We start from the raw sequence: 230,686 nt of genomic DNA, 5'->3' as shown, positions 1-230,686 counted from the left end.
CACTTACACCCATGAAGATTCTGGTTCTGCGCTTTTCTTCCATCGGCGACATTGTGCTGACCACACCCGTGGTGCGGTGCCTGAAGCTGCAGGTGCCGGGGGCGCAGGTGCACTTTGCTACCAAGCCAGGCTTCCGCAGCTTTCTGGAGCCCAATCCCTACATCGACAAGGTGCACTGCCTGACCGGTTCGTTGCGGGAGTTGGTAGCCGAGCTAAAGGCCGAGCAGTTCGACTTCGTTGTGGACTTGCACCACAACCTGCGCACCGCTTTGCTTAAGGCTCAGCTCGGGGTGAAGTCGGCCTCGTTTGACAAGCTGAACTGGCGCAAATGGCTGTTGGTGCGTTTCAAAGTGAATACCCTGCCCCGCGTGCACATCGTGGACCGCTACCTGGCCGCGGCCGCACCGCTGGGCGTGAAAAACGACGGGCAGGGGCTGGATTACTTTATTCCGGCCAAGGATGAGGTGAACCTTAGTGCGGCGCTACCCCCAGTTTTTCAGCGGGGGTACGTGGCCTTTGCCATTGGGGCCCAGCACGCTACCAAGCGGCTACCCGTGGAACGCATTATTGAACTGTGTGGACTGCTGCGCCAACCCGTGGTGCTACTGGGCGGCCCCGAGGACGAAAGTACCGGCCATATCATTGAGCTGGCCTTTGACAACCAAACGGCCAGTTCCCCGCCCGCGCCCGCTCAAATTCCTGACAGCCCCTACTATTTTCCGGCGCTACCTGCTGCGCCGGCTCCGGCCACCGTTATTTACAATGCCTGCGGCAAGTTCAATCTGAACCAGTCGGCGTCCTTGGTGCGGCAGGCGCGCTTCGTAGTCAGCCATGATACTGGTTTAATGCACATAGCCGCTGCATTTCGGAAGGAGATATTCAGCGTTTGGGGTAACACGGTGCCGGAGTTTGGCATGTACCCGTACCGCACAGAATTCCGCATTCTGGAGGTGCCTGGGCTGCCCTGCCGGCCCTGTTCCAAGATTGGCTACGAAAAATGTCCGCAGGGGCACTTCCGCTGCATGCGGGATATTCAGTTTACGCTGGACCTGCCCCAGCCCGCGACGGACGGTAAAATTCAATTTTGGGTCAGCTGAGAAACGCATGATATTGGGATGGTATCTAGTATACTTGTAGGCTGATTGGTCAGGCATAATCCTAAAATCATTCATTTTCTTTTTTCTATGCAAGTTTCTACCCTTCGGGTACTGATGGTTCTGTTCGTGTCCGTGCTGTTGACGGCCTGCGGACCCAGCATTTATATGGCCCAGGACTTCCGTTCCTATGCCCCAAGCACAAAACGGTAGCCATCCTGCCCGCCGCCGTTACCATGCAGTTGCGCCCCAACCAAATGAAGAGCACTACCCCGGCCCAGCTGCAGGAAATGGAGCTGAAAAGTGGGCACGACTTTCAGGAAAAAGTGTACTCCTGGCTGCTTCGTCGTAAAACGCAGCGTGGCTACACCGTTGATTTTCAGGATGTGATGCAAACCAACGCACGCCTGCGGGAAAGCAACATTCCGTATAACGAGCTGCGCACTCACTCTCCCCAGGAGCTGGCTAAAATTTTGGGCGTGGATGCTGTGCTGACGACCAGCGTGCGGACCACCAAACCCATGAGCGACGGGGCTGCCGTAGCTGTCGGTCTGTTGGTAGGTGCCTGGGGCGCTACCAACCAAGCCAACATCACCGTGAACATTCACGAGGGCGAAGCCGGCAAGCTGCTGTGGAAGTACGACTACCTGGCTTCGGGCTCGGTGTTCAGCTCCACCGAGAACATCGTGGACATGCTGATGCGCAACGCCTCCAAGAAATTCCCCTACACGCCGAAATCCTAAAGATAGCACTGCCTGACCGCCGCTATCCTATCAAGCCGCTTCTGTCTACTGGGCAGGAGCGGCTTTTTCGTGCCGGCACAGGTCGTGCTGATGTGGAACGGCAGCGCTTACCAGTTTTCCACTGATGCTCTTTGTGCGGTTCCGTGAGACAGGATGAGGAAAAATTCGTACGTTCTGCTTTTAAGTAGTTGCCGCATCCTACCTGTTTTTCCATTCGCCATGTCTGAAACTTCCTCTCCCGCCACGGTACTTGTTAAAGTTGGTCCTGAGGCCTTGTTGGCCGAAATTCAGGCGGGCCACCATACGTATTTCGTGGATGAGCCGCGGAGTGTAGGCGGGCAAGACCGGGGGCCTACTCCGTACGATTTGCTGCTCTCGGCCTTGGGCGCGTGCACGGCCATCACACTCCGGCTGTATGCCACCCAGAAACACTGGCCGCTCGAAGGCATTGAGGTGGGCCTCAGCCACCACCGCGTCCACCGTCTCGACTGCGACCAGTGTGAGCAGGCCGGGGAAATGCTGGAGGAAGTCCGCAAAGAGCTGCGTCTGCTGGGCCCCCTGACTCCGGAGCAGCGCCAGCGTCTCTACCTGATTGCGGAGAAATGCCCGGTTCAGAAAACCCTCACCAGCGGGGCCCTGCGCGTGGTAACCACCGTGCTGGACTAGGTGCCCTGCGGCACGTACCGGACCTGTGACTGTTTCCGTAGCGGGGTATATTCGTTCCTGCTTTCATTCCCACTTGCCATGCCTCTCTGCCACCATCTTCACTCGTTGGCAACGATACTGCCCGCACCCGCTGAGCCCACCTGCCCTGAATGCGTGGCCCTGGGCGACACCTGGGTGCACCTGCGGGTATGCCAAACCTGCGGCCAAGTAGGGTGCTGCGACTCCTCGAAAAACAAGCACGCTACTCGCCATTTTCACGCTACCCAGCACCCAGTAGTGGTTTCGGCTGAGCCCGGCGAGCAATGGGCCTGGTGCTACGCGGATAACCAACTGGCCCACTATTAATTTACTGGAGCACGGATTCACCTACCTTTGCTTCTTACCGCAGCGTACGGGTCATCACTATCCGCCTGATTCGGCGTTGTCTGCTGCATATGTCGTCTTCGAGTACTACCGTTGATATTCTTGCCCGCCTGCGCCACGAAACCCGGGCCGTGCACGAGGCTCTCGAGCAATTGCCCTTCAACCAGGCCCTGGGTAACGGAACCATCACGGAGGCGCTTACCCAGCAGTTTCTGGCGCGGCTCTACGGCTTTGTAGCGCCGTTCGAAGCCCAGCTCCGTTCTAAAGAAGAATTGCTGGGCCCGGCCTGGGAGTTGCCCCGCCGCTACCGGGCCCACCTGCTGCGCCAAGACTTACCCGAAGCTGCTACCCTGCCGCTCGTGCCTGAGCTGCCCCCCTCGAAACCCGCGCCCAGCTTTTGGGGCTATGTACGTTCTGGAAGGCTCCACCCTGGGCGGGCAGGTAATTGCCCGTCAGCTAGCCAAAGCCAATATTCCGGCCCGCGCGTATTTCAGTGGGCACGCCGAGCAAACCGGCCCGCTCTGGAAAACCTTTGTGGGTTTGCTTACGCAAGCTGCTACCCCGCCAATGCCGATGCTATTGTAGCGTCGGCCTCGCTTACTTTTCAACGTTTACACGCATGGTTAGAACAGGCGCAACCCTGACCGACGAAAGCCTGGTAGGGCAACCCATTACCCTCACCAACTGCGACCGGGAGCCAATTCATATTCCGGGCTCCATCCAGCCCTATGGGTTTCTGTTGTGCCTGGACCCGCGCACCCACCGGGTGGTGCAGGCCAGCGCCAACACCGACCAGCTGCTGGGCTTACCCGCTGAAACCCTGATTGGCCGCGACCTAACCTTCCTTTTCCATGAGGAGCGCCTGCAGGAGCTGTCAACCCAGTGGTTTACCCTCGATGAAAACCAGCGCCTGCAGGGCGTGCGCCTCGATCAGCTGGCTAGCCAACCCTACTTCAAGCTCATTCAACACCGCTTCGACGACTTGCTGTGGCTGGAGTTCGAGCCGGTGCAGGACCTGACCGCCGGGCCGCTGGACATGCCTTCGCTTAACGAAGCCCTGGGCCAGATGCTGGGGGCTACTTCGGTCAAGGAGTTTTGCCAGCACGCCGTGCGGCAGGTTAGCAACATCACGGGCTTCGATAGGGTGATGCTCTACCGCTTTGCCGAGGATGAAAGCGGCGAGGTGGTGGCCGAAGCCTGCCGCCCCGACATGGAGCCCTTTCTGGGCCTGCATTACCCCGCTACCGATATTCCGCAGCAGGCCCGGGCCATGTACCTGCGCAACTGGCTGCGCTTTATTGCCGATGTAAACTACGCGGCCGTGCCCCTGGTGCCCGTGCGCACGCCCTCCACCGGCCGCCCCCCGACATGACCTACGCTACCCTGCGCAGCGTGTCGCCGATTCACGTGGAGTACCTGAAAAACATGGGTGTGCAGGCTTCCATGAGCATTTCCCTGATTCAGGACGGCAAGCTGTGGGGGCTGCTTATGTGCCACCATGAGTCGCCGCGCCTGATCAGCTACGAGTTGCGCGACCTGTGCCAGTTCATTGGCAAAACGTTTTCTTCCCTGCTCAAAAGCAAGGAGCAGGCCGAGGTATTCGCCTACCAGCTGCGCCTGCGCGAAACCCAAGCCCGATTGTTTGCCCTGATGGCCGAGCTGCCCGATTTCCGCCGGGCCCTTTACGAACATACGCCTACCGTACTCGATGCCTTTGCGTGCGGGGGCGTGGCCGTGTGCTTCGACGGAGAACGGGCGCTGCTGGGCGCTACCCCCACCCCAGCGCAGCTAGATGAGCTTATTACCTGGCTGCATACCAACGTACCGGAGGAGGTCTTCTATACCAGTTCCTACGCCCGCCACAACCCGGCCGGCGTCCAGATTCGGGCCGTGGCCAGCGGCATTCTGGCCATCAGCCTCGACCGGCAGCACCGCGACTACATCATCTGGTTTCGACCGGAGGTGTTGCAGCAAGTAACCTGGGCCGGCAAGCAGCAAAAGCAGGAGGAAAACCGTAACGGCGAAATCGTGCTGTCGCCCCGGCAGTCGTTTGCGGCCTGGAGCCAATCGGTGGAAAACACGTCGGAAGCGTGGCGCCCCATTGAAATTGAGGCCGCCCAGGAGCTGCGCCTGCGCATTGCCGATATGCGCCTGAAAATGTTCAGTGAAATGGAGACCCGCGCCGCCGTGCTCAGCCGCCTGAACACTGAACTGGAGCGCAGCAACGAGGAGCTGGATTCGTTTGCTTACGTGGCCTCCCACGACTTAAAGGAGCCGCTACGGGGCATTCATAACTACTCCCTGTTCCTGCTGGAAGACTACGCCGACAAGCTGGATGAGGAAGGCGTAGAAAAGCTCCGGACCCTGATTCGCTTGAGCCAGCGCATGGAAAACCTGATTGAGTCCTTGTTGCAGCTTTCCCGAGTAGGCCGCGTGGAAACCGAGCTGCGGCCCGTAAGCGTACAGGCTGTGCTAGCGGAAGTGACGGATATACTGCAAGTGCGCCTGCGCGAAACCAACACGACTTTGCTGGTAGAAGGAGAGTTGCCCGTGGTACTGGCCGACGAAGTGCGCCTGCGGGAAGTGCTCAACAATCTGCTTACCAATGCCATGCGCTACAACGATAAACCCGACCGGTACGTATGGGTAGGGGTAGCGCCCGAAGGTCTGCTGAGTCCGCGCGGACCGGTTCCGGCCAAGTTCCGGACCCTGTACGTGCGCGACAATGGCATTGGCATCGACCCCAAGCACCACGAAAGCATCTTCCGCATTTTTAAGCGCCTGCACGGACCCAACAAGTACGGCGGCGGCACGGGGGCTGGGCTGGCCATCGTGAAAAAAATGATTGAAAAAATGGGCGGGCAAATCTGGGTTGATTCCATAACCGGACAGGGCTCGACCTTTTATTTTTCCGTTCCAATACCCGAATAAGTTGAACACAACTGCTATAAAGCCTATTCTGATTGTAGAAGACAGCGCCGAAGACTTTACGGCGCTGGGCCGGGCTTTCCGTAAGCATGCGCTCCAAAACCCAGTGCTCCGGTGCGAAGACGGCGAACAGGCCCTGGACTACCTGCAGGGCCAGGGCCGCAAAATTGGCTGGCCGCAAACCCTACCGGCCATCATCCTGCTCGACCTGAACATGCCCGGCCTGGACGGGCGCGACGTGCTGGGCGCCATCAAAGGTGACCCTTCCCTGCATTCTATTCCGGTGGTCATATTCACCACTTCCGCCAACGCCAAGGACGTGGCTACCTGCTACCAGCTCGGGGCCAACAGCTACCTGACCAAGCCGCTGGCTTACGCGGAGCTGGAAGAGAAGGTCCGCCTGATTGTGCATTATTGGCTGGAAGCCTCTGAATTGCCCGCTTAGCCCGCCGCCCCGTTGCCTATTACCGCGTGAAAAAAATCTTGCTGGTTGAAGACAGTGATACCGACCGGGCAGTGCTGCGCCGCTACCTAAGCCGGAACCCGGGCGAAACGCTGGAACTGCACGAAGCTACCACGGTGGCCGAGGCCGTAGTCGCGTTTCAGCGCTACCAACCCGACTGCGTGCTTATAGACTACAACCTGCCCGACGGTACGGGCCTGGAAGTGCTGGAGCAGTTCAAGCAACTAGTGCCCGTCGAGCGGCTGTGCGTGGTGATGATAACCGGCATTGACAGTGGAGAGCTGGCTGTTCAGGCCCTGAACAACGGCGCCCTCGATTACCTGATCAAACACCGGTTCGACCAGGACATGCTGTTAAAGGTGGTTCGTCACGCCATTGAACGCAACGAATGGCGGCAGCACCAGGCCCGCTACCACGCTGATCTGGAGCGCATAAATCAGGAGTTGCGCCAGTCATTGGCGGAGCTGACGGCAACCCGGCAGGAGCTGGCAGCCTCCAATGAAAGCCTGCGCACTGCCCACACCGAAGCGCAGACCCGCAACCGCGCCCTGGATACCGCCAACCGCCAGCTAGCCCGCACCAACCAAGACCTGGATAACTTTGTGTACGCGGCTTCCCATGACCTGAAGCAGCCCGTGCAGAACTTGCAAGGCCTGTTTGATGAGTTGTGCCGGGTAGTCGATTTCGAGGAAGGGGAAAGCCAGCTGTTGATAAGTATGACCAAGGCTTCCCTGCACGATTTGCTTACTACCATCGACGATTTGTCGGTGATTGTGCAGGATACTCGTCAGCCCTTATCGGCTACGCAGGAGGAGGTAGCGCTAGCCGAGCTAACCGACGACATCCAGCAAGCCCTGGCCCGCAGCTACGCACTACCGCAGCTCTCATCGACTATGACTTTCAGGCCCTGCCCACGGTGCATTACAACCGGGGTCATCTGCGCACTATTCTGCTAAACCTGCTCAGCAACGCCCTGCGCTACCGTCATCCGGACCGGCCTCCGCGGGTGCGGGTGCGTGGCTGGCGTGGCCCTACCGGCCAGGCTATGCTCTCCGTCGCCGATAACGGCCTGGGCATTGACCTGTCCCGGCACGGGGCCGATTTGTTTCAGCTGTTTCGTCGCTTCCACCCCGAAGCTGCCGAAGGAACCGGCGTCGGGCTGTTTCTCGTCAACCGCATTGTGGAAAGCAATGGGGGCGAGCTGCAGGTAGAAAGCACCGTGGGGGAGGGGTCTACCTTTCGGGTAACCCTGAACTAGGTGGTGGCTTCGTGTTGGCAAGTACTACGTAACCAATTCTATACAAAATACCAAGTGGGCTACAAGCTCTTTCTCTTGGAAAGAAACTCGTAGCCCACCTCGGTTTATCAGGTAGTCAGAACACTACCCAAGCAGCTCTACCCAATCTTGCTGAAGCCGCAGTAGGAGTGGAGCACTTCCGGCAGATGGATGCCATCTTCCTGCTGGTTATTTTCCAGCAAGGCGGCCACAATGCGCGGTAAGGCCAGGGCCGAACCGTTGAGCGTGTGCAGTAGCTGAGTTTTGCCGTTTTCAGTGCGGTAGCGCAGCTTCAGGCGGTTGGCCTGGTAGGTCTCGAAGTTCGAGCAGGAGGACACTTCCAGCCAGCGGCCCTGGGCCGCCGACCACACTTCCAGGTCGTAGGTGAGGGCGGAAGTAAAGCCCATGTCGCCGCCGCAGAGGCGCAGCACGCGGTAGGGCAGTTGTAGCTTCTGCAGCAGCCCCTCGATGTGAGCCAGCATTTCTTCCAGCTGGGTGTAGCTCTGCTCGGGCAGGGCCACTTGCACAATTTCTACCTTATCAAACTGGTGGAGGCGGTTGAGGCCGCGCACATCGGCGCCCCAGGAGCCAGCTTCGCGGCGGAAGCAGGGCGTGTAGCCGGCGTTACGAATCGGGAGTTTCTCTATCGGCACAATTTCGTCGCGGTAGAGGTTGGTGATGGGCACTTCGGCCGTCGGAATCAGAAACAGGTTGTCCTGGGCATCGTGGTACATCTGGCCTTCCTTGTCGGGGAGCTGGCCCGTACCGTAGCCCGAGGCCTCATTGACCAGCACCGGAGGCTGAATTTCCATATAGCCGGCATTGCGCGCCTCATCCAGGAAAAAGTTGATGAGGGCCCGCTGCAGCCGGGCACCCTGGTTTTTGTACACCGGAAATCCTGCCCCCGTAATCTTGACGCCCAGGTCAAAATCGATGATGTCGTACTTCTTAATCAGCTCCCAGTGGGGTTGGGCGCCGGCGGGCAGGGTAGGCTGCTGGCCTACTTCGCGCACTACCTCGTTGTCCTGGGCCGTGCGGCCTTCCGGTACGCTGCTGTGGGGTAGGTTCGGCAGCTTATAAAGCGTTTGCTGAAGGGCCAGTTCCACTTGGCTTAGCTCGTCGGCGTGGGCTTTGGTTTGCTGCTTCAGCTCGGCCGTGCGGGCTTTGAGGGTTTCCGCGCCGGCTTTGTCGCCGCTTTTCATCAGGCCCCCAATTTGGCGGGCTAGCTCGTTGGCTTCAGCCTGGGCTGAGTCGTGGGCCGTTTGCAGGTCTTTGCGGCGCTGGTCCAGGGTAAGAATGGCCTGCACATCGGCTTCGGCGGTTTTGTAATGTTTTTTGGCCAGGCCGGCCAGCACCGCATCGGTGTGCTCTTTCAGGACAGAAACTTGCAGCATAACAGCAGAAAACGCAGAATGGAATAAGACAAAAGTAAACGGCTTATTTAATAGATGCAGACGGCGGGCAAAAAATCCAGCTTTCCGGCCTGGCACCGCCCTTGCCGGGCAACCAGATTCGGGGAAAGGGAATGATAAGCGCCCCGAAAAAGTTAAGTGGTAATTGGCTGGCTGGGTGCATCCTTTTGGCCAGATTCCGCGTTAGCAATCCAAACTGCAAAATCTTCCCTTTGATTTGGCAGTTCCGGCACATTCCGCTAACATTGCAAGTAGTAGCCGGTGCTGGCTGCCGGGCTCGTTGGGTACTCTTCCCGCGCCCGGTCGGCAATTTTCTTCTGTGCTTCCCGGCCCACCCACGGTTTTCACTCCTCGCTTCTTTCTTGCGTTTGGCGCTGCGTCGCGGCTGCTATTTGTGCCCGGAATGCCCTGTGCTGTCTTTTTTGGTTTCCCGCCGCCCCGCCTGAATTTTTCGCTCAGCTTCTTATATGTACACTATTGACGAGTTGAAGGACCGGTTGTTGTCCGAACTAAAGGAAATTGCTGAAAAACTGAATGTTGGCAATTTTAAAAAACTCAGTAAGCAGGATCTGATTTACAAGATTCTAGATCAGCAAGCTATTACTCCTCCCGATAAGCTTCCCCAAAAAGTGAAAACGGCTACTGCCGCCGCTCCTGCGGAAGAGCCCGCCGCCGAGCCGGCTCCCGTTGCGCCGGAGGCGGCCCCAGCTGCCAAAGCCGCCCGGGCCCCGCGCGCCCCGCGCCCCGCCGCTGCTCCCCGCCGCGAGCCCGCTGCCCGCAGCAAAGCCGCCGTAGCACCTACCTCCACGCCTGCCGCGGAAGCTTCCGCCGATACTCCATCCGCTGCTCCCGCACCCGAGGAAGTTGCCACCCCTGCTAGCGCGCCGGTTAGTGCGCTAGAGCCGGCGCTGGCTGCCGCCGCTGTTGAAGCCCCCGCGGCCGAAGTAGCAACGGAAACGGCTCCTGCCTCCGAACGGCCCGTAAAACTGTATCAGCGCCCCGAGCGGCGCACCCGCACCGACCGCGCTGGCCGGCCCATCGTGGCTGCCGCCGCTGACGAAGTAGCTGTTGAAGCTACCCAACCTGACGCTCCGGCCGCCCAAGTAGCGGAAGCCGTGCCTACCCCGCTGGAAACCACGTCCCCAGTTCCGGCCCGTGAGACGCGTCCAACGGAACCTGCCGTTAACGGCCGCGAAGGCCGACCCGACCAGCCCCGGGTCTTCCGGGAAGGCCGCGAGTACCGTAACGATGCCCCCCGGGAAGGCCGTAATGACGCTCCTCGCGCTGATTTTCGCGCTGATGGAGTGGGCCGGCCCGAAAGTAATGGTCGCGGCGACCAGCCCCGCGAGCAGCGCAACGACGCCCCCCGGGCCGACTTCCGCCCCGACGGCCTCTCGCGCGACGGACGCCAAGATCAGCCCCGCATTGCGCGGGAAGGTGGCCGCCCCGATGCCCGCGAGCAGCGTGAACAGCGCCGCGAGGAGCGCTACGCCGCTCGGGAGCTGCAGCGCCAACAGCGCCAGGAGCAGCGCCAGTCGGAGCGGCAGGGCCAACCCGTTGGGGTGGCAGAACAGCCTCGCCCGGAGCGGACGGAGCAACGCCCGGCCCGGCCCGAGTTCGACATTGTGATTCCCGGCGAAGGCACGCTGGAAATGATGCCCGATGGTGGCTATGGTTTCCTGCGCAGCCCTTTCTACAACTACCTCGCTTCGCCCGATGATATTTACGTGGCTCCGCAGCAGGTAAAGCAGTTCGGTCTGAAAGCCGGCGATACGGTGAAATGCACCATTCGCCCGCCCCGCGAGGGCGAGAAGTACTTTGCCTTGGTAGGGGTAGAAGGCATCAACGGCCGCTCCGTGGAGGAGGCCCGCGACCGTATCCCGTTCAACAACCTGACCCCGTTGTTTGCTGAGGAGCGCCTAAAGCTGACCACTAAATCGGGCCAGTACAGCACCCGAATTCTGGACCTATTTGCCCCCATCGGCAAAGGCCAGCGCGGCCTGATTGTGGCTCAGCCCAAAACCGGCAAAACGGTGCTTCTCCAGGAAATTGCCAACTCCATCAGCGAAAACCACCCCGAGGTGTACCTGATGATTCTGCTGATTGACGAGCGCCCGGAAGAAGTAACGGACATGGCCCGCTCGGTGAAAGCCGAAGTGCTCAGCTCTACCTTCGATGAAACGGCCGACCGCCACGTGAAAATTGCCACCATTGCCATGGAAAAGGCCAAGCGCCTCGTGGAGTGTGGCCACGACGTGGTGATTCTGCTCGATTCTATTACCCGCCTGGCCCGCGCCTACAACACGGTGCAGCCAGCTTCCGGCAAAATCCTGTCGGGTGGTGTTGATGCTAACGCCCTGCACAAGCCCAAGCGCTTCTTCGGTGCGGCTCGTAACGTGGAAGATGGCGGCTCGCTGACCATTATTGCCACGGCCCTGATTGAAACCGGCTCGAAGATGGACGAGGTTATCTTTGAGGAATTCAAAGGTACCGGCAACATGGAATTGCAACTGGACCGCAAGCTGGCTAACAAGCGCATATTCCCTGCCATCGACGTACCCGCCTCTGGTACCCGCCGCGAGGACTTGCTCATGAGCAAGGACGAGCTGAACCGCATCTGGGTGCTGCGCAAGTTCATGTCGGATATGACGGCCTCCGAAGCTATGGAGTTCCTGAAGGACCGCATGAAAGGCACCCGCGACAACGACGAGTTCCTGATGGCCATGAACGGCTAACCAGAAGTAGTATAGCCAGAAAAAAGGGCCGTTCCGCAGCTGCGGAACGGCCCTTTTTTGTTTTATGCGAACCCGCGCCTTGGGCTACTTCCGCACGAAGCGCTGCACGTTGCGCTGGGTGCCAATGGTGGTTTCCAGGAAGTACAAGCCGGCGGGTACCTGCTCAATATGAATGGTGGAGCCGCCCTGGGCTTCGCCGGTAGCTACTGTTTTGCCCGCGGCAGAATACACGCGGTACTTAACCAGACTGGTAGCCTCGGGCAGCGTGATAGTACCCAGGCTGGGGTTAGGATAAACGGAAGCTGTACTGGTCAGTTCCGACTCGCCTACGGTAGCCACAGGCGAGTAGGAATCAGTGCCCTCCACATCAACCTGACGGAGGCGGTAGTACGCCTGCCCAGGCAGGGGAGCAAGATCCGTGAACTTATAAGTGGCCCCTTTGCTAGTAGTGCCGTTACCCGCTACCCGCCCGATGGTGGAAAAGCTTTTGCTGTCCTGACTGCGCTGCACTTCAAAGTAAGCGTTGTTCTTCTCCAGCGAAGTAGCCCAATTCAGCAGCACATTCTGCCCCTGGCGGGTAGCATTAAAGTCAATGAGAGTAACGGGTAAAGGAGCTGGGCTAGTTACAATTACATCATCTATTAGCAAGGCTGATTTGAAATTAGCCTTCATGGTGATACGAATTGTGGCAGTAGTAATGCCAGCTGGCAGAGTCAACCTAACGGTGCTAATTCCTGTGCCATTTCCACCAAAAGCACTGCTAGCCAAATTGCCAGATCCTGGTGCTCTAGCAGTTATTACATTAGGATATGTAGTTTGGGCGATACCAGAAGCACCAAAATCCCAGAAAGCAGCTTGGTTTCTGTTGGTAGCACTAGGTCCTGTTACCGTAATATAATCAGTGAATGTATTGCCATTTAGATTAGTCGCTAAGCTCAGAGTAACTCTTCCCTGATCAATGGGGTCGCCACCATCAACTATACCATTTCCATTACCATCAGAAAATGCAGCGACACGGAACTGGATTGTGCTGCTAAGGGAACTGGAAAACTTAACAGGCGCAAAGTCTAGCTGAGAAATACCGTTTCCAATACCTTGTCCACTAGTATTATACAAAACGAATCCAGTAACGTTACTTACATAGTTATTGGGGTACGTAGCACCATTACCTGCACTTGGCAACGCGTTAGAGCCACTAATGGATGAAGCATTGCCAGTCCGTGTCGAGCCTACGATGCCTGTATTACCCAAATCAGTTTTTAAGTAAGTCAAGTTGGAACCTGATGTTTCAAAATTCTGCATGGTAGTGTATTGTGCCCAACCTGCAGCAGGACTTAACCCAATTAGCATGAGGCCAAAGGCTACGCGTTTCAAGACGGGAATCTTTATCTGGGAGAAGCAGGTAGCTAAGCTCATCGGTACAAGTAGTAGAGAAATGAGGGGGAGATAGATGGATTTGGGCTGAAATATAAGGTATTACCACCTGAGAATAGAAGCTGTGCTAGATTAATATACTTTCTACCATCTTATATATCAGTCATTTGTACTGTTGGGCTCCCATGGTGAATCCCATATTGATAAGTTAAAATATGTATTTATTAGTAAAAAATATAACTAAAAGGTCTATATATTCTTCCCTGATTTCTGCCGGGTAGTCGTCAAGAAGTTGCGTTATCATGGATAACAACGGTTCTTTGCAGCTTATGGAACAGCAACACCCCGACGACCTGCCCGAACTCCTGTATATCTCGGACCCTTTGTGTGGTTGGTGCTACGGCATGAGCCCCGTGATTCAGCGGGTGCAGCAGGAATTTGCTGGGCGCGTGGAGGTGTCGGTGCTGTGCGGCGGCATGGTAACGGGCGAGCAGGTAGGGCCCATCCGGGAAGACTGGCCCTACATTGCTGGGGCGCTAGAACAGGTAGAACGGGTGACGGGTGTGCAGTTTGGCGCCGCGTTTCGGGCGCTGGGGCAGGAGGGTAGCCACGTGCAGGACTCGGAGCCGCCGTGCCGGGCCATTCACGCGTTTCGGCAGTTGCGGCAGGAGCAGGCGGCGCAGTTTGCTCACGCCGTACAGCGCGCCTACTTCCACGATGGCGCCGACCTGAACGACCTGACAACCTACGAGCCTCTGGCCGCGGCCCACGGCCTTGACCCCGCCGAGTTTCGACAACAGCTCACCCGGCCCGAAATCATTCGGGGCACGCAGCTGGAGTTTGCTGCAGTAAGCAAAATCGGTGTGCAAGGCTTCCCAACAACCATTTTGCGGGTAGGCAGCCAGGGCTACGTGTTGGCTCGTGGGTTCCAACCCTATGAGAGCTTCCGCACCGATCTGGAAGCAGCTCTGCAGCAGGCCGACGGAAACTAACTTGCACTATTTATTGCAGCACAAAAAAGCCGAAACAGTAGTGTTTCGGCTTTTTCGGGGTTAAGGCAGGCGTACAACCTGTTTGCGCAGCGGCGACCAGGCAATGACGTGGCGGTCTTCCTTGCCTACCGTATATTCAAATGCAACGGACTCGGGGCGCCGACGCAGGTCGGCCCAGGCGGCTTGGTCGAGGCCGGGAACGGCGGCCGTATCGGTGGGGTAGGTGGCAGCGGAAGCAACGGCTGGCCGGCGGAAGTTTTTGGCGGCGAAAAACTCCTGCACCCGGCGGCGCACGTAGGCTTCCCGCTCGGCTTGGGTGGCCGTGGGTCCTTGCATCTCATATACCATCATGGCCTCCAAATCGGGGGCGGAAAGAACCTCCCGGAAAATCACTTGCCCGCCAGCCGTAGTAATGGTAAATGTGGCCTCCCCGGTGAGCACCGAAGCACCGCGCAGCACCAGTGAAAATGCATCAGGAGCGCCAGGGGCCGAAAATAGGTGGCGGGCCTTGGCCGTGAGCAGCGTATCGGCCTGGGCATCAATGGGGGCCGGGCGGGCCGTATCCATCGGTTCAGGGCCGGCCGCCTCGGAACCAGACGACGCAGCAGTAGTCGAGGTAGCCGACTCAGAAGAAGGAGAGGAGCAGCCTACTACGAATAGGAGCGGGGAAAACCACAAGAAGGCGCGCATGGCAAGGAGAATATAGAGGAAGCAAGATGCTGTACGCAAGCTGAGCAGGTGGTGTTTGCTGGCGTGCCCCGGAGTTGCTACCAGAACAGCATCAGCAAAAAGGCCGCGCTCAGGCACAACGACGATACCTGGTTCATGCGCATGGTATGGTCGAAATCAGCCGCCGACTCCTGGCGCCACACGGCGCGGGCCCACCGCAGAAACAGCACCACTACAGGCCCAGTAGCTACCAGAAAAACGAGAACGTGGCGTGCTTCGTCCCGCCAGAGGTAGGCGGCCACAAGCACTGCCGCTCCCGTGGCCAGGGCCAGGCCAGCGAATACAAACGTGCCCCGCAGGCCCAGCCGCAAACTCAGGGTCCGGTCGCCCCGGCGAGCGTCTTCCGCGTGCTGGTACACTTGGGTCAGGGGGTAGGAGCCGCACAGAAATAAGGTGCTTACCAGGGCCAGCACCAGGTTTTCGGGAGCTAGCAATTGAGCGGCCGAGGCGCCCACGCCGACTTGCGTCATCAGAAAGGTGTAGGCTCCCTGAAAAACCACCACTACCGCCGTACTTAGCAGCGGGTACTTTTTCAACCGGATTCCCTCGTAGCTGTACGCTTTCGATACCAGCAGGTACACGGCCACTAAACTCGCAAACGCTGGGCTCAGCAGCAAACCTCCCGCCACGGCCAGGGCATCAAACAGCCACACTAGGTGCAGCAGTTCCCGCGTGACTTTCGGGGCTGCCGCAGTCCGCCAATACTACCCTCGTCCTGGTCGTAGTAGCTGTTGTAGCCGTTCGAAGCGGGGTAGGCCAGCAGGTGCAGCACCACAAATACGCCCACTGCCCGCGCTACGCTGAAGCCAGGAGGCAAGGCACTCAGGCCAAACCAGAAAACGGGCATCAGGTACACTGAAAACGGGATGCGCAGCAGGGGCAGAGCGCGGCGGTAAGCGGCAAAGGGCATAGGGTAGGCGGGCAGGGCAGCTTCGGGGAGAGGAAGATGGCCCGGCGCAACTGTGCACCAACCGGGCGAGCCGCAAGCTACGGGTTAGCCCTCAGTTTCGGCGGGTACGCCTATCAGGTACGTGACCTCCGGGCCCCACCAGTGCCGCACTACCCCTGCTTGCCACCGATATGCTCCGGCTGCATCGGCGCGGTGGGCCAGGGCCAGAAGCTGGGCCGGCGGGTACATACGCAAAATTGAAACGCAGCCGTCCCAGATAGTGAACAGCGGAATTAGGGGTAGTACGTAGGTGAAAAAAAGCCGGCTGAGGCGGAAAGGCCGCATGAAGGGCGTGATAAGCAGCTGTGCTACTGGCAGCACGGTGCAGGCCAGCAGAATTTCCGCCCAATGTTTGCCAGCTCCCTCAAACACCCCAATGCCCGCGCGCTGCCGCACGGCATCGGCCAGAATGGCCTCGGCGGCAGCGGGAGGAAAGTGATGGAAGGCCGAAAAGATGGTGCGGAACCCAGTTAAGGCCGGGGCTACAGCCGTGGCATCGACCGGGGCTAGCTCATAGCGCAGACCAGGCGTTTGGGCTTGTAACGTCTGCCAGGCGAGGGGCTGCGGGTAGAGGTCGGTGAGCGTAACGGTGGCAGTGGGTAGGCCCGTCGTCTGCAACTGGCGCAGCAGCGGGGCGGTGCCGCCGCCTGCCCCCGCCCCCAACTCCAGCAGCTGGGTTTGCCGAGTGTGGCGCAGGGCTTGCTGAAGCAGGGGTACGATGGGCTGGTAAGTACCCAGGGCCGTAATCATGTAGCGCAGGTAGTCCATCATCCCGGCCCGAATAACCTGCGGAAACCAGGGTAAATCTTCAAACTCAAACAACTGGAGGCGGAGCTTCATGGGCATAGCCTACGCGAAGCCGCCGGTTTTGGCTGTGCCTCCTCCCGTCGGGTGGTTTAGTCGCAGGCAGAAGTGCGCCCCGTGTTGTTCTGCTGGCTAGGGCTGTAGAGCCACAGTACGGTAAGCATGGCCGCGGCCCAGTACGGCAGAGACATGTTCAGCAGGTCGGTCATGGAGTCAATGGGTAGCAGTACCTCCAGCAGCTGATTGGCCAGCAGAAAAAACAGCGTAACGCCCCCCAAGGCCAAGGAACGCCGCGACAAGCCCACCCGCAGCCGACACATGGCGCTAAAAAACGGAATGACCAGCGGGACAATGGCTAGCGAAACCAAGGCCGCCACCAGCCCGCTCATTAAGGCAATGGGGTAATCGTCGATGCGGTCGAGGGAAAAGTCTAGCAGCAGCCACAGCGTGCCGCCAATGTTAGCCAGGGCCCAAAGAATAAAAGTGCGCGTGATAGTAGAGTGGCCGGCAGCAGAAAGTAAGACCATAAGGCAAGCGAATAAAAAGAAAACAGGGCCCACGCAGTGGAAACGGGCAAGAAGACGAATACTCCGTAACAAGAGCACAGTTCAGAATACGCCGCTACTGGTGTATTGGATTGTATAAATCCAGTTTTTTATTGGGAATGGCGTATTCTCAAAATGGGTCAGCATTCGGCTGCCTATCCGCACTTGTTCAGTTCTCCTTTCTCAGAATAGGGCAACTGGCTACCTTCTCAACTGCGGCCCCTACGGCCGGATGCGTATTCAGCAACCAGCGCGTTGCCTCAAATTCGCACGAAAGTCCCATTATCTAGCCCGGCAGGGCGGTGTTGAGTAGCCATCTAAGATAGTACAGGGTTAACTTGCCCTATATTCTAAATTTTGCAATGCGTAGCAGCGCTAGCTGCAGTGAGTTTTGCAGGGGGCAAGTGACCAGCGCCGAAAAATAGTTGGTAAGAAATGTAGGAAGTTCGGACAAACCTGTCTTGCTTTGTAGCGCAAAGTTCTTTAGAATATGTCGAAGCCTGCCACAGACCCGCTGGTTCAACTCACCGAGATTCGCGCCATTATGGAGCGGTCCTCGCGCTTTATCTCGCTTAGTGGCCTTTCTGGGGTAGGGGCGGGGGTAGTAGCACTGGTCGGTGCGGCCGTTGGGCACTGGTATCTGCAGCAGCGCTACCCTAACGCGGGCTACTTGCGGTTGCTGCAAAGCACCCCCGAGGAGCGGCGACTCGTGCTACCCTACTTGCTGCTGCTGGCCGTGGGCATCATTGGGGTGGCGCTGGCCGTAGCCATGTTTTTCACGGTTCGCCGCGCCCGCCGGGCCGGACAGCCTCTCTGGAGTGCCCTGGGTCGGCGGCTGGCCCTGAGCCTGATGATTCCGTTGGTGGCCGGCGGCTTGTTTTGCTTAGCCTTGTTTGTGGAGGGCGCCGTGGGGATGGTGGTACCGGGGCTGCTGCTGTTCTACGGCCTGGCTTTACTCAACGCCAGCAAGTATACCCTCGATGAAATTCGGTGGCTGGGCCTCACGGAAATAGGGCTGGGTTTAGTTCTTGTGTTGATCCCTGGCCTGGGGTTGGCGTTCTTTGCCCTCGGTTTCGGGCTGGGTCACATCGGTTACGGCCTGCTGATGTACAACCGCTACGAGCGAAGCTAGTCCGCTTCTGCTCTTGCCGGGGCCGGGGTAGCCGCCCCAGCTTTCTGCTTCTTCTGCTTCTGTGAAACACCTCATCCACACCCTCAATAAAGCATTCGACAACCGAGTCCGGTTGGGCGTGATGGCCGTGCTGATGGCCAATGAGTCGGTGAGCTTCAATGAGTTGAAAGATGCCCTGGACCTAACCGACGGTAACCTCGCCAGCCACGTAGCGGCGCTTGAAAAGGCGGGTTACGTGCAGGTTAGCAAGCAGTTCGTGGGCAAGAAGCCTAACACGACCTACGCAGCCTCCACAGAAGGCAAAAGTGCCTTTCAGGAACACTTAGTGGCGCTAGAAAAACTGCTGCGCGGGGCGTAGGCTTTTTTTTGTCCGTAAACTTTGAAACACAAAGTACTTTAAAATAAAAGCTATGACATCCTTTTCTGTTTCTGCACCTGCGGCGGCAGCTCCGGTTACGCGCCGGGCAGCCCTGCCGCTCACCAGCCTCCAGAAAGTGCTGCTCCCGCTCGGGGCCGTGCTGTTCGATGTTCTGTTCTGGAACCAGGAAGTGGGGCTGAATCTGAGCGTGTACACGCTGTTCGTGGTTGGGGCTACCCTGGCGGGGCTCCCGCGCCGTGCCGCCGCGTGGCGCTCCGGCTATTTCCGATTGATGCTGGGAGGAACCCTGGTCAGCGTGGGCTGCGTGCTGCTGCTTGGCTCCGGCGCCGCCAAGCTGGCCTGCGTTGCTTCCCTGCTCTTGCTGCTGGGCTACGTGAACCAGCCCCACCTAAAGCTACTAGCGTTTGCCCTGCTCACGAGCCTAACCAGCGCCGCGCGGGTAGTGCCCGGGCTGCTGCCCTACTTGCGCCTGCCCAGCGGGGGCGCAGGACGCTGGAGCCGCACCCGTTTCTACGGGCGGCTGTTGCTCATGCCGCTAGTGGTGCTGGGGGTGTTTCACCTGCTGTTCAGCATGGCCAACCCGCGCTATGCCGCGCTGGCTTCGGCGGCGTTTGCCACGGTAGGGGAGTGGCTGGCGGCCCTGCTACCGGCCATATCGGTGCCCCACCTAGTGTTTTTCCTGGTAGGAGTGGTGCTCACGGCGGGCGCGCTGGTACTGGTGCCGGTTCATTTCTTCCTGGATCGGGAGTCGCGCTTCGGGGAGTTTGTGCGACGGCAGCGCGACCGGGTGGCATCTTTTAGCGTGCGCAACCCCAATTTCCGGGCGCAAACTTTCCGCTCCCTTGATTTGCGCAAGGAGTACCTGGCAGCTCTGGCTGTGTTTGGGCTGGTGAATGTCCTGCTGCTGGTCGTTAACATCATTGACATTAACTGGATCTGGCTAGGCTTTACACCTTCGCCCGGCTTCGACCTGACCCAGTTTGTGCACGAGGGTACTTACGTGCTGATCCTGAGCATTTTGGTTGCTATGGGCATTGTGCTGTGGTTTTTCCGGCGCAACCTCAATTTCTACGCCCCTGGCTTGCGGGCCCTGCGCTGGGGCGCTACGGTGTGGGTGGTGCAGAACGCGGTGCTGGTGGTATCGGTGGGGCTGCGCAACTACTATTACATCACCTACACGGGCCTGGCGTATAAGCGCATTGGGGTGTATGGGTTTCTGCTCCTGACCTTGTTTGGGCTAGGCACGGTACTGCTCAAAATCTGGCAGCGCCGCTCGGCTTACTCTCTGGTGCGGCTGAATGCTCTGGCAGCCTACGCCCTGCTCCTGCTGCTGGCCCTGGGCAACTGGGAAATCTGGATGGTACGCTACAACCTAAGCCCGCGCTTCAAGGCCGTAGATCTAGGTTTTCTGCTGGAAATGCCCGAGCGGGTGCTGCCCGAGCTAGCGGCCCGCCAAAGCGTACTCAACGGCATGACCCGCATTGTCATTAGCTCACCCGGCAGCTACACTGAAGTTAATGCTACCCCCGCCGAAGCCCAGGAAGCTATTAAGGCCCGCGTTACAGGCTGGGTCCGCAACTACCCCGAATACCATAGCTGGCAGAGCTGGACCTACGCGGAAGCCGACGCTTACGAGCGGTTAAAACAATAAGCTCCTGGTACGGAAGGTGGGCCTGCGCGCCCACTGGCTTACCCGATAGTCAGGCATCCTATTTCTACCCGTCGGAATTACTACCCCGTCATTGCTAACCCTACTTCTTATTTCCTATTCCTTGATTTTCTGACTATCCGGCAGCCAGTGATGCCGGGGACTATAGCCCGGTCGGGTAGGTTCGCCTTCTTCTTCTCCTACCTCTTTCCCCTTCTCTCATATCTCTGTTATGAATCTTGCGCAAGTAAGTCTGACCCTGGCCGGTGTGCTGCTCTGTGCCGCTTGCATTGGAGCCCTAGCCCTGCTCCTGACCTGGCGGGAACGAGCCGCCACGGCGCCAGCACGGTGGCAGCGCTTTGTCACCGTGGTGCTGCCCGGATCGGCCCTGCTGCTGGGCCTCATGCTCTGGACCCTGCTACACGTGATGCTGCTGTGGGCACCCGGCACCACGGGTGTTGTAGCGGCGGTAAGGTAAACTACCGGCTAGCCAGCCGGCGTAATGCCCACGTATCATCTGAGTAATTCCTGCCGGGTTATTCGCCGGCGCAGATACCCCCATGGAAAATACACTAAACTCTAGCGAAGCAACTACTACGCAGCTAGGCCACTACCTCGCTATTCTGCAGCAACTCAAAGACACCATCACCATGCTGCTGATGAATTTCATGCTGTTTTTTGGGATTCTATTTTATGGTATAGCCGTGCCGGGCCTTGTGCTGTACGTCTTGCGCTGGCAGCTGGTGCGCGGTAAAAACAACTGGCAGAAGGCTGCGCTGCTATGGGGTTTGGGTGTAGTGCACGAACTACTGTGCGTGGTGCTATTCTGGTCAGTAGGAGCGGAGGATGATCTTTTCGAATGTGGTTCTTACCTAGCGTATGGCTACATGGCAGGGGTAGGAATAAGTCTGGCGGGGTTCCTAAATGCATTCAGCCACCGCCAACACGCTGAGCAATGAGTAGGGTTGGCCATCCAGAAGTCGTGCACCCTGCGGCTGCCCCAGCCACTACCTATGCCGGGCTGCTAGCTAGATTTATTGCCAACACCGTGCTGCCTGCCGTGTCACCGAAAGTATAGCTGTTGCTAGGCGTGGTGGCATTGAGCGCAGTAGGGCTTTATTATGAGCAGGAAGTGTTTCCTCATGTGCCACGCGCGGTATCTTTCCTTTGCCTGCTGCTGCCTTGGTTTGTGGCTGCCGCCGCTCGGCGCATTAGCCGGCGCGTAAGCGGGTTGCTCTGGCGTTTGTTTTGGCTGTTGCTTGGGGTAGGGAGCTACGTGCTGGGGGCGCTGTTGCTGCTACCGGGGCTGGCTGCCACCGTATGGTTGCTGGTTTCTCCGTTAGAATAAACGTGGGTCTGAAACGGGGCAGGCGTTGCCATATAATGTTGTAGAAATTACCGGGAAGATGGAGGCTGCATCCTAAAGCAGTAGCACAACGCGTGTTTCCTCGTGCCCGGCCGCCCTGAACTGGTATATTTGCGACTCCGTTGCTGGCTCGTCCGGCTTCGTTTGCTTCACTGCGCCCTGCATGTCTGCTCCTCAGTCGTCGAAAACAACTTCCCCAGCCCTGCCACCCCGCCGTTGGCCTAACATCCTTTCCCGCACGCTGTGGGGAATTTTTGTGCTGGGCGCGGGGACTTTCCTGCTCTACCCCATTCTGGTGAGCATGAACTTTCTGTTCCTGTTTGGTAAGTCGCCGAGCCTGGAGGAGCTGGAGAATCCCCGGGTAGAGCAGCCCTCCGAAGTGTACACCGCCGATGGCGTACACATAGGCCGCTACTTCCGCGAAAACCGCTCCCCGGTGCCCCTGAGCAAGATGTCGCCCTGGCTGATTAAGGCCCTGGTGACCACCGAGGACGTGCGCTACCAGGACCACTCCGGCATCGACCCCAAGGCCATTGCCCGGGCCGTGCTGGGCGCCGCTACCGGCGGCAGTGGGGGCGGGGGCTCTACCATTACCCAGCAGCTGGCCAAAAACCTCTACAAAACCCGCCGCAAGGAAAACACCGGCCTGCTGGGCCATTTGCCGCTGGTGGGCACCATCATCAGCAAAACCAAGGAGTGGCTGACAGCCGTGGAGCTGGAGCGCCGCTATACCAAGGATGAAATTCTGGCCCTGTACTTCAATACCGTCGAGTACGGCTCCCAGGCCTACGGCATCAAGGTAGCGGCCAAAACCTTCTACAGCACCTCCCCCGACAGCCTGACCATTGAGCAGGCTGCTACCCTGGTGGGCATGCTCAACAACCCCACGGCCTACAACCCCAAGTTTCACCCCGTAGCCTCCCGCAAGCGCCGCGACTTGGTACTCACGCGCATGGGCCAGGCTGGAGTGCTCACGCCGGAGCAGGTAAAGTCGGAGCAGGCCACGCCCATCGTGCTCCAATACCAGGTAGAAAAACACGTCGATGGGCCCGAAACGTACTTCCGCGGGGCTGTAAGCCAGTTCGTGAACGAGTGGTGCAAGAAGAACGGCTACGACATGTACCGCGACGGATTGCGCATCTATACCACCATCGACTCGCGCATGCAGGGCTACGCCGAGGAGGCGGTGCAAAAGAAGATGAAGACCCTGCAGCGCACCTTCGACAACTTCTGGCGCAACCGCGGCAAAGACCCCTGGGTAGACGAGGAAGGCAATGAGATTCCTAACTTCATCGAAACCCAGATGAAGCGTACCGAGCAGTACAAGGAGCTAGCCGCCCGTTACGAAGGCCGGCCTGACTTGCTCGACTCGGCCCTGCACCGCAAGCGCCCCATGAAGGTTTTCACCTGGAAGGGCGACGGGGATACTACCCTGGTCATGTCGCCGCTTGATTCGCTGGCTTACTACAAGCACTTCCTGCACGCGGGCATGATGACCATGGACCCGTTCACGGGCCAGATCAAGGCTTGGGTAGGCGGGCTTAACTACCGCTTCTTCCAGTACGACCACGTGCGCCAAGGCAAGCGCCAGGCCGGCTCTACCTTCAAGCCCTTCGTTTACCTTACGGCCCTCGACAACGGCTACTCGCCCTGCGACCGAATTCGGGATGAGCGGGTAACCATCAACTACGTGGAAAACGGTCAGCCCATGGAGTGGAAGCCCGACAACGTGACCCGCGAGTACACCGGCATGAACATGACCCTGCGCTACGCTATGGCCCGCTCGGTGAACTCCGTAACAGCTCAGCTCACGGAGAAAGTAGGCTGGGAAAACGTGGCTAAGTACGCCAACAAGGTCGGTATCCGGAGCAAGCTGCTGCCTGTACCCAGCATCGGTCTCGGCTCGGGCGGCGACGTAAGCGTGTACGAAATGGTGAATGCCTATAGCACCTTCGTCAACCAGGGCTTCCGCCCCGAGCCCATGCTGGTCACGCGCATCGAGGACCGCAACGGCAACGTCATTGTGCAGTTCGACCCCCAGCAGAAGCGCGTGATTCCGGCCGAAACCGCCTGGCTGATGACCTACATGTTGCGCGGCGGCATGGAGGAGCCCGGCGGCACCTCTCAGGCCCTCTGGGACTATGAGCTGTGGCGCAAAAACAACCAGATCGGGGGCAAAACTGGTACTACCAGCAACTACTCCGATGGCTGGTACATGGGCGTGACCAAGGACTTGGTAACGGGCGTGTGGGTAGGCGGCGAGGACCGGAGCATTCACTTCCTGAACTCCCAGCAGGGCGAAGGCGGCCGTACGGCCCTACCCATCTTCGGCACCTACATGGAAAAGCTCTACCAGGACCCCGAGCTGGACATCCGCATGGGCCCGTTCCCGCAGCCTACCGTCAAAATCAGCAAAAAGTACGTCTGTGTAACCGCCGAACCGCGCCGCCGCCGCGAGGCCGAATCCGTGGACACCATTGTGGTCGACAACCTGCTGGAAAACCTCAACAACGGCACCGTCCCCGTCCCGGACAGTTTGTAGAAAAGGATTGCCACTATAAACAGAAAAAGCCTTGGTCGACATAACCAAGGCTTTTTCTGTTTATAGTGGCTATAGTGAAATCTACTCTTCCCCGTAAAACGATTCTAGGGCGGCTCGCAGGGTAGGAAACTCAAACTTGAAGCCTTGCTTCAGGGTTTTCTCGGCGCTTACCCGCTGACTAGCCAACACGATTTCGCTCATCTCGCCCATCATCAGCTTCAGGCCGAACTCGGGCACTTTAGGCAATACCAGTGGGCGGTGCAGCACGGCTGCGAGGGTTTCAGTGAATTCCTTGTTGGTAACAGGATTGGGCGACACGGCATTGTAGGTGCCCTGCCACTGCGGCTCCTCCATGGCCTGAATAAACAGGCGGCACAGGTCGTCGAGGTGAATCCAGGACATGTATTGCTTGCCGGAGCCCAGCGGAGCACCCGCCATCATCTTCACCGTGCGCGCCAACGGCACCAAGGCCCCACCTTCCGGGCTGAGTACAATGCCAATTCGGAAAATGGCGGTGCGGATGCCGTCGGTGGCTACGTTTTGGGCTGCTGCTTCCCACTGCTGGCATACTTCGGCCAGAAAATCATCGGGGCTGGGGCCGTTTCTTCCGTTACTACCTGGTCGTCCCGGTCGCCGTAGATACCGATGGCCGACGCCGATATAAAGGTTTGCACGTGGTGCGAGGCTTTTGCCAGTTCCCGGGCCATCAGCTGGGTGCCAGCCAGCCGGCTCGACAGGATTTCCCGCTTGCGCTCCTGGGTCCATTTGCCATCCGAAACGCTGCTGCCGGCCAGGTTGATAATGTAGTCGGCGTAAGGTACAGCGGCCTCATCAATGGTGCCGGCTAATGGGTCCCAGCGGAAGCTGCGGTAGCGGCCGCTACCGGGAGTGCGGCTCAGCAGGGCAACTTCATATCCGGCATCAATCAACATTTCGGCGAGGCGGGTGCCAATCATGCCGGTGCCCCGGTAATTAAAACTTTGCGCGACATGGAAGAGAACAGGTAGCCTAGCGCCGAGAAGGCGCCAGAACTTTGAACGGAGAGTGGAAAAGCGGAAGGAAAGCTAACAGCTTTTTATTTGCCAATCAGCCGCAGGAACTCGGAGCGCAATGCTTCGTCGCGGGCAAAGGCGCCGCTGTATTCCGCCGTTAAGGTGCTGCTACTCGTATCGTTCACGCCCCGGCTCATCACGCACAAATGATCGGCCTCAATAAGGACGGCTACGTCGTCGCTGCGCAGAGTAGTTTTTAGCTCCTCTGCAATCTGGCGGGTCAGGCGCTCCTGCACCTGGGGGCGGCGGGCAAAGTACTGTACTACCCGGTTAAGCTTGCTCAGGCCCACCACATGCTCACCCGGTAAGTAGGCCACGTGGGCCTTGCCGATGATGGGTACGAAGTGGTGTTCACAGCAGGAAAACAGCGTAATGTCGCGCTCCACCAGCACATTCCGGTACTGGTAGCGGTTCTCGAACAACTTTACATCGGGCCGATGCTTGGGGTCGAGGCCCTTGAACCACTCCTGCACGTACATCTTGGCTACGCGCTTGGGCGTGCCGCTCAGGCTGTCATCCGTGAGGTCCAGCCCAGAATCTGCATGATGTCGTGGAAGTGCTCGGCAATGGCGGCAATTTTTTCGTCGTCGCTGAGCTGGAAGGCGTCGGCCCGGAGGGGCGTGCGCAAATCGGCTGGCAACTCTACGTCGATGGCGGGGCGGGCTGCGGTACCATCCGCGGGGGAGGCTGCAGCAGCGGGGTTATCCATGGTATTCTACAAAATTGCGTTCGGTCTCGTACAGCGTAACCGACATGGCTAAGTGCTCTTCCACGTGCGGGCGCAGCCGATTCCAAATCACGACAGCAATATTTTCAGCCGTCGGGTTAAGGTGGCGAAACTCTTCCGTGTCCAGATTCAGATTTCGGTGGTCAAAGGTATCCAGAATCTCGCGCTTGATCAGGTCGCTCAACCGCTTCATATCATACACGTAGCCCGTAGCGGGGTCAATGTCGCCGGTCAGGCGAACAATGAGCTCGTAGTTATGGCCGTGATAATGAGGGTTGTTGCACTTGCCAAACGTAGTCTGGTTCTGCTCGTCATTCCAGGCCGGGTTGTGCAGGCGATGGGCAGCGTTGAAGTGTTCTTTGCGGCAAACAGTGATAGGCATAGTCGGGGTTAAACTGGCTGCAGTTGCTTTTGTTTCAGAAAGTATAGAGAATATCAAGTAGTTGGCTTAGCCATGAGAGGGTAGCTCAACAGGAATAGATGCCATTATCTGGTATATAAACGATTATGAATATTAATTTTCTAACAAAAGTCAGTTTTCTTCAAAAAAAACAATCCGGGCCCTGGTGAGATGCTGGCAGGCTAGTTAAATTTGATGAGTCGGAGTTCGTTTACCCGACGGTCATACCTGCAAATCATTTTCTTCTCAACTTATTTCATTTCCTATGAAACGAGGCGTACTCTTTTCTTTGCTGCTGATGTTGGCAACATCGGTGACTAGCTTCGCGCAAAAGTCGCCGGTTGATGAAACGGACATGGCCGTAAAAGGCATTCCGCGTAAGGGGCAGCGGGTTTCTGTGCAGCTGGATAGCAAGCGCGTAGAAGACTCCTGGAAAAAGCAGCTGGACGAGCAGTTCGGTAGCAAAGTGAAAGCTGACAAAGGCGTATACACCATGGACGGAGTCGTGATTGACGCCGTTTCTAAGACGCCAGTACGCGTAATCAGCAAAGTAGACGCCGTGCCCACCGGTACGACCATCTGGTGGTCGATTGACTTGGGTAATGCCTACCTGGGCAAAGAGGCTACGCCGGTGCAGTGGAAAGCTGCCGAAGGCTACCTGAAAGACTTCGCCCGCAAGCTCTACCGCGAAGACTTGGCCGTACAGGTTGCCGAAGCCGAGAAAGCCCTCGTGTCGTCGCAGAACAACCACATGGCGGTTATCTCGAAGGCCGATGCCATCAAGAAGGACATCGAGAAAAACAAAGCGCGCAAGATTGAAATCCAGCAGCAGCTGGCCCAGAACGCGGCTGAACTGCAGCAGTACAACAACCAGGTTGACATGAACCTGAAAGAGCAGGAAGCTGCCCGCGCCGACATTGTGAACATGCGCGTAGCCCTCGAGGCCGTAAAGGAGCGCATGAACAAGATTGAGTAGTCGGCCTTCCGATTCTTACTTGTAAATAAAAAGCCCTACCTGCTAGCAGGTAGGGCTTTTTGTTGCTACGCTTGTTACGTACGGGCTAGTTACTGCAGCCAGCGACTAATGTATTGTTCCGCTGCCTTCTCGTCTTTCCAGCCAGCAATGCGGGTTTCGCTGGGGCGGCCGCGGTGCTGGAACCACAGGCTCAGCGACTGGCGCACGCCTGGGTAGCGGCGGTTCAGCGTGGCCCAATCCGTGACATCCGGCAGGATGCGCTGGGCCGGTCGCGCCGGAACCGACACGACCAGCGGCTGCAGGGCCCCGTTCACATCGAGCAGCAGCAGGGCCACGGGTACTACCTCTAGCACAGTGCCCGCGGGCTGCCCTTCGGCTAGCACCAGCGCCGGCACGGGCCCGTCCGTTTTCTGAGGGCGGCCGGGCGCGCTGACGTTGGTACCCGGAATAAAGCCCAAGTTGCCCGGTACCGGCAGGAATTCTATTAGCTGGTCAGTGCCAGCCTGCTCCAAGGGTTGAAATTCATGCGTTTGGGCGTTGTAGCGCTGCTCGCGGCTGGTGCCAGCGGGCATTTCCACTACCACCTGCAAGAGCTTGCGCTCGGCCGAAAAGGTAGGCAGATCGGCGTAATCCGCTTGGCAACCCGCCAACGAAGCCGCGCCTATTTCGGCCAGGAGTAGATACCAACACAAACGCATGAATTCCATCCAGGGATAAAGTTGCTACTGCGCTAATTGCTCATTTAAAACCCGGAAGGGGTTCAACTCCTCCAGGTGCAGCACGAAGCGAATTCGGTCGGTAAAATCCTTGCGACTGTCGGGCAGGCCGTTCGCGTACTGCGAGCCAGCGACAGGTAAGTAAAGCCGCAGGATGTTCTTGGCAATGGGTACTACCAGGCCCGCGTCGTAGTACAGGCGCTGGGCCCCAAGCCGGGGCCTATGGTCTGGAACTCCTTGGTTGCGCCCAGATCGGCAAAAACGGCCAGGGAAGTTACGGGCAAGTCGGCTTCCACGCCCAGGGTGCTGAGCCACCGTCGGCTGCCGACGGGCAGGTAGGCCTTGAACGCGCCGTCCCGATCGTCGGTTTGATGACGCTGGGCCGTGTACGTATCAGAAATCTGCTGCCGGTCCAGGAAGGCCGTCTGGCGGCGGTAATCGGGGCTACCGCTTAAGCCAATGACAAAGGGACTTTCGGCTCCAGATTTCAGGAATCTGCCCCCAAACAAGCGGGCCCGAATCTGTTTCTTGGCGTTATAGTAACGGCTGTACGTTGCCGTGGCCCGCAGCAGGGCAGCTTCCCGGTCGGTGTTGTCTACCTCTACATCGGGTGTCATGTAGTTGAATTCAACGTGCGCGCCCCAGCTCTGCAGGGCATTTTTGTGCTGCACCCGGTACTCCAAGGTCTGGAAGCTGCTGGTCTGGCCCAGGTTCTGGTTGCGCACGGTGGTATTGGCAAAGCGCAGTAAATGCTGGGGCTGGTTGAAGGCCGAGTGGGGTAGGAGCAGCGTAACGCTGGGTTCTATTTTGCGGTAGCGCTCAAAACGCTGTACCTGGATGCCGGTGAGCAGCTGGCGGGCTACCGTGCGGGGTAGCACATTCAAGTTCAGCGTACCAATACCGTTCAGCTCGTTGCGGTTAAAGCTGTACATGGGCATGGCCAGGTAGTTGAGCCGCTTGGGCGCCAGGGCGTTGTTATAAAAGGCAGCCCCAGCATGAACTTGTCGGACGTATTAGCTCCGATTACGGGTAGCCAGTTGATGGTATGCCGGTCCCAACGCTCTATGCTGGCTAGCGGCTTCAGGCGCAAGGGCTCCCAGGTCCGCAGTGAGCCGCTGAGGTTCATTCGGTCGTCGCGACGGTTGAGCTGGGGCGTGAGGTAGCCAGGGTCGACCACCACGCTGACCACGCCGGCCCGGCGGAAGTTTAGCTGCGTTTCATCCTGTTCATCGTCCTCAGTACCGCCGAACGCGGGCGTCCACTGGGTTTCCAGCACGTTGCCTTGGGCATCGAGGGTAGCAACGGGCACGGCGAAGGGCGCGGGCGAATCATTGCGCACCAGCACTTTCACCGTCTCATTCTGCACTAGCAGGTCAGATACGGCAGCTTCGTAGCGGTTTTGGGTTGTGAGCATGTCGCGGAAAAACCAATCCAGCTTCTGGCCGCTGGTTTCTTCGAATACCGTCTGCATGTCCTCGGGGTAGGGGTGCCGAAACTGCCAGCGCTGGTAGTATGCGTGCATGGCCGCGTCGAACTTCTCCTGGCCCAGGTACCCGGCCAGGTAGCGCAGCAGAGCGGCCGTTTTGCCGTACACAATCAGCCCGTAGTTCAGCTTGCCGTACTCGGCGGAAGAAATACCGCTTACTGGCTGGTCGAGGCCCCGCGAGGCCACGGCCTGAAAAGGCACCTGATTCAGGGCTGCGGCCGGCAAACCGTCAACGCCTAGCGTGCGGGCCAGGCGCGGCGACTTCACCAGAAACTCCAGCTGCCCGGCCGTAGGATTTTCGCGCTCGGCCACGCGGTTTTCCACGTAGGAGTTGACGCCCTCGTCCAGCCAGGGGAAGTCCCGCTCATTGGAAGCCAAAATGCCGTAAAACCAGTTGTGGCCTACCTCGTGCACAATGGCCGAAGGTTGGGTTACCGTTACCATGGGGTATTCCATGCCGGAGCCGGCACTCAGGGCCCCGTCCACGGCGGTAGCGGAGGCGTAGGGGTATTCGCCTACCCACTCGGAGTAGGAGGTAAGGGCCTTGTTTACATCCGTCAGGCCTTTAATCCATTTCTCGGCGTCCTTGTTGGTGAACAGAACCCAGGAAGTGACCTGCCGACTGGAGGGGAGCGTAACGCCGCTTTTGAGCACGTTAAAGCGCTTATCGGCGAACCAGGCGAAGTCGTGCACCCGGTCCTGCACGTAGCGCAGAGTTTTGGTATCGGAGGAGGAAGCCGGAAACTTTAGGTCGTCGCCGAAATCTTTTTGGGTTTTCTTAGCGGCCGTGGTAGCTGCCAGCTGGTCGAGGCGCTGCTGCTCATCGGGGTTTTGCAGCACGCCCGTGGCGCCTACCACGTAGTTGGCCGGCAGGGTAATGCGCACATCAAACGAACCAAACTCCGAGTAGAACTCGCCCTGGTCGAGGTAAGGCATCTGGTGCCAGCCTTTACGGTCGTACACAGCGGGCTTGGGGTACCACTGCGTTATCTGGTAACTCTGGTCGACGTGGCCAAAGCGAGAAAAGGAATTCGGAATCTTAACCCGGAACGGCGTGGTAATGGTGATGCTGGCCCCCGGAGCAAGCGGCTGGGGTAAAACCAGTTTAGCCATGTCGGGGTTGGCCGCATCGTACTGCAGCGTGGCCGGCTGGCCGTTCACTTGGAAAGCCAAGCCGTCAATAAAGCCACGTTGCTCAGGTTTGGCAAATTGAAACTTGCGGCTGCCGTTGCGGAGCTGCTGGCGGGCAAAAGCCGTGTTATTGTCGCGGTAGGCGTTGGGCCAGAGGTGAAACCAGATGTAGGGCAGCGCATCCGGGGAGTTGTTGGTGTATACCAGTTCCTCCCGGCCGCTGAGCGTGTGCTGCTGGTCGTCTAGGGTAACATCAATGGAGTAGTTAGCCTGCTGCTGCCAGGTAGTAGTGGCCTGCTGGGCGTAGCTTAAAAGGGGTAGAATAGCTAGGCCACATAGGCTTATACATCTTTTCATGCGGTACGAGGAAAGGGGATTGGGTGCTGGCATGGGAAGGCGAAAGTAGCCCTTCGGACCGGAACATGGGCCACAACCTTTGCTACACAGCCGCGTTTGCACGAATATTCCCAACTGTGCCGCTGCTGGCGGCAGCCTAACCATTCACACTATGTCTTTCCACAAGATTCCCAAGGACGATACCCAGCACCAAAACCACCTCGACGGCGCCGTCGGCATTCTAACCGGCGACCTGCAGGAAGAAGCTACCAAGTCGGGCCTCGATAACCATTTCCAACGCTGGATCGAGGACCTAAAGGACGTAAACAACCCCGAGCTGCACCAGATTGTGGTGGATATGCAGGCGCTGAAAGCTCACTTTGGCGGCGGCACTATTGATAAAGACCTGGTAGGTCAGCTTTTGAGCCGCTTGGGTACCAACACGTCTAAAGCGGCTGTATTTGCTGAAAATCCAAATACGGCTCAGCGAGTAACCAACTTGGGCGAGGCGCTCAGCGCCGCTGCTAAGCAAATGCGCGGTGGCCAATCCAGCCCCGAGCAGGATCTGCAGCAGAATTCCTAGGCAACTAGGTTGCTGCGCTACAGTAAAAAGCCATAAACGAAACAGCCGGCCCTCCGTAAGGAGAGCCGGCTGTTTTTATAAGCAGGAAAGCGGTGAAGCTTACGCAGTAGCCTTAGCTACGGTAGCACGCTTTTCTTTGATACGAGCAGCTTTGCCCGACAGGCCACGCAGGTAGAACAAACGAGCACGACGCACTTTACCGCGACGCACTACCTCAATCTTGTCGATGTTGGGCGACAGGAGGGGAAGATACGCTCGGTGCCGATCTGGTTCGAAATCTTACGAACCGTGAAGGTTTCGCCGTTCGAATTGGTGTTCTTGCGCTGGATAACAACGCCCTGGAACTGCTGAACACGCTCCTTGTTGCCCTCGCGAATTTTCACGTGGACGTTGATGGTGTCACCGGCGGCAAATTGGGGGAAGCTGGCGCGGCGCTCCTGGGATTCCTGCTGGATAAAATCGAGTAGTACGCTCATGGCTGGAAAAACTGTAAAGGACGGCCGCGCCGTCCGATGGGTTTCTGGTAAAGAGGCGCAAATATAGCCCTCTATTTTGAAATTGTGAAATTGTGAGTTGGTGAAATTGCGAGTTTGTCGTTCTGCTTGCGCTACTTACGGGTGCAGCGCAATAGATTCGCTCTTCACAGCTTCGCAAGCTCACTCTTGCAATAAATCTGGCCGCCGCTGTTGGGTGCGGATCAAAGCTTGCTCATGGCGCCAGATATCAATTTTCGGGGTGTTACCCGAAAGCAAAATTTCTGGCACCGATAAACCTCGCCATTCAGCTGGCCGGGTGTACACAGGCGGCGCCAGTAGGTTATCCTGAAACGAGTCGCTCAGGGCAGATTCTTCGTTGCCGAGTACTCCGGGCAGCAGCCGAACCACGGCATCGACCAGAATAGCTGCGCCTAGCTCGCCTCCGCTCAGTACGTAGTCACCAACGCTGATTTCGTGGGTGATGTAGGCCTGGCGGATTCGCTCGTCTACGCCCTTGTAGTGGCCGCAAAGAATGAGCAAGTTGCCCGCCAAGGACAGTCGGTTTACCAGTGGCTGCCGCAACGTATCCCCGTCAGGCGTCATGTAGATAACGGCCTCGTAGGAACGTTGCGCCAATAGCTCATCGAAACAGGCCGCAATTGGCTCCACGCGCAGTACCATGCCAGCCCCGCCCCCAAACACGTAGTCGTCGATCTGACCATGCTTGTTGATGGCGTAGCGGCGCAGGTCGTGCAAATGAATTTCGGCCAAGCCTTTGTCCTGTGCGCGCTTCACGATGGAGTGAGCAAAGGGGCTGACCAGCAAATCCGGCTGGCACGTGACAATGTCAATACGCATGGAAAAAGAACGAGCTACGGTTCTACGAATTCATCGGGCTCGTCCCGCTCCCGGGAGGCGGGCGTCAGATACACGTCGAGCAAACCCTCCGGCAGGTTCACAAACAGCTTACGCGCCGCTTGATCGGCCTGCTTAACCAGTTCATCCACTACCGGAATCAGAACCTCAACTCCCTTATAGCGCATCGACAGTACGTCTTGCTGCGGCAGTTCGTAGAAGGTTTCTACCGTACCCAGCTCTCCCAGTTGCTCATCAACTACTAGGTAGCCAACTACATCATGAAAGTAGAACTGATCTTTGGCTAGATTTGGCAGTTCCGTTAGAGGGCGCCAGAGCTTGGCATTGCGGAGCGGCTCGGCATCTTCGATGCGGTCGATACCCTTGAACTTGAGCAAGGCCCGCGCGTCGCTCTGCGGCTGGAGCTTTTCCACGGCGTAGTCCGTGAGCTTACCCGGAGCGGTGGGCAACTCCACCAGTACGGATTTCAGCTTGCGGTAATCGTCGAGGTTATCTACGTCGAAGGCGGCTACCACAAAGCCTTTGAGGCCGTGGGGCTTTACCACCGAACCCAACTCGTAGCAGTCGTCGAGAGTCATGGCAGGGAAGATGAGGAGGGGAAACACGCAAAGGTGATGAGGTAGAAAAGGGTAGCATGGTTAAACCACTAGCACCCCTTTAGTACCTCATCACCTTCTTACGTGAGCCTAAGATTAGGCGCCAGCTTCCTCAGTGGTGTCGGCCGAAGCTTCAGCATCGGTCGTTTCGCCTTCGGCGGCCGGAGCAGCCGGGGCGTTGGCCGCCTCCAGAGCGGCTTGCTTCGCGCGCTGGGCTTCAGCACGAGCTGCATTTACCTTGGTTTCGGCGGCCAGACGCTGCTGACGAGCTTCTTCCTTGGCAGTGCCCAGGCTAGTGCGCTTGCCTTCGATTTTAGCATCTTTCTGCTCTTTCCACTCGGTGAAGCGCTGGTCAGCAACGTCCTGCGAGATGGCGCCTTTGATGACGCCGAGCTGCAGGTGCTTGCGGTAGAGCACGCCACGGTAAGAAAGCATAGCACGCACGGTATCCGTGGGCTGGGCACCCTTCATAATCCAGTCGAACGCCTTATCACCATCGAAGTTGATGGTAGCGGGGTTAGTCTGGGGGTTGTAGGTACCGATTTTCTCGATGAAGCGGCCATCGCGGGGCGAGCGGGAGTCGGCAACAACGATGTCGAACTGAGCGGCCTTTTTGCGGCCACGACGGGCGAGGCGGATTTTAACTGCCATAAACCGGTTTGGTTAAGCGACGCATCCCGTGCGTCTGGTTGAAAATGAGGTGCAAAGGTAAGGCAAAAGGTGGAGTTGTGAAAGGTGAAATTGTAAAACGAGTTATGAGCCGCGCAGAAAAAGCCAATCAATTACCGCAAGCCAGAAGCCTACGAAACAAAACCAGCCCTCATGCCGATGCACAAGGGGCTGATTTTTACACAGGCGAAAGGGAAACTTACCATTTCACCTTTCACCAATTGGCTAAGCTGCCATGTTCACGGGCTCCTGCCACTTACGTTTCACTTTCACCACCCCAATTTTATCCAGGCTCCAGATAAACATGTAGGTAGGGTCCAGCTCCCACTTCTTCACGCCGAAATTGACGCGCATGGGCAGCTTGTGGTGGTTGTTCTGAAACAGCTCGCCGAAGGCCAGGAAGTCGAAGGGCAGCGTGTTTTTAGAGTGGTCGTGGTTATCAAAGTTCTGGTAGCCGTATTTGTGGCCGCCCCAGTTCACAATAGCGCCGTGAATCGGACCCATCAGGAAGTGCAGGGGTAGCAGCAGAAACTGCCACCACGCCGTAGCAAACTGCACGTAAAACAGCACGTAGAGGGCGCCCCAGCCAATGCGGGAGTACCACTTGTCGCCTAGTTTCTCAATGGCGTCCCACTCAGGGTAGTCGCCCTCGAAGCGCTCCGCGGCGGCGTAGTTGCGGTTGAGCACGGCGTTGTAGATGTTCTTCGTCTTCCACATCATCGTGAAGGCATTAGACGAGTACAGCGGGGAGTGGGGGTCCAGCTCGGTATCAGAGTAGGCGTGGTGCATGCGGTGCAACAGCGCGTACGCCCGGGGCGAAAGGAACGAAGAGCCCTGGCAGATATAGGTGAACAGGAAGAAGAACCGCTCCCAAAACTTGTTCATCGTGAACATCTTGTGGGCCGCGTACCGGTGCAGGTAGAACGTCTGCGTAAAGAGCGACAGGTAGTAGTGCGCTACGAAAAAGAAGAGTATCGCCATAGGGGCAAAAAGTTAGAGGTCGAAACCGGTAGCGGCCGAAGCCTCAACGCGCTAAGCGCAAAAGCCAGGCTTTAGTTCAGCCACTGTTTCGCAAAACTACGGCCACACCTGTCCCAGGTGCAATTGCCCCGGCTAAAAGGCCATAATGTTATTCAGGTCTAGCTAGCTAAAGCTTCGGGCCCAGGCAGCGGAATGCAAAAACCTAGTAGTAGGCTTCGGCGGCTTCCCAGTGTGCAACGTCGGGTAGGGGAGCCTTGAAGCACATTTCTTCCTTAGTAACGGGATGCTGAAGCTCTAGCTGCCGGGCGTGCAGGGCAATGCTCACGTCGGGCAGGGGAGCTAGGAAGCCGTATTTGACGTCGCCAACGATAGGCGTGCCCAGGCCGGAGCTTAGCTGCACCCGAATCTGGTGGGGCCGGCCGGTAATGGGGTTGACCTGTACCAGCCAGCGCGAACCCGCCTGCCCCAACACCTGGTAGTCCAGATCTGACTTCAGGCCCTGGCCGTGGCGCTCGGTGTAGGCCTTGGTGGTATTACGAATGGGGTCTTTTACCAGCCAGTGCGTGAGGTGGCCGGTCGTCGGCTCGGGGCATTTGCCGGTCAGGGCCCAATAGGTCTTGTGCACCTTGTTGTCACGGAACATTTCGTTCAGCCGACTCAGGGCCTTGCTGGTTTTGGCTAGGGCCACCACCCCACTCACGGGCCGGTCGAGGCGGTGAGCTACGCCCACGAAGGCCGCTCCGGGCTTTTTATACTTAAAGCGCAGATATTCTTCGGCTTTGGCAGAAAGCGGCTCGTCGCCGGTAGCATCGCCCTGCACGAGCAGACCGGCGGGCTTATTAATAATGAGCAGATGGTTGTCTTCGAACAGAATTTCCTTCCGCTCCGACCACAGATTCGGACGATTCACTGGTAACTAATGAGGAATGAAGAACGAGGAGTGAGCAAATAAGTGAGGAAGAAGCAAGCACATCTTAACCGAGGTACCTTCTTCATCTCTCATTCTTCATTCCTCAGCAAACTTAATACGCTTCGTCCTGGCTCGGGAAGTCGCGTGATTTTACGTCTTGAATGTAGCGCTGCACGGCGTCGTGCATTAAGTTACCTAGGTCGGCGTAACGGCGCAGGAAGCGGGGCTTAAACTCTTTAGTAATGCCTAGCATGTCGTGCACCACCAGTACCTGCCCATCTACGTTGGGGCCGGCGCCGATGCCGATAACCGGAATGGTAAGTTTCTCGGCTACCTGCTTAGCCAAGCTGGAAGGTATTTTTTCCAGCACGAGGGCGAAACAGCCAATTTCTTCTAGCAGCAGGGCGTCTTCAATTAGCTTCTGCGCCTCGGCTTCCTCTTTGGCCCGCACCGTGTAGGTGCCAAATTTATAAATACTTTGGGGAGTAAGACCGAGGTGCCCCATCACCGGGATGCCCGCCGTCAGGATACGGGTAATGCTGTCCTTGATTTCGGCGCCGCCTTCCAACTTGATGCCGTGCCCCCCGACTCTTTCATGATGCGGATGGCCGAACGCAGAGCCTCAGAAGAATTGCCCTGATAGGAGCCAAAAGGCATGTCCACCACCACAAACGCCCGCTTTACGGCCCGCACCACGCTCTGGGCATGGTAAATCATCTGGTCCAGAGTGATGGGGAGGGTCGTTTCGTGGCCGGCCATGACGTTGGAGGCCGAGTCACCTACGAGGAGCACGTCCACGCCCGCCCCGTCCAGAATTTGGGCCATGGAGAAGTCGTAGGCCGTGAGCATGGATATTTTCTCACCGCGCTGCTTCATGGCCAGCAACTGGTGCGTGGTCACGAGTTTGACTTCTTTGTGCTGAGACATGCTAGGGTGCTGTGAAGGAGTGGAAAACGGAAAAGACGGGAGCAAAAGTGACTAATTTCTTTTAATCCGCGGGCATGATCCTCCGCTCCCTTGCTCATCCATTGGCTCCGATCCTGACAGCAAGCCTACTCCACTGAAGGCCGCTAGTAGTTCAGGAATGTTTTGTTGCGGCTCAGTTTCAGATCCTGAAGCAGGGAAGACTTGGCGGCAATGGTTACAAAATAGCCGCGTGTGGGTCCAAACGGCCGCCAGTTGCCGGTAATCTGCCAGCAGTGCAGGTCCTTGGTAATGTCCAGGTTGGTAAAGGCTGGCGTCTTATTAACGAAGTCGTAGTTGGTGCTGAAGCCGAAGCGCAGGGTTTCGGTGAGCTTTACTGAGCCGTTTAGGTTCAATGAGGCCGCCGTATAAGCGCTACGCCGGATGCGGTTGTCGCGCGCGGGTAGCGGCCCCTGATCGGCGTACGACAAGGTGAAGGAGGTATTCAAATCCCACGGAATCGAAAAGTCCACGTAATCTTCGTACGGGTCGATGCGGGTAGGGGAACCCAACGACGGATCGTTCACGGGGCTACGTCGCGGCGAATCGTGGACTTGCGGTTGCCCTGAGCCGGGTTGAACTGGTAGCTCAGGGAGGCGTTGGCAGTAGCCAAGCGCGCTAGCCGGAAGCTCTTCTGCTGCCACAAGAATTTGTCGATTGGGCGGCTCAAGGAATCCCGCTGATAGAAATCGAAGTTACCGTTAATGGTTACGCCCAGCTTACGTGCTACCTGCGTATGGAACGTGACGTTCAAAGGGTCGAGCCGGAGCGAATCCTTTACGAAGTCGTAGCCCGTGTTAAAGTCAAGGCCATCAATGAGACTTACCTTTTTGAACGGGGTAGTACCCGTCGTATCCTCAGAGTTGCGCACTTTCATTTCCACTGAGTTCTGTAGGAAAAAGCTTAACCGGCGCACCTCAGTGGTTGTAGGTGGGGCGTACAGGGAGTTGCTGTAGCGCGGGAGCAAGAATCCCTTATTGTCCTGATACAGCTGCCCTTCAGAATACAACAGCCCGGTTAATGGGTCGCGCAAGCCAGCTACTTGCACGCCCTGGAAAGCAGGGTCATTCTTTTTAGGAGCGGGGAGAAGTTGAAGCTGACGTTCGGGGTTACTTTGTGCCGCAGCGCCTGGATTTTGTGCGTGCCTTTGCGTACGAAGGTACCGTAGAAAGATGTGCCCAGGTTGGCGCCGAACGTGTAGTTATAGAGGCGGTTGAACTGCCGTAGGGTATCAATCTGCACGGCGCGGGCTTCGGGAATGTACTCGTAGTTGAGCTTCTTGAAGTACCAGTTTTCGCCGTAAGTAACCGTTGGGTTCAGATTGAAATGCTTCAGCAGGGTGTAGCTACCCAAGGTAATATTGAAGTTGTGCTGCATGCCGGTTTGGGAGTTGCGCAGCAGCTTATCGAGGTTGCTGAAGCGGACCGGCAGCGTGGAAACTTGGGTAGAGCCGCCAATCAGGGGAATGGCGCCGCTATTGATTACGCGCGCCGGCAGGGAGTTGGACAGCCGATTCTGGTAGCGCAAGTCATAAGAAAAAGCCAGCTGCTCAAAGATCCTGCCCCGCGACTCCAGCCCCAGTAGTTCATACACGTACTGCCGGGCCAAGCCCACGGTCACGTCGGGTAAGGTAAAGTCCATGGTGCCCGACTGGGTGTTCTGGCTTTGGCTGAGGTTGACGTTGTAGTTGATGGGTAGGTTGCGCAGCTGCTTGGAATACGTGATGTTAGACTGGAAGGCCGGCGTGAGGTAGAGGCGCTGGTTGTAAGAGTTCTGCCGGTAATAGTTGTTGCTGCTGATGTTCACGTTGGCCGAGAACCGACCACCGCCCGGACGTGCTACCGGGGTATGGTTCCAGGCCAGCGCGAAGTTGCGCGAGGAGCGCGGAATGTTATAATTCGGGTTGGTATTAGCATCGGTAGTACCCAACAGGCGCTCGGTAGGCTGGGAGCTGTAATTGAAATTAAACAGTCCGTTGTAGCGGTAACGCGTGATGTACTGCACCTCGGCCGTGCCGCGCCAGCCCCCAAGCCGGTCGCCGTTGCCGGAGTAAAGGTCGCCGGTTAGACGCACCCCAATGTGTTCGTTGGCCGCCCAATAGTAGCCGCCATTGCGCAGGAAGAAGCCCCGGTCGGCAGCCTGCCCGAATGTGGGAATGATGAAGCCCGAAGCCCGCTTGTTGCTTTTGGGGTAGGAAAGTACCCGAACAGAAAGCCCAAGGGGGTAGGAATATCCCCGATAACTAGGTTGAAAGGCCCCGTCACGACTTTCTCGCCGGGAATAACCTTCATTTTGGAAGCATTGATGAAAAAGTGCGGGTTTTCGAGGTTGCAGGTAGTGTAGCGCCCACGCACCCCGAACAGCTCGTTCCGGTCGTTCTTTTTAATGGTTTCGGCATGCACAAAGCCTTCGCCCTGCTGGGTTACCACATCCGTGATGCGGCCGCGCTTGCTTTTGAGGTTGTAGTCGATACGGCCGGCTTGGTAGTTCTGGGAACCCTGCTTGAACAAAGGCCGGTCGCGCACCTTGCCCGTGGAATCGGCCCGGCCCTCCGCCGTTACCAAGTTGCGGCTGTAGTCTACCGTAATCAGGGCGGCCTTCAGATTCATGTCGCCGTAGTCCACGTCGGCCTTGTCGTAGAGAATGGCGCGCTTGTTTTGCACCTCAAACCGAATGGAGTCCTGGGCCTTGTATTTGACGGTAGTTTCCACGGCGCCCTTGCGGCCGCCCGCGGCTACGTTCAGCGAATCAGGCGTGCCGCTCACCAGCCGAGTCGTGTCGGTGCGCACGGGGGCGCCAGGTTTGGGGGCGTTCAGAATCTGGGGCGCCGGCCGTACGTCTTCCGGCACGCTGCTCGTGCGGGGGCGCTGCTGGGCCTGCCCGGGCGTAGTAGGCCTAGGCTGAACAGTAGCGTAAATAGCAGCGGCAGCCGCAATAGCGGCGAAAGTGCACTCTCTATAGAATTGTACACAGGCACGAGTGGGGCCACGTAGTTTTTATCGTTTATTTTGTGGCGGTTTGCAAAGGTAGCTGGTCGCTGCCCCAACTAACGAACTCCGTGCGGAATATTGTCGCTCTGGGCACGGTGGCCCTGTTATTTCTCGCCGGCCCTACTTCTTCTTCTCCCCCGCAGGCCCCGGCCGGGAGCGGGCAGCCCCCGTATCGTTATCGGCTGCGCACCGTTGTGCTCGATGCCGGCCACGGCGGCAAAGACCGGGGCTGCGCCGGCGTGAAGGCCCGGGAAGCAGATGTAGCCCTGAAAATTATTCTGGCCCTGGGGCGGCAGATCGAGGAAAACATGCCCGACGTGAAGGTGGTCTACACCCGCAAGACGGACGTATTTGTGGAGCTGGCCGACCGCGCCGGCATCGCCAATAAAAACAATGCCGACCTTTTTATTTCCGTCCACTGCAATGCCAGCGCCCCGGCGGCCAACGGCACAGAAGTCTGGACCATGGGGCCGCACAAAACCGACGCCAACCTCTCGGTGGCCAAGCGCGAAAACGCGGTAATTCTGCAGGAAGAAAACTACCAGGAGCGCTACAACGGCTTCGACCCTACCTCACCCAAAGCCACATCCTGTTTTCCCTTTACCAGAGCGCCCACATGGTGAACAGCATCCGGTTTGCCCAGAAGGTTGACCGGCAGTTCCGCACCACCGTGAACCGGCCCTCCCGCGGGGTAAAGCAAGCGGGCTTCCTGGTGCTGTGGAAATCCACCATGCCTGCCGTGCTGATTGAGTCCGGCTTCTTAACTAACCGCCAGGAAGAATTGTACTTGAACGATAAGACCAATCAGTCGTATATGGCCTCGGGTATTTACCGCGCCTTCCGCGACTACAAAAATGAGCTGGAAGCTAACACCGGGGAATAACCTGTCCGGAGCCTGTGTAACCGGATAATCTGCTTCCGACTCCCTTTAACCAACTGCTGACCCCGTGTCGAAAGAAATAAAAGTAGCCCTGTTGGGCATCGTTGCTGTCGCCCTGCTAGTTGTGGGCTTCAACTTTTTAAAGGGCAGCAATATCCTGTCGACGGACCGCACCTTCTACGCCAAGTATGACAACGTGGACGGCCTGAACGTAGGCAACCCCGTCATTCTGAACGGCATTAAGGTGGGCCAAGTCAAGGAAATGACTCTGGTGCCGGAAGAAGGCAACCGGGTGAAAGTGGCCGTGGAACTGCAGAAGGGCGTCACGGTCGGCGACTCCACCGTAGCCAGCCTGAGCGGCTCGTTGCTGGGCTCAAAAACCATCACGCTTTTTCTAGGCAAGAACAGCAAGGTCTATGACGGCGGCGAGGAGCTGAAGTCCTACACCGTGGCCAGCATCACTGACGCCTTTCAGGCCAAGGCCCTACCCGTGCTGGGCACCGTCGATTCGACCCTGATTAAGGTGAACGGCTTTCTGAACAAGGATGCTAAAGTCAGCCTGCAGGCGACCCTGCAGAACGCCCAGGGTAGCACTGAGGCCCTGAAAAATCTGCTGCTGATGAACCAGCGCAACATCAATCAGATTACCACCAACATGGCCCGCCTGACCGGGGAGCTGAATAAGACTAGTGCCAAGTTCGACCGGATTGCGGCCAACTTCTCTACCCTCAGCGATTCGCTGAAGAACGCACCAGTGGGGCCAGCCATGCGCAAGCTCAACGCCACCATGACGGAGGCCCAGGGCACGATGACTACCCTGAACCGTTCCCTCACCGACCAGAAGGGCTCCCTTGGCAAGCTGATCAGCGATACGCTGCTCTACAACAACCTCAATGCCACGGCCGCCAGCTCCAATAACTTGATTAAGGACTTGCAAGCCAATCCTAAGCGCTACGTGCACTTCTCGGTGTTCGGTGGGGGAAGGATAAAACCAAAAAGGAGGTTGAAACCACCACCGTGAAGCCCAACGGCACCGTCACCGAAACCGAATCTAAAACGACCGTTAAATAGGTGCCTGCCACAAACGGCAATCCTCTTACCTTTGAATCCGCCCCGCGAGGGGCGGATTTTTTTGTTGCCTCCACCCACCAGTAATCGTCTATTATCCTGAGCCCAGGCAAGCGGCCTACCCGCTGGAGCCACTTGTGCACCCCGCGCTAGGCCCTTGGCTGAACTCAGGATGACCGGATGAACCGCTACCCCACCCATTCCCACCCATGAACCTCGAATTCAACAAGAACGAAGACAGTAGTAAGCAGCTTACGTTTCAATTGCAGCAGCGCCTGCAGCGCGTGACCCTCGGGGCGGTGAGAAGCGCATTGCCGCCCATAAATCCAAGGGCAAGCTCACGGCCGGGAGCGAATCAGCTACCTCCTGGACAAAGATTCGGAAACGGTCGAAATTGGGGCATTTGCCGGGAGGGCATGTACCAGGAAGAAGGTGGCTGCCCCGGCGGCGGCGTAGTAGTGGTTATTGGCTGGGTACAAGGCCGTCAGTGTGTGGTAGTGGCCAACGACGCCACCGTGAAGGCCGGCGCTTGGTTTCCGATTACGGCCAAGAAAAACCTGCGGGCTCAGGAAATCAGCATCGAAAACAAGCTGCCCATCATTTACCTCGTCGACTCGGCGGGCGTGTACCTGCCCATGCAGGACGAAATCTTCCCTGACAAGGAGCACTTCGGCCGCATCTTCCGCAACAACGCCGTGATGAGCTCCATGGGCATTGTACAGCTGGCCGCCATTATGGGCCCCTGCGTGGCCGGCGGAGCCTACCTGCCTATTATGAGTGATGAGGCCATGATTGTAGACGGTACCGGCTCGGTGTTCCTGGCCGGGTCCTACCTCGTGAAGTCAGCCATTGGCGAGAGTATTGACAACGAAACGCTGGGTGGCGCTACTACCCACTCCGAAATTTCGGGCGTTACGGACTACAAGTTCCAGACCGATGAGGAGTGCTTGGAGCACATTCGCAACATCTTCGATAAGCTTGGCGGCCAGGCTACGGCGGGCTTCTCGCGCAAAGCGCCCGCCCTACCCAAGGAAGACCCCCGCGAAATCCTGGGTTTGCTGCCCGCTGACCGTGCCAAGCCCTACGACATGATGGACATTATCCGTCGCCTCGTGGATGACTCGGAGTTTGAGCCCTACAAGGACCTCTACGGCCAGACGCTGATTTGCGGGCTGGCCCGCATTGATGGCTGGGCTGTGGGCATCGTTGCCAACCAGCGCAAAATCGTGAAGACCAAGAAAGGCGCCATGCAGATGGGTGGCGTTATCTATTCCGACTCCGCCGACAAAGCCGCGCGCTTCATCATGAATTGCAACCAGAAGCGCATCCCGTTGGTGTTCCTACACGATGTGTCGGGGTTTATGGTGGGTAGCCAGTCGGAGCACGGCGGCATTATTAAGGATGGAGCCAAGATGGTAAATGCCATGGCTAACTCCGTGGTGCCCAAGTTCTCCGTGATTGTAGGCAACTCCTACGGGGCCGGCAACTACGCCATGTGCGGCAAAGCCTACGACCCCCGCCTGATTGTGGCCTGGCCCACCGCTCAGCTGGCCGTCATGAGCGGGGCCGCCGCCGCTAACACCCTCCTGCAGATTCAGGTAGCCGCTGCCGAAGCCAAAGGCGACAAGCTTACCGACGAGGCCAAGAAGGAAATGTTCGATAAGATCAAAGCTCGCTACGACGAGCAACTCTCGCCCTACTATGCCGCCGCCCGCCTCTGGGTCGACGCCATCATCGACCCACTGGAAACCCGCAAAGTCATTTCCCAAGGCATCAGCATGGCCAACCACGCGCCGATTGAAAAGGCATACAACGTGGGCGTCATTCAGGTGTGAAGGAATAAATAAGTAATATTAAATTAAAAACGCAATGGGAGTTGAATTTCCATATAAAAGAACTTGTAGACAATTTATTGACGGGAGTTATAGTGACAATGGTAAATGGCGATATATGCATGATCCTAATTTTGCTGATTCACCTGAGCAATATGTTAGACCATTTCTTTTAATTCAAAAGGATTTGCAAGTATTATTCGATTATATTGAGCCTTCAGATCAAAATTTGGTTTGCTATTCTTATAGAATTCATGAATTACTTATTAGAACATGTATAGAAATCGAAGCGAACTGTAAAGCAATTTTAATTGAGAATGGCTATCAGTCAAACAAAGAGCTTAATATGCGTGATTATCAAAAAATAAATCACACGCATCATTTATCATCTTACGAAGTAGCACTGCCGCTTTGGAAAGGAGTGGAGAGATTAAAGAAGCCTTTCATTGGTTGGCATACAGGGAATCAATTATGTTGGTATCAAGCTTACAATGCTCTTAAGCATAACAGGCATGGAGAATTTCATAAGGCCTCATTTGGTAATTTAATAGAAGCTATATGTGGACTCACTGTATTATTATCAGCACAATTTTATCAAGAAGACTTTACACATTCTGTGAACTTTTTAGCTTTGGAAGGTTCAAGTGATGGAATGGAGTCTGCTATAGGTGGTTACTTTAGGGTGAAGTTTCCTAATGATTGGTCTGCTGACGAACAATACTCTTTTGAGTATACTGATATAGAGGCAACGGATTTTAGAGTACAATGCTTTGATTATAGCAGAATATAATTGCTTTCATAGTAACACGTAAGTTATATATGAAAACCCTCTACCTCCTAGCTGGCTGCAACGGCGCGGGCAAAACCACCGCTGCCTACACCCTGTTGCCAAATTTGCTAGGGTGCCGGGAGTTTGTGAATGCGGATGAAATTGCTCGGGGCCTCTCGCCGTTTCAGCCTGAAACAGTGAGTGTACAAGCCGGGCGGCTGATGCTCATGCGGTTGGAAGAACTCTTAGCGTCGAGCGAGACTTTTGCGCTGGAAACCACGCTGGCTACGCGGCACTACCTATCATTTATCAAAAAGGCCCAAGCGCAAGGCTACACCGTACATCTGTTCTTTTTCTGGCTTAGTACGCCGGAAGCGGCCGTGCAGCGGGTCCGGATTCGGGTGCAAGAAGGCGGCCACAACATCCCAGAAGATATTATTCGGCGGCGGTATGAGTTAGGGTTACGGTACTTCTTCTCCATCTACAAACCAGCCGTTGATAAGTGGTTTTTTATTGACAACTCGGCTGGCAAACCTCGTCGTATAGCACAAGGCACAACCAACTCTACAGCCGTAGAGGAATCAGTAATTTGGCAATCTGTAAGCAGCGACTATTTATGAACAAGCCAAGCACAACATCTTATACTGACGAGCAACTTCAGACCGCACTAGAAGCAGCTTACGAAAATATGCTGGCTTTCAAACGCTACAAGCAGACCCCGTGGTGATTGTGCGCAATGCACAAGTGGTAGAAGTGGCGCCGGATGTAGTGCCACCTGCTACGCAGGTTGCCGCCTAGCGCATATTTTGACCTACAACGGCCCGCCAGCTTTATGTAAGCGGCGGGCCGTTCTCGTTTCAGATCCGGCAGGCCCCGTACCTTTGCCCCCTCATTCTGACCTCCTGCCCCGCGTGACTGAACCGACTCCTTCTGCTTTCGACAAAGCCCGCACGGGCCTCTGGGTTAGCCTGCAAAAGCACCTAACTGCCGTGTACGGCGCAGAAAAAGGCTTTCTAGCTGCAACTTCTTTTACGGATTCGTTTCCATTTTCCCCAGCGGCCGCCAGTGAGGAGCAGCTGGCTACCTACCACGCCGCGCGCTTAACCCTGCGCGACTTATACACCGACGAAACCGCCCAGCTCGATACGTTAGTAAAAGCCATCCGGACCAAAGCCTATACCGAGGACGAGAAAAAGCAGCTTTACCTGCTGCTGCTGGGCTACATGGATATTGCCGCCGCCGCTTTTGAGCTGCTGCACACCCATGTTCCGACCCGGCAGCCCGAAGATGAGGAGCTGGCGGCCACGGTTGCCCGATTCGAGCGGGTGCGCAAGTTTGCCCGCCTGAACGTGAAAGGCTTGGCCGGGCTGCTGGGGTAGGGAAGGAGCCCCGTAAGTAACAGGAAGCTGCTATATTCCGGCGCCTTAGCTTACTTACTACCCGCGCCATGACTGCCGATTACCTGACCAGCGTCCGGAAACAGTTTGCTTACTACCAGCTGCTCGGGGAGCAGACTTTCGCCCAGCTGCCCGACGAGGCGCTGTTCTGGCAGGTAAACCCGGAAAGCAACAGCATTGCCACCATTGTGAAGCACCTGTGGGGCAACATGGTGTCGCGCTGGACGGATTTCCTCACCACCGATGGCGAAAAGGAGTGGCGGCAGCGGGAGGCCGAGTTCGACAATGACCTGCAGAGCCGGGCTGAGCTGCTGGCTAAGTGGCAGGAGGGCTGGCAGTGCCTGTACGCCGCCCTGGATTCGCTGACGCCCGCCACCTGGGACCAACCCGTGTACATCCGCAACCAGGCGCACAGCCTCACGGAGGCTATTAACCGGCAGCTGGCTCACTACCCCTACCACATCGGGCAAATCGTGTTTATTGGCAAAATGGTGCGGGGCGCGGCTTGGCAGTCTCTCTCCATTCCGCGGGGCACATCGGTGGCCTACAATGCCGCTAAGTTCGCCCAGCCCCCGCACAAAGCCCACTTTACTGATGAGTACCTGAACTCCGCGCCCCAGGCGTAAAGGCTGGTCGTCGTGCCTTGTGGTTAGGGGTTGAAGCTATTTCCGCTTGCCCTTGCGCTTATCTATTCTTGCGTTACCCTTTTCTCTATTTCCTTTCTGAATCTACTTTCGTCCAGCTTATTGCCCATGAGAAAGAGCCTGCTGACCACGCTTCTGGCCCTCGCGGCTGCTACCAGTAGCTACGCGCAAGACTACAAAGCCGTGGTGAAAGCTATTGCCAACGACAAGCCCAAAGAGCAAACGCAACTTATGATTCTGGGCTCCTCGCATTTCGGGCAGGAGGGGTTTTATAAGGGTTTTCCCAAGGCCGATCTATTCAGTGAGCAGCGGCAGCAGGAGGTGGCCCAGCTGAATAAGCAGCTGGCGAAATTCAATCCGGACGTCATCATGATTGAAACTACTCCTGAGGAGCAGTATAGCGTCGATAGCCTCTATACCCTCTACAAAACCGGCAAGGTGGAGCTGAAGGATATTCCGTACGGTCGGGCCGAGCGGTTTCAGTTTGGCTACCAATTGGGTAAAACGCTGAATCATAACCGAATTCACTCGGCTGATTACTATGAGGCGGTGTCTAACCGCATTCTGACGAGCGGGGAGAACTTTGAGCTCTACCAGGCGGACGCCGCCAAATTTTCCGGCATCGGCAAGGCAGCCGAAGCCCGGTTCAAGGAAGGCAATGCCACGCTGAAGGAGTTCCTGCTGTTCATAAATGACCCAACGGTGCTGGATTTTACCTACCGGGTGATGTTCGTGAATCCGGCGCGGGTGAAGAATGGTGAGTTTACCAACCCGCCGGCTCAGTACGTGGACACGACCTACGTGAATAAGCAGTACATCGGGGCCGAATACATTTCCATCTTCCACGAGCGGGACCTGAAGATATATTCCAACATCGTCACCACCCAGTTGCGTGAAAAAGGCAAGCGCATCCTGCTGATTATGGGCCAGCGCCACGCGGCTACGCTGCCCAAAATATTCGCCAACGACCCGGCGTATAAGCTAGTACCCGTAAGCGCCTACGTGAAGTAAGTGGCTAACTATAAAGGTGTTGTTGGAATTTCTGGCCTGCTAGCGCCTGCGTGCCGGCTTTCCAGATTCCTCGCGCTGCAGTGAAAAGGCCGAACCTCAATTGCTCGGTTTGATTAGCTGAAGCTTAGCTCTAGTAGCAAAACTAGGTTGCTGCGTGTAGCTGCTAGTAGCCTGGTTACGTATTCGGCTAATGCTTCTTTACGCTGATCCGAATGTCTGCTAGCCCTACCCCGAGTCTTCATTACCGCAACTGCGCGCCCACTACGACCTGTCGCAACTGGAGATGTCGGAGCTGTTAGGGGTTTCGCGGGCGCTGGTGGCCTTAACGGAAACGGGGCAACGCGCGCTGCCGCTGACTGCTCGGGAACTGTTACCTGCCTTGGTGCCAGCAAAGAGCCCCGCGCTGGGTTCCTCGGGAGAAGGCTTCACTTCCCCGCTTGCCGATTGGGAGCCATTGGAAGCGTATCAGAAGAAGTGTCAGCAGCAAGCGGCCCGGTTACGGCGCGAGCTGACCCGGATGCAGAAAAAAGCCGCTCAGCACTACCAGCGCCTGCAGGTGCTGCCCAGCTTGCCGGCCAACCTGCCCGCTTCGGCGGACCGTCAGCGGGTGCAGCAGTGGGTGGAGCAGCGCCTGGAGGAAGCCCGGCTGGAGCTGCAACGCAGCGGCCCCGCGGCCCAGGCGCTGCTGGCCGTGCGCATTAAAGCCCTGGAATACGAGGCCGCCGAGGCGCTGCGGGAGCTGGCTATGGCGGGGGCGCTAGGCCGCAGCAACCGGTAGAAAGTTTCCGACCCAAGTTGCGCCCTTAGAAAAGTAGGTAGGGGAGGAGGCAGCCCACAGCTGGGTATTTGCAAGAGAAAGCGCCGTCATCGAAGAAATAACAGCGGCCGTTGCTGGCACCCTCTCGTATAGCCTTCGGACTTAACCCGAAGAGTATGGCGAAGAAAACTGTCTCGGAAATAATAGTAGACACGCTGCAAGCTGCCGGTGTAACGCGGGTGTACGGCGTGGTAGGCGACTCACTTAACGGCATCACTGAGGAAATCCGCAAGCGGGAGGGCATTGAGTGGATTCACGTGCGCAACGAGGAGGCGGGGGCCTTCGCAGCTGGGGCCGAAGCCCACGTAACGGGCGCACTAGCCGTGTGCGCGGGCTCCTGCGGCCCCGGCAACACCCACTTGCTTAACGGCCTCTACGACTGCCACCGCAGCCGCGTGCCGGTACTGGCCTTGGCCGCCCAAATTCCGAGCGTGGAAATCGGGACCCAGTATTTTCAGGAAACCCACCCGGAAAACACGTTTAAGGAGTGCAGCCACTACTGTGAGCTAATCAGCCACCCCGACCAAACGGTGCGCACCACGGAAATTGCCGTGCAAACGGCGCTTACCAAGCGTGGGGTAGCCGTCATCGTCGTGCCGGGCGACATCAGCCACCAGAAAGCGGAAGCGCCCGAGCCGCGCCTACCAGTGTTGCGCAGCAAGGCTACCCTGGTACCAGCCATGGATGACATCCGGGCGGCCGCCGACCTGCTGAACCTCAGCGACAAAGTGACGATTATGGCCGGAGCCGGCTGCGCCGAAGCCCATGCTGAGCTGCTGCAGGTAGCCGAGGCCCTGGGCGCCCCGGTGGTGCACGCCCTGCGCGGTAAGGAGTACGTGGAGCCCAATAACCCCTACGACGTGGGCCTTACGGGCTTGCTGGGCTTTGCCTCCGGCTACGAGGCGCTCATGGATGCCGACGCCATGCTCATGCTGGGTACCGATTTTCCCTACGCTCAGTTCTTGCCTCAGGAAGCCCGCACCGTGCAGGTAGATGTGCGCGGCGAACATATTGGTCGCCGGACCCGGGTCGAGGTAGGACTAATCGGCGACGTGGCCGCCACACTCCGGGCCCTGCTGCCCTTGCTGAACCGTAAGCAGGACCGCCACCACCTGGAAAAAGCCCTGGCCAACTACCGTGACACGCGCGACAACCTGGATGAGCTGGCCACGGGGGAGCCCGGCGACACCAGCATGCATCCGCAGTACGTAACCCGCTTGCTCAATGAACAGGCCGCCGAAAACGCCATTTTCACCTGCGACGTGGGGACGCCCACTATCTGGGCTGCCCGCTACCTCCGCATGAACGGTCAGCGCCGGTTGGTGGGCTCCTTTAACCACGGCAGCATGGCCAACGCCATGCCCCAGGCCCTGGGTGCCCAGTTGGCGTTTCCGGGTCGGCAGGTAATTGCGCTAGCCGGCGACGGAGGGTTTGCCATGCTGATGGGTGAGCTCCTCACGCTCCGCCAACTCAAGACGCCGGTGAAAGTCGTTATCTATAATAACAACAGCCTGGGGTTTGTGGAGCTGGAGATGAAAGCGGCCGGCATTCTGGAGTATGGCACCGAGCTGGAGAACCCCAACTTCGCGGCCCTGGCCGAAGCGGCCGGCGTGCGTGGCATCCGTGTTGCAGACCCCGCCGACTTACCCGGCGCCATTGCAGAAATGCTGGCCCACCCCGGCCCCGTGGTGCTGGACGCGGTAGTAAAGCGCGCCGAGCTGTCCATGCCTCCTACCATTCAAAAGGAGCAGATGATGGGCTTCAGTCTCTACACGCTAAAGGCTATTATGAGCGGCCGAGGCGATGAAGTGCTGGAGCTAGCCAAAACGAATCTGCTGCGGTAAGTAAGACGGCTATACCAGGGGTAGCGCCTCACACTAGCTTCGCATAGAACCGGAATGCACCCCAAGGCAGCGTTTCTTTTGGTGAGTGTGAAATGGACTGTTAGCCCAAGCAACGGTCCAAAAATCTAAAAAAGCATAGTTGTGATTCCGAACGTGGTTAGGAACCTGGGCCAACCGCTCGCTACGTAACCTAGATTCCTGACTACGTTCGGAATGACTGCTTGAAAGCATGTTTCAAATGTATGCTATAAGAAGCGCTACCCCTCTCGTGCCGCTTAACAGGGAATGCAACGGCACGTTGAACAATCTAGACCTTTAGCTATGTTAGTTACCGGCAACCGACGACAGATAAACCACCTCCGTTGCTTTTCTTTGCTCTTTCCCCTTTCTCAGGCTGCCCGGAGCTAGCCTACTCGCTCGTTACATGACCAACAAAGAAATCAAAGCCCTCATCTCCCTGCTCGACGATCCGGAAATCGCCCCGCAGATTCAGGAGAAAATTCAGACGCTGGGGGAAAGCATCATTCCGTTTCTGGAGGAATCGTGGGAGGAGACCCTGGATACTCAGCAACAGCAGCGCCTCGAAGATCTTATTCACCACTTGCAGTTTGAGGGCTTGCAGCAGCGCCTGCGCGTGTGGCGCGACTCCGGGGGCGAAAACCTGCTGGAAGGCATGTGGCTGCTGAACTCCTACCAATATCCCGACGCCGATTTCCAGGTGCTGAACCGGGCCATTGAGCAACTGCGCTTTGAAGTCTGGACCCTGTTGCAGCCCGAAATGCACCCCGCCGACCAAGTCCAGACGCTCAACCACGTCCTGTTTCGCACCCATAAGTTTGCCGCCAACACCCAGAATTTTCATTCGCCGGCCAACTCCATGCTGCACCGGGTGCTGGAAACGCGGCGGGGCAACCCGCTCACGCTCTGCGTGATTTACCTGCTAGTAGCCCAGCGGTTGAAGCTGCCTGTCTTCGGCGTGAATCTGCCCAACCTGTTCGTGCTCACCTACCGGCCCGAAAGCCCTTTGGAGCCGTTCTATATCAACTGCTACAACCGAGGCCTGGTCCTGTCCCGCACTGATATTGAGCACTACATCGGGCAGCTGAACCTGACGCCCAACGAAATGTTCTTTGAGCCCTGCTCCCACATCGACATTGTGCGCCGGGCCCTGCGTAACCTGCAGCTAAGCTTTGAGAAGCTCCAGGAGCCCTCCAAAGCCGCCGAGGTAGCCCAGCTGCTCGCCATCCTCACTAACGAATCAGAAGCTGCCGATACGGACGGCCCCCCGAAACTGGGGACGAGTAAAAAGGTTTTGATACCTACCAGAGAAAAGGCCGCTGATGTATACATCAGCGGCCTTTTCTCTGGTAGGTATCAAAACCTAAGTAGAAAATTAAAACGGGCGTGCAGAGCGCCCCGCGGCATCTCACGTGCTGACGTAGGGTAGTAACTCAACAAATTTAAATGAAATGCTACGCTTTATTGACAGGTTCTATAAGCCAAGTAGGTAGCCTCATTCTCGCTGCTTACAGCAAGCAGCTTAAAATTTCTTGATCAGACAGCCGGCAGCCCGCTTGTCGGGTACGCCGGCCGCGCGGCCAGCCAGTACGTTGTCGAGGGCTTGGGCCAGGTAATGTTCCCGCACGTAGCCTTCCACCTGCGGATTGTCGTCGATGGCTCCCTTGTAGCGCACGGCAAATCCGTCGCCAACGGGCTGGAGCAGCACAACTTCGGGCGTTTTGGTGGCCCCCAGTAGGGCGCTTACTTTCTGGCCTTCGTCGGTGAGTAGGGGCAGGTCGGCGCCGCCGGTGGTTTTGATTTTAAGCTTTTCAGCGTCGCCGGTATCGGCGCTGGCTTCTAGGTTAATGGGCGCATTCACGAAGAGGAATTGCACTCCTTTAGCGCTGTACTCCGCATTCAGGGAATTGAGCCGGCTCTGGTAGAGCTTGGAAAACGCGCAGGTTGGGTTCACGAATACGACCACCACGGCCTTGCTGCCAGCGTAGCTTTTCAGGGCTACCTCGGTGTTTGTACTGTTTTTAAGGCTGAAATCAGCTACCGAGCGGCTACCCTGCGCACGGGCTACCCCTACGGCCACGGTACAAAACAGCAGGGCAGCGGCGGTAAGAATGGAAAGGCGGCGAAGGGACATGGGTAAAAGGGAAGAGGTGGATTTGCGAAATTGTGGCCAGTGGAATTTGTAAACAGCGGCTCCGCTGTTTCACACCTTCACAAACTCACAACTTCACCAATGGCGTAAGTTAGAACGTAGCCGGGAATTGAGCGCAGGTAGTGAATTTGGTGTTGGCTGCGGGAGTTTTCGAGGAGCAGGTGTCCCGTCAACACACCTGCCTCCCGCAGCTCAAACGGGGTGAGCAATAATTGCTCTTTAAACACCAGGCCCCGGCGACTATGCAGCTTATACAGCGTCTCCTTGGCACTCCAATAGAGACAATATTTCGCGGCATCATCGCCAGCATCGGCCTGCTCCGTTCCCGATAGAAACCGGCGGGCCAACTGTTGCGCTTTGGGCCGTACCAGCTCAATATCTATGCCAACTGCCTCGCGGGTAGAGAGAAGCGCTGCCACCCACTCACCGGAATGGGAAAGGGACACGCCAGCCGCGGGCAGTTCGGGAAAGTACGGGCGGCCGTTCGGGTCGTTGTGTAGGGTAGCGGGCGTGTCGTTCAGCTCTTGCAGAAGCTGATGGGCCAGCGCCCGACCCGCCAGCCACTGCCGGGCCCGCAGCTCATCGCGCCCATCGGGGAAGCGGGCGAGGTAGTGGGCTTGGGCGGGCAGCAAGGGCCACAGCTCCGGGGCCGTTTCCGTGAGGTGCCAGAGGCCCAGCACGCAGGTTTGGGAAATGGGGGAGAGGAAGTGAAGGGGCAAGCGGGGAGCTGATGAAGGAGTGAAGAAGTGAAGGTACACCTTCGGGGTAAAACTGCTCGCTTAAGCAAAACTGCTTCCGGGTATGGTTCGGGAGGTATCTTTGCGCTCGTTCACTTATTCGCTTATTCCTTGTCTTCCCGCCCTCAGGTTCAGAAACTCGCTACCCTCACTGGCCACCGCGACTGTGTGTACGCCCTGGCTGGTACCGTTGGGCAGGAAACATTCTACTCGGCCGGGGCCGATGGCATGGTGGCCGCCTGGAGCAGCGCGGCCCCGGAGCGCGACGGCGAACTGGTGGCAAAGGTGGAAAACTCGGTATATGCCCTGATGCACCTGCCGGCGCGTAATTTGCTGGTGCTGGGCCATAACTTCCAGGGTGTGCAGGCCATTGACCTGGGCGAGAAAAAGCTGCTTTTTGCTACGGCTCTGCCCGCGGCGGCCATCTTCGATGTGGCGTATTCTCCGCAACGGCAGCGCCTGTACGTGGCTCTCGGCGACGGGACGCTGGCCGTGCTCAGCGCCGCCGACTTTAAAGTTGAGACTCTAGTACGCCTGTCCGAGAAAAGTCTGCGGTGCCTAGCCCTGCACGAGGAGCGGGGCGAGTTGGCCGTGGGCGGCTCCGATTGGCTAGTGCGGGTGCTGGATGTTGATTCCTTGCAGAGTAAGCACGTCATCAAGGGCGCCACCAACTCCGTATTTACCGCTGCCTACTCGCCAGACGGGCGCTACCTGCTTACGGCGGGCCGCGACGCGCACCTGCGCATTTGGGACGTGGCGGCGGGCTACCAAGAGCACCGCAGTATTGTAGCTCACATGTTTACCATCAACCACCTGGCTTTCTCGCCCGACACGGCCGTGCTGGCTACCTGCAGCATGGACAAGAGCATCAAGCTCTGGGACGCGCGCACTTGGGAGTTGCTGCGGGTAGTCGACCGGGCCCGGCACGCCGGCCACGGCACCTCCGTAAACAAGTTGTTTTGGCCGGGAAGGCAGAATAGGCTAGTTTCGTGTAGCGACGACCGCAGCCTTGCGGTGTGGGAGCTGTCGTGAAAAGAAGCTAGGAGCTAGAAGACAGGAGCTGGTAGAAGAAAGAAAACGACAAAGTGTTTTTTCTGCTCCAACCTAGTTTCTATAGCCCAACTTCTAGCTCCTGTCTCCTCTCTTTTAGCTTCTCAAAAAATGAAAATTACCGCCCTCGATATTCGGCAGAAAACCTTTGAAAAAGCCTTTCGGGGATTAGACAAGGATGAAGTACAGGCCTTCTTGCTGACGCTTTCCCAGCAGTGGGAGCGAATGGGCGACGAAAACCGGGAGCTGCGCCTCAAGCTCGACCACGCTACCCAGGAAACCCAGAAGATGCGCGAGGTGGAAACCAGCCTGTACCGCACCCTGAAAACGGCTGAGGACACCGGCAACAGCATCACCGAACAAGCCCAGCGCGACGCCCAGCTGCGCATCCGCGAGGCCCAGCTTCAGGCCGAGCAGCTGCTGGCCGATGCCCGCCAGAAGTCGCGCGCCGTGGTAGAGGATGCCTACCAGCAGGCGGAGCGCACGGTAGCGGAAATGCAGAAGGAAGTAAGTGGCCTGGGACAGGAGTGCCAGCGGCTGGAAAGTTTGCTCGATGGCCTGACCCGCGACCTGCATACGCTGGCTTCTGATGCGCTTGACAAGGTAGAAAAAGCCCGCAACCGGCCGAAAGCCAGCACGGCGGCCATCCTTTCGCGCGCCGCGAGCGTAAAAGTGAACCGTGTCCGCTCAGCGGACGACTCACTTCAATCTGACTCCCCCATGTACGTTTCCACTGCTTCTACTTCTTCCGCTGCCGCCGTTGCTGGTGGTTCTGCCGCTTCTCTCGGGGGCTCCGTAGCGCCTGCTGAGCGGCCTGCCGCTCCCGCTGAGCGCCCAGCCACCACGAGCTATAACCCCAAGCCCGGTCAGCAACCCGACCCCGGCGCCCCGGCCCAGCAGCCCGGCCCGGAAATTGACCGCCCCGGCAGCCCCAACGAAAACCCTGGCATCTCGCCCGCGCCCCACGTTGACCCTCCCGGCCCTACCCACGTACCTGAGCCCGCAGCCCCGCGCGTAGAGCCCATTGCCCCGGACATCCAGCCTATTGGCCCTAGCCACCCCGAAATTAACCAGCCGGCCCCGTCACCCACCCCGGTCAGCCGAGCTTTGCCACGGCCGCTTCGCTAGGCGAAAAGTCATTTTTCGACGAGCTATAAGCCTTGCGCAACTACCCTAATTCAGAATATGAAGCCTGCCTTTCGGGGTGGGCTTCGTTGTTTTGCAGCCAACATTATGTGAGGCACAGCAGCTCGTTAGCAGTAGAGTAACTCGGTATTTGAAGTAGAAAGATGCTGTCGCAAGTACCAGCAGCTGATGCTGACGGCGGTAGTCGCCGTCTTAGCCCTGACCGGACTTTAACTATCACCTGAGCGGGTAGCGAATGGAGCCCTAACGCGGATCAGCTGGCTCGTTCATCACCTCACCATTTCACACCTCACCACCTCACCACATGGGCCAGATTGCACTGGAAGGCATGGAGTTCTTTGCCTTCCACGGATACTACGATGAAGAGCAGAAGATTGGCAACAAGTATGGCGTCGACCTGTACATCGACACGGACTTGCACGCGGCCGGCGCTTCCGACCAACTGCGGGAAACGGTTAACTACGAAGTGCTTTACCGAGTAGTAGCCGAGGAAATGAGTGCCCCGGCCCGCTTATTAGAGCATTTGGGTCACCGAGTATTGGACCGGGTACTGGAAGAATTTCCCTACATCGACGGGGTGCGGGTAAGTGTCTCGAAATTTAATCCGCCCTTGGGAGGCATCTGCCACCGGGCCCGTATCACACTGGAGCGGCGACGTTAGCCTACCCCACCCCCAACTAAGAAACCAGCTCTAACAGGCTGGTTTTCTTTTTGCTGAAATATTATACGAAAAAAATCGTAGATTAAACTTGTATCTACGACATGCTTCGTATATGTTTGGACTACGAATTAGTTCGTAGTGTTGGCCCGGTCAAGCTCCTGCGCGTAGGGGCGGCCACCAGGCAACGACTGGCTTTACGGCCAGCGTCTTTCTTAGTACCGCTTTTCTGTATTACCATGAGTAAATCCCCCCTTCCTAAACCTACTGAATCGGAGCTGGAAATCCTGCAGGTGCTTTGGCAGCACGGCCCGAGTACCGTTCGGTTCGTGAACGACGAGCTCAGCCAGAAGCGCGACGTGGGCTACACTACCACGCTCAAACTGCTCCAGCTTATGCTTGACAAGGGCTTGGTGCTGCGCGACGACGACAGCAAAACCCACGTGTACCGCGCCGCCGTGCGCGAGGAAGAAACCCAAGGACTGCTGCTCGATAAGTTCGTGGAATCGGCCTTCGGGGGCTCGGCCATGAAGCTGGTCATGCAGGCCCTGGGCAACCGGCGCACGTCCCGCGAGGAGCTAGCCCAAATCCGGCGCCTGCTCAACGACATCGAGATTCAAAACGACACTACCCCACCTTCAACCGATGACGCCCGATGAACTGGCTTGAACAACTGCTGCCGCCCGCGCTGGTACGCGCCCTGGGCTGGACTTTAGTACACTCCTTGTGGCAGGGCGCCGTGGTGGCGCTGGCCCTAGCTGGCTTGCTGCTACTCTTGCGCCAGCACAGCGCCGAGGTGCGCTACCGCACGGCCGCCCTGGGTTTGCTGGTGCTTCTGCTGCTGGCGGGTGTCACCTTCGGCCGCTACTATACTGCCGCCTACGTGGAGGCCGTGCCCACCGTGTCAAGCTACCTGTCCGGGGAAAACCAGGCCGCCGCACTGGCCAGCGAACTGCCGCTTGCCGCTAGCGCCGCGGCAGCGCCCACGGCCAGCGGCAGTCAATTGGCCGTTGCGGCAGTGGCTGCGCCGGCCGCACCCACGGGGCTGCAGGCCTGGCTGGCTTACTTTGATCAGAACTTGCCGGTGTTGGTAGCAGCCTGGCTGTTGGGCCTGCTGGCCATGACGCTGCGCCTGCTGGGTGGGCTGGCCTACGTGCAGCGCCTGCGCCGCTACCGGGTGCAGCCCCTGCCCCAGGAGTGGCAGGAGCGTTTGGCTGCGCTGGCTACCCGCGCCGGTTTGCAGCAACCCGTGGAACTGCTGGAATCGGCGCTGGTGCGGGTGCCGGTGGTGGTGGGGCATCTGCGACCCGTGGTGCTGCTGCCGCTGGGCACAGTTACGGGCCTGGGCACGGCCTATCTGGAAGCTATTCTGGCCCACGAACTGGCCCACGTGCAGCGCCGCGACTACCTAATGAACCTGTTGCAGTCGGTGGCCGAAACCCTATTCTTCTACCATCCGGCCGTGTGGTTTATTACGGCCTGCCTGCGCACGGAGCGCGAAAACTGCTGCGACGACGCCGCTACGGCCCTGGTAGGCGGCAACCCCCTAACGGTAGCCCGTGCCCTGGCCGCCCTGGCCGAATTGAGCGTGGCACCAGAGCCCGTAAATCAGTTTGCCCTGTCGGCCCTGGGGCCCGATGGCTCGGTGCTGGGCCGCATCCGGCGGCTGGTGCAGGGGCGCACGGCGCCTACCTTCTCCGAAGGCTTTATGGCGGCCTGCGTAGTGCTGGGCGGACTAGTGCTGCTGACCTCGGCCGTGGCCATGGCCGATCCGCGCCCGGCCACCGGCTCCGACTCAGATGGGGGTAGCCTCTCGCGCCTGCCCTTCCTAGACGCGGCCGCCGATACAACCCGCAAGAAGGGTGAAGTGGCCAGTGAGTTTGTGGTTCCGGAGGCCGACCTACTCAAGCCGCTGCCTCTACAGGTTGAGGTGGCCGCGGAAGTCCCGGACGCTACGGTAGAAGTAGTAGATATAGTTGCTGAGGTTCCGGAAGTGCCCGCCGCTCCGCTGGCCTTCGCCAGTGCTCAGGATGACGATGACGACGATGATAAGGGCAAAAAGCGCCGCAAGCGTACCCAGCAGGTAGTAGTGGTGCAGGAGCCCCGCCGCGGCCGGCCCGGCACGGTCGTTATCGAAAAAGACAAGAAAGGCCGCATCACCAACCTGACCGTCGACGGCGAGCAGGTGGACACTGGCACTACCAGCAAGCAGAAAAGCAAAGGCACTGCCCGCCAGGTAGAAGTAATTCGGGTGCCTGCCAACGGCGGGAGCTGGAGCAATAATAACTTCCGCTTCGACGACAATTTCACCCGTTCCTTCAAGCTGCGCTCCAACGGCGAATCGGGGCAGAATTTCACCTTCCGCGGACCCGACGCGGGCGACGTAATCCGGCTGCGGCGTGATGCTGAGCGGGTTTCGGCTGATGCCCGCCGCATGCTGCGCGAAAACCCACAGTGGCGCGTAGAAATGGGCCGCAGCCATGACTTGTGGACCGAGGACCACGCCCAGCTACGGGTGCGGGCGCTGCAGGGCGCTGAGCGGTCCTTACAAAACACGCTGCGCGACGCTGACCTGACCGCCGAGCAGCGCCGGCAGGTGAGCGAGCAACTGGCCCTGATTCAGAAGCAGCGCCAGGACGCCCGCGAAGATCTGCGCCAGGAACTGTCGGAAGGCCGCTCCGCATCTGGTGGCGACGAGCAGCGCGCGGCGGAAGCCGCTGACCGGGCCCGGGAAGCTGAAATGCGCCGCCACGAGGCCGAAATGCGCCGACTAGAGGCGGAGATGCGTCGCCACGAGTCGGAAATGCGGCGGCATGAGTCGGAGATGCGCCGGGTGGAATCAGATGAACGCCGCCGGGAAAGCAGCGCCACGGAAGAAGCCCTGCGCCGCGAGCTGCGCAAGGATGGCCTAATCACGGATGACAACAACTTTCAGTTCAGCCTTAACACCAGCAGCCTCACGGTGAACGGCAAAAAACAGTCGGCTGCCCTGCGCGACAAATACCTGAAGCTGGTAGAAAAGCAAACCGGCCGCAAGCTGGGCCCCAAAAGCACGTTCGGCATCAACCGCCAAACCTCCGGTACTACCACCGTTGACGGACAGGTAGCGCCGCCTCGCCCACCCCGGCCCCCGCGGGCTCCCCGGGCGCCGCTAGCCCCGGCGGCTCCCTCAGTGCTGGCTCCGGCCGCCCCGAACGCGCCCCTGCCGCCCGCCCCGCCAAAAGCTCCTAACGCTAATTCCGACGAGGTGCGCGCCGAACTTCGCAAAGACGGCCTACTGGGCGCTACCGAGAAAGCCTACCAGCTGCAGCTCAACGAATCGGGCCTGACAGTGAACGGCCAGAAGCAGTCGGCGGAGCTAGCCGAAAAGTACCGCCGCTTGCTGGATGTTCCGGCCAGCAACGGCGGCAAAACCCGCAGCAACATTCAAATATCAGTAAGTGAGTAACTAACTTCTGGTACTTCCGGCCGCCGCTACAACGGCGGCCGGTTTTTTTATAGCAAATTCTGAATACAGCGAGGCAACGGTTTCCTTCCTGCCCGCATCTATTGCAGCATTCCGCCGGCCTGCCCGGCCCCGTTACCTCGTCCTGACGCCGCTTGCCCCAGCCGGTCGTCGGGTGTTTTGCCCACCCCGTCACCCTACCCGCTTGTCCTATTTTTACTCCCGCCTTTGCGTCGTGAATTGCTGCCGTGTGTTCCTGCTGGCTTGCCTGCTCTTCGTTTGCGGCGCTTTGCAAGCCCAAACTCCCACTCCTCCCGCGGCCGCTACCGTAGCCACGGCGGCTGCCACGCCCGCGCCCAAGCGCCAGCTGCAAGCCGTGCGCATTACGGAGGCCATTAAGCTCGACGGGCAGCTTGACGAAGCCATCTGGCAGCAGGCCCCCATTGCTACCGATTTTATTCAGAACCGGCCCAACCCCGGCCCCCACGAAAAACACCCCACGGAAGTGCGCATCCTCTACGATGACGCCAACCTCTACATCGGGGCCGTGATGCACGATGTGGCCCAGGACTCCATCATGCGGGAGCTTTCCCCGCGCGACGATGCCGGCAACACCGATTTCTTCGGCATCTTTCTAGATACCTACCACGACAAAATCAACGGCTACGGCTTCATCGTGACGACGGGCGGCGTGCAGATGGATTCGCGCTACTCCCCGGCCGGAGGCGAGGATTTCAACTGGAATGCTGTGTGGGACGCGCGCACCAGCATGCGCGGCACCGACTGGATTGCCGAACTGCGCATTCCCTACTCCGCAATCCGCTTCAGCAACGCCTCCGAGCAGCTTTGGGGCCTCAACTTCATGCGCCAGCGCAAGCGCGACAACCAGGCGTTTTTCTGGAATGAAGTAAAGCCCGCCGTAGATGGCTTCGTGAACCAGTGGGGCGAACTGCGGGGCTTGCGCGACATCAAGCCCCCGCTACGCCTCTCGCTTACGCCCTACGTCTCGGCCTATGTGAATCACTACCCCTACAACGAGCAAGGAACCCGCAACACCAGCACCAGCTTCAACGGCGGGGCCGACGTGAAGTGGGGCATCAACGAGAGCTTCACCCTGGACGCTACGCTGGTGCCCGACTTTGGGCAGGTGCAGAGCGACAACCAGGTGCTGAACCTCTCGCCCTTCGAAGTGCAGTTTCAGGAAAACCGCCAGTTTTTCACCGAAGGCACGGAGCTGTTCAACAAGGGCAACCTGTTCTATTCTCGCCGCGTGGGCGCTACCCCCATCGGGTTTGGCAACGTAGATGGGCAGCTGCGCCAGGGCGAAAGGGGCCCGGATGGGCCGCGCCGGCCGGGTGAGGCCGTGGTGAGCAACCCCGGCGTGACGCGCCTGCTCAACGCCACCAAAGTATCGGGCCGCACCAAGCAGGGGCTGGGCATTGGGGTGTTCAACGCCCTGAGCAACGACGTGTACGCCACCGTGCGCGACTCCGTGAACGGGCAGCAGCGGGAGGTGCTCACCCAACCGTTCAGCAACTACAACATCATGGTGCTGGACCAGAGCCTGAAGAACAACTCCTACGTCTCGCTCATCAATACCAACGTCACGCGCTGGGGTAGCACCTACGACGCCAACGTAACCGGCGGCTTGTTCCGCTTCGCCAACAAAAAGAACGCCTACGCCATTGACGGGCGGCTGGTGTACTCGCGGCGGCGCGGCACCGTGTTCGGCTCCGAGCAGCAGATTGACGACCAGGATGGCTACAAGTACCAGATTGGGGTCAGCAAAATCAGCGGCAACTTTACCTGGCAGGTAGGGCAGGGCATTGAGTCGGACAAGTACAACCCCAACGACTTGGGCATTCTGTTCGGCAACAACAACATCAGCCAGTTCGTCAATTTCAGCTATAACAAGTACAAGCCCTTCTGGAAGGTCAACAACTTTTACTCCTGGTGGAGCCTGAACCACTCCCTGCTCTACAAGCCCACGCGCTACCAGAACGCCAACATTGCGGCCGGCTTCAACAGCACCTTCACCAAGAACTTTCTGACGGTAGGGGCCAACTTCGACGCTAACCCCGTCACGCACGACTACTACGAGCCGCGCCAGTACCCGCTGGGCGACTACCACGTGCGCGTACCGGCCAATGCCAACCTGGGCGGCTTTGCCTCCTCTGACTACCGCAAGAAGCTAGCCTGGGACGTGAATGCCGGGGTGCGCTGGTACGCCCAGGATGAGCGCCTCGTACGCCCCCGCCGCATGGGCTACGGCTGGGCCATTTCGCCCCGCTACCGGGTGAACAACCAGTTGAACTTCCGTTACTCCCTCGACTGGAACCTGCGCCAAAACCAAATCGGCTACGTGAACGGCGACCTGAATACCAGCCTGCCCGACGACGCCGACTTCCGCCGCAACTACCCCACCGACGTGCTGTTGGGCCGCCGCCGGGTACTCACGGTGACCAACACGCTGTCGGGGGCCTACACCTTTAACAACCGCATGTCGTTTACTATTCGCACGCGCCACTACACCAGCACCGTCACCTACCGCGACTTCGCTCGCCTGGGCACGAACGGGCAGGAAACACTGGTGGACTACCGCCGCAACCGCGACAACACGTTCAACGCCTTCAACGTGGACGCGGTGTACTCCTGGTGGTTTGCGCCCGGCTCGCAGGTCAGCATCGTCTGGAAAAACGCCAGCTCCAGCTTCCTGGAGGCCAACGAGGCTACCCCGCTCTACTTCAACAACCTGAACAACACCATCAACACGCCCCACAACAACAACGTGTCCATCAAAATCCTCTACTACCTCGACTACCTGATGCTCAAGCGCTTGGGCTCCCGGTCCTGATAGTGGGCCTTGCGGAGCCGATACTTAATCCATAACAAGGACCCACTTCTCACAAGGAGTGGGCCCTTGTTGTGGTGGAGGGTGGGTTGTGCGGCGAAGATGCGCAGCGTTTACCCAGCCAATAAACCAGGGGAAGCTACACGTAGCATAAGAAGCTGTGATTCAGCTGCCAGAGGTGCTGAGTGCGCTTCTATCGGTGCCAATTGCCTAGTGGTCGATTACGATTGGGGAAGCGCTGGGTAGCAGGCAAATTCGGATACTGAATCACGAAATGCTTTAACCTGGGCTGCCTTATGGAACGCAAGAATTTTCTGAAAAGCTTATTTGTAGGAGCCGTTTCGGCGCCGGCAGTACTGGCCGCTTGTGGCAAAGAGTCGGACGCCGTGACGCCCACTACCACGGGCACTACCGGCGGCACCACGGGTACAACCGGTACCAATAGCTGCGCCGTGGCGCCCACCGAAACGGAGGGCCCGTTCCCGACCAAAGTGCCCGCTTCCTACGTGCGCAGCGACATCACTGACGGCCGCACCGGCCACAAGATGACGGCCAAAATCACCATCACGAATACCAATAACAACTGCGCGGCTCTGGCCGGAGCCTTGGTCGACATCTGGCACTGCGACGCCGAGGGCAACTACTCCGAGTACGGGGGCAGCGGCATGCAATCCATTAACTACACGGGCGTGCACTTCCTGCGCGGCCGCCAAACCACCGACAGCAACGGGCAGGTAACGTTTACCTCCATCTTTCCCGGCTGGTACTCGGGCCGCGCTACCCACATTCATGTGCACGTGTATGCGGCCAACGGTACCTCCCTGAAAATAACTCAAATTGCTTTTCCCGAAGGCACTGGCTCGGCCGTAGCCGCCGTGAATGGCTACAAAAAAGGCCTGTCAGGCTACACCACCAACGCCACCGACAACGTCTTCCGCGACGGCGTGAGCCAGGAGCTGGCCACCGTAACCGGCAACACCACCGACGGATTCCAGTTGGCAATCAGCTTCGGGGTAGCCGCCTAGGCTTTAAGCAAAAGAGGGGAGCGTGAGCGTCAGGCGAGGCTGGGAGCAAAGCATCTTACGGGCTGCTATTGCCGGTGTGTTTAGGCTTGGACTTTGACTTACCAGATGCCTCAGCGCTGGCTTTGCCTGACGGGCCCTTCACGTTAAAACAGCTTCTTAATTCGACGCCATGCCCGACCGAATTATCACTTTTTGCTACCGAAAAATCATCGGTGCCAGCTCCGGGCAGCCTTGGGAGAAGCTGGTGTTCGAGGATACCTACCAGGAGTTTCGGCTGCAGGCTCAGCTGTATAATCCGGAGCGCCGCTACCGCACGTTCGGGGAGCTGGTGCACCACGCGCCGGGAGCGGAGCAGCTGCATTTTCTGGTGAGTGCCGCCGCTCGGGGCTACCTGCAGCAGCTTGGCGGGCTGGTACCCGATGTATTGGATAACCTGGGCAAGCACTTCCTGAAGTTCAGCCAGTTTCAGTTCGAAATCATCAATTCCGACCTCCAGGACAAATCCCGCCACCAGGTAGCCATCAATTTTTACTCTGAGCCGCTGCGGTGGCATGATACGGTGGGCAGTTTCTTGCTGGTATCGGAAGCCGCCGGCCCGGCCGTTGCTCCCGGCGAGGTGCGGACGAACATGGTTCAGCTCCAGCCTTACCTGAGCATTTATTCTTTGCAACAACTGGCCTAAGATGAGCAAGCACACTCCCGGCCGCATCTACCTCGCCGATCAGCACGGCCAGCTACGTACGCCCCAATCCAGTCGTACCAGTGTGTTGTCTTTTGATGGCTTTACGGATGAGCAGCGCCCTGCCGCGGGCCACCTGCTGGCCTTCAATGAGGAAACGCTGGCCGGCGGGCAGCACGTAGTCTTGCCCGCTCCCGAAGCGGCCTACCTCATTCTGCTGCCCCTAACCGGCGAAATCTGTTTGGCTGGCTCCTCCAGCGAGGCAAAGTGCGCACAGGTGGAGGAGGTTGTGGTGAGTTGGCTACCGGCCGGCGCTACCCTGCACCTCACCAACCCCTACGATGCGGAGCCAGTAAGCTTTCTGCACATCTGGGTGGCGGCGGGGCAGCAAACCAGCCGAACCGCGGCCGTATTTCCCTACACCTTTGAGCAGCTTGAAAACGTACTGGTCGGGGTAGTACCCCGCGCTGCTGAGCTGCCGCAGCCGTTGGGGCTGCCGTTTTCCCTGAGCCTGGGGCGCTTTGCCGGTCGGCAGGAGGCCCTGTACTGCCCCGCGCAAACCGGTACGCTGGTTTTCGCCTATGTGCTGGCCGGTGCCTTTGAGGCCGCGGGCCGGTTGTTGCACGCCAAGGATGGCCTCGCCCTCTGGCAAGCAGCCGAAGTAGAATTGGAGGCCCTCAGCAACAACGCCCTGGTTGTGGTGCTGGAAGTCTTGACCTAAGGCGCATTACCTCATCCCCAACGGTGGCAGTTACCGCTTGACCAGAGGCCAGGATAACGTGTGGCGACTAAGCGGCTACAGGCCTAGCAACTCCTCGGCCGCGCCAAAAGCCGACTTACGCCCATCCATGACCTGTTGGCGCAGGGAGGGAAGGTGGGCGGCTACGTCGGGGCGGGCATAGAAGCGGGTTTCCAGGGCCTCGCGGATGGTTTCGTGGAGCCAGTGCAGGTTCTGCTCCTGGCGGCGGCGTTGGAAGTAACCGCTGGCCTGGGTCTGCTGCACGTACTGCTCCACCACAGCCCACACCTCCGGCACGCCCGCCCCCGACAGGGCCGAGCTGGTGGTAACCACCGGGCTCCAGGCGCTGGGAGCCAGCGGAAATAGGTGCAGGGCGTTCTGGTACTCCCGGCGGGCTCGGCGGGCGGCCTGCTCGTTGCCGCCGTCGGCCTTGGTGATGGTCACGGCGTCGGCCATTTCCATGATGCCTTTCTTGATGCCCTGCAGCTCGTCGCCGGCCCCGGCCAGCATCAGCAGCAAGAAAAAATCAACCATGCCGTGCACGGCCGTCTCGCTCTGGCCCACGCCCACGGTTTCCACAAAAATAACGTCGTGGCCCGCCGCCTCACAGAGCATCAGGGCCTCGCGGGTGCTGCGCGTAACGCCGCCCAGGCTGCGGCCGGCGGGCGAGGGCCGAATAAACGCCTGGGGGTGCGCAGCCAACTCGTTCATGCGGGTTTTGTCGCCGAGGATGCTGCCGCCGCTACGCTGGGAGCTGGGGTCAACGGCCAGCACGGCCAAGCGCTTGCCCTGCTCCCGTACCAAATGTAGGCCCAGGGCCTCAATAAACGTGCTTTTTCCTACCCCTGGCACCCCTGTGATACCCACCCGTACCGAGCGGCCGGCGTGGGGCAACACTGCATCCAGCACCTGCTGGGCTAGGGTCTGGTCGGAGGGCAGGGTGCTTTCCACCAGGGTAATGGCGCGGCTGAGCAGCACGCGGTTGCCCGCCAGGATGCCGTCGGTGTATTCAGAAACGGAAAAGCGCTTGGCCATGAGTGCAGAAACGGAGCTGACCGAGAAAAGTAGCCCGCCAGCCGAGCATTACGGCTGCAAACTACCCCATATCGTACATTTGAAAAAATAGCCGCGGGCGCACCGCCCGTCTACTCGTCCTTACCTCGCTGCATCATGGGCAAAAAATTCACCTCGCTTCTCACGGCCTGCCTGCTGGCTAGCACGCTGCCGCTCTACGCCCAAAACGAGCTGAGCAACTTTACGGCCACGGGGCGCGGGGCGTGGCTACCACTTTTGCCTCCGACTACCAAGCCATTGGCATCAACCCCGCCAACCTGGGGCGGGTAGGAGGCTCCACGGTGGCCTTTACCATTGGTGAATTTGGGGCGGGAGCCGGTTCTCAGTCGCTCACGCGTCAGCAGCTGCGCAAGTTTATCTTCGACACCGGCCAGCGCCTTACCCTCACCGACAAGCAGGAACTGGCCCGCGCCTTCACGTCTGACAACGCGCTAAACTTCAACGCCGATGCCACTACCCTGGCCTTGGCCGTGCAACTACCGGTAATCGGAGGTATTGCCATCAGCAACCGGGTGCGTAGCGCCGGGCACGTGGCCCTCAACCAAACTGCCGCCGAAATTGCCTTTCTGGGTCGCGACGCCCCCATTTATACCTCCGCCAGTGCCGGCAACTTGCCCCTGGTTACGGAAGCGCTGGCCGGTACCGATTTGCAACTGGCCGTGATGAACGAGTTTAACCTAGCCTGGGGTACGCGCGTGCTCGATTTGCCGCTGCTGCAGGTATCGGCGGGGGCGGGCTACCGCTACATTCAGGGCGTGGGCATCGTCGATATTCGGGTGCAGCCGGGCAGCCTGCGTGCTTACAGCTCCATGTCGCCGGTATTCGACCTCAACTACGGCGACATGGTCAATGACCCCAGCTTTAACCTGCGCAACGGCGGGAGCGGCCTGCAACCCGTGGGCAAAGGCCACGGCTTCGACCTCGGGCTGGCCGTGGAAGCGGGCAAGGCCGTGCGGCTGGGCGTAGCCGTGACGGACATCGGCCACATGACCTGGGAAGGCAACCTGCTCACGGCCAACGACCAGAAACTGAAACAGCTAAAGTCGGAAGGTATTGGTTCTTATAACTTTATCAAGGAAGCAGCCGAAATCTTTGCTACCGGCACCGACAGCCTCTTTACGTATCAGACGGGGCAGGAGCGCCGGGCCGAGCTGCCCACCAAGCTGCGAGCGGGCGCGGGCCTGCGCATCAGCGAGTTTTTCGAGGCGGGCCTCGACGTGACCCTCCCCTTGAACAACGTGGCTGGCAACATCACTACCCCCTTCATCGGGGCGGGCCTCGATTACAAGCCCACCCGCTGGCTGCGCCTGAGCAGCGGCGTAACGGGCGGCGCCGGCTACGGCATCAGCGTCCCCCTGGGCCTCACGCTGGCCACCAAAGTCTACGAAGCTGGCATCAGCACCCGCGACGTAGCCGGCCTGCTTACCTCCGAAAACCCCTACCTCTCCGTCGCTGCTGGCTTCCTCCGTTTCAAGCTCGGCGGCAAAACGCAGTAGTGATTCAGCAAGGGTAATAACGTTAAAACCGCTTGTCATCCTGACGAAGGAAGGACCTTACCACACCGGAACGAACATCGTTGTAACGACTCGTTCACTTGGGGTAAGGTCCTTCGCTGTATTCAGAATGACGGGCGGTTTGTGGGAATTCTTGGGCTGTCTACCGATCAATTCACCATCTTCGGTCATTTCCTAAATCATCAACACGTCAAACCCACCACCTCACTACTTCCCTGGCTCGGTGATGAAGCTGGGCAGGCCGAGCTTGCTGCGGCGGCCTCCGAGCTTGAGGCCATCGTCAAGGTATTTGGCCGCGTCGGAGTTGGGGTTTTGGATGATGCCCAGGAAGAGGTTGTCCTCGCGGGCCACGTAGATGTTGCCATCAGGGGCGCGCTGCAGGGAGCCTACCTTGCGGTTAGCCGATTTGCCAATTACCGTGGCTTTGCCGGTTTTCATATCGAACTGAAAGATCTGGGCCTGGCCGCCGCCTTCGCCGTTGCTGGAACCGTAGAGCTTGGTGCCGTCGGGGGAGAATTCAACGCCGTAGGCTTCGGGGTAGGGAGCAAAGGCTTTCACGTTGCGCACTTGGCCCGTGCTCCGGTCGAAATCAAACACCTCGTACTTGTTGGCCTCGCGCCAGAGGGCCACGGCCAGCTTCTTGCCATCGGGGGAGAATTTCATGGCTCCAATGGCATTGCGGCCGGGGCCGGCGTGCATGCTACCCACGTTGCTCATGATAGGCTTGCTCTGCACTCCATCGGCCGTGACCAGGAAGCTCACGAAGGCGTTGGAGTTCCAGCGGTGGGCCACAATCCAGACGTCGCGGCCGTTTTGGTGGCGGACGGCGGCCAGCTTCTCGGCAACCGGCGTAATGAGCAGGGCATTGGCGCGAGGTACGTCGCCGAGGCCGTTTTCGCGGGTCATATCCACAATGGAGTAGCGCAAACCATTGGGGCCGCCCTGGGCGCCCACCGTGAATACGTAGAACACATTGCCGCTGCCGGGGTCCGGCACCACCAGGGCGCTTTGAGTGCTGGAATTGGAGCCCATCAACTTCTTGCCGTTGGGCATTACCTGATGCTGGCGGTTAAACACAAACTCGCCGTTGGTATAGAATAACAACTGACCCTGCTGATTGGTGGCTACCGCGGAGCCCTCATACGTGGTCATCTTGCTGGTAAGCAGCGGGGTAGGAGCGCCCCCACCAGCCGGGAAGGTCAGGCCCGCCTGCTGGCCAAACAGCCACACGGATTGTTCCTGCTGGGCCAGTACCGCACCGGGCAAGAGCAACGCCAGCAAGAGCGGCAAAAGCGAAAGTCGTTTCATAGAGGTAAAAAGAACTACAGTCGTGTTATAACGCAATTTCGTGCCAAAATAGTAAGGGGTGAGGTGGTGCGTTAGTGATTGAGGTGATAAGGTAATGAAGTGATAAGGTGGTGAGTAAAGGCCATCATCCTGAGGCGGTAGCCGCAGGACCTTATCAGATAAGAACGAAAATCGTTGTGACGACCTATGCGGACGTGATAAGGTCCTGCGGCTACCGCCTCAGGATGACGTACCGCTATATGCTACTTCACCATCTCACTATCTCATACTTCCCACTCACCGGCCAGCAGGCGCGAAATTAGGGGCTGAATGATGCGGTAGCTGGCGCCCCAGAGCGGGTAGTTGCTGCCTACGCGGTAGAAGGGCACCCGGTACGGGCTGGGCCAGCCGGCTAGTTGCCAGGTTTCCTCGGTGTGGTTGGCCGCGTCGGCGAGGTAGCGAAGCGGGATTTCCAGCACTTCATCTATTTCCGAGGTTTGCCACTGCCAAGCCGCCGGCCGACGGATGCGGCCCAGAAACGGGGCAATACGGAAGCCCGAGGGCACATCCACGGTAGGCAGAGCGGCCAGCACCTCTACGTCGGTGGGTGGCAGGTGTACTTCTTCGAAAGCCTCGCGCAGGGCCGTGGCCTGCAGGTTGGTATCCGTGGGCTCGTGCTTGCCGCCAGGAAAAGCCAGCTGGCCCCCGTGCACACCAAACGCCGCCCGTCGCACCATCACTACCTGTAACTCACCCTGCGTATCGCGGAAAATAGGAACGAGCACGGCCGAATCGCGCAGGTTCTTGGGAATTGGAAAATCGGGCATAACGCAACAGCGCCGCCGCGGGCAAGTCCGCGGCGGCGCTGGCAAGGTACAACCCGCGCCGCTTAGGTAGCGGGGCCGGGCACTGGCGGGCTAGTAGAGGTAGCTAAGCGCCGTGCGGTCGTTGGCATTGAAGGGGCGGCTCTGGCCCGAGCCGATGCAGGCCAGCATCCAGGAGTTGGGGTCGGCCGCGGCGGGCGTGCCCGGAATCAGGACGGCGCCCACGGTGCTGGCGCCTTCGTTGGCCGTAGAGCCACCGCAGCTATAGCTCCGGTCCATGTAATCGGTGTGGCGGAAGCCAATGCAGTGGCCAATTTCATGGGCCAGAATGGTAGCTAAGTAGCCCTGCACTGGGGTGTTGCCGATGGCGCGCGAGTTCACTTTTACTTCGCCGTAGGGGTTGCCGCCGGTGGGGAAGCCGGCCGAAGCCAGGTAGCTGCCGCTGCCGCGCACAATGCTGATGTTGCCACCCGAAGAAACCCGGCTAAAGGTTAGCTGCAGGCCCTGGGCATTGTAACGGGCAATGGCTTCGTCGAGACCCGCCACGTAGGCGCTGGGTAGCTGGCTGGAAATGCTCACGGTAATAACGCGCGGCAGGCCCGTTACCAAATTGGTGGTGCGGTACTGCTCGGCCGTGCCCACGCGCAGCAACTGCACGGCGGCACGGTTGCTCAGGTCGGCCGGCGACAACACAATGTCACCCTCTACCACGTAGTTGCCATCCTCGTCGCGCTGTACGTTCTCGGCGCTAAAGCCAAGCTGACGGATTTGGGTAAGCGCATCGGCACTGATGTCCTCGGCCTTATTTACTACTGCTTCTTTTTCCGAGCAGCTGCTCAAAGCCGTTAGCATGGCGAAGCCGCCCATTAGGAGGTAGGAAGTGATTTTCATAGAGTGTGTGAGGTTGTGTGAAAGGAAGGATTCAATGTATTCAAAATATCTATACTATAATTTTTTTAATTTTATTTTAATGATACCAACTGAACACTAGAGATTTAGATAAGGGTAAGTAGGAAATGCCTCCTTACCGCACCGCGTAGCGGCCAGCGGCATCAACTGCCACCGTTGGGAGTTGGTGGTGATCTTCGAAATGTTGGTAGCCGGCAGCCAGCTGCTGCCAAAACGCTAGGTGCGGACTGTTCAGGCGACGCGCCAGGTTATCAGCCGTCAGCTCAAAAGGAAAGATGTGCACGGGAATGGCTGCCTGGCCCGCCGCCCGAGCCTCCACGGCCAGCACGTACAGCTCCCGGATGCCCGCGTCGGTGATGGGCAGGCAGCCGATGGTTACATCAGAGCCGTGAATGAAAATATCCTGGCCGGGATTGAGCGAGCCGCTCCGGTAAGCGTCGGCCGCATTGGGGTAGTCGAGGCCTAACGATAGATGGTACTTGCTGGCCGGATTAAACCGGTCAATCGTATAAAAGCCTTCCGGCACTTGCCCGTCGCCGGCCTGCCGCTTGGGCCCTAGCATACCCGAAGTGCCCGCCAGCCGAAACGTGCGCAGCAGCACAAATTGGCCCTCGTCGTGGTTGCGGCCCCACACCTCCAACCGGCGCCCTACCTTAAACGCCCGCAGAAATAGCTCCAGCCGCTCCGCCACCACACCATGCCGATGCAACAGTGCCTGCACGGGGGCGTGGTGCAGTGTATAGGCCGTGCGCACTCGCGGAAAGCGCTGCTGCTCACTTCGAAAGGTAAGGTTAGGCTCGGGCCGGCGGGCAGAGGAGCGGGCATAGAGGGCCACGAGTAACGCGGCGGCAAGCAAAAGCAAAAGTCGCATCAGTTGGCAAGGGTAGGCGGGCAGCTATAGAAGGCAGCTGGGACTTCCTCAACGGTAGCACGGTGGCGGTTAGTATAGAGTGTTTGGTATATAGAGACGTATCATTGTTTGCGCGCTGGCAGCAGGCAGCCAGGGGTATCGGCAGCACCTTGTTTTCCGTAGTGCTGCTATGCCATCTGCCCCGCTACTGCCGCGCCCTACCAGCCCGACCCGCTCGGGCCCGATTTCGAACAGTTGGTACTGCCCCAACCCGATGATTACGAGGGCCCGGTACGAGCCGTGCTGGTGCGCTGCCGCCAGGAGCTGCCCGCGCCTACCCCGCGGGCGGTGCTTTACGTGCACGGGTTCAACGACTACTTTTTTCAGCGCGAAATGGCGGAAGCGTACATCCAGCACGGCTACCGCTTTTACGCCCTCGACCTGCGCAAATACGGGCGGGCCCTGCTACCCCACCAGCGCCCCAACAACGTGCGCAGCCTCACGGAGTATTTCTTTGACCTAGACGCCGCTTTAAGCCAAATGCAGCGGGAAGGCAGCGCCAGCGTAATACTCAGTGGCCACTCCACGGGCGGCCTTATCACGGCCCTTTACGCAACCTACCGCCGGCCGCCGGGCTTGGTGGCCCTGGTGCTGAACAGTCCGTTTCTGGAGCTACACCAGTCGTGGCTGCGGCGGCACGTGGCCGTGCCGGTGGCCGTGGCACTCGGGGCCCGCTGGCCAAACCTGCCCTTGCCCGCCGGCCTGCCCCCTACCTACGGGCAGAGCCTGCACCGGGCCTATCGGGGTAGTTGGGAATACAACCTGGCCTGGAAGCCCAACCATGTGTTTGCCGTGAATGCCGGCTGGCTGCGGGCCATCCGGCAGGGGCAGGCCCAGGTACGGCGCGGGTTGGGACTGTCCTTGCCCGTACTGGTCCTGCACTCCGACCGCACCACGGAGGGCCGCACCTGGCACGAAGAAGTTAAACGCACCGACATTGTGTTGGAGGTGGCGCATATTGCGGCCCTTGCTCCCCGCCTCGGTCCCAACGTAACCGTGCGCGCTGTGCCGGGGGCCGTGCACGATGTATTTCTGTCGGCGCCGACGGTACGGGCCGAGGCGTACCGGGCAGTGTTTGCGTGGTTACGGCAGCAGGTACCGGCGCCAGCTTTAGGCCACCCGCAATCCGTGGTGTAGCGCCCATAACTTATCTGCCGGCGTTGTTCTACGGAGCCAACAAGGCAGGTTTACTTTATACCGCTCCCGTTTCTCTTTCTTCGACATGGCTTTCTATGCGCTACTTTCTGCCTTGCTGGGCATCCCGCTCTGGCTGGCCCCGGTAAGTGCCCCAGCCCAGGGGTGCCAGCGGATGGTTTGGCCGCTACCCTCAACGCCAGCAAGTGGCAGCAGCGGGTGCTCCTGCTCTGCGCGCCGACCGCCGACAACGCCGAACTGCGCCGGCAACAGCAGGTACTGCGCCCGGCAAAAGCCGAGTTAGTGGCCCGCGACGTAGTGGTGTACGAGGTGATTCAGAACCGGCTTTCTGCCGCCGACCAGCGCTACCTGCGCCAGCGGTTAGGAGTGGCAAGCAGCTCATTTACGGTGCTGCTCCTGGGCAAAGACGGCGGGGTAAAGCGGCGCGAAACGCAGCCCCTGTCCGCCGCTCAGCTGTTCGCTACTATTGATGCCATGCCCATGCGCCAGCAGGAGATGCGCCGGCCCCGGAAGTAGCGGATGCGGTGCAAGCGGCGGCCGGTGCGTACTTTCGAGCGTGGCCGCTACTCCCCCATATGACGTGCTGATTGTAGGTGCCGGTCCGGCCGGGGCGGCGTGCGCCCTGGCGCTGGCCGGGAGCGGCCTCCGGGTTGCGCTGGTCGATAAGGCCCGGTTTCCGCGCGACAAAGTATGCGGTGATGCTATTCCGGGCCCTACGCTTAAGGCATTGGCCCGCCTGAAGCCCGAGTACGCCCAGGAATTGCGCAACCTCACCCAAGCCCACCGCACCGATGTCCGGACCAGCCGGCTGCTTTCTCCCGCCGGGGCTGAGGTGAGCGTGGAGTGGCGGGCGCCCGCCTTCAACAGCCCCCGCCTGCACTTTGATGAGGCCCTGCTCACGCTGGTGCGGCGCCACACCACTACCACGCTCCTCGAAGGCGACGCGGTGAAAAAAGTGTGGCAGACTGACGAGCTGGTGATGGCGCAACTAGCCGACCAGACCGAGCTACGGGCCCGCCTTATTATTGGGTGCGACGGGGCCCATTCCGTGGTGGGCCGGAGCCTGCTGCCCCAGCCACTAAACCGGGCCCGGCACTGCGCGGCCGTGCGCGCCTACTACCGCGGCGTTACCGATGCCCCGAAACGACCAGTGAGTTTCTGTTTTTGCGGCGGTACCGGGCGGGGTACTGCTGGGTTTTTCCGGTAGGCGGCGGGGTGTATAACGTAGGTTTCGGGATGCTCTCGGCTGATATTGCTCGTCACAAAGTAGACCTGAAGCAGGAGTTACAACAACTGCTCACAACTCATCCGGCGCTAGCCAGCCGCTTCCGGGCGGCGCTACCCCTGGGGGCGGTGCAAGGGTTTGGGCTTCCGTTGGGTGGGTCCGGAAGGCCCCTTTCCGGCCGCCGGGTTCTGCTCTGCGGCGACGCGGCCGCCCTTATTGATCCGCTCCAGGGGCACGGCATCGACAAAGCAGTTATCAGCGGAATCCTGGCCGCGGAGCACGCCCGGCGCTGCTGCGAAGCCCAGGATTTCAGCCGGGCTTCCCTCGCCCAGTACGACCAAGCCGTGCACCGCCGCCTTGGCCGCGACTTGGCCCGCCGCTACCAGCTCATGCGCGTACTGGCTCGGGCGCCTTGGCTGGTAGAGCTGGCGTTTGCGGCGGGCCGCTGGCCCCGGCTCCGGCGGTGGCTGGTGCAAGCAGTCGGGTAGGAGCGAGGAAGGGCAGGCGCACAGCTGGTCGGGCTTACCATGTGTCCGGCAGCGTAATAGCATCAGCAGCAGATATTACTGTGTGATCTGCCGCGGCTTGAGTGCTTCGGTTACCTGCTTTTTGCCAGCTACACTGAAGCTGATCTATTTCGGGTTCCTGTCGTACTACCTTCCGGCGTCAACAGAAAATTGGGGCGGGGCACCGCCAACTCTCTGGTTTCTTTGTTTAGCGAAACAGTCCCTCGCCTGCTAGGCGGGCGCGGAGGCTGCCGGCTTTGGCTTTTCACTCAATCTACCTTTTCCATGTCCTTCACCTCTTCCCGTCCCGAAGACCTCCTGACCAACGCCGCCCGCAACGGCGACGTAGCCACGATTCAAACCCTGCTGGCCGAGGGCGCCGACGTCAATTACCAGGATGGCCGCGGTTTCACGCCCCTAATTCTGGCCGCCTACGATGGCCACCTCGAAGCCACGAAAGTACTGCTGCAAGCCGGCGCTAACCCCAACGTGCACGACGCCAGCGGCAACACGGCCCTGATGGGCGTTGCGTTCAAAGGCTACCCCGAAATTGCCCAGCTGCTCATCGACAACGGCGCCGACTTGAACGCCCGCAACGGCAACGAGGGCACGGCCCTCATGTTTGCTACCCTCTTCGGCCGCCACAACATAGTGCCCCTGCTGCTCAAGGCCGGTGCCGACGCTACCCTGCGCGACGTGCGTGGCCTCTCGGCCCGCGACCTGGCCATTCAGCAAGGCAACGAGCAAGCTCTGGAGCTGCTGCCCCAGCAGTAGCCACTAGGTCAGCCCCACCGAAAACAGAACGTTCTGCTTTTGCCCCGCGCCGTGGGGTAAAAGCAGAACGTTCTGTTTTCGGTGGGGCACCAGGGGTAGGAGCTACAATCAGTCGGTAGGCCGCGCATAATTCTGGCATGGGGTAGCCGTGCGCCCTGCTTGGTCGTATGGAAAGATGACCTGAGCATCTTACCTGTACTACTATGAAACTCAAACCACTTAAAAAGCAGACGCTGGTTATAACCGGCGCCACCAGCGGTATTGGCCTGGCTACGGCTCGCATGGCCGCCCAAGCCGGAGCCAACCTGGTGCTAGCCGCCCGCAGCGAGGAAGACCTGCGCAAAGTAGCCGCCGACCTGCGCAAGCGCGGCGGCCAGGTGGCCACGGTAACCGCCGACGTAGCCCGCATCCCCGACGTTCAGCGCATAGCCGCTACCGCCCAGGAGCGGTTTGGGGCTTTGATACCTGGATTAACAACGCTGCCGCCTCTATTTGGGGCCGGCTAGAGGAAGTCAGCGACGAGGACAGCCGCCGCATGTTTGATACCAACTACTGGGGCGTCGTGAACGGCTCTCTGGAAGCCATCAAGCACCTAAAGCGGCACGGTGGCGCCCTGATTAACCTAGGTAGTGTGGCTTCGGATATTGCGTTTCCGCTCCAGGGTCAGTACTCGGCTAGTAAGCACGCCATTAAGGGCTTTACCGATGCCTTGCGCATGGAGCTGGAAGAGGAAGGGGCACCGGTTTCGGTTACCCTGATTAAGCCCTCGGCCATTAACACGCCCTTTCCGCAGCACGCCAAAAACTACATGGACCGGGAGCCCCAGCTGCCGCCGCCCGTATACGAGCCCGAAGAAGTAGCCAACGCCATTATTCACGCCGCCCAGCACCCGGAACGCGACGTGTACATTGGCGGCGGGGGCAAGATGTTCAGCTCCTTAAACAAGCATTTCCCCCGGGCCATGGATTTCATGAACGAGAAGGTAAACATGAAGCTCCAGACCCGCGACGAGCGGCCCCGCCACCCCGCCGGTTCCCTGCACCGCCCCGAAGTGCGCGACGGCCACGTGCACGGCGACCATCCGGGCTACGTGATGAAGCGAAGCCTCTACACCCGCGCCAGCATGCACCCCGTCATGACGGGCGCTTTTGCCGCTCTGGCCGGGGGAGTGCTGGTAGCACTGCTGTCCGGCAAAAACGGTAAATAAACCTTGCTAGCTCACAAAAAAGTCTCCTGCTGCGTAACGCGGCAGGAGACTTTTCTGTGCTTGGGGGTAGGCAAAGTAACCCAGCAAGACTTGCCGTTCTACACATTAACGCATCGTGCTGCCGTGGTGTCAGGGTAAAGTGCCCAACAGCACTCAAGCTTTATGTTTGCTTCCTGTTTACTTGTCTAATGTACTTCCCCGCAAATCGGTGAGGCCGGGCTATACTGCTGGGGCGTTTAATCGCGCTTTTCCAGTGGCTGCCAGGGCTGTTCTACCACGGCGGCAGTATTGGTGGAGAGGTAGTGGTTGTAGAGCTGTTCAGCGGGGCCCTGGCCGAGCAGGGGTTGGCCTTCAGTAGGTAGCACCAGCAGCAGAGCGTCCGGGGCCAGGCCTAAGGCGGTAGTGAGCCGCTGCTGCAGGGCCGGCAGATCGGGTTGGTTGGCTTCCTGGAGCTTTACAACCGTGAGGTGCTGCCCCTCGTGCTCGATGCGGGCGAAAACGCCGGTGGGTCCGGTAGAAAAGGTATCTGTGGTCATGGCAGTAAAGAAGGTACGGCCTACTATACGCAAGCCGTCCTGGTCCCGCTGCCTTTTACGGAAGCTGGCCTATTTCCAACGTTTCGCCGGCGGCCAGGGCGTGCACCGTCACGTCATCGTCTTGCCGCAGGTATTCTTGCAACTGGTCCGGAGTGCCCACTAAGGAGGCAAACGTACCGTAGTGAAACGGCACGAGGTGGGCCACCCGTAGCAACTGGGCGGCGTACGCTGCCTCCCGGGGCCCCATTGTGTACCGGTCGCCGATGGGCAGTAGGGCCACAGTGGGCTGGTACAGGTCGGCTAGCAGGCGCATGTCGCCGAACAGGGCTGTGTCGCCGGCGGCGTAGAGCACGGTGTTATCCGAGAAGTGCAGGATGTAGCCCACGCCCTCGTGCTGAAAGCCAGGGGTGCCACCGCGCAACTCTACGTGGGCCGCGTGGTGAGCTACGGTCATGGTCAGGCGCAGGCCAAATACCTCAATGCTGCCGCCTACGTTCATGGCCTCGCACTGCCCACCAGGCACGCCTTGCTCCTGGAGGTAGAACCGCACGGGTGCGGGTGCTACAACCCGGGCTCCGGTGCGCGCCAGCAGGGCTGGTAACTCCGCATCCAGGTGGTCGTCGTGGCCGTGCGTGAGGAGCACGAGGTCGGCGCGTTCGGGCCGCCGAAGGTGCTCGGGCACGTAGGGGTTGCCCGTCAGCCAAGGGTCAAGCAGTAGGACGTGGCCTTCGGGGTAGTGATGCGGAAGCTGGCGTGGCCCAGCAGTTGGAGGCGGGTGGTTGGCATAGCAGGGAAAGATGGGAAGCAGGCGGGAAGGTACTACAGCCGAAGGTGTGGTAATACGGCCTTGGCAGTACCGGCCCCGCGGCACCCGGCCCCAGCCTCAAAATACCTTTCTGGCGGCTAGCTGAACCATAATTCGTTGATCTTCTTTTTACTATATTTGACTAATTCCTTCCTCGCCCTGGCCTCCTATGCCCGCAGCCTCAACCTTACACTTTGAAAATGTGGCCGGTCGCTTAACCGTGCACCCGGCCGGCTTTGTGGTGGTAACCTGGTACAAAGGCACGCGGCGGCTAGACGACTTCAAGGCCGTACTCACCCACCTCGACCAGCTGCTCCGCCTGCACCGCTTAAGCAAGCTGCTCGCCGACCAGCGGGAACTGACGCCCTTCACGGAGGCGGAGCGCACCTGGGTTGTAACCGAGTGGCTGCCCCAGGCCGTGGGCAACGGGCCCTACCGCTACGCCGCCGTGTTACTGCCCCTCGACGTGTTTGCCCGCCTGGCCTCGAAGTCGGTGATGTCGGAGTCCCAGGAGAAATTTTTGGCCTACCAGTTCTGCGAAACCGAAGCGGAAGCCACCAAGTGGTTGCTGCTTCAGCGGTAGGGTAGGGGTGAAGTGGTCATTGGCTCGGCGTTGCCCACGGGTTTTGACCTTGAAACGGCCTCCTTTCGGTATTGACTTCATCCCTCCGGAAAGTGGCCCTACGCGCCATCCACGGAAGAACTATGGCAGCTACCGGGTTGCTTACACCCCTTTTTCAGGCTAGCAGCAATGGCTCCGTCTGGAGCAAATGCCACCGGGGAGTGGTTCTCCGTAACCTACTTCTCCAACGCACACGCCGCTACTTTTCTGTTTCTCAACCACAGCACTACCGATGACTAGCAACCGGATTCTGAGTGCCGCAGTTATGTTGCTGGCCCTGACCGGCTCCGGCCGAGCAATGGCTCAGGCGCGCCCGGCCGTAAATCACATTGCCCTCTACGTCTATGACTTGCAGAAAAGCACGAATTTCTATCAGAACGTGCTGGGGCTGCGGCAGATTTCGGAGCCGTTCAAGGATGGGCGCCACGTTTGGTTTCGGATGGGGCCGCACAGTCAGCTCCACCTCATTCAGGGCGCCGCGAGGGTAGAGGAGCACGCCAAAGACACGCACCTAGCCTTCCGGGTGAAAGACCTAGGCAAATTCACCGCCCGCCTCGATCAATCGGCCACGCCCTACAGCAGCTGGACCGGAGAAGCCAAGCAAACCACTGCCCGCCCCGACGGCGTGAAGCAAGTGTACCTACAGGACCCCGACAAGTTCTGGATTGAAGTCAATGACGATAAGTTTTAACGCGGTGGTTCTGCCTACTGCTAACCCAGCCGGTAAGCGTGCTTACTAAAGTGGTTTACCTCAGTGAAGTTGGTTAAGTGGAGTTGTTAGGAATCACAGCTTCCGGGAGCTAAAGTTTCTGGGAAACTGGGGGCTGGGCGCTGGTAATCTGTAGCAGCACCTCAGCCAAAGGCTCCAGGCTCGTAATTTCTTCCACGTGTGCCAGCGGACGGAGGCCGGCAAAACGGTTCAGCCAAACCGGACGGATGCCCACGGCCAGCGCGCCGACTATATCGGCCTGCCAGTTGTCGCCGACCATCACGGTTTCGGCGGCGCGGCTGTGCAGGCGCTGCAGGGCCACTTCAAATATGCGCGGGTTAGGCTTGGTTACCCCAACTTCCTCGGAGGTAACAAGGGCATCAACCAGGTGCGCCATGCCCAGGTGCCGGAGCTTTTCTTGCTGCTCGGCCGTGCGGTTGTTGGTTACGATGCCAACCTTATAGTGGGGCCGGAGGGCTTCGAGCAAGGCCACCGCGCCCGCAATTGGTTGGCGCAGGCGCTGATAATGGCCGTAGTGCTGCTGGGCAAATTCCGTTGCCGCCGCATCAGTGCGGGCGAGGCCATACGGGGCCAGCAGGCGCTGAAAACGCAGGCGGCGGGCATCTTCATAAGTATACTTGCCAGCCAGCACCTGCGGGTGCATTTCCTCCAGAATCTCGCTGTACTGCTGGTACATGGCCTCCATATCGGCCCCCGCAAACTCCGGCAGCCCGGCCGTGCTGGTGGCCAGCGCCGCCCGGGCCGTGTTGGCGTGGTCGAACAGCGTATCGTCCAGGTCGAAGAGGACGGTAGTAACGGGAACAATGCTGGGCGACGGCTCTGGCTGCATGGCAAAGGGTAAGTAGACGACTTGGCAATCAGAAACCCCGGTAGTGCTTGTGGGGCACCCTACAAGATGGTTGCTACATCCAAGGTAGCCTGCCCTGCCACGGCACCCGGCAGTTGGGTTCGACGTAGCAGGGTAGCCATGTTCTTCGGCAGGTCAGCTACCGTGAGCGGCTGCAGGGGCCGGGCCACCACGTAGTAGCGTGTATCGGCGCGCTCGTGCAGGCGGGTTTTAGCGAAAGAGAACAGCCCGCGTCGGGCGTAGCGCGCAAAGCCCTGGTAGCTGCCCTCATCCGTACCCTCCGCTACCCCCGCCGTCACCGCCGAATCGGTTTCCGGCAGCGTCAGGAAATACTGGTGCAGCTCCAGCAGCACTTCCTGGGAAGCCGCCACCGATTCAGGCAGTATCCCGCCCCCGGATGCAACGTGCACGATATGTCCGGCCACGTCGGTGGCAAACCAGTCAATGTCCGCGTCTTCCTGGTCTATTTCGTCAATGCGCATGAAGTAGAACCTTACGTGTTCCTGTTTTTTTTATTCATTAATTTTTCTAGCACTAATTGTTCTTCTGGTGATAATTCATCGTCTGAATTAATGGGCTGATTTTCTTGAATGGTGTCATTATCTTTAATTGCTGATTTTTCTGTTATCATTTTTGGATCAGGTGCCATAATTTGGCGCGGGTTATGCTGATTATTGTGATATAATTCAGGCGTCACTGCTCCTGTTGCTATGAATTTATTAGTCCCGTCTATTAAATTTCTTCTTAATATCTCTGCTTGCTCTGGTCCTATAGTTCCGTTCTGCTCCATTCTGCCAACTTGTTCAATTATTGGTAAAGCTTTGCCAATTAATTCGAGCCGCTCACCCATTTTTCTTTCTCTATAAAATACTACTCTGTCCCATATTTGTATTATGAGGTCTTTTAGACACTCAACCACTTTAGCATTACCTAGAAAGTCAAAGGATTTATCACTTCCGGAATCTATTGCAAGTACGCTTATGTCATCAGGGGATTCCTGATTAATTATTGCGCATGATTGATACAATAAAACGATTCCATCAATGATAGAACTCAGTCTTAAAGGACTTGATAAATGGTTCTTCTCTTCAGGGAGAATAACTGTTATAGTATCTTTGTTTTCAAATTGCTTTGGCAGTTTCTTGTTGTTGTCTAAAAAAACATCAGTGTTATCTTGTTTAAATAATTCAAGTGTTCTGGGAAGATAGGTGGTTAGTAAATGTAATGAATGCCTAATTGGTAAAGTTGAGGTTCTGTCAGTAATAATCTTTGGCCAAACTTCAGGGTCTACTATTTTTTCTAGTCTAAATATTTTAATTATTTGTTTTTCGCTTTCTGTAAAATTGTTGTAAAAAAGAGAAAATTTATTTAATGCCGATAATAATGATGTATTAATAGTAGTGTCGTCTTTCCTTGCTCCTGTATCGAGACTTTCTAAAATACCTGAATCTCTAATTGCTTTTTCAATGCTTCGGGCTGAAGCTATTATATCACTTCGTCTCATCTGATTGAATTGAAAAGGAAAATTATGTTAAGAATGAAAAATTTTGATACTTATGGATGTAGTTACGCCAACTTATCCAAAATCTCCTGTGCCGCCACGGCAATGACGGTGCCGGGGCCGTACACGCCGACTACCCCGGCGTTGTAGAGGAAGTCGTAGTCCTGGGCGGGGATGACGCCGCCGGCAATGACGAGGATGTCTTCGCGGCCGAGCTGCCGGAGCTCCGCAATGAGCTGCGGAATCAGGGTTTTGTGGCCGGCGGCGAGGCTGCTCACGCCCACCACGTGCACGTCGTTCTCGGCGGCTTGGCGGGCTACCTCGTCGGGGGTTTGGAACAGGGGCGCAATGTCCACGTCGAAGCCTACGTCGGCGAAGGAGGTAGCAATAATCTTGGAGCCCCGGTCGTGGCCGTCCTGGCCCATTTTGGCCACCATCATGCGGGGACGGCGGCCTTCGCGGGCGGCAAATTCATCGGCCATCTGGCGGGCCTTGGCAAACTGCTCGTCGTAGTTCATTTCCTGAGAATACACGCCCGAAATAGCCCGAATGGTGGCCTGATGGCGGCCGTACACCTTTTCCAGAGCATCGGAAATCTCGCCGAGGGTAGCGCGCAGGCGGGCCGCGTTTACGGCCAGGGCCAATAGGTTTAATGAGGAATTAGGAATGAGGGATGAGGAATGAATAGTCTCTCCCAATTCCTCATTCTTCATTCCTAATTCCTCATTGCCAGAGGCCCGCGCTGCTTCGGTGAGGGCCTCCAGGGCCTGCTGCACGGCGGCGTTGTCACGGGTAGCTTTAATCTGGTTCAGGCGCGCAATCTGCGACTCGCGCACGGCGGCGTTGTCGATGTCGAGCACCTCAATGTCCGTGGCCTCGTCGACGCGGTACTTGTTCACGCCTACCACGATTTCCTTGCCCGAGTCGATGCGGGCCTGCTTGCGGGCGGCGGCTTCCTCGATGCGCATTTTGGGCAGACCGGTTTCAATGGCCTTGGCCATGCCGCCCAGTTCTTCAACCTCTTGGATAAGGGCCCAGGCTTTGTCGGCCAGCTCGTGGGTGAGGGTTTCCACGTAGTAGGAGCCGCCCCAGGGGTCTACCACGCGGGTAATGTCCGTTTCGTGCTGGAGGTAGAGCTGGGTGTTGCGGGCAATGCGGGCCGAGAAGTCGGTGGGTAGGGCAATGGCCTCGTCGAGGGCGTTGGTGTGCAGGCTCTGGGTGCCGCCCAGGGCCGCGGCCATGGCCTCGATGCAGGTGCGGGCCACGTTGTTGAAAGGGTCCTGCTCGGTGAGCGAGTAGCCCGAGGTCTGGCAGTGCGTGCGCAGGGCCAGGCTCTTGGGGTTCTGAGGATTAAACTGCTTGATGAGCTTGGCCCAAAGCAAACGGCCGGCCCGCATCTTGGCAATTTCCATGAAGTGGTTCATGCCAATAGCCCAGAAAAACGAGAGGCGCGGGGCAAACTGGTCGATGCTCATGCCCGCTGCCAGCCCGGCCCGCACGTACTCCAGCCCATCGGCCAGGGTGTAGGCCAATTCCAGATCAGCGGTAGCCCGGCTTCCTGCATGTGGTAGCCCGAGATGCTGATGGAGTTGAACTTGGGCATATTCTGAGCCGTGTAGCTGAAAATATCCGCAATGATGCGCATGCTCGGCAGGGGCGGGTAGATGTAGGTGTTGCGCACCATGAACTCCTTCAGAATATCGTTCTGAATGGTGCCCGCCAGCTTATCCGGCGTTACGCCCTGCTCCTCGGCCGCCACAATGTAGAAGGCCATAATGGGCAGCACCGCCCCGTTCATGGTCATCGACACCGACATCTGGTCCAGCGGAATCTCATCAAACAGGAGCTTCATGTCCTCTACTGAATCAATGGCCACGCCAGCCTTGCCCACGTCGCCCACCACGCGCGGGTGGTCAGAGTCGTAGCCCGATGGGTAGCCAGGTCGAAGGCAACGGAAAGACCTTTCTGCCCGCCGGCCAGGTTGCGGCGGTAGAAGGCGTTGCTAGCCTCAGCCGTGCTAAAGCCCGCGTACTGCCGGATGGTCCAGGGGTTCTGGATGTACATGGTGCTGTAGGGCCCGCGCAGGTAGGGCGCCTGCCCCGCCCCAAACCCAAGGTGGTCGAGGTGCTGCACATCCTGAGCGGTATAGAACTGCTTCAGCGCAATGCCTTCCGGAGTAGGAGTTTCGGTGGCTTCGGTGGTCGGCGCGGGCAGCTGAGCCGCGTCGTAGGATATCTGAGAGAAGTCGGGCTTCATGGCAATGGTGAAATGGTGAGTTTGTGAAATGGTGGAGTGTGGGGATAATGAAATGGAGGTATCGAATTCAGGTAGCGCAGTTTGCGCTGCCTGAACAGAGGCTCACTTCATCACCACTTCACCATTTCACTTCTTCCCCTGCAAGCGGGCCAGCACGTCCTCGGTGCTATAGCCTTGCACGGTGAATTCCTTGAAGCCGAACACGTGCACGGCTTCCTGCATGGTGGCCAGGTCGGCGGTGAGCAGGGCGGGCGGAATGAAGTTGGGCTCGTCGATGGGCACGCGGCTGATGGCCCGGGAAAGGCGGCCGAACTGCTCGGGGGTAGCGTACATGAGCGTAGCTTCTTCCGTGGAAGAAAATAGCACCGACAGTGTCCCTTCCGGGTGGGCCGCCCGTAGTTCCAGCCGCTCCTTTTCGGGCAGCGTATTCAGGAAAGATTCCAGAATAATCTGGTTGGTGTGGGCGCCCAGCAGCACCAAGGCCGCCCGCTTCTTGCGCTTTTCTCGCCGCTCGAAGTGCAGGGCCGTCGCCAGCCGGAGCACTTCGGTGGGGTAGGTGGCGCGGGTGCTATCAAACTCCCGGCTGCGCAACAGGCGCTTGGGGTTGTAGTCGAATGTCTCGTTGGGATTCTGAAACTTGTTGGTGCCCACTACCACCTGCTCGCCGTTGGCAATGCGCCGGAACTGGGCCTGGGCCGAGGCGTGCAGCTCCTGCATCACGAGGCCCGTGGCGGCAGGCAGGCCCCCAGCCGCTTCCAGCTTCTGAAACAGGGCCCACGCCTCGCGGCTGAGCTGGTCGGTAAGGGTTTCGAGGTAGTAGGAGCCGGCGGCGGGGTCCTGCACTCTATCCAGGTAGGCTTCCTCACGCAGCAGTACTGGCAGGTTGCGGGCTAGGCGCTCGGCAAACTCGTTGGGAGCATGGAACAGGCAGTCGAAAGCCCCCACGCTCACGGCATCAGCCCCACCCAGTACAGCGCTCATGGCCTCGGTGGTGGTGCGGAGCAGGTTGGTGTGCGGATCGAGGGTGGTCTGGCTCCAGGTAGCCGTGCTGGCGAAAATGGTTAGTTGCTGGGCTGCTCCGGCGGGTAGGCCGTAAGCATGCAGCAGGGTAGCCCACAGCCGGCGCAGGGCCCGTAGCTTGGCTATTTCAAAGAAGTAGTTCGGGCCGACGGCCACATGTACATGCAAGGCGGCGGCCACGTCTGCTACGGTCACATCGTCAGTAGTGGGGAGGGCACTCAGGTAGGCGGCGGCCGTAGCCAGGGCGAAGGCTACTTGCTGCGTAGCCGTGGCGCCGCGGTTGCCATAAAAGGCGGCGTTAATCCCCAAGGCCCGAAACTCCGGCCAGTTTTTGCTTAGGCGGATGGCCGTGCGCAACTCCTCTTGCTGGTTGACCAGGTCGGGAGCATGGCGGGTAATGGGGTCCGAAACCAGGAAGCCACGCGGTGCTACCTCCAGGGCCGCCAGGCGCTGTACCAGCCGGGCCGCGCCACCCCGCACCGTGTAGCCCAGGTAGGTATCGGCCAGGGGCAGGCGCTGCTGCAAGTGCTCCACATCGAAGCCCTCGGCGTGAGCCAGCACGAAATGAGCACCGTCGGCGCCGCGGTGCAGGGCCGCGGCGGCACGGTCGATGGCGCTGCCGCCCCGCTCCAGGGCTGGCACCGAGTAGGTAGGCACGTTACGCCAGTGCGCGCTCGGTCGCACCTGGGGGGTAGGGGCGCCGCCCAGTTCCTGCAAGGCCTCCAGGTGGTAAAAAGGCTGCACCGGAAAACCATCAGGGGTTTGCCAGGTGAGGGTGGCCGGGTCCTGGCCTTTCAAGTCGCGGGCGATGCGCTCCAGCCACTGGGGGTTGTGGTGGCGTCAAACTCAGAGAACGAAACAGGCGCGGGGCGCGGCGAATCGGCCATAATGCAGCGGGGTGGGGTGGGAAAACGAAAACCCAAAGGGGCGGGCTAAAGATACCGGTTCAGGGCCAGAACTAGGCTTTAGCAGATGCATACTAAGACCAGCAATATTTCGGCAAGTTCCTCTCTGTGCAGAGCCAGAAGCGTTATACAGTTGCTGGCGCCGCCCAGAGAAATCGGGTTTCTTCTAGTGAAGTATATGAACGCCAAGTTCACCGAACATCCTGCCGTGGCGCCGTATTTTGCTTGGCTGATGCTTGACCTGGGTGGCAGTGCTTACCGCACAGTGTTTTACTTCCTCGCACTGCAGAGTGGCCTTGCGTGCGCACAAAAGCCGTGGTAGTTGCTAACTGCCAGTGAGTATCAAGTATGAGGTTGGTGCCCCGCCTTCCGTCGTGCGCGCTGCCCGCTAGTGAGTGCCACGTAGCAGCACGGGGAGCAGGTATGTTCAGTAGTGCTGTCGAGTGGGTAGGCTGAAAACGAGTGAAATGCCCGGGTTTAACTGATTGATAGTCTGTGTTTTTTGGGTGCGTTGTCTTCGGCAATAAAATACAGTCGTTCCAACTCCCGTTGCGCTACCGTACCTTTGCCGCTCGCATTTCCCTTCTTCCTGACCTGATGCAACTTCTTCGTTCCCGCCTGGCTGCTCTGGGCCTGCTGACGGCCGTAGCACTGGCCCCTGCCTGCCAGCGCGGAGCCTACCTGCCTAAGGCGCAGCTGGCCCCGGTGACGGCCCAACCCGTTGGCAAAACCATCCCCGAAGACCCCAAAGCTGCCGCCACCATTGCCCCTACCGCCAGCGCGTAACGGAGCAAATGACGGCCGTACTGGGCCAAGCCCCGGTGGCCATCGTCAAAAACAATGGAGAGTCGCCGCTGTCCAATTTTGTGGCCGACATCCAGCGCATTCGCGCCAGCCGGGAGCTAAAGCAGCCCGTGGAGCTCAGCGTCATGACCAACGGTGGCCTGCGGGCTCCCATTCCGGCTGGGCCCGTTACAATGGGCTCGGTGTTTGAGCTCATGCCCTTCGAAAACGAGCTGGTGGTGCTAGACGCTCCCGGCGCCGTAGTACAGCAACTTTTTGACTATGCTGCCCGCATCAAAATGCCGGTTTCCGGAGCGGTGTACGCTGCCGTTGAGGGCAAGCCCCAGGACATTCGCATCGGGGGCAGCCGTTTGAGCCCGCGCGTACCTACACCATTGCCATTTCCGACTACCTAGCCGGCGGCGGCGACAACCTCACGTTCTTTAAAACCATCAAGCCCCGCGGGACCGGAGTGCTGCTGCGCACGGCTATTGCCGACTACATGCGCGAACAAACCCAGCAAGGCAAGTCCATTGAGGCCAGCGTTGACGGCCGGGTGAAATAGCGTAGCTGAGTAGGCTGAATAACGGAGCAAGAGCTCTGATAATCAGCAACTTAAGTATCTGCTCGCTCTCCTGCACTCTGCCACTCAATCACCCGTTACTTTCTCCTTCATGCAGCGTCGCGAATTTTTAAAACATACCGGCCTGGGCGCCGCTACTCTGGGCCTGTTGGGGTTTCGGCCCTGCCGACGGTGGCCGCCGATAAAAAGGCTACCCGCCTGACCATCCTGCACACCAACGACATGCACTCCCGCATCGAGCCCTTCCCCGACAATGCCGCCCAGTGGGCTGGCTTGGGCGGAATGGCCCGGCGCGCGGCCCTGATTGAGCAAATCCGGAAGCAGGAGCCCAACGTGCTGCTCCTAGACTCCGGCGACATCTGGCAGGGCACGCCCTATTTCAACTTCTTTCAGGGGAGCTGGAATACAAGCTCATGAGCCAGATGGCCTACGATGCCAGCACCCTCGGCAACCACGACTTCGACAACGGCTTAGAAGGGCTGCAGAAGCAGCTGCCCCACGCTACCTTCCCCTTTCTGATTGCTAATTACGACTTCTCCCAGACGATTCTGGCGGGTAAGTTTCAGCCTTACAAGGTGTTCGACAAGCAGGGCGTGCGGGTAGGCGTGTTCGGGTTGGGCATTGAAATGGCCGGACTGGTAGCCGATAAAAATTTTGGGGCCACGAAGTACCTTGACCCCGTAGCCACGGCCAAAGCCATGGTAGCCAAGCTGCGCGGCCCCGAGAAGTGCGACCTGGTGATTTGCCTTTCCCACCTCGGCTACAAATACGAAAGTGCCAAAATCGACGACCGGAAGCTGGCGGCCCAGGTAAGCGGCATCGACCTAATTCTGGGCGGGCATACCCACACCTTCCTGGAGCAGCCCGAGCCCATTGCCAGCCCCAATGGCCGCAACACCCTGGTCAACCAAGTTGGCTGGTCGGGCATTAACCTGGGCCGCCTAGATTACTCCTTTGAGCGGGGTACGCGCCAGCCTACGGTAGCCGCTACCTCGGTAGTTCCCGTACAAGCCGCATAGGTTACCACTGGGCCACCTCACCGTACTGTTGAGCTAGCCTTGCGGTAAAAGTGCGTAAAATGCAAGAGTTAAGGGCGTTTTTTTGTCTCCTGACTTTTCCACATTTTTGTCTCCCCTAAAAAAAACGGGCCTTTCGCGGCCCGTAGCCAGCCTGTTATCCCGCCCACCTGCACCCCCGTTGCTTTTGCCTTATCTGATTGATGCTGAAGGATTGCCGAACCGTATGGGCCAACTGTCTTCGCGTCATCAAGGCAACAATTGGTGAGCAGAGCTTCCGAACATGGTTTCAACCCATTGTACCGGTTCAGCTCCACAATAACGTCCTGCTGATTCAGGTGCCCAGCACCTACTTCTACGAGTTTCTGGAGGAGCACTACGTGGAGGAACTCAAGCGCGCCATTCACCAGGAACTGGGCCCAGAAGGGCGGCTGGAGTACAGCATTGTGGTAGACCAGGGCAATGCTCAGCAAAAGCCGCGTACCCTCAACCTCCCAACCACCCGCAAGGCCGCGGACCAGCTGCTGTGGTTTCGCACGCCGCTACCTCGTTGGCGGCCAGCGCCATGACGGGCTCGGCCCGCAATACGGCGGCGGCTTCCGTGACGCCTGCCCCGGCACCGCCTACCCTGCGCAACCCCTTTGAGGCCAGCAAAACCATTGAGCGCGACTACCTGAAGTCGCAGCTGAACACGACTTATACCTTCGAGAACTACATTGAGGGCGACTGTAACCGCCTGGCGCGTTCGGCGGGCCTCGCCGTTGCCAACAAGCCGGGTACCACCTCCTTTAACCCTTTAATGGTGTATGGTGGGGTAGGGCTGGGCAAAACGCACCTGGTGCAGGCTATCGGTAACCACATCAAGGCCACGAACCTGGATAAGTTCGTGCTCTACGTGTCGGCCGAAAAGTTTACTAACCAGTTTATTGAGAGCCTGCGCTCCAATGCGGTGCAGGATTTTGCCAATTTCTACCTGCTGGTCGACATCCTAATCCTGGACGACGTACAGTTTCTCTCCGGCAAGGACAAAACTCAGGAGATGTTTTTCCACATCTTCAACCACTTGCACCAAGCGGGTAAGCAGATTGTAATGACCTCGGACCGGCCCCCGCGCGACCTAGTGGGCCTGGAAGACCGCCTACTCTCGCGCTTTAAGTGGGGCCTAACCGCCGACCTGCAAAGCCCTGACTTTGAGACGCGCATGGCCATCATCCAGAACAAGATGCAGCAGGATGGCATCGATATTCCGCCGCAGGTAGTGGAGTACCTGGCCCACTCGGTGAATACCAACGTGCGGGAGCTGGAAGGCGTGCTGATTTCTCTGGTAGCCCAGAGTAGCCTAAACCGCCGGGAAATTGACTTGGAAATGGCCAAGCAGGCCCTACGCCATATTATTGAGGAAGTGGAGGCCGAGGTAAACCTGGACTTCATCCAGAAAACTTGCGCTGAATACTTTGGCGTATCCCTGGATCTGCTCAAGGCCAAAACCCGCAAGAAGGAGGTAGTAACAGCCCGGCAGGTGGCCATGTACTTTGCCAAGGAGCACACTACTCACTCGCTCAAGAGCATCGGCCATCATTTCGGCGGCCGCGACCATAGTACCGTCATCCACTCCGTGCAAACGGTTTCGGACCTGATTGATTCCGATAAGTCTTTCCGCAGTACCATTGCGGAGTTGCGCAAGAAGTTCGCCGGTAAGTAAGTTCTTATTTGGCACAGCCTGATCAACAAAAGAGCCCGTTTGCGGAAGCAGACGGGCTCTTTTTTAGGCAAAAACTGTCGGCGTATTAGGCCTGCGTATCGCGCAGGGCAATGTCGTGCTTGGAGGCGAAAGATCGTACCTGCTCGCGCATGAGACGCTTGCGGCGGGCTCCTTTCACTTGGCGCAGGCTCATGGCGTAGGTCGTGCCTTCCTTGAGTTGCACCCGCAGCTGCTGAGGAACCAGCTCCAGGGCGGCTATATCCTGGGCTGCAAAGGCTTGCTTGGGCCGAAACAGCCCGTCCTTGTGCACAATGTAGGCGGGCGTAAACTCCAGGTAGCTCTGGGTGCCGAACACGGGGCATTGTGCACCAGCACGTAGCCCAGATACACCAAGCTAAACACCAGAAACACGTAGTGCAGGAAGTGCATGTCGCTGGCTCCTTCGCCCGTCACAATAAGCGACACGGTGTAGGCAATCCAGAGCAGACCGATGAAAAGCTGACCCCAAAAGGGAATGCGCTGGGTGTTGGCGGGCTGAAGACGAATGCGAGTAGAATCTGGATGCATAAGGGCGTAAAAGTCGCTGAGGCCCGCAAAAGTAAGAAGTTCAGCTTGCGTTGTTTGTTTTTTGGTGATTTGCTTTTACTTACCCAGTGAGGGTAGCGGGTATCAAGTCGTTACCAATAAATGAACACCACCCGCAAACCACGAAACGTAAACGGCAAGCAAGCCCTCTACTTTAGAGTAGCCGAAGCCAGTTCCATTTCCGGCACGGCCCGCAAAAGCTGCGAAATCGGGCAGTTCTTTTTCGCCGTTTCGGCGTACTGCTGAAACTCCTCCTGCGAAATACCCGCCACCCGGCCTTCCGTAGTAAGGCTGATCTTGACGATTTTAGGAATCTCGCCCGACGTGTCGAGCGTAACCTTCGATTCGGTGGTAATCTGCTGTACCTGCTTGCCTTCCTTGGTCAGGATGCTAGTTAGGAACATTGTGTAGCAGCCGGCGTGGGCCGCTCCCACCAACTCCTCCGGGTTTGTGCCTTTCTGGCCTTCAAACCGGGCGCCTACGGAATAGGGCGCTTCTACCGTACCGCTCTGGGTAGTAATACTACCGCTGCCTTTGATGTCGCCGTTCCAAACGGCAGTGCCCGCTGATTAATCATGAGAAAAACGGTAAGAGGTGATAGTTTGGGAGTAGATACGCGGACCACCGGCGAAAGGATGAGCTTGGCCCTGCTGATGGGGCCGGGCCTTGGTAGCAAGGCGAGTACTTTTGCCGGCGCCACTTGTGCGGCGTAAGAAAAGCACCGTTAACTTCTCATCTTCGCACTTTCATACGTTTTCATGGGCCTGAAATCTACCCTGAGTCGGCCCTGGCCGCTTACATCGCGCATCAGTACCGGCAGTGGCAGCACGACCCGATTGGCACCCAGCAGCGGGTGCTGCGCGGGCTACTAAGCCAAGGTGCCCGCACCAGTTTCGGCCACGACCATGACCTGACCAGCGCCCGCACCGCCCAGGACTTGGCCGCCCGCGTGCCAGTGCGGGATTACGAAGGGCTAGCTCCGTACTTCAACCGGGTGAAGGCCGGGAGCCAAACGTGCTGTGGCCCGGTAAACCGCTGTATTTGGCCAAAACCAGCGGCACTACCTCCGGGCCAAGTACATTCCAATAACTACCGACAGCATTCCGAACCACATCAACGGCGCCCGAGATGCCCTGCTTCATTACGTGCACGCCACCGGGAAAAGTCGGTTTCTGGACGGGAAACTGATTTTCCTGTCGGGCTCCCCGAGCTGGAAACGGTAGGCGGCATTCACACCGGGCGCCTCTCCGGCATTGCCAACCACCACGTGCCCGCTTACCTGCGCCGCAACCAGCTACCCAGCTACCCAACCAACGTCATCGAGGATTGGGAAACCAAGCTGGACCGCATTGTGGAGGAAACTGTGGCTCAGCCTATGACCCTGATTTCGGGATTCCGCCCTGGGTACAGATGTACTTCGACCGAATTGTGCAGCGCACGGGCCGGCCGGTGGGGAGGTGTTTCCGCAGTTCGACCTGTTCGTGTACGGCGGCGTCAACTTCGAGCCCTACCGCAAAAAGTTGTTCGATACCATTGGCCGGCCCGTGGACAGTATCGAGCTGTTTCCGGCCTCCGAAGGGTTTCTGGCTTTCCAGGACGAGCCGGGCAACCCTGGCCTGTTGCTGCTCCTAAATGCCGGAATTTTCTACGAGTTTATCCCGGCCGAGCGGTTCTTCGAGCCCAACCCTCCCCGCCTAACCCTGGCCGATGTGGAGCTGGATAAGAACTACGCCTTAGTGCTGAACTCCAACGCAGGCCTTTGGGGCTACAGCCTCGGCGACACGGTGCGCTTCACCCAGAAGTACCCGTTCCGGGTGGTGGTTACGGGCCGCATTAAGCACTTTCTCTCGGCTTTCGGCGAGCATGTCATTGGTGAAGAAGTGGAGCAAACCCTACGCGAGGCCATGCAGCAGCACCCGGAAGTGGAGGTAGTGGAATTCACGGTAGCCCCCGCGTCAGCGACGATCCTGCCGTGCCCTCCCGCCACGAGTGGCTCATTGAGTTTGCCCGCCCGCCCCACGATGCTGCCGCCTTTGCCGCCGCCCTCGATGCGGGCCTGCGCCAGCGCAACGTCTACTACGACGACCTGCTGCGGGGTAGCATCCTGGCGCCGCTGCTGCTCACGCCGCTACCCGCCGGGGCCTTCCAGCGCTACATGAAAAGCCTGGGCAAGCTGGGCGGCCAGAACAAAGTGCCCCGGTTGAGCAATGATAGGAAGGTAGCGGATGGGTTAACGGGGCTGAGTGAAATAGCGTAACTTGTTCTATGATTCGCTTCGACAAATCAGCTACCCGCAAAACCTCGCTTCACCACGACCAAGACGCGGATGACGCGGCTTTTTGGCGCTCTAAAAGTGTGGAGGAACGCATGGAAGCGCTAGAGTTTTTGCGGCGGCAGGTGTACAGTTTCTATTTTCTAGGCAATGGCACAGGCCAACCAGCTTACCGAGGAATACAAAGAGTTTGTCGAGTTATTAAACGCCAACGGGGTTGAATACATCGTGGTAGGAGCATATGCAGTAGCACGCTACGGGTACGTACGAGCCACCGGCGACATAGACGTCTGGGTGAGGCCAACGCCGGAAAATGCACACCGGGTAGTAAATACGCTCCAGCAGTTTGGGCTAGGTGGGCTAGGATATACAGTAGCAGATTTCAGCGCAGAAGACACTATTGTTCAGCTCGGCGTAGCTCCCTTACGCATCGATTTGCTGACATCCGTAGATGGCGTGGAGTTCGGTACGTGCTACGCTAAACGCGAAGTAAAAGTGCTGGATGAAGTCCCCATCAACTTTATTAGCTTGGCAGATTTGCGCCGTAACAAAGCCAGCACCAACCGCCTAAAGGATCAGCTTGATCTTAGAAATCTAGATCAAACGAATGAGTAGCGCACTATGCAGCAAGGAACTATTAGGATCGGTGCCACTATGGATGAACACGGCCGTGGTTGGGGTGACTTTAATGTTACCATTAGCAAAGGAGAAAATACAACATACCTCACCTTCTTCGCCGACGAAGATACTTGGAAAGATTTCGGTAAGGAGTTGAGTTGTTTTCCTACTGCTGTTTCCGCAACTGTAAGTTTTGAAGCCGGGATAATTGATACTTCCGATAGCTACCTCAAGCTGCAGGCATATTGCTTTGATGCCTATGGGCACGCAGCTATCCACGTGTCTGTAGATAACAGAAAGCTCGACCCCAATCGGTGCAAACTAGAATTTTCAATACCTGCCGAAATAGCTTCCATTAACCGTTTAGGTCACCTCTTGGGTAACTGGCGAGTAGGAAATGACCCCGAAATTCTATGGCAGGCTATAACCAGCTAATGCTTAAACCCCACCTCCACGCCCTGTGCCTGGCCTACGTGCAGGAGCGCATCGACGCCTGCCAGGCTGCCATTGATGCCGCCCAAGAATCGGCCAACTCCGAAACCAAAAGCAGCGCCGGCGACAAGTACGAAACCGGCCGGGCCATGGCCCAGAACGAGCGAGACCGAAACGCCGTGCAGCTCCAACAGGCCCGCCAACTGTTGGCCGAAGTACAGCGCATCAACCCCGACACACCCTGCGACGCCGTGCGGCCAGGGGCGCTGGTTGTTACCAGCATGGGCCAGTTTTACATTAGCATCAGTGCGGGCAAGCTCACGATAGAAGGGCAAGACTACTTCGCCGTGTCGGGGGCGGCGCCGGTAGCGGCGGCCCTGAGCGGTAAGCGGGCAGGCGAGCAGGCCGTATTTAACGGCAAGCAAGTGCACATTAGCGCTATCCAGTAATACGGCTCGCAATAACTGTTTTGCTACCCCTGCGCGGCCGAAACAGCAGTATCAGCCGCTCCTTTTGCTGGTGGCCGCAACTGGCGATGCTTCGTGTACCTTTGCCCTTGTCCTGCCCTACCTTACATTATGCCCCTGAATTTCCTAAGCGCGTTACCCTGCTCGGCTCCACCGGCTCCATCGGCACCCAGGCCCTTGATGTCATGCGCGCCCAGCCCGGCAAGTTCACTGTCACGGCCTTGTCAGCGCAGTCCAACGCCGAGCTGCTGGTGCAGCAAGCCCGTGAGTTTCGGCCGGCCGCGGTGGTTATCGGCGACGAAACGAAATACGCCACCGTAAAAGCTGCCCTAACCCAGCAGCCCGAAACGGAAGTACTGACTGGAGCCAGCGCCTTAGCCGATGTGGCCGGCCGTGAGGATGCCGATGTGGTGCTGACGGCCATGGTGGGTTACGCCGGACTGCTGCCCACGGTGCGCGCCATTCAGGCTGGCAAAACGATAGCCCTGGCCAACAAGGAAACCCTGGTAGTAGCTGGCCAGCTAATTACGGACTTGGTGAAGGAGCATGGAGTAGGTCTGTACCCTGTTGATTCTGAGCACTCGGCCATTTTTCAGTGCCTGGTAGGGGAGGAGCAAAACCCCATCGAAAAGATTATTCTGACGGCTTCGGGCGGACCATTCCGAGGCCGCAGCCGCGAACAGCTGGCCCTGGTAACCAAGGCCCAGGCCCTCAAACACCCCAACTGGGACATGGGCGCCAAAATCACTATCGACTCGGCTTCCTTGATGAACAAGGGCCTAGAGGTGATTGAGGCCAAGTGGCTGTTTGGGTTGCGCAATGAGCAGATTGACGTAGTGGTGCATCCGCAAAGCATCATTCACTCCCTGGTGCAGTTCGAGGACGGTTCCCTGAAAGCCCAGCTCGGTCTGCCCGACATGAAGCTCCCGATTCAGTATGCCCTGGGTTACCCCCAGCGCCTGCCCAGCCAGTTTCCGCGTTTTTCTTTCCTGGACTATCCCCAGCTAACCTTTGAGCCGGCTGATACCAGCACCTTCCGCAACCTGGCGTTGGCGTTTGAGGCCATGCAACGGGCCGGCAACGCGCCCTGCGTGCTCAATGCCGCCAATGAGGTAGCGGTGGCTGCTTTCTTGCGCGACGAAATCGGGTTCCTGGAAATGTCAGAGGTGGTAGAAACCAGCCTCGCGCGGGTTTCGTACCTTGCCGCCCCGACCCTGGAAGACTACGTGCAAACCGACCTGGAAACGCGCCGCGTGGCGCAGGAGCTGGTGGGGGCCCGCGCCTGACACCCTGGCCGGAACAGGCACTACCCTTGGGTTCGGTGCGTTGTTTGTATTGCCTGCTCCCGGTGACCAGGCCCGGGGTAGCGCTGTTAGCGTGCCGCGGCTGTTCACCTCATTACCTCATCACCTAATACCCTCATCTTTTGGAAGGACTTATCATGGCCGGGCAGATGCTGCTGGGCCTTTCCATTCTGGTTGGTCTGCACGAGTTTGGACACTTTGCAGCGGCCAAATACTTTAAAATCCGGGTCGATAAATTTTATATCTTCTTCGACTTCCTGTTTCCCCTGCCTGGGGTAATGAACTTTGCCCTTTTCAAGAAGAAAATTGGGGAGACCGAATACGGCCTGGGCTGGTTTCCGCTGGGTGGCTACGTAGCCATTCACGGCATGATTGATGAAACCCAGGACGCCGACAGTCTGGCGGCCGAGCCTCAGGCCAACGAGTTTCGGGCCAAGCCGGCCTGGCAGCGTCTGATTGTGATGCTGGGCGGCATCATCATGAACGTTATTACTGGCATTGTCATCTTCTCCCTGCTCACCTTTACGTACGGGGAAAGCTACCTGCCAGCTGCCGAGGCCCGCTTTGGAGTAGTACCTAGTAAGCTAGGCAAGGAAATCGGCTTTCAGAAGGGCGACAAAATTGTCAAGATAAACGGCCGGCCCTTCGATGACTTCAATGATATCTATAGCCCCGAGGTCATCCTGGGCTCCAACGCCTACTATACCGTAGACCGTGGCGGCCAGTTGCTGGATGTGCCCGTCCCGAATAACTTCATGGACCGGTTGGCGGATAATGGTGACCAGCGCTTCGTAGAGCCCCTGGATCCTTTCCGGGTAGACCAAGTAGTGCCCGGCAGCCCGGCAGCTAAGGCCGGCCTGCAGCCCGACGACCAGATTCTGCAAGTGGGCAACAAGCCGGTGCAGTTCTTCCGCGACCTGCAGGAGGCCCTACTGGAAAATGCCAACACGGTTGAAAAGCCGTCCTTGCTGGTGCGGTTTGTGAACTGGCTGCGCGGGGTGAAGCCAGCGCCGCAGCCCGCCGAAAAAATCACGCCCCTGCTAGTTAACCGCGGCGGCCAGAACCTTACCCTGCAAGTGCGGGTAGACGAGGAGGGCAAAATTGGGTTTGGCCCCCGGTTTATGCTAAAAAGAAGCAACCGCGAGTACGGACTGCTTGAGTCGGTACCACTTGGTACCCAGCAGGCCTTCGGGTAATTACCACTCAGGCCAAAGCTTTTGCCAAGATTTTCCGCGGCGAAGCCTCCTTCCGCAAGTCAGTGGGCGGCCCCATTGAAATTGCCCAGCAGTACGGTGGCAAGTGGGACTGGTTCCGCTTCTGGATGCTCACGGGCATGCTGTCCATGGTGCTGGCCTTCATGAACTTGTTGCCCATTCCGGCCCTAGATGGTGGGCACGTGGTTTTCCTGCTCTACGAGATGATAGCCGGTCGTAAGCCCTCCGATAAATTCCTGGAAAACGCGCAGAAGGTAGGTATGATGCTAATTTTGGGTCTAATGGCCTTCGTGCTTATCATCAATCCGCTGCTCAAGGCCTTTAGCAATTAAGTGCATTAGCCGATAAACGCTCAGAAAAGCCGTGCTGCCGCGAGGTGGCACGGCTTTTATAGTGTGAAGCCTGCAACTTTTCGGCTCCGTATTTCTCTTTCCCGATCATGCCCTGCTCACCTTACATTCGTCGAACGCTGCTAGTGGCCGGCTTGCTCCTGGTGGGGCAGTTGGTCGCCTGGGCCCACGCCTACCACGCCAGCATTATGGAGCTGCGCTTCAACCCCGAGAAGCAACGCCTAGAAATGGCTTTGAAAATATTTATTGACGACTTAGAAAAGGGGTTATCGGTGGGAAAGCCTACCCCCATCCGTACCGACCAACTGGCTCGAATTCAACTCGACCCGTTGCTCACCGATTTGTTGCGTCGCTCCGTTCAACTCAGCCCCCGCCCAGGCGCGGTGCTGCCGCTAACTTTGGTCGGCCTGCAGAAAGAGAAGGACTCGTATTGGCTCTACTTTACGGCGCCGCTCCCAGCTTCTGCTACCGGTGTCACGCTGCGCCACAAGCTGCTGCTGAACCTCTTTCCTGACCAAATGAACATCGTTAATCTCGAAGCTAAGGGCCAAAAGCAGAGCCTCCTCTTCCGCGACGGGGAAGAACAGCAACAGCTGAAGTGGTAGCTACAGGTGGCCGCGGAGAATATATTTATAAGTACAAAGAATGGCCAGCCATAGCAGAAAAGGACCTATACCAGCGGTCAGCTTTACCCACAAGGGCTTTCTTATAAAGAATATCTGGGTAGCAGCAATCGTGTAAATAGGTAGTGTGAAGACGAATGCCCACGGGATAAAGGTCAGAAGCATACACAGCACTTCGGCAGTACAGAATCGCCGAAACTGACGCGCTTCAGCGACGGATGCGCTACCAGCCCCCGCTGCCACCGGCATCCTTTTGCTCGTTTTCCGGTTTGATTAGGCGGAACTCTACGCGGCGGTTGGTGCGGGCGTCTTCTTCGGTGGCTTCGTCCTTGAGGGGTTGGGTGCTGCCGTAGCCCATACTTTCAATGCGGTTGGGCTTGAGCTTACCCTTCTGCTCAATGTAGCGTCGGATGGCTTCGGCCCGGTCTTGGGAAAGGGTCATGTTGAAGTCCGGGTCGCCCTTGCTGTCGGTGTGGCCCGAAATGCTGAGCCGGAACGTGGGGTGGTCGACCAGAAACACCGCAATCCGGTCCAGAATGGGGTGCATGCTGGCCCGAATGGTGGCCTTGTCCTGGTCAAACTCGATGTTTTTGAAGATTAACGGCAGCTTGTAGTCGATGGAGTTGGTCATGAGCTTCATCACCGTGTCGCCCTGGAGGGCAAACTTCTTTTCCACGCTGAAAAAGTCGGGGCTCTGAATCAGCATCACGTAGTGGGAGCCCTCAATCAAATCGAAGTCAAAGGAGCCGTCGTCGCGCAGGTACTTGCTGGCTACCTCAATGCCGTTGTCGGTATCAATAATGCTGACGATGCCGTTGAGCGGCTTCTGGCTCACAGAATCCACTAGCAAGCCTTCCACGTGGGTAGTAGCCAGGGGCTGTGCCTCCATGGGCAGGGGAAAGGAAAACAGGTCGAGGTTTTTCATTTCCTTTTCCTCGGAGCGGGCGTAGTACAGGCTCTTGGAATCGGAATCAATGGTGAAGTAGTACTCCGAGCCCTTGCCGTTCACGAGCGGCCCGATGTTGATGGGCTCCTGCCAGCGGCCCCGCACCCGGTAGGTTTTGTAAATGTCGAAGTCGCCGAAGTTGAGCAGCTGCCCGCGGGAGCTGAAGTAGAGCACGTGGTAGAGCGGGTGGTAGAAGGGGCTCACCTCACTTTCGCGGGTGTTCACAGTGGGGCCCATGTTCTGCGCCTTGCTCCACTGCCCATTTTTCTGCTTCACGGTGTACCAGATATCGGAGAGGCCGAAGCCGCCCAGCCGGTCGGAGGCGAAGTACAGCGTATCCTCACCCGGCGACAGGGTAGGCTGCGAGTCCCAGGCCGTAGAATTCACGCCCGCGCCCAGGCTCTTGGGCATGGTCCACTGGCCTTCCTTGAAGGTAGACACGTACAGGTCGCAGTTGCCGTGGCAGGTAGGGCATTCACAGCGGGCGAAAAACAGAGTTTTCCCGTCCTTGCTAATGCAGGCCGAGCCTTCGTTATAGGGCGAGTTGATGGGTTTGGGGAGGGGCTCTGCATCCGTCCAGACGCCGTTTTCGCGCCGGGCCGTGTACAGGTCTTCGTCAATGATGCCGTTGAGGCCGCGCATTTTCCGCTTCGAGGAGAAAATAAGCTGATCCGCGTCGGAGTTGAGCGTGGGGCCGTAGTCTTCCACCCGGGAGTTAATGGCCTCGCCCATGCTGGTGTACACGCCTTTGGGCGGACGGAAGGAGGCAATATTCTTGCGGTACTCCACAATGTCGTAGTACGTTTTCAGGGGCACGTAGAGCTCGGCCTGCTTCTGCTCCAGCGAATCATAGTAGAGCTGTACTTTCCGTAAGTCTTGGCGGCGGTGCTTCAGGGCTAGGCGGTAGTAGGCCTTGGCCCGGTCTTCGTTGCCGGCCTTTTCCCAGAGCTGCCCCAGCCGCCAGAGTAGGCCGGTATCCTTGTAGAAATTCTCGATGCCGAAGCGGCTCACGTACACGTCCAGCAGGTTGCGGGCAGCATTCCAGTTCTTGCGCTTTTCGGCCCGCTGAATTTCGCGCAGGGCTTTTTTATCCTCGAAATACGCCAGCCGATTGATGTTGGGAAAATCGGGGGTAGCATCGGTGCGGGCACGGGCGCTGCGGATAACTTTCGCCGTCAGCTTGCGTTGCGAGTTAGGTAAACCGCTTTTCTGTTGCGCCTGTACCAGCACTGGTAGCAGCAGAACTAGCCAAACCAGCGGAAAAAAAAGAGGGTAACGAGAAAAGCGGAGCATAGCAATACGTAGGCACTAAGGCGGTGGGAAACCGGCAAGCATCAAAAATAGGAATTTTTGGATGCAGCCAGATATCCTACGGCGCCAGACCAACCAGAACGTTAGCAGGAATTCTTGATTCCGTTTGTGGTTCCCGGGGCTGCCCTGCCGATGTGGCGGTACCTGGTCATGGCACGGCACTTGCCGAATCTGTACCTTCGGAAATTCCGCTCCCTTTTAGAACCGAGCCTGCGTACCGCTTCTGTCATTGTGGCACGCAGCCTCGGCTTTCGCTGTCTACCCCTTCATGAGTCGATATAATTCACCTAAGTCACCACTCTCTTCCTTGTTGCTAATGGCTGAAGATCCTGAAGAAATGGTGTCCATTGTGGCCGCCGACCCCGATCAGCCTCTGAGCCCTGACGAGTCGCCGGAGATGCTGCCGCTGCTACCCGTGCGCAATACGGTGCTGTTTCCGGGGGTAGTGCTGCCCGTAACCGTTACCCGTAAAAAAAGCATCCGGCTAGTACGAAAGGCTTACCGGGGCAACAAGATTGTGGGCGTGGTGGCCCAGAAAAACGGCCAGAGCGACGACCCAACCCTACAGGACCTCTACCAGGTAGGCACCATGGCCAAAATCCTGAAGCTGCTAGTGCTGCCCGATGGCAACACCACCATCATTATTCAGGGCCAGTCGCGCTTCCGCATTGAGGAGGAAACCCAGAGTACGCCCTACCTCACGGCCCGGGTGAGCTACTCACCGGAGGCTTTCCCGAATAAGCAGTCCAAGGAAGTAAAGGCTCTGGTGTCGTCGTTGAAGGAAGCGGCGGCCAAGATGCTCAAGCTCAACCCCGAGATTCCGCAGGAGGCCCAGGTGGCCCTGGATAACATTGAGTCGCCCTCGTTTCTGACCCATTTCCTTTCTTCCAACATCAACGTGGAAGTGAGCATCAAGCAGCAGTTGCTGGAAATTAACGACGGCGTGGAGCGCGGCACTCAGTTGCTGGAGCTTATGCTCAAGGAAATTCAGCTGCTGGAAATCAAGCGCGAAATCCACACCAAGGTTCACACCGACATCGACCAGCAGCAGCGCGACTACTTCCTGCGCCAGCAGATCAAGGTGTTGCAGGATGAGCTGGGCTTCGACGGGCCCGACCAGGAAGTGGAAAAGCTGCGCCAGCGCGCTAAGGGCAAGAAGTGGCCCGAGGCTGTGGCCAAGCACTTCGCCAAGGAAGTCGATAAGCTGACCCGCATCAACCCGCAGGCGGCCGAGTATCCGGTGAGCCTGAACTACGTGGAGTTTTTGCTGGATTTGCCCTGGGCCGAGTACACCAAGGACAACTTCAACCTAAAGCGCACCCAAAAAATCCTCGACCAGGACCACTACGGCATGGAAAAGGTGAAGACGCGCATCATCGAGTACCTGGCCGTGCTCAAGCTCAAGCAAGACTTAAAGGCGCCGATTCTGTGCTTATACGGCCCTCCGGGGGTAGGCAAAACCTCCCTGGGCCGCTCCATTGCCAAGGCCCTGGGCCGGCAGTACGTGCGCATGAGCCTGGGCGGCGTCCGTGACGAGGCCGAAATCCGGGGGCACCGCAAAACCTACGTGGGCGCCATGCCCGGCCGCATCATCTCCCAGATTAAGAAAGCCGGCGCCTCTAATCCGGTTATCGTGCTCGATGAAATCGACAAGCTAGCCTCCGACTTCCGCGGCGACCCGTCTTCGGCCCTGCTGGAAGTGCTGGACCCCGAGCAGAACTCTACCTTCACCGACAACTACTTGGAGGTAGAATACGACCTCTCGCGGGTGCTGTTCATTGCCACGGCTAACTCTTTGGAAACCATTCAGCCCGCCCTGCGCGACCGGATGGAGATTATTGACCTGACGGGCTATACCCTGGAGGAGAAAACCCAGATTGCCAAGAAGCATCTCTGGCCCAAAATGCTGCACGAGCACGGCCTCGGCCCGAAAGACGCCGGCATCAGCACGGCTGCCCTGCAGCGCGTGATTGATGACTACACCCGCGAAAGTGGGGTGCGGAGCTTGGAGCGTAAGTTGGGTGCCGTGGCCCGCAACGTGGCTAAGAGCAAGGCCATGAAGGAGGAATTTCCGGCTACGCTTGAGCCCAAAGACGTTGCTCGCATCTTAGGTGGCGCCATTTTCGACCGGGACCAGTACCAGGACAACGAAACTGCCGGGGTAGTAACGGGCCTGGCCTGGACCTCCGTAGGCGGCGACATTCTGTTCGTGGAAAGCCTGCTGAGCCGGGGCCGGGGCAAGCTCACGCTGTCGGGCCAGCTCGGCGACGTGATGAAGGAGTCGGCTGTGACGGCCCTGAGCTACCTACGCAGCCGAGCTGAGGAGCTAGACATCGACTACCGCCTCTTCGACCAGTACGATCTGCACATTCACTTTCCCGAAGGGGCCGTGCCCAAGGACGGACCCTCGGCTGGCATTGCCATTTTTACCAGCATCGCTTCGGTGTTTACCCAGCGTAAAATCCGTAGCCACTTGGCCATGACCGGGGAAATAACCCTGCGCGGGAAAGTGCTACCTGTAGGCGGCATCAAAGAAAAGATTCTGGCCGCCAAGCGGGCCGGCGTGCGTGACATCATCCTGTGCCCGAAAAACAAAAAGGACATCGACGAAATTTCGGCCGAGTACCTCAAGGACCTTACCATTCACTACGCCGACCGGGTAGATGACGTGCTGCGGGTAGCCTTGCTGGAAGAAAAGGTAGCCCGCCCCATGAGGCTAGAAGTGCGCGACGAGGTACCCGTACCGGCTTCGCCGAGCGTGGAAGTCAGCTAAAGCTACTGGAATTTCCTACCCCTTAGTGGTTCAACAGGGGTAGGGAATTCTCTTGCCGGGCGCAATAAAGCAGCAGAAACAGGCGTCTTATCGGGCAACCCGCTTTATCTTTCCTTTGATGATTCGACCAGTACGCCGTAGCCTTCCTTTACTGCCCTTCCTTGCTCTCGGAGTTGGCTGGCCCCTGCGGGTACAGGCTCAAATTGGGGGCAACAGGCGTTTTCGTTTCTAAACCTGCCTACCAGCGCCAAGCTGGCCGGGCTCGGGGGCATCAACGTATCTTCCCGCGACGCCGACGGGACCATGCTCTATGGCAACCCGGCCCTACTCAACGCCGACATGGACGGTCGGCTGGCCCTGGGCTACGTCGATTACCTGGCCGATATCAAGCAAAGCACTGCTGCTTACGTGTTCAACACGGCGAAGGCTGGGCGCTTTGGAGTGGGGCTCACCTACCTCAACTACGGCGACTTTAAGCAGTTTGATCCTGCGGGCAACCCATTGGGCCAGTTCTCGGTGAATGAGTACGCCCTGAGTATTGCCAATGCCCATACTAGTGGGGCCTTCACGCTGGCTGGCACCCTCAAGCTGGCGGGTTCCGGCATTGCGGGCAACCACTCTTTCGCTGCCCTCGCCGACGTAGGCGGATTGTTCAAACATCCGGAGCAGGACTTTACGGTCGGACTGGTGGTGCGCAATGCCGGCATTCAACTCAAGCCCTACGACGGGGCCAGCCGGGAACCCATGCCCTTGGACGTGGAAATAGGTACTTCCTTTAAGCCCGAACACCTGCCGTTTCGCTTTTCCTTCTCGGCCCACCACTTGCAGCAGTTAGATATTGTGTACCTCGACCCCAACCAGCGCGGGCAGTTGGATGAGAACGGCGAGGAAGTAAAGCCCAAAAAGTCACTCGGCGACAAAATTGCCCGACACTTTGTGGTAGGAGGGGAGCTACTGCTGAGCAAAAACCTGAACCTGCGGCTGGGCTACAACCACCTGCAGCGCCGGGAACTGCGCCTAGACAATACCGCCGGCGGCGCGGGCTTCTCCTTCGGGGTGATGCTGCGCGTAAGCCAGTTCCAGCTTGATTATACCCACGCCGGCTACCACGCTTCGGGCGGAGCCAACTACTTTACCATTGCGCGCAACCTCGACTCTCTATTCAAACAAAACCAATAGCTCTCTGGCTACCCCGGCCGCTCGTGCGTATGTTTCCTTACTGCGCATAGCTCCTAGCCGCTCTGCTTAAACCTTTTGCCGGCTTCCCGAGGGGTAGTAATGCTTCGGAAGCTCAGCTTGTTTACCATTTCCTTATGCTTGATTCTGCTGAATTTTTGACCCCAGCCCAAATTGTGGCTGAACTTGATAAATACATCATCGGCCAGCATGAAGCCAAGCGTCACGTGGCCATTGCCCTTCGCAACCGGTGGCGCCGCCTGCACGCTCCCGCCGATATGCAGCGCGAAATCGTGCCCAACAATATTCTGATGATAGGCGCTACCGGGGTTGGTAAAACTGAAATTGCCCGGCGGCTGGCCAGCATCTCCGGGGCCCCATTTACTAAAGTAGAAGCTTCCAAGTTTACGGAAGTTGGCTATGTAGGCCGCGACGTGGAAAGCATGGTGCGCGACCTGGTAGAGCAATCCGTGAACATGGTAAAGTTGCGTCGTAAGGAAGAAGTGAAGGCGCAGGCGGCGCAGGCCGTGGAAGACCTCATTCTCGACATCCTGATTCCGCCCGTCACCGCCGGTGCTGCTACCCCAAGCCTGCTCTGGGCTTTCCTACTACAAGCGGCACTGACTTGCCTGACTCCGACCACGAGCTAAACGAACAGACTCGGGAGCGGTTCCGGGAAAAGATCCGCAATGGAGAAATGGATGAGCGTAAAATTGATATTCGGGTGCAGCAAAGTAGCAGCCCCGGCATAGGAGTTATTGGCGGTCCGGCCGGTATCGACGAAGCCAGCATGGCCGGTATTCAGGATATGCTAGGTTCCATGCTGCCCAAGAAAACGCGTAAGCGTAAGGTGACAGTAGCCGAGGCCCGCCGGATTCTGCTGGATGAGGAAGCGGCCAAGCTCATCGACATGGACGAGGTAAAGGACGAAGCCATCCGGCACGCCGAAAATGCCGGCATCATCTTCATCGATGAGATTGACAAGGTAGCCAGCCGCAGCGGCAAGGGCGGAGGCGGCCCCGACGTTAGCCGGGAAGGAGTGCAGCGCGACTTGCTACCCATTGTTGAAGGCTCAGCCGTCAGCACAAAGTACGGTATCATCCACACCGACCACATCCTGTTCATTGCCGCCGGCGCTTTCCACGTCTCCAAGCCGTCCGACCTAATTCCGGAGCTTCAAGGGCGCTTCCCCATTCGAGTGGAGTTGCAAAGCCTGAGCAAAGACGATTTTTTCCGGATTCTGAAAGACCCCAAAAATGCCCTGACCAAGCAGTATGAGGCCTTATTGCAGGCCGAGAGTGTATTGCTTTCCTTTGAGGACCCGGCTTTGGAGCGCCTAGCCGAAATTGCCTTCGAAGTAAACAGCGAGGTAGAAAACATTGGGGCCCGCCGCCTGCACACCGTCATGAGCCGGCTACTGAATGACATCCTGTTTGATGTCCCGGACCGCATCGGTCCCAACGCTCACATCCTGATAACCCGCGACATGGTAGAGGAACGCCTCCGCGACATGGTGCGCAACCGGGACTTGAGCCAGTATATCTTGTAGCAACTGGTTGGTTTACACGGCATACTGTGCCAGAAAACAGAAAAGGGGCTACCGTGGTAGCCCCTTTTCTGTTTCACTGCGTACTTTTTATAACTCAGTTACTCTCGTCCTCACCCTTATGCACTATTACATCATCACTGGAGCCAGCCGGGGGCTGGGTAAAGCCTTGGCCGAAGCTCTATTACGCCAGCCTGATACTACCGTTGTTGGTGTGTCGCGCCACGCTACCGTTGAGCACGAGCGGTACAGCCACCAACCCCTCGACCTTTCGGATATGCTAGCTGTGCAGAACAACTTGCACAAAGTATTCCCGCAGTGGCCCGACGCGCAGAGCGTAACGCTGATTAATAACGCGGCCGTCCTCGGAGAAATTGGCTACCTGGGCGAGCACCAAAATGAGCATTTCGAGTTTGTGTTCGATGTGAATATCGTGGCCCCTGCCATGTTCATGAACACCTTCCTGAGTGCTTACGGACAACTGTCTGTCCCTCGCACCATCCTCAACATTAGCAGCGGAGCCGCCCAGCGAGCAGTAGACGGCTGGGGAGCTTACTCCGCATCCAAAGCAGCCCTCGACGCATTGTCCTGCACTGCCCAGAAAGAGCAAGACCTACGAGGCAGTGGCATCCGCATCCGCAGCCTTTCCCCCGGCATCCTCGACACCACCATGCAAGAGCACATCCGCACAGCCGATGAGCACAACTTTAGTGAAGCGGCCAAATTTGCTGATTTCCATGCAGAAGGCCTTTTGGCTCAACCAGAAGAGGTAGCCGCGAAGATTGTGGAGTGGTTGCAGAAGGAAACCAGAAGGGATGAGACGGTAGTATTGAGTATCAACTCACTATAAAAAAAGCCCTGACCGGACACGGTTAGGGCTTTTTTGTGCACATCAATGCGCAGAACAAGACTTAGTAGCCTGGATTCTGCTTCATATTAGGGTTGTTGACAATTTCCCGGTTCGGAATGGGCATGAGCAGACGGGTTGCATCTGTTATACCTAGTACAGACTGCGCCCTACCTGTGCGAATCAAATCAAACCACCGGTGTCCTTCCAAAGCAAGCTCTACCCGCCGTTCGCGCTCAATTGCTTCTAACAAGCTAGTCTGGGTAACGTTTGCTGCAAGCAAGGCCGGTAGGCCAGCGCGGGTACGCACTCGGTTAAGCGCAACTAAGGCCCCGGGAATATCTTGCTGTTGAGCTTTCGCCTCCGCACTGTTAAGGAACATCTCTGCCAAGCGAATGGCTTTGAAGGTATCCGTACCCGTCCCCGGATCGAAATACTTGATCTGGTTGCCTTGCGCTACAGTTCCGGTCCGGCCTACTATCTGGAAAGTACCATCTGAGATAGTAGCAGATCGGCGCTGGTCGCCAGTTTCATAGGCCGTGAGCAGGGTAGCACGCTGTCCGCCAGGGCTCATCTCAAAACGCCCACCGTTAGCCGTAGGCAGCATGAAGAAGGCATACGAACTCTGTACTTGCGCATCAAACTGAATTTCCCAAATGGACTCTGTCGGGTTACGAGTAGCAATGGCCGCCCGGTACGAGGAAGCCAGCGTAAATGGCCCGGCAATTACTTGGTCGGCAAAACGAGCCGCATCAGCCCACTGCTGACGGTAGAGCGCCAAACGGGACTTTAGGGCTATAGCAGACCACCTCGTGGCACGGCCCACATTAGCAGCTGGTAGCACACTCTCGGCCGCATCCAGGTCAGTCCGTATCTGGTTGTACACCTGTTCACGTGGGGTACGAGACACAAAAAGGGAGTTATCCGGAGTTGTAGTAGGCGTGAGAACCAAGGCTACATCGCCCCAATAGTTGGTGAGCATAAAGTAGCAGTAAGCACGCACAAACTGCGCCTCGCCAATCAATTGTCCACGCACTGCGTCCGATATACCGGTTGTGTTCGGAATCTGGGCGATGATGTTGTTCGCCCGGTTGATGGTGGAGTACAGCGAACTGTACATGCTGTTCAGCTCTGCGTTATCTGGCAAAGGATTGCGCGATTTGAGCTGCGCAAAGGAGGGGAATGTTCCCGTGTGGTCCAGGTTGTCAGCCAGTAGATCAGCGAAAATAGGCACCCGCAGACCAAGATTGTTGGCGCTGGTGAGATTACCGTACAAACCCACCACTGCGCCTTGCGCCCCAGCCAAATCTGTGAAAGCTACGTCCCGGTCAATGGAGTTAAGCGGCTCAGGGTTCAGAAAGTCGGAGCAGCTTGTACTGGCTAGGCCCAACAAGCCTAGCAGCGCAAGGCCATAAAATTTAGAGCGAATATTCATTAGAGAAGAAAGTCGTGAGAAGGAAATTAGAAGCCCAAGTTTAACCCAACTTGATACACACGGGCCTGCGGAAAGGTCAGGAAGTCAGTTCCCTGCGAAGTATTGCTCGCGTTGAAGGTGTTTACCTCAGGGTCTAATCCTGAGTAATTAGTAAACGTGAGCAGGTTTTGACCAGCAATGTACACGCGGGCTGAGCGCAAATGGGCCGATTGTATCCACTTGGTGGGCAGGCTGTAGCCCAGGGTTGCCGTTTTCAACCGTATGTAAGAGCCATCTTCAATCCACCGATCCGAAACCCGGGCGTTGCCATTGGGGTCACCCCAAGCAGCGCGAGGAATATCCGTGTCGGTGTTAGTGGCAGTCCACCGGTCACGCACGGCACCAAACTGCCCGAACTGCCCAGACATCCCTTCTCCAAACGCACGGGTGTTATTATAAATTTCATTGCCCGATACAAACTGGAAGAAGAAGTTCAGCTCCAAACCTTTCCAGCCCAAGGAGTTGGTAATGCCGCCACTGGCATTGGGCTGCGCTGAGCCAATGAGTTTCTGATCTTCGGCATCTAGAATACCGTTCTTGTTCAGGTCCTGGAAACGAATGTCGCCGGGCTTCGTGTCGGGAGACTGGTAGTTAGCATTTGTCCGGCCCGTTCTCTGCCGTGCAATAAGGTTATCAGCGTTGATTTCTTCTTGGCTTTGATAGATACGGTCAACTACGTAACCCCGGAAGCTACCTAGCGAAGCTCCTACCTGTACCCAGTTAGCAAAGCCTGCACCGAAGGCCGCATTATTTACCAAACGAGTTACCTGGTTGCGAATAATGGAAGTATTGAAGCTAGTGGTCCAAGTAAAATCTTTGGAGCGCACGTTCTGCGTGGTGAGCTCAAACTCTAGCCCTCTGTTGCGCATATCACCAATATTCTGAGTGATGTTGCCGAAGCCAGAAGTAAGTGGCAATTGACGGTTCAACAGCAGATCATTGGACTTACGATTGAAGGCGTTCACCGTGAAGTTGATTCGGCTGTCCAGCAAACCGAGGTCCATGCCTACGTTTATTTCTTGCGTTTGCTCCCATCCTAAGTCTCTTACTCCTAGCTGCGTAGGGGCAATACCTGCTACCGCGTTATAGTTTGCCAAGTTGGTAGCACCCACGCCATAGAGGTTGCGTGAAGCAAAGTTGCCAATCTCGAAGTTACCAACTACCCCGTAGCCCCCCGCAAGCGGAGTTCGGAAATGAGGTCATTGTCCTGCAAGAATGATTCCTCCCCTACGCGCCACGCTACCGAAGCTGCGGGAAACCAACCGTACTTGTTTTCAACCCCAAAGCGTGAGGAGCCGTCGCGGCGTAAGGAGCCCTGGAAGATATACTTACCCTTGTAGTTGTAGTTCAAGCGGCCGAAGTAAGACAGCAAGGTCCAGAGCGTCTCGTCTGAAGAGGCATCAACTTTCACTGAGCCAGCGGAGAGCTGGCGAATTCGGTTAGTAGCGAAGCCCGTTACGTTCGTAATGATACCTTGCTGCACCGATTTCTGAGCGCTTTGTCCCAGCAAGAGCGTAAATGAGTGGTCGCCTATGCTGCGATTGTAGGTTAACGTATTTTCATTGATCCAACCTATATCGTAGCGGCTGTTAGCGTTGCCCAAACCATTACTGCCTACTGCTTGCAGCGCCGTGTTGGGTACAAACCGGTCTTCTTTCAGGTTAAGGTAATCACCACCAAGAGACGTGCGCAACCGAAGCCCTTTCAACAGCTCGGCATCGGCGTAGATATTACCGATAGCACGGTTGTTACGCGCACTAATTATAGGTAAAGTTGCAGCGGCTACTGGGTTTTCAACCGAGGAGAATCGGTCCCGGCCAAAGGTACCATCTGCGTTGTAAATGGGAGTCTGAGAGCCCAACAGCAAGGCGGTGCTTAGTACCCCATAAATATTGTTGTCGTTGTTCTGACGTTGAGAAAGAGCACGGCTACCCGTCAGGCTTACCCCTACTCTTACCCGATCCGAGACGTTGTGATCCAAGTTTAAGCGGATACTGCCCCGGTTAAAACCTGATCCAATGATGATGCCTTCCTGATCAAAGTAAGTCCCAGATACCAGAAAGCGCGATTTATTGTCTCCCCCCGACATCGTAACAGTATGACTCTGGATACGCGCGGCACGGAAGATTTCGTCTTGCCAATTGGTGTTGGCTCCCGTGAATAGGCTCTGCTGAGCAGTAGGATTAGCAGCTACGTAGCGGGGCGCTAGCCCTACGTTCGTACGAGCTTCATTAATCAAGTCCTGCGCTTCTTGACCGGTAAGTGGGTCGAGGCGTTTGATCGTGTTTTGGGTACCGATGTACCCATCATAACTGATTCGGGTGGCCCCGGAAGCACCCCGTTTGGTAGTAATTAGCACAACACCGTTGGCTCCACGGGAGCCATAAATAGCCGCCGCCGACGCATCCTTTAGCACCTCAATGGAGGCTATATCATTGGGATTAATATCCGACAGCGCATTCAGGCCTTGGTTGCCTACCCCAATATTGGAATAGCTACCCGAGTTGATGGGTACTCCATCGACCACATAAAGCGGCTCACTACTAGCAGAGATAGAGTTGTTGCCTCGTACCCGCACTGAGATTGCTCCGCCTGGTGTGCCTGAGTTGGAGGAAACCTGCACGCCCGCCGCCCGCCCCTGAAGAGCTTGTTCAACACTTGCAATAGGCTGAGTTTCGAATTCTTTAGCAGAAACTTGAGTAATAGCCCCCGTGGTCAGCTTTTTAGATTGCTCACCATAGCCGACTACTACTACTTCACTGAGTGCTTTACTGTCGGGTGCAAGACCAACTGTGATGTTGCCATCGGTAATAGGACGCTCTATGGGCAGGAAGCCAACGGAGCTAAAGGAAAGCGTAGTTGCTGAACTAGGCGCAGTTAGGGTGAAGGAGCCATCTGAGTTGGTTGAAACCCCATTGGTGGTACCCTTAACCAATACGGTAACACCAGGTAGCCCCTCGCCAGTTGTACGGTCAGTAACTCGCCCAGAAATGGTCCGTGTCTGTGCAACTGCATACGTTGCTGTTAGAGCAAGTATGGGCAGCGCAATGAATAATCTTTTTTTCATGTAAGCGCAAGATGTGTTAGAGAAGTTTTTCTTAGTAAGGACGGTCATTGAATTTTTGCTAAAATAGCAATAGAAAAATTGTCAATTTTATTAATCGTGAAAATTTACTTCAACCCTATCTGTAGACTCGATGAAACAAGCTTATTTGTAGACGAAAGGATGGATTATGATGTCTAACGAAATACTTATTCAGCTATACTTCCATTTCGCAGTAGTGCATGTAGAGTAGTAACATGTCTTTACCTGCCGACTGTCACGGTATGTGCATTTCCCTAATATGCGGCAAAAAAGAAGCATTGATTAGAAATTTACCCGCAGGTTAACTCCATAACGGCGGGCAGTTGGAGCATTCGTAAACTCGAAGCCCTGCGCGTTAGAAGCACCAAACGTGCTCGTTTCCGGGTCGAAGTTGGTGTACTTCGGGATGTTAGGAGCATACCACCACAAGTTGCGACCCGATAGGCTCAGGTTCACTCCCCGAATTGGGGTTTTGGCTAGCAGCTTTGCTGGCAAATCGTAGCCCAATGTGATTTCACGCAGACGAAGAGTTGTACCGTCGAACACCGAGAATTCTGAAGCACCATTGATAGCTGCAGAACCAGTGCCGAAGTAGTAATCGTTCAGTGAAACGGCCACGTTGTTCGGGATTTTGCTACCATCTGCAGCAGTCAGAGGCTGCAGAGTGCCAGGATTACCTAAGTAGCCGTTGATAATGACGTTCTTATCACGATCCTCCGTGTCTTGCGTCACGCCCCGGCCCAGGTACGACTGTAGGGTGGTCGAGTAAATGTCTCCACCTTTCCGGAAGTCAATAACTCCCTCCAGCGTCAAGCCTTTGTAAGTGAAAGTGTTGATGAAGCCAATGGTATAGTCCGGGTTGGGATTACCTACAATTTCTGGATTAATGGCAGTCAGCATGCGGCCCGTAGACGGGTTGATCAGCAGGTTGCCTTCGTTATCACGGGCAGCTACGGAACCAATTAGCAAACCATAGGGCTGACCTGGGCGGTGTACCGCTTGGATGTCGCCGAAGTTGGCTGCAATTACCACCTGTTCTACACCTTCACGCAGCTTCTCAACTATGTTGCGGTTGCGAGTAAAGTTAGCTACGCTTGTCCACCGGAACCCACCAGCATCAACTGGAATAACGGTCAGAGCGCCTTCAATACCTTTGTTGGAGATTTCGCCAAAGTTGGTAATGTACGTTGTAAAGCCGGAGGCCGAGGGCAACGGTACGTTGGCAATCTGGTTGGTGGTGCGCTTGTCGTAGTAGGTAGCCGAAAGAATGATCCGATCCTTGAGGAAGTTCAGGTCAGTACCGACTTCGATTTCCTTAGAGAACTCCGGAGTCAGATTTGGGTCACCAACGAATCCGCCGATGGCGGCACCGGAAACAGTGTTACCGTTGGTCGGAGTAATAGGGAATTGCGTGCCCCCTACGTTGTTACCGTAGAAAGGCTGCAGCCCGTAAGTTGTAATGAGGGAATAAGGAGGAGCATCATTACCTGCGTTAGCGTAGCCAGCGCGCAACTTGCCCATGTTCAAGATATTGGATTCAATACCGAAGGCCTCCGTGAAAATCAACGAGGCACTAACGCTTGGGTATAAGAAGCTACGGTTGACCGTAGGAAGCGTTGAGGACCAGTCGTTGCGGGCTGTGGCGTTCAGGTAAACAAAATCCTTGTAGCCTAAAGTCAAGTCGCCCAGCACACCAAACAGACGACGCTTGCTGAAGCCACTCCCGTTGTTAATTACTTGGCGTGTATTCTGGATGTCATCAATATCAAACTGCAAGTACGTGTTGCCGGAAACAGACGAAGACTCAAACTGACGCTGGTTGATGTTAGCGCCTACAATCGCCTTAATGCTAATATCTTCCGTTATGTTCTGGTCCGCCGTTAGCAAGGCGGTAGATTCCAGTTCCGTATTACGGAGATAGTCCTGAATCACGTTACCAGCCCCTTGGAAAGCTACCGAGCCAGGCCGAACTGCCGTTACACGACGGTCAGAATAGGTGTTGACGCCTCCGTTGAAGCTGAAATTCAGCCAGTTCAGAATGTCGTACCCGATATTGGTAGTAACTGCTACACGGTCAACATTTGATTTGTAGCTGTTGTTGGCAACCGACCAGTAAGGGTTATCTGCCTGACCGTTGAGCCATCCAAATGCAGGACCACGCGTAACGGGATTTGTATTTGGCAGGCCTGTCAAATCTAGGTTCCGCGGCATGAACATGATACGGGCAAAAGCCGAGGCATTGCCAATAGCGTTGTTGGCACCAAACTGTGGACCTTGCTGGTTGCTGTTTACATACGTAACGTTACCCCCAACCCGCAGCTTATTAATATTGGCCCGAGCCACCTGCGCTAAGGCTAGTGCGGTCAAATTTCGAAAATGGAATCATACCGCTCTGATCCGAGCGAGATAAAACCGTATTGAAGGATGCATTTTCGCTGCTTGCCAATAGATCAATAGATTAACAGAGTTCTCAATCAGCTTACTAGTTTCAGAGAAATTGAAGCTCTGTAGACAGTTCGCAATCGAATTATATATCGGTTCGACCTTATCGACTATGTATGTATTTATTTATCCCTATTTATAGATTGGATGGAATTTTACGGCAGTTGCAGAGAGGAAATATATAGTGTCTTAGAAGGGAAACTTTTAATACAATAAGAAGATCTTGGTCAGGTTGTCAAAAAAACAATTCGTTTATTTACAGCATTCAAAGTTCATCACCACTTCACTCACTTAAACACATGCGCAAAACAATACTTTCTGCGCTTCTGGCCGCACCCGTCCTGTTGCAGCAGGCCGCCGCTCAGAACCGCGAAATCTCTGGGCGCGTCACAGATGCCGCAAACGGCCAAGGGCTACCAGGGGTTACCGTATTAGTAAAAGGCACGACTATTGGGGTTTCAACTGGCTCCGATGGATCATACACGATCAGCGCTCCTGCTACCGCTACAACTCTAGTGTTCAGTTCTATCGGCTTTACAGCTGTGGAGCGGGCTATTGGCAGCGGATCTGCTGTGAATGTTGCACTCACCACTGATGCTAAGCAGCTTGGCGAGGTTGTAGTAACAGCTTTAGGCCGAGAGGAACAAAAGAAAAGCTTAGGCTATGCGGTGCAAGATGTTCGCGGGGCTGATTTAGTACAAGCTCGCGAAACCAACGTAGTAAACTCTTTAGCAGGTCGCGCGGCTGGTGTGCAGATCACGAATAGCACGGGCGCTGTAGGTAGTTCCTCTCGGATTGTAATCCGCGGCGCCAAATCGGTAACTGGTAGCAACCAGCCTCTATTCGTAGTTGATGGTCAACCTATTGACAACTCTAGCTTCTCAAATAGCAGTGCAGGTGGCGGTGTCGATTATGGTAACGCTGTTTCGGATATAAACCCAGACGACATCGAATCCATGACCGTACTGAAAGGGGCTAACGCATCTGCCCTATATGGTACGCGTGGCGCCAACGGTGTCATTGTCATTACTACTAAGTCAGGGCGCAAAGCGCGGGGATTAGGCATTAGCCTTAATAGCACTACGACATTTGAAACGCCACTTAAACTGCCAGACTTTCAACAAGAGTATGGCCAGGGCTTTGATGGGGAATTCGAGTACGTAGATGGCCGTGGTGGTGGTACCAATGATAATGCTGACGAAAGCTGGGGCCCGCGCCTTGATGGTCGTTTAATTCCCCAGTATAATTCGCCGGTTGTCAATGGTGTTCGTCAGGCTACTCCGTGGGTGAGTCCTGGTGAAGATAACATTCGTAATTTCTTCCAAACCGGCCGTACTTTAACTAACAACGTAGCATTATCAGGCGGCAATGACAAGGCGGGCATCCGCGTTTCATTTACGAACCTAGATAACAAGGGCATTCTAGAGAATACCTACCTGCGCCGTAATACTGTAAACGTAAATGGTGGAGCTGATATTACTGACAAGCTCAAAATCAGCACCAACGTTAACTATTCTGAAACTAGAGCACGTCGTCCCGGCCAAGGTTACGATGAGCTAAACGTAATGCAACAGCTGTACACATGGTACGGTCGTCAGGTCAACGTAAGAGACCTCAGGTCAATCTATAGGCAGGGTGGAATAAACGGTAACCGGAACTACAACTGGATTCAGGTGTATGCAAGTAACCCATATTTCATTCTGAACGAAGCCACTAATGACGACCGTCGTGACCGAGTAATTGGCAACTTGACGCTGAATTATAACCCGGTATCGTGGATCACACTGACGGCTCGGACAACTAACGACTTTTACAATCAGCTCAATCAACGCCGGGTGCCGGCTGAAACGCGTGATAACGCTATTCAGGATGACTACACGGAGGAGAATATCTACGTGCTGGAGCGCAACACTGAGTTCTTGGCCTCAGCTAACCGCAACTTAACAGAAGATATTAATCTCGATGTGCTGATAGGGGCCAACCGCCGCGATAACCGTTTGCGCCGTAGCCAAATTGCTGCGCCTGAACTGGCTGTTCCTGGCTTGTTTGCTTTAGGTAACTCGGCTGGGCCACTAGTGGCTGATAACAATTTTGATCCAGCTTCAAACTCCAACAATGGAGGCATTCTAAACCCAATCCAAAAACGTCAACTTAACAGTGTATACGCTTCGGCGCGGGTTGGCTATAAGAACTTTGCATTTTTGGGTGCTACAGCCCGCAATGACTGGTCATCAACGTTACCAGCCGACAGCCGCTCGTTCTTCTACCCTTCAGTTGATGCTTCGGTAGTGCTTAGCGAGGCTTTTGGTTTACAGGATTCCTTCCTATCATTTGCTAAAGTGCGCGGCGGTATTGCCGAAGCTGGCAACGATGCTCCTACTTACTCACTGCGCGACTACTACGTAGGTAGCACTCCTTTCAATACACCAGGAGTTATATACCCGCAGCAAACAGCAGCTAATGTTCGTAACAATCCCAATCTAAAGCCTGAGCGCACTACCTCGCTTGAGGCTGGCATTGAAGTTCGCTTTTTGAAGGACCGGATTGGGTTGGATTTGACAGGATATAGCACCAAGAGTACAGATCAAATCATTCAAGTACCAGTATCAGCCTCAACGGGCTACACCTCGCAGGTGCTTAATGCTGGGGAACTTACCAATAAAGGTATAGAAGCCATTCTAACAGTAGCTCCATTATCTGCCAGCAGTGCGCTACAATGGAATGTGACAGCCAACTTCGCTGCTAACCGTAATCGGCTAGTGAAGTTTGATGATGAAGGGCAGCTAAAGAACCTAATACTTGGATCATCAGGTTTTGGTGTAAACGTAGAAGCCCGGGTAGGGGAGCGTTATGGTGTACTATTCGCTGAAGACTTTCTTCGTGCCCCGACGGCCAAATTATTTACGTGAATGGCCTACCACAGGCTGACCCAACTCGCAAGATATTGGGTTATTACACGCCAGACTGGATAGGTGGAATTACTAACCGCCTAAACTTTAAGGGGGTAGAATTTAGCTTCACAGTTGATACGCGGCAGGGCGGCCATATTCAGAGCGAAACCAACATGTGGGGTAACTACACCGGTTCGCTGGCTAGTACCCTGCGTGGACGCGAAGAGGGCATTATTGGTGAGGGTGTAGTGCGTAATGCTGACGGTACTTTTTCGCCTAATACAGTGCGTGTCTCCTCAATGGACTGGCACCAAGCGTACTACTACAACGTGCGCTCTAGCAGCGTATATGATGCTTCGTTTGTGAAACTTCGCGAAGTGCGTTTGGGTTACCAACTACCTAAATCTCTTATCGAGCGCACTCCTCTTAAAGGTGTAGGCTTCTCATTTGTGGGCCGTAACCTATGGTTAATTGACTCGAAGGCGCCGGGTATTGATCCTGAAACGTCGTTTAACAATGGCAACGTGCAAGGACTTGAATCCACACAGATTCCTTCAACTCGGAGCTACGGTTTCAACGTGAACCTGACACTGTAATGATTAGGGCCGTTTACAAGGCGGCTCTTTCCTCTCTTTTTAGCCTTCCTCCCTATGTCATTTACTAACCGCAAACTCGCGCTAGTTCTACCGCTGGTTCTGGGCCTTAGTGCCTGCGAGAACAATTTTGACGCGCTAAATACCACCCCAATAATTCAGAGGTTTCTAACCCTGCGTTTATCTTAACGGGTGCGTTGCGTTCAAATGTATTTCGCCTTTACGATGTACCCGCAAGTCAAGATGGTGCATTGCTGATTATTCAGCATTGGGCCAAAGTGCAATACACTAACGAAGACCGTTACGCATTCCGTGCAGGTTCGTATCAGAGCATCTGGGATGGTTTCTATGCCGGTGGTTTGCAAGACTTCAACTTGCTTGTTAGAACGGGCCAGGAGCAAAACAATCCGAATATGCAGGCAGTAGGTCGCATCATGCGCAGCTACTTCTTCTCTATTCTGACTGATTACTACGGAGATATTCCTTATTCCCAGGCGTTGCGGATTGAAGAGAATGTTTTGACGCCTAAATATGATACTCAGGAGCAGGTATATACCGGACTGCTTACTGATTTGAAAGAAGCATCCAACCAGATCCAGATCAACGGTCCAGCGGTGGGTGGGGACATCCTGTATAACGGTGACATGGATAGATGGAAGCGCTTCGCGAATTCGTTGCGCTTGCGTTTGGCCATGCGGATATCAGATGTTAAAGAAGCCCAAGCTCGTGCGGAAATAGCCGAACTCCTAAACGGTTCTACTCCACTTATTAGCAGCAATGCCCAAAACGCGCAGTTAGTTTTCTCGGGTTCAGCCCCTAATACTAACCCAATTGCCGTAAACCGTTCAACACGGGATGATCACCGAGTAAGCCGTTCGATTACAAAGCGTTTAGCTGTATTGAACGATCCACGCTTACCAATTTATGCTAAACCTGCCGAATGCAAAGCATCTAACGATGCAGCCGCACCCGATTCCACTGGTTTATTCCGCGGGGTACGTAATGGTCTAACAAATGGCAACGCATTGGCCTTAGGACCTTTATGTAGTACTTCTAAAGTCGGTGATGCCTTCACCAAGGCTGATGCTCCTGGAGTACTTATGACGTACGCAGAAGTATTGTTCCTAAAGGCAGAAGCGGTTGCCCGAGGCTTCGTAACCGGCGTAGCTCAAGCAGAATATAATAACGCTATTACTGCTTCGATGAACCAATATGGGATTACGGGTGCTCCTGTAACCGCTTATTTGGCTCACCCCTCTGTAAGTACTCCAATTACGCAAGCTAACTACCGTGAGGTCATTGGTAATCAAAAGTGGATTGCGCTTTACGGCCAAGGTAGCGAAGCTTGGTCGGAATGGCGTCGCCTTGATTACCCACGTTTACCTGTAGCAGCAGCTTCGACGGGTACGGGTGGTCGCATTCCAGTTCGTTTCCGCTACCCTGCAAATGAGCAGTCGCTAAATACAGCTAATTACCAGGAGGCTGTAGCCCGTCAGGGTGCTGATCTGCTAGTGACTAAACTTTGGTGGGATAAATTTTAAGCCTATCAGATAGTAAGTAAAAAGCCCGTTGGTGATTGACCAACGGGCTTTTTACTTACTATCTGATAGATACTCAATTCTGCATCAAATAACCCTTGATATATTCCTCTAGGTCACCGTCCAATACATTCTGCACATCGGTGCGCTCGATGCCGGTACGGAGGTCTTTGATGAGTTTGTAGGGGTGCAGCACGTAGTTGCGAATTTGGGAGCCAAAGTCAATGCGCTTTTTCCCCGCCTCTACTACTGCTCGGGCTTCGTTGCGCTTGTCCAACTCTAGCTGATATAAGCGCGACTTTAGCATGCGTAGGGCGTGTTCTTTGTTCATGAGCTGGCTGCGCTCAATCTGACATTCGATGATGATGCCGGATGGTGCATGGCGCAGGCGGACGGCCGTTTCTACCTTGTTTACGTTTTGTCCGCCGGCACCCCCAGCCCGGTAAGTGTCCCACGTAATGTCGGCTGGGTTAATCTGAATATTGATGGTATCATCTACCACGGGGTAGGCAAAAACCGAGGCGAAGGAAGTATGGCGGCGGCCGCTGCTGTCGAAGGGGAGATGCGCACCAAGCGGTGAACCCCAATTTCGCTTTTAAGGTAGCCGTAGGCAAACTGACCGTCGATTTCCAACGAGGCGGATTTAATACCGGCTCCTTCGCCGGGCTGGTAGCTAACCTGACGCACGGAGAAGCCCTGCTTTTCACCCCACATGATATACATGCGCATGAGCATTTCGGCCCAGTCCTGGCTTTCCGTACCTCCAGCACCGGGGTTGATGTCAATAATGGCGGAGAGCTGGTCCTCCTCATCGGAGAGCATGCGCTTAAACTCCAGCCGCTCCACGGCCTGCTGCGCCCCTGAAACTCGCGCTGCATTTCCTCTTCCTCTACGTCGTCTTCGCGGTAGAAATCATAAAGTACCTCAACGTCGCTAACAAGCTTCTCAACGGCCTCGTAATCATCCGTCCAGACTTTGACGGATTTGATTTCCTTCATAACGGCCTCGGCTTTTTTAGAATCATCCCAAAAGCCGGGCGCTGTGGTTTGCTGCTCGGTGGCTACTATTTGCTCTTTGCGGGCATCGTAGTCAAAGATACCTCCTCAGGGCCTCGGCGCGGCCCTTCAACTCCTTCACCTGGTCGTAGGTCATGGAAAAAAGAATGAATGATAAAATGAATGAACGGGGCGTAACATCTACCGATGCACGAAGGCAAATGTCCGGATAAATTGCGAGGGTAGTCTTACCGTACTAAAAACACTGTAAACAAGAAAAGACGGCCCCATGTGGGGCCGTCTTTTCTTGTTTAATCGAAAGCTGGTTAACGGAGCTAGACTCGTACCATCCAATCGTGCTGGTCGGCAGCTTCGCCGCTACGAATGGCGGCCAGTGCAGCCGATACTCGGTGCGAGAAGGCGTCAGCCGGTGGGGTGGGGAGAGCATAGTCCTGGCCCTGGTAGCCGATGGTGGCAATGGGAGCAATGGTAGCCGCCGTGCCTACCCCGAAGGCCTCTTGCAGAGTGCCGTTGGCTTGTGCTTCCAGAATCTCCAGGGCCGACACTTTGCGCTCCTCTACGGGCATACCCCAGTCGTGGGCTAGCTGCAGCACGCTACGACGAGTGATGCCGTCAAGGATGGAAGTGCTTAGGGCCGGCGTTATTAATCGGTCGTTGATAACGAACATGGCGTTCATCGTGCCCGATTCCTCTACGTACTTGTGCTCCGAGGCATCGGTCCAGATGAGCTGATTATAGCCTTCCTGCTGGGCCAGCTTGGTAGGGTACATGGCCGCACCGTAGTTACCCGCATTTTTGGCAAAGCCTGCCCCGCCTTCGGCCGAGCGCACATATTTCTCCTCGAATCGTACCCGCAGCGGCTTGTTGTAATACAGGCCAACCGGGCACGTGATGATCATGAAGCGGTACGAATCCGAGGGGCGGACGCCCAGCATGCCATCCGTGGCAAACATGAAGGGGCGAATATAAAGGGCACTACCGGTGAAATTTGGTACCCACTCGGCATCCAAGCGAATCAATTGGCTCAGGCCTTGCATGAAAATTTCTTCCGGCACGGCCGGCATGCACATACGCTCAGCCGATAAGTTAAGCCGGCTCAGGTTGTCGTAGGGCCGGAAGATGTAAATATCGCCCTGCTGATTTTTGTAGGCTTTCATACCCTCAAAAATGGCCTGACCGTAGTGCAGAGCCGAGTTAGCCGGGCTTACCGTCATGTCGCCGTAGGGCACAATTTGCGGCTCCTGCCACTCGCCATCGTGGTAGTCAACTACCAGCATGTGGTCAGAGAAGGTCTTGCCGAATTCGAGCTGGTCGAAATCTACGGCAGCCAAACGCGAGGCGGTAGTCCGCTGCGTGGAAATAGTGAACGTGTCGAGCATGAGGAGTGGGGTGGGAAAAGGGTAACAGGTACACAACCAACATGTCCGGAGCCAACGGGTGGCCCTAAGAAGTCAGGTTGTGTTGGCGTGGGTGGGAAGAGGATCGGTGCGGTATGGTAAAGGTGCAGAATTTCTTCCGAACACTTGTTAGTTTAGATCAGTGCCAGCCTTTACATACGAGGCTCCCACTTCACTTCCTCGGCCTGTAGCTCATGGGCCATCTGGCGGCTTAGCACGAAGAGATAATCGGAGAGGCGGTTGAGGTACATCACCACCAGATCGGCAACGAATGAATCTTCGCGGAGCTGAATAACCAGCCGTTCCGCCCGCCGGCATACGCAGCGGGCCACGTGGGCAAAGGACACCGACTGATGGCCCCCAGGAAGCACGAAAACCCGCAACTCGGGTAGGGTTTCGTTCATGTGGTCCATCTCGCGTTCCAGCAGGGCCACATCCTCGGCATGTAAATCCGGAATTTTCATCTTGGATTTCTCCGGGTCAGAGGCCAAAGAGGAACCGATGGTGAACAGACGGTCCTGAATTTCTTTGAGCAAGTCGCGGCGACTAGCATTTACCGCTTGGTCACGGACTAAGCCCACGTAGGAATTCAGCTCATCCACGGTGCCGTAGCAGTCAATGCGCAGACTTGATTTGGGCACGCGGGTGCCGCCGATGAGGGAGGTGAGTCCCTGGTCGCCCGTTTTGGTATAGATTTTCAACAGGAAGGCAGAAAACAGTGGAACGTAAAGTCCAACTACTACTTATTGGCCCTAAATGTTAGAATCCGGACCACGTCTTGGGAGCTGCGCCAGACTAAGAAGTGGTTAACTGCTGGGTAGCCACCGCGTTATTCACCACATCTGATTCAATCAAGCCGTCGCGCAGGCGCACGATGCGGTGGGCGTGGCGGGCAATATCCTCCTCGTGCGTTACCATAATGATAGTGTTGCCGCGCACGTACAGGGCCTCAAATAACTCCATAATCTCGTGGCTGGTGCGGGTGTCAAGCGCCCCGGTAGGTTCGTCAGCCAGAATGATGCTGGGGTTATTGACCAAGGCACGGGCAATGGCTACGCGCTGGCGCTGACCACCGCTAAGCTCATTGGGCTTGTGCATGGCACGCTCCGCTAAGCCTACGCTCCGCAAGGCCTCGCGAGCCATTTCCTGCCGCTCACTTTTTCCGTAGCCAGCATAAATGAGAGGAAGCGCAACGTTGTCGAGTGACGTAGCCCGAGGTAGCAGGTTAAATGACTGGAACACGAAGCCAATTTCCCGGTTGCGCACATCGGCAAGCTGGTTGTCGGTCATGTTGCTTACGTCCTTGCCATTCAGAATATAGTGGCCGCCGGAAGGCGTATCGAGGCAGCCCACTATGTTCATGAGAGTAGATTTGCCCGAGCCGGAAGGGCCCATGAAGGCAACGTATTCGCCGCGCTGAATGGTAATGGATACCGATTGCAGAGCGTGAATCTCCTCGGACCCCATGCGGTAGACCTTGGAAATGTCAGTGGTTTCAATGACGGGATACAGCATAACCAGAGGGCCGGGTTAGTTCCAGGGAGCGGCGGAAGTGGCGTAAGACGCACGACGTGCCTCGTACTGTGTACGAAAGGTAGCGTAATCTGCGGGTGAAAGCAATGCCCCTAAGTGGGCCATTGGCGCAGCAGCGTATTCGGTAAGCCCCACAGGAACAGCCGCCAGCACATAGGCCTTGAGCAAAGCAGCCGACTCCGGGTTGTACTCAATTCCGCGCAGTAGGGTGTTATAGGCCGCCGGAAAGTCGCGCTGCCGGGTGTGAAAGTTAGCCGCCGCTACCAGGCCATTTTCTACAAACGGAGCCTCGCGGACCAGCTGAGCGTAAAGGGCCGCTGCTTGCTTGGGCTGTTTGTCTACCTCAGCCAAGGCGGCTCGAAAATAGAGGCGGTAGAATTGGTCGAAACCCTCAAAACGGCCTTGCTTGACGAGCTGCCGTAGGGCAGGCCATTGTTGAGCCCGCGCGTACAACTCGCCCCGTAGCACGTTCCAGGCCGAAGCATTCGGTGCCGTAAGGGCCGGCGCAAACTGGTTAAGTGCCTGCTCAGCTGCCGGTAACTGACCCGCCTGAATAGCCCTCGGTAGCTGGGCCAGCAAGGCAACCTGCCGGAGAGCAGGAGCCGTAAGAGCGGTGGCCGCTGACAGCAGTTCAGTTGCGGGTAGCTCGTCGCCGCGCAGGACCACGTATTGTACCCGTAAAGAGTCCGGCGCTTGCTGAAAACTAGCCCGGAAATCTGGCTCCAACACTACTTGTAACCGGCGCGCCGGTCTGTTACTGGCCAAATCTGGGCTGGTAGCAGCCTGCCGCGCAACACGCCGCGCCGAGTCGGGTTGGTTGCTGAGGGCCAAAGCATACGCGGCCGGCAGCGCGGCCGAAGCGGTGCCATTCTGGCGGGCCTCGGTCAGACGGCCGGCGGCCGGCGCGGGTAGGTGCTGATCCAGGAGCCACAGGCCCTGTAACTGCTGGTAATAGCCAGTAGCTGATCCGGAGCCGGTAGCCAGCGGTAGGATAGTGGATTGAGCCGCAACGGGCCGACCCCCGTAGTGCTGGGTGAAGGAGCGCAGGAAATTTAGCTGGTCGAGGTAGGCGCTGTTCGCGGGCTGAGCCGCCAAATAAGGCAGTACCGACAACAGAGTGGTGTCGCGGCGAAGGGCGCGGTTCAGGCCGTCGTGGTAGAGGCGGGCAAATCGGATGGGGGTAAGGGCCGCCGCAGTATCAGGAACCGGAGCGGCAGTAGAAGTCTTGTTGGTGAGGCGGGCCAGAAGCAGGCCGTTGCTTTGCAAGGCTTCATCCGGGGAGGCGGCGTTGCGCTGGGCCAGTTGGGTGGCGGCGGGCCACTGCTGCTGCCCGATGAGGTAGGCCAGCCGGTTGGCCTGTAGCACAGCATCGTCGGGAGCGGCAGCTTCGGCGCGGTTCTGGTAGTATAGCACCGAGTCGGCAATGGCGGAGCGGGTGTAGAGCTGAGCCAAGTCGCCGTTGAGACGGGCGCTTCGGGGCGTGGCTTTCAGGGCCTCGCGCAGCACGGTGAGCCGGTCGAAGAAATCCTGGGGCTCATTGTAGAGCGCTGCCAACCGGAGGGAAATCTTCTCGGACGGACGGCGGCTCAGCGCGCGGCGCAGGATGTTAATTTCGTTTTGTCGCTGCAGGCGGAAGCGGTACAGGGCTGCCCGGCCCAGGCTGGCCTTGTGGTTGTGCTGATCGAGGGCGTCACTCTCGGCGTAGTAGCGCTCGGCTAGCAGCGCCTGCGAGAGGTCATCGGGCGTTACCTCGCTCTGCAGGCGGGCCAAGTCGCCTAGGTTGTTGTAGTAACCCGCCTTCACCTGATCGGCAATGATGAACTGGTTACGCAGCAGCACTATCCCTAGCAGCGCTACGCCAAGAGCATACATGGCGTAGAAAGGAAAGCGGCGCGGCTCATACACCACCCGGTACACGGGTAGCTTCTGGCGCAACAGGGTAGCAAAATTCAGCAGAATGTAAATCAGGAAGGCTCCGCCCACGCACAGCAAGGCCAGCGCCGTAAAGTCGCGGGCGGCCAGCAGAAGCGGGTCATTGGCCGTAGCCAGGGCATAGCCCAGAGCTGCTGCCCCGAGCAGTACCAGTACCGGAAACAAATGAATCATGCCCGGCTGGTACGGCACCCACGCGCCGTAGGTAGCTGCTCGCCGCCGTAGGCCCAGCCAGCTCACTACCACCGCCGGTACTAGCAGAATGAGCGGATCGAGGTGCCAGCCGGGCAGCACTTCTACCACTCCATTGTTCCAGTAGTACATGCCCAGGGTGCCGAGGTATAAGCCACTGGCCAGCAAAAACGGCAGCAGGCCGAAACGGCCCGCTGGCGTTTCGGCCTGGGTATTGAGCCACAAGAGGCCGTACACATTCTCGAACCCAACCCACAGCACCAGCAGGGCAAAAGCCACGGCTCCGCTCACGGTAAAAAAGCCGCTTAAGTGCAGGGCCGTAACTTCAGCCGGGTTGGGATTATTACCAAACAGTAACGCCCCTAAACCCAGCACCAGCACGCCAAACAGCAGCAAGCGCTTGCCTAGTGCAACGTTGGGCCGGAAGGCGTGAAAGTAGTAGGCCGGCAAAGCCAACACGGCCAACGCCAATACCAGAAAATACTGCTGCCCAGCATCGAACACGCCCAGCAAGTCGGCGTTGAGCGACATCAGGAGGAAAATAACCAGTGCCATGCCCGCCACGAAGGCCGGCCGGGCGAAGCTGCTTACTACCGCTAGGAAGTATACCAGCGCTACCCCCAATAACCCAACCAATACCAGCGCCGCTTCCGTTTGCAGAAAGGGGCCGGCCACGTCGTAGGTCTGGGTAATGAGGTAGGTGTTGGCCTGCACGGGTAGGGCCTCTAAGCCCACGCGTACGGTGGCTACGGTGGTCGGGACAGGCGTTAGCTGGGCCACCGGGCGTACCGGCAACACCGTGTCATCGGCGGTGACATAGTACCAGCCAGCCGTTACTACGGCCAGCACGGCACACAGCGCCAGCAACAGGAAGGAGCCGCGCCACCAGCCGAGGCGGGGCGCAGTGGCGGAAGAAGCGGGAGCAGGCACCAACAGTTAGTCCAGTACTTTAGGTACGCGGAAGTAATCGGAGTCTTTGCGCGGAGCGTTGCGCAGACCATCCTGGTGACTCACTGTGTTCTGGGGCTCGTCGGGGCGTAGCACATTGATTTCCTGTGAGAGGTGCACCAGAGGTTCCACATCGGTAGTATCAAGCTGACGCAGCTGGTCTACCCAATCCAGAATCTTGTTCAGGTCGCCGAGCATCTGCTGCTCTTTCGTGTCGTCAAATTCGAGGCGGGCCAAATGGGCTAAGCCGCGGAGAGTAGCAAGGTCGGTGCTCACGGGTAAGAGAAGGTAAGTAGGTATGATGAGGAAATAAGCCGGGCAATTCCGCTTTGATGCGGCCTGGAACCTAATGGCGGTTGGCCAGCAACTCAGGTTGCTGCGGGCTTGGGGCGGCGGGGCTAGCCGACTGCGGCCCTGGCCCGCGCCAAGTGCTTGGCTCCGGAATGCCACCTGCTTCAGGGCGGAGGGCGCTGGCAATGGTCGTATACACCTGCTGCTTAAGGGCCGGTGCATCAGCGGCCGTAAGGTTGGTGGTAGGAATAGGTTCGTGCAGAATGATGGCCAGGGGCGAGTAGCGTACCCGCAGCCCGTCAACATCGGGCATGAAGCGGTGGTTCAGGGGCATGGTAATGGGCACTACCGGTACCCCAGCCGCAATGGCCAGTTGAAAGGCCCCATCTTTAAACGGTTCCAGCTGCTGACCGGGCGTTTTGGAAATGGCACCCTCCGGAAAAATAACCACTGAACGCCCCGCTTCTAGGGTCCGGCGGGCTTGCACCATGGCCCGGCCCCGGCTAATGGCACTGTCGCGGTCCACGGTGATGTATGCCCGCCCGAAAATCGGCCCCCAGATGGGCACCTTCGCCAGGGAGCTTTTGCCCATGATGTTCAGCCAGCCCGGAATGGTTTTGAACAGCAGCGGAATATCGATGTAGGAGCTGTGGTTGGCCACGTACACGCAAGGCTGCCCGGCTGGCAGCGGGTGTTTGCGCACTACTTCCACCGGCATCCCCCACATGCGAATGAAGAGCTTGCTCCAGTAACGGTTCAGCGTGTGCAGGTAGCGGTGCCACTGGGGCCGCCGGCTCAGGGCCCACTGCAGCGGATACGTCAGCACGAACGGCATTACAAACCAGAACGTAGCCCAAGTGGTATACAATCGGTGGCCGATAAAGCGGAGGAGGCGCGACATAGGTGCAAAAGTACGGGGAATGTGAGAAGGGCCCTAGCAGCACGTAAGAACAGTACCCGCGCCGGAGCCCGGGTTGCATCCTGCCCGCCTACCACGCCGCCCCGGCTCAAGCCTGTAATACAACAACCTCAGGCGTCCGGCGGGCCACTTACAGGTTCAGCAGGCGGGCTGCTTTCAACAGGCCGGCCACGCTGATGGCGTCCGTGATGCGGCTGTCCATAACCAGTTGCACGGCCTCGGTTAGCGGAAGTTTCCAGAGACGCAGGTCCTCGGTTTCCTCGGGCTCCACCTCGCCCTGAGTTAGCTCCTGAGCCAGGAACACGAATCCTTCCTCATCGGTAACTGAGTTGGAGGTGTGCAGGCGCATGATGTTAGTCCAGCGGGCGGCGCTCAGGCCGGTTTCCTCGCGCAGTTCCCGTTGCGCCGATTCCAGAATATCAAGCTCCACCGGGCCGCCGCCCATCGGTATTTCCCAGCTGTACTCGCTCAAGGAGTAGCGGTACTGGCCCACTAGCCAGGTATTACCCTCCGCATCAACGGGAATGATGCCCAGGGCTTTATTCTTCATCGACACTACCCCGTAAATACCTGGGTTACCAGCCGGGTTAATGATTTTATCTTCCCGGACCCGAATCCAGGGATTCTGGTATTTAATTTCGGAGCCCAGCAGCTGCCAGGGGTTATGGGTTTCATCAACAGCGGGAGCAGCCATAGCAAACGGACAAGTGGAGTAATAAACAAGTAGCGTGAACCCTGCAAAGGTAGGGCGCGGCGCGGGCTTACCGGGCTGTTCAGCTGCCCTCGCCGGTTGGAACAAGCTGTTGGCCGGCGTAAGGAGGCTGTTAGTCCAATATTGCAGCGCAGGGCCTAAGTGCGGGCATACCTTTGACTCATTAAGTATTCAGCGCGCGTAGGGTTTATGGAAAGGAAGGCTCGTACCGCGTAGTGTTGACCCCGGCAAAAGGAGTAGGGTGGATGAATGATAATTGCCGGCCAATGCGACGGAAAAGGCCGCTGCCTCGGGCAGCGGCTTTTTTATTTTCTGGCGGCCAGCTGCCCAAATCATGTAAGCAACTCCTGCCAACCTCTACTGTGTAGCGCGCGTAGGAAGCCAGTATCGGTCGTTCATTTCCCGGCCGACACTGTACTTTTTATGGCTAATCAACCAAAAAACCAGGCATCTCAACTACAGGAAGGCGACCCACTGTTCAATCTGAAGCACGCCCAGGCCGAATCTGAGCTGGCCGAAAAAACGGGAGGCTTAGGCCCCACTACCAACGTGTACATCACCACCGATGAGGATGACGCCATTGATGAAGGCCCCCGCGACAAGCAGGGCTTCCGCCGCGGCGAATCGGCTGGTCCGGATGCGGGCACTACGGCTGGCAGCCACTAGCCCTGCTGATTTTTAGGGCTAGGTATTCCCTTTAGCCCATTAGTTTTTACCCATAGAAAAGCCTCCGCGGGTGCTTCGGCCACCGCGGAGGCTTTTCCCGTTTTCGGGTGGTGCTCAGCAGTGGCTGGTCAAATTGTGTCATTCAGTAGCCGAATAGCATGGTCTGAGCCGTATTTTTGAAGCGTATGCTACTAGTTTCTTACTCCGGCGAGCCCCTGGAAGCGGGCCTCGATGAAGCCGGCCGCGGCTGTCTGGCCGGGCCTGTGTTTGCCGCCGCCGTTATTCTGCCGCCCGACTTTGCCCCCCGCTACCTCAACGACTCCAAGCAGATGACAGCCAAGCGCCGGGAGCAGGTGCGAGCCGAAATATGCCGCGAGGCCGTGGCCTGGGCCGTAGCCGAAGCCTCGCCCCAGGAAATTGCCAGTATCAATATTGCCCAGGCCAGCTACTTGGCCATGCACCGCGCCGCCGACCAATTACAGCCGCGCCCCACGCACCTGCTAGTCGATGGCAACCGCTTCCGCTCGCACGCCACCCTGCCGCACACCTGCATCATTGGGGGCGACGGCATTTACCGCAACATTGCCGCCGCCTCCGTGCTGGCCAAAACCTTTCGCGATGAGCGCATGCGGGAGCTGGCGGCTGAGTATCCGCACTATGGCTGGGAGCAAAACGCGGGCTACCCCACCGCCCGCCACCGTACCGCCATCCGCGACTTTGGCCCCACTGAGCACCACCGCATGGGCTTCCGCCTTTTGTGAAGCAGTGAGGTGGTGAAGTAGTCAGGTAATGAAATGGCAAGTGAATTTTCTGTGCTGTTATGGCGAGGCACGAAGCCATCCTGCCTGACCAGTGCGCTACCCTGCTAAAATGTGACAAGCCCTTACCTCCGCGCTGGAAGTAAGGGCTTGTCAGGTTGTTAAGCTCCAAGTAAATGAGAGGAAGGGTGGCTTGGTCGTGCCTCCTCGCCAGGACAACTCACTCAGTTATCATTTCACTCTTTCAGGCGCAGTAGGTCTAAGAAGAGGCTGAAGCCGTCTACGGTGGTGCCGCCCTCGCCGAAGCTGTCGAAGCTCAGGGGTTTGATGATGTAACCGCTAACGGCGAGGTCCTGGGCCTTGAGGCGGTCGGTTTCCAGGTCAGACGTTGTGGTGATAAAGACGTTAAGGCCCACGAACTCTGGGTCAGAACGTAGGGTAGAAAGCAGTTCCAACCCGTTCATGCGGGGCATGTTTAGGTCCAGCATTACCACGCTGGGCTTGGGAATGGCCTCTTGGCCACCCTCGCCGCGCAGCATGTTGAGGGCCTCGCGGCCGTTGCGGGCAATGTGCAGGGGCACGTCCACGTTATGCTTGCGCAACTCGCGCTGCACATTCATTATATCCATCTGGTCGTCCTCGACGAGCAGAATACTGGGTTGATCAGGGGTAGAAGCCATAAGGAAAGGAGCAGGATAAATACCAGGTGGCAGCGGCATTTTTATACGGCAACTACCGCATAATGGCGGTGTTCGGAACCAGCGCGGCTCAGTTTTCCAGGCGGCGGGTACGCTCCTTAGGCCAGGTGAAGATGAAAGTGGCCCCCTGACCCTCAGTTGATTCAACGCGAATGGTGCCGCCCTGGCGCTCCACAATTTTCTTGACAATTGCCAGCCCTACCCCGGTGCTTTCCAGGGTATCACGCTCCGTTAGGGTCTGGAAAATGACGAATATCCGCTCGTGGTACTCTGGGGCAATACCCGGCCCATCGTCGGCTACGGAGAAGGTGTAGAACTGCGGCCCCTCTATGCAACCAATGCGCACGTTGCCGTGCTCGGGGCGGTCGTGGTATTTTACGGCGTTGCTGATCAGGTTGGTGAATACTTGCTGGAGCTGAACGCGGTTCGTGTGTAAGGTTGGCAGGTAAAATGGCAGCTCCACCTCGAAACCCGCGGGCAATTCTAGGGAGTCAATGATTTCCCGCAGCAGCTGGCGTACGAAAACCGGCTCGTCGGCCTGGAGCGTGCGGCCTACCCTAGCTAAATCCAGAATACCGGAAATCAGGCTTTCCATGCGTCGCACCCGGGTACGCATCAGCTTCAAGAACTCCCGGATGTGTTCAGGCAAGTCTTTGCCCATGTCCTCTTCAATCCAGCGCGAGGCCGTTTCAATGCCCCGCAACGGCGCCTTCAAGTCGTGCGACACCACGTAGGCAAACTGGTCCAGCTCCTGGTTGCGCCGCTCCAGCTGTCGGATGTTCGTGTTAATGGTGTCGGTCATGGTATTGAGCGAGTCGGCCAGCTCCGTAAGCTCATCCTGCTCCGTGTCGTGCACTTGGGCCGTATAGTTGCCGGCCGCAATGCGCTGGGCCTGGCTCACCATGCCCCCAATGCGGCGCGCGAGCTGGCGCACCAGGTAGGAGGCGTACAGCAGGCCCAGAAAAATGGTGGCCAACGTAATGCTCACCGATAGAATGCGGGTTTCCCGGATACTGTCGCCCAGCTTCCCGCGCTGCTTAATGCGGGTTTGGGTTTCTACCTTCTCGAAGGCCGCGAACAGCACCCGAATCTGATCCATCAGGTTCTTGCCCGTCAGATCGGTAGTCAGGTTGCGGTGCTCCAGGCCGTCGAGGCCGGTTTGGCTGGGGTTGCGGCGCAGGGCCTCCCGTTTCTCGCTGATGAGCAAGTGGGAGTAAGCGGCCCACTGCTGAAACAGTTGCTGGGCCCGAATCATGCGCTCGTACTGAGGCGTGGCCACCGTCAGCTCGTCGCGCAGCTGGGCAAATCGGCCCAGCAGGTTTCGTTCGCCTTCGTAATAGGGCTCCAGCACGGTTTCGTTGCCAATGAGCAGGTAGCCCCGAAAACCGGTTTCCATGTCGATGATGTTACGCAGCAGGGTGGTGGCCTCGCCCGTAATGCGCGTGGAGCGCTCTACCCGCTGCGAGTTGCGCAGCACCGCCCGCGAGAGTTGGTAGTTAATGGCAACTACCCCGGCAAACAGCACCGAGATGGCCACGAAACCGGCAAAGAGTTTAGTAGAGATTTTTAGCTTCATGCAGCACGGTAACAGGAAACCGGCCGTTTACTGCTCGGCGCGGAGTTTTTGCTCCATCGTACGCAAGAGCTTGGTAATATGATCAGCCAGGGCGTTGATTTCCGACAGGCCCGCAATAGCTTCTTCCTTGTGGCCACGTTGGTGCAGGTCCATGAGCCGGTTGGCCACGTGGTGAATCTTGATGTGGGCGCGGTCTAGCTCCCGCGTTTCGGGCAGATGCCCAAACTCCGGCAAGGCCCGCTCGGCAATCCAGTGCCCAAAAATGCACGCTTGCGGGTCGCGAATGGGCGCCTCACTCGTGCCGCTGCCGTACAAAAAAGAGCGCAGCTTCGACTTAAAAAGCAGATGCTTAATGCTGGCTGATTCGAATTCCTGTTTTAAATCGTAGGGCATGGGAGGGGAGAAACTCTGAACCATGCCGCGGCAGGGAACAAGCGGGGAGAGGCAAAAGGCTAGGCGGCTGGAAGCAGCATTCCAGAAGGAACAAAGATAACAAACCTGCTCGCGCCAGCCCGGCATAATTGGCTACTTTCGCCCTGCCAATGGCTTGCTGGCTTCCCAGCCCGGGCCCCGTGGGGCTAGCCGCCCCGCTTAGCTACCAACCTCAATTTGCTATTTCTACCTCATTTCCCACCCCATGTCTGAAACGCTCAAAACCGTTCCCCTCAACGACGTGCACCAGCAGCTAGGTGCCAAAATGGTGCCCTTCGCGGGCTACAACATGCCGGTGCGCTACTCCTCCGACCTCGACGAGCACCACACGGTGCGGCGGGCCGTGGGCATCTTCGACGTGTCGCACATGGGCGAGTTCCGGGTACGCGGCCCCCAGGCCCTACCCCTAATTCAGCGCGTGACTTCCAACGATGCCAGCAAGCTCAGCCCCGGCAAGGCGCAGTATTCCTGCCTGCCCAACCAGAAGGGCGGCATCGTAGATGACTTGCTGGTGTACATGCTGGGTGAGGAAGATTACCTGCTGGTAGTTAACGCCTCCAATATTGACAAGGACTGGAACTGGATTCAGCAGTTCAACACCGACGGCGCCGAGATGCAAAACGTGTCGGACGACATCAGCCTGTTTGCCGTGCAAGGCCCCAAAGCCATTGCCGCGCTCCAGGGCCTGACCGATACCGACCTGAGCACCATTCCCTACTATTCTTTCGTGCAGGGCACCTTCGCAGGCGCGCCCAACGTCATTATTTCGGCCACGGGCTACACCGGGGCGGGCGGCTTTGAGCTGTACGTTCCCAATGAACACGCCCAGCAGGTGTGGCAGAAAATTATGGAAGCCGGCCAGCCCCACGGCCTGAAGCCCATTGGGTTAGGTGCCCGCGACACGCTGCGCCTGGAAATGGGCTACTGCCTCTACGGCAACGACATCACCGACGAAACCTCACCCCTGGAAGCCGGCCTCGGCTGGATTACCAAATTTACAAAGGAGTTTACCAACGCCGATAGCCTGAAAAAGCAGAAGGAAGCGGGCGTAGAGCGCAAGCTGGTAGGCTTCCTGATGGACGGCCCCGGCATTCCGCGCGGGCATTACGAACTGGTGAACGAAGCCGGCGAGAAAGTAGGCGACGTAACCAGCGGCACCCAGTCGCCGAGCCTGAGCAAGGGCATTGGCCTGGGCTACGTGCAAACCGAGCTGAGCACACCCGGTAGCAAGATTTTCGTGCAGGTGCGCGGCAAGCAACTGCCCGCTACCGTTGTAAAGCTGCCCTTCGTGAAAGGCACCGAGGAAGCGTAACGGACTTCAACCAGAAGATAAAACGTACAGGAACGTCATTCCGAGCGAAGCGCGGAATGACGTTCTGCTTAATTACTGCATGGTATGTCATCCTCCCGTCTCCCCACTCTCGACATCTGCTTTTCGCCTGAACTGCTACCTGTGTTCAATCTGCAAGGTAGGGTAGCAGTAGTGGTGGACATTTTGCGCGCTACTTCTTCCATTGTAACGGCGCTGGCTCAGGGCGTTACCCACTTGGTGCCGTTTAGCGAGCTGGCCGACTGCCAGGCTATGGCGGCCGCGGGTTACCTCACGGCCGCGGAGCGCGACGGGCAACAAGCGGCCGGCGTGGACCTGGGCAACTCGCCCTTCGGCTACCTCAATGGGGTAGTGCCCGTGCGCGGCCGCGGGGTAGCCATTACCACCACCAACGGCACCCGCGCCCTGCATCTATCGGCCGCCGCCGAGAAAATTGTGGTGGGCGCGTTCCTGAACATCGGGGCCGTGGCGGAGCATCTGCGGCAGCTAGGAAAAGATGTGGTAATAGTGTGCGCCGGTTGGAAGGGTAACTTTTGCCTAGAAGATACCTTGTTCGGAGGAGCCCTGGCCGCCCGCCTGCAGGCCGATTTCCAAACCACGGACTCCGATGCCACCCTGGCCGCCCTTGATTTGTGGGCCCTGGCCCAGCCTGATCCGGCTGCCTACCTGCTCAAATCTTCGCACGTACGACGCCTAAACCACCTAGAGGCCCACAAAGACATGGAGTTCTGCATGCGCCAAGATGAATACGCGGTAGTGCCCGTGTTTCGGAATGGGCAAATAACGAGTCTGCCGAAGTAGGTAGCCCCAGCCCACCCCCCGTGACGCAAGTAGCCGGCGAGTAAGAAGGCATTAGCTGTGGCTGATAACGCGACTACGGTCAGGTGAAGGTTCGCTAATTTCTTAAAGCCGATGCATAGGCCTAGATTTGTAGGTTTTTGATGTAAAATGTGCTTGCTTCCTGACTCGGCTGTTTCGTCGGTAGTCGTGCTACCTAGCAAATAGCCCGCACAGGCATCATGTATTTGCCTTAATAAGGCAGCCGATGCCCCAGTCAGGACGTCCATCACCGCATCTTTACCCGCCACACGTTCTACCTCATTCCTAGTTATGCTGAGTCACGGTCAGGTTGTCCGGTTGATTTTTGGGCTGAAACTGCGGGAGTTGCGCCAGGAGCGCGGCTACACCCCCGCGGAGCTGGCCCGCGCCTGCGACGTCTCGGTTTCCTACCTCAATGAGATTGAGAAGGGCAAGAAATACCCCAAGGCCGATAAAATTCTGAGCCTGAGCAAAGTGTTGGGTGTCAGCTACGACCAGCTCACCTCCCTGACTCTGAGCCGGCGCTTGGAACCCATTTCCGAGCTGCTGCAGTCGGACTTGCTCAAGGAGTTTCCGCTGGACATGTTCGGGCTGGACCCGCTGCGCATTGTGGAGCTGATTGCCGATGCGCCAGCCAAGATGAACGCCTTTATCAGCACCCTGTTTGAAATTGCGCGCAACTACGAAATGCGTCAGGAGCACTTTTTCCTGGCTGCGTTGCGCTCTTTTCAGGAGATGCACGACAATTACTTTGAGGAGCTGGAGCAGGACGTGCGCACCTTTATGGTGGAGCACAAGCTGCCCGCCGCAGCCCCCCTCGACCGGAGCCAGCTGGAGCGGGTGCTGGTAGAAACCTACGGGTATACCATTGACCGGAGCGGCCTGGACCAGTACGCCCACCTCGGGCGACTGCGCTCCGTATTCCAGCCCAAAGCCAAGCGCTTGTTGTTGCGGCCCGGCATGAGCGGGGCCCAGGAAGGTTTCGTGTTGGGCCGGGAGGTAGCGTTCAACTACCTCGCCCTGCGGGAGCGGCCCTACGTGAATGCCTCCTTCCCGGTGCGTTCCTTCGAGGAAGTACTCAACAATTTTAAGGCATCGTACTTTGCGGGGGCCTTGCTCATGGACGAGGAAATGCTAGTGCGTGACCTCACGCGCTTTTTCAACTCCAAGAAGTGGGACCCCGCCTTGCTGCTGGAGTTGCTGGCCAAGTATGATGTGTCGCCGGAGATGTTCATGCAGCGCATTACCAACCTGCTGCCGCGCCACTTCGGTATCCAGAGCCTGTTTTTCCTGCGCTTCGACCAAGCCAATGCCTCGGCCGGCTACAAGCTAACCAAGGAGCTCCACCTCTCGCGCCTGCATAACCCCCACGGCAACGAATTGCACGAGCACTATTGCCGCCGCTGGATTTCCCTGCGCATGATTGCCGAGTTGCGCCAGCAGCCCGCCACCCACGCGCCGAACTACACGCTTGGGGCCCAACGCTCCCACTACCCCAACAACGACGAGTACCTCTGCCTGACCCTAGCCCGCGCCGGCGCCGCTACTGAGCCCGCCGTGAGCGTTACGGTGGGTTTGCTTTGCGACGAGAACTTGCGGCAGAAAATCCGCTTCCTCGACGATGTGGTTATTCCCCAGAAGGAGGTAAACGAAACCTGCGAGCGGTGCACCATTCCGAATTGTGAGGTGCGTGCGGCGGCTCCGGTGGAAGTGGAGCGCCGCCAGCGCCAGCAGGAGCTGGAAGCTGCCGTAGCGGCACTGGTGAACGGGGCCTAGGGCTAAATCGGCTATTTTTGGAGTTGACCTATTCTGTTTTCGTTTGACTGCTGCTCGCTCCCTTATGCAACGTCTCCGGTGGCCCGCCCTGCTTGCTGCCTTGTTGCTGCTTCTGGGGGCGCTGGGAGCGGCCTGGTACGTGTTGTGGAAGCCCAACGTGCGCTACTCTGCCTTCGGGCCGGCTTACCTTTACATCCGTACGGGCACGGGCTACGGGGCCGTGCTGGATTCGCTGCGCAAATACGACCTCCTGCACGATGTAAGCACCTTCGAGCGGGTAGCACGCTGGCGCGACTATCCGCAACAGGTAAAGCCTGGGCGCTACCTGCTGCGGCCGGGCCTGAGTAATGCGGCACTGGTTGAGTTGCTGGCCCGCGGGGAGCAGGACACCGTTGCTTTCACCCTTGATGCCTTCAAGTACAAGCCCCAACTAGCCCGGCAGGTAGCCCGCCAACTTGAAACTGACTCGCTCCGTTTGCGCCGGCTGTTGCAGGACAACGCCTACCTCCAGCGCCGCTACCAACTCGATACCACCACGATTCTGACCCTGTTCCTGCCCGGGCCCTACCGCCTGCTCTGGACCACCTCGGCCCCGCAGTTTCTGGATTCGGCCGCTGCTACCCACCGCCGTTTCTGGACGGCGGAGCGTCGCCGCCGTGCCGACTCGTTGGGCCTCACGCCGGCGCAGGTGCACGTGCTGGCCAGCATTGTACAGCGCGAAACGGCCAAAAAAGAAGACAAGCCGCTGATTGCCGGCACCTACCTCAACCGCCTCCGCCGCGGCATGCGCCTGCAAGCCGACCCCACGCTACTCTGGGCCATCGGTAACTTTGGCGTGAAGCGGGTACTGAACCGGGATAAGCTGGTCGACTCGCCCTACAACACCTACAAGCACAAGGGGCTACCGCCCGGTCCTATCACTTCCGCCAACCGCCAGAGCCTTGACGCCGTGCTCAAGCCCGCCCGGCACGATTACTTCTTTTTCTGCGCCCGTCCAGGTGGCAGTGGCTACTCTGATTTTGCCGCCACTTTCGCTGAGCACAAGCGCAATGCCCGCCGCTACCAGCACTGGCTCGACAGCCTGGGAGTGAAGCGGTGATTCGGTGAATGAGTGACTGAATGAGTTGTCATGGCGAGGACAGATGGCTTCGGTGCCCTCGCCATCACACAAGTTCGCCCAATCACTACCTCAGACTTTTACAACCTGATAAGACGTAACTGCACTGAGTCGCGGCGGGCTGCTTGCTGCCGGGCTAGGGTTGCCTCGTACCCCAAACCCGTAAACTCTGAGTGCTCCAGAAAGAGAAGGGGAGAAGTCAGCAGCGGTTCGTGCCAGGCGGCTACAACGGGTTGGCGCTGCAGCGTGTCGAAGGCGGCTACATTGGTTACGCGCCAGTAACTATCCAGCAATACGTACTGGTAGCCGCGCTGGCGCAAAGCCGGCAGCGCCCGACTGGACACTACGGCACGCACCGAGTCGGAAGGCCGCTGAAACGGCGCCAACCCTAGCCCAACGGTACTCACTACGGGGCCGGCCTGGTGAGCTTGTAACCAAGCTGCCACGGCGGGGTAGCTGGAGGGGGAATACGCATAAATCTGCTGCTGAATACGGTGCAGATTCAGCCCCACTGCCCCGAGGACCAGGACCACCATTGGCACGGCCGGCAACCGTCGGAGCTGCAGGAAGGCCAGCGCGTACCAGATGCCGTAGCCCCAGAGCAGGCCCCGCGGCGCCTTAATCAGCAGCGACATGCCCGCCAGCAGGCACCAGCCCCAGCTTGCCAAGTACAGCTCCAGCGAGAGTGACTTACCGCGCCGCAGCTGGCGAAGTGCAACCAAAGGCCCCAGCAGCCCCAGCCATACCAGCCCCGACTCGAAATCCCAGAGGTAGCGCAAGTAATAAAGCCCATCGGGCCGGATGGTGGCGGCCCGGCCCGCTGCGTTGGCCGCATCAGGAAAAGCCACTTTGTAGTAGATGGCAGGCCACAAGTACCAGGGCAACCCGGCCAGTACTCCTACCACGCCAAACAGCAGGTAGGGGCGGCCAGCAGCCCGGCCACGCGCCACCAGTGCCCACGGCGCCAAAGTAAGCCATCGGCCCGCCACCATTCCAGCACCCCCAGAATGGGGAGGGTAAGCAGGAACTTGTAGTTAAAGCACAACCCCAGCACCAGCCACCCCACTGCCCAGAACAACGTCGCGGCCGTAGCTTGCCGAAGCCGCTGGTAGTAAGCCCGTAGCAAGCCCGTAAAGCACAACAGGCTCCATGAGCTCATCGTGAAGTCGCGGCCGGAAAAGGTAAGAAACAGGCTCGTGCCGAGCAGAACGGTGAGCAAGCCAACTTGCCAGCCGCGCAGGCCAGCTTCGCGGGCTATAAAGTCGGCCATAAAGGCCAGGGCCGCTACGGCCACTAGCGCGTTCAGATGCTGAAATACACGATAATCCGTGGTGAGCCACGCTACTGGGGCGTACACCAAGGAAAATAGGGGGCTGCCATGATGGAATAGGTGGCGCAGGTTGCCGTGCGCCACTTCCTGCACAATTTGCCAGTTGCGCACCGAGTCGTAGTCGGGCAGGGCGGCATCAGCCAGCCCGTGCAACCGCACGGCTGCTACCAGCAGCAGGGCCGGTAGCAGCCAGAGCGCACGAGAATAGGGTGAAGGCAAGCTAGGCACAAGTCAGGCGTGAGGTGCTCCGCCAAGCGGCGGCAGCAGGGCAATACTAGGTTTTCGGGTTCAATAGTACGAACTGCTACCTTCAAGAGCGTACTTGCAGCTGTAACGGCCGCCAACGCCTAGCACGGCCGAGAGCTACTGTTTCCCTTTATCACCTTTTTCAGTATGCGTATTGTGCTGCAACGTGTCCGTCAGGCTAGTGTTACCGTGGCTGGCCGCATAACCGGCCACATTGGCCCCGGACTCCTAGTGCTGGCCGGCTTTGCTCCTACCGACACCCCGAGGCCCTGGAATGGATGGCTCGAAAGCTGGTAAACATGCGGATTTTCTCGGACGAGGACGGCAAAATGAACCGCTCCGTGCTTGATATAACCGGCGGGGTTCTGGTAGTAAGTCAGTTCACGCTGCTGGCAGATGCACGCAAGGGCAATAGGCCCAGCTACATTGGCGCAGCGCCGCCGCCGCTAGCTATTCCCTTGTATGAGCAGTTCGTGACGCTAGTAGCTGCGCAGCTCGGGCGGCCCGTAGCTACCGGCGAGTTTGGGGCCGATATGCAGGTGGAGCTCCTCAATGATGGCCCTGTCACCATCGTGCTCGACTCGCCCGAGTAGCCCTTAGGCTCCTGCCTCTGCCTGCCGTGAAACCTGCTACGTAAGCCGCCGCCTCATTCCAGAACTCATCTTTATTTTCCTGCCAAGTATGACAATCGAGGAAGCCCAGCACACTGTGGACCAGTGGATCACCACTACCGGCGTGCGCTACTTTAATGAACTAACCAATATGGCTATGCTGACGGAAGAGGTAGGCGAGGTAGCCCGCATCATTGCCCGGCAGTATGGGGAGCAGTCGTTCAAGGAGTCGGACAAGGACAAGGTGCTAGCCGATGAGCTGGCTGATGTGCTGTTTGTGGTTATCTGCCTGGCCAATCAAACGGGCGTTGATTTAACCGAGGCCTTGCGCCGGAACCTGGACAAGAAAACCCAGCGCGATGCTACTCGGCATCAGCAAAATGAGAAGCTTCGGTAACATTCCCACGCACGTAAAAACCCACTGGCTGATACGATGATTACCGTATCAGCCAGCGGGCTTTGTAGTACTGGTTAGCTAGGCCTTCAGGTCGAAGGGTAGCGCTACGTCCTGGAAATTGATGCCGTGCTGGGTAGCAGTATGCTGCAATAGCTCATGCTGCCAGGGCCGCAGGGTAGCATCAGCGCCCTGCTCAATAATGTCGGCAATCAGGCGGTTACTCAGTACCAAGTTGGCCATAACGGGGCTGTGGTCTTCTGCCAAATGCGTTTTCAGCGCCATCAGCAGCGCCTCGCGGGCATCGGCCTGGGCCGCTTTGGCTCCCGTAAGTCGCCGCCGAAAGGGAAAGCGCCGCTGCTCGGCGGGCAGGGGAGGCTCCGGCTCCCGGTCTTCCTGGGTCAAGGAAATCAGGCGCTCCGCATACGGGCTGCGCTTTAGCTCCGGGTGCAGCCCGGGAGCGTTGCGCAAATGGCCGGAGCTGGTAACCGGTAGGCGCGTAAGTTCGGCCAGGCGGTCATTACTGGCTACCATATAGGTAGGCCGGTCGATGGAGCGCGCTACCTCGTCGCGCAGCAGAAACAAATCCCGAAACAACGGCAGCTCCTGGGGCTGAATGCGGTATTTGCCAGCCAGACGCAGGTAGGGGCGCTCATCACGGGCGTAGCGTACTTCTTCCAGCGCCCGGTTTTCCTGCTCCGACCAGCTCGTGCGGCCCAAAGCAGCCAGCTTGTCGGCCAAGCGGTCAGCCAGCTCAAACAGGTAAAGGACGTCGTTGGCGGCGTAGTGCTTTTGGGCCTCCGTGAGCGGGCGCTTCAGCCAATTCGACTTCTGCTCGCCCTTATCTACTTCCAGCCCTAGTTCCTGTTGAATCAGGCGCCCCAAGGAAATATTATTGTCGGCTTCTGCTAAAAGCGTATATTGAACACTTGTATCCGTAATGGTGCGCACATGCACGCCGTACAGCTCGTCCAGAAGCAGGATATCGGATTTGCAGCTATGGAAGACTTTCTCTACGGCGGGGTCCCGGAGTACGGCCCACAGCGGCTCTAGCTCCTGAGCAGGATTAGTAAGAGGAAGGGGGTCGATCAAAAAAACAGTTTCACCGTCATAAATCTGAATCAGGGCCAAATTGCGGCCGTAGCGGTGGCGCATGTCATCAAATTCTAAATCGACGGCCACGCGGGCGCGCTGGTGAAGGGCCTGGGCGGCTTGTGCTACATCAGGTCCTTCCGTGATATACTGTATATCAGGCATTAATACGACGGGTTCGGGGGAGTAGAAAGTTGGCGAGCCGATAGGCAGCTTCACCTAGCAAGTAGTAAAGGTAGTCAGCCCAAGCTATCAAAACCACAAGCAACAGTCTGGATGAAGCCCTACTTTTTCCAGTTAAGATTTTATGTTGCTACTTGCGAACATCCTAGTTCCCACCCGATCCTAGCTGCTAGCATTTACGATGCATGCAGAATAAAAGCATGTACTTTGCATGCTTACCCGCTTTTGCCGGAACAGCGGACCGGCTTTTTTTCACTCTAATCGGCCTCAAGGAGGGCCAGGTTGTATGAAACAAAATTTCCTTATCCCACTAGCGTGTGGGGTGCTGTTGGCTACTTCCGCAACAGCCCAGACACGCACAGTAAGTGGACGCGTAACCGATGCTACTGGCTCGGGCCTACCCGGCGTAACAGTGCTGGAACGTGGTACCACTAATGGTACCAGCACCGGCGCTGATGGCAGCTTTTCCCTGACCGTGCAGCCCGGCGCTACTCTCGTGCTCAGCTCCATTGGTTTCGAATCGCAGAGCGTAGTAGTTGGCGACCGGACGACGGTACCCGTTACGCTGCGCAGCAGTGCTACTGAACTCGGCGAGGCAGTAGTTGTGGGCTACGGTACGCAAACTAAGGCGGACGTTACGGGTTCGGTAACGCAGCTCAGTGCCAAAGACGTTGAAAACGTACCGGTAGTAAGCTTTGAACAAGCTATTCAGGGCCGTACCCCCGGCGTTACCATCAACCAGACTTCCGGTAAGCTTGGGGCCGGGGTACAGATTCGGGTACGGGGTTCTTCGTCCGTAACGGCTTCTAACCAACCGCTTTATGTGATTGACGGGATTCCTGTAACCTCGCAGGACGTAGGGTCGGATACGGAACCGCTCAACCCGCTGGCCGACCTCAACCCTAATGATATTGAGTCGATTACTATTCTGAAAGATGCATCCTCGTCAGCCATCTATGGCTCGCGGGCTTCCAACGGGTGGTGCTGGTAACTACTAAGCAAGGACGCCAGGGACAAACCAAGGTGAACGTTGGGTACTACATAGGCACCAGCGAAACAACCCGTCGCCGTAAGTTTCTGAATGCAGAACAGTACAAAGAACTGTTCGACGAAGCCATCCAGAACAGTGCTACTCGCCGGGGCTACGTATTCCGCAATTATGGGGCTAACCCTGATCTAAACGAAGTATATGCTTCGGAAGCTGGGCTAGACCGAGACTCGGAGTTCGATGAAACCTGGGGTAATGCTCCCTTCCGGCGCGGAAAAATCAGCCAGTACGACTTCAACGTTAGTGGGGGCGACGCAAAAACGCGCTTCTACCTCAGCACTACCTACAACGACCAAACGGGTATTATTATCGGTAACCGCTACCGCCGGGGTAGTGCCCGCATTAACCTCGACCACAGCGTTACTGAAAAGCTGAAAGTTGGGTTGAACCTGTCGCTGACGCGCTCCGTGAACGACCGGACGCCCAACGACAACGCGTTTTCCAACCCGGTGCAGCTGAATGCACTGCCTCCGCTACAGCCGAAAATCGACCCAGCTACGAATCAGCTGAATACGAATACGCTGTACTACAACAACCTACTGGACCTGGATAAGGGCATGAACCGTGCGGGCACGTACCGTTCCTTCAGCACGCTTTATCTCAACTTCCAGCCCATTAAAGGGCTCACATTGCGTACGGAGGCAGGTGCTGACTTTTTGAACTTGAATGAGGAGCTGTACCGCGCCGCGGGTACCCAGGATGGGGGTAACACTGGGTACGGGTACAGCAACCAAGTACAGGTAATCAACTATACCACCAACAATACCGCCACCTACTTCAGGACAATTGGAGAGGACCATAGCATTGAGGCACTAGCAGGTTTCTCCTTCCAGCGTTCCGATACCAAGGAAACGTCGGCGGAAGGCCGGGGCTTCCCCAATGAAGAATTCACGAAAGTATCTAGCGCGGCTATCAAAACTGCGGGCTCTGGCTCCATCCAGCAAGGCTTCTCTTTCGTTTCCTTCTTTGGCCGCCTGAACTACACCTTCCGCAATAAATACCTGCTATCCGGTAGCGTCCGCCGCGACGGTTCTTCCCGTTTCGGAGCGAACAATCAGTATGGTAACTTTGGCGCCGGCTCCGTGGGCTGGGTAATTTCTGAAGAAGATTTCCTGCAGGATAACTCTATCCTGAACTTCTTGAAAGTGCGCGCTAGCTACGGCCTCACCGGTAACGCTGAGATTGGCAACTTTGCCTCCCGTAGCCTCTTCGGGGCGCTGCCTTACGCCGATCAGGCAGGTATTACACCCAGCACAGTGGTAGGCAACCCTAACCTGACCTGGGAAAACACGGCTCAAGCCGATATTGGTTTGGAATTTGGGTTCCTGGACAACCGCATTTCGGGTGAAGTGGATGTGTATGAGAAAAAAACCACGGACCTGCTGCTGAGCCGCCCGCTGCTTTACACCGGAGGCTATACAAGCATAACCGAGAACATCGGCTCGTTGCGGAACAGAGGTCTTGAAATCTCTCTGAACACCCGCAACCTTGATAAGGATTTCAAATGGACCACCAACTTCAACATCTCCTTTAACCGTAATAAGGTTACCTCTCTGGCCGCGCCCATCCAAAGCCAGTACCTGGGTAGCGTGCGGGAAGGGGAACCAATCGGTGTGTTCTGGGGTCGTAAGTACGTTGGGGTAGACCCTACTAACGGTGATGCGCTGTATGCTACGGCTGAAGGCGGAACAACTAACTTAGCGGCCGGTTCGCCAGCTCCACTGCTGCAGAAAGTAGGTAACCCTAACCCTAAGTTTACGGGTGGTATTACCAACAACTTTTCCTTTAAGGGCTTCGACTTGAGCGTACTAGGTCAGTTCGTTTCGGGAAATGATGTTTACAACGCAGCTGGTATTTACCAGTCCGTGAACGGTGATTTCTTTGACAACCAAACCTTAGACCAACTCCGGCGCTGGCGGAACCCGGGCGACATCACTGATGTACCCCAGGCCCGCTACCAGGACGCCAATGGCACCGTGCAGTCATCCCGTTGGGTTACCAGCGGTTCGTTTCTGCGGGTGAAAAACATTACACTTGGCTACGCTTTGCCGCAAGAGCTAGTAAAGCGTGGTCGGATGCAAAGCGTACGCCTCTACGTGACGGCCCAGAATATAGCCACCATCACCAACTATGATGGTTACGATCCGGAAGTTAACTCAGCTGCTTTTGGGGCTGCTAACTACTTGATTGGACATGACTTCTACACGCCACCACTGGCTAAAACGTATTTGATAGGCATCAACGTAGGTTTTTAACTCTCTGATTTAACTACTGATGAAAACAGTATTTCTCCGGTCAGCAGTGCTACTGGGCCTAGGTTTGAGCTTAGGACTGACAGCCTGCGACAAGCAACTTGATATCGACCCGTACCAGTCCGTTGATGCGGCTACGGCATTGGATTCTGAAGACAAGGTAGGAAGCGCCGTGGTCGGCATCTATGCCCGGCTCGATGACCCCAACCTGTATGGCACTAACCTGATTTTGGTACCAGAAATTTTAGCTCCCGACAGCTACATCCGGTTTCAGGGCACGTTTTCCAACTTTCGGGATATTGCCAACCGCAACACCAACAGCCAGAACACCACTGCGGAAGGTATTTGGCGGACGGCTTATCAGGCCATTAACCAAGCCAACTTGGTTATTGATGCTCTTCCAGTTGTAACCACAGCAAATTTAAAGACGCAGTACGAGGGTGAAGCCCGCTTCGTACGGGCTGATATGTACTTCGAGCTGGTGCGTTTATACGCCCGCCAGTACGAGCCCGGCGGTGCTAACACGCAGCCTGGTGTACCAATCAATCTGGTGCCAGTAAAAAATCTGGAAGAAGCCGCACTACAGCTGCCCCGTGCAACGGTGGCTGCCGTGTACCAGCAGGTAATAGACGACCTGACCAAAGCCATTACTCTGCTGCCAGCAGATAATGGTACGCGGGCCTCTAGTTTTACTGCAAAGGCATTGCTTGCGCGCGTATACTTGCAGCAAAGCAATTTCGCCCAGGCTCAGATCCTAGCCAACGACGTAATTCAAAATAGCGGTAAGCTGTTGTCGTCTACAGTGCAATCAGTTTTTCGCAACCGCAACTCGGCAGAAACGCTGCTGGAAATCCAGCAAAACGATCAGAATAATGCAGGAACTTCCAACAGTGGCCTAGCTACTCACTTCGCCAGTATTGGCCAATTAGGTCGCGGCGACGTGCAAGTACTAGGTTCCTTTGCTGCACAATATGGCAGAACGGATGCTCGTGGAACAGATTCTCTAACGTTTGATCGAACTAGAAAACTTATTTATATAGGTGACGGTGCTCGCCCAGGTGTGCTGCGGTCAGGCAAGTTTTCTTCCTACGGTCAGAATATTCCAGTTATTCGTTTAGCGGAAATGTATCTGATTCGAGCAGAAGCTAGTCAGCAACTAGGTACAAATATCGGAGGCGTTACTCCATGGGAGGATGTGAACAGGATTCGCCTTCGTTCGCAAGCAGATACCCTCAACCCAAAGAAACTGCGGGATAGTAATGGAAATATTACCAAGGTGGATAACCCATTGTTTGGTACCATAACGCTTGCTGACATCCTGCAGGAGCGGCGGTTGGAGTTAGCCTTCGAAGGGTTCCGTATTTATGACCTGAAACGCACTGGTGGTACCTTAGCTGCTGGCGTGCCGAGCACAGCTCCTAAGCTTACGCTACCTATTCCACAGCGGGAAATCAACATTAATCCTAGCCTCGTTCAGAACGAGGGGTACCAATAGCATAGCTATACGTGCAGTTACACAGTAAAAAGGCCGTTCCGGAGTTCCGGAACGGCCTTTTTCTGTAATCTACTAGAGATTAACTTAGTTTATCCCTCATCTTCGTCCTCCTCTGTTAAGTGAGTGAAGTCCAGGTTGGGGGCTAGTTTCAGAGCCTGGCGAATCACATCGTCCATAAGGGGCTGGGAGTCGGCGTCGAGGGCACGCTCGAAGAGGTTTAGGAGCTGCTCGCCTTCTTCGTTAACGTACAGATTGGTGTACAGGCGCTCGAAAACATTGGCCTCCTTGGTAATGGTAGCGTCAATGGCGGCGACGGAAGGTGCCCGTAGCGCCCGGTGCAGCACATCTAGCACACGGCGGCTTTCCTCCAGGTCGCCGAGGTCGGAGAGCAGCTTCATCAGGGCTAGTGCTACCCCTAGGCGCACCCGCTCAAAGCGGTAAGCTAGCTCGGCTGGAGCTGCCTGCTCGAAGGTGCGGTAGGCGGCTAGTGTGGTGGGGTGGAGGTAGTGAGCGGCGTCGACTTCGGAAGGGAAGGCCAGCTGCAGTAGCCGCTGATAGGGAGGAACAAGCATAGGTAGTGGGTAGCGGGCAGGAGCCTAGCCGCGCGGAGTTAGGCAAAGATTGATGAGGCTACACGTAACCCCACGCCACAAAGGTACGATTGTGTACTTTGAGGTAGCCAACGTTTCTTATCTGCCGTTGCAGTCGTACCTTCCCTTATCACCTACCAGCTCCCTCCCTCCAATGACGCACAAAGAAAAATGGTTAGCATTTGCCCCTGCCGGGCTGATAGTAGTTGGCTTCGGTACCTGCCTTGTACAGTGGGCCACGGAGAAAAAGCGCCGGGGAGAGTCAACGGGCGAGTGGGTGGCAGCGGGCACGGCGGCCCTGACGGTATTCAACGCAGGGCTTTGTCTGTTTGGACGAGGGGTAGCAGAAAGCGTCTTGTATCAGATAAAAGAAAAGCCGCGCGAAATGGACTACGGCAACGTAGGCCGCCTCTAGCGGTGAAATAGTGAGATGGTGAGATGGTGAGTTTACTGTTCTGTTTGAGCTACCTGCGCGGGCTGAACAGTAAACTCACCATCTCACCATCTCACTATTTCACCGCTAGCACCCGCACTTTAAGCTGTGAGGCGTGCTGGGGTGAGTGGTAGAGGCGGTGGGTAGCGGCCTGGAAGTCCTTTTCGTCGGCCTCGAAAATATTGGGCACGAAAGTTTGGGGGTTGCGGTCAACGAGCGGGAACCAGCTGCTTTGCACCTGTACCATTAGGCGGTGGCCCTTCCGAAAGGTGTGACACAGGTCCTGAATGGTGAAAGGCACGGCCGTTACCTGGCCCGGAACAAAGGCTTCGGGTTTACTGCAACTGTTACGAAACCGCCCGCGCATCACTTCAGAACGCACCATTTGCTGGTAGCCCCCCAGCTTCACGGCGGGGTTCAGGCGGCTATTGTTGGGCGTATTGTCGGGGTACACATCAATGACCTTAACGACCCAGTCGGCATCGGTGCCGGTAGTGGCTACCTGCAGCAGGGCCTCAATTGGGCCGGCCAGGGTCATATCCTCCGTAAGCACTTCCGTTTGGTAGGTTAGCACGTCGGGGCGGCGGCTGGCGAAGCGCTGGTCGTCGGTCATGTACTCGCGGGTCATGCCCGTGGCCGTAGCCTCCGTAAAGGGTACCGGGTGGGCCGGGTCGCTGAGGTACTGGTCGAACTCAGAGCCAGTGCTAGGCTGTTCGAAGCCGATTTTGCCGTTGGGCTGAAAGTATAGGGTACGCTCCTTGGTTTCGGTAGGCGGCCATGCCGCAAAGGTGCGCCATTGGTTGGTGCCGCTCTCGAATACGGTGGCTTCGGGCGTAGCGGCCGGTTTACCATCCTTCAGGTAAGACTTGAAAAACGGCGCCTCAATTTCCTTTTGGTAGTACAAAGAAGGCGATTCGCCATAGGCCACGTTGCCTACCACCTCGCCGGTGCCACGGGCCCAGCCCCCGTGTACCCACGGGCCCATCACCAGGCCGTTGCGCATGCCGGGGTTTTGCTTTTCAATGGTTTCGTAGATTTTCAAAGCCCCAAACAAGTCCTCGGCATCGTTGAAGCCACCAACTGTAAGCACGGCTGTGCCTTTGTTCAGGTTTTTGAGGTGGGGCCGCAAGTTGCGTGCCTGCCAAAACTCGTCGTAGTTGGGGTGCTGGGTCATTTCGTTCCAGAACGCCACCTTGCCCTTGTAATACTGAGCATCGGCATTTTTCAGCGGCCCCATGCGCATAAAAAAGTCGTAACCGTCGGGGGTGCCGTGCTGAAAGGCCGGGCTGCCGGTAGGGGTAGGCTGAGGGCGGGGTAGTCCAAAGGAGGCCAGGAAGTTGAAGGCGTGCGGCAGGAAAAAGGCCCCATTGTGGTGGAAATCGTCCCAGAACCAGTCGGCAATGGGAGCCTGGGGCGAGGAAGCTTTCAGGGCCGGGTGGCGGCTGAGCAGGCCAGTAGCAGTGTAGTAGCCGGGGTAGCTGATACCCCACTGGCCCACCCGGCCGTTGTTTTTCGGGCCTTTTTTGAGCAGCCACGCAATGGTGTCAAACGTGTCGGTGCCCTCGTCAATGTCATTTTTGCCCTTATAGGTGTCCTTCTCGGGCCGCACATCCACAAACTGCCCCTCCGACATGTACCGGCCCCGCACGTCTTGGTAGGCGAAGATGTAACCTTCGTGCATCATGGTGCTGCTGGGGCCTAAGCTCTTTTTGTACTTTCCCGGACCGTAGGGGCCTACCGCGTAGGGCGTGCGGTTCAGCATAATGGGGTACTTAACCTTATCCGCGTCCTTGGGAGCATATACAATGGTATAGAGCTTTATTCCGTCGCGCATTGGAATTTGGTACTCCAGCTTGTTGTAGTGCTGCTGAATGTAGAGCGTATCGGCTATGGTAATGGCTAACTGCTGCTTTTCGGTCTCGGAGGGAAGGGGGTAGGTAACGGGGGTTTGCGCCTGAGCAACGCAGGCACCGCTGGCAAGTAGGGCGGCCAGGGCAGCGGGGCGGAGGTAGGGGTAGAGCATACGGTGGAGGATGGGGTAGAAGTAAAGGGATGAGGTGAGGTTAAGGTAAGCAGTAGCTGGCACGGTACCCCTACATGGCCCGAAGAAAACGGGCAGCCAAAGCGCCTGCGTAGCATCTTTTCCGGCATTACACCGCACATTCTGCTTTCTTTGACTAGCAAACCTTTCCTTAATCCGCTGGCCATGGCCGGCGCTACCCCTACTTCCGTGCTTTACTCCCGATTACGTGCTGCCTGGCTTTGGCTCTGCGGTCTGTTGCTGGCGGCGTCGCCGGCGTTTGCCCAGTCGGCCGCTACCTCTGCTGGTCCGTTGCTTACTCCCCGCCAATTCCTGGGCTACGAACTAGGTACCCGGTTCACGCCCCACGCGGACCTGCTTCGCTACGTTGACCACGTAGTGCAGCATAGCCCCAGTCAGATGAAGCTGCAGCGCTACGGCCGCACCTACGAGAATCGGCCCCTGGAACTGGTGTATGTGGCTACCCCCGCCAACCTCAGCAGCCTCGATGATATCCGGCGCAACAACCTGCGCCTAGCCGGCCTGGAAAGTGGTGCTGTTGCTACCAAGCAGCCGGCTGTGGTGTGGCTTAGCTACAACGTGCACGGCAACGAAGCTGTGTCGTCGGAAGCCGTGATGCAAGTGCTCTACGACCTCGCCAATCCCCAAAACCAGCAGATGCAGCAGTGGCTCCAGAACCTGGTGGTAATTGTGGACCCCTGCGTCAACCCCGACGGGCGCGACCGGTACGCGCAGTGGTACAACCGCGTGGCCAACCAGCAGCCCAACGCTTCGCCCTTGAGCTGGGAACACCACGAACCCTGGCCCGGCGGGCGCTACAACCACTATTACTTTGACCTGAACCGCGACTGGGCCTGGCAAACCCAGCAGGAAAGCCGCCAGCGCATTGCCGTATACAACCAGTGGCTGCCCCAGGTACACGCCGATTTTCACGAGATGGGGCCCAATAACCCCTACTACTTCTCGCCCGCGGCCAAACCTTTCCACGCCGACCTCACGGAGTGGCAGCGCAAGTTTCAGAACATTATCGGCGACTACAACCGTAAGGTGTTCGATAAAAACAACTGGCTCTACTTCACCCGCGAAACCTACGACCTATTTGCCCCTTTCTACGGCGACACGTGGCCTTCCTTTAATGGAGCCATTGGCATGACGTACGAGCAGGGCGGTGGTGGCCCGGCCGGCATCAGCTACACCAAAACCGATGGCGATACGCTGACGCTAACCCAGCGCATTGAGCACCACCACGCCACTAGTTTGGCTACCATTCAGGCTGCCGCCGACCGCCACGACGAGTTGATTCGGGAGTTCCAGAAGTTCTACACCGATGCCCGCACCAAGCCCCGCGGCGAGTACAAATCCTACATACTAGCTGGCTCTTCTGACCCCGGCCAGGTGCGCGCCCTCACCCAATACCTCGACCGTCAACACATTAGCTACGGGTACGCTACCAAGCGCAGCAAGCAGCAAGGCTACAACTACGCTACCGGCAAAACCGAAGGCGTGCAAATTGAGCCCCGCGACATTGTGGTGAGCATGTATCAGCCGAAATCGACCTTGGTAAAAGTGCTGTTCGAGCCCCAGGCCGCGCTGGAAGACTCCCTGACCTATGACCTCACGGCGTGGTCCTTGCCGTATGCGTTCGGCCTGAATGGCTACGCCCTGAAAAGCAAGGTGGAGGCAAATGGCTCGCCAACTGCCACTCGGCAACCGACAACGGCCAACTCGCAACCAACAGCTAATCAGCCTTACGCCTACCTGGCGCGTTGGAATAACCTGCAGGATATCCGGTTCCTGGGCCGTTTGCAGCAGCAAGGCGTGAAAGTGCGCGTGGCCGATGAGCCATTTGAAACCGAGGGCCAGAAGTATCAGCGGGGTACGCTCATCATTCCGCGGACCGGTAACGAGCGACTTGGGGCGCGCTTCGATCAGCTGGTGCGCGCCCAAGCCGATTCGGCGGGGGTGCTAGTGCAGGCCGTGCAATCGGGCCTTTCTACTACCGGCGGCGACCTAGGCTCCCGCTCCGTACGCCCCTGAAGCAGCCCAACGTGGCTATTTTGGCGGGCCCCGGTGTTGATGCTACGGCTTTCGGGGAAGTATGGCACTTCTTCGAGCAGCAAATCGGCTACCCCGTGTCGGTGCTAGGTACCGACTACTTCAACAGCGTGCCGTTAAGCAATTTTGACGTGCTAATCCTACCTGACGGGGGCTACGACAACATCCTGACGGAGCGCGGGCTGGAAAACGTGAAGACCTGGGTTCGGGCTGGGGGCCGGCTGATTGCCTTGGAAGGAGCGTCGCGCTTTTTGGCGGGTAAGAAGGATTTTCTGCTGAAATCGAAGCCGGCTGATTCCGCTGGGACCAAGAAAAGCAATCCGTACGCCTCCTTGCGCCGCTACGCCGATGCTGAACGGGAACAGATTGGAGAGCGGGTGCAAGGCAGCGTCTACCGCGTACAGCTGGACAATACCCATCCTCTGGCGTTTGGCTACGGCAGTACCTATTATGCTCTGCTGCGTGATACGCCTAATTACCGCTTCTTGCCCCAAGGGGGGTGGAACGTGGGCGTGTTAAAGAAAAACAGCTACGCCGCCGGCTTCACTGGCCGCAAAGCCCAGCGCGCCCTCACCGACACGTTCGTGCTGGGAACTCAGGACCTGGGCCGGGGCCAGGTAGTGTACCTAGCCGACAACCCTTTGTTTCGAGCCTTCTGGCAGGGCGGAAAGCTACTGTTCGGCAACGCTGTATTTATAGTAGGCCAGTAAATACCAGTACTGTGCTAGACATACAAAAGGCCCCGCCGGTACTACCGGCGGGGCCTTTTGTATGTCTAGCACAAAGAGCAGATTAATCTACTACGTCTTCGGCTTTGTTTTTAACAGCTTTAGCGCCCTTTTTAACGGCACGGCCGGTTTTGTTGGCACCTTTCTTTACTACGCTACCCGTTTTCTTGCCAGCGTACTTTACGTCTTCTTTAGTATTGTATGCCTTTTGGCCAGCTTTCGTGCGGCCCGAGCGGGCTTCTACTTTCACCGTGCCATTGTCACGCTCTTCAATGGTTGTTTTAGCACCGGAAGCGTCGTCGCGGACAGTAGTTTTTTCGCCTTGAGCGAAGGCAGCCGTCGAGAAAACCACAGCGGCAGCCAGCATTAGTATCTTTTTCATGAGGAGAGTCTGATTGGAAAATAGATTCTGTGTCCTTATACGGCGTGGTAAAAATTGGTTGTGGAATCCTGCAGTCGTCCGGGACTCATCTAGCTGATGGAAGTGCCGCGGAATATCCTCTTGCCCGAAGCATTTTGCATGCTATATAGCAATGAAGAGCGTGAGCCCTTTGCGTGAGGCCACCACAGATTCGTCACTTCCAAGTAGACTTATGGAGATGTGAGAGACCTTACCGGGTTAGCCTGAATTGCCTTTTACTGCATGCAGCGCAGGTTTTTGCGCTGCTTTTTATTTGAGCTTTATAATATACGAAAAAGAAAAAATCGTAAAGCAAAGCGGGGTATTTTGTGCTTCACTATATTGACATTCGCAATATAGTGAAGCACAAAATACCCCGCTTTGCTTTACTTATATAGAAAAATTGTATCCGTAAAGCGTCTGCAGAAATCGCTCAGGAGCATAGCCAAGCGCTTTATAGTGGCGGCAAGATAAGTCAGGCCGCAATAGGTGCAAGTATTCTGAGGTAGTCGCACGGGAAAAGTGCCTTTCGCTTCCGCTATTACAAGCGCCTTAGGGAAGCAACAAGGAGGAGTCGCCGTAGCTTAGGAAGCGGTAGTTGTGGGTTAGCGCGTGGTCATACACGCGCCGCCAATCCGGGCCAATCAGGGCCGCCACGAGTAGAAGTAGCGTGCTTTCGGGCTGGTGGAAGTTGGTGATGAGGCCGCGCACTATCCTGAACTGATAGCCAGGAGCAATCAGCAGTTGTGTGGTGGCGTGCAGCGTGTCTGAACCAGTGGCCTCCAGGTGCGCTAGTAAGGCAGTTAGTGCATCGGTAGTGGCTACAGCCGGCCGGCTCTCGTAAGGTTGCCACTGGCTTACGTGCCAGGTGGGCTCGGCGGTGGGCTGCTCCACCAATCGAGCCCCGAGCCAATACAGGCTCTCCAGCGTACGTAAACTGGTAGTACCCACCGGAATAATAGGGTGGGGCATGTGTTTCAACAGGTGGCGCAGGGTAGCAGCCGTCACGCTGATGGGCTCCCCATGCATGGGATGGCCGGCCATCGACTCCGCCTTGACTGGTTGAAAGGTGCCCGCGCCTACGTGCAGGGTCACGTGCGTGGTAGCAACCGCGCGGGTTGTCAGCTCAGCCAGTACCGCAGCGGAAAAGTGCAGTCCGGCTGTGGGGGCGGCTACGGCCCCTTCATGAGCAGCGTACACGGTTTGGTAACGGACCGCATCGGCCGCCGTATCGGTTCGGTTGAGATAGGGGGGGAGAGGTAAGTGGCCGGCTCCGCGCAGTACTTCCGCAAAGGGCAATTGAGCCGGTTCCCAGCTAAACCGAATCAGGGCATAGCCTTCGCCTTGCTCTATCCGCTCCGCCGCAAGCAAGGCGGGTTGACCTGCTACCTCGAATTCTATCGTTACCAGGCCGGTTTTCCACCGCTTACCGTTGCCTACCAAGCATTTCCACACGCAGCTACCCGTTTGCTGCATGGCCGGCTCGATAGCCCGGTGAGGGGCTACCGGCTCCAGGCAGAACAACTCCACTATTCCGCCCGTCGGCCGCCGGGCAAACAGCCGGGCCTGCACTACCTTGGTATCATTGAAAACCAAGAGGCTGTGGGGCGGTAGAAGCGCCGGTACTTCGTAGAAGTGCCGGTCCGTCAGCGCGCCACGTTGGTACACCAAGAGCCGCGACTGGTCACGGTCGGGCAAGGGCTCAGACGCAATTTGTGCTGGGGGCAGCTGGTAGGTAAAGTCGTGGATGGAAAGCTGACGGGGGTCGGGCGTAGGAGCACTCATAGCCCGCAAAGATACTCCAGGGCGTAGCAGTATGACCTACTATACAGCACGGGACGAAACGCACAATGCCTATTGTATAGAGTCAAAGACTCTATACAATAGGCATTGTAGTGTTAAAAACGGCCTTTTCTGCTACCCCGCCACTCGTTCGAATAAATGTTGTGCCAATGCGCCTGCTATTTCTGGAAAAACAGCAAGTGCTGCTGGGGTAGGGTTTCAACGGAATCCGTAAGCCGCAGCCCGATGGCCGCCATTTCGCGCCGGACCTGGGCTACGCTCATCTTGTGAATGCGTTTGATGGCAACTTTCGGGTCTTCGGCTCGATACTCAACCAGTGCTACCCGGCCCGTAGGAGTTAAAGAATTACGGATGGCACGCATCATTTCCCGGGGGTGGTCAAACTCATGGTAAGCATCTACAATGAGCACCAGATCGACGCCTTTGGCCGGGAGGTTCGGGTTATCAGTCGTGCCCCGCACCGGTACCACGTTATGGATGTGTCGTTTCTCGGTGGTTTCGCGCAGGGCGGCCAGCATTTCCGGCTGAATATCCACAGCCAACACTTTGCCTTTAGGCACCAGCGGACTCATGCGAAACGTGAAGTAACCCGTGCCGGCACCAATATCAGCTACCACATCCGTTGGCTTTAGTTTTAGCTCTCGTAACAGAATATCGGTACCTTCCTCCTGCTGCCGGTCACTGCGTTCCAGCCAACTGGCACCTTCGTGGCCCATTACGTGCGCAATCTGCCGGCCCATGTAGTAGGTACTGATGCCATTAGGATCCTGAGGGGCCCGCCGCTCATAACCGCTTGTATCGGGTAAGGCGCGGCGCTTTTCTTCCACCAGCTGCGCGGCAGTGCTTTCGGTGAGCGGCTGCGTGCAGGCCCACTGCCCGAGTAGGAAACCGGCTGCGCCTAGGGAAAGCAAGTACTTTGTTGGGAGAGACATATGCACGGGTGCAAATAAACAGCGCAACCTTAACATCCTGGCGAACGGAACCGTTCGACTAGGCCAAAATCAACAAAAAATAACCCTCGCTTGCCTGCCTGCGTAGCCGAATAGAGGCCGAATTCAGGGAAACAGAACCACAGATTTAATCCAGCTTTCTGTTTTCGTTTTTTACTTTGGCCCGTACAAGACCCGTTTCCACACTATTCACCCTAATTTTTTTCGCACATGAAACACCTATCCGGACTCCTGCACAAGCTGACGGCCGTAGCTGCCGTGGCCGTAGCCCTCACCAGCTGCAACCGCGCCGAGTATGCCTTGCTGCCCAAAACCTCATCTGCCTACCACGGCACCCAGCGGGGTGTGGTTGTAGCCCCTGCTGTTACGCCCGTTGCCCCGGAAGCCACTGCCCCGGCTGCTTCGGAAACGGTAGCAGTTGAGGCTCCGGCTGCCACTACTACTCCCCAGGCACCGGTAATGGAACGCGAAGCTGTAGCTAGTGCTCCCCGCAAAGTAGCAGCGCCAGCTAAAACAGCTGCTGCACCCAAGCTTAACTTCGCTCAGAAAGCCATGGTAGCTAAGCTGGCTAAGAAGGCTGATAAGCTGGCCGCTAAAGTGCAGGTAAGCAAGAAGTCGGAAGTTGCTTCAAAGGAAGACGCCAACGCCATTAGCCGCAACATTAAACTGGGTATTATTCTACTGTTGGTAGGTGCTCTCATAGGTGGTATATTCAGTGGTATCCTTGGTTTGCTGGGTGGTCTTATTGCTATTGTTGGTGTAGTGCTGATTGTACTAGGCCTGCTCGACGAAGTATAAGCTCACTACTTGTCTAGATAAAAAGCCCCGACTGCTAATACAGCCGGGGCTTTTTTCGTAAAAAGTACTTTCGTGCTTAGAGCAATATTTCCTGCATCCCTATTCCATACCGTTATTCTTCCAAGGAAAACGGCCGGCGTCGTGTGCGGCGGGAAACTCGAAAAAACATGGCCCAGCCCGTGGGTAAACCGACGGCCGTTTCATCCGGCGACAATCCTCTGCGTCGGGTAGGATTAGGTCTGATTATCGGTGGTGGGCTACTGGCCGTAGCTGGCCTCGTATTAGGCGGTATTGGGGTAGGCTTGCTGGAGATTCCAGCCGCACTGCTGTTGATAACCGGTCTGGTGCTCTACCTTATTGGCTTCTAATTCGCACGACCTGACCCTACATCGGGTCCACGTCGGCGGCTATGCGCACCTGCTTGAACTCCTTCTGGTCGCGTACTAGCTCTACGGCCGCTTGAATATCGGCTTTGGCTGCGCGCAGGACCGTGTGCTCACGACTGAGTTTAATGGTGATTTCCTGCAGGTAGAAGTTGCGAATACGGAAAATGTAGGGTGCTTCCGGCCCTAACACCGCTTCCCGGCCCAGCCGCTCGACTAGCTCTTGGGTGAGCAACAGGGCGGCCCGCTCGCCTACTACAGCATCCATGTGTTTTACCGTGAGCCGAATGATGCGCATAAACGGCGGGTAGCCATGCTCGCGTCGCTGCAGAATTTCGTACTCGTAAAACTCCAGGTAGTCGTTGCGAATTACCTTATCGAAGATGACCTGCTGCGGGTCGCCTGTCTGAATAATAACTCGACCCTTCTTGCCTTTGCGGCCCGCCCGCCCGCTTACCTGCACGAACATCTGGAAGGCCCGCTCATGGGCCCGGAAGTCGGGGTAATGAATGATGGAGTCGGCATTGATAATGCCTACCAGGCTCACGTTGGCAAAGTCCAGGCCCTTGGTTACCATTTGGGTGCCTACGAGTACGTTGGTGTTTTGCTTTTCGAAGTCGGCAATGATTTGTTGGTAGGAATTCTTGGCGCGGGTGGTGTCCAGGTCCATGCGCTGCACGTTGGCCTGGGGTAGCATTACCTTCAGGTCGTCTTCCAGCTTCTCGGTGCCAAAACCCACAGTTTTTACGTTGCGCGACCCGCAAGCCGGACACTGCGCCACCATCCGCTCGTGGTAGCCGCAGTAGTGGCAGCGCAACTCGTGGCTATGTTTGTGGTAGCTCAAACTCACGGCGCAACTCTTGCATTTGGGTATCCAGCCGCAGTCGAGGCAGTTGATGAAGGGCGCGTAGCCGCGGCGGTTCTGAAACAGAATTACCTGCTCTTTGAGGGCTAGCTTGGTTTCCATTTCCGCCATCAGCTCCGGCGTGAAGTGATTGTGCATGGTTTTCTGCTCCCGGCTCTTACGGGTGTCGACCAGCACAATTTCCGGTAGCCCGGCCTCGCCGAAGCGCTTAGTAAGAGAAACGAGGCCGTAGCGGCCGGCGCGAGCCTGGTAGTAAGTTTCCACGGCGGGCGTAGCCGAACCCAGCAACGTCTTCGAGCCCTGGAAGTTGGCCATCATCAGAGCTACTTCGCGAGCATTGTAGCGCGGCGACGGGTCGTACTGCTTGTAACTCGACTCGTGCTCCTCATCCACAATGGTCAAAGACAGGTTATCAAAAGGTAGAAACACCGAGGAACGTACTCCAATTACCACTTGAAACCGCCCGGACAGCACCCCGTTCCACACTTCCACCCGCTCATTGTCGGAGAACTTGGAGTGATACACGCCCAGCCGCGAGCCAAACACGCGCATCAGGCGGGTTACAATCTGGGCCGTAAGGGCAATTTCGGGCAGCAGGTACAGCACCTGGCCGCCTCCGTCCAGCGCTTGCTTGATTAGCTCAATATAGATTTCTGTTTTGCCCGCACCCGTTACGCCATGCAGCAGCACAATGTCCTTTTCCTGAAACTGCCGCATGATGTCGTCGCGGGCTTCCTGCTGGGCGGGGCTCAGGGTGAAGTGCATCTTGGCCTCCGCGTCGTCCTCGTCCAGCGGAAAGCGCGACACGATGGTATCAAACTGCTCCAGAATGCCGTTTTTGATGAGCGTATTCACGGCCGAAGGCGAGAGGTGGGGCGCCGAGGTCAGGGCCGCCTTTTCAATGCCCTTGTGGTTGGCATGTTCGCTCTGGTACACCGGCACCCGCTGCAGGTAGCGCATCAGCACGTCCAGTTGCTTGGCTTTGGAGGACAGCTGCGCGAATAGCTGTTCCAACGCTGCCTCCGCTACCAAATGGTGGGCCAAGCGTACTTTCTTCACCACTTTAGGCGAGTACTTATCCTGCAGATGCTCAAACAGAAATACCACGTCCTTTTGCATCAGGGACTTGATGTACTTGTGAAAAGAAGCAATACCCAGCAGGTCGCCTACCTCAGTAAAGGTCAGAGACTTTCCTTCCTCGCCGGTGCTTAGCGCATCCACTACCTTCTGTTCCTGCTCACCAAGGGGGTAGGGGTTGGTTTCCGCGTCGAAGGCTGGGTGGAGCTGTACGCGGCTTTCGGAACTGAGCTTCAGGGCCGAGGGTAGGGCCGCGTTGATAACCTCGCCTAGGGTGCAGAGGTAGTACTCGGCCATCCAGCGGAAGAGCTTCAACTGGGGCTGCGTTACTACCGGCGCGTCGTCGATAAACTCCAGTATGTACTTGGCCTGATATTCCTTGGGCGGCGTTTCGTGCACGGCGGCCACAATGCAGCTGAGCGTGCGCTTGGCCCCAAACTGCACAATCACGCGCCCGCCTACTACCACTTGGTCATTCAGCTCGAAGGGGACGCGGTAAGTGTACAGCTTGGGCAGCGGCAGCGGCAGAATCACGTCGGCAAACAGCGTTACGCGGTCAGCGGCGGGTTCCGGCTGGGGCTGAACAAAGTCAAACGTGAGGCTCAAAGGGAAATCGGACTGGAAGCGGAGGATAAAGATAACACGGCGGCGGCCGGAACCGGCAGTTGCTTGGGCATCAAAGCTGGGCCAACGCTTCCGCCACGGAGTGCACCGGCTGCTGACAGGCCCGGTTAAAGCAGACATAGATGGTGGTCTGTCCGTTCCGGGCAGTGCGGTCTTGCAGCAGGGGCAGAGAGCTGCCAGCGCTGCCGCCGGACACCACCGTGTGGGGTAAGTAACGGCGGCTTAGCTCCTTGCGAAAATCTTCCGCTTCCGGCCCAACAATAGCAATTTCTGCTGCCGGCCGAAGTAGGGTTGTGTACAGGCCGGCCCAGTTGGCCATGCTCTGGGGCTCGTGCACAACTAAGGGTAGCACCTGCTGGAGCATGGTAGCAGCCAGTTCCAAGTATTGACCGTTTTCCAAATGCAGGCCTAGGCGATGCAGGTTGCGCGCCATTACGGAGTTGGATGCCGGAATGACATTATCAAATAACTCTTTTTTGCGCGCAATCAGCGTTTCTCCATTATCAGCCGTGAAGAAGAACAAGTTTTCCTGAGAATCTAGGAAATGGTCGAGCACGTAGGCTTTCAGGCGGTCGGCTTCGCGCAGCCACTCCTCCGCAAAAGTTGCCTCATACAAGCTGAGGTAGGCCTGAATCAGCAGAGCATAATCCTCTAGAAAAGCCGGAATGGTTGCACGCCCGTTTTTGTAGTTGCGGTGCAAGCCCTGGTCAGTACAAAGGTGAGTGCGTAAAAAACGGGCATTCCGGAGCGCCAGCGCCAGAAACTGCGGCTCAGCGAAGGCGCGGTAGGCATCCAGTAATCCCTGCAAGGCCAGCGCATTCCAGCCCGTCAGAATTTTGTCGTCCAGGGCTGGGCGCACCCGGGCCGCGCGGGCCACCAGCAGCTTCTGACGCCAGCCTTGGGCCTGTTCCGCTAATACTTCAGGGGGAAGCTGATGCGCTTGGGCAAAGGCAGCATCCGGGGTGCTGCGGTGCAGAATATTTACGCCATGCTCCCAATTGCCTTCGGCAGTACACTGGTAATAAGCAGCGGCCAGTTCGGCTTCCGTACCCAACACCTCTCGTAGCTCATCCATCGTCCAGACGTAGAACTTGCCTTCCTCGCCTTCACTATCAGCATCCAGGGAGGAATAAAATCCACCTTCCGGGCTTGTCAGCTCACGGCTCAGAAAGCCAACGGTGTCGTATACAACGTGGCGGTACAAGGGGTCGGCAGTTACCTGGTAGGCCTCCGCATACAAGCTCAGTAGCTGCCCGTTGTCATAGAGCATCTTTTCGAAGTGAGGCACTAGCCACTGCTCATCCACGGAGTAGCGAGCAAAGCCGCCACCAACCTGGTCATATAGTCCCCCCCAGGCCATGTTGCGGAGCGTCAGGTTGAGTTGGGCAAGTATGGCAGGACTGCCGGAAACGGCGTGGGCCTGCAGTAAAAAGCGCCAGATGCTGGGCATGGGAAACTTTGGGGCCCGGTTCAGGCCGCCTTGCTCCCGGTCGAACTTAGCTGCGAGATTGTACACCAGCAGCTTAAACTGCTCGTCTGATACGCCGGCGGTAGTATCGGGAGCCCGGTACTTATCCAACTCGCTGGCCTGAAGCACTTGCACAAACTGCTCGGCGGAGGCATTCAACTCGGCCCGGTACTCCCCAGCGTACCCCCGACCGATACTGGTAAGCAAGGACAGCCAATTGCCCGACGGAAAATAAGTGCCGCCGTAAAACGGTTTGGCATCGGGGGTAAGAAAAACATTCAGCGGCCAGCCGCCCTGTACCCCCATGGCGTGCAGGGCATCCATATACACCTGGTCCACATCAGGCCGCTCCTCCCGGTCTACTTTAATGCACACAAACTGCGCGTTCATCACCGCCGCTACCTGCAGATTCTCAAATGATTCGCGCTCCATCACGTGGCACCAGTGGCATGCCGCGTAGCCAATACTGACAATAATGGGCTTCCGCTCGCGCTGGGCCCGCTCCAAAGCCTCCTGCCCCCACGGGTACCAATCAACGGGGTTGTGAGCGTGCTGCAGCAGGTAAGGGCTTGATTCCTGGGCGAGGCGGTTCGGGTGAGCAGCCATGGGTAGTAAAAGTTGGAGCGAAGAAAAGGTCAGGCTTGCCCACTGGCAAGTAAAGGCAACGGCAGTGAGCAGCGCAAAAAGAAAACCCGGCCACTAGTGGCCGGGTTTTAAATCAGGTGTTTTCCGGAGCCTGAGGATCCGCGTCGGGCTTGCGGCGCGGGGGCGGGCCCGATGTTTGGGAGGCTCCGGGGCGGCTTCTGGCGCAGCTTCCAGAGTAGGCGCACTAGAAGCGGAAGCTTCAGCAGCAGGAGCTGGACGGCGCGAGGCTCGTTTTTTAGGAGTAACCGGCGAAGCTTCAACCGAAACTGGAGCAGCAGGAGCCTCGGCTGGAGGAACTGAAGCCTCCTGGGCCGCTGGGCGCTTCCGACTACGAGCTTTGGGAGCCGCTGGCGCTGCGGGCGGAGCTACCACAAGTGGCGTTGTGTCAGCAGGCGTTGGCGGGATAGGGGCGGCAGACTCGACAGGAGCATCTTCAGTAACTGTGGCTGCTTGAGGCTTTTTAGATCGGGCTGGCCGATTTGGGGTAGCCGGGGCTGTCGAGCGCCGATTGCGGCTAGTGGTGGGTTTAGCCGCTACCGTAGGCTCTGCTTGGGCTGCTACTGGCTCTGGAGAAACACTTGGAGCGGCTGAGGAGTCAGCATCTGAGGAAGATACTGTGGGAGCCGGTGTTGCTGGCGTTTCTGCAACCTGAACAACTGCAGATTCTGGAGCGGCAGGCTGGGGCGTTACATTGGCCTCATCTGGTACGGATGAGTTTGCCTCTACCTCATCCGGTGCAGCGTACAGTGGCCGGCGGGAAGTGCGACCAGCCGGGCGGTCTGCTTGCTCTGGCCTAGGCTCCCGTCGTTTGTTACGGCTGCGTCGGGGGCGCACTTCCGCAGTAGGCTCGGAGGCAGAGTCAGTGCTGTTGGCTGTATCGTGTTGCTCAACTACTTCTGGAGTTGGCTGGCTGACTTCGGGTTCTGGCTCAGGGGTAGGAGTAGGGCGGTTGCCCCGTCGCAGCTCCTCTTCCGTGATATACACCACTTCTGAGTCCGGCTCGGGGACTGATACTTCCTGGGCCTCTGCAAGTGCCGCGGGAGGAGTAGGCTCTGTAGCTTCCTCCGCACTAACCGAAGAGGTAGCGGCGCCAGCATTGTTTTCGGCGGCCAGGCGAGCGTGTTTACGCTTGGTGCGCTTGGCTCCCCCTCGGGACCGACGTTTCTTTTTGCGAACGGGCTCGTCAGGGCTCTCCACCGAATCAGTATCGGCCGATTCCTCTGTCTCGTCGTCCTGTTCTTCGGCCTGGTCTAGCGTGTACGCGTGCTCATAAGCTGATTCCGGGGTAATATCTGCCTCGTCCTCAGCTTCTTCATCGGCTTCCTCCGGCTCAACTAATAGGCCAGCACCAGGACGCACTAAACTAGCGGCCGATTCTTTGCCTTCCGCTTCCTCATCAGGAGCTACGCTGCCAATGTCTATTCGCTCTTCATCATCATTATACTCATCTATCTCCGGCTCCTCTGGTTTAGGCGCTGGAATGGGTAGGGCTGCTAGCTCACGTTCCACATGCAGCATTTCCATGCGCACATCGGCCTGAGAGCTAATTTTGCGCAGTCGCTCCAGCGTTGCTTCCAAAAACTGGCGGTGCTCGGGAGCAGCCGCGTGCAAAGGTCGGTGGCCCAAAGCCTGCCGAATACCTTCCCACTCTTTTTTGAAGCGCCCAAAAGCGGTATCAAAATAAGTACGGGTAAACCGCTCCCAGATGTAGTTCTCCGCTACCTCCGAGGGGTGAAGCATGTCGGAGGCGTAAAACCGGTAGTCGCGCAAATCATCCAGCAGCAACTCGTAGGCTGGGAAGTAGGAAACATCCGGCAGCAGCTCGCTGAGGTAATGGCACGCCACCCGCAGCATCGACTTGCTAGCGGAGTTCAGCACCAAGGTTTCCTTTAGGTGCCGAACTGGGCTTACGGTCAGGATGAAGCGCAACTTGGGGTTGATGCGCCGTAGATAAGCATGCGTTTCTGCCACGGCTGCAATAATGTCATCGGCCGTGAGCATTTCCCGCTCAAACTTCTCAGCCGGAACCTTGTGGCAGTTGCTGATGATTTCATCCGTTTCGCGCAAGCGGTAGGCGTATGCCGTGCCTAGGGTAAGCACAACGGCATCGGCCGTTGCCAGAAACACACCAGCCTCCCGCGTAAGGGTTTGGATATGTTGGAGCAGAGCTACCGGATTATCGGCCCCTACCTCGGCGTGCAAGTCATAGCTCTGCCAGCGGCCCCGGGCTTCTACCACATGTTGTTGCCAGTCTATGTCCTCGCCCGCTGCGGCTCGCAGCAGTTTGCAAGCCGAAAGTGGGTTGAACACGGTTCCGAAGGGATTTACCATCGTCGCAACCTTAAAGTCAACGAGGCGCGAGCCAATAGAATCCGAAAAGCAGGAGCCTATAGTCAGCACCCGCGCCGAAAGGGGCAGCTGTTGCGAATGGGGCGTGAGCGGTAGTTCAGTACGAAACATGTGTGTGAATACGGCCTTTAGCGGGCCAACGGATAGGCAACCTACTCAACATCCCGCGTTCAGCCAAAAGTGCTGTCCAAGGAGAGAAGGTAGCCACCAGGGGAGAGGCGAGGATAGAAATTAGCTATACGATAGAGAAACCCCGATATGTTTCTCATTGCTAGTGCCACCCGCTTAATGGCAGCCTGTATTGGCCCAACCGTGAGGCGGCACAGGTTTACCTAAAAAGAATAAAGTAAAAGCGCCCGGCTGCCAAAGCAACCGGGCGCTTTCAAAACGCTGGTTCGTGCGTAGCTTACTCGGCTACTACGTTAAAGCGAACTTTGTGCTTCACCTCGCGGTGCAGATCAACCGTGGCGGTATACGAACCTACTACGCTGGGCTCTGAGTCGAACGAGAGACGCTTGCGCTCCACGTCAACACCTTTCGCCTTGAGGGCGTCGGCCAGCTGCAGGGTAGTTACGCGGCCGAAGATTTTGCCGCTCTCACCTACTTTGGCAGGAATGTCGAGTACTACGTCACCGATTTTGTCGGCAATAGCCTGCGCATCGGATTTCACCTTCTCAGCCTTGTGGGCAGCCTGGCGTACGTTCTCCGCTACGATTTTCTTGTTGGTTTTGTCGGCCAGAACGGCCAGACCCTGCGGGAGCAGGTAGTTACGGCCGTAGCCGGGCTTTACAGTAACAACGTCGTTCTTGTAGCCCAGGCCTTTAACGTCGTCTTTCAGAATTACTTCCATGTCAGTACTACGGTTGGCGGGTTACTTCAGCGAATCAGTTACGTAGGGCATTAGAGCCAGGTGACGGGCTTTGGCCACGGCCTGAGCAACTTTGCGCTGAAACTTCAGGCTGGTACCAGTGATGCGACGGGGCAGGATGCGGCCCTGCTCGTTTACGAACTTCAGCAGAAAGTTCGGGTCTTTGTAGTCTACGTACTTAATGCCGTTCTTCTGGAAGCGGCAGTATTTCTTGCGCGTATCCTGCTTGTGGATTTTTTCGTTGGCGAGGCTCATCTTTTCTACTACTGGGCTACGGCTTCCGATTGTTTAGCTTTCTGCTGGTTCATTTCGCCCTTGCGGCGACGCGCACCGTAGGCTACGGCGTGCTTGTCCAGTACAGTGGTCAGGAAACGGATAACCCGCTCGTCCCGGCGGAACGCAAGTTCCAGCGTGTCTACGACGTTACCTTCGCCGGTGAACTCCACGAGGAAGTAATACCCGGTGTTTTTTTTCTGAATTGGGTACGCCAGTTTCTTGAGGCCCCAAGCTTCAGTGTTGATGATGTCGGCGCTATTTTCCTTAAGCACCTGCGAGAACTTCTCGACCGTCTCTTGCACTTGGCTCTCGTTCAACACGGGAGTCAGAATGAAGACCGTCTCGTAATTTCTTACTGCCATTACGACGGGGTGAAAATTGTGTGAAAAACTAAATGAGGGGCAAAGATAACAGGATTTGCCGCAACAACTACGCTACCCTCCAGTTAAAATTACAAAATCCGAAGTTCTAAGATTTTGACTCTCAGCAATGAAACCTTCTGCCGCGTAAGAAGTTGGCAAGTAGGAGGGTGTCGCAAACTGAGGTTGAACTAAGGAAGACAGCTAGTTTGCTAGCACATACACCTATATATAAGGTGAGTGATTTCTGCATTTTAGAATGATTCTAAGCTTGCCAGCACGGGCGAAAATTAGCCAAGCCTGGTTTGTTCTCTGGGTTTCCCGACCTACATTTGTGGCCTTGAAGCACCCCCGCGTTTCTTTTTTCCAGTCAAATTGTGCTATGAATAGCATCCGACTTCGTCCCCTTTCCCGCCTTTTTCTCGCTCTGTTCCTGACCGTTGCTACCCTTGGTGATTCTTTCGCCCAGGCTGTGGGCTCGGCTCCGGGCGTGAGCAAGGAAGGCGTGGCCCCCGGCGCTACGGCTGCCGCAACTCCCGCCACGGCGGTCGCCCCCGCTGCCGGTGGTGGCGACGCTGCTGCAATTGCAGCTGGCGATGCTCTTTTCAAAGGTAACTGCGCCCAGTGTCACGCCGTGAATGAGGTGATAGTGGGCCCAGCCCTAGCTGGTATTGCCAAACGCCGGCCCATGTCCTGGATTATTCCATGGGTGAAGAACTCCAGTAAAATGGTGGCCAGCGGCGACGAGTACTCGGTGAAAATCTTCAACCAGTACCAGAAGCAGCAGATGCCTAGCTTCCAGCTGTCAGATCAGGAAATTACTTCCATCGTGGCCTGGGTTACCTCGCAGGAGGGTCAAGTTACGGGTCCGAACGACAACGCAAACGGTACGGGTATTAAGCCCGGTGAACAGGGTCCCGCTGGCGCTGACGTAGCTGACGCCGGTGCCGGTAGCAAGTCGATGAACATCCTGCTCATCGTGCTGGTAGTGGTGCTGATTGTATTAGTGGTAACGCTGGTCATCATCGCCAACATTATGAAGGACGTGCTCCGCGGCCGCAAAGACCTTGATGGCCGTGACCGGGAAGTACTTGAGCAGCGTTTCGATTTCTCGAAAATCTATAAGTCGACGGCCGTTCGTGCTATTGTGGGTGTTGTATTCGTGTTGGCTGTGCTGTACGAAACCATCCAAGGCGCTATGGGTGTGGGCCTGACCCAGGGCTACCAGCCTACCCAGCCGATTGCTTTCTCGCACAAACTGCACGCCGGTGAGCACCAGATTAACTGTGCTTACTGCCACACCTCGGTGTACAAGAGCCGTTCGGCTAACATTCCTTCGGCAAACATCTGCATGAACTGCCACTCGCAGATCAAAACGGAGTCGCCGGAAATCAAGAAGATTTACCGCGCCATTGAGCGTAAGCAGCCCATCCAGTGGGTGCGCATTCACAACCTACCTGACTTGGCTTACTTCAACCACGCCCAGCACACGCAGGTAGGTGGCGTCGAGTGTCAGACTTGCCACGGTCCAGTCCAGAACATGGACGTTGTGTACCAGTATTCTCCCCTGACTATGGGTTGGTGCATCAACTGCCACCGCGAAACGCCGCTCAACACCAAAGGCAACGGCTACTACGACAACCTCGTGAAACTGCACGACAAGTCGAATGGTGCTGTACCTTTCACAGTGTCGTCGAACGGTGGTACGGAATGCTCGAAGTGCCACTATTAATATCATAGGGCCTCCGGCTCTAGGAAGCTTGGAAATCATTGCCAAATTCCTAGAGCTGGAGACCCCACTTCCCTTTAAAAAAGCCTGCTTAGAGACCGTACGGAGCTGATATCCGCGTCCCTAAGTCTCTAAGACCCTAAGTTCCAAAAACACGATGCAAGAGTCGCCTAAGTACTGGAAGGGAATTGAGGAACTGGAGAACTCACCGGAGTTCGTGAAGAATGCACTCACTGAGTTTGCTGACTTCCTGCCGGTGAAAGAATCCCATGGCAGCGCTGATGCCACGGTTGCGCCCCGCCGCGACTTCCTTAAACTAATGGGCTTCGGTCTTGCCGCTGCCACCCTCGCCAGCTGCGAAACCCCCATTCGAAAGGCTATTCCCTACCTCAACAAGCCAGAAGAGGTTGATCCGGGTATTGCCAACTTTTACGCTTCCACCTTCTTCAACGGCCAGGATTACAACAGCATCCTGGTGAAAACCCGCGAGGGTCGTCCGATTAAGTTTGAAGGCAACCCCGAATCGCCCATTACCCGTGGTGGTTTATCGGCTCGTGCCCAGGCAGTAGTACTCAGCCTCTATGATGGCGGTCGTCTGCAGCACTTCGCTAAAAAGGGAGTTAAGATTGACAAGGATCAGTTGGACCAGGAGGTGCGTAGTGCATTGGCTGGCGCTGGCCGCGTAGCTATTGTATCTCCTACCATCATCAGCCCCTCTACCAAGAAGGTTATTGCTGAGTTTGGTGCCCGTTTCGCGGGTACTGAGCACGTGATGTATGACGTCGATTCGGCTTGCGGTCTGTTACGGGCTAATGGTGGAGTCCTACCTGCCTACGACTTCAGCAAGGCCGATGTAATTGTAAGCTTCGGTGCTGATTTCCTAGGCACGTGGTTGTCACCGGTTGAGTACGCTCGCCAGTACATCACAAACCGCAAGGTGTCGCGCGAGAAACAGACAATGTCTCGTCACTTCCAGTTTGAGAGCAATATGTCGCTGACCGGCTCCAATGCCGACGTGCGCGTACCGCTCAAGCCCTCAGAAATGGGAGAGGCAGTACTGGCAGTGTATAACGGCTTGGTCGGCGGTGCTACTTCAACCGATAAGCGTCTGCAGACGGCCATCTCTGAGCTGAGCCGGGCCGGCGCGCGCGGCTTGGTAGTAGCAGGCTCAAACGACCCAGCTATTCAAACACTGGTAACGGCCATTAATCAGCGCCTTGGTTCAGCTGCTGTTGATGTTGCGAATCCTTCCATGGTTCGTCAAGGCGACGATGCTCGGATGGCCCGGTTGCTCAATGACATCAAAAATGGTCAGATAGGTGCGGTTATTTTCTACCATGCCAACCCTGTGTTTGACCACCCCATGGGTGCTGACCTGGCCGCCGCTTTGAAGGCTGGTAAGGTTAAGACTACGATTTCGCTTAACGACCGGCTGGATGAGACCGGCGAGCTATGCACGTATGCTGCTCCCGATCATCACTTCCTGGAGTCATGGAATGACTACGAGCCGAAGCGTGGCTCTTTGAGCATCGCGCAGCCCGTAATTACTCCGTTATTTGCTACCCGTCAGGCGCAGGATTCACTACTGACTTGGGCTGGCAGCCCCACCACTTACTACAACTACCTGCGCACGCAGTGGCAAGGTGTACTGGGCGGTGACTTTAACAAAGCTTGGGACAAAGCAGTGCACGATGGTGTGGCTACGGGAACAGCTTCCCCAGCTCCAGTAGCTCAAGTTGGTGCCGCTTTAGACGTCAATGGAGCTATCAGTGCCATCAAGTCGGCACCCAAGCCTTCGGGCATTGAGCTAGTAATTTATGAAAAGGTAGGTATCGGTAACGGTTCGAACCTCTTCGCAAATAATCCCTGGTTACAAGAGTTGCCTGATCCGGTAACAAAAGCCACTTGGGGTAACTACGTGACAGTACCACGTGCCTACGCTGCTGAGCAGAAGTGGGAGCAAGGCGACGTAGTTAAGGTTACAGCCAACGGTAAATCAGTTGAGTTGCCCGTGCTGATTCAGCCAGGCCAGGCCAAAGGAACTGTAGGCATTGCATTAGGGTACGGCCGGGTGCGTGGTGGTAAAGTGGCCAATGAAATTGGCGAGAACGTGCTACCACTGGCTACGATGCGTAATGATGCCATCATCTACAGCAACGCCGTTCAAATTACCCCCACGGGAGCTAAGTCGCCAATTGCGCAGACACAGACTCACCACACCATCATGGACCGCAAGCAGGTAGTTCAAGAAGCTACGCTGAAGCAGTACATCAAAGACCCCAAGGAGGTAACGGAATACGAAAAGATTTCTACCCCGAAGGCTTGGAGAAGCCCAACAAGGTTTCTCTGTGGCAGGACTACGAGTATAAGAACCACCATTGGGGTATGGCCATCGACCTCAACTCCTGCATTGGCTGCGGCTCATGCGTGATTGGGTGTCAGGCTGAAAATAACGTTGCCGTAGTTGGCAAGCAGGAGGTAATCAACCGGCGCGAAATGCACTGGATGCGTATCGACCGATATTACAGCTCCGCTGCGCACAAGTCAGACTTCGAAGATAAAGGCAAGCTAGATACCTATGCAGCCATGGAAGATCCTTCGGAGAACCCGCAGGTGATTTTCCAGCCCATGCTGTGTCAGCACTGCAACCATGCTCCCTGCGAAACGGTGTGCCCAGTATTAGCTACTACGCACAGCTCGGAAGGTCTCAACCAGATGACCTACAACCGTTGCGTAGGTACGCGTTATTGCGCTAACAACTGTCCGTACAAAGTGCGTCGTTTCAACTGGTTCTCGTACTACTCTAATGAGAAGTTCGAAACTGTGAACGGCCACATGTTCACTGACCTCGGCCGCATGGTGTTGAACCCGGAAGTAACGGTTCGGGCGCGCGGTGTTATGGAGAAGTGCTCGTTCTGCGTGCAACGGATCCAGCTCGGTAAACTGGAAGCTAAGAAGCAGAAGCGTCGTCCGCAGGATGGCGAGGTTGTTTCAGCCTGCGCCCAGTCCTGCCCCACGCAGGCCATCGTGTTCGGCGACATGCGCGACCCCAACTCCCGTATATCGCAGATTCTGCGTCGCGAAGATGGTGAGCGTGCATTCCACGTGCTTGACACCATCAACACGCAGCCGAATATCACGTACCTGACGAAGATCCGAAACACGGAGTCGTCGGAGTTTAACGCCTAGAATTTGAGCCACGGGGGAGGGCAGTAGTGCCTAGTGTAGTATTGCCCTCCCCATCTACTCCTTTAAGTCCAAAAAACTATGCAGCACGTATCGCCTGTACGGGAGCCGCTCGTTACCGGGGGAAAACGTACCACGACGTCACTCAGGACGTGTGTCGCCAGGTAGAAGCCGCCCCAAACATCCGCTGGATGGCCGCTTTGAGTGTCGCCCTCTTACTCCTCGGTGTCTTCTTCTATTCCGTTTACCGCACCCTATGGTATGGTATCGGAGAGTGGGGCCTAAACAAAACCGTTGGTTGGGCCTGGGACATCACCAACTTCGTGTGGTGGGTTGGTATAGGTCATGCCGGCACCCTGATTTCAGCAGTATTGCTACTATTCCGTCAGAAATGGCGCACCTCCATTAACCGGGCAGCTGAGGCAATGACCATCTTCGCTGTAATCTGCGCGGCGATGTTCCCAGTTTTGCACATGGGTCGCCCCTGGCTGGCTTTCTGGGTATTCCCTTTCCAGAATACTTTCGGTTCGCTGTGGGTAAACTTTAACTCACCACTGTTGTGGGACGTGTTTGCCATTTCGACCTACTTCTCTGTGTCGCTGGTGTTCTGGTATACGGGTCTGGTTCCTGACTTTGCTACTATTCGTGACCGGGCCAAAGGTCCAATTGCTAAAGTTGCTTACTCACTGTTGAGCTTCGGCTGGAAAGGTTCGGCTAAGCACTGGTCGCGCTACGAAACGGTTTCGCTGATTCTGGCCGGTGTTTCTACCCCGCTGGTACTATCGGTACACACCATCGTATCGATGGACTTCGCAACTTCGGTTGTGCCGGGCTGGCATACTACCATTTTCCCTCCCTACTTCGTTGCGGGTGCAATCTTCTCCGGCTTCGCCATGGTACTCACGTTGATGTTGATTACCCGCGTAGTATTCAAGCTGGAAGACTACATCACGATTGAGCACATTGCCCTCATGAACAAAATCATGATGATAACGGGCTCTATTGTAGGAGTAGCGTATATCACTGAGTTTTTCATTGCTTGGTACTCCCAAGTTGAGTTTGAGCAGTATGCCTTCATTAACCGGGCTACGGGTCCTTACTGGTGGGCTTACTGGTCGATGATGACCTGTAACGTAATTACTCCGCAGCTGGTGTGGATTCGCCGCGTACGTTACAGCATTCCTCTGACTTTCGTACTGTCCATCATTGTGAACATCGGTATGTGGTTCGAGCGCTTCGTAATTATCGTAACCTCACTACACCGCGACTACCTGCCTTCGAGCTGGGTAATGTTCTCACCCTCCATTATCGATATCGGTATTTACGTGGGCACGATTGGTCTATTCTTCACCCTGTTCCTGCTATTCGCCAAGTTCTTCCCCGTGATTAACATGGCCGAAGTGAAGTCGGTATTGAAGTACACAGTGGATAATGGCCCGACGTACACCGGTCACGATCCGCATCACCACACTCCTCAGCCTGCTACCACCCACGGAGTTCCCGCCTCGGCCTCTGTAAACTACGATAAGCATGACTAAGCGCTTCGCCCTCGGCATCTTCGACGACGAAGACGTGCTGCTGCACGCCGTTGAAAACGTCCGCGAAGCGGGCGTTAAGATCTACGAAGTTTTTACGCCATTCCCCATCCACGGAATAGATGACGCTCTTGGTATTGAGCGTTCACGCCTTCCTATTGCGGCCTTCTTTTTCGGCCTCACTGGGTTGAGCTTTGCCCTCTGGATGCAGATCTATATGCTGGGTTTTGACTGGCCTATGATCATTGGTGGTAAGCCTCACATTGCCCTACCGGCTTTTATTCCTGTATCCTTCGAATTGACGGTACTGTTTTGCTGCCACGGTATGGTGATTACTTTCTATACCATCAGCAAGCTTTATCCGCGTTGGAAAACACCCGTGCTGGATGTGCGCTCAACAGACGACAAGTTTGTGATGGCTATCGAAGTAAATGAGAACACCGATATGACGAAGCTAACTCAGTTGCTGCGTAATAATGGTGCTTCGGAGGTGAACCAAAAAGAAATGTCTAAGTTCTAATGACGCATTCGCTGAAAGTAACTCTGCAAGCGTCGGCGGTTCTGCTGGCATCGGTGTTCACCACCGCCTGCAACCGAGCCGATGACCCCGGTTTGGAATATGCTCCTGAGATGTACGCCTCACTTCCGTATGAGCCGTTGAAGCAGGAGCAATCCAACAAGATAAATCCCATGGGCCTGAACATGCGCGTTCCGGCAATAGGAACAGTGCCGCGTGGAAAAGCCAACTACTACACGCACATTGCCAAGGATGATATTGCTACGGCTGAAACAAGCCTGCGCAATCCTTACTCCTACACCAAAGACGCTTTGGAGGAAGGCAAAACGCTCTACGTCCGTAATTGCCAGCATTGCCACGGCGAATCGGGGCTGGTGATGGACCGGTAGGAGCGAAATTTAAAGGTGTTCCGAATTACTCGGTAGGCGCTTACAAAACCATGAATGACGGGCATATTTACCACGTTATTCAATGGGGAAAAGGCCGTATGATGCCCCACGGCTCCCAGGTCAATCCGCAGGAACGCTGGAAAATTGCCATGTACGTTCGCATGCTGCAGCAAGGTAAAGGCCCAGATGGAATGACTGATTTCCTCAAGGCTAGCGGTGTGGCGAATGCCTCTGTTGCGGATTCCTCGCAGACTACCGATTCTCAAACGCAAGCACCCGTACAGGAAGCTCAGGCCGATAAGGCCTCTCAGACTCCTGGCGCAGGTGACAAAGCACGTAACGGCACGGCACTTTAATCTACTCCTATGGCAACTCTGACGCATCACGAAAGCGTTACGGCTGAATACCTGGAGGTTTCGCCGAATGCTCGTAAAAAGTTTATCCTGATCATCGTAGCCGGTGTCATTGTTCTAGCAATCGGCTTATTGCTGGCTGCTTTAGGAATTGGCGCTGAGCATCACGAAGGTGCCGCAGCTGCGCATGGCGCTACTAGCCACGGGGCCGGCCCCGCTGCTGGTCACCACGGTAGCCCCGCTTGGCTCAAACGTCTCATCGTAAGCCTTTGGCATAACAACGTATTCTTTACCGGCGTTTCAGCCATTGGTACGGTGTTCATGGCTATTCAGTATGTCGCTTATGCTGGCTGGTCGGTGCTGATTAAGCGTATCAACGAAGCACTTAGTGCTTGGCTGCTTCCTGGCTTGGTAATCATGGTTGCCGTATTTCTGGTAAGCTTGATTAACAATGACATCTTCCATTGGACGATGCCTGGTATCATGGAAAAAGGCAATGCCAACTACGACGCAATTATTGCTGGTAAGTCGGGATTCTTAAATATTCCGTTCTATCTGATTCGGATGGTCTTGTTCCTAGGCCTGTGGGCGTTCTTCACTAAACGCCTGCGTGACCTATCATTGGCCGAAGATCTAAATGGTGGTACTGAGTACTTTCACAAGAGCATCAATGTCTCGGCTTTGTTCCTAGTTATCTACGCGGTTACGTCGTCGATTTCCGCCTGGGACTGGGTAATGTCGGTTGACACGCACTGGTTTTCTACCATGTTCGGCTGGTACGTATTCGCCTCTTGGTGGGTATCAGGTATTGCTGCCGTAACACTGTGCACCATTCTGCTTAAGCAAGCCGGCTACCTGCGTTTTGTGAAAGAAGGCCACTTGCACGACTTAGGTAAGTTCATGTTTGGCTTCAGCATCTTCTGGACCTACGTGTGGTTCTCCCAGTTCATGCTGATCTGGTATGCTAACCTGCCTGAAGAATCGGTGTATTACAATCAGCGCTTGGGCGGCTTCAACGGCCAGTATACCTGGATGTTCTTTGGCAACCTGATTATCAACTTTGCATTCCCCTTTCTAGTGCTCATGACTCGGGATGCAAAGCGGCAAATGATCATGCTCAAAATTGTGAGCATTGCCATTCTAATTGGTCATTGGTCGGACTTCTATCTAATGCTGATGCCCGGAACGATGAAAGCCGAAAACGGGTTTGTAATTGAGATTGGCACGGCTTTGATCTTCCTTGGTGCATTCTTGCTTCTAATGACGAAGCGCCTTTCTCAGGCGTCCTTAGTACCGGTTCACCATCCGTTCTTGGATGAAAGCGTCCACCACACCACCTGATTTCAGCCGCTGAGTTGGGAGTGGAGAGGAATGAAGCTCTTCTCCTCTCACCACTCGCTCTCAGTACTCACTTCTACCTCCTGATAATGACTACTCTTGGTATTCTTCTGGTGCTGGTGTTGCTGCTGGTCGTGTTTGGCCTGCTGTTCCGCCTCCAGATTCTAACTTCAATCTTTTCGGGTAGCTCAACCCGAGAAGTAGGGGTTAGCAACCGTGTAAACGCCATTCTTTTCATCATATTCCTAGTTGTTGGAGGAGCCGCTTTTGCGTGGTCTTTTGCTGACAACTACGATAAGATGAACCCACCCATTGCTTCCGTACACGGTCATGCCACCGAACGGATGTTTTGGACTACCATGATTATCCTGGGCATTGTGTTCACGCTGACCCAGGTATTGCTGTTCGTGTATTCTTACAAGTATCAGCATAAAGAAGGCCGCCGGGCTTTCTTCTTTCCGCATAACAACAAAATCGAAGTAATCTGGACGCTGATTCCTGCTATTGTAATGGCAGGCTTGGTATTCGCTGGTTGGAAAGAATGGACGCGTATCACTGGTCCGGCTCCTAAGGACGCCGTAGTGGTAGAGGTTATGGGCAAGCAGTTTAACTGGTTAGTTCGGTACCCCGGCCGCGACCAGAAGCTTGGTGTAGTTAACTATCGTCTGATTGATGCTACCAACGAGTTTGGGTTTGACCTAAGCGACCAAAACGGCATCGACGATTTCGTGGCACCTGAAATTCACGTTCCCAAGGGACATCCAGTGCTATTGAAGATTCGTTCGCGTGATGTGCTGCACGCTGTCTACATGCCTCATTTCCGTGTGCAGATGTACGCTGTACCTGGCATGCCGACTAAGTTTTGGTTTACGCCTACCATGACAACTGACGAAATGCGTGCTCAAACTGGCAATCCAAAATTCACTTATGAATTGGCCTGCAACCAGATTTGCGGACGTGGCCACTTCGCTATGAAGCTGAACATTGTAGTGGATGAACCAGATGACTATGTTGCTTGGTTTGCTCAGCAGAAGTCTTTCTCGGAGCAAAATCCCGATGTACTGGCTAGCTTTAAACAGAAGTCGGATAAACTGGATGAAAAAGAAACTACTCCAGCTGCGGCCGCTGTAGTTTCCGCTACGGCCAAGGCTTCGCTCTAATCTCATTTAATTGCACGCTTCTACTATGGCTGCTAATCTTCCTACTCAAGCGCAAGTGCAAGGCGGCGCCGGTGTAACCGAGCCGGGCATCTCGCACGACGAGCACGCGCACCACGACGAGCACCACGAGCAAAGCTTTCTGCAGAAGTACGTCTTCAGCACGGACCATAAAGTAATTGCTAAGCAATTCCTGATTACAGGTATTATCTGGGCAATTATTGGTGGTACCCTGTCGAGCCTCTTCCGTCTGCAGCTGGGCTGGCCCGAGTCTACCTTCGAATGGCTTTCTCCGTTCTTGGGCAAATGGATTGAGGCTGGTAAGCTGAACCCAGAGTTCTATCTAGCATTGGTGACAATGCACGGCACCATCATGGTGTTCTTCGTGCTGACGGCCGGCTTGTCGGGTACATTCTCCAACTTCCTGATTCCGCTGCAAATTGGTGCCCGCGATATGGCTTCGGGCTTCATGAACATGCTTTCCTACTGGTTCTTCTTTGCTTCCAGTGTGGTTATGTTCGTTTCACTGTTCCTGGAAACGGGTCCTGCTTCTGCTGGTTGGACAATTTATCCCCCGCTGAGCGCATTGCCTCAAGCTATTCCTGGTTCGGGCGCTGGTCAGACATTCTGGCTGGTATCTATGGCCTTGTTCATTGTTTCGCAGTTGTTGGGTGGTGTAAACTATATCACTACTGTTATCAACCTGCGTACTCAGGGCATGAGCATGAGCAAACTGCCGCTCACCATCTGGGCCTTCTTCTTGACAGCTATTCTTGGTCTGCTTTCTTTCCCGGTACTTTTTTCGGCAGCTCTACTGCTGATTTTCGACCGTAGCTTCGGCACTTCGTTCTTCCTTTCCGACATTTACATTGCCGGTCAGGCATTGCCAAACACAGGTGGTTCACCCATCCTGTTCCAGCACTTGTTCTGGTTCTTAGGTCACCCCGAGGTGTACATCGTAATTATGCCTGCTATGGGTATGGTATCCGAGATTCTGGCTACGAATGCTCGTAAACCTATCTTCGGTTACCGCGCCATGATTGGCTCCCTATTGGGTATTTCGTTGCTCTCCTTTATTGTGTGGGCTCACCACATGTTCGTGACGGGTATGAACCCCTTCCTGGGTTCTGTCTTCATGTTCCTGACCCTGATTATTGCCGTTCCCTCGGCAGTGAAAACTTTTAACTGGTTGGCAACTCTGTGGCGTGGTAATATCCGCTTTACCTCAGCTATGTTGTTCTCCATCGGTTTCGTATCGTTGTTCATTGCTGGTGGTCTAACGGGTATCGTACTGGGTAATGCTGCTCTCGACATTCAGATGCACAACACGTACTTTGTGGTAGCTCACTTCCACTTAGTAATGGGTTCGTCGGCTTTCTTTGGTTTGTTTGCCGGTGTATATCACTGGTTCCCGAAGATGTTCGGTCGTATGCTGGACGAGAAGTTGGGCTACGTACACTTCTGGCTGACCTTCCTCGGTGTATATCTGGTGTTCTTGCCAATGCACTACGTTGGTATCGCTGGTTTCCCCCGTCGTTACTACGCTTGGACTGGCTTCGATAGCTTCAGCCAGTTTGCTGATCTGAACAAGTTCATCTCGGCCGCTGCCATTATTGCTTTCTTCGCTCAGTTCGTTTTCATCTTCAACTTCTTCTACAGCATCTTCCGTGGTCGTCGGGCTACCGAGAATCCTTGGAATTCGACGACGCTGGAGTGGACGACACCGGTAGTACCCGGCCACGGCAACTGGCCTGGTGCAATTCCAGCCGTACACCGTTGGCCCTATGACTACAGCAAGCCTGGTGCCGCTGAGGACTTCATTCCCCAGCATATACCATACTCGCAGACGCAGTCTTCTAACTTGCCATACGAGAAGGAAATGGAATAAGTGCTTTGAGCACTAGCCTCCTAAACGGGCCGCTGTACCAACGGCGGCCCGTTTTATTTGCTTCCGCTAAGGGAAATTCGGACCGGCTGTGCCGAGCTGAGTTTCCCTTCAGTTTTATAAGCAAAAAGCTGATTCAGCAGTTTATATAATGAATTTTCTCGCTTAGTCACGTTCAGCATGTCAACTCCCACATTCGTGCGCCGTTTCCGATTTGTTGGAATTCTGACGGTAGCAGCCGTGTACGTTCTAATCTTGGTTGGTGGTATAGTTCGGAGTACTGGTTCTGGAATGGGCTGCCCCGACTGGCCAAAGTGCTTTGGTAGCTGGGTACCGCCCACGCACATTAGCCAACTACCCCTTAATTATAAGGAAGTATACACTGCACAACGGGTTGAGAAGAACAAGAAGTTGGCTGCGAAGCTAGAGCGCCTGGGCTTTCATCAGGTAGCTGGTGACATTTTTGCCCATCCTACCCAGTACATTGAGACTGATTTCAACCCGGTGAAAACGTGGATTGAATACGTGAACCGACTAGTAGGAGCACTGATTGGCGTGTTCGTCTTTGGCACAGTGCTATTTGCCTTACCCTACTGGCGCCGCGACCGTGCGGTGTTCTGGCTAGCTTTAGCGTCTTTCCTCTTAACTGGAGTACAAGGCTGGCTGGGCTCATTAGTGGTTTCCACGAATCTGCTGCCAATTATGGTGACCATTCACATGGGCCTAGCCTTGGTGATTGTGGCTATGCTGTTATACGCCGTTGACCGCTCTCAGCGGGGGCTGGAAGCAGAAATGCGCCCCGTGCGAGAGGTGACAGGATTATCTGGTGTGTTATGGCTGGCTGTATTGCTCACTTTTGGTCAGATTGTATTGGGTACGCAGGTGCGTGAACAAATTGACCTGGTTGCCTCGGCGGCTAACTACCTTAATCGGGGAAGCTGGGTAGAGCAGTTGGGCAATGTGTTTCGTTTTCACCGCTCTTTCTCGGCGCTGCTCCTGCTTATAAATCTGTACTTGGCGTATCGGCTATACACTCTACCCTCGCGCCGCCTACATGGTTTAGCCACGGCCATTTTGGTCTTGATAGGAGGGGAAATAGTGGCGGGCATTGTTTTAGCCTATTTCTCATTCCCGGCCGCGGTGCAGCCCGTTCACCTCACGCTGGCTACCTTACTCTTTGGCGCTCAGTTTTTAGCTGTAGTAGCGTATCGGCAAGCCACGAAGTTGCGGCGGCAGGTGGCTACTCCGGCTGTTGTTGCGTAACTTTGCGGCCCTGTTTGGCGCATCTTCTCGCCGCGCACTCTGTTCCACCCGTTGATGAGTAAGGCTAGGGCTTTCTTCCAGTTACTTAAATTTCGCCTGGCGCTTACGGTGGCCTTTTCCAGCGCCATTGGCTACTTGCTGGGCGCTCAAGAGCTGAACTGGGGACGGGCAGTGTTAGTGATGCTGGGCGGATTGGCAGTTACGGGCTCGGCTAACACCATCAACCAGATCTTTGAAATAGATCTGGACAAAATGATGAAGCGTACGGCTCAGCGGCCACTGCCTTTAGGAATTTTGAGTATTCGGGAGGCCTGGGTATTTGTGGCAGTTCTTGGAGTAGCGGGACTAGCTTTGCTAGCCTACTTTTTCAACCCAGTAGCTGCCGCTCTCTCTCTTATATCCCTGATTCTATACGGCTTCATCTATACCCCACTGAAAACAATTTCACCTATTTGTGTAGCGGTAGGGGCCATACCAGGAGGAATGCCGCCGCTAATTGGCTGGGTGGCTGCCACGGGCTTCCTAGGGTTAGAAGGGTGGATCTTGTTTGGAATTCAGTTCATGTGGCAGTTTCCGCACTTCTGGGCCATTGCCTGGGTGCTAGACGATGACTACAAGAAGGCGGGCTTCAAAATGCTGCCTACACCCGGCAAAAAAGACCTGCGCACGGCGTTTCAAATCATGACGTACACGCTGGTGCTCATTCCGCTCAGCTTACTGCCGTTTTACTTTGGCATGACCGGTACTACGTACCCTATGGTAGCTGCTATTTGCGGAGTATTGTTCTTAATGCAGACTTTCTACCTCATGCGCACCATCAGTAAAAAGGCGGCCATGAGCATCATGTTTGGGTCCTTCCTCTACCTGCCCATCGTGCAGATAGCGTTGGTACTGGATAAGATATAATCAGGTTCAGAGTGCAAACTAAGCGTGAGAAGCGGGACAAAGCGTCGCCAACTCATGTTTACTAGCTGACACTCTTTTGTCCTACAACTCATTTCTTCTTTATGCATTCCTCCGAAGCATTGAACACCAAGCAGCCAGCCACGGGAATTCACCCGTTGCGGTTTGTGCTGGTGCTGATGATGGTCAGCATCTTCATGATTTTCGCTGCGTATACCAGCGCTTACATCGTGCGGCGCAACGAAGGCAACTGGCTAGAATTCGATTTGCCCTTTGGCTTCCTGATTACTACCCTAATTTTGGCCGCTAGCTCCGTGACTGTACAGTGGGCGTGGTTCGCGGCTCGTAAGGATGAACTCAAGCAAGTGCGCACGGCACTTATACTAACCACCGTACTAGGTATTGCCTTTCTGATTGGGCAGTGGGAACTGTGGGGCGTCTTGGTGGGGCAGCGCATCTTTTTTGCGGGCACTGATGCCAACCCTTCCGGCTCATTTCTGTATGTATTAACCGGCGTCCATGCATTTCACCTGGTTACGGGACTTATCTTTCTGCTGATCGTATTGCGTAAAAGCTTTAACTATCAGGTGCATTCCCGGCAGATGCTCTCCATCGGCAACGTCACGATCTACTGGCACTACCTTGGCGCGCTTTGGTTGTACCTGTATTTGTTCCTACTTTTGAACCACTAGAATTTCGTCAACCCCCGCACGCTATGTCCACCATTTCCACGACGCAGGTAATTTCTGATTCCGCCCTGGATAAGCCGCGCACCGGCACCTGGGACGGCGGGAACGAGCCTTTCAAAGCAAGCTACGGCAAGCTGATGATGTGGTTCTTCCTGTTGTCGGACGCCTTCACGTTCGCCGCCTTCCTCACCACGTATGGTCTGATTCGTCACCGCCACGGTGTGTACGAGGGTACGGCCGAAGCTTTCAAGTTCTCGACCAATTACTGGCCCATCCCTGAGAAAGTATTTGATGCCTTCCCCGGCTTGCATGGCATGCATCTGCCGCTGGGTTTTGTGGCCTTGATGACGATGATTCTCATCTTTAGCTCGGTAACGATGGTACTGGCAGTAGAAGCTGGTCACCGCTTCGACAAGAAGGACGTACAGAAATGGCTGCTGTGGACGATATTGTTCGGGGCTACCTTCTTGAGCTGCCAGGCCTGGGAGTGGAGCCACTTCATCCATGGTACGGAAGAAGGCACGCTGATGAATGACGGCTCAGTATTCCACGGCGCTAACCTGGCTATGAATCAGTACGGTCCGGTGCTGTTTGCTGACTTGTTCTTCTTCATCACCGGTTTCCACGGCACGCACGTATTCTCGGGCGTTTGCCTGCTGATTTGGGCGTTTATTGCCACTACGAACGGTACGTTTGAAAAGCGCGGCCACTATGAAATGGTGGAGAAAATTGGCCTCTACTGGCACTTTGTAGATCTGGTGTGGGTGTTCGTTTTCACCTTCTTCTACCTCGTTTAATTTGATTGAGTACCGGGGCGAGCAACTGCTGAAGTTGTTCGCCTCGGTGTTTACTTCCTTAGCTACTCCATTACCATGGCTCAGCACGCAACGCACGACCCTGCTCCGACTGGCGAAATTCCTAAGCCCAATACCGCCTGGATCTGGAAAACCTTCTGGATTATTTCGGCTATTACAGCACTGGAATTTGTTATTGCCTACATCATGCCCGCCAGCACGTTCCGCAATTCCATCTTCATCATCCTGACCATTTTCAAGGCCTTCTTCATCGTGGCTGAGTTCATGCACTTGAAGCATGAGACGAAGGGCCTGATTTGGACCATCTTGATTCCAATGTCTTTGCTCATCTGGCTGCTCGTGGCCTTGATTACGGAAGGCTCCTACATCGGCGAAGCAGTACAGAACCTAGTCAGCTAGCAGTATGCGGCCCCAACAAGTTTTAGTGTTGGGCCTGATTCTGCTGGTCCCGGTTCTGGCTTTCCTGTTCCTCAAAAGCTTCGGTACCAACCGTTACGCGCTGCCAACTTTCCTGCCCGACCGAGTAGACTCTACTCAGGTTGCGGGAAAGTGGCAGCGCGATACTGTTTATCACCAAATCGGTGGTTTTCGGTTAGCGTCGCAATCAGGTCGGGAAGTGACTGGGGAGGAGCTGCAGCGGAAAGGCCTATACGTAGCTAATTTTTTCTTTACTACCTGCCCTGGCGCCTGTCCGCGCGTAACCAGCCAATTAGTGCGGGTGCAGGAGAAGTTTCGGCAGGAGCCCCGGGTAGCTTTGGCATCATTTACTGTAGATCCGGCCCACGATTCCGTAGCCGTGCTAGCGCGCTATGCCGAGGAGTACGGGGCCATTGCCGGCAAATGGTTTTTCCTGACTGGTGACAAAACCGTTGCTACCCGGTTAGCTACTGAGGAGTTCCGTCTTGCACCCAGCATTGACCCCGGAAGCCTGCACAGCCAGCAAGTCTTTCTGGTTGACCGCGCCGGGCACGTGCGCGGCCGTTACGACGGGACCAGCGAGCGGGACGTGAATCGCCTCATCACCGAGATTGAAGTGTTGCTTTACACCTATGACCACCAATAACTCTGCCGTTAACCCCGGCAACTTCACCAAGTACAAAATAGCCGCCGGCGTCCTGGGAGCCGTGGTGCCCCTGGCCGTGGCCGTGCTTTACTTTCTGCCCGGCGTTTTTCGTATTCCCGGCGCCAATGTAAAAATGCTGCCGGCTGTTAATGCCGTGCTTAATTCCCTCACGGCGGTTTTCCTGATGCTGGGCTACTACTTCATCCGGCGCAAGAACGTAGCTAAGCACCGCGCCATGATGGGCATGGCTTTCCTACTGGGCTCTTTGTTCCTGGTGTCTTACGTGGCGTACCACTCCCAAGGCATTGTGACGAAATACGGTGGGGTAGGCCTGATGCGCGGCGTCTACTACTTCATCCTAATAACCCACATTCTGCTGGCGGCCATTACCGTAGCGTTGGTACTATTTACGCTGTACTTCGCCTTGACTGAGCAATTTCAGAAGCACCGCCGCATTGCCCGCTGGACTTACCCGGTGTGGCTCTACGTTTCCATTACGGGCGTAATTGTGTATTTCATGATTGCGCCTTACTACACGTAGTACTTTTCGAAAACATCTTCATGAAGGCTTCTGGTAACGAACCAGGAGCACACCCAGACGGTTATTCTTGCAACGAAATCAGTTGATGTCATGAAAAAAGTAGTTTATAGCGGACTGGTAGCCTTGTTTCTGGGGGTACTATTGAGCGTACTACCCTTAAGTGTGCAAGCGCAGTGCACCATGTGCAAAACTCAGGTGGAAGCTTCGCGCCAGGAGAAGGACGGATACGACACAACCGGCCTCAACAAGGGAATTTTGTATCTGATGACGATTCCCTACGTACTGATTGGAACGGTTGGTTATTTCTGGTACCGCCACAGTCAGCAGAAGAAAAAAACGGCCCATGGCTAACTCCGATTCTACCCTGGTAAGCGTTCTGCAGCAGCGCTGTCCGCGCTGCCACCAGGGGCAACTGTTCACGCACTCGGCCCTGAACCTGGCGCATTTCACCGAAATGCCGCCCACCTGCCCAGTATGCGAACAAGCCTATGAACCGGAGCCAGGGTTTTATTGGGGAGCTATGTATATCAGCTTTGCCTTTTCTACGGCTATTATGCTGGTCGTCGGTTTTGCGGTGTACTACCTGCTCGATGACCCGGATACTTGGGTATACATTACGGCCGTGGCCATCTTCTCTTTGCTGTTCACGCCCTTGAGTTTGCGCTATTCTCGCACCCTGATGCTGTATTTGTTTGGCGGGGTGCATTATGATGCGCGCTACGCCGCTAGTCGCCGCTAGTCGCCGCTAGTCGCCGCTAAACTCGCTCCTTCTAACCAGAGCTAGGAAATGCCGCCGTGGGGCGGCATTTTTGTTTGGTATCAAGGTTGCTACTGTCCCGATTCCATCATTTCCCCTCCCGTTGAAATTTTTCCGCTTCCCTCCGGTCTGGCTGCTGTCACTGGCCCTGCTTTGTTTCGGGGCCGCTTACCTGAGCAACCGCTATAGCCAGAATCCGGAGGTAGTACTGCAAGCTTCGGCTACCCGGCTGCAAGAGCTGTTGATGGAGGCTGAGCTTACGGGGGAGCGGGAATCGACGGATGTACTGCAGCGGCTGGCAACGCGCCAAGTCAGCTTTCAAAGCCTGACTAGCCACACGACCTACCCTACCTTCATTTTCCGGGGCGAGCAGATTGTCTACTGGTCTGACCATAGCGTGCGGCCCGACCCGGAACAGGCCTTGCAGCGCTACCACGAGCGCCTGCTAGAAACCCGATTTGGTAAGTTTTTGGTGCTGCGGCACACGGAAGGTGAATACGTCATCCTGACCTACATTCCGCTGGAAATCAGCTACGGCATTAGCAACCGTTACTTGCGGGAGGGCAACGGCCAAGGACTCTTCCAGGGTCAGAACGTGCGACTAGTGGTAGAAAAGACTACCTCTAACCGTCCGCGGCTAGTCTCCAATGAAGGCAATTATCTCTTCTCAATAGAAAGCCTGCAGGCCGACCCCATTACGGGCAAGTACGTGCCGCTGCTGCTACTACTACTTGGGTTCGGCTTTTACGTGGCCGGCTGGAGCTACGTGGCCCGGCAGCAGTTTGCCCAAGGGAAGGTGTGGGCCGGAGCCCTGGCCGTGGTGGTTCCGCTGGTGGTGTTGCGGGCCGTGATGCTCTCATTGGGGCTGCCGTTTTCCTTCTTGGAAGTCCGCCTATTTGACCCACGCGTGTACGCGGCCTCCTGGATTTCGCCTTCCCTAGGCGATTTGCTCCTGAATGCCGCATTGTTCGTGGTGTCTTCGTACTACGTACTGCTGCTCTTCCGGCGCTACGGCGTGCTGCGCATCACTCAACGAATTCGCCGCTGGCCCCAGCGCGTGGGAGTGGGTGCGCTTACCGTGCTCGGGTTTTATGGCCTGCTGGAGCTGCTGTTCGATTTTTACACTAGCAGCTTCACCAATTCTCAACTCATCCTGGACATCACCCAGGATATTCAGGTAAGCGTCTTTAAGTCCCTGCTGCTGCTAGCCATTGTGCTGCACACTGGCAGCTACTTAGTGGGGTTTTACTTACTCTCGCAGCTGTTTACCGGCATAGTTCGGCCCTCTACCCGCACTATTGGGTTGCTGTTGCTATTTGTGACGGCAGTAATTTTTCTGTCCACGGGGCTGGGGTTGGGGCTGGTGCACTGCACTATTTTGGGCATTACCCTGCTGTTTTTCTTTGTGTTGCGCCTCACGGGGTTGAAGTCAGCGGGCGCGGTGCTGCCTTATCAGGTATATCTGTTCATCTTCCTGATGGTAGGCGTCAGCTCGGCGGTGGGTGGCTTGGCTCTATACGAGCACTTTAACCGTCAGCTGCAGCTCAACAAGCAAAACCTAGCAAGTAATCTGCTTACTGACAATGATTTGCAGGGTGAATATCTACTGGTTGAACGGGGCCAGGAAATGGCCCAAGACCCGGTGTTGCGCACTATGCTGGCTAGTCCGTTCATTAACCTGGACCTGATTCGCCAGAAAATTGTCAAGTACTACCTACGCGACTACTTCAATAAGTATGAAGTGCGCGTGATTCTCTTTAATCCGGCGGGGCGGGGTGTGGCCGTAGGCGGCAGTTTAGAGCAAACGCGCGAGTTCCTGCTGCAAGGTGCCACCCGCACCGACCACCCCAATATTTACCTCATCCGGGATGGGAACAATTCGTTTAGCTCCCGCCGGTACGTGGCCTTTGTGCCAGTGCCTACCCCCAACCCGGAGCTAGATGCCGGCAACAGCACGATAGTGCTGGAGCTGACCCTGAAGAAGCTGACAGCCAACAGCGTGGTGCCGGAGCTGCTGGTAGATCAGAATTTCTATCAGCCCCGCCTGGGCACGGAGCTCAGCTACGGGGGCTACCAGAAGGGCCAACTGGTTTACAGCGAAGGTGACTTTGATTACATCAACCGCTTGCCCACCAGCCTATTCCGTGACCCGCGGCTTTATACGACTGGAGTGGCGCTCGGCGGTTTCCATCACCTGGGCATCCGGGCCACGGACCGCTCCGACCGGATGGTGGTTGTTAGCACGGCCACGTATTCTTTCTCCGACTGGCTGGCAAATTTTTCCGCGCTATTTCTACTGCACAGCTTCTGCTGGCTCTTGCTCATGGGGCGTTTCTGCTGGCGCGAGGCCAGTACCGGGAACTGCTGCGCACCAACTTCAGCACCAAGATTCAACTCTTCCTGAACTTCGGCATTCTAGTGCCGCTCGTTGTAGTGAGCGTGGCTATTGCCAGCCAAGTTACCAACTCCTACAAGCACGATTTGCTGCGGAGCTACCAGCGCCGGGGGCAGGCTGTGCAGGAAAATCTGCTCAAAAACCGCAACCTGCTCACGGAGTCCGGCAACAGGGCCGACCTAGTGGACCTGGCCGAAAACGTAGCCGCCCTCACCGAAACCGACCTAAACCTCTACGATGCCCGCGGCGAGCTGCTAGTGAGCAGCCAGCCCCTCATTTTCGAGGCCAGCCTGCTCAGTACCCTCATGAACCCCAGGCAGTGGCGGCCCTCACCGAGGATGGGCAACCCCGCATTCTGCTCACGGAGCAAGCCGGCACGCTTTCCTTTAATGCACTGTACTTGCCGCTCCGGGCCGGAGCCGTGCAGTCGGGGCGGCCGGGCGCGGTGCTGGGCTACGTAGGAATTCCCTTCTTTGACTCCGAAAAGGACCTCGATAACAAGCTCACGGAGCTGGTATCTACCATTCTGAACATCTTCACCGTGATGTTTATCCTGTTTCTGGTGCTGGCCTTCCTGGCGTCCCGGATTCTGACGGAGCCGCTTAAGCTGATCACCGAAAAGCTGCGTCAGACCACGCTTACGGGCCAAAACGAGATGCTAGCCTATGAATCGGAGGACGAAATTGGCTTGCTGGTGCGCGAGTACAACCAGATGCTGCTGAAGCTGGAGGAAAGCAAGCAGGAGCTGGCCACCCAGGAAAAGGAAGCCGCCTGGCGCGAAATGGCCCGGCAGGTGGCCCACGAAATCAAGAACCCGCTTACGCCCATGAAGCTGAGCCTGCAGTTTCTGCAGCGCGCCATCCAGGACCAACGCCCCAACCTGGATGAGCTGATGAACAAGGTGTCGCAAACGCTTATCACCCAGATTGACGTGCTGACCGACATTGCTACCTCCTTCAGCAACTTCACTAACCTGCCTGCCATGCGCCCCGAGCGCCTGGACGTGGCGCCCATTCTGCGGCGGTGCGTGGGTTTGCACCAGGGCGGCGCGGCCGGAACGGGCATTCGACTCACCTTGCCCGAGGACGCCGATACGGGTCGTTACGTGGTGTACGCCGATGAAAGTCTGCTGGTGCGCACCTTCAATAATCTTCTGATTAATGCCCTGCAAGCCATTCCGCCCGACCGGCGGCCGGAAGTGGAAGCGCAGCTACAAGCCCAGCCTAACAACCGCATCCGCATCTGCATCCAGGACAATGGCACCGGCATTCCGGCCGACGTGCAGGACAAAGTGTTTGTGCCCAACTTCACCACCAAGGAGAAAGGCTCCGGTATTGGGTTGGCCGTGGCCCGGCGTGGCATTGAGAGTGCCGGGGGCACCATCTGGTTTGAAACCAAGGAGGGCGCTGGAACACTGTTCTGCATTGAGCTGCCGCTGGCAGGGTAGGAGCCCGCACCTGCGCACACCCAAAAGTCCTGAATAGTAAGCAACTGTTGAGGTAGGAATTGGCACGAATTCAGCGCCTTCCGGCGTTATGGTGGCCCCGACGTCTTGGCCTCGTATTTTTACTGAATGATCAGCAGCTCTACGCCCTCTTTTCTGCGCTTGTGTGGGCTGCTGATGGGCCTGTGGTGGTGGGGTAGTGCGGCGGCCCAGGCCCAGCAGCGCCCCGACGCCCCGCCTACTACCCGCCGCTGCACCTGGGTACGCCTGGCCCTCAACCGGGATACCACGGAGTTCAGCTTGCGCGACTCGCTGACAATAGTGCCGACCTCGGTGAGCGTGGACGGCCGCGGCCTGGCGTATGACGCCCGCACGGACCGTTACCGATTTGTGCGGCCTAGCACGCGGTTTCCTTCCCCGAGCCGGGCCAGCCCGATATGGTGCTGCCCGGTAGCCCCGACTCGGTGCTGGTGTGCTACCGGGTACTGCCCGTGCAACTGGCTGCGCCCCGGTCCCTGCGCCCCGCCCGCCTCATGGACAGCGTGGATTTCTGGCGGCGCCCCTCGGTAATGGGCCTAGAGGACTTTGCGGTGAAGGAGCAGATTCTGAGCACGCCCGGCATCAACAAAACGGGTAACCTCTCCCGCGGCGTCTCGTTTGGCAATGCCCAGAACGTTTTCGTTAACTCCTCCCTGAACCTGCAGCTAGAAGGTCGCCTCACCGACCAGATTACGCTCACGGCGGCTATTTCCGACCAGAACGTGCCTTTCCAGCCCGAAGGCAACACCCAGCAGCTCCAGGAATTCGACCGGATTTACATCACGCTTACCCACCCGCGCTGGAACCTGACGGCCGGCGACGTGGTGCTGCGCAACAAGCCCGATTACTTCCTGCGCTTTTATAAAAACATTCAGGGAGCGGCCCTGGAAACCAACTTCGGGCGGCTGCCCACCGGTGGGTTTGGTGGCGGAAGCGGGCCGGGCGTGAGCAATCCGCAGCTGTTTCAGTACCCCAACGCCAGTGGTACCAGCACCGGCACCTTCGTGACGGTGCCGCCCACCGTACCCCCGCCTGCCGGCTCAGGCGCCACCCAGAACGGCCAGCCAACCAGCCCGGCCAGTCCTAACGGCATTACGCCCAACGGGGTAGGGCCAAACGGAGTCAGCCAAACGGTAACCAGCGCCCCCGGCGCCCCCGGCGCAACGGCTTGCTTGGTTTCAGGCCCGGCGAGGCATTTGCCACTACCTCCGTGGCGGCGGGGGTAGCCAAGGGCAAGTTTGCCAGCATTGATATTGCCCCCTGGAAAACGTGCAGGGCCCCTACCGCCTGCGCGGGCCGAACGGGGAGCAGTTCATTATTATTCTGGCCAACTCCGAGCGGGTATACCTGGATGGCCGGCTCCTGGTGCGCGGCTTTGATTTCGACTACGTCATCGATTACAACCAGGCCGAGCTAACGTTTTCGCCTCGCCACCTAATAACCCGCAACTCCCGCATTAAGGTCGATTTCGAGTACTCCGATTTCAACTACTCCCGCTCCCTGCTCCAGGCCAGCCACTACCAGCAGCTGGGCCGCCTGCAGGTGCACGCCAACTTCTACCGCGAGTCAGATAACCCCGATAACTCACCCAACCTCAGCCTCAAAGAGTCGGAAAAGCAGCTGCTGCGCTCCATTGGCGACAACGTCAGTCAGGCCGTGGTGCCGGGTGTGGATACCGTAGCTTACGACCGGCAGCAGGTGCAGTACCGTCAGGAAACCCAGCTCGACCCCACTACCCAGCAGCCAGTGACGGTGTTCGTGTATCCGCCCCAGGATACCACCCGGGCCGTGTACAACGTGCGCTTCACCAACGTGGGGGCGGGCCAGGGCAGCTACAACCTAGGCACTAGCGCCGAAGAGGCCCGCGCCAATGGCCGCGTGTACCAGTTCGTGGGCCAGGGGCGCGGCTCCTACGAGCCTATTCGGGTACTGCCCACGCCCTTGCAAAAGCAGCTGATGACGGTGGGTACCAGCTACCAGCTTGATTCCACGGCCACGGTGTTCGTGGATTTGGCCGCTTCCGACCTGGATTTAAACCGCTTTTCGCCGGAGTCGGCGAAGGGGCGAGCTATGCGGGTGGGCTACGTGGTGCAGGACCGGCCCGTGCGCCTACCCGGCTTGCAGGGCTACAAGCTGCGCAGTGCCTTGGATTACGAGTACACCAGCCGTCGTTTTGCCCCCATCGACCGGTACCGCGACATCGAGTTTGACCGTAACTGGAGCACTTCTAACACCCTCGTTACCAACAATCAGCAGCCCCGCGAGGACAATATTCTCAACGCCTCGGTGGGGTAGTAAAAGACGCCAACAATGCCCTGGGCTACCGCCTGAGCCGACGCTACCGGGCTGGGGAAGTAAGCGGAGTGCAGCACTGGGTAGATGTGGCCCGGCAGGTGGGCCCGGTGCAGGTGCGCGGCAACTTGTTTCTGCTGAACTCCGAGGCCGGCAGCCGCACTTCGCGCTGGGCGCGGGGTGAAGGTACGGCCCGCTATGTAGGCGGACCCGTGGTGCCCGGCTACGCCTACCGCTTCGATAAAAACCGCGTTGCCAAGTCTAGTGGTGACTCGCTGACTTCGGCCAATTACTTCGACGAGCACGCTCTGTTCCTGCAAAGCCGCGACTCGGCCCGTACCCGCTTCCGCCTCGACTACAGCTACCGCCGCGACCAGACCCCAAACCCCGAGCAAACCCGGCTGCAGGAGCGGGGCCGGGCCCAAACCTGGCAGGGCACACTCGTCTCGCGCCTGAGTGCCACCCAGGACCTGGCTATACTGGCTACCTACCGCGACCTGGCGGCCCGCGACTCGGCTCGGCAGCGCACCGTGCTGGGCAAGCTCGACTGGAACGCTAGCTTTTTCCAGCAGCTGTTGCGCTCGGAGCTGAGCTACGCCGTGGCCACGGGCCGGGAGCTGAAGCGCGACTACACGTTTCTGGCCGTGCCCAACGGCCAGGGCACGCACTACTACGGCGGCGACGTGGCGACCAGTAACCGCCCAACCAACAACCGCCAGGATAAGGACGAATTCTTTGAGGCCCAGACCCCGACGCCCAGTACCGCACCCACATCAAGGTGTTTCTGCCTACCGACGACTACATTCCAGCCTTCACCAACCGCTTTAGCTACCGCCTGACCACTACTGCCCCGCGCGGGTGGCGGGAGTTGCCGGGTTTGCGCGGCTTCGTGGGGCGGTTCTCGGCTCTGAGTACCATCACCCTAGACCGCCGCACCACCGAAAATACCCTGTCGTCGCGCCTGAACCCGTTTGCCTTCCAAACCGCCGATTCCCTGCTACTGAGTTTGAACAAGCTGCTGCGTAACACGCTTTATTTCAACCGGTCCAATCCTATTTTCGGGGCCGAGCTGACGGTGCAGCAAACCCAGCAGAAGGTGCTGCTGACCCAGGGCTCCGATACGCGCAACCTCGCCAACCAAAGCCTGCTGCTCCGCCGGACCTTAGCACAGTCGTTCACGGGGCGCTTTACGGCTGCACGCAGCATCCGCGAAAACCTATCGAACTACCTGGAAGCCCGTAACTTCCGGGTGCTGCAGTACGAGCTGGCGCCCGAAATCAGCTACCAGCCCACCAACGTGCTGCGCCTGACGGGCACCTACCTGCGCACCACCAAGCAAAACACCAACGGCCCCGACGAAGACGCAGCCGGTACGTTTGATGAGTTGGGAGTAGAAACCCGCGTCAGCCAGGTGGGCAAGCGCACCCTGTCGGCTACCACTCGCTACGTGCGCGTAGCCTTCGAAGGTGACCAGGCTTCCCTGGTCGGGCTGGAAATTCTGAATGCCCTGCGCCCCGGCAGCAACTTTACCTGGAACCTGAACCTGGAGCAGCGCCTCAGCAACGGCCTCAACGTAACCCTAGCCTACGACGGCCGCAAAGCCAACGGCCTGAACGCCGTGCACACCGGCCGCATGCAGGTATCGGTGCTGTTTTAAAGGTCAACTAGTGAGATGGTGAGTTGGCTGTTCAACCCGCGCAGGTAGCGCTTATTGAACAGCCAACTCACCATCTCACTACTTCGCCTCTACCAGCCGCCGGATGGCGGGAACTACGGCCAGCTCGGTTTGGCCGGCGGGGCTTTGGCGGCGTCGAGCTGCTTGAGGGCGTTGGCTTGCCAGGCGGGGGTAGGGGCTTGGCCCTTTTCCAGCATCTTGAGGCGCTCCAGGCCCAGGGTGGCAATGGTTTTCAGGCGGACAGAATGCGGCGCGTACTCCTGCAGGCTGGGGTTTTGCTTCAGCAGGGGCTGCAATAGCGCATCGTTGGCCTGCCAGTACTCCAGTTCGTTGCTGAGGTAGGCGACTAGGGCCTTGCCGGGTTGACCCCGGAACCGGTCGGTGCTACCGGCAGCAGTGCGCCCGTAGGCCAGCAGGCCATCCACGGCCACGCCAAACTGCCGGGCCTCTTCTGATTCAGCCGGGGCGGCGTCCACCAGGCGGTTCAGTGGGGTTTGAGTCGTGTATTTGAAGCCCTGAAAGTGGCGCTTGTACTCCTTTACCGGCTCCAGCACGTGGGCCAGGGTGCGCAGGGGCGCCACGGCCGTCTGCCGGCCGCCGGCCAGCTGGGTCAGGAGCTGCTCCGGGGCCCGGCGGTGCTGCAGCCCCAGGCTTTCCAGCTGCTGGCTTACCAGCCCGAGACGGCGGTACATATCCGGCACGTCGCGGACGGTGGCGGCGCTCCAGAGTCGCTCGGCTACGGCCGCGGCCCGGGGCCAGATGCGCGAATCTACGATGATGGAGTCGGCAAACTCGCTCCACATGGTGGCCTCGCCGCCCAGTACTAGCTTTTGCTGTTCGGGCGTCAGAGGAGCATCCTGAGGGAGCGGGTCGGGGGCATAGTGCGAGGCTGCCGTCAGAAATAGGTCGATGTAGTAGCCGTTGGAAAGCAGGGTAGGATGGCCGCTTTTCGCCGCCTCATACAGGCCTTTTTTGCCGCGCCAACTCTGTATTACCGCTTCCGGAGCCAGGCCCGGACCCAGAATTTCGTCCCAGCCCACCATGGTTTTCTGGTAGCGGGTCAGTATCTGCAGCACCCGGCGGTTGTAGTAGGTTTGCAGGGCGTGCTTGTCGAGCTGACCTTTGGCGTCCACCATGCCTTGCTGCTTCATGAAGGCCACGATGCGCGGATTTCGCTTCCACTGCCGCCCATCGTTTTCATCGCCCCCAATGTGAAAGTAGGGGTCCGGAAACAGCCGCGTCATTTCGCTTAGCAAGGAATCGATGAGGGTATAGGTAGTTTCCTGGGTGGGGTCCATGGCAATGTTGAGCACACCCCATTTGCGCGCTACGCCATAGATGGAATCGTTGGAGGCCAGGCGGGGGTAGGCCGCCAGCCAGGCCGTGGCGTGGCCGGGCATATCGAACTCCGGAATTACTCGAATGCCGCGCCGGGCCGCGTAGCGGATGATGTCGCGCACCTGGCTTTGCGTGTAAAACTGTCCTTCGCCGCCCACCGTGTGCAGGCGCGGCAGCAGTTTGCTTTCCACCCGAAAGCCCTGGTCGTCGGAGAGGTGCCAGTGCATGACGTTAAACTTGGTGGCCCACATGCCGTTGAGGTTACGCTTTATCACGGAAACGGGCATAAAGTGGCGGGCCGGGTCCATCAGCAGCCCCCGCCATGGAAAGCGCGGCGCATCCAGCACATCTACCTCCGGCAGCCACACTGCCTTCTTCTCAGTAGTTGCCAGCTGCCGCAGCGTTGCCAGTCCGCGCAAAATACCCAGGTGGGTAGGCGCATTCAGGGCCACGCCCATGGGCGTCACGCGCAGGGTGTACGACTCATCCTCGCCCAGCTTCAGCAAATCAGCGGGACGACCATACTGCAGTACTAAGCTGGCCGTAGGCAAGGGCGAAGTCTGACGGCGCGACGCGGCCAGCCCACTACGGCCGGGCAGTAGCACCGGCAGAACTAGTTGCTCCACGGCTTCGGCCACGGCGGAGTCGGCGGCGTGGGCCGCTGGCGTCTGGGCGGGCGTGAACACCTGCCACGACAAATCTGGCTTGATAGTAAAACGGCTCGCGCCCCAGGTCGTCTGGGTTGGCACCGGCAGCAACGTGCGGGTGTCGGGCGTTTGGGCGGCAAGCGGGTAAGCCAGAAGTAACAGGAGGTAGAGCAGGAAAGGACGCATCATCGGGAAAGCAAAGGGCAGGAGGGTAGAGCCCGAAGGTAGCAAGCCCCGGGCCAGAAGTAGCAGTGAACAGAACGAGGTACTATCTGAAAAGGCCGTCATCCTGCATGAAGCAAAGGACCTTTCTACGTGTCAATAAGTTGGGCTGACGTGAGAATGTCCTTCGCTTCATGCAGGATGACGGCCTCTTTCATGACCAGAATTGCCGCTAAATCAGCCCCCGGGCCTTGAATTCTAGGTACTTGTTGATGGTGTTTACCGTCAAATTCTGGGGGGCGGTGAGCAGGGCGTGGATGCCGTAGCGGTTCAGCTCCCGCACAATCTGGCGTTTTTCCTGGGCAAATTTCTCAGCTACCGTCTGGTTGTATACGTCCTGGGTAGTGCTGGTGGGGCCGTCGAGGTAGGCGCGCAACTCAGTATTTTCGAAGAACACCACCAGCAGCAGGTGCTCTTTGGCTAGGCGGCGCAGGTAAGGCAACTGGCGCTGCATGCCATAGAGCGTCTCGAAATTGGTAAACAGAATCAGCAGGCTACGCTGCTTAATCTGGGTCCGGACCGACACGTAGAGCCGCTCGTAGTCGGTTTCCAAGTACTTGGTTTTCTGGCGGTAGAGCACTTCCAATAGCTTGCGCAAATGGCCGCTACGGCGCTCGGCCGGTACCAGGGTGCCGGGCTGGTTGGAGAACGTCAGCAGCCCGGCCTTGTCGTGCTTGAGTAGGGCAATGTTGCTGACGACCAAGGTGGCGTTAATGGCGTAGTCGAGCAAGCTCAGCCCCTCGAAGGGCATGCGCATCACCCGGCCCTTGTCAATGAGGCAGTACACCTGCTGGGCCCGTTCGTCCTGGTAGTGGTTGACGACGAGGGCGTCGGCCGCGTGCGGGGTGGTGGCGCGGCGGGCGGTGGCTTTCCAGTTAATGGCCCGCGGGTCGTCGCCGGGCACGTAGGGCCGCACCTGCTCAAACTCCATACTGTGGCCCACCCGCCGGATGCGCTTCACGCCGGCCTCCGTGAGGCGGTTATGAATGGCCAGCAGTTCATACTGGCGCATCTGCAGAAACGAAGGATACACGGGCACCACCCGGCTTTCGTCAAACCGAAACCGCCGCCGCGCCAAACCCAGCGGGGAAGCCACGTACACGTTCAAGGCGCCAAACTCGTACTCGCCACGCTTGGTAGGCCGCAGCTGATAGCGGATAATACTCGTTTCGGCGGGCCGAATGCTGGCCCGAAACAGCACGTCGCGGCGCTGAAATTGGTGCGGAATCTCATCAATAATATGCGTGCTAATCGGAAAGCGGTAGCGGTTCTCGATGTAGAGGGCCACATCATTGTCGGAACCATTGGCCAGCTTGTCGCCCAGTACCCGCCGCCCGAACACGCCCCCACCGCCGGCCGCCGTTGTACCGTAAAGCAGTACGAGGTCTAACAAGATGAAGGTCGCCAGCAACCCCGCAGCCAGCTGCAAGGGCATCAGCCAACCAGGCACGAAAAACGCCACCACTAGCCCGGTAATCAGAGCTAGCAGAAGCAGGAAAAAGCGGCGAGTGAGAAATAAGGACTTCAAAAGGAAGGAAATAAGGTGTTGTCCTGCTGAACTAGTCGAAATATCTCTACCGCCTCGTCGCCTTACTTGAGTTAGCCAGCGGTAGAGATGCTTCGACTAGTTCAGGATAACATGCTGTCCGCTTGCTGCCTATTCGCATTTACCTCGGAACCTCAATTTGTTGCAGAATCTGTTTGACGATGTCGTCGGGGGTGCCGCCTTCCATTTCGCGCTCCGGCGTGAGCTGAATGCGGTGGCGCAGCACCATAGGAGCCAGGTACTGTACGTCTTCGGGCGTCACGAAGTCGCGGCCCCGCAGGGCAGCCAGGGCTTTGGCGCCGTTGAGCAAAGCCAGGGAAGCCCGGGCGAGGCGCCCAAGTAGAGACCCTTGTGGGCGCGCGTCTGGCCTACGAGGCGGGCAATATATTCGAGCAGCTTGGGCTCCACGTGCTGGCGGCGCACCTGCTCCCGCAACTGCTGCAGGTCCTCGGCTGATACTACGGCTTGCACGGCCTCCAGGGGCGTACCGCCGAAACCTGCGTGATGGCCCTGCAAAATGGCTACTTCTTCTTCCACCGTAGGATAGCCTACGCTCAGCTTGAACAGGAACCGGTCGAGCTGGGCTTCGGGCAAGCGGTAGGTGCCTTCCTGCTCAATAGGGTTCTGGGTGGCCAGCACCACAAAGGGCGCGGGCATGGGGTAGCGGGTGCCATCTTGGGTTACCTGCCGCTCCTCCATCACCTCAAATAGCGCCGATTGAGTTTTGGCCGGGGCGCGGTTAATCTCATCAATCAGGACGATGCTGGCGAAAATGGGGCCGGGCCGAAACTCAAACTCCGACTTGTTAGGCCGGAATACGGAGGTGCCTAGCACGTCGGAAGGCATTAGGTCGGGGGTGAACTGCAGGCGGCTGAAGGGTACGCTTAGGGTGCGGGCCAGCAGTTTGGCGGTAAGCGTTTTGGCTACCCCCGGCACGCCCTCCAACAGCACGTGGCCATCAGCTAGGAGGGCCGTGAGCAACAGTTCCGCCAGGTCCTGCTGTCCCACAATCACCTTGCTCAGCTCCCGCCGGATAGCCTCGGCATGACGGCTCAATTGGCTGAAGTCGGTGCGCGGGGCTTGGGTTTCGGCAGCAGAGGGCACCGCACTTATGGCAGTGACGGGTGGTGATGAAATGGGAGGTGTAGCGAAAGAATCCGGAGTATTTTCCATCTTACAGAAGTTAAAATCAGCAAACAGAGTAGGGTATAATTCAATTACGTGAGCTATATGTATAGCGAAATACTTGTGCTAATATTAAGAGAGGGGCTATAAGAATAGTTATAAATAAGTTAAGTGCAATTTTATGTGATAGTGCAAAAATTACGCAGCCTCATTACGAAACTGGTTAATGGCGCGGTTTAGCTCCAGCAGTTCCACGTCCGAAACCTGCCGGGCGGTTCGTATCAAATTAATGCGGCGCACTACGGCATCCACAGTTGCGCGAGGCAGCCCCGACTTTTGGGCCACCCGCTCCCGAGTAGCTTCGTCGGCCAAATCCAAGGTAGGCTCGTGGTAGCGGGTGCGCAGATATTCCAAGAACAGCCCAATTTTCTTTTCCGCAATTAGGGCGTGGTTGGAGCCCTGCCGGTACAGGCCCGCCACCGTGCGCGTAAACAGTAGGGTAGTATTTGGGAGTGGCTGGAGTATGGGGATAATACGCTGACGTCGGCGGGCCTCAAACACCACAAAAAGCACGGCTCCCAGCAGCCCAAGCCACAGGGCCCAACGTAGCGCCTCGTGCTGCTTTATAACGCGCAGCAAAGACTGCTCGCCCAAAGGTCCTTGTTTCTGATACTCATCCCAAAAAACCGGCCGTGCCGCTGGCAACCCCGACAGCGCCGCAAAGGCGTAACCGGCCGTAGCGGGCCGCAGCAGCAACAGATTGCTGAAGGCAGCGGGGGTAGTACTCAGCAGCAGGCCTCCCCGGCCGATGGGCGCCCACACCAGTACCGGCCGCCGGCGCTCGTCATGGGCCAGTACCGTGGCGCGGGACCCCTTGCGGGCCCGGAAATAGGCGGGCACTTCGCTTTGCGGAAACCGGTAGCGGCGGGCCGCACCACGCGGCGGGTTCACGAGCGTGAGCGTGGTTGTAGCGCGGCTCAGGCCGTGGTTACCCTGGGCCCGACTCAGCAGCAGACTATCCAAATCCAGCACCGGCTCAATATCCAGGCGCAAGGTGTCCAGCAGCTGACTGGTCATGCGCTCAGCGGCAACGAAGGCTTGGTTGCCGCGGCTCAGGTACCGCAGCAGCGCATCCCGATCAAGACGGGAGCACACAAACTGGTCGTTGACAAAAAGGTAGGTAGCCGCTTCGCGGCGCAGGACGGGGCCGTGGACCGTCAGGGCGGAGTCACGGTCTGCATCCACGCCGAGGGTAGGCAGGAGCTGATTGGCAATGGGCAGGCGAACAGCGGTAATTGGCTGACCCGGAAAAAGGGTAGGCAACTGGTCGTAGAGCACGTAGGTGCCGTAGGGAATTTTGTCGCGGTTGATAAAGGTAGGCGACCAGTCCGTGGGTTGGGGGCGGAAATACTCCACGGCAATGAAGGCCCCAAACAGCAGCCCCAGGCCCAGCAGAAAAGCACGAAAACGGGTCATGGCAGGCAACTAACTTAGGCCGCAGCGCGGGTAAGGTGGCGAATAAATTCCTGCCGGGCCTCGCGCAGGGCAGGGTAGGCCGGGGCGGTAAGCAGCGTCTCCCCGTACCACACGTACTCAAACTGGCGGGTTAGCTCCTGAAACGCACTAAACCAAGGCGTACCCCGCAGCTCGCGCAGGTAGTCGTGGTTGGTTTTGTCGGGCTGCCACCGGATCAGGCCCCGCTCAGTGAGGTGGCGCAGGCTGAGCAAATAACCCAGCCGGACCGCCAGCCGGTAGTTGCCAGTGGCTTCAGCTTCTGCCAGCGCGCCTTCAAAATCAACGCCGTGAATCTGCTCCCCGGCCGTATCGTAGGGCAGAGGCACCGTATGGCCCGGGCGACGAAACAAACCCGTCAAATCCAGGCGCAGAAGCCGTACTACTACGTACAGGAACGCCGCGCCAAAAAGCGCATATACCACGTAGCGGCCCCGATGCTCGTAGCCCGGCCCCGAAAACAGGCCCAGGAACCACTGGATCAGCCGCCACCAAAACCGCGACCAAAGGCTGCTGCCGCTGCCCGGCTCCGGCGTTTCGGGTTCGACGTATTGAAATTCGCGCTGCCCGCGCAACTGCCGCAGCCGAGCGGTTTGGGGCGCGCGCATAGTTCCGGCCGGCCGGGTGTCGGCGGGTAGGCTTATAAAGGTGGAGCGGGCTGGCGCCGCTGCCAGCGTATCGGCCGGGGGAGGAGCCAGCACGGGTTTGGGCGGCTGGCTGGCGCGAGCCGAGCCTACCGCACCGGCCAGCAACAGCCCAGCCAGGAGCGCCGGGCAGCTTCGTCCCAAGGCTGAAAAAGGCCGGTTAGTATTCACCTTCGTCGTCGGGGCGCAGGGCTTGCGGGGCGGCCGTTGGGGCGGTTTGGCCAATAGAATCAACCAGCAGCCGGGTGCCCTCGCCGTCCCGGCGCTCAACCAGGTTGAAGTACTGAAAGCTGATGGCAATCATAATCAGGGGGTAAAAGACCAGCGAAATCAGGGTCTGGATGGCGGAATAGACTATAAACAGTACCCGCACCAGGGGCGAAAGATCAGTGGAGCGCCCGCTCATTAAATCAGTAAACGGCAGGCCTGCCGTGGACAGGACCACCAGTACCAGCACCATAATCAGCCACAGCATCAGAAACATAACCATGATTAGGCCGAAGGTAGACCACCACTTACCCCAAACCAGTTGAAAGCAGCGCCGAATAGAGCCAAAAAAGCCACGTTCTTCGCGCAGCCACACCACAAAGTACAAGCTCAGTGCCACCATGGCGTAAATCATGAACAGGTAAATTGCCAGCACTGCCACAATGCCCACCCAGGCCCCAGCTACGGCTGCTAGCGCAACAGAAAATAAGCCGATGAGCAGGCCTACTGCCATCATGCCCACGATAAAGAGCACGCCCAAGCCAATAAATGACCCAACCATGCCCAGGAAGCGGCTTTTTACCAAGGCCCACACCTCGGCGGGCGTCACTGGAGCATCAGAGTCAGTTTTGCTGGCGCGCAGCACCACGTAGCCGTATACCACTAAGTGCAAAACCACAAAGAGCAGCAGGCCGCCCAGCATGGTTATCCAGAGGCTAGGCGAAGTGAAAATGGGCGGCAGAATGTCGCGGGGTAGTCCCAGCCGAGCCTGGCGGGTCATGTCGCCGAAAGTGGACAGCATCTGCCCTTGTAGCAGCCCTACGCCGATGCCGGTAACCAGGGCCAGGGGAAGTACCAGCGTAGCCAGCACCCGCCCCAGCGGAGTAGCATGCACGCGGATGAAATCGAAGGTAGCTTCAATCTTCTGGCTGAAATCCCGCTCGCGCAGAAAATCAGTGGGTTTGGTAAACGCGAGGTGGCGTATGAACAGGGTAGAATTGGTACCAGTAAGCAAGCAGAAAAATGAGAAATCAGGCGGCCGGACGCTGGCGGTGCAGCCACCACGGATACACCACAAAGTAGCCCAGAATAAAAGCAGCCGATACGCCAATAATGCTCAGGCTGGCGTACAGCGGCATTTCGGTGTGGCGCGTCACGAAGCCTTCGAGAAAGCCCGCCACCACAAAAATTGGGACCAGGCTCAGCACGAGCTTCATACCGTCGCGGGCCCCGCGGCGCAGGGAGTCGCGGCGGGAATAGGTGCCGGGAAACAGCAGGCTCTGGGCCATCACGGCGCCCGCCCCGCCCGCCAGCACAATGGCCGATATTTCCAGAGTGCCGTGAATCCAGATGGTCAGCACCGAGGGCAGCAGCACCCCTTTCTGGTAGAAGAAGTACTGGAAGGAACCCAGCATCACCCCGTTCTTGAACAGCATGACCAGCGTGAGCAGGCCGGCGGTAATGCCGCCAGCAAAGGCGTAGAGAGCTACCTTCACGTTGTTGAGCGTGATTTGCAGAAACATCACCGTTTCCTCCTCGCCCTTGTAAATAGCCATAGGGTCGCCTTTGTCAATATTGGCAAGGGTCTGGTTCACGTAGTTGTCGCCGAGCACCACCCGCACGAAGGTTTCGTCGCGAGCCGCCGACAAAGCCCCTATGAAGGTCGCCAGCACGAAGAAGGCCAGCGTACCCAGCAGCACCCGGTGGTGGCGGATCAGCACCTGGGGTAGTTCGTGGCGCCAGAAGTGGCCCAGGCGGTTCGTCTCCTGCTTTTTGTTTTTATAGAGGGCCTGGTGTAGCTTGCCCGTTAAGCCATTCAAGTAACTGGTCGTGGCCGAGTCTGGATAAAAGGTGCGGGCATACGACAAGTCGTCGGTTAGCTCCACGTAGCGCCGGGCCAGCTCATCGGGGCCGGTAGGCGGCGTGGCCTCGTACTGTTGCCACCGAGCTTGGTTCAGGCGTAAGAATACCGTTTCGCGCATAACTAACATTCTGCCTCAGCGGCATCTATAAGCACTGGCCCGCGGGCGCGCCGGGCTAAATATACAGGATTCAGGCGGCCCTTGGCAGGGCATTTTCTTACTTTATGAGCACCATCCGCATCCACACTACCCAAAACGTTGTCCTGGAATACGAAGCAGCCAGCGTGGGCGACCGGGTAGTAGCCCAACTGCTAGACCTGCTGGTGATGGGCCTCTGGGCGTTGGTAATCGGGTTTTTGATTGAGCAGCTCACCAACTCTTCCAATGAGCAGCGGATTATTTCTTATGTGCTCGTCTCGGCGCCCTTGCTGGTGTATCATCCCATCTGCGAGGCGTTTTTCAATGGGCAGAGCCTGGGCAAGCACCTGCGCCACCTCAAAGTAGCCCGCCTTGATGGCACCCGTCCTGGCCTCGGCGACTACCTGCTGCGCTGGCTGATTGGGCTGGTAGAAATTGGGCTGACCGTAGGTTCGCTGGCGCTGGTAGCAACTCTGCTTAACGGTCGGGCCAGCGCCTGGGGATATGGCCGCCGGTACTACCGTGGTGAGCCTGCGCCCGCGCACGCCCGATGTGCAGGCCATTACGGCCGGAACTCAGGTACCGCTCGGGTACCAGCCGGTGTTCCAGCAGGCCGCTCTGCTCTCTGACCAGGATGTGAACTTGGTACGGCAACTCCTGCACCAGGCTACCCGGCGCGACGATTTTCTGCTGCTCAACGAAGTAGCCGGCAAGGTAAAAGGCGTTACCGGCATCCAAACCGACCTGCACGACGAGCCCTTTCTGCGCACCATTCTGCGCGACCATGCCTACTTTGCCTCCCGCGACAGCGCCCACGGCTAAGTAAAGCGGTGTTCTACAGAATACTGCATAAAAAAAGAGCCGCGCTACCTCAGGTAGCGCGGCTCTTTCTGTGACAGGCTCAGCTTATTGAACAACTACACGCTGGGTGCCGGCCGTTTGGCCATCTACAGTCAGGCGCAGGAAGTACACGCCGGCACGGTGACTGGCGGGCTGCCAGTTCAGAGTGTGGGCACCGGCATTCAGGGTTCCGGCGGCTTTGCGCTCTACCGTCCGGCCCAGCGCATCAACGAGGGTCAGTTCTGCCTGGCCAGCGCGGGGCAGGCGGAAGCTTAGCTGCGAAGTAGCGCTAACCGGGTTAGGGTACAGCGAGAAGCCAGTGGCCACCTGGGGCTGGCGGTTGCCCGTCGTGACGCCGGCAGCGCCCGCAATGGCCAGGTCCCGGACCGTAATACCGTTACCGATCAGCATAGGAGCCGTAGCAGCGCCCGAGGTCAGGTTCAGGGAGTACAGGCTGGAGTTGGCGGAGGTGCCCGAAGAAGCTACCAGGTAAGCCGTATTGGTATTCTCAGCGGTGCTGAAAATGTCCATGTCCACGTTAGCGCCGGCAGTAACCGTAACGCCCGAACCGCCTATGGTATTCAGGGTGCCGTTATTCGGTGGGTCCTGACGTACGAGTATGTTTAGAGCCTCGTCGTAACCGAAAAGAGTAGTGGTCCGGGGAGCCGTGGCAGTACCAACTCCACCCGGGTAGCTATTGGTGTAGGCTACTGAACCGATGGCCGGGGTAGCAGCGGCGTTTGCGTCACCGGTGGCGTAAGTGAGCTGACCATCCACAGTGGGCGCGGCCGAAGCATCATTCGGGTTGATGCGGAAGTTGGCGCGGTTTACGCCTTCCACCCGAATCCGGTCGACGGTGGGGTTGAAGTCAAAGGCAATGCTACCGGTCCCGAGGGGCAGGGCTAGGGCGCTACCCAGAACCGTAGCTACCCCCGTAGTGGCGTTAATGGTATAGAGCTGCCCGGTTTGGGCAGTGGCGTCATAACCCAGGGCGTACAGAGCATTGTTCAGGGGCGCACATCCATGCCCACAATCGTCTGGGTAGCTGCTACCCCCGTAATTGCCACTGAGGTCCGGATAGTGCCGGGCATGGCGGTATCAAAGGTGACCAGGTTGTTGTTGCTGGTCAGGGCGTAGGCCAACTGGCCCGTTACAGCCGGCAGGGTAGCCGGGCGATTGATCTGGAAGGCAATATCCGTTACAGCTACCAGGGGAGTGGCACCGATAGTGCCCACTGAGGTAGCAGCGCCCGTGGTCAGGTTTACGGTGTACAGTGTAGTTGAGGTGGCCGTGGCGCTGGCCGTGGCTACGGTCATGTAGGCCGTGTTGGTGCCGGTAGTCGGATTGAAGTAGATATCCAAGTCCGAGTTCTGACCAGCGCCGTTGAGCGTTACGCCCAGTGGAGCAGTACCCACCGTGTTCAGGATACCATCATTGGGCGGAACCTGAGTTACGAGGCGGCTGTTCGTTTCGTCGAGGTTGTAGAGGGTAGTGCCAGTAGCGCCAATGTAGCTGTTCGTGTAGGCGGAAGAGCCGATACCCGGCGTTTGGGCAGCATTGGCATCACCCGTGGCGTACGTCAGTTGCCCATCCGTGGCAGCTAGAGCGCCGTTGTTGGGGTTAAGGCGGAAGTTGGTGCGGGCGCCTGAGGTTACCCGAATGCGGTCAACCGTGGGGTTGAAGTCAAAGCCAATCCGATTTAATTCCGTACCCAAATTCAGGGTCAGGGCCGAGCCTACGGTGGTTGCTACGCCGGTGGTGCGGTTAATGGTATACAGCTGGGCCTGCGTGCCAGTAGCGGCGTAGCCTAGGGCAAATAGCTCACCAGTGTTCGGCCGGAAATCGATGCCTACTACCGTTTGTCCCGCGGTAATGCCGGTGATGGGCACAGTAGCAGTGAGGGTGCCGGGAGTAGCCGCATCAAAAGAAACCAAGCTAGTTGCTGCCGGAGCGGTAGCAACGGATAAGCCATACACAGTTTGAGCCTGCGCCGTGCCTACGGTAGCAGCCAGGGCCATAGCGCCCAACAGGAAGCCGCCCCGACGGGCCGCCTTCCGGCGAGTAGAATGTGTAAACATGAAATAAGTAGAAGTGGTGAATGGATGAGTGCGTAAGGTGGAAAGCCTATATAGGCACGTCTAGATACGGGGTAAAACAAATTCTGGCTTTAGGTTCGGCAGTAATTAATGTACTTTTAATACTATTTGCCAAGGAAGCCGGCTTCCGCTCCTAAAAGACAAAAAGCTATACCCATGGCAGACAACGAAACGGCCTGTCAAACTACTTGACAGGCCGTTCGTAATGCCAAAGAGCTTTGGCTTTGGCAAGCAAACACTTAGCCTGCCGCTACCGCTTTGCGGCGGCTAGTGCTTTTGGGGGCGCGCTCCTCGCCCTGGGCCAGAAGTTCGTCGTCGCGCTCCGTTTTCTTGGCCCAGCTCAGCGAATACAAGTCCTTGCGCCGGTCGCGGAGGTTGCGCACGGCCCCGCTCGTGTTCAGGTCCTTCAGCAGGTCGAGGTCGAGGTCGGCAATGAGGGTCATTTCCGTGTTCGGGGTTGCTTCGGCCACAATGGCGTCGTGGGGAAAGGCGAAGTCCGAGGGGCTGAACACGGCACTCTGCGAGTACTGAATGTCCATGTTCTCGACGCGGGCAGGTTGCCCACCGAGCCCGTGATGGCCACGTAGCACTCGTTTTCAATGGCCCGAGCCTGGGCGCAGAGGCGCACGCGCTGGTAAGCATTCTTAGTATCGGTCCAGAACGGCACGAACAGAATTTTCATGCCCTCATCGGAGAGCATGCGGGAGAGTTCAGGGAACTCCACGTCGTAGCAAATCAGGATGCCGATTTTGCCGAAATCCGTGTCGAAGCAGCGTAGCTTGTCACCGCCACGCATGCCCCAGTAGCTGGCTTCGTCGGGGGTTACGTGCAGCTTGTACTGCTCGTCCACAGTACCGTCGCGGCGGCAGAGGTAGCTGACATTGTAGAGCTTGCCATCATCATAGAGCGGCATGGAGCCGGCAATAACGTTGATGTTGTAGCTCACGGCCAGCTCCATCATCTTGGTTTTGATGGGTTCGGTGAAGGCCGCCATCGAGCGGATAGCCACCGAAGGCGACTCCTCGTTGGTAAGCGCCATCATAGGGGCGTTGAAGAACTCCGGGAACAGCACGCAGTCAGCCTTATAGCCCGACACGGTGTCCACAAAAAACTCCATTTGCTGGAAAAAGTCCTCCAGATTTTTGGTAGCCCGCATCTGCCACTGCACAATGCCAATGCGCACGTTCGACTTCTGGTTACCAATCAGCTTGTCGGATTCCTCGTCGTAGTACACGTTAATCCACTCCAGCAGGGTAGCATACGCCTTCGACTCGGAGTCGTAGGGAAGGTAGCCCGAATGATTTTGCGAACGTGAAACTCGTTGGAAAGCTGGAACGTGAGAATGGGGTCAGTTATTTCCTTGGCCCGCACCATTTCTACGTACTTAGCCGGCGTCATTTCGTTGGCATAAGCCGCGTAGCCCGGAATCCGGCCGCCGGCTACCATGGCGCGCAAGTTCAGGTTTTCGCAGAGCTCCTTGCGAGCGTCGTAGAGGCGGCGGCCCAGGCGTAGGCTACGGTACTCGGGGTCCACGAACACGTCCACGCCGTAGAGCGTGTCACCGTCGGGGTTGTGGGTGTTGAACTTGCCGTGACCCGTGATTTTAGCGTAGGTATGCCGGTCGCCAAAGTCGGAGTACTGCACAATGATGGCCAAAGCGGCAGCCACTACCTGCCCGTTGTCCTCAATGCAGATCTGGCCCTCGGGGAATTTCTTCAGCAGGGCGTTGTACTCGTCCTGCGACCAGGAGCCCTCCATGTTGGAGTACACCTTGTCCATGATTTCCTTCACGGCCTTGAAGTCGCCGCGCTTTAGGGTGCGCAACACCAGCTTGTGGGCCGGAATGGCCGTGGGCGTCAGCAGCTCCGGATTCGAGGGCATGCCGGGTAAAGTTTGTTTTTTGGCGTGGGCACCATTGGCCTTGCCGTTAGAACTCGTTGCCATAGAAGTGTCAGAGGAGAATGTCGGGGAAGAAGCGCAAAGATACCGCCCGGTTCTTGGGCGCGGCGCTTGTCTTACGACGACCTAACAAATTAGGTAGTAAAAAGGCTCATTACGCCTTTGGCAGAAAGTTAACCCGGAGCGGCCCCACTGCCAGAGGGCAAACAAGTCCGCACAGGCTACCAAGTGCTGGGAGTTGCCAAAAGCCCGGTGGTACATCCCCATCCGCCGGTATCGTCGTACCTTGCCGTATGCTACCGCCCGAAGAACGACGTCTGCAAACGCTGGAGCGCATCTTGCGTGCTCCGGAGGCGTTTCCGCCCACGGCCTGGCTGTGTGCCCCGCCGGATACCACACGTTGGGGCCCCGAAAGCCCCGCTGCTGTGCTGCTGACCGCCGTAGCGGGCCAGGCCGTGCCCGCCCCCACGGCCTGGCCCGCACCATGTTCATGGATGAAGTGCAGCTGCTGATGGAGCGGCTGCTGCGGCAGGTACCCGGTGCTTCGGCCGAACTGCGCGTTTCTATCCTGAGCCGCTACAAAGACCACCATGAATTTCCGGCCCTCACCGGCCAACCCGACACGCTAGCCCTTTACCTGGCCGATGCCGTGCGAGCCGGCGGCCTTACTCCGCCCGAGGCCCTAACCCATTTCCGCCGCCACTTTTCCCACTTTACCCTGGAAGCAGCCAAGCACATCATGGCCAAGGCATTTTTCAACTCGCAGTAAGTAGTAAGTAAACCGGCATTATAAAGCGGCAGCGCCCCGGCGAGGCAACACCAATCGTTGAATAATTGGTGTTGCCCCGCCGGGGCGCTGCCCTATACATTATAGCTTGTTCTGCCATTATGCCGCTCCGGTGGGGCTAGCGGAACGCCAAATCAACCACTTAGCGGATTAGACACCAGTCATTTCGGGTACCTCATCTGGTACCACCAGTTTCCCCGCCGTGGCGGCTTTAATCTGCTCTACGGTGACGCCGGGCGCCCGCTCGCGCAGCACAAAGCCGTCGGGCGTAACGTCTAATACGGCCAGCTCGGTCACGATTTTCTTGACGCAACGCAGGCCGGTAATGGGTAGCGTACAGGCAGGCAGCAGCTTGCTGGAGCCGTCCTTGGCTACGTGCTGCATGGCCACGATGATGTTTTTAGCCGAGGCCACCAGGTCCATGGCACCGCCCATGCCTTTCACCATTTTGCCCGGAATTTTCCAGTTGGCAATGTCACCGGTTTCCGAAACTTCCATGGCACCCAGAATTGTCAGGTCCACATGCTCACCGCGGATCATGGCGAAGGAGTCGGCGGAGCTGAAGAGGCTAGAGCCGGGCAGCGTCGTTACGGTTTGCTTGCCGGCGTTGATGAGGTCGGGGTCTACCTGGTCATCGGTGGGGAAGGGGCCCATGCCCAGCAGCCCGTTCTCGGACTGCAGCTCCACGTTGATGCCCTCGGGGATATAGTTGGCAACCAGCGTCGGAATACCGATGCCGAGGTTGACGTAGGAATTGTTTTCTACTTCTTGCGCAATGCGCCGGGCAATGCCGTGTTTGTCGAGCATGATTTCAGTTAAAAACGAAGAATTAAAAATCAAAAATTGAGGTAAAAACAGGTCGTCGTCAAGTGCGCTAGAGCGGGGCCGTATGACCAGTTTTTACTTTTTAATTCTCAATTTTTACTTGAAGAAATCGTGCGCTGCTCAATGCGCTTCTCGTAGTTTTTGCCTTCGAAAATACGCTGCACGAAGATGCCAGGCGTATGAATCTGGTTGGGGTCCAGCTCGCCGGCAGGCACTAGCTCCTCCACTTCCGCTACCGTGATTTTACCGGCTGTAGCCATCATGGGGTTGAAGTTGCGAGCCGTGCCTTTGTAGATGAGGTTACCGGCCGTGTCGCCTTTCCAGGCCTTCACGAAAGCAAAATCGGCGTGCAAGGCGGTTTCCAGCAGGTACATTTTGCCGTTGAACTCCCGGCTTTCCTTGCCTTCGCCTACCTCCGTGCCGTAGCCAGCCGGGGTGTAGAAAGCCGGAATGCCCGCGCCGCCGGCCCGGCACCGCTCGGCCAGGGTGCCCTGCGGAATCAGCTCTACTTCCAATTCGCCCGAGAGCAACTGGCGCTCAAACTCGGCGTTTTCGCCCACGTAGCTGGAAATCATCTTGCGCACCTGCTTGGTTTGCAGCAGGCGGCCAATGCCGAAATCATCAACGCCGGCATTGTTGCTGATGCAGGTAAGGTTGCGTACGCCCAGGCGCAAAATTTCTTGGATTGAATTTTCGGGAATGCCGCACAGGCCAAAGCCGCCGAGCATCAGGGTCATGCCGTCGGTGAGGCCGCGCAGGGCCTCGGCCGGACCGGCCACTACTTTGTTGATCATGGGGTGGGAAGAATTTGGAGCAGCAAGATAAAGAAGTGAGGTAACAGGTGAGGAGGTAAACAGGTAACAGGTAAGAAAGAACGTCATTCCGAAGGGAGTGAGGAATCTTGCGTGCTGACGTTGCTATGACAAACCAACATCAGCACGCAAGATTCCTCACTCCCTTCGGAATGACGTTCTCTGATCTTACCATCATGAGGTTGTGGCCTTTACTTAGTATGCTTCAACTCATCACCCTTCACAAAGCCGCCCGAGCTGCCTCCGCATCTTGGGCTAGCTGGGCTTTTAGGGCGTCAAGGCCGTTGAACTTCTGCTCATCACGCAGGCGGGCTACGAGTTCTACTTTTAGGCTCTGATCGTACAGGTCGCCCTCGAAGCCTAGTAGGTGCGCCTCTACCGTTTGGTCGAGGCCACCCGCCACGGTGGGGCGCACGCCAATGTTGAGCATGGCAGGGTAGGTAGCGCCCGCGGCCGTGGTGGCGCGCACGGCGTACACGCCCCGAGCCGGAACCAGCTTCAGGGGCTCCGGGCAAACGATATTAGCTGTCGGCCACCCGATGGTGCGGCCCAACTGCCGGCCTTTCACAACTAGGCCCGTGAATGGGTAATTGTAACCCAGGTAGCGGTTGGCGGTTTGCACGTCGCCGGCCTCCAGGGCCCTCCGGATGCGGGTGCTGCTCACGCCCACGGCATCCACATCCTCGCGCGGAATTTCCTCTACGCTCATGCCGTAGCGGCCCGAGTGCTGGCTCAGGTACTCAAAGCCGCCCTCCCGGTTTTTACCGAAGCGGTGGTCGTAACCAATAACCAAGGTGCGGGTGCCCACCGTGCGCAGCAGAATGTTCTGAATGTATTCCTCGGAGGTCCAGGCAGCAAACTCGCGGGTGAAAGGAACAATCAAGAGGTAGTCGACGCCTAATTCGGATAGCTTGGCACTGCGCTCCTCCAGGGTATTGAGCAGGTACAGGTCCAGAGGCTCGGGGTGGGTAGGCGGCGGAGCCAGCACCAGCCGGGGGTGGGGCCAGTAAGTAATAACTACCGTGGGGCCGCCCGTGTGCTGCCCCACTTCGCGCAGGCGCCGCAAAATCTGCTGGTGCCCCACATGAACCCCGTCGAAGGTGCCGCTGGTAACCACGGCATTGCCAAGGTGCGGAAACTGCGTGGGGTCCTGAATGACGTGCATCAGCGGTGAAATAGTGAAAGAGTGAGTGGGAGAGCCGTACTGTGCTAGAGTGTACTGGCTAGAACCTATTGGGGTTCGTTGGGAGGAGTACCGTGGGTGGCGTTAAAGTAATCGAGGCCGGCCCGGCGCTCCGGTTGGCGCTGCCGCCGCGGGCGTTCTGGGCGCTCCGTTTCACCGGCCGGGCGCGGCGGACGCAGGGCCTGAATGGCCTCCATGGTCAGGGCGTCGGAGAGACGGTACTGCCCAATGCGGGTGCGCACCAGCTTGGTTAGGTGGGCACCGCAGCCCAGGGCAGCCCCGTAGTCGCGGGCCAGGCTGCGGATGTAGGTACCCTTGGAGCACACCACCCGGAAGTCAACCTCAGGCAACGCAATGCGCGTCAGCTCAAACTCCCGAATGGTAATCTGCTTGCTTTTGATTTCGGCCTCGCCACCCCGGCGAGCTACTTCATACGCCCGCTCCCCGTTCACTTTCACGGCGGAAAAGAGCGGGGGCGTTTGCTCAACCAGCCCGATAAAGGGGGCAGGGCGGCGCGCAGCTGCTCCTCGGTTAGCTGCGCGTAAGGCAACTCCTGGTCCACGGGGGTTTCCAGGTCGAAGCTAGGAGTCGTTTGGCCGAGGCGGAACGTGCCGGTGTATTCCTTTTCCTGGACCTGAATTTGGTCGATTTCCTTGGTTTTCTTGCCCGTACACAAAATCAGTAGGCCCGTAGCCAGCGGATCAAGGGTGCCCGCGTGCCCGATTTTCTTGATGCGCAACGTGTTCTTGACCTTACGCACCACGTCAAAGGAAGACCACGTCAGGGGCTTGTCCACCAGGAGCACTTCGCCGGCTTCAAAGTCGAAAGCCGGCAGCGGGGTAGCGGGCGGCGCGGTAGCTGCGGCATCGGCGGGCAACGGCGCAGAGGAGTGTTCGGGGTGTTCCATAAGCAAAAGGGGTAGGGGCTCAGCCAACTACCCTTTAACAAGCGGCGACCTGTCCCGCCGACGCCGGAAGAAGCTGGGTTAAGCCGTTGAACTTAGTAACTCAGCTTCCTCCGGCGTCGGCGGGACAATACAAAGTGCCTAAATGATTTGAAGCGGAATGCCCAGCGCCAGCATCACCAGAATGATAACTCCTACTACAATGCGGTACAGGCCAAAGGCCCGGAACCCAAAGCGTGACACAAAATCGACGAAGGACTTAACGGCCAGCAGGGCCACGATGAAGGCCACGACGTTGCCAAAAAGCAACACTTTAATGTCCTGAGCGCCCGGAGCAGCTATTTTGAAGGTTTTGTAGAGCTGATAGGCCGTGATGACAAACATGGTGGGCACGGCCAGCAGAAAGGAGAAATCGGCGGCTGAACGCCGGTCAAAACCCTGGGCCAGACCTCCCACAATGGTAGCGGCGGAGCGCGAAACACCCGGAATCAGGGCAATGCACTGGAACAAACCAATACGTACGGCCTGGGCAAAACTGGGCGTAGTAACCTGCTTCCGCTCCCCGGTGAAAAGCCGGTCAATGAAGAGGAGCACCACGCCGCCTAGCACCAGAGACCAGGCTACTACCGCTACGTTCTTCAGGAGTGCCTCAATGACATCTTTCAGCAGAAACCCCAGGATGCCAAAGGGAATGAAGGCCGCCGCCAACTTCAAGTAGAAGTCAAGGCTCTGCAGAAAACGCCGCCAGTAAAGCACCACTACCGAGAGAATAGCACCAAACTGGATGGACGTAATAAAGGTATCGGTGAAAGACAGCTGTCCGATGCCGAGCAGGTTGGCGACGATAATCATGTGCCCCGTGCTGGAAACGGGTAGAAACTCGGTCAGACCTTCCACAATAGCTAGCAGCAGGGCGTGCCAGTACGACATAGTCAGGAGATTAGGATCAAGGAGACGTGGGGCTTGGGGGCTGGCGTGTGCTGTCCAACGCAATTTTATTGCACGACACGCAGGCCCTAAGCCCCACGTCCTCAGAAATTAACGCTTATAGCTAGGAGCTTGCGGAGGCACCGTGGGCGCTACCGGTGCGGCCGGTACGGGCTGGGAAGGGACGGTAGTGGTAGTAGTGGGGTCCAGAGCCGTTGGAGCCGTAGTGCCGGGGCGGGTCATGATGGCCCAGAACTCAATCACGAAGCCGATGGCCAGCAGAATGGGACCCAGCGTAATGCCCAGAAACCCTTCGCCGTAATCTTCCGAGTCCAGCATCATCGTGATAAAGCCCGCAGCCAGCACAGCCAGGCCAATAAACATCAGCCGGTAGTTGCGCGGCCCGAAGGCAAAGCGAGGGGTTGTGTTCGGTTCCATAGGGCAAAGGTAGGGAATGTGAGGTGGCGAAATAGTGATTGTGAGGTGATGAATGATTGAGTGAGCTACAACCGCCTGTTATCCTTTGCTAAGCTCAAGATGACGGTCTTGTTGTAACGGCTAACGCACCAGCTTAATACTTCACCTTTAATACAATTCATCGAGCGACATGCTGGTGTACTTGCGCACGGCGCGCCAGGAACTAAGAAAGCCGATGCCCATGCCTAGCACAATAAGCGCCGCCACCAGAACCCCAATCAACTGCTCGTCGCGGAAGAGGCGTAGCTCTTCCAGTTGCAGGTAGGCGTACTGCAGCAGAGCCAGTAACAGCAGCCCGGCCAGCACGCCACTTACCAAGCCCTGCCACACCGCCCGCCGCAGAAAAGGCCACTGAATAAAGGAAGAGGTAGCCCCCACCAGTTGCATGCTCCGAATCAGAAAGCGCTGGGAGAACAGGGCCAGCTTGATGGTATTGTTGATAAGGACCACCACCACAAACGTCAGTACTGCCGCAAAGCCCAGTAGCACCAGGCTCACGTTGCGCAAGTTTTTGTTGACGGAGGTAATCAGGCTTTCCACGTACTCCACCTCGAACACGCCCGGCTCTTGCTTCAGCTCCTGCTTAATGCGGGCTAGGTTTTGAGCATCGGCGTAATCGGCGTTGATTTTCAGCAGGTAGGCGTCGCGCAAAGGATTATCGCCGAGAAACTGCTGAAAATCCTCGCCGGTCTGGTCGATAAGCTGCTTGGCGCCTTCTTCCTTGGAGAGGAAGCGCACCTGGGGCTGGCGGGCTTTCACGGCCACGTAGGGCTTGCGGGAGAGGTCCTGCTGGAGGCGTAGTAGCTGGGTTTCGGGCAGGCCGCGCTCCAAGTACACCTGCATTTCCAGGTTCTCTTTTACTAGGGTCGAAATCTTGTGGGCATGAATCAGCAGCAGCCCGAACAAGCCAATCACCAGCAGGGCCAGCGTGATGCTGAACACCACCATCGTGTGCGGGTAGCTGCCCAGCTTCTTCTTGCGGGTTGGTCGGTTCATGGATAAGAGTGAAATAGTGAAGGGTGAAGTTGTGAAAATGTGTGAAGAGTGCCTTGTGTATTTCACAACTTCACCCTTCATAATTTCACCTCTACATAGCCGTGCGGGGGTCGTCGTCGATTTGTAATTCGCGGGCTTTGCGGGCGTTCTGGTCGCGGCGGCGCAGGCGCTTGCGGGCCACCAGCTCCCGGAACGAGTCGAATTGCTCGGTGTGTAGCAGCGAGACGCCAGCGCGGGCCTGATTAGCTTGGCTGAGGCCGGTTAAGTCGCGCGGGGTTGTTTCGTAGCGCAGCTTGGCCCGGAATTTTCCGTCGGGGCGCAGGTAGTATTCCAGGCTCAGGTCGCCAAGTAGGGAGCTTTGGGCGTTGGCAATGGGCTGCGTGCCGCCCCCAGCCACGCCATTGCCCACGTTGCCGCCCAGGCTGCCCTCGCGGGTGATGCGCAGGCGGCCGTTCAGAAAGGAGTAGCTCAGGCGCAGCTGCAAGGCTTGCAAGTCCTCGGCCGTCAGACCGTTCAGGTTAAAGCTGATTTCTAGGTTGGGGTCAATCTGGGAGGTGAGCAGGCCGAGTTGGGTGGAAATAATCTGGCCCAGACTATTGCCCAAGGCATTGTTGCCGCCTTCCAGCCGAGTAACGGCCAACGAGCCCACCGGCGTCAGCTGCCGGAATACTACTAGGCTGAATACTTGGCGGTTAAGCTCCTGCTCATCGTTGCGGATGGCGGAGAGGAAGGGAGCTAGGTCGCCTTCTAAGGAGGAAGGAATGTCGTTAAACTCCAGGTTCAGCCGGATAATGGGTTGCAGCAGTGGCCCGGTCAGGTTCATTACGGCCGTTACGGGTACCACTACCGTGTTGGTGCCCGTGGAGCCCGTATTAAATACAATAGGGGCCAGGGAAGTACGCTGGGTGTAGGTGGCCGTCACGTTCATTTCGCCGGCCAGCGGGTCGCCGTTCCAGACAATGGTACCACCGGGACGCACCACAAATTCCTTGTTCACCAGCCCTTGCAGGGTGAAGTTGTAAGCCCCGCGCACAATCTCTACCTGCCCGTACATATTGAAGTCGCCGCGGGTATCAATGTTCAGGCGCAGCTGCCCAGTAGCCGTACCCCGGATAATGTCACCGGTGCTTTCATCGAGCAGCAGCTCCACGTAGGCATCAGGCGTGATGTCCAAGTTCATGTTCAGCCGGATACCGGAAATATCCGTGGTGCTGGCTACCTCCACCCGGGCCGTACGGGCTGTGTCGGACAGGTTGCGGTTCACGAACTTGATGTACTTGGCTTGCTCGGCCTTGGCGGCGTTATCAAAGGGTAGGGAAACTCGGGTACCCGCTTCCGAGCGGGCCGTCACGTTTATGAACAGGTTGTCGGCGGGGCCGCGCACGATGGCCGTGCCCGTAGCGTAAGCCTGCCCGAAATACAGCTCGTTGTCCTTGCGGGTAGTATTGAGCACCTGCAGCTTGCGGAACGAAGCATTCAAATCCAGCCGCATGTCCTGGAAACCTCGTTGGAAAATGCTGCCGTTTACTACCCCCGTATTGCCCTGGGGGTCACGAACGGCAATATTCTGCAGGGCAATTCGGTCTTCCAGGAAGCGAATCCGGTCGGCGAAGGTGTAGGTGGTGCCCAGGTAGATAAAGGTCAGCTGCCCATTCGTGACGTCGAGGTTGCCGGTAAGCACGGGGGCGGAAAGCTTGCCAGTGAGGCGCAGGGTACCTACAGCCGTGCCCTGCAAGTCTCGAAACAAGGTGTTCAGGAAGGGCTCAGCCAGCTTAATTGGCGCATTATCAAGTACGCCGGTCAGGTTGAGCTGCTGGGTTTCGGCACTGGGCGTGTAGGTGCCCGTTACCGTAACGGCGCGCTGCTGGTCTCGCTCCACATCCAGGTTCACGGCCAAGCGTTTGGCGCCGTTGTCCCAGTCACCGCGGCCCTGCACGTTGCCGATGAGCACGTTATCCATGTGCAGGGAGTCAACCTTGAGCGAGGAATTGATAACCAGCGGCCCGTACACGCCGCTGATGGTTCCCAGAGCATTTACCCGACCTGCAAACTTCTGCCCGCCCGTCAGCCCGTTCAGCGTCGACAGCTCAAAATCCTTGACCGTAAGGGCCAGGGGCTTGTTGGGGTTTTGGGAAAGGAAGCCCTGGGCGCTAATGCTCTGACTACCGTTGCTCAGGGTCACGTTTTGGAAGTCGAACTCCTTGCCGCCCCCTGAAATCAGCAGGGAGTTATCCGGCGCAATGGTCCATTCCTTGCCCAGCACATTCACCCCCGATTGCCGGAAGGTAATCTTGACGGCATCTTCCAGGAAGGCCAGCGCCCCGTTGATCTGGGCTTTGTTAGTGGTACCAGTTTGGGCCAGGGAGGTAGAAAAGTTGATCCGTTCCTGGTCCCAGACGCCCTCCACGTAGAACTTCTCGGTAGCGCTCAACCCCGGCACCCGCTGCCGAGCGGAGGTGATGTTGGCCTGGGCCAGTACCTCGGGTTGGTAGGGTAGCTTGGACGTGTTGAGTTCGAAGTCGCTGTCCGTGAGCTGCAGGCTGTCGTAGCGGAACTGGTCCACGTGGCCCCGAGCTGGAAAATAGACGTCTGCCCGTTGCGGAAGGACCCATCAATGCGGGTTGAATCCGAAAGGGACAGTTGGGGCATGAACAGGCGCAGCACCGGGTTCGGGCGCTTCAGGTACAGGTTCAGGGCAATCTGGTAGTCGGGGAGGGGACGCTGGCGTTTGCGGCGGTAGTAGGCGGCAATGTCGGCGTCGTTGCTCCGGAAGTTGAGCTTATACTCCGCTACCAGTGTGGTTACATCCCGGATGACCGTGGTAGGGGTGAAGTTGCCGGCCAAATCCAGGTTCAGCACTTCAGAGCGCACCGTAAGCAGCCGCTGCCCATTCCCGTAACGGCTGATGATGTCGAGGGTATCCACGGGCACGGTGCGACCGGCGTAGCTTAGGCGCGAATTTCGCAACCGCGCGTAGCCCAGCAGGTTGTCCAGCTTCAGGCCCTGAAACTTCACGTCGGCGGTAGTGGCTATGGTCACGCTTTGCTTGGTCAGGCCCAGGGCCCGTAAATCGGCGCGGCGCACCCGGGCCCGCAGGTCGAAGGCCTGGCGAGCCTTGTTGAGGTCAATGGTTCCGTCGGCGTCAAACTGCAAGCTGGGGTCATTGGCGGCCACCTGGCCCGTGAACGACTCCCGGCTAAACTTGCCGTTGGTGGTGATGTTGCGGTAGCGGTAGCCGTTCAGCCAGATGCTTTGCACGGTGGCATTGGCCGTGAGGCGGGCCGTGCGCGCATCAAAGCCTACGCCGGCTACCTTGCCGTTCATGGTAATGTCGCGCACCATGCTTTCGTCGCCCAGCAGCTTGCCCAACTGGAAGCCGGTCGTGCGCACTTGGCCCTCGTAGCTGGAGAAGCGTGGGTCGTTCTTGAACTTCAGGTTCACGTCGGATACCACTGAGCCCAGGGCCGTTTGGAAGGAGCCGTTGGCCACGAAGTCGTTGTAGAAACCCAGGAATTGCCCCTTCAGTTTTACTATCCCCAAACGCTGCATGTAGGGCCAGCCCGAGGCCGGAATGTAGCGCCGAATGTCACGGCCATCGACCACGGAAGGCTGCAGGCGCATTTCTATGAAGCTCTCCTTGAAATTCGGCAGCCCTTCTACGTTGATGTCGCCCTTCACCCGAGAGTTGCGCCCGTATTGGATGTCGAGGTTCTTGGTGGTGAAGTTGCGCACATAGCCCTTGGCCTGCCCCGAAATCAGCACAGTTTCCTTCAGGTCGCGCATGAAGGGCTGGGGCGCGAACTTGGCAATGTCGTCGGAATAAACGCGGCTGGGCTGCAGGCGGGCAATAACCTTTACCGAGTCGTTGAAGTCCGTGAAGTTGAGGAAATGGTCGTACTCGAAGCGGATGTAGTCGTGGAGTTGGCTGTTCTGTACTCGCAACATCAGCTTGTCGAACTCCCAGAACTTGCCCGCGTAGGTCATGTTCGAGGTCAGCTCGCGCAGGCGGGTGCCGGAGGGCGTGTCCACGGTGCGCAGGCCCCGGATGTTGGCGTGAATCGTGTCACCCTTAAACCAAAGCTGGTCGGCATCGGCGTAGATGCTGTCCAGCTGCATATGGGCGTAGTCCATGGTGCGGCCGTACTCCGGGATGCGCGGTACATCCTGGCGCTCCAGCACGAAGCGGCCGTTACGCAGGCCAATGGCCTCAATCTTGAAATCGAAGGGCTTGCTGACCTTGGTGGTATCCGGCGGGCCCAGCAGGCGCTTGATGGAGCTAATGAATTGGGTAAGGGTAGTGGAGTCGGGCTGGTCTTTGTAGGTAATCAGGTTAAAGCGCGGCTCCTCCAGCGTGAGCTTGCCCACGTGTAAGTGGCTGGGGTCGAAGACGGTAAACAGGCGGATGTCCGCGTCGGCCCGGCCAATGTTAAACAGCTCATTGCCGCGCCTATCCAGCACCCGCACGCCTTCCAGCAGCACCCGCGAGAACGGGCGCACATCTACCCGGCCTACAATTACCTGCTGCCCGAGCTTGTCGGTGAGGATGCTAGCGGCCCGCTTGGCCAGGTTGGTTTGTACGCTAGGCACGCGCAAGGCCACCAGCGCACCCACCACCGCCAGCAGAACCAGCAGGAGCAGGGCAAACAGAACCTTGAGCGTTACGGACAGAAAACGAGGCACGGACAGGCGAAACAGGAGAAGCGAAGGGCAGCCCGAAGCAAAGATACAGGGTTCACCCGACCGTTGCCTGGCAAGTTGGCCCCGCGCAAAAACGTTACCAGCGGGGCCAGGGTTAGAGTAAAACGCCGGAAAGCGGCAATGTGGTGTTTTGCCCCGACCTTTGAAGGGAATTAAGAATTAGGAATGAGGAGTTGAAGATGGCGGACACTTGTATGCAGGTGGCGCTTGTCTATGCTCCTTAATTCCTTGTGGTCGTCGCCTATTCACCACTACCAACGACAACGTAGGGCCAGCCCAATTCTTCCTTCCTCATTCTTCATTTTTAATTCCTCCATGCATCCCGTCATTCTCGCCATTGAGTCTTCCTGCGACGATACGTCGGCGGCCGTACTGGTCGGCGGCGAAATCCGCTCCAACGTGGTAGCTACCCAGCAAGTACACGAGCAGTACGGCGGGGTAGTGCCGGAGCTGGCCTCCCGGGCTCACCAGCAGCACCTGATTCCGGTGGTGGAAGCCGCCCTGCAGAAAGCCGGCATCCGCAAGCAAGACCTTGATGCGGTGGCCTTTACCCAAGGGCCGGGTTTGCTGGGCTCCTTGCTGGTAGGCGGTATGTTTGCCAAAACTCTGGCCCTGGCTTTGGGCAAGCCGCTGATTGCTGTGAACCACATGCGGGCCCACATTCTGGCGCACTTTATTGACGCGCCTCGGCCCGTGTTTCCCTTCCTGTGCCTGACCGTAAGCGGCGGCCACACCCAGCTGGTAGTGGTGCGTAGCGCCCTCGACATGGAAATCATCGGCCAGACCATTGACGACGCCGCCGGTGAGGCTTTCGACAAAACGGCCAAGCTGCTTGGGCTGCCCTACCCCGGCGGCCCGCACCTGGACAAGCTGGCCCGCGAAGGAAACCCTACCCGCTTTCCGTTCCCAGTTGGGGCTATGCCCGGGTACGATTTCTCGTTTAGCGGGCTGAAAACGGCGGTGCTCTACTTCCTGAAAAAGGAAACCGCTCAGAACCCCAATTTCATCCAGGAAAACCTACCCGACCTCTGCGCGAGCATCCAGCATACCATCATCCAAACCCTGCTGCGTCAGTTACGCCGCGCCGCCCACGACCAAGGCCTGACCCAGATTGCCCTGGCCGGTGGGGTAGCCGCGAATAGCGGCCTGCGTCAGGCCCTACAGGATGAAGCCCAGGCTCAGGGTTGGCAGGTGTTCATTCCAGCCTTTCAATACTGCACCGATAACGCCGGCATGGTGGCTATGACGGCCCAGTTTCAGTATGAGGCCGGCGACTTTGCCGACCAGCTCGTCAGCTCCGACCCGCGCCTGAAGCTGGCGTAACCCGGCCCGGGAGAAAGGGTTGTTATTCCGCGCGGAGCGAGGAGTTTGGGTTTACTACCCAACGGCTTAACCCAGATGCCTCCTGCGTCGGAAGGACAGGTAAGCACGCCTGATTTCTTTGCTCCGGCCAGCCTCCTCCGTGAAATCAACGTAATCTTGCCTAATCAGTAGTTTTATGGCAACCAAAAAAGACGATACGCCTAAGCGCGTCAATATTCTCAACCGCCGCGCCAGCCACGAGTATGCTTTCCTGGTAAAGTACGACGCGGGCATCATGCTGCAGGGCACCGAAATCAAGAGCATCCGGGAGGGTAGCGTCCAGATTCAGGACGGCTTCTGCACTTTCCACCCCGACGGTAGCCTGTGGGTGCACAACCTCACCATTGCCAAGTACACCGAAGGTACCTACAACAACCACGAGCCCACCCGCGCCCGCAAGCTCCTGCTCAACAAGCGCGAGCTGAAGCAGTTAGCCAACAAAAACCAGGAGCAGGGCCTCACCATCATTCCCATTCGCATGTTCGTGAATGAGCGAGGCTTTGCCAAGCTGGAAATTGCTCTGGCCAAAGGCAAAAAGCTTTTCGACAAGCGCGACGACCTTAAAGCCAAGGACCAGAAGCGTGAAATGGACCGCGCCCGGGATTATTAAGTGAGATGGTGAAATTGTGATTCAGTGAGTTTTTGGATAGATGTTTGGCTGGTTGCCGATTAAGCGGGAGCTTCGCGTCCGTATATTAGCAGCCGACTACCCACGTAGGTAGTCTACTTCTGCGCATGGTGAACAGCAACTCACCATTTCACCATCTCACCAGTTCACCGTCTTGGATTACGGAATCTGCGCCCTGAGCGCCGTGCCGGTACGAGCCGAACCTTCCGATAAGGCCGAAATTGTCACCCAGCTTATCTTCGGAGAGTGCTATACCATTTTGCGCGCCCAGGAGCAGTGGCGGCAGATTCGGCTGGCCGCCGACCAATATGTGGGCTGGATTGATGGCAAGCAGCACCTGCCCGTAACGGCGGAGTACCTGCAGGCCTGGCAGGCCCAGGACCACCCCCGCACCCTCGACGTGGTGCAGATGGTAAGCGACGAGGCCACCCGCGTTCCAGTAACGCTGGGCGCCCGCCTACCCTTTTTCGACGGCATGACCTTGCGCCTGGGCGAGCGGCAACTGTTTTATAACGGCGCCGCTACCAACCCGCAGAACGGCCACGGCCCCACGGCCCCGTCGACCAGCGCCTCCGGTTGCTACAAAAAATGGCGCTTACGTTTCTGAAAGCACCCTACTTGTGGGCGGTAAAACCCTGTTCGGCATCGACTGCTCGGGGCTGATGCAGCAGCTGTATGGCTTGGTTGGGGTGCAGCTACCCGTGATGCCCACCAGCAAATCAATTTGGGGCAGCCGGTGCACTTCGTGGCCCAAACCCGCCCCGGCGACCTCGCCTTCTTTGATAACGCCGAAGGCCGCATCATTCACGTGGGCCTGCTGCTAGAAGACCAACAGATATTGCACGCCAGCGGAGAGGTACGCATCGACCCCTTGGACCACAACGGTATCTTCCGCCGCGACCAGCAGAAGTACAGCCACAAGCTCCGCCTGATTAAGCGAATTTTACCCGACGAATAGTCGGGCTTGCTGTCCGCATTAGCCTACCGAACTAAACCGGGTAGCTATTGTTAATACGCTAAGAATCATCTAGCTTTCTGCCAGACCAGATTCCTTTTTCTTAGCGTGTATGGACCAAAAAGTGCTTGTGTTGAACGGTGACTACACGGCTATTACGCTGTGCAGTGTACAGAAGGCCTTTGTACTTCTGTTTTTAGAAAAAGCCGAACTGATTGCCAAGTCGGAAAACGGGGTGTTGCGCACGGTAAGCAAGGCGTTTCCCAAGCCCAGCATCATCCGGTTGCAGCGCTACGTGCGGGTGCCGTACAAGGGCATTGCCCTGAGTCGGCACAACGTCATGAAGCGGGACCATTTCGAGTGCCAGTACTGCGGCTCCACGAAAAACCTGACCCTGGACCACGTGTTGCCCGAAGTAGGGGCGGCGACTCGAGTTGGGCTAACCTGCTCACGGCTTGCGCGCGGTGCAACCACGCCAAGGGCCACCGCACCCCCAGGAAGCCGGCCTTACCATTAGGCAGCAACCCAAAAAGCCTACCCTCACCGGCTTCCTCAAACTCAGCGCCGGTACCCTCGACCAAAACTGGCACCCCTACCTTCACTAACAAAACCGGCAGCCCAACGGCTGACCGGTTTTTTTGTGCCTAGTGAGGGTACCAGAATGGTGTGTGCTACTGACTAACCTTCCACGCCACATAAGAACGTCATGCAGAGCCGGAGGCGAAGCATCTCGCGTGCTGAGGTTGGGAGTAGTACTTATACCTCAGCACACGGGATGTTTCGTCTTCGGCTTTGCATGACGTTTTTCAGTTGTGCACCCAGAACTGCCGTATGAGCGCCTCAGATAATAAAAGTCTTGGCTTGAGGCACATAAAAAAAGCGCCCTTAGCGGATAGCCGGGGGCGCTTTTTTTATAATTCCAGTCGGAAATTACACCTAGTACTGATCAGATGTGCCGCCTACAGTGCCCCCGCTGGCAAAGGCCAGCAAGTCGCGGTTCAGGCGGTCTTTTTCCGTTACGAACAGGCCGTGCGGGGCGCCGCTGTACTCCACGAATTGGGCGTGGGGCACATATTGGGTCATCCGCTCCCCGCTGTTTTTCGGCGGCACGGTTTCGTCGCTGCTGCCGTGGATAACAAGGGTCGGCACTTTAAGCGAAGCTAGGTCCTGGCGGAAGTCGGTGGCGGCAAAGGCGTACACGCACTGCTCCGTAGCGCGGGGCGAGGCCAGCTGGCACATCGACTGCATCCAATCCAGGGTAGCCTGGCTAACCGGGTGTTTGATGACGCCCACACCGAAAAACTTCTTCCCGAAGCTCTGCAGGAAATCGAACCGGTCTTTGCGGATATTCTCCACCATGTCGTCAAATACCGACTTGTCGGCCCCGTCGGGGTTATCGTCGGTTTTGAGTAGGAACGGCGTTACGGCCGAAACAAAGGCTACGCGCGCTACCCGGGCCCCGCCGTAGCGGCTCATGTAGCGGGCTATTTCGCCCCCACCCATGGAAAAGCCGACCAAGGTTACGTTCTGCAGGTTCAGGGTTTCCAGCACCGCATTCAAATCGTCGGCAAACGTGTCGTAATCGTTCCCCTCCCAGGTTTTGGAGGAGTTACCGAAGCCTCGGCGGGTGTAGGCTACTACCCGGTTGCCGTGCTTAGGCAGCTCGGCCAGCTGATATTCCCACATTTCATAGGTAGCAGGCCAGCCGTGAATCAGCACGATGGGATTGCCCTGGCCCTGGTCAATGTAATGCAGTTTAACGTCTTCGCCGTTGGCGTCTTGGCCTGCTTTAATGTAGCTCATAGGAAAGAAGGTGAAAGGTGTTAGGAACAGCGTACAAAGGATACAATGTCTGTACATACGCTTGGGCTTAGTGGAGGATAGACGGATGCCAAGATGTTGCACACCCCTGTAAGAACCGCCCGAATTCTGCGTTCTTTGGGCCGATGAGCCTCTCCTTTGTTCCGCGCCTGCGTGCCCTACCGCGGCTGTTACTTTCCACCGCCGCCCTCGGGTTACTGCTAACCGGCTGCAATTCCAACCCCAATACTTCCACTGCGCACACCACTACCGCCAAGTCGCCCGTAGCGGCTGGCAGCGCCGAGCCGACTGATTCGCCGGGCACCTGGTACCGGCAGTATAGAGGCGTGCTGCCCGGCTCCTCTGACAGCATCACCCTGCACCTACAATGCTTACCCGAAAGCCTGGGGAGGCCTCGCCCAGTCGATTTGTCGGCTTTTATTCCGCCGCCGATGGACGCCCGTATGAGGTTATAGGCAACCGGTCAGCCGGGACCGACAGTCTTACCCTGCAGGATATGAGTGCGGAAGTAATACCGCCACATCAGGAGGGGCCGCGCTGGCAGCTTGCCTTTCAGGGCTCCGATTTAATAGGTACCCGCGCCGGCAAAGCGGTGCTTCTTCGGCGGATACATGTGCCGTTGGGTATGCAGTTAGTTTCGCGCAGCATCACGGCCAACGTGCCGGCCCGTCCCAATCATCCGGAAGACACCATCACCGGTAGGGTAGGGCTGCATGCCTTGCTACCCGTGGCAGGTGGTAGTCGTGCTGCATTAACAGCCACCATGCTGCGGGCCCTGCGCGGCGACTCCCTCACTACCCGCCCGGCGCCTACCCTACACGCACTGTGGAAAGAACAGCTCATCAGCTTCACCCAAGGCTATCAGCAGGAAGCCGGCCCCATGCTAACCGAACTGGAAGCGGATACCAGCAGCTACCGCCCGCTGGCTGCCCTCCGCTACGAGCAGCAGACCAGCACCCATGTGCTCTGGAACGAGGGTACTTTACTTAGCATCGGGTATGCCAGGTATGATTACAGCGGCGGTGCCCATGGTAACTATGCTACCACCGTTTGCAGCTACGATACCCGCACCGGCCGCCCTCTCCGCTACCCCGACATTTTTCGTTCTGGCACCGAGGCCCAGCTAGAGCAGCTGCTGGGCCGTTACGCGCGCCTAGTTTTGGGACTGAGGCCAGGGCAACCGCTCTCGGAGGTGCTGTTTGAGAACACGCTACCCGTTACCCGCAACGTGTACCTGACCAGCGGCGGGGCCGTGTTTGTATACTCGCCCTATGAGGTAGCGTCGTTTGCCCAAGGAGAAATTCGGGTGTTTGTACCCGTATCCGCGTTACGACCCCTGCTACAGCCGGATTTACCGCTTGCTGGTAAAGCAGAACTGGTGCGGAAATGAACGAAGCGCATCTGCTTGGGCTTACAGAGGTGGCGCGGCCCTGCATACCCAGCGAATAGGGTAGCCCGCCTCCCGCAAACGAGCCAATCATGGTGGTGCAAAATCCCGCCTTTCCTACCCCAAACGCCGAAGAGGAAACCTGAACCGGTATCTTTGTCTTCGTTCTTCTTGACCACCCCTTATGCAAGCACCCAAATTCGCTGCTTCCCGCTCCTTTCACCAGGAACTGAAGCGCCGCACCAACGCCTACTTTGCCGAGGCTGGCAAATCGACTACGGGAGGTAAAACCCTGTTCTTCAAAGCAGTGTTGCTAACGGCCGCTTTTGTAGCCGTTTACCTGCATCTTGTGTTCTGGACGCCCACTGCCTGGGTAGGCGTGGCTGAATGCGCCCTGCTGGGCTTTATTGGGGCGGCCATCGGCTTTAACGTCATGCACGACGGGGCCCACGGTTCCTTCAGCAAGAAAAAGTGGATGAACCAGTTTGCCGCGTTTACCCTGAACGTAATGGGCGGCAACTCCTACATGTGGAACGCCAAGCACAACCTCATCCACCACATGTACACCAACGTGGAAGGTGTGGACGACGACCTCGACGCCCAGCCCTGGCTGCGTCTGAGCCCGGAGCAGCCCCGTCGCAAGCTCCACCGCTTCCAGCACCTCTACTTCTGGTTTTTCTACGCCTTGCTCTTCATCGCCTGGATTTTCTACATGGATTATCAGAAGTATTTCCGCGGCAAAATCGGGGAGATGCCCATCAAGAAAATGACGGCCTCGGACCAGGGCGTGTTCTGGGGCTTTAAAGTGCTGCACCTGGGGCTGTTTGTGGCTCTGCCTATTTATATGGTAGGCGTGGTAAGCTGGCTGGTAGGCTTCTTGGTATTCATGGCCGTAGCGGGTTTCACCCTGAGCATCGTGTTTCAGCTAGCGCACACAGTAGAGCACACCAGCTTCGTAGTGCCCCACGAAACCACCCGCAAGATTGAGGACGAGTGGGCCATCCACCAGATCAAAACCACCGCCAACTTCGCTACGGATAACAAGGTGATTAGCTGGCTGGTAGGCGGCCTCAACTTCCAGGTAGAGCACCACCTGTTCCCCAACATCTCCCACGTGCACTACCCCGCCCTGAACAAGATTATCCGCCAGATGTGCGCGGAGTTCGGTGTAGAGTACAACGAGTATCCCAAAATGCGCTACGCTGTAGCTTCACACGTAGCTCACCTGCGGGAGTTAGGTAGGGCGTAGATTACCTAAAGAATACGATTTACAAAAAGAGGCGGCTCACATATGAGCCGCCTCTTTTTGTAAATCGTATTCTTTAGGCTGGTTAGCATCACCTACTAGTCGCCATCCCTGTCTTAGTAACTTTTCCGCTTCTGAGCCGATATATATTCCGCTAGCCGTCTTTCGAAATTCCTTACCAAATCTACGCCGATATGAAGCAATTAGATTAGTAGCGAATTTAGAATTCAAGGCTGTTCCTATAGAACTGGACACTATAATTCCATCTTGATATATTCCTCCTAGTTGTATTGCTAACGATTCAGGATTTGCAAGCTGATCAACAGCATATTTAAACCCTCCCATCCTTTGCGGAACTGTTCGGATTTGGAGTGAAGAGGGAGAAGACAGAACAATATAACGTCTGCATTGCACGGTGGCTTTTGCAGCTGGCTGGTCGAATGTTGGAGTAGATACAAGCGAGTTGTATAAAACTGGTACTTGAGAATCGAAAAGCCCTGCTTCATAATAATCTAGGTTCCTATCTTGCTCAATAGCTTGGATTATTGGTTGGATATCATTGGTAGTGGCAAAAAAGTACATAGTTTCTTTGTTCTGGTAATAGAAGATCTATCAAGTATAAACGTTTCACAACTCTCCCCCAAACTCCTTATCTTTGCCGCCCCGCCAGGGTGGCGAGGCCGGCGCTTCGGTGCTGTGTATCAAACAAAAACGCGTTCCGGAGGCGGGCCCTGCGCCGGACGTGTACATGAGGGCCACTGCATCATATCATGGCAGAAATAGTAGACAACTTCGACTGGGACAACGTTGGAGCAAACAGCTTTGGTGGTAACTATACCGCTGAGCAGCGCGCCGAGATGGAGGAAATGTACAGCGGCACGCTGACTACCGTCCAGGAGGAAGAAGTAATTAAAGGCACCGTAGTGGGCATCACTGACCGCGACGTAATCCTGAACATCGGCTTCAAATCCGATGGTCTGGTGCCCCTCTCCGAATTCCGCGACCTGCCCGAGCTGAAAGTGGGCGACGAGGTGGAGGTGTTCATCGAGGACCAGGAAGACCAGAACGGTCAGCTAATCCTGTCGCGTAAGAAGGCCAAGATCAAGCAGGCTTGGAAAGCTATTTACGACGCTTTGGAGAACGACACCGTTCTGGAAGGCGTAGTAAAGCGTCGTACAAAAGGTGGTCTGATCATGGATCTGGACGGCGTAGAAGCCTTCTTGCCCGGCTCGCAGATTGACGTGAAGCCCATCCGTGACTTCGACATCTATGTAGGTCGTCGCATGGAAGTGAAAGTGGTGAAAATCAACGCCGCTTTCGACAACGTGGTAGTTTCGCACAAAGTCCTGATCGAGAAAGACCTCGAGAAGCAGCGCGAAGCCATCCTCAACAACCTGGAAAAAGGCCAGATCCTCGAGGGCGTTATCAAGAACATGACCAACTTCGGTGTGTTCATCGACCTCGGTGGCGTAGACGGTCTGCTGCACATCACCGACATCTCGTGGGGCCGCATCGCTCACCCGAGCGAAGTACTGCAGCTTGACCAGAAGCTGAATATCGTAGTGCTTGACTTCGACGAAGCCAAGAAGCGTATCAGCCTCGGCCTGAAGCAGCTGACCCCCCACCCATGGGATTCGCTGGGCGCCGACATGGGCGTAGGCTCGAAGGTGAAAGGCCGCATCGTGAACGTTGCCGACTACGGTGCGTTCATGGAAATCATTCCCGGCGTAGAAGGCCTGATCCACGTTTCAGAAATGAGCTGGAGCCAGCACCTGCGTAACCCGCAGGACTTCATCAAGCAGGGCGACGTAGTAGAGGCGCAGATCCTGACCCTCGACCGCGAAGACCGTAAGATGAGCCTGGGTATCAAGCAACTGAGCGAGGATCCATGGACCCGCGGCGACTTCGCTACGAAGTATGCCGTAGGTACCAACCACAACGGTCTGGTGCGCAACCTGACCAACTTCGGCCTGTTCGTAGAGCTGGAAGAAGGTGTGGACGGCCTCGTGCACGTTTCAGACTTGTCGTGGACCAAGAAGATCAAGCATCCTTCGGAAGTAGTGAAGGTGGGTGACCGTCTGGACGTAGTAGTTCTGGAGCTGGACGTAGCCAACCGTCGTCTGGCCCTGGGCCACAAGCAGCTGGAAGAAAACCCCTGGGATACGTTCCAGACGGTATTTACTCCCGGCTCGGTGCACAAGGCTACCATCACCGAGAAAAACGACCGTGGTGCGGTGCTCGAGTTGCCCTACGGCATCGAAGGCTTCGCGTACCCCAAGTCGCTGGTGAAGGAAGACAACAGCAACGCTGAGAACGGCGAAACCCTGGACTTCCGCGTAGTTGAATTCTCGAAGGATGACCGCCGTATCGTGCTGTCGCATACTGCTGTGTTCAACCAGGCTCAGGAAGAAGATTCCCGCGCTTCGAAGTTCGCGAAGAAGAAGCCTGCTACGGGTGCCGCTGCTGGCGCTCAGGGCGAAGGCAAACTAAGCGACCTGAAGAAGCCCGCCACGGCTGAGAAGTCGACCCTCGGTGACCTAGACGCTCTGTCCGCACTGCGCGACAAGATGCTAGGTAACGAGCAGGGCGGCGAGTAATTTCGCCAGCCCTTTGGCTTGATAAACAAGAGGCCCCGGAGCAATCCGGGGCCTTTTTGTTGCATAGGAGGTAAGCAAGGCTGTTTTTCCGAGCCTGGGCGCATCAAGCCAGTGACGAGGAATCAGGGTCCCGACTAAAAGGCCAATCCAAATTCCGCGTTACTAGTTTGATGCGCCATAAGCTCGAAAGTACAGTTCCCCCTGTCGCGGAAACGAAAGAGCTATAAAATTTGCTGCAGAAATCCAGTGACTTAACCGGTTAACAAGCGAAAATACGCTGGTGAGCTTGGCTGAAGTCGGATTAAGGCGTATGTTTGCATCCTCAAAACCACTGGTGACGTGACCGAGTGGCTAGGTAGAGGTCTGCAAAACCTCCTACAGCGGTTCGAATCCGCTCGTCACCTCTTTTTCCTGTTTTCAGAGTGCCTAGTACCCCGGTCGATTAGCCCCGACCGGGGTTTTTGCATTTAATAGCCTTAAAGCAGAGTTGAGCTTGCAGCCAGCCTGTTGCAATGTAACAGAACTAAGGGCGGCAGTTTGTAATAAATATTTATACCGCAAATACTGTCACGGCGCGGATTATCCCTCCAATAGGCTAAAAATGATTACAACGGCATTATCCCTACATTTCATTCCCGCGTAGAGAAGCGTACATCCTTATTCCCTTTTCATCTTTTTCCCATGAAGATTATTGACCTCCGCACAATGCGCGGCCCCAGCTACTGGTCTGTGAAACATCACAAGCTGATTGTGATGAAAGTAGACCTGCAGGATCTGGCCGATACGTGGTCGAACAGCGTGCCGGCCTTAGCTGAGCAGCTGCCGAAGCTGTTGCCTGAGCTAGCCCAACCGCAGACCGGCGATTTGGATAAATCGTCGACGAAAAACCCACCGCTTACCGAGGAGCAGCTAGCCGACGGTGAACCCCTAGGCTACGTGATTCTGCAGGTGGCGCTGGCCCTGCAACGCACGGCTGGTATGCCAGTAATCTGGGGTAAGTCGTACCCGGCGCATCAGGAGGGCGTAGATTTTGTGGTGTTCTGCTACCAGGAAGAGCGGGCCGGGCGCGTGGCCGCTGAGGCCGCCGTGCACATCGTGGAGGATCTATGCAAGGGCCAGCCAGTGGACCTGAAACCCATCATTGAAGAGCTGCACGAAATCCGGGAAGAGGAATTTTTTGGTCCGAGTACCTACAGCATTGTGGCCGAAGCGGCTTCGCGCAACATCCCCTACATCCAGCTCAAGAATAGCAATATTATCCAGCTGGGCTACGGAGTTAACCAGAAGCGCATTTGGGCTACTACTACCAGCTATACTTCCCACGCGGGGTAGAGGTAGCGGGTAATAAAAACCGCACCAAAGCCATGCTGAAGGACGCGGGCGTACCCGTTCCCTATGGCACCACAGTGTACTCGGAGGCGGGCTTGCGTGACGCCGTGGAGGACTTGGGTTTTCCCATCGTGACCAAGCCCCTGGATGGCAACCACGGCAAAGGCGCTACTATCCGCATCATGAACTGGGAAGATGCCGTGGAAGGGTTACAAGCCGCGCAGAAGTACTCCCGGGCCGTTATTGTGGAGCAGTTCATTGAGGGCCACGATTACCGACTGCTAGTAGTTAACGGTAAGCTCATTGCCGCTGCCAAACGCACTCCGGCGGCCGTAACCGGGGATGGAGTTAGCACCATTCAGCAGCTTATTGATAAGATTAACGAGGACCCACGCCGCGGTATCGGCCACGAAAAGGAGCTGACCAGCATTAAGGCCGACCAGCACACGCTGGACATTCTGCGCGTGCAGGACCTAACCATAGATTCCGTGCTGCCCGCGGGCAAGGAACTCTACTTGAAAAGCACGGCTAACATCAGCACAGGCGGCACCGCCACGGACGTCACTGACCTGGTACACCCGTACAATGTGTTGCTAGCGGAGCGGGTAGCCGGCATTATCGGCTTGGATATCTGTGGTATTGACCTACTGACGTCTGACATTGCCATTCCGCTGAACGAGACGCGCGGGGCCGTTATTGAGGTTAACGCGGCGCCTGGTTTCCGCATGCACATTGCCCCCACCGAGGGCCTGCCCCGGAACGTGGCCGCGCCGGTAGTGGATATGCTATTCCCAACCGGCAGCACGGCTCGTATTCCGATTTTCGCTGTAACCGGTACCAACGGCAAAACCACTACTACTCACTTGCTGTCCCACATTGTAGCGTCCAAAGGCTACAAGGTAGGCCACACTACCACCAGCGGCATTTATATACAAGGTGTGCAATTGCAGAGTGGGGACTGCACCGGAGGGCAAAGCGCGGAGTTTGTGCTGAAAGACCCGACGGTAAACTTTGCGGTGCTGGAAACGGCGCGGGGCGGCATGCTTCGCTCAGGCCTGGGCTTTCATACCTGCGACGTGGCCATCGTAACCAACGTAGCGGCTGACCACCTGGGGATGCGCGACATTTATACGGTGGAGGAAATGGCGGCCGTTAAGGGCGTATTGCCTCGTACGGTGCACAAAAACGGGTGGGCTGTACTCAACGCCGATAACGACTTGGTGTACGCCATGCGGGAGAAGTTGGAGTGCAAAGTGGCGCTTTTTAGTATGAATGAGCACAGCCCCCGCATCCGGGAGCACGCCGAAAGTGGTGGGCTGGCCGCCGTGTACGAGGAGGGCTACATCACCATTTATAAGAACAGCTATAAGCTGCGCATCGACCGTGCCTCGGAGTTCCCTATCACGTTTGGGGTAGGGCTACATTCAACATTGAAAATTCGCTGGCTGCGGCCCTGGCTTGCTACTGCTACGGCTTCGACAAGGACGACATCAAGCAGGCCCTGCGCACGTTTGTACCCTCGGCCGCCAAAACGCCGGGCCGCATGAATGTGTATAAGTTTCCGACTTTCGAGGTAATTGTGGATTATGCCCACAATACCCACGGCATCGAGAAGTTTGCCGAGTTTCTGAATGCCACGGAGGCGACCCGCAAGGTAGGGGTGGTGTCGGGCCTGGGCGACCGGCGCGACGAGGACACGCTTAGCTTCGCCCGGGTGGCGGGCCGTATTTTCGATGAGGTGGTGCTGCGTCAGGATCGGGACTTGCGCGGTAAAACCGCCGAGGAACTCCACGAAATCATGACCCGCGGCCTACGCCTGGATAATCCGGAGCTACCCATTACCTACATCGAAAACGAAATGGACGCCATTGACCACGTGCTCAACACGGCGCAGCCCGGCTCGGTCGTCGTGCTGTTCACGGAAAATATCAAGGCTACCCTCAAGAAGCTAGACGACTACGAATCACAGATTTAGCTAGATTCGTCGGTTTATACGGATGTGCTCTACGTCCTGCATACTTCCAAACAAGAAAGGCCTTCCAGATGGAAGGCCTTTCTTGTTGTCCTACTCTATCATGCTACTTTGCCCGCAGGAGGCTAGAAAGAATGCGTGGCATTCGATAAATCGGGCTAAATCCGTGATTTATTTAAGCGTGAAGGTGGTTTTGCCAATCATTACGCCGCCTTCATACAGCTCTACGGTGTGGAGGCCGGTTTTGTAGCCGGCACCTTTAGCGTACAGAAATTGCACGGGCTGACGGGTGTTGTCGAATACGAGGTCTTGTTTGGCAGTGTAAAATGCCTCGGCGCCATCAATCATGAAGGTGCCGCCCCGGTGCTCAGGTTGTATAAGGCGGCGCCGTCGGGCTCAATCAGACGCATCAGAATCTGCTTGGTTTCCTTCGGCGACACGTCGTTGCGAGCGAGGTTGAAGGTTACCTTAATTTTCTCGACACGCTTAGCTTTGAACTCGTTGTCTTCATCCGACTTTTCTTTCTCGCGGCTGTTGACAACTCCCACCCGAATGTTTTCAGCTTGCAGACGGGAAGCAATAGTTACCTTCTCGTTGAGCTCCTGGTTGGAGCGCACTACCGTTGAAATAGTGTCCGTAAGCTTGTTTTGGCGCTCTTTCAGCGTGGTCGTCTCGGTATACAGCGCTTCGTTGTCGGCTTTCAGCTGGGCAATTTCCTCGTCTTTCTTCCGCAGTTGGGCCTCGAAGTTGGTGGCGCGCTGCTTGAACCGATTCTGCTCGGCAATGCTGAAGCTACCGGCCCGGAAGGAGCGGAGCTTCAGCAGGTCGGCGTTAATTTGGGCCAGCTTGGCTTCCAGCGAGTCATTGGCCAGGCCCATGCCCTGCACTTCCTGGCTTTGCCGCTCGTAATCGGCTTTCAGGGCCTCATACTGCTTAATCTGCTCTTCCAGCTTGGCATCCTTGGTTACTACGTCGGCTTGGAGCTGTTCATTCTGCTTGGATTTCTGCTGATTCATGTAGAAAAGCAGGCCGTTGATGCCAAGCAGCACCAGAATCAGGGCCACAATCAGGAGGACGCGGTTGTTGTTCTTCGGCTCGGGGCTCTGGTCTTGTTCCATCGCAAGAGGGGTTAAGTGAGGCCCGGAGAGTCCGGGCGGAGGTAGTACCTTTAGGGCAAAAATAACGGAGTTCCGTACCCAGGCAAGTGCCGAAGGTACAACCTCGCTACAATATGCACCCGGATTCGCAACTTGACGCGGCGTATTGGCAGCAGCGCTACTTGGCCGGGCAAACCGGCTGGGATGCGGGCAGCATAACGCCACCGCTGCTGGATTATTTCAGGCAGCTAGGACTACCCGACGAGCGCCGCATCCTGATTCCGGGCGCCGGCCGGGCTTACGAGGCCGAATACCTGCACCGCCAGGGCTGGCCCAACGTGTGGGTGGCCGATGTAGCGCCCGCGCCCCTGCACGACTTCCAGCAGCGCGTCCCGACTTTCCCGGCGGCTCATTTGTTGCAGCAGGATTTCTTCACCCTGGAGCCTACCCCGGCGTTTGACCTCATTGTGGAGCAGACCTTCTTTTGCGCCCTCGATCCTAGCCTGCGGCTGGCTTACGCCCGGCAGTGCGCGCACCTGCTGCGGCCCGGCGGCACCCTAATGGGCTTACTCTTCGATACAGAGTTCAGCCAGCCGGGCCCGCCCTTCGGTGGCTCCCGCGAAGAATATCGTGCCTACTTTGCGCCCTATTTCGACTTCGCTCATTTCGAGACGGCCACCAACTCCTTGCCCCACGCCGGGGCGAGAGTTGTTTATATGTTTAAAAAGGAAGCGGCTGCCGGGTTCTTACTAGCAACTCGCTCAACCGCTTTCCATTCATTTACTAGCTGCCACGCTTTAGGCGGCCCATCTTCGTCTACCATGATTCAAGCTCTTGCCAACGTTCTGCCCCATTTTCGCCACACCGATTCCGGTCAGTTTTTCCTGATGGCGGGCCCCTGCGTGATTGAGGGTGAGGACATGGCCCTACGTATTGCCGAGCAAGTCCGCACCCTTACCGATAAGCTGCAGATTCCCTACATCTTTAAGGGCTCTTACCGCAAAGCCAACCGCTCCCGCCTCGATTCTTACACGGGCATCGGCGACGAAAAAGCCTTGCGCATTCTGCAGAAAGTAGGGCGGGAAATCGGGGTGCCTACCGTGACGGACATTCACGAGTCGGAGGAAGCCGCGCTGGCCGCCGAGTACGTGGATGTGCTCCAGATTCCGGCTTTCCTGTGCCGGCAAACGGATTTGCTGGTAGCCGCCGCCAAAACCGG

The 230,686-nt window shown here is 57.2% G+C and carries 207 protein-coding genes, 1 tRNA gene and 23 pseudogenes (1 of these 231 only partly in view); 136 read left to right on the top strand and 95 right to left on the bottom strand.

From position 1 onward, the window contains the following. The first annotated feature begins 11 nt into the window (after positions 1–11). From MUN84_RS06615 to MUN84_RS06570, 12 genes and pseudogenes are all read left to right on the top strand, one after another. Positions 12–1,097, top strand: coding sequence for a glycosyltransferase family 9 protein (locus MUN84_RS06615; protein WP_244697165.1), 1,086 nt, complete (start codon positions 12–14; stop codon positions 1,095–1,097). Positions 1,098–1,184: 87 nt separating this feature from the next. Then, positions 1,185–1,307 (top strand): hypothetical protein, encoded by a 123-nt coding sequence (locus MUN84_RS22870; protein ID WP_262920661.1) that lies wholly within the window; start codon positions 1,185–1,187, stop codon positions 1,305–1,307. Positions 1,308–1,330: 23 nt separating this feature from the next. Beyond that, the gene (locus tag MUN84_RS06610; protein ID WP_244697164.1) at positions 1,331–1,837 is read left to right on the top strand and encodes a hypothetical protein; all 507 of its coding nucleotides are present in this window, start codon (positions 1,331–1,333) and stop codon (positions 1,835–1,837) included. Positions 1,838–2,056: 219 nt separating this feature from the next. Further along, positions 2,057–2,503, top strand: a complete 447-nt coding sequence (locus MUN84_RS06605; protein ID WP_244697163.1) for an OsmC family protein — start codon at positions 2,057–2,059, stop codon at positions 2,501–2,503. Positions 2,504–2,608: 105 nt separating this feature from the next. Continuing rightward, positions 2,609–2,848 (top strand): UBP-type zinc finger domain-containing protein, encoded by a 240-nt coding sequence (locus MUN84_RS06600; protein ID WP_244697162.1) that lies wholly within the window; start codon positions 2,609–2,611, stop codon positions 2,846–2,848. A gap of 89 nt (positions 2,849–2,937) precedes the next feature. Then, positions 2,938–3,195 (top strand): annotated as a pseudogene (locus MUN84_RS24465) (biliverdin-producing heme oxygenase); the annotation flags it as partial. A gap of 76 nt (positions 3,196–3,271) precedes the next feature. After that, the gene (locus MUN84_RS06595; RefSeq protein WP_244697161.1) at positions 3,272–3,451 is read left to right on the top strand and encodes a hypothetical protein; all 180 of its coding nucleotides are present in this window, start codon (positions 3,272–3,274) and stop codon (positions 3,449–3,451) included. Between the two features lie 34 nt (positions 3,452–3,485). Continuing rightward, a complete protein-coding gene (locus MUN84_RS06590; RefSeq protein WP_244697160.1) occupies positions 3,486–4,238 on the top strand; it encodes a hypothetical protein in 753 nt (250 codons plus the stop codon). Beyond that, a complete protein-coding gene (locus MUN84_RS06585) occupies positions 4,235–5,797 on the top strand; it encodes an ATP-binding protein (RefSeq protein ID WP_244697159.1) in 1,563 nt (520 codons plus the stop codon). Before MUN84_RS06590 ends, MUN84_RS06585 begins: the two co-directional genes overlap by 4 nt. A gap of 1 nt (position 5,798) precedes the next feature. Then, positions 5,799–6,239, top strand: a complete 441-nt coding sequence (locus tag MUN84_RS06580) for a response regulator (RefSeq protein ID WP_244697158.1) — start codon at positions 5,799–5,801, stop codon at positions 6,237–6,239. Between the two features lie 26 nt (positions 6,240–6,265). Further along, positions 6,266–7,213, top strand: coding sequence for a response regulator (locus MUN84_RS06575; RefSeq protein ID WP_244697157.1), 948 nt, complete (start codon positions 6,266–6,268; stop codon positions 7,211–7,213). Then, positions 7,174–7,515 carry a sensor histidine kinase gene (locus MUN84_RS06570; protein WP_244697156.1) on the top strand — a complete coding sequence of 114 codons (342 nt, stop codon included), beginning with the start codon at positions 7,174–7,176 and terminating at the stop codon, positions 7,513–7,515. The genes MUN84_RS06575 and MUN84_RS06570 overlap by 40 nt, the downstream gene beginning before the upstream one ends. Before the next feature lie 137 nt (positions 7,516–7,652). On the opposite strand, the gene serS is transcribed toward MUN84_RS06570, so the two are convergent. Next, positions 7,653–8,927 (bottom strand): serine--tRNA ligase, encoded by a 1,275-nt coding sequence (serS, locus tag MUN84_RS06565; RefSeq protein ID WP_244697155.1) that lies wholly within the window; start codon positions 8,925–8,927, stop codon positions 7,653–7,655. A 485-nt stretch (positions 8,928–9,412) separates the two neighbouring features. Here serS and rho point away from each other — a divergent pair, with 485 nt between their 5' ends. Beyond that, positions 9,413–11,680, top strand: a complete 2,268-nt coding sequence (gene rho / locus MUN84_RS06560; RefSeq protein WP_244697154.1) for a transcription termination factor Rho — start codon at positions 9,413–9,415, stop codon at positions 11,678–11,680. Between the two features lie 84 nt (positions 11,681–11,764). On the opposite strand, the gene MUN84_RS06555 is transcribed toward rho, so the two are convergent. Then, positions 11,765–12,352, bottom strand: a complete 588-nt coding sequence (locus tag MUN84_RS06555) for a T9SS type A sorting domain-containing protein (protein ID WP_244697153.1) — start codon at positions 12,350–12,352, stop codon at positions 11,765–11,767. Positions 12,353–13,383: 1,031 nt separating this feature from the next. Between MUN84_RS06555 and MUN84_RS06550 the strand changes: the two genes are divergently transcribed. Continuing rightward, the gene (locus tag MUN84_RS06550) at positions 13,384–14,046 is read left to right on the top strand and encodes a DsbA family protein (RefSeq protein WP_244697152.1); all 663 of its coding nucleotides are present in this window, start codon (positions 13,384–13,386) and stop codon (positions 14,044–14,046) included. Between the two features lie 60 nt (positions 14,047–14,106). Here MUN84_RS06550 and MUN84_RS06545 read toward each other — a convergent pair whose 3' ends face one another. The 5 genes from MUN84_RS06545 to MUN84_RS06525 all read right to left on the bottom strand — a co-directional run bounded on the left by MUN84_RS06545 (position 14,107) and on the right by MUN84_RS06525 (position 17,055). Continuing rightward, complete coding sequence (locus tag MUN84_RS06545; RefSeq protein ID WP_244697151.1) at positions 14,107–14,736, bottom strand: hypothetical protein; 630 nt, start codon at positions 14,734–14,736, stop codon at positions 14,107–14,109. Between the two features lie 77 nt (positions 14,737–14,813). Next, positions 14,814–15,428 carry a UbiA family prenyltransferase gene (locus MUN84_RS06540; RefSeq protein WP_244697150.1) on the bottom strand — a complete coding sequence of 205 codons (615 nt, stop codon included), beginning with the start codon at positions 15,426–15,428 and terminating at the stop codon, positions 14,814–14,816. After that, positions 15,428–15,685 carry a hypothetical protein gene (locus MUN84_RS06535; RefSeq protein WP_244697149.1) on the bottom strand — a complete coding sequence of 86 codons (258 nt, stop codon included), beginning with the start codon at positions 15,683–15,685 and terminating at the stop codon, positions 15,428–15,430. The genes MUN84_RS06540 and MUN84_RS06535 overlap by 1 nt, the downstream gene beginning before the upstream one ends. Before the next feature lie 84 nt (positions 15,686–15,769). Beyond that, positions 15,770–16,564: a class I SAM-dependent methyltransferase gene (locus tag MUN84_RS06530; RefSeq protein ID WP_244697148.1), complete on the bottom strand. Its 795-nt coding sequence runs from the start codon at positions 16,562–16,564 to the stop codon at positions 15,770–15,772. Positions 16,565–16,620: 56 nt separating this feature from the next. Then, positions 16,621–17,055 carry a hypothetical protein gene (locus MUN84_RS06525; protein WP_244697147.1) on the bottom strand — a complete coding sequence of 145 codons (435 nt, stop codon included), beginning with the start codon at positions 17,053–17,055 and terminating at the stop codon, positions 16,621–16,623. Positions 17,056–17,563: 508 nt separating this feature from the next. Between MUN84_RS06525 and MUN84_RS06520 the strand changes: the two genes are divergently transcribed. The 7 genes from MUN84_RS06520 to MUN84_RS06490 all read left to right on the top strand — a co-directional run bounded on the left by MUN84_RS06520 (position 17,564) and on the right by MUN84_RS06490 (position 24,140). Continuing rightward, on the top strand, positions 17,564–18,205 hold the full coding sequence (locus tag MUN84_RS06520; protein ID WP_244697146.1) for a hypothetical protein: 642 nt from the start codon (positions 17,564–17,566) through the stop codon (positions 18,203–18,205). Positions 18,206–18,266: 61 nt separating this feature from the next. Further along, positions 18,267–18,563, top strand: coding sequence for a winged helix-turn-helix domain-containing protein (locus tag MUN84_RS06515; RefSeq protein ID WP_244697145.1), 297 nt, complete (start codon positions 18,267–18,269; stop codon positions 18,561–18,563). Between the two features lie 52 nt (positions 18,564–18,615). Further along, on the top strand, positions 18,616–20,235 hold the full coding sequence (locus MUN84_RS06510) for a DUF4173 domain-containing protein (RefSeq protein ID WP_244697144.1): 1,620 nt from the start codon (positions 18,616–18,618) through the stop codon (positions 20,233–20,235). A gap of 229 nt (positions 20,236–20,464) precedes the next feature. Beyond that, positions 20,465–20,710: a hypothetical protein gene (locus MUN84_RS06505; RefSeq protein ID WP_244697143.1), complete on the top strand. Its 246-nt coding sequence runs from the start codon at positions 20,465–20,467 to the stop codon at positions 20,708–20,710. 82 nt (positions 20,711–20,792) lie between these two features. Beyond that, entirely contained in the window at positions 20,793–21,191 is a 399-nt protein-coding gene (locus MUN84_RS06500) for a hypothetical protein (RefSeq protein ID WP_244697142.1), read from the top strand. Between the two features lie 230 nt (positions 21,192–21,421). Next, entirely contained in the window at positions 21,422–21,580 is a 159-nt protein-coding gene (locus MUN84_RS06495) for a hypothetical protein (RefSeq protein ID WP_244697141.1), read from the top strand. Positions 21,581–21,761: 181 nt separating this feature from the next. Beyond that, positions 21,762–24,140 carry a transglycosylase domain-containing protein gene (locus MUN84_RS06490; protein ID WP_244697140.1) on the top strand — a complete coding sequence of 793 codons (2,379 nt, stop codon included), beginning with the start codon at positions 21,762–21,764 and terminating at the stop codon, positions 24,138–24,140. A gap of 81 nt (positions 24,141–24,221) precedes the next feature. Here the strand turns inward: MUN84_RS06490 and MUN84_RS06485 are convergent, their stop codons facing one another. The 4 genes and pseudogenes from MUN84_RS06485 to MUN84_RS06470 all read right to left on the bottom strand — a co-directional run bounded on the left by MUN84_RS06485 (position 24,222) and on the right by MUN84_RS06470 (position 26,301). After that, positions 24,222–24,605, bottom strand: a complete 384-nt coding sequence (locus MUN84_RS06485) for a DUF1731 domain-containing protein (protein WP_244698693.1) — start codon at positions 24,603–24,605, stop codon at positions 24,222–24,224. A gap of 68 nt (positions 24,606–24,673) precedes the next feature. Next, on the bottom strand, positions 24,674–25,096 hold the full coding sequence (locus tag MUN84_RS06480) for an NAD-dependent epimerase/dehydratase family protein (protein WP_244697139.1): 423 nt from the start codon (positions 25,094–25,096) through the stop codon (positions 24,674–24,676). Between the two features lie 119 nt (positions 25,097–25,215). Next, a pseudogene (folE, locus tag MUN84_RS06475) lies at positions 25,216–25,901 on the bottom strand (GTP cyclohydrolase I FolE). Next, complete coding sequence (locus tag MUN84_RS06470) at positions 25,894–26,301, bottom strand: 6-pyruvoyl trahydropterin synthase family protein (RefSeq protein ID WP_244697138.1); 408 nt, start codon at positions 26,299–26,301, stop codon at positions 25,894–25,896. Before MUN84_RS06470 ends, folE begins: the two are co-directional and overlap by 8 nt. 283 nt (positions 26,302–26,584) lie before the next feature. Between MUN84_RS06470 and MUN84_RS06465 the strand changes: the two genes are divergently transcribed. Next, positions 26,585–27,295: a DNA repair ATPase gene (locus tag MUN84_RS06465; RefSeq protein WP_244697137.1), complete on the top strand. Its 711-nt coding sequence runs from the start codon at positions 26,585–26,587 to the stop codon at positions 27,293–27,295. Positions 27,296–27,384: 89 nt separating this feature from the next. On the opposite strand, the gene MUN84_RS06460 is transcribed toward MUN84_RS06465, so the two are convergent. From MUN84_RS06460 to MUN84_RS06450, 3 genes are all read right to left on the bottom strand, one after another. Then, positions 27,385–28,002: an inorganic diphosphatase gene (locus MUN84_RS06460; protein WP_244697136.1), complete on the bottom strand. Its 618-nt coding sequence runs from the start codon at positions 28,000–28,002 to the stop codon at positions 27,385–27,387. A 182-nt stretch (positions 28,003–28,184) separates the two neighbouring features. Further along, on the bottom strand, positions 28,185–28,943 hold the full coding sequence (locus MUN84_RS06455; RefSeq protein ID WP_244697135.1) for a hypothetical protein: 759 nt from the start codon (positions 28,941–28,943) through the stop codon (positions 28,185–28,187). Further along, positions 28,916–30,985, bottom strand: a complete 2,070-nt coding sequence (locus tag MUN84_RS06450) for a M1 family metallopeptidase (protein ID WP_244697134.1) — start codon at positions 30,983–30,985, stop codon at positions 28,916–28,918. The genes MUN84_RS06455 and MUN84_RS06450 overlap by 28 nt, the downstream gene beginning before the upstream one ends. A gap of 151 nt (positions 30,986–31,136) precedes the next feature. Between MUN84_RS06450 and MUN84_RS06445 the strand changes: the two genes are divergently transcribed. Continuing rightward, positions 31,137–31,547, top strand: a complete 411-nt coding sequence (locus tag MUN84_RS06445; protein WP_244697133.1) for a hypothetical protein — start codon at positions 31,137–31,139, stop codon at positions 31,545–31,547. A gap of 99 nt (positions 31,548–31,646) precedes the next feature. Here MUN84_RS06445 and rplS read toward each other — a convergent pair. From rplS to MUN84_RS23645, 11 genes and pseudogenes are all read right to left on the bottom strand, one after another. Beyond that, positions 31,647–32,023 (bottom strand): annotated as a pseudogene (gene rplS, locus MUN84_RS06440) (50S ribosomal protein L19). Positions 32,024–32,203: 180 nt separating this feature from the next. Further along, positions 32,204–32,881, bottom strand: a complete 678-nt coding sequence (trmD, locus tag MUN84_RS06435; protein ID WP_244697132.1) for a tRNA (guanosine(37)-N1)-methyltransferase TrmD — start codon at positions 32,879–32,881, stop codon at positions 32,204–32,206. 14 nt (positions 32,882–32,895) lie between these two features. Continuing rightward, a complete protein-coding gene (rimM, locus tag MUN84_RS06430; protein WP_244697131.1) occupies positions 32,896–33,477 on the bottom strand; it encodes a ribosome maturation factor RimM in 582 nt (193 codons plus the stop codon). A 114-nt stretch (positions 33,478–33,591) separates the two neighbouring features. Beyond that, complete coding sequence (locus MUN84_RS06425; protein ID WP_244697130.1) at positions 33,592–34,146, bottom strand: 30S ribosomal protein S16; 555 nt, start codon at positions 34,144–34,146, stop codon at positions 33,592–33,594. A gap of 243 nt (positions 34,147–34,389) precedes the next feature. Continuing rightward, positions 34,390–35,145: an acyl-CoA desaturase gene (locus MUN84_RS06420; protein ID WP_244697129.1), complete on the bottom strand. Its 756-nt coding sequence runs from the start codon at positions 35,143–35,145 to the stop codon at positions 34,390–34,392. Between the two features lie 202 nt (positions 35,146–35,347). Further along, positions 35,348–36,055, bottom strand: coding sequence for an RluA family pseudouridine synthase (locus tag MUN84_RS06415; RefSeq protein WP_244697128.1), 708 nt, complete (start codon positions 36,053–36,055; stop codon positions 35,348–35,350). 112 nt (positions 36,056–36,167) lie between these two features. Next, positions 36,168–36,982: pseudogene (panB, locus tag MUN84_RS06410) on the bottom strand (3-methyl-2-oxobutanoate hydroxymethyltransferase). A 143-nt stretch (positions 36,983–37,125) separates the two neighbouring features. Continuing rightward, positions 37,126–37,545, bottom strand: a complete 420-nt coding sequence (locus tag MUN84_RS06405) for a hypothetical protein (protein ID WP_244697127.1) — start codon at positions 37,543–37,545, stop codon at positions 37,126–37,128. Continuing rightward, a complete protein-coding gene (locus MUN84_RS22865) occupies positions 37,542–38,066 on the bottom strand; it encodes a putative LPS assembly protein LptD (protein ID WP_262920660.1) in 525 nt (174 codons plus the stop codon). The genes MUN84_RS06405 and MUN84_RS22865 overlap by 4 nt, the downstream gene beginning before the upstream one ends. Beyond that, a pseudogene (locus MUN84_RS06400) lies at positions 38,057–39,193 on the bottom strand (putative LPS assembly protein LptD); the annotation flags it as partial. The gene MUN84_RS22865 and the pseudogene MUN84_RS06400, both read right to left, overlap by 10 nt. Beyond that, positions 39,082–39,627, bottom strand: coding sequence for a putative LPS assembly protein LptD (locus tag MUN84_RS23645; protein ID WP_317239205.1), 546 nt, complete (start codon positions 39,625–39,627; stop codon positions 39,082–39,084). The gene MUN84_RS23645 and the pseudogene MUN84_RS06400, both read right to left, overlap by 112 nt. 449 nt (positions 39,628–40,076) lie before the next feature. Here MUN84_RS23645 and MUN84_RS06390 point away from each other — a divergent pair. The 11 genes and pseudogenes from MUN84_RS06390 to MUN84_RS06340 all read left to right on the top strand — a co-directional run bounded on the left by MUN84_RS06390 (position 40,077) and on the right by MUN84_RS06340 (position 51,717). Next, positions 40,077–40,891: pseudogene (locus MUN84_RS06390) on the top strand (N-acetylmuramoyl-L-alanine amidase family protein). Positions 40,892–40,955: 64 nt separating this feature from the next. After that, the gene (locus tag MUN84_RS06385; protein ID WP_244697126.1) at positions 40,956–41,909 is read left to right on the top strand and encodes an MlaD family protein; all 954 of its coding nucleotides are present in this window, start codon (positions 40,956–40,958) and stop codon (positions 41,907–41,909) included. 256 nt (positions 41,910–42,165) lie between these two features. Then, a pseudogene (locus tag MUN84_RS06380) lies at positions 42,166–43,791 on the top strand (acyl-CoA carboxylase subunit beta). A gap of 115 nt (positions 43,792–43,906) precedes the next feature. Beyond that, the gene (locus tag MUN84_RS06375) at positions 43,907–44,578 is read left to right on the top strand and encodes a hypothetical protein (protein ID WP_244697125.1); all 672 of its coding nucleotides are present in this window, start codon (positions 43,907–43,909) and stop codon (positions 44,576–44,578) included. A 29-nt stretch (positions 44,579–44,607) separates the two neighbouring features. Beyond that, on the top strand, positions 44,608–45,177 hold the full coding sequence (locus tag MUN84_RS06370; protein WP_244697124.1) for a zeta toxin family protein: 570 nt from the start codon (positions 44,608–44,610) through the stop codon (positions 45,175–45,177). Between the two features lie 291 nt (positions 45,178–45,468). Then, the gene (locus MUN84_RS06365) at positions 45,469–45,936 is read left to right on the top strand and encodes a hypothetical protein (protein ID WP_244697123.1); all 468 of its coding nucleotides are present in this window, start codon (positions 45,469–45,471) and stop codon (positions 45,934–45,936) included. A 68-nt stretch (positions 45,937–46,004) separates the two neighbouring features. Continuing rightward, a complete protein-coding gene (locus MUN84_RS06360) occupies positions 46,005–46,580 on the top strand; it encodes a DUF1572 domain-containing protein (protein WP_244697122.1) in 576 nt (191 codons plus the stop codon). A 126-nt stretch (positions 46,581–46,706) separates the two neighbouring features. Continuing rightward, positions 46,707–47,609, top strand: coding sequence for a DUF5694 domain-containing protein (locus MUN84_RS06355; protein ID WP_244697121.1), 903 nt, complete (start codon positions 46,707–46,709; stop codon positions 47,607–47,609). Between the two features lie 283 nt (positions 47,610–47,892). Beyond that, complete coding sequence (locus tag MUN84_RS06350) at positions 47,893–48,387, top strand: hypothetical protein (RefSeq protein WP_244697120.1); 495 nt, start codon at positions 47,893–47,895, stop codon at positions 48,385–48,387. A 155-nt stretch (positions 48,388–48,542) separates the two neighbouring features. Next, on the top strand, positions 48,543–50,270 hold the full coding sequence (gene poxB, locus MUN84_RS06345; RefSeq protein ID WP_244697119.1) for a ubiquinone-dependent pyruvate dehydrogenase: 1,728 nt from the start codon (positions 48,543–48,545) through the stop codon (positions 50,268–50,270). A gap of 424 nt (positions 50,271–50,694) precedes the next feature. Further along, the gene (locus MUN84_RS06340) at positions 50,695–51,717 is read left to right on the top strand and encodes a transglutaminase-like domain-containing protein (RefSeq protein ID WP_317239137.1); all 1,023 of its coding nucleotides are present in this window, start codon (positions 50,695–50,697) and stop codon (positions 51,715–51,717) included. A 93-nt stretch (positions 51,718–51,810) separates the two neighbouring features. Here the strand turns inward: MUN84_RS06340 and MUN84_RS06335 are convergent, their stop codons facing one another. Both MUN84_RS06335 and MUN84_RS06330 read right to left on the bottom strand, forming a co-directional pair. Next, a complete protein-coding gene (locus MUN84_RS06335; protein WP_244697118.1) occupies positions 51,811–52,422 on the bottom strand; it encodes a redoxin domain-containing protein in 612 nt (203 codons plus the stop codon). 77 nt (positions 52,423–52,499) lie between these two features. Then, a complete protein-coding gene (locus MUN84_RS06330) occupies positions 52,500–53,159 on the bottom strand; it encodes a 4'-phosphopantetheinyl transferase family protein (RefSeq protein WP_244697117.1) in 660 nt (219 codons plus the stop codon). A gap of 129 nt (positions 53,160–53,288) precedes the next feature. Here MUN84_RS06330 and MUN84_RS06325 point away from each other — a divergent pair, with 129 nt between their 5' ends. The 9 genes from MUN84_RS06325 to MUN84_RS06285 all read left to right on the top strand — a co-directional run bounded on the left by MUN84_RS06325 (position 53,289) and on the right by MUN84_RS06285 (position 64,752). After that, positions 53,289–54,209, top strand: a complete 921-nt coding sequence (locus MUN84_RS06325; protein ID WP_244697116.1) for a WD40 repeat domain-containing protein — start codon at positions 53,289–53,291, stop codon at positions 54,207–54,209. 129 nt (positions 54,210–54,338) lie between these two features. Then, positions 54,339–55,355 carry a DivIVA domain-containing protein gene (locus MUN84_RS06320; protein ID WP_244697115.1) on the top strand — a complete coding sequence of 339 codons (1,017 nt, stop codon included), beginning with the start codon at positions 54,339–54,341 and terminating at the stop codon, positions 55,353–55,355. A 322-nt stretch (positions 55,356–55,677) separates the two neighbouring features. After that, the gene (folB, locus tag MUN84_RS06315; protein WP_244697114.1) at positions 55,678–56,034 is read left to right on the top strand and encodes a dihydroneopterin aldolase; all 357 of its coding nucleotides are present in this window, start codon (positions 55,678–55,680) and stop codon (positions 56,032–56,034) included. Between the two features lie 236 nt (positions 56,035–56,270). Next, a complete protein-coding gene (locus MUN84_RS06310) occupies positions 56,271–56,690 on the top strand; it encodes a BlaI/MecI/CopY family transcriptional regulator (RefSeq protein WP_188556301.1) in 420 nt (139 codons plus the stop codon). Next, positions 56,687–59,479 carry a M56 family metallopeptidase gene (locus MUN84_RS06305; RefSeq protein ID WP_244697113.1) on the top strand — a complete coding sequence of 931 codons (2,793 nt, stop codon included), beginning with the start codon at positions 56,687–56,689 and terminating at the stop codon, positions 59,477–59,479. The genes MUN84_RS06310 and MUN84_RS06305 overlap by 4 nt, the downstream gene beginning before the upstream one ends. A gap of 202 nt (positions 59,480–59,681) precedes the next feature. Then, positions 59,682–62,330, top strand: coding sequence for a DUF5916 domain-containing protein (locus MUN84_RS06300; protein ID WP_244697112.1), 2,649 nt, complete (start codon positions 59,682–59,684; stop codon positions 62,328–62,330). A gap of 293 nt (positions 62,331–62,623) precedes the next feature. Beyond that, positions 62,624–63,352 carry an intradiol ring-cleavage dioxygenase gene (locus tag MUN84_RS06295; protein ID WP_244697111.1) on the top strand — a complete coding sequence of 243 codons (729 nt, stop codon included), beginning with the start codon at positions 62,624–62,626 and terminating at the stop codon, positions 63,350–63,352. A 169-nt stretch (positions 63,353–63,521) separates the two neighbouring features. After that, entirely contained in the window at positions 63,522–64,034 is a 513-nt protein-coding gene (locus tag MUN84_RS06290; RefSeq protein ID WP_244697110.1) for a hypothetical protein, read from the top strand. 1 nt (position 64,035) lies between these two features. Beyond that, a complete protein-coding gene (locus tag MUN84_RS06285) occupies positions 64,036–64,752 on the top strand; it encodes a hypothetical protein (RefSeq protein WP_244697109.1) in 717 nt (238 codons plus the stop codon). Positions 64,753–64,827: 75 nt separating this feature from the next. Here MUN84_RS06285 and meaB read toward each other — a convergent pair whose 3' ends face one another. Next, positions 64,828–65,805 (bottom strand): methylmalonyl Co-A mutase-associated GTPase MeaB, encoded by a 978-nt coding sequence (gene meaB / locus MUN84_RS06280; protein ID WP_244697108.1) that lies wholly within the window; start codon positions 65,803–65,805, stop codon positions 64,828–64,830. Between the two features lie 135 nt (positions 65,806–65,940). On the opposite strand from meaB, the gene MUN84_RS06275 reads away from it, so the two are divergent. Both MUN84_RS06275 and MUN84_RS06270 read left to right on the top strand, forming a co-directional pair. After that, complete coding sequence (locus MUN84_RS06275; RefSeq protein WP_244697107.1) at positions 65,941–66,114, top strand: hypothetical protein; 174 nt, start codon at positions 65,941–65,943, stop codon at positions 66,112–66,114. Next, positions 66,048–67,340: a DUF5723 family protein gene (locus tag MUN84_RS06270; RefSeq protein WP_244697106.1), complete on the top strand. Its 1,293-nt coding sequence runs from the start codon at positions 66,048–66,050 to the stop codon at positions 67,338–67,340. Before MUN84_RS06275 ends, MUN84_RS06270 begins: the two co-directional genes overlap by 67 nt. 225 nt (positions 67,341–67,565) lie before the next feature. Here MUN84_RS06270 and MUN84_RS06265 read toward each other — a convergent pair whose 3' ends face one another. The 4 genes from MUN84_RS06265 to MUN84_RS06250 form a co-directional block, all read right to left on the bottom strand. Further along, positions 67,566–68,666: a TolB family protein gene (locus MUN84_RS06265; RefSeq protein ID WP_244697105.1), complete on the bottom strand. Its 1,101-nt coding sequence runs from the start codon at positions 68,664–68,666 to the stop codon at positions 67,566–67,568. Positions 68,667–68,929: 263 nt separating this feature from the next. Continuing rightward, on the bottom strand, positions 68,930–69,472 hold the full coding sequence (locus tag MUN84_RS06260; RefSeq protein ID WP_244697104.1) for an NUDIX hydrolase: 543 nt from the start codon (positions 69,470–69,472) through the stop codon (positions 68,930–68,932). A gap of 90 nt (positions 69,473–69,562) precedes the next feature. Beyond that, on the bottom strand, positions 69,563–70,360 hold the full coding sequence (locus tag MUN84_RS06255) for a M57 family metalloprotease (RefSeq protein WP_244697103.1): 798 nt from the start codon (positions 70,358–70,360) through the stop codon (positions 69,563–69,565). 133 nt (positions 70,361–70,493) lie between these two features. Further along, positions 70,494–71,249: a murein L,D-transpeptidase family protein gene (locus MUN84_RS06250; RefSeq protein ID WP_244697102.1), complete on the bottom strand. Its 756-nt coding sequence runs from the start codon at positions 71,247–71,249 to the stop codon at positions 70,494–70,496. 234 nt (positions 71,250–71,483) lie between these two features. Here MUN84_RS06250 and MUN84_RS06245 point away from each other — a divergent pair, with 234 nt between their 5' ends. From MUN84_RS06245 to MUN84_RS06215, 6 genes and pseudogenes are all read left to right on the top strand, one after another. Continuing rightward, positions 71,484–72,425 carry an alpha/beta hydrolase gene (locus MUN84_RS06245; RefSeq protein ID WP_244697101.1) on the top strand — a complete coding sequence of 314 codons (942 nt, stop codon included), beginning with the start codon at positions 71,484–71,486 and terminating at the stop codon, positions 72,423–72,425. A 162-nt stretch (positions 72,426–72,587) separates the two neighbouring features. Continuing rightward, positions 72,588–72,959 carry a DUF4174 domain-containing protein gene (locus MUN84_RS06240; protein ID WP_244697100.1) on the top strand — a complete coding sequence of 124 codons (372 nt, stop codon included), beginning with the start codon at positions 72,588–72,590 and terminating at the stop codon, positions 72,957–72,959. Between the two features lie 40 nt (positions 72,960–72,999). Next, positions 73,000–73,650: an FAD-dependent oxidoreductase gene (locus MUN84_RS06235; RefSeq protein WP_244697099.1), complete on the top strand. Its 651-nt coding sequence runs from the start codon at positions 73,000–73,002 to the stop codon at positions 73,648–73,650. A gap of 8 nt (positions 73,651–73,658) precedes the next feature. Continuing rightward, the gene (locus MUN84_RS06230; RefSeq protein WP_244697098.1) at positions 73,659–74,156 is read left to right on the top strand and encodes a hypothetical protein; all 498 of its coding nucleotides are present in this window, start codon (positions 73,659–73,661) and stop codon (positions 74,154–74,156) included. A 303-nt stretch (positions 74,157–74,459) separates the two neighbouring features. Next, positions 74,460–74,948 (top strand): ankyrin repeat domain-containing protein, encoded by a 489-nt coding sequence (locus MUN84_RS06225; protein WP_244697097.1) that lies wholly within the window; start codon positions 74,460–74,462, stop codon positions 74,946–74,948. 203 nt (positions 74,949–75,151) lie between these two features. Further along, positions 75,152–76,155, top strand: a pseudogene (locus MUN84_RS06215) (SDR family oxidoreductase). Between the two features lie 236 nt (positions 76,156–76,391). Here the strand turns inward: MUN84_RS06215 and MUN84_RS06210 are convergent. After that, on the bottom strand, positions 76,392–76,691 hold the full coding sequence (locus MUN84_RS06210) for a hypothetical protein (RefSeq protein ID WP_244697095.1): 300 nt from the start codon (positions 76,689–76,691) through the stop codon (positions 76,392–76,394). Positions 76,692–76,746: 55 nt separating this feature from the next. Further along, positions 76,747–77,373 (bottom strand): metal-dependent hydrolase, encoded by a 627-nt coding sequence (locus MUN84_RS06205; RefSeq protein ID WP_244697094.1) that lies wholly within the window; start codon positions 77,371–77,373, stop codon positions 76,747–76,749. Between the two features lie 325 nt (positions 77,374–77,698). On the opposite strand from MUN84_RS06205, the gene MUN84_RS06200 reads away from it, so the two are divergent. Next, positions 77,699–78,079 (top strand): hypothetical protein, encoded by a 381-nt coding sequence (locus tag MUN84_RS06200; protein ID WP_244697093.1) that lies wholly within the window; start codon positions 77,699–77,701, stop codon positions 78,077–78,079. Positions 78,080–78,350: 271 nt separating this feature from the next. Continuing rightward, positions 78,351–78,809, top strand: a complete 459-nt coding sequence (locus MUN84_RS06195) for a VOC family protein (RefSeq protein WP_244697092.1) — start codon at positions 78,351–78,353, stop codon at positions 78,807–78,809. A gap of 109 nt (positions 78,810–78,918) precedes the next feature. Here MUN84_RS06195 and MUN84_RS06190 read toward each other — a convergent pair whose 3' ends face one another. The 5 genes and pseudogenes from MUN84_RS06190 to MUN84_RS06170 form a co-directional block, all read right to left on the bottom strand. After that, the gene (locus tag MUN84_RS06190) at positions 78,919–79,677 is read right to left on the bottom strand and encodes an HAD family hydrolase (protein WP_244697091.1); all 759 of its coding nucleotides are present in this window, start codon (positions 79,675–79,677) and stop codon (positions 78,919–78,921) included. A gap of 59 nt (positions 79,678–79,736) precedes the next feature. Then, positions 79,737–80,177, bottom strand: a complete 441-nt coding sequence (locus tag MUN84_RS06185) for a hypothetical protein (RefSeq protein ID WP_244697090.1) — start codon at positions 80,175–80,177, stop codon at positions 79,737–79,739. An 11-nt stretch (positions 80,178–80,188) separates the two neighbouring features. After that, positions 80,189–81,199 carry a hypothetical protein gene (locus tag MUN84_RS06180; RefSeq protein ID WP_244697089.1) on the bottom strand — a complete coding sequence of 337 codons (1,011 nt, stop codon included), beginning with the start codon at positions 81,197–81,199 and terminating at the stop codon, positions 80,189–80,191. Positions 81,200–81,261: 62 nt separating this feature from the next. Next, positions 81,262–83,452: pseudogene (gene scpA / locus MUN84_RS06175) on the bottom strand (methylmalonyl-CoA mutase). Positions 83,453–83,578: 126 nt separating this feature from the next. Next, positions 83,579–85,270: a methylmalonyl-CoA mutase family protein gene (locus MUN84_RS06170; protein WP_244697088.1), complete on the bottom strand. Its 1,692-nt coding sequence runs from the start codon at positions 85,268–85,270 to the stop codon at positions 83,579–83,581. Between the two features lie 704 nt (positions 85,271–85,974). Between MUN84_RS06170 and MUN84_RS06165 the strand changes: the two genes are divergently transcribed. The 7 genes and pseudogenes from MUN84_RS06165 (at position 85,975) to dnaA (ending at position 89,461) form a co-directional block, all read left to right on the top strand. Continuing rightward, positions 85,975–86,163, top strand: a complete 189-nt coding sequence (locus MUN84_RS06165) for a hypothetical protein (RefSeq protein WP_244697087.1) — start codon at positions 85,975–85,977, stop codon at positions 86,161–86,163. 8 nt (positions 86,164–86,171) lie between these two features. Next, positions 86,172–86,576: a 5'-nucleotidase C-terminal domain-containing protein gene (locus MUN84_RS06160; RefSeq protein WP_244697086.1), complete on the top strand. Its 405-nt coding sequence runs from the start codon at positions 86,172–86,174 to the stop codon at positions 86,574–86,576. Beyond that, a complete protein-coding gene (locus tag MUN84_RS24460) occupies positions 86,555–86,725 on the top strand; it encodes a hypothetical protein (protein WP_410780093.1) in 171 nt (56 codons plus the stop codon). Before MUN84_RS06160 ends, MUN84_RS24460 begins: the two co-directional genes overlap by 22 nt. A gap of 109 nt (positions 86,726–86,834) precedes the next feature. Next, entirely contained in the window at positions 86,835–86,945 is a 111-nt protein-coding gene (locus tag MUN84_RS24455) for a twin-arginine translocation signal domain-containing protein (protein ID WP_244697085.1), read from the top strand. After that, positions 86,915–87,160: a metallophosphoesterase gene (locus MUN84_RS24450; RefSeq protein WP_410780074.1), complete on the top strand. Its 246-nt coding sequence runs from the start codon at positions 86,915–86,917 to the stop codon at positions 87,158–87,160. Before MUN84_RS24455 ends, MUN84_RS24450 begins: the two co-directional genes overlap by 31 nt. Further along, complete coding sequence (locus tag MUN84_RS06150; RefSeq protein WP_410780073.1) at positions 87,157–87,762, top strand: bifunctional metallophosphatase/5'-nucleotidase; 606 nt, start codon at positions 87,157–87,159, stop codon at positions 87,760–87,762. Before MUN84_RS24450 ends, MUN84_RS06150 begins: the two co-directional genes overlap by 4 nt. 200 nt (positions 87,763–87,962) lie before the next feature. Then, positions 87,963–89,461: pseudogene (gene dnaA, locus MUN84_RS06140) on the top strand (chromosomal replication initiator protein DnaA). Between the two features lie 85 nt (positions 89,462–89,546). Here the strand turns inward: dnaA and MUN84_RS06135 are convergent. Continuing rightward, positions 89,547–89,816: a hypothetical protein gene (locus MUN84_RS06135; protein ID WP_244697083.1), complete on the bottom strand. Its 270-nt coding sequence runs from the start codon at positions 89,814–89,816 to the stop codon at positions 89,547–89,549. 59 nt (positions 89,817–89,875) lie between these two features. On the opposite strand from MUN84_RS06135, the gene MUN84_RS06130 reads away from it, so the two are divergent. Beyond that, a complete protein-coding gene (locus MUN84_RS06130; RefSeq protein WP_244697082.1) occupies positions 89,876–90,118 on the top strand; it encodes a hypothetical protein in 243 nt (80 codons plus the stop codon). Positions 90,119–90,195: 77 nt separating this feature from the next. On the opposite strand, the pseudogene MUN84_RS06125 reads toward MUN84_RS06130, so the two are convergent. Beyond that, positions 90,196–90,597 (bottom strand): annotated as a pseudogene (locus MUN84_RS06125) (OsmC family peroxiredoxin); the annotation flags it as partial. 207 nt (positions 90,598–90,804) lie between these two features. On the opposite strand from MUN84_RS06125, the pseudogene MUN84_RS06120 reads away from it, so the two are divergent. From MUN84_RS06120 to MUN84_RS06090, 8 genes and pseudogenes are all read left to right on the top strand, one after another. Further along, positions 90,805–92,303 (top strand): annotated as a pseudogene (locus tag MUN84_RS06120) (GH3 auxin-responsive promoter family protein). 165 nt (positions 92,304–92,468) lie between these two features. Beyond that, positions 92,469–92,933 carry a nucleotidyltransferase gene (locus MUN84_RS06115; protein ID WP_244697081.1) on the top strand — a complete coding sequence of 155 codons (465 nt, stop codon included), beginning with the start codon at positions 92,469–92,471 and terminating at the stop codon, positions 92,931–92,933. Between the two features lie 39 nt (positions 92,934–92,972). Beyond that, positions 92,973–93,371: a hypothetical protein gene (locus MUN84_RS06110; RefSeq protein ID WP_244697080.1), complete on the top strand. Its 399-nt coding sequence runs from the start codon at positions 92,973–92,975 to the stop codon at positions 93,369–93,371. Continuing rightward, on the top strand, positions 93,371–93,817 hold the full coding sequence (locus MUN84_RS06105; protein WP_244697079.1) for a 3-oxoacyl-ACP synthase: 447 nt from the start codon (positions 93,371–93,373) through the stop codon (positions 93,815–93,817). Before MUN84_RS06110 ends, MUN84_RS06105 begins: the two co-directional genes overlap by 1 nt. A 107-nt stretch (positions 93,818–93,924) precedes the next feature. Further along, complete coding sequence (locus MUN84_RS06100) at positions 93,925–95,121, top strand: 1-deoxy-D-xylulose-5-phosphate reductoisomerase (protein WP_262920656.1); 1,197 nt, start codon at positions 93,925–93,927, stop codon at positions 95,119–95,121. Positions 95,122–95,261: 140 nt separating this feature from the next. Then, complete coding sequence (locus MUN84_RS06095; RefSeq protein WP_317239136.1) at positions 95,262–96,335, top strand: site-2 protease family protein; 1,074 nt, start codon at positions 95,262–95,264, stop codon at positions 96,333–96,335. After that, positions 96,335–96,685, top strand: a complete 351-nt coding sequence (locus MUN84_RS23640; protein ID WP_317239203.1) for a site-2 protease family protein — start codon at positions 96,335–96,337, stop codon at positions 96,683–96,685. Before MUN84_RS06095 ends, MUN84_RS23640 begins: the two co-directional genes overlap by 1 nt. Positions 96,686–96,792: 107 nt before the next feature. Continuing rightward, positions 96,793–97,308 carry a DUF6702 family protein gene (locus MUN84_RS06090; protein ID WP_244697078.1) on the top strand — a complete coding sequence of 172 codons (516 nt, stop codon included), beginning with the start codon at positions 96,793–96,795 and terminating at the stop codon, positions 97,306–97,308. Between the two features lie 241 nt (positions 97,309–97,549). Here the strand turns inward: MUN84_RS06090 and MUN84_RS06085 are convergent, their stop codons facing one another. Further along, a complete protein-coding gene (locus tag MUN84_RS06085; RefSeq protein ID WP_244697077.1) occupies positions 97,550–99,502 on the bottom strand; it encodes an OmpA family protein in 1,953 nt (650 codons plus the stop codon). Between the two features lie 397 nt (positions 99,503–99,899). Here MUN84_RS06085 and lon point away from each other — a divergent pair, with 397 nt between their 5' ends. The 4 genes and pseudogenes from lon (at position 99,900) to MUN84_RS06065 (ending at position 105,928) form a co-directional block, all read left to right on the top strand. Beyond that, entirely contained in the window at positions 99,900–102,356 is a 2,457-nt protein-coding gene (gene lon, locus MUN84_RS06080; RefSeq protein WP_244697076.1) for an endopeptidase La, read from the top strand. 177 nt (positions 102,357–102,533) lie between these two features. Further along, positions 102,534–103,535 carry a type IX secretion system protein PorQ gene (gene porQ / locus MUN84_RS06075; RefSeq protein WP_317239201.1) on the top strand — a complete coding sequence of 334 codons (1,002 nt, stop codon included), beginning with the start codon at positions 102,534–102,536 and terminating at the stop codon, positions 103,533–103,535. A gap of 134 nt (positions 103,536–103,669) precedes the next feature. Further along, positions 103,670–105,081: pseudogene (hslU, locus tag MUN84_RS06070) on the top strand (ATP-dependent protease ATPase subunit HslU). Positions 105,082–105,199: 118 nt separating this feature from the next. Continuing rightward, positions 105,200–105,928, top strand: coding sequence for an SDR family NAD(P)-dependent oxidoreductase (locus tag MUN84_RS06065; protein WP_244697075.1), 729 nt, complete (start codon positions 105,200–105,202; stop codon positions 105,926–105,928). A gap of 61 nt (positions 105,929–105,989) precedes the next feature. Here MUN84_RS06065 and MUN84_RS06060 read toward each other — a convergent pair whose 3' ends face one another. From MUN84_RS06060 to MUN84_RS06045, 4 genes are all read right to left on the bottom strand, one after another. Then, positions 105,990–107,360 (bottom strand): RagB/SusD family nutrient uptake outer membrane protein, encoded by a 1,371-nt coding sequence (locus tag MUN84_RS06060; protein ID WP_244697074.1) that lies wholly within the window; start codon positions 107,358–107,360, stop codon positions 105,990–105,992. Between the two features lie 26 nt (positions 107,361–107,386). Next, a complete protein-coding gene (locus MUN84_RS06055; protein ID WP_244697073.1) occupies positions 107,387–108,511 on the bottom strand; it encodes a TonB-dependent receptor in 1,125 nt (374 codons plus the stop codon). Between the two features lie 47 nt (positions 108,512–108,558). Next, a complete protein-coding gene (locus MUN84_RS06050) occupies positions 108,559–110,514 on the bottom strand; it encodes a SusC/RagA family TonB-linked outer membrane protein (RefSeq protein WP_244697072.1) in 1,956 nt (651 codons plus the stop codon). Between the two features lie 252 nt (positions 110,515–110,766). Continuing rightward, positions 110,767–112,827 carry a TonB-dependent receptor domain-containing protein gene (locus tag MUN84_RS06045; protein WP_244697071.1) on the bottom strand — a complete coding sequence of 687 codons (2,061 nt, stop codon included), beginning with the start codon at positions 112,825–112,827 and terminating at the stop codon, positions 110,767–110,769. A gap of 398 nt (positions 112,828–113,225) precedes the next feature. On the opposite strand from MUN84_RS06045, the gene MUN84_RS06040 reads away from it, so the two are divergent. From MUN84_RS06040 to MUN84_RS06030, 3 genes and pseudogenes are all read left to right on the top strand, one after another. Next, entirely contained in the window at positions 113,226–115,835 is a 2,610-nt protein-coding gene (locus tag MUN84_RS06040; protein WP_244697070.1) for a SusC/RagA family TonB-linked outer membrane protein, read from the top strand. Next, positions 115,832–116,413 (top strand): hypothetical protein, encoded by a 582-nt coding sequence (locus tag MUN84_RS06035; protein WP_244697069.1) that lies wholly within the window; start codon positions 115,832–115,834, stop codon positions 116,411–116,413. Before MUN84_RS06040 ends, MUN84_RS06035 begins: the two co-directional genes overlap by 4 nt. A gap of 158 nt (positions 116,414–116,571) precedes the next feature. Further along, positions 116,572–117,951: pseudogene (locus MUN84_RS06030) on the top strand (SusD/RagB family nutrient-binding outer membrane lipoprotein); the annotation flags it as partial. Positions 117,952–118,024: 73 nt separating this feature from the next. Here MUN84_RS06030 and prfB read toward each other — a convergent pair. The 8 genes and pseudogenes from prfB to MUN84_RS05990 all read right to left on the bottom strand — a co-directional run bounded on the left by prfB (position 118,025) and on the right by MUN84_RS05990 (position 126,870). Next, positions 118,025–119,100: pseudogene (prfB, locus tag MUN84_RS06025) on the bottom strand (peptide chain release factor 2). A gap of 178 nt (positions 119,101–119,278) precedes the next feature. Next, the gene (locus MUN84_RS06020) at positions 119,279–120,343 is read right to left on the bottom strand and encodes a branched-chain amino acid aminotransferase (protein ID WP_244697067.1); all 1,065 of its coding nucleotides are present in this window, start codon (positions 120,341–120,343) and stop codon (positions 119,279–119,281) included. Positions 120,344–120,513: 170 nt separating this feature from the next. Then, complete coding sequence (locus tag MUN84_RS06015) at positions 120,514–121,062, bottom strand: cob(I)yrinic acid a,c-diamide adenosyltransferase (protein ID WP_244697066.1); 549 nt, start codon at positions 121,060–121,062, stop codon at positions 120,514–120,516. Positions 121,063–121,156: 94 nt separating this feature from the next. Beyond that, positions 121,157–121,876, bottom strand: a complete 720-nt coding sequence (locus tag MUN84_RS06010) for an ABC transporter ATP-binding protein (protein ID WP_244697065.1) — start codon at positions 121,874–121,876, stop codon at positions 121,157–121,159. Between the two features lie 15 nt (positions 121,877–121,891). Then, entirely contained in the window at positions 121,892–124,948 is a 3,057-nt protein-coding gene (locus MUN84_RS06005) for a tetratricopeptide repeat protein (RefSeq protein ID WP_244697064.1), read from the bottom strand. A gap of 6 nt (positions 124,949–124,954) precedes the next feature. Continuing rightward, positions 124,955–125,242, bottom strand: coding sequence for an Asp-tRNA(Asn)/Glu-tRNA(Gln) amidotransferase subunit GatC (gene gatC / locus MUN84_RS06000; RefSeq protein WP_110977075.1), 288 nt, complete (start codon positions 125,240–125,242; stop codon positions 124,955–124,957). Positions 125,243–125,312: 70 nt separating this feature from the next. Then, positions 125,313–126,158 carry a lysophospholipid acyltransferase family protein gene (locus tag MUN84_RS05995; protein ID WP_244697063.1) on the bottom strand — a complete coding sequence of 282 codons (846 nt, stop codon included), beginning with the start codon at positions 126,156–126,158 and terminating at the stop codon, positions 125,313–125,315. Between the two features lie 148 nt (positions 126,159–126,306). Beyond that, positions 126,307–126,870, bottom strand: coding sequence for an NUDIX domain-containing protein (locus MUN84_RS05990; protein ID WP_244697062.1), 564 nt, complete (start codon positions 126,868–126,870; stop codon positions 126,307–126,309). A 441-nt stretch (positions 126,871–127,311) separates the two neighbouring features. Between MUN84_RS05990 and MUN84_RS05985 the strand changes: the two genes are divergently transcribed. Together MUN84_RS05985 and MUN84_RS05980 are read left to right on the top strand one after the other, a co-directional pair. Next, complete coding sequence (locus tag MUN84_RS05985) at positions 127,312–127,554, top strand: hypothetical protein (protein ID WP_244697061.1); 243 nt, start codon at positions 127,312–127,314, stop codon at positions 127,552–127,554. 185 nt (positions 127,555–127,739) lie between these two features. Then, positions 127,740–128,315 (top strand): ribonuclease HII, encoded by a 576-nt coding sequence (locus MUN84_RS05980; RefSeq protein WP_244697060.1) that lies wholly within the window; start codon positions 127,740–127,742, stop codon positions 128,313–128,315. Positions 128,316–128,548: 233 nt separating this feature from the next. On the opposite strand, the gene MUN84_RS05975 is transcribed toward MUN84_RS05980, so the two are convergent. The 3 genes from MUN84_RS05975 to MUN84_RS05965 all read right to left on the bottom strand — a co-directional run bounded on the left by MUN84_RS05975 (position 128,549) and on the right by MUN84_RS05965 (position 130,979). After that, positions 128,549–128,992: a response regulator gene (locus MUN84_RS05975; protein WP_244697059.1), complete on the bottom strand. Its 444-nt coding sequence runs from the start codon at positions 128,990–128,992 to the stop codon at positions 128,549–128,551. A gap of 88 nt (positions 128,993–129,080) precedes the next feature. After that, positions 129,081–130,586 carry a sensor histidine kinase gene (locus MUN84_RS05970; RefSeq protein WP_244697058.1) on the bottom strand — a complete coding sequence of 502 codons (1,506 nt, stop codon included), beginning with the start codon at positions 130,584–130,586 and terminating at the stop codon, positions 129,081–129,083. Positions 130,587–130,613: 27 nt separating this feature from the next. Further along, the gene (locus MUN84_RS05965; RefSeq protein WP_244697057.1) at positions 130,614–130,979 is read right to left on the bottom strand and encodes a CZB domain-containing protein; all 366 of its coding nucleotides are present in this window, start codon (positions 130,977–130,979) and stop codon (positions 130,614–130,616) included. 244 nt (positions 130,980–131,223) lie between these two features. Between MUN84_RS05965 and gcvT the strand changes: the two genes are divergently transcribed. From gcvT to mltG, 4 genes are all read left to right on the top strand, one after another. Then, complete coding sequence (gene gcvT, locus MUN84_RS05960; protein ID WP_244697056.1) at positions 131,224–132,330, top strand: glycine cleavage system aminomethyltransferase GcvT; 1,107 nt, start codon at positions 131,224–131,226, stop codon at positions 132,328–132,330. 84 nt (positions 132,331–132,414) lie between these two features. Next, positions 132,415–133,149 (top strand): 2-phosphosulfolactate phosphatase, encoded by a 735-nt coding sequence (locus tag MUN84_RS05955; protein WP_244697055.1) that lies wholly within the window; start codon positions 132,415–132,417, stop codon positions 133,147–133,149. A gap of 309 nt (positions 133,150–133,458) precedes the next feature. Next, on the top strand, positions 133,459–134,943 hold the full coding sequence (locus MUN84_RS05950) for a helix-turn-helix domain-containing protein (protein ID WP_244697054.1): 1,485 nt from the start codon (positions 133,459–133,461) through the stop codon (positions 134,941–134,943). A gap of 64 nt (positions 134,944–135,007) precedes the next feature. Next, positions 135,008–136,042 carry an endolytic transglycosylase MltG gene (gene mltG / locus MUN84_RS05945; RefSeq protein ID WP_244697053.1) on the top strand — a complete coding sequence of 345 codons (1,035 nt, stop codon included), beginning with the start codon at positions 135,008–135,010 and terminating at the stop codon, positions 136,040–136,042. A gap of 98 nt (positions 136,043–136,140) precedes the next feature. Here mltG and MUN84_RS05940 read toward each other — a convergent pair whose 3' ends face one another. Then, a complete protein-coding gene (locus MUN84_RS05940) occupies positions 136,141–137,010 on the bottom strand; it encodes a hypothetical protein (protein WP_244697052.1) in 870 nt (289 codons plus the stop codon). Continuing rightward, a complete protein-coding gene (locus MUN84_RS05935; RefSeq protein ID WP_244697051.1) occupies positions 136,959–137,609 on the bottom strand; it encodes a hypothetical protein in 651 nt (216 codons plus the stop codon). The genes MUN84_RS05940 and MUN84_RS05935 overlap by 52 nt, the downstream gene beginning before the upstream one ends. A gap of 174 nt (positions 137,610–137,783) precedes the next feature. Here MUN84_RS05935 and dtd point away from each other — a divergent pair. Both dtd and MUN84_RS05925 read left to right on the top strand, forming a co-directional pair. Next, a pseudogene (gene dtd, locus MUN84_RS05930) lies at positions 137,784–138,229 on the top strand (D-aminoacyl-tRNA deacylase). 88 nt (positions 138,230–138,317) lie between these two features. Beyond that, entirely contained in the window at positions 138,318–138,644 is a 327-nt protein-coding gene (locus MUN84_RS05925) for a nucleotide pyrophosphohydrolase (protein WP_244697050.1), read from the top strand. A 78-nt stretch (positions 138,645–138,722) separates the two neighbouring features. Here the strand turns inward: MUN84_RS05925 and MUN84_RS05920 are convergent, their stop codons facing one another. Next, complete coding sequence (locus MUN84_RS05920; RefSeq protein ID WP_244697049.1) at positions 138,723–139,898, bottom strand: ribonuclease D; 1,176 nt, start codon at positions 139,896–139,898, stop codon at positions 138,723–138,725. Between the two features lie 304 nt (positions 139,899–140,202). On the opposite strand from MUN84_RS05920, the gene MUN84_RS23635 reads away from it, so the two are divergent. The 3 genes from MUN84_RS23635 to MUN84_RS05910 are packed head-to-tail and all read left to right on the top strand — an operon-like array spanning position 140,203 to position 144,711. After that, positions 140,203–140,907 carry a TonB-dependent receptor plug domain-containing protein gene (locus MUN84_RS23635; RefSeq protein ID WP_317239135.1) on the top strand — a complete coding sequence of 235 codons (705 nt, stop codon included), beginning with the start codon at positions 140,203–140,205 and terminating at the stop codon, positions 140,905–140,907. Then, positions 140,898–143,219: a SusC/RagA family TonB-linked outer membrane protein gene (locus tag MUN84_RS05915; RefSeq protein ID WP_317239134.1), complete on the top strand. Its 2,322-nt coding sequence runs from the start codon at positions 140,898–140,900 to the stop codon at positions 143,217–143,219. The genes MUN84_RS23635 and MUN84_RS05915 overlap by 10 nt, the downstream gene beginning before the upstream one ends. A gap of 19 nt (positions 143,220–143,238) precedes the next feature. Further along, positions 143,239–144,711 carry a RagB/SusD family nutrient uptake outer membrane protein gene (locus MUN84_RS05910; RefSeq protein ID WP_244697048.1) on the top strand — a complete coding sequence of 491 codons (1,473 nt, stop codon included), beginning with the start codon at positions 143,239–143,241 and terminating at the stop codon, positions 144,709–144,711. An 89-nt stretch (positions 144,712–144,800) separates the two neighbouring features. Here the strand turns inward: MUN84_RS05910 and MUN84_RS05905 are convergent, their stop codons facing one another. Continuing rightward, entirely contained in the window at positions 144,801–145,283 is a 483-nt protein-coding gene (locus tag MUN84_RS05905; protein ID WP_244697047.1) for a hypothetical protein, read from the bottom strand. A 172-nt stretch (positions 145,284–145,455) separates the two neighbouring features. On the opposite strand from MUN84_RS05905, the gene MUN84_RS05900 reads away from it, so the two are divergent. Continuing rightward, complete coding sequence (locus tag MUN84_RS05900; protein ID WP_244697046.1) at positions 145,456–145,716, top strand: hypothetical protein; 261 nt, start codon at positions 145,456–145,458, stop codon at positions 145,714–145,716. 94 nt (positions 145,717–145,810) lie between these two features. Here MUN84_RS05900 and MUN84_RS05895 read toward each other — a convergent pair whose 3' ends face one another. Next, positions 145,811–147,757 carry a CocE/NonD family hydrolase gene (locus MUN84_RS05895; protein WP_244697045.1) on the bottom strand — a complete coding sequence of 649 codons (1,947 nt, stop codon included), beginning with the start codon at positions 147,755–147,757 and terminating at the stop codon, positions 145,811–145,813. Positions 147,758–147,907: 150 nt separating this feature from the next. Here MUN84_RS05895 and MUN84_RS05890 point away from each other — a divergent pair, with 150 nt between their 5' ends. Together MUN84_RS05890 and MUN84_RS23630 are read left to right on the top strand one after the other, a co-directional pair. Beyond that, the gene (locus MUN84_RS05890; protein ID WP_317239133.1) at positions 147,908–149,812 is read left to right on the top strand and encodes a M14 family zinc carboxypeptidase; all 1,905 of its coding nucleotides are present in this window, start codon (positions 147,908–147,910) and stop codon (positions 149,810–149,812) included. 11 nt (positions 149,813–149,823) lie between these two features. After that, positions 149,824–150,540, top strand: a complete 717-nt coding sequence (locus MUN84_RS23630) for a hypothetical protein (RefSeq protein ID WP_317239132.1) — start codon at positions 149,824–149,826, stop codon at positions 150,538–150,540. 82 nt (positions 150,541–150,622) lie between these two features. Here MUN84_RS23630 and MUN84_RS05885 read toward each other — a convergent pair whose 3' ends face one another. The 3 genes from MUN84_RS05885 to MUN84_RS05875 all read right to left on the bottom strand — a co-directional run bounded on the left by MUN84_RS05885 (position 150,623) and on the right by MUN84_RS05875 (position 153,693). Continuing rightward, on the bottom strand, positions 150,623–150,940 hold the full coding sequence (locus MUN84_RS05885) for a hypothetical protein (RefSeq protein ID WP_244697044.1): 318 nt from the start codon (positions 150,938–150,940) through the stop codon (positions 150,623–150,625). A gap of 570 nt (positions 150,941–151,510) precedes the next feature. After that, positions 151,511–152,743 (bottom strand): S-adenosylmethionine:tRNA ribosyltransferase-isomerase, encoded by a 1,233-nt coding sequence (locus MUN84_RS05880; RefSeq protein WP_244697043.1) that lies wholly within the window; start codon positions 152,741–152,743, stop codon positions 151,511–151,513. Between the two features lie 176 nt (positions 152,744–152,919). Next, entirely contained in the window at positions 152,920–153,693 is a 774-nt protein-coding gene (locus MUN84_RS05875) for a class I SAM-dependent methyltransferase (RefSeq protein ID WP_244697042.1), read from the bottom strand. Positions 153,694–153,921: 228 nt separating this feature from the next. Here MUN84_RS05875 and MUN84_RS05870 point away from each other — a divergent pair, with 228 nt between their 5' ends. Together MUN84_RS05870 and MUN84_RS05865 are read left to right on the top strand one after the other, a co-directional pair. Next, positions 153,922–154,509, top strand: coding sequence for a hypothetical protein (locus tag MUN84_RS05870; RefSeq protein ID WP_244697041.1), 588 nt, complete (start codon positions 153,922–153,924; stop codon positions 154,507–154,509). A 167-nt stretch (positions 154,510–154,676) separates the two neighbouring features. Next, the gene (locus MUN84_RS05865) at positions 154,677–154,877 is read left to right on the top strand and encodes a hypothetical protein (RefSeq protein ID WP_244697040.1); all 201 of its coding nucleotides are present in this window, start codon (positions 154,677–154,679) and stop codon (positions 154,875–154,877) included. Positions 154,878–154,893: 16 nt separating this feature from the next. Here the strand turns inward: MUN84_RS05865 and priA are convergent, their stop codons facing one another. The 6 genes from priA to rpsF form a co-directional block, all read right to left on the bottom strand. Continuing rightward, entirely contained in the window at positions 154,894–157,440 is a 2,547-nt protein-coding gene (gene priA / locus MUN84_RS05860; RefSeq protein ID WP_244697039.1) for a primosomal protein N', read from the bottom strand. A 70-nt stretch (positions 157,441–157,510) separates the two neighbouring features. Next, positions 157,511–159,532, bottom strand: a complete 2,022-nt coding sequence (locus MUN84_RS05855) for a thioredoxin domain-containing protein (RefSeq protein WP_244697038.1) — start codon at positions 159,530–159,532, stop codon at positions 157,511–157,513. A gap of 93 nt (positions 159,533–159,625) precedes the next feature. Beyond that, entirely contained in the window at positions 159,626–162,031 is a 2,406-nt protein-coding gene (locus MUN84_RS05850; protein WP_244697037.1) for a GSCFA domain-containing protein, read from the bottom strand. Between the two features lie 295 nt (positions 162,032–162,326). Next, positions 162,327–162,770 (bottom strand): 50S ribosomal protein L9, encoded by a 444-nt coding sequence (rplI, locus tag MUN84_RS05845; protein WP_188559153.1) that lies wholly within the window; start codon positions 162,768–162,770, stop codon positions 162,327–162,329. 21 nt (positions 162,771–162,791) lie between these two features. Further along, positions 162,792–163,043, bottom strand: a complete 252-nt coding sequence (gene rpsR, locus MUN84_RS05840; RefSeq protein WP_044002832.1) for a 30S ribosomal protein S18 — start codon at positions 163,041–163,043, stop codon at positions 162,792–162,794. A gap of 8 nt (positions 163,044–163,051) precedes the next feature. Further along, positions 163,052–163,426, bottom strand: coding sequence for a 30S ribosomal protein S6 (rpsF, locus tag MUN84_RS05835; RefSeq protein ID WP_188559154.1), 375 nt, complete (start codon positions 163,424–163,426; stop codon positions 163,052–163,054). A gap of 379 nt (positions 163,427–163,805) precedes the next feature. Between rpsF and MUN84_RS05830 the strand changes: the two genes are divergently transcribed. From MUN84_RS05830 to MUN84_RS05715, 25 genes and pseudogenes are all read left to right on the top strand, one after another. Beyond that, positions 163,806–165,155: a cytochrome c3 family protein gene (locus tag MUN84_RS05830; RefSeq protein WP_244697036.1), complete on the top strand. Its 1,350-nt coding sequence runs from the start codon at positions 163,806–163,808 to the stop codon at positions 165,153–165,155. Positions 165,156–165,309: 154 nt separating this feature from the next. After that, positions 165,310–168,341, top strand: a pseudogene (locus MUN84_RS05825) (TAT-variant-translocated molybdopterin oxidoreductase). 78 nt (positions 168,342–168,419) lie between these two features. Then, a pseudogene (nrfD, locus tag MUN84_RS05820) lies at positions 168,420–169,876 on the top strand (NrfD/PsrC family molybdoenzyme membrane anchor subunit). After that, positions 169,869–170,393 (top strand): DUF3341 domain-containing protein, encoded by a 525-nt coding sequence (locus MUN84_RS05815; protein WP_244697035.1) that lies wholly within the window; start codon positions 169,869–169,871, stop codon positions 170,391–170,393. Before nrfD ends, MUN84_RS05815 begins: the two are co-directional and overlap by 8 nt. Next, complete coding sequence (locus MUN84_RS05810) at positions 170,393–170,779, top strand: hypothetical protein (RefSeq protein WP_317239131.1); 387 nt, start codon at positions 170,393–170,395, stop codon at positions 170,777–170,779. Before MUN84_RS05815 ends, MUN84_RS05810 begins: the two co-directional genes overlap by 1 nt. 50 nt (positions 170,780–170,829) lie before the next feature. Continuing rightward, the gene (locus MUN84_RS23625; protein ID WP_317239130.1) at positions 170,830–171,135 is read left to right on the top strand and encodes a hypothetical protein; all 306 of its coding nucleotides are present in this window, start codon (positions 170,830–170,832) and stop codon (positions 171,133–171,135) included. A 9-nt stretch (positions 171,136–171,144) separates the two neighbouring features. Then, the gene (locus tag MUN84_RS05805; protein ID WP_244697034.1) at positions 171,145–172,473 is read left to right on the top strand and encodes a quinol:cytochrome C oxidoreductase; all 1,329 of its coding nucleotides are present in this window, start codon (positions 171,145–171,147) and stop codon (positions 172,471–172,473) included. A gap of 86 nt (positions 172,474–172,559) precedes the next feature. Beyond that, on the top strand, positions 172,560–173,630 hold the full coding sequence (locus MUN84_RS05800; protein WP_244697033.1) for a cytochrome c oxidase subunit II: 1,071 nt from the start codon (positions 172,560–172,562) through the stop codon (positions 173,628–173,630). A gap of 25 nt (positions 173,631–173,655) precedes the next feature. Then, complete coding sequence (locus MUN84_RS05795) at positions 173,656–175,515, top strand: cbb3-type cytochrome c oxidase subunit I (protein WP_244697032.1); 1,860 nt, start codon at positions 173,656–173,658, stop codon at positions 175,513–175,515. Positions 175,516–175,692: 177 nt separating this feature from the next. Next, the gene (locus MUN84_RS05790) at positions 175,693–176,775 is read left to right on the top strand and encodes a COX15/CtaA family protein (protein ID WP_262920655.1); all 1,083 of its coding nucleotides are present in this window, start codon (positions 175,693–175,695) and stop codon (positions 176,773–176,775) included. Positions 176,776–176,829: 54 nt separating this feature from the next. Then, positions 176,830–177,681, top strand: coding sequence for a heme o synthase (gene cyoE, locus MUN84_RS05785; protein ID WP_244697031.1), 852 nt, complete (start codon positions 176,830–176,832; stop codon positions 177,679–177,681). Positions 177,682–177,782: 101 nt separating this feature from the next. Continuing rightward, positions 177,783–178,370, top strand: coding sequence for a heme-copper oxidase subunit III (locus MUN84_RS05780; protein ID WP_244697030.1), 588 nt, complete (start codon positions 177,783–177,785; stop codon positions 178,368–178,370). 23 nt (positions 178,371–178,393) lie between these two features. Further along, a complete protein-coding gene (locus MUN84_RS05775; RefSeq protein WP_244697029.1) occupies positions 178,394–179,164 on the top strand; it encodes a cytochrome c oxidase subunit 3 in 771 nt (256 codons plus the stop codon). 75 nt (positions 179,165–179,239) lie between these two features. Next, positions 179,240–179,581, top strand: a complete 342-nt coding sequence (locus MUN84_RS05770; RefSeq protein ID WP_244697028.1) for a cytochrome C oxidase subunit IV family protein — start codon at positions 179,240–179,242, stop codon at positions 179,579–179,581. Between the two features lie 4 nt (positions 179,582–179,585). Continuing rightward, entirely contained in the window at positions 179,586–180,245 is a 660-nt protein-coding gene (locus MUN84_RS05765; RefSeq protein WP_244697027.1) for an SCO family protein, read from the top strand. Then, a complete protein-coding gene (locus MUN84_RS05760; RefSeq protein WP_244697026.1) occupies positions 180,232–180,786 on the top strand; it encodes a DUF420 domain-containing protein in 555 nt (184 codons plus the stop codon). Before MUN84_RS05765 ends, MUN84_RS05760 begins: the two co-directional genes overlap by 14 nt. A gap of 90 nt (positions 180,787–180,876) precedes the next feature. Beyond that, on the top strand, positions 180,877–181,137 hold the full coding sequence (locus MUN84_RS05755) for a hypothetical protein (protein WP_188559167.1): 261 nt from the start codon (positions 180,877–180,879) through the stop codon (positions 181,135–181,137). After that, positions 181,130–181,525, top strand: a complete 396-nt coding sequence (locus tag MUN84_RS05750; protein WP_244697025.1) for a DUF983 domain-containing protein — start codon at positions 181,130–181,132, stop codon at positions 181,523–181,525. The genes MUN84_RS05755 and MUN84_RS05750 overlap by 8 nt, the downstream gene beginning before the upstream one ends. A 121-nt stretch (positions 181,526–181,646) precedes the next feature. Continuing rightward, entirely contained in the window at positions 181,647–183,947 is a 2,301-nt protein-coding gene (locus tag MUN84_RS05745; RefSeq protein WP_244697024.1) for a hypothetical protein, read from the top strand. Positions 183,948–183,961: 14 nt separating this feature from the next. Continuing rightward, a complete protein-coding gene (locus MUN84_RS05740) occupies positions 183,962–184,399 on the top strand; it encodes a hypothetical protein (RefSeq protein ID WP_244697023.1) in 438 nt (145 codons plus the stop codon). An 83-nt stretch (positions 184,400–184,482) separates the two neighbouring features. Then, positions 184,483–185,385: a HAMP domain-containing sensor histidine kinase gene (locus MUN84_RS05735; RefSeq protein ID WP_317239200.1), complete on the top strand. Its 903-nt coding sequence runs from the start codon at positions 184,483–184,485 to the stop codon at positions 185,383–185,385. Positions 185,386–185,819: 434 nt separating this feature from the next. Beyond that, the gene (locus MUN84_RS05730; RefSeq protein WP_244697022.1) at positions 185,820–186,647 is read left to right on the top strand and encodes a hypothetical protein; all 828 of its coding nucleotides are present in this window, start codon (positions 185,820–185,822) and stop codon (positions 186,645–186,647) included. A 43-nt stretch (positions 186,648–186,690) separates the two neighbouring features. Then, a complete protein-coding gene (locus tag MUN84_RS05725; protein WP_244697021.1) occupies positions 186,691–187,716 on the top strand; it encodes a hypothetical protein in 1,026 nt (341 codons plus the stop codon). Positions 187,717–187,784: 68 nt separating this feature from the next. Beyond that, positions 187,785–188,552 carry a hypothetical protein gene (locus tag MUN84_RS05720; protein WP_244697020.1) on the top strand — a complete coding sequence of 256 codons (768 nt, stop codon included), beginning with the start codon at positions 187,785–187,787 and terminating at the stop codon, positions 188,550–188,552. Further along, positions 188,492–189,370 carry a hypothetical protein gene (locus MUN84_RS05715; RefSeq protein WP_244697019.1) on the top strand — a complete coding sequence of 293 codons (879 nt, stop codon included), beginning with the start codon at positions 188,492–188,494 and terminating at the stop codon, positions 189,368–189,370. The genes MUN84_RS05720 and MUN84_RS05715 overlap by 61 nt, the downstream gene beginning before the upstream one ends. 113 nt (positions 189,371–189,483) lie before the next feature. On the opposite strand, the gene MUN84_RS05710 is transcribed toward MUN84_RS05715, so the two are convergent. From MUN84_RS05710 to MUN84_RS05680, 7 genes and pseudogenes are all read right to left on the bottom strand, one after another. Further along, the gene (locus MUN84_RS05710; RefSeq protein ID WP_244697018.1) at positions 189,484–191,562 is read right to left on the bottom strand and encodes a beta-N-acetylhexosaminidase; all 2,079 of its coding nucleotides are present in this window, start codon (positions 191,560–191,562) and stop codon (positions 189,484–189,486) included. A gap of 205 nt (positions 191,563–191,767) precedes the next feature. Then, positions 191,768–193,123 carry a DUF58 domain-containing protein gene (locus tag MUN84_RS05705; RefSeq protein ID WP_244697017.1) on the bottom strand — a complete coding sequence of 452 codons (1,356 nt, stop codon included), beginning with the start codon at positions 193,121–193,123 and terminating at the stop codon, positions 191,768–191,770. A gap of 139 nt (positions 193,124–193,262) precedes the next feature. Beyond that, positions 193,263–194,155: pseudogene (locus MUN84_RS05700) on the bottom strand (AAA family ATPase). Positions 194,156–194,464: 309 nt separating this feature from the next. Then, positions 194,465–195,742, bottom strand: coding sequence for a DUF4350 domain-containing protein (locus tag MUN84_RS05695; protein ID WP_244697016.1), 1,278 nt, complete (start codon positions 195,740–195,742; stop codon positions 194,465–194,467). A 14-nt stretch (positions 195,743–195,756) separates the two neighbouring features. Next, entirely contained in the window at positions 195,757–196,530 is a 774-nt protein-coding gene (locus MUN84_RS05690) for a DUF4129 domain-containing protein (RefSeq protein WP_244697015.1), read from the bottom strand. Positions 196,531–196,582: 52 nt separating this feature from the next. Continuing rightward, entirely contained in the window at positions 196,583–197,644 is a 1,062-nt protein-coding gene (locus MUN84_RS05685) for a hypothetical protein (RefSeq protein ID WP_244697014.1), read from the bottom strand. 16 nt (positions 197,645–197,660) lie between these two features. After that, a complete protein-coding gene (locus MUN84_RS05680; protein WP_244697013.1) occupies positions 197,661–198,611 on the bottom strand; it encodes a stage II sporulation protein M in 951 nt (316 codons plus the stop codon). A gap of 104 nt (positions 198,612–198,715) precedes the next feature. Between MUN84_RS05680 and MUN84_RS05675 the strand changes: the two genes are divergently transcribed. Further along, the gene (locus tag MUN84_RS05675) at positions 198,716–199,258 is read left to right on the top strand and encodes an RDD family protein (protein WP_244697012.1); all 543 of its coding nucleotides are present in this window, start codon (positions 198,716–198,718) and stop codon (positions 199,256–199,258) included. Continuing rightward, complete coding sequence (locus MUN84_RS05670; RefSeq protein WP_244697011.1) at positions 199,230–199,451, top strand: hypothetical protein; 222 nt, start codon at positions 199,230–199,232, stop codon at positions 199,449–199,451. The genes MUN84_RS05675 and MUN84_RS05670 overlap by 29 nt, the downstream gene beginning before the upstream one ends. Positions 199,452–199,535: 84 nt before the next feature. Here MUN84_RS05670 and MUN84_RS05665 read toward each other — a convergent pair whose 3' ends face one another. The 3 genes and pseudogenes from MUN84_RS05665 to MUN84_RS05655 form a co-directional block, all read right to left on the bottom strand. Continuing rightward, on the bottom strand, positions 199,536–200,459 hold the full coding sequence (locus tag MUN84_RS05665; RefSeq protein ID WP_244698676.1) for a DUF4394 domain-containing protein: 924 nt from the start codon (positions 200,457–200,459) through the stop codon (positions 199,536–199,538). Between the two features lie 17 nt (positions 200,460–200,476). Further along, positions 200,477–201,547, bottom strand: coding sequence for a DUF4394 domain-containing protein (locus MUN84_RS05660; RefSeq protein ID WP_244697010.1), 1,071 nt, complete (start codon positions 201,545–201,547; stop codon positions 200,477–200,479). 257 nt (positions 201,548–201,804) lie between these two features. After that, a pseudogene (locus tag MUN84_RS05655) lies at positions 201,805–203,446 on the bottom strand (GNAT family N-acetyltransferase). Between the two features lie 311 nt (positions 203,447–203,757). Here MUN84_RS05655 and MUN84_RS05650 point away from each other — a divergent pair. Beyond that, positions 203,758–203,976: a hypothetical protein gene (locus tag MUN84_RS05650; protein ID WP_244697009.1), complete on the top strand. Its 219-nt coding sequence runs from the start codon at positions 203,758–203,760 to the stop codon at positions 203,974–203,976. Then, positions 203,949–204,233 carry a hypothetical protein gene (locus MUN84_RS05645; protein ID WP_244697008.1) on the top strand — a complete coding sequence of 95 codons (285 nt, stop codon included), beginning with the start codon at positions 203,949–203,951 and terminating at the stop codon, positions 204,231–204,233. The genes MUN84_RS05650 and MUN84_RS05645 overlap by 28 nt, the downstream gene beginning before the upstream one ends. 168 nt (positions 204,234–204,401) lie before the next feature. Here the strand turns inward: MUN84_RS05645 and MUN84_RS05640 are convergent, their stop codons facing one another. From MUN84_RS05640 to MUN84_RS05600, 10 genes and pseudogenes are all read right to left on the bottom strand, one after another. Beyond that, complete coding sequence (locus tag MUN84_RS05640; RefSeq protein WP_244697007.1) at positions 204,402–205,058, bottom strand: CoA transferase subunit B; 657 nt, start codon at positions 205,056–205,058, stop codon at positions 204,402–204,404. Positions 205,059–205,165: 107 nt separating this feature from the next. Beyond that, positions 205,166–205,870, bottom strand: coding sequence for a CoA transferase subunit A (locus tag MUN84_RS05635; RefSeq protein ID WP_244697006.1), 705 nt, complete (start codon positions 205,868–205,870; stop codon positions 205,166–205,168). A gap of 238 nt (positions 205,871–206,108) precedes the next feature. Further along, positions 206,109–207,053, bottom strand: coding sequence for a bifunctional riboflavin kinase/FAD synthetase (locus tag MUN84_RS05630; protein WP_244697005.1), 945 nt, complete (start codon positions 207,051–207,053; stop codon positions 206,109–206,111). Positions 207,054–207,118: 65 nt separating this feature from the next. Beyond that, positions 207,119–207,397, bottom strand: a complete 279-nt coding sequence (locus tag MUN84_RS23620; RefSeq protein ID WP_317239199.1) for a hypothetical protein — start codon at positions 207,395–207,397, stop codon at positions 207,119–207,121. A gap of 36 nt (positions 207,398–207,433) precedes the next feature. Then, positions 207,434–207,978 (bottom strand): annotated as a pseudogene (locus tag MUN84_RS05625) (hypothetical protein); the annotation flags it as partial. 138 nt (positions 207,979–208,116) lie between these two features. Further along, positions 208,117–208,905 (bottom strand): undecaprenyl-diphosphate phosphatase, encoded by a 789-nt coding sequence (locus MUN84_RS05620; protein ID WP_244697004.1) that lies wholly within the window; start codon positions 208,903–208,905, stop codon positions 208,117–208,119. Positions 208,906–209,013: 108 nt separating this feature from the next. Next, entirely contained in the window at positions 209,014–209,340 is a 327-nt protein-coding gene (locus MUN84_RS05615; protein WP_244697003.1) for a DUF3098 domain-containing protein, read from the bottom strand. A 147-nt stretch (positions 209,341–209,487) separates the two neighbouring features. After that, entirely contained in the window at positions 209,488–210,375 is an 888-nt protein-coding gene (locus MUN84_RS05610; protein WP_244697002.1) for a cell division protein FtsX, read from the bottom strand. A 91-nt stretch (positions 210,376–210,466) separates the two neighbouring features. Then, positions 210,467–212,335 carry a translocation/assembly module TamB domain-containing protein gene (locus MUN84_RS05605; protein ID WP_244698674.1) on the bottom strand — a complete coding sequence of 623 codons (1,869 nt, stop codon included), beginning with the start codon at positions 212,333–212,335 and terminating at the stop codon, positions 210,467–210,469. Positions 212,336–212,802: 467 nt separating this feature from the next. Beyond that, positions 212,803–215,055: a hypothetical protein gene (locus tag MUN84_RS05600; RefSeq protein WP_244697001.1), complete on the bottom strand. Its 2,253-nt coding sequence runs from the start codon at positions 215,053–215,055 to the stop codon at positions 212,803–212,805. A gap of 333 nt (positions 215,056–215,388) precedes the next feature. On the opposite strand from MUN84_RS05600, the gene tsaD reads away from it, so the two are divergent. The 5 genes and pseudogenes from tsaD to MUN84_RS05575 all read left to right on the top strand — a co-directional run bounded on the left by tsaD (position 215,389) and on the right by MUN84_RS05575 (position 218,623). Then, complete coding sequence (gene tsaD, locus MUN84_RS05595) at positions 215,389–216,396, top strand: tRNA (adenosine(37)-N6)-threonylcarbamoyltransferase complex transferase subunit TsaD (RefSeq protein ID WP_244697000.1); 1,008 nt, start codon at positions 215,389–215,391, stop codon at positions 216,394–216,396. Positions 216,397–216,571: 175 nt separating this feature from the next. Continuing rightward, complete coding sequence (gene smpB, locus MUN84_RS05590; RefSeq protein WP_244696999.1) at positions 216,572–217,045, top strand: SsrA-binding protein SmpB; 474 nt, start codon at positions 216,572–216,574, stop codon at positions 217,043–217,045. A gap of 172 nt (positions 217,046–217,217) precedes the next feature. Continuing rightward, complete coding sequence (locus tag MUN84_RS05585) at positions 217,218–217,670, top strand: SH3 domain-containing protein (protein ID WP_244696998.1); 453 nt, start codon at positions 217,218–217,220, stop codon at positions 217,668–217,670. A 42-nt stretch (positions 217,671–217,712) separates the two neighbouring features. Then, a complete protein-coding gene (locus MUN84_RS05580) occupies positions 217,713–218,021 on the top strand; it encodes a C40 family peptidase (protein ID WP_262920699.1) in 309 nt (102 codons plus the stop codon). Between the two features lie 109 nt (positions 218,022–218,130). Beyond that, positions 218,131–218,623: pseudogene (locus MUN84_RS05575) on the top strand (HNH endonuclease). 331 nt (positions 218,624–218,954) lie between these two features. Here MUN84_RS05575 and MUN84_RS05570 read toward each other — a convergent pair. Then, positions 218,955–219,821 (bottom strand): alpha/beta fold hydrolase, encoded by an 867-nt coding sequence (locus MUN84_RS05570; protein ID WP_244696996.1) that lies wholly within the window; start codon positions 219,819–219,821, stop codon positions 218,955–218,957. A 143-nt stretch (positions 219,822–219,964) separates the two neighbouring features. Between MUN84_RS05570 and MUN84_RS05565 the strand changes: the two genes are divergently transcribed. The 3 genes from MUN84_RS05565 (at position 219,965) to MUN84_RS05555 (ending at position 222,475) form a co-directional block, all read left to right on the top strand. Beyond that, positions 219,965–220,294, top strand: coding sequence for a hypothetical protein (locus MUN84_RS05565; RefSeq protein ID WP_244696995.1), 330 nt, complete (start codon positions 219,965–219,967; stop codon positions 220,292–220,294). A gap of 170 nt (positions 220,295–220,464) precedes the next feature. After that, positions 220,465–221,229 carry a DUF3298 and DUF4163 domain-containing protein gene (locus MUN84_RS05560; RefSeq protein WP_244696994.1) on the top strand — a complete coding sequence of 255 codons (765 nt, stop codon included), beginning with the start codon at positions 220,465–220,467 and terminating at the stop codon, positions 221,227–221,229. A gap of 181 nt (positions 221,230–221,410) precedes the next feature. Continuing rightward, entirely contained in the window at positions 221,411–222,475 is a 1,065-nt protein-coding gene (locus MUN84_RS05555) for a fatty acid desaturase family protein (protein WP_244696993.1), read from the top strand. 36 nt (positions 222,476–222,511) lie between these two features. On the opposite strand, the gene MUN84_RS05550 is transcribed toward MUN84_RS05555, so the two are convergent. Beyond that, positions 222,512–223,054, bottom strand: a complete 543-nt coding sequence (locus MUN84_RS05550; RefSeq protein WP_244696992.1) for a hypothetical protein — start codon at positions 223,052–223,054, stop codon at positions 222,512–222,514. Positions 223,055–223,242: 188 nt separating this feature from the next. Between MUN84_RS05550 and rpsA the strand changes: the two genes are divergently transcribed. The 5 genes from rpsA to MUN84_RS05525 all read left to right on the top strand — a co-directional run bounded on the left by rpsA (position 223,243) and on the right by MUN84_RS05525 (position 228,373). Beyond that, positions 223,243–225,069 carry a 30S ribosomal protein S1 gene (gene rpsA, locus MUN84_RS05545; protein WP_244696991.1) on the top strand — a complete coding sequence of 609 codons (1,827 nt, stop codon included), beginning with the start codon at positions 223,243–223,245 and terminating at the stop codon, positions 225,067–225,069. Between the two features lie 333 nt (positions 225,070–225,402). Next, positions 225,403–225,473, top strand: a tRNA-Cys gene (locus MUN84_RS05540). A gap of 277 nt (positions 225,474–225,750) precedes the next feature. Then, the gene (locus MUN84_RS05535) at positions 225,751–226,401 is read left to right on the top strand and encodes a cyanophycin synthetase family protein (RefSeq protein ID WP_244696990.1); all 651 of its coding nucleotides are present in this window, start codon (positions 225,751–225,753) and stop codon (positions 226,399–226,401) included. Continuing rightward, positions 226,362–227,945 (top strand): Mur ligase family protein, encoded by a 1,584-nt coding sequence (locus MUN84_RS05530; RefSeq protein WP_244696989.1) that lies wholly within the window; start codon positions 226,362–226,364, stop codon positions 227,943–227,945. Before MUN84_RS05535 ends, MUN84_RS05530 begins: the two co-directional genes overlap by 40 nt. Next, on the top strand, positions 227,942–228,373 hold the full coding sequence (locus MUN84_RS05525; RefSeq protein ID WP_244696988.1) for a glutamate ligase domain-containing protein: 432 nt from the start codon (positions 227,942–227,944) through the stop codon (positions 228,371–228,373). Before MUN84_RS05530 ends, MUN84_RS05525 begins: the two co-directional genes overlap by 4 nt. A gap of 168 nt (positions 228,374–228,541) precedes the next feature. On the opposite strand, the gene MUN84_RS05520 is transcribed toward MUN84_RS05525, so the two are convergent. Both MUN84_RS05520 and MUN84_RS05515 read right to left on the bottom strand, forming a co-directional pair. After that, positions 228,542–228,718 (bottom strand): hypothetical protein, encoded by a 177-nt coding sequence (locus MUN84_RS05520; RefSeq protein WP_244696987.1) that lies wholly within the window; start codon positions 228,716–228,718, stop codon positions 228,542–228,544. Then, positions 228,715–229,488, bottom strand: coding sequence for a hypothetical protein (locus MUN84_RS05515; RefSeq protein WP_244696986.1), 774 nt, complete (start codon positions 229,486–229,488; stop codon positions 228,715–228,717). Before MUN84_RS05515 ends, MUN84_RS05520 begins: the two co-directional genes overlap by 4 nt. A 113-nt stretch (positions 229,489–229,601) precedes the next feature. On the opposite strand from MUN84_RS05515, the pseudogene MUN84_RS05510 reads away from it, so the two are divergent. After that, positions 229,602–230,099 (top strand): annotated as a pseudogene (locus tag MUN84_RS05510) (methyltransferase domain-containing protein); the annotation flags it as partial. Positions 230,100–230,288: 189 nt separating this feature from the next. Then, positions 230,289–230,686: the 5' portion of a 3-deoxy-8-phosphooctulonate synthase gene (kdsA, locus tag MUN84_RS05505; protein WP_244698671.1), read on the top strand. It continues 427 nt past the right edge of the window; the window shows 398 of its 825 coding nt (coding positions 1–398); the start codon lies at positions 230,289–230,291; its stop codon lies off the right edge, out of view.

The sequence above is a fragment of the Hymenobacter sp. 5516J-16 genome, assembly GCF_022919335.1.
GTDB classification, from domain to species: domain Bacteria; phylum Bacteroidota; class Bacteroidia; order Cytophagales; family Hymenobacteraceae; genus Hymenobacter; species Hymenobacter sublimis.
Note: the sequence above shows the minus strand (reverse complement) of the source record. Positions and strands in the feature narration are given on the sequence as shown.

Excerpts from the sequence above, each read along its gene's own strand:
- rpsA (WP_244696991.1), top strand. The coding sequence starts at position 223,243 with ATGGCAGAAATAGTAGACAACTTCGACTGGGACAACGTTGGAGCAAAC.
- MUN84_RS23635 (WP_317239135.1), top strand. The coding sequence starts at position 140,203 with ATGAAACAAAATTTCCTTATCCCACTAGCGTGTGGGGTGCTGTTGGCT.
- MUN84_RS23625 (WP_317239130.1), top strand. The coding sequence starts at position 170,830 with ATGAATGACGGGCATATTTACCACGTTATTCAATGGGGAAAAGGCCGT.
- MUN84_RS06350 (WP_244697120.1), top strand. The coding sequence starts at position 47,893 with ATGTCGGAGCTGTTAGGGGTTTCGCGGGCGCTGGTGGCCTTAACGGAA.
- MUN84_RS05795 (WP_244697032.1), top strand. The coding sequence starts at position 173,656 with ATGGCTGCTAATCTTCCTACTCAAGCGCAAGTGCAAGGCGGCGCCGGT.
- MUN84_RS06445 (WP_244697133.1), top strand. The coding sequence starts at position 31,137 with ATGTCTTTCCACAAGATTCCCAAGGACGATACCCAGCACCAAAACCAC.
- MUN84_RS06185 (WP_244697090.1), bottom strand. The coding sequence starts at position 80,177 with ATGCGCATTGACGAAATAGACCAGGAAGACGCGGACATTGACTGGTTT.
- serS (WP_244697155.1), bottom strand. The coding sequence starts at position 8,927 with ATGCTGCAAGTTTCTGTCCTGAAAGAGCACACCGATGCGGTGCTGGCC.
- MUN84_RS05615 (WP_244697003.1), bottom strand. The coding sequence starts at position 209,340 with ATGGAACCGAACACAACCCCTCGCTTTGCCTTCGGGCCGCGCAACTAC.
- MUN84_RS06010 (WP_244697065.1), bottom strand. The coding sequence starts at position 121,876 with ATGCTGTATCCCGTCATTGAAACCACTGACATTTCCAAGGTCTACCGC.
- MUN84_RS05950 (WP_244697054.1), top strand. The coding sequence starts at position 133,459 with ATGCTGAGTCACGGTCAGGTTGTCCGGTTGATTTTTGGGCTGAAACTG.
- MUN84_RS06370 (WP_244697124.1), top strand. The coding sequence starts at position 44,608 with ATGAAAACCCTCTACCTCCTAGCTGGCTGCAACGGCGCGGGCAAAACC.
- MUN84_RS05610 (WP_244697002.1), bottom strand. The coding sequence starts at position 210,375 with ATGAACCGACCAACCCGCAAGAAGAAGCTGGGCAGCTACCCGCACACG.
- MUN84_RS06605 (WP_244697163.1), top strand. The coding sequence starts at position 2,057 with ATGTCTGAAACTTCCTCTCCCGCCACGGTACTTGTTAAAGTTGGTCCT.
- rimM (WP_244697131.1), bottom strand. The coding sequence starts at position 33,477 with ATGACTCTCGACGACTGCTACGAGTTGGGTTCGGTGGTAAAGCCCCAC.
- MUN84_RS06320 (WP_244697115.1), top strand. The coding sequence starts at position 54,339 with ATGAAAATTACCGCCCTCGATATTCGGCAGAAAACCTTTGAAAAAGCC.
- MUN84_RS05555 (WP_244696993.1), top strand. The coding sequence starts at position 221,411 with ATGCAAGCACCCAAATTCGCTGCTTCCCGCTCCTTTCACCAGGAACTG.
- MUN84_RS06160 (WP_244697086.1), top strand. The coding sequence starts at position 86,172 with ATGACGGCCGTACTGGGCCAAGCCCCGGTGGCCATCGTCAAAAACAAT.
- MUN84_RS05675 (WP_244697012.1), top strand. The coding sequence starts at position 198,716 with ATGAGCACCATCCGCATCCACACTACCCAAAACGTTGTCCTGGAATAC.
- MUN84_RS06105 (WP_244697079.1), top strand. The coding sequence starts at position 93,371 with ATGCTTAAACCCCACCTCCACGCCCTGTGCCTGGCCTACGTGCAGGAG.
- MUN84_RS06420 (WP_244697129.1), bottom strand. The coding sequence starts at position 35,145 with ATGGCGATACTCTTCTTTTTCGTAGCGCACTACTACCTGTCGCTCTTT.
- MUN84_RS06455 (WP_244697135.1), bottom strand. The coding sequence starts at position 28,943 with ATGTACAGCTTTAACCGCAACGAGCTGAACGGTATTGGTACGCTGAAC.
- MUN84_RS06190 (WP_244697091.1), bottom strand. The coding sequence starts at position 79,677 with ATGCAGCCAGAGCCGTCGCCCAGCATTGTTCCCGTTACTACCGTCCTC.
- MUN84_RS05750 (WP_244697025.1), top strand. The coding sequence starts at position 181,130 with ATGGCTAACTCCGATTCTACCCTGGTAAGCGTTCTGCAGCAGCGCTGT.
- MUN84_RS06615 (WP_244697165.1), top strand. The coding sequence starts at position 12 with ATGAAGATTCTGGTTCTGCGCTTTTCTTCCATCGGCGACATTGTGCTG.
- MUN84_RS06500 (WP_244697142.1), top strand. The coding sequence starts at position 20,793 with ATGGAAAATACACTAAACTCTAGCGAAGCAACTACTACGCAGCTAGGC.
- MUN84_RS05955 (WP_244697055.1), top strand. The coding sequence starts at position 132,415 with ATGTCATCCTCCCGTCTCCCCACTCTCGACATCTGCTTTTCGCCTGAA.
- MUN84_RS06050 (WP_244697072.1), bottom strand. The coding sequence starts at position 110,514 with ATGACCGTCCTTACTAAGAAAAACTTCTCTAACACATCTTGCGCTTAC.
- MUN84_RS06470 (WP_244697138.1), bottom strand. The coding sequence starts at position 26,301 with ATGCCTATCACTGTTTGCCGCAAAGAACACTTCAACGCTGCCCATCGC.
- MUN84_RS05965 (WP_244697057.1), bottom strand. The coding sequence starts at position 130,979 with ATGCCCTACGATTTAAAACAGGAATTCGAATCAGCCAGCATTAAGCAT.
- MUN84_RS06520 (WP_244697146.1), top strand. The coding sequence starts at position 17,564 with ATGTCGAAGCCTGCCACAGACCCGCTGGTTCAACTCACCGAGATTCGC.
- MUN84_RS05830 (WP_244697036.1), top strand. The coding sequence starts at position 163,806 with ATGAATAGCATCCGACTTCGTCCCCTTTCCCGCCTTTTTCTCGCTCTG.
- MUN84_RS05910 (WP_244697048.1), top strand. The coding sequence starts at position 143,239 with ATGAAAACAGTATTTCTCCGGTCAGCAGTGCTACTGGGCCTAGGTTTG.
- MUN84_RS06310 (WP_188556301.1), top strand. The coding sequence starts at position 56,271 with ATGAGTAAATCCCCCCTTCCTAAACCTACTGAATCGGAGCTGGAAATC.
- rpsF (WP_188559154.1), bottom strand. The coding sequence starts at position 163,426 with ATGGCAGTAAGAAATTACGAGACGGTCTTCATTCTGACTCCCGTGTTG.
- MUN84_RS06265 (WP_244697105.1), bottom strand. The coding sequence starts at position 68,666 with ATGAAACGACTTTCGCTTTTGCCGCTCTTGCTGGCGTTGCTCTTGCCC.
- MUN84_RS05660 (WP_244697010.1), bottom strand. The coding sequence starts at position 201,547 with ATGTTTACACATTCTACTCGCCGGAAGGCGGCCCGTCGGGGCGGCTTC.
- MUN84_RS05780 (WP_244697030.1), top strand. The coding sequence starts at position 177,783 with ATGCATTCCTCCGAAGCATTGAACACCAAGCAGCCAGCCACGGGAATT.
- MUN84_RS05800 (WP_244697033.1), top strand. The coding sequence starts at position 172,560 with ATGACTACTCTTGGTATTCTTCTGGTGCTGGTGTTGCTGCTGGTCGTG.
- MUN84_RS06510 (WP_244697144.1), top strand. The coding sequence starts at position 18,616 with ATGACATCCTTTTCTGTTTCTGCACCTGCGGCGGCAGCTCCGGTTACG.
- cyoE (WP_244697031.1), top strand. The coding sequence starts at position 176,830 with ATGAGTAAGGCTAGGGCTTTCTTCCAGTTACTTAAATTTCGCCTGGCG.
- MUN84_RS06295 (WP_244697111.1), top strand. The coding sequence starts at position 62,624 with ATGGAACGCAAGAATTTTCTGAAAAGCTTATTTGTAGGAGCCGTTTCG.
- MUN84_RS05970 (WP_244697058.1), bottom strand. The coding sequence starts at position 130,586 with ATGAAGCTAAAAATCTCTACTAAACTCTTTGCCGGTTTCGTGGCCATC.
- MUN84_RS06550 (WP_244697152.1), top strand. The coding sequence starts at position 13,384 with ATGGAACAGCAACACCCCGACGACCTGCCCGAACTCCTGTATATCTCG.
- MUN84_RS06585 (WP_244697159.1), top strand. The coding sequence starts at position 4,235 with ATGACCTACGCTACCCTGCGCAGCGTGTCGCCGATTCACGTGGAGTAC.
- MUN84_RS05855 (WP_244697038.1), bottom strand. The coding sequence starts at position 159,532 with ATGGCTGCTCACCCGAACCGCCTCGCCCAGGAATCAAGCCCTTACCTG.
- MUN84_RS05650 (WP_244697009.1), top strand. The coding sequence starts at position 203,758 with ATGCTACCGCCCGAAGAACGACGTCTGCAAACGCTGGAGCGCATCTTG.
- MUN84_RS05730 (WP_244697022.1), top strand. The coding sequence starts at position 185,820 with ATGGTGCTGCCCGGTAGCCCCGACTCGGTGCTGGTGTGCTACCGGGTA.
- MUN84_RS24455 (WP_244697085.1), top strand. The coding sequence starts at position 86,835 with ATGCAGCGTCGCGAATTTTTAAAACATACCGGCCTGGGCGCCGCTACT.
- tsaD (WP_244697000.1), top strand. The coding sequence starts at position 215,389 with ATGCATCCCGTCATTCTCGCCATTGAGTCTTCCTGCGACGATACGTCG.
- MUN84_RS06225 (WP_244697097.1), top strand. The coding sequence starts at position 74,460 with ATGTCCTTCACCTCTTCCCGTCCCGAAGACCTCCTGACCAACGCCGCC.
- folB (WP_244697114.1), top strand. The coding sequence starts at position 55,678 with ATGGGCCAGATTGCACTGGAAGGCATGGAGTTCTTTGCCTTCCACGGA.
- MUN84_RS06275 (WP_244697107.1), top strand. The coding sequence starts at position 65,941 with ATGGGCAAAAAATTCACCTCGCTTCTCACGGCCTGCCTGCTGGCTAGC.
- MUN84_RS05975 (WP_244697059.1), bottom strand. The coding sequence starts at position 128,992 with ATGGCTTCTACCCCTGATCAACCCAGTATTCTGCTCGTCGAGGACGAC.
- MUN84_RS23645 (WP_317239205.1), bottom strand. The coding sequence starts at position 39,627 with ATGAATCTGAAGGCCGCCCTGATTACGGTAGACTACAGCCGCAACTTG.
- MUN84_RS05980 (WP_244697060.1), top strand. The coding sequence starts at position 127,740 with ATGCTACTAGTTTCTTACTCCGGCGAGCCCCTGGAAGCGGGCCTCGAT.
- MUN84_RS06465 (WP_244697137.1), top strand. The coding sequence starts at position 26,585 with ATGAAACGAGGCGTACTCTTTTCTTTGCTGCTGATGTTGGCAACATCG.
- poxB (WP_244697119.1), top strand. The coding sequence starts at position 48,543 with ATGGCGAAGAAAACTGTCTCGGAAATAATAGTAGACACGCTGCAAGCT.
- MUN84_RS05760 (WP_244697026.1), top strand. The coding sequence starts at position 180,232 with ATGACCACCAATAACTCTGCCGTTAACCCCGGCAACTTCACCAAGTAC.
- MUN84_RS05895 (WP_244697045.1), bottom strand. The coding sequence starts at position 147,757 with ATGCTCTACCCCTACCTCCGCCCCGCTGCCCTGGCCGCCCTACTTGCC.
- MUN84_RS06545 (WP_244697151.1), bottom strand. The coding sequence starts at position 14,736 with ATGCGCGCCTTCTTGTGGTTTTCCCCGCTCCTATTCGTAGTAGGCTGC.
- MUN84_RS06505 (WP_244697143.1), top strand. The coding sequence starts at position 20,465 with ATGAATCTTGCGCAAGTAAGTCTGACCCTGGCCGGTGTGCTGCTCTGT.
- MUN84_RS05770 (WP_244697028.1), top strand. The coding sequence starts at position 179,240 with ATGGCTCAGCACGCAACGCACGACCCTGCTCCGACTGGCGAAATTCCT.
- rplI (WP_188559153.1), bottom strand. The coding sequence starts at position 162,770 with ATGGAAGTAATTCTGAAAGACGACGTTAAAGGCCTGGGCTACAAGAAC.
- MUN84_RS06065 (WP_244697075.1), top strand. The coding sequence starts at position 105,200 with ATGCACTATTACATCATCACTGGAGCCAGCCGGGGGCTGGGTAAAGCC.
- MUN84_RS05560 (WP_244696994.1), top strand. The coding sequence starts at position 220,465 with ATGCAGTTAGTTTCGCGCAGCATCACGGCCAACGTGCCGGCCCGTCCC.
- MUN84_RS06110 (WP_244697080.1), top strand. The coding sequence starts at position 92,973 with ATGGATGAACACGGCCGTGGTTGGGGTGACTTTAATGTTACCATTAGC.
- MUN84_RS05815 (WP_244697035.1), top strand. The coding sequence starts at position 169,869 with ATGACTAAGCGCTTCGCCCTCGGCATCTTCGACGACGAAGACGTGCTG.
- MUN84_RS06375 (WP_244697125.1), top strand. The coding sequence starts at position 43,907 with ATGCATGATCCTAATTTTGCTGATTCACCTGAGCAATATGTTAGACCA.
- MUN84_RS05630 (WP_244697005.1), bottom strand. The coding sequence starts at position 207,053 with ATGCACGTCATTCAGGACCCCACGCAGTTTCCGCACCTTGGCAATGCC.
- MUN84_RS05885 (WP_244697044.1), bottom strand. The coding sequence starts at position 150,940 with ATGAAAAAGATACTAATGCTGGCTGCCGCTGTGGTTTTCTCGACGGCT.
- MUN84_RS05645 (WP_244697008.1), top strand. The coding sequence starts at position 203,949 with ATGTTCATGGATGAAGTGCAGCTGCTGATGGAGCGGCTGCTGCGGCAG.
- MUN84_RS05525 (WP_244696988.1), top strand. The coding sequence starts at position 227,942 with ATGAATGTGTATAAGTTTCCGACTTTCGAGGTAATTGTGGATTATGCC.
- MUN84_RS05515 (WP_244696986.1), bottom strand. The coding sequence starts at position 229,488 with ATGGAACAAGACCAGAGCCCCGAGCCGAAGAACAACAACCGCGTCCTC.
- MUN84_RS06285 (WP_244697109.1), top strand. The coding sequence starts at position 64,036 with ATGAGCAAGCACACTCCCGGCCGCATCTACCTCGCCGATCAGCACGGC.
- MUN84_RS06255 (WP_244697103.1), bottom strand. The coding sequence starts at position 70,360 with ATGAAAATCACTTCCTACCTCCTAATGGGCGGCTTCGCCATGCTAACG.
- MUN84_RS06250 (WP_244697102.1), bottom strand. The coding sequence starts at position 71,249 with ATGCGACTTTTGCTTTTGCTTGCCGCCGCGTTACTCGTGGCCCTCTAT.
- MUN84_RS06555 (WP_244697153.1), bottom strand. The coding sequence starts at position 12,352 with ATGAAGGCTAATTTCAAATCAGCCTTGCTAATAGATGATGTAATTGTA.
- MUN84_RS06530 (WP_244697148.1), bottom strand. The coding sequence starts at position 16,564 with ATGAAGCTCCGCCTCCAGTTGTTTGAGTTTGAAGATTTACCCTGGTTT.
- MUN84_RS06590 (WP_244697160.1), top strand. The coding sequence starts at position 3,486 with ATGGTTAGAACAGGCGCAACCCTGACCGACGAAAGCCTGGTAGGGCAA.
- MUN84_RS05565 (WP_244696995.1), top strand. The coding sequence starts at position 219,965 with ATGAGCCTCTCCTTTGTTCCGCGCCTGCGTGCCCTACCGCGGCTGTTA.
- MUN84_RS05790 (WP_262920655.1), top strand. The coding sequence starts at position 175,693 with ATGTCAACTCCCACATTCGTGCGCCGTTTCCGATTTGTTGGAATTCTG.
- MUN84_RS06480 (WP_244697139.1), bottom strand. The coding sequence starts at position 25,096 with ATGATTGGCACCCGCCTCGCCGAAATGTTGATTGATGCCGGATATGAA.
- MUN84_RS05605 (WP_244698674.1), bottom strand. The coding sequence starts at position 212,335 with ATGGATAACGTGCTCATCGGCAACGTGCAGGGCCGCGGTGACTGGGAC.
- mltG (WP_244697053.1), top strand. The coding sequence starts at position 135,008 with ATGCAACGTCTCCGGTGGCCCGCCCTGCTTGCTGCCTTGTTGCTGCTT.
- MUN84_RS05850 (WP_244697037.1), bottom strand. The coding sequence starts at position 162,031 with ATGTTTCGTACTGAACTACCGCTCACGCCCCATTCGCAACAGCTGCCC.
- MUN84_RS22870 (WP_262920661.1), top strand. The coding sequence starts at position 1,185 with ATGCAAGTTTCTACCCTTCGGGTACTGATGGTTCTGTTCGTGTCCGTG.
- MUN84_RS06060 (WP_244697074.1), bottom strand. The coding sequence starts at position 107,360 with ATGAATATTCGCTCTAAATTTTATGGCCTTGCGCTGCTAGGCTTGTTG.
- MUN84_RS05880 (WP_244697043.1), bottom strand. The coding sequence starts at position 152,743 with ATGAGTGCTCCTACGCCCGACCCCCGTCAGCTTTCCATCCACGACTTT.
- MUN84_RS06115 (WP_244697081.1), top strand. The coding sequence starts at position 92,469 with ATGGCACAGGCCAACCAGCTTACCGAGGAATACAAAGAGTTTGTCGAG.
- MUN84_RS06040 (WP_244697070.1), top strand. The coding sequence starts at position 113,226 with ATGCGCAAAACAATACTTTCTGCGCTTCTGGCCGCACCCGTCCTGTTG.
- MUN84_RS05775 (WP_244697029.1), top strand. The coding sequence starts at position 178,394 with ATGTCCACCATTTCCACGACGCAGGTAATTTCTGATTCCGCCCTGGAT.
- MUN84_RS05535 (WP_244696990.1), top strand. The coding sequence starts at position 225,751 with ATGAAGATTATTGACCTCCGCACAATGCGCGGCCCCAGCTACTGGTCT.
- MUN84_RS06260 (WP_244697104.1), bottom strand. The coding sequence starts at position 69,472 with ATGCCCGATTTTCCAATTCCCAAGAACCTGCGCGATTCGGCCGTGCTC.
- MUN84_RS06195 (WP_244697092.1), top strand. The coding sequence starts at position 78,351 with ATGACTAGCAACCGGATTCTGAGTGCCGCAGTTATGTTGCTGGCCCTG.
- MUN84_RS06460 (WP_244697136.1), bottom strand. The coding sequence starts at position 28,002 with ATGGAATTCATGCGTTTGTGTTGGTATCTACTCCTGGCCGAAATAGGC.
- MUN84_RS05735 (WP_317239200.1), top strand. The coding sequence starts at position 184,483 with ATGTTTATCCTGTTTCTGGTGCTGGCCTTCCTGGCGTCCCGGATTCTG.
- MUN84_RS05900 (WP_244697046.1), top strand. The coding sequence starts at position 145,456 with ATGACGCACAAAGAAAAATGGTTAGCATTTGCCCCTGCCGGGCTGATA.
- MUN84_RS06305 (WP_244697113.1), top strand. The coding sequence starts at position 56,687 with ATGAACTGGCTTGAACAACTGCTGCCGCCCGCGCTGGTACGCGCCCTG.
- MUN84_RS05640 (WP_244697007.1), bottom strand. The coding sequence starts at position 205,058 with ATGCTCGACAAACACGGCATTGCCCGGCGCATTGCGCAAGAAGTAGAA.
- MUN84_RS05990 (WP_244697062.1), bottom strand. The coding sequence starts at position 126,870 with ATGGCTGCTCCCGCTGTTGATGAAACCCATAACCCCTGGCAGCTGCTG.
- MUN84_RS06335 (WP_244697118.1), bottom strand. The coding sequence starts at position 52,422 with ATGTCCCTTCGCCGCCTTTCCATTCTTACCGCCGCTGCCCTGCTGTTT.
- MUN84_RS05920 (WP_244697049.1), bottom strand. The coding sequence starts at position 139,898 with ATGCCTGATATACAGTATATCACGGAAGGACCTGATGTAGCACAAGCC.
- rho (WP_244697154.1), top strand. The coding sequence starts at position 9,413 with ATGTACACTATTGACGAGTTGAAGGACCGGTTGTTGTCCGAACTAAAG.
- MUN84_RS05925 (WP_244697050.1), top strand. The coding sequence starts at position 138,318 with ATGACAATCGAGGAAGCCCAGCACACTGTGGACCAGTGGATCACCACT.
- MUN84_RS05810 (WP_317239131.1), top strand. The coding sequence starts at position 170,393 with ATGACGCATTCGCTGAAAGTAACTCTGCAAGCGTCGGCGGTTCTGCTG.
- MUN84_RS06595 (WP_244697161.1), top strand. The coding sequence starts at position 3,272 with ATGTACGTTCTGGAAGGCTCCACCCTGGGCGGGCAGGTAATTGCCCGT.
- MUN84_RS06525 (WP_244697147.1), bottom strand. The coding sequence starts at position 17,055 with ATGGTCTTACTTTCTGCTGCCGGCCACTCTACTATCACGCGCACTTTT.
- MUN84_RS06210 (WP_244697095.1), bottom strand. The coding sequence starts at position 76,691 with ATGACCACAGATACCTTTTCTACCGGACCCACCGGCGTTTTCGCCCGC.
- MUN84_RS06360 (WP_244697122.1), top strand. The coding sequence starts at position 46,005 with ATGACTGCCGATTACCTGACCAGCGTCCGGAAACAGTTTGCTTACTAC.
- MUN84_RS06490 (WP_244697140.1), top strand. The coding sequence starts at position 21,762 with ATGTCTGCTCCTCAGTCGTCGAAAACAACTTCCCCAGCCCTGCCACCC.
- MUN84_RS05805 (WP_244697034.1), top strand. The coding sequence starts at position 171,145 with ATGGCAACTCTGACGCATCACGAAAGCGTTACGGCTGAATACCTGGAG.
- MUN84_RS06610 (WP_244697164.1), top strand. The coding sequence starts at position 1,331 with ATGCAGTTGCGCCCCAACCAAATGAAGAGCACTACCCCGGCCCAGCTG.
- MUN84_RS05875 (WP_244697042.1), bottom strand. The coding sequence starts at position 153,693 with ATGTCTCTCCCAACAAAGTACTTGCTTTCCCTAGGCGCAGCCGGTTTC.
- MUN84_RS06165 (WP_244697087.1), top strand. The coding sequence starts at position 85,975 with ATGCAACTTCTTCGTTCCCGCCTGGCTGCTCTGGGCCTGCTGACGGCC.
- MUN84_RS06450 (WP_244697134.1), bottom strand. The coding sequence starts at position 30,985 with ATGAAAAGATGTATAAGCCTATGTGGCCTAGCTATTCTACCCCTTTTA.
- MUN84_RS05765 (WP_244697027.1), top strand. The coding sequence starts at position 179,586 with ATGCGGCCCCAACAAGTTTTAGTGTTGGGCCTGATTCTGCTGGTCCCG.
- MUN84_RS05620 (WP_244697004.1), bottom strand. The coding sequence starts at position 208,905 with ATGTCGTACTGGCACGCCCTGCTGCTAGCTATTGTGGAAGGTCTGACC.
- MUN84_RS06290 (WP_244697110.1), top strand. The coding sequence starts at position 63,522 with ATGCCCGACCGAATTATCACTTTTTGCTACCGAAAAATCATCGGTGCC.
- trmD (WP_244697132.1), bottom strand. The coding sequence starts at position 32,881 with ATGCGTATTGACATTGTCACGTGCCAGCCGGATTTGCTGGTCAGCCCC.
- MUN84_RS06535 (WP_244697149.1), bottom strand. The coding sequence starts at position 15,685 with ATGCCCTTTGCCGCTTACCGCCGCGCTCTGCCCCTGCTGCGCATCCCG.
- MUN84_RS06180 (WP_244697089.1), bottom strand. The coding sequence starts at position 81,199 with ATGAGACGAAGTGATATAATAGCTTCAGCCCGAAGCATTGAAAAAGCA.
- MUN84_RS05680 (WP_244697013.1), bottom strand. The coding sequence starts at position 198,611 with ATGCGCGAAACGGTATTCTTACGCCTGAACCAAGCTCGGTGGCAACAG.
- MUN84_RS05870 (WP_244697041.1), top strand. The coding sequence starts at position 153,922 with ATGAAACACCTATCCGGACTCCTGCACAAGCTGACGGCCGTAGCTGCC.
- MUN84_RS05570 (WP_244696996.1), bottom strand. The coding sequence starts at position 219,821 with ATGAGCTACATTAAAGCAGGCCAAGACGCCAACGGCGAAGACGTTAAA.
- MUN84_RS06355 (WP_244697121.1), top strand. The coding sequence starts at position 46,707 with ATGAGAAAGAGCCTGCTGACCACGCTTCTGGCCCTCGCGGCTGCTACC.
- MUN84_RS05550 (WP_244696992.1), bottom strand. The coding sequence starts at position 223,054 with ATGTACTTTTTTGCCACTACCAATGATATCCAACCAATAATCCAAGCT.
- MUN84_RS05695 (WP_244697016.1), bottom strand. The coding sequence starts at position 195,742 with ATGACCCGTTTTCGTGCTTTTCTGCTGGGCCTGGGGCTGCTGTTTGGG.
- MUN84_RS05985 (WP_244697061.1), top strand. The coding sequence starts at position 127,312 with ATGGCTAATCAACCAAAAAACCAGGCATCTCAACTACAGGAAGGCGAC.
- meaB (WP_244697108.1), bottom strand. The coding sequence starts at position 65,805 with ATGGCCAAGCGCTTTTCCGTTTCTGAATACACCGACGGCATCCTGGCG.
- MUN84_RS06425 (WP_244697130.1), bottom strand. The coding sequence starts at position 34,146 with ATGGCAGTTAAAATCCGCCTCGCCCGTCGTGGCCGCAAAAAGGCCGCT.
- MUN84_RS05710 (WP_244697018.1), bottom strand. The coding sequence starts at position 191,562 with ATGATGCGTCCTTTCCTGCTCTACCTCCTGTTACTTCTGGCTTACCCG.
- MUN84_RS05905 (WP_244697047.1), bottom strand. The coding sequence starts at position 145,283 with ATGCTTGTTCCTCCCTATCAGCGGCTACTGCAGCTGGCCTTCCCTTCC.
- MUN84_RS05865 (WP_244697040.1), top strand. The coding sequence starts at position 154,677 with ATGGCCCAGCCCGTGGGTAAACCGACGGCCGTTTCATCCGGCGACAAT.
- MUN84_RS06150 (WP_410780073.1), top strand. The coding sequence starts at position 87,157 with ATGAGCCAGATGGCCTACGATGCCAGCACCCTCGGCAACCACGACTTC.
- gcvT (WP_244697056.1), top strand. The coding sequence starts at position 131,224 with ATGTCTGAAACGCTCAAAACCGTTCCCCTCAACGACGTGCACCAGCAG.
- lon (WP_244697076.1), top strand. The coding sequence starts at position 99,900 with ATGGCTGAAGATCCTGAAGAAATGGTGTCCATTGTGGCCGCCGACCCC.
- MUN84_RS06340 (WP_317239137.1), top strand. The coding sequence starts at position 50,695 with ATGACCAACAAAGAAATCAAAGCCCTCATCTCCCTGCTCGACGATCCG.
- MUN84_RS05635 (WP_244697006.1), bottom strand. The coding sequence starts at position 205,870 with ATGATCAACAAAGTAGTGGCCGGTCCGGCCGAGGCCCTGCGCGGCCTC.
- rpsR (WP_044002832.1), bottom strand. The coding sequence starts at position 163,043 with ATGAGCCTCGCCAACGAAAAAATCCACAAGCAGGATACGCGCAAGAAA.
- MUN84_RS06090 (WP_244697078.1), top strand. The coding sequence starts at position 96,793 with ATGCCCTGCTCACCTTACATTCGTCGAACGCTGCTAGTGGCCGGCTTG.
- MUN84_RS05995 (WP_244697063.1), bottom strand. The coding sequence starts at position 126,158 with ATGTCGCGCCTCCTCCGCTTTATCGGCCACCGATTGTATACCACTTGG.
- smpB (WP_244696999.1), top strand. The coding sequence starts at position 216,572 with ATGGCAACCAAAAAAGACGATACGCCTAAGCGCGTCAATATTCTCAAC.
- MUN84_RS05520 (WP_244696987.1), bottom strand. The coding sequence starts at position 228,718 with ATGATTGATGGCGCCGAGGCATTTTACACTGCCAAACAAGACCTCGTA.
- MUN84_RS05755 (WP_188559167.1), top strand. The coding sequence starts at position 180,877 with ATGAAAAAAGTAGTTTATAGCGGACTGGTAGCCTTGTTTCTGGGGGTA.
- MUN84_RS06020 (WP_244697067.1), bottom strand. The coding sequence starts at position 120,343 with ATGCTCGACACGTTCACTATTTCCACGCAGCGGACTACCGCCTCGCGT.